Origin of the sequence: Vibrio atypicus, assembly GCF_009811315.1 — a bacterium.
Classification (GTDB): Bacteria; Pseudomonadota; Gammaproteobacteria; order Enterobacterales; family Vibrionaceae; genus Vibrio; species Vibrio atypicus.
The window spans coordinates 288,358-519,043 of the sequence record NZ_BLID01000001.1 but is presented as its reverse complement, the minus strand read 5'-3'; the positions used below and the strand labels follow the sequence as shown (position 1 = coordinate 519,043).

At 44.2% G+C, this 230,686-nt stretch carries 216 protein-coding genes and 1 riboswitch (2 of these 217 running past the window's edge); of the genes, 119 read left to right on the top strand and 97 right to left on the bottom strand.

Annotated elements, in window-relative coordinates; genetic code table 11:
• The 16 genes in view from GVO60_RS02305 to GVO60_RS02230 are tightly spaced (at most 17 nt apart) and all read right to left on the bottom strand, a layout consistent with a single transcriptional unit that may run on beyond the window.
• Window positions 1-276, bottom strand: partial view of a 3-ketoacyl-ACP reductase FabG2 gene (locus GVO60_RS02305; protein WP_159650982.1) — the beginning only. It extends 450 nt beyond the left edge of the window; 276 of the gene's 726 nt are visible here — the first part of the coding sequence; it begins with the start codon at window positions 274-276; its stop codon lies beyond the left edge, outside the window.
• The gene (locus GVO60_RS02300; protein ID WP_159650981.1) at window positions 273-737 is read right to left on the bottom strand and encodes a hotdog family protein; all 465 of its coding nucleotides are present in this window, start codon (window positions 735-737) and stop codon (window positions 273-275) included. The genes GVO60_RS02305 and GVO60_RS02300 overlap by 4 nt, the downstream gene beginning before the upstream one ends.
• Window positions 730-1,917 carry a beta-ketoacyl-[acyl-carrier-protein] synthase family protein gene (locus GVO60_RS02295; RefSeq protein WP_159650980.1) on the bottom strand — a complete coding sequence of 396 codons (1,188 nt, stop codon included), beginning with the start codon at window positions 1,915-1,917 and terminating at the stop codon, window positions 730-732. Before GVO60_RS02295 ends, GVO60_RS02300 begins: the two co-directional genes overlap by 8 nt.
• 9 nt (window positions 1,918-1,926) lie before the next feature.
• On the bottom strand, window positions 1,927-2,550 hold the full coding sequence (locus GVO60_RS02290) for a DUF3261 domain-containing protein (protein ID WP_159650979.1): 624 nt from the start codon (window positions 2,548-2,550) through the stop codon (window positions 1,927-1,929).
• Window positions 2,547-4,886, bottom strand: a complete 2,340-nt coding sequence (locus GVO60_RS02285) for an MMPL family transporter (protein WP_159650978.1) — start codon at window positions 4,884-4,886, stop codon at window positions 2,547-2,549. The genes GVO60_RS02290 and GVO60_RS02285 overlap by 4 nt, the downstream gene beginning before the upstream one ends.
• On the bottom strand, window positions 4,858-5,466 hold the full coding sequence (locus GVO60_RS02280; RefSeq protein WP_159650977.1) for an outer membrane lipoprotein carrier protein LolA: 609 nt from the start codon (window positions 5,464-5,466) through the stop codon (window positions 4,858-4,860). Before GVO60_RS02280 ends, GVO60_RS02285 begins: the two co-directional genes overlap by 29 nt.
• On the bottom strand, window positions 5,463-5,912 hold the full coding sequence (locus GVO60_RS02275) for an acyl-CoA thioesterase (protein WP_159650976.1): 450 nt from the start codon (window positions 5,910-5,912) through the stop codon (window positions 5,463-5,465). The genes GVO60_RS02280 and GVO60_RS02275 overlap by 4 nt, the downstream gene beginning before the upstream one ends.
• Complete coding sequence (locus GVO60_RS02270; RefSeq protein ID WP_159650975.1) at window positions 5,912-7,465, bottom strand: HAL/PAL/TAL family ammonia-lyase; 1,554 nt, start codon at window positions 7,463-7,465, stop codon at window positions 5,912-5,914. Before GVO60_RS02270 ends, GVO60_RS02275 begins: the two co-directional genes overlap by 1 nt.
• On the bottom strand, window positions 7,449-9,149 hold the full coding sequence (locus tag GVO60_RS02265) for a glycosyltransferase family 2 protein (RefSeq protein WP_162596525.1): 1,701 nt from the start codon (window positions 9,147-9,149) through the stop codon (window positions 7,449-7,451). The genes GVO60_RS02270 and GVO60_RS02265 overlap by 17 nt, the downstream gene beginning before the upstream one ends.
• Complete coding sequence (locus tag GVO60_RS02260) at window positions 9,142-9,510, bottom strand: ApeI family dehydratase (protein ID WP_159650973.1); 369 nt, start codon at window positions 9,508-9,510, stop codon at window positions 9,142-9,144. Before GVO60_RS02260 ends, GVO60_RS02265 begins: the two co-directional genes overlap by 8 nt.
• 14 nt (window positions 9,511-9,524) lie before the next feature.
• Window positions 9,525-10,895: an AMP-binding protein gene (locus tag GVO60_RS02255; RefSeq protein WP_159650972.1), complete on the bottom strand. Its 1,371-nt coding sequence runs from the start codon at window positions 10,893-10,895 to the stop codon at window positions 9,525-9,527.
• A 5-nt stretch (window positions 10,896-10,900) separates the two neighbouring features.
• A complete protein-coding gene (locus GVO60_RS02250) occupies window positions 10,901-11,461 on the bottom strand; it encodes a COG4648 family protein (RefSeq protein ID WP_159650971.1) in 561 nt (186 codons plus the stop codon).
• Window positions 11,461-11,718: an acyl carrier protein gene (locus GVO60_RS02245; RefSeq protein ID WP_159650970.1), complete on the bottom strand. Its 258-nt coding sequence runs from the start codon at window positions 11,716-11,718 to the stop codon at window positions 11,461-11,463. The genes GVO60_RS02250 and GVO60_RS02245 overlap by 1 nt, the downstream gene beginning before the upstream one ends.
• Window positions 11,719-11,735: 17 nt before the next feature.
• Window positions 11,736-11,996, bottom strand: a complete 261-nt coding sequence (locus tag GVO60_RS02240; protein WP_159650969.1) for a phosphopantetheine-binding protein — start codon at window positions 11,994-11,996, stop codon at window positions 11,736-11,738.
• A gap of 16 nt (window positions 11,997-12,012) precedes the next feature.
• On the bottom strand, window positions 12,013-12,777 hold the full coding sequence (locus GVO60_RS02235) for a lysophospholipid acyltransferase family protein (RefSeq protein WP_162596524.1): 765 nt from the start codon (window positions 12,775-12,777) through the stop codon (window positions 12,013-12,015).
• Window positions 12,774-13,502, bottom strand: coding sequence for a beta-ketoacyl synthase chain length factor (locus tag GVO60_RS02230; RefSeq protein WP_159650968.1), 729 nt, complete (start codon window positions 13,500-13,502; stop codon window positions 12,774-12,776). The genes GVO60_RS02235 and GVO60_RS02230 overlap by 4 nt, the downstream gene beginning before the upstream one ends.
• Window positions 13,503-13,574: 72 nt before the next feature.
• Here GVO60_RS02230 and GVO60_RS02225 point away from each other — a divergent pair, with 72 nt between their 5' ends.
• The 4 genes from GVO60_RS02225 to GVO60_RS02210 all read left to right on the top strand — a co-directional run bounded on the left by GVO60_RS02225 (window position 13,575) and on the right by GVO60_RS02210 (window position 16,678).
• Window positions 13,575-13,967, top strand: coding sequence for a hypothetical protein (locus GVO60_RS02225; RefSeq protein ID WP_159650967.1), 393 nt, complete (start codon window positions 13,575-13,577; stop codon window positions 13,965-13,967).
• Window positions 13,968-13,999: 32 nt separating this feature from the next.
• On the top strand, window positions 14,000-15,067 hold the full coding sequence (locus GVO60_RS02220) for a class I SAM-dependent methyltransferase (protein WP_159650966.1): 1,068 nt from the start codon (window positions 14,000-14,002) through the stop codon (window positions 15,065-15,067).
• 26 nt (window positions 15,068-15,093) lie between these two features.
• The gene (locus GVO60_RS02215) at window positions 15,094-16,344 is read left to right on the top strand and encodes an NAD(P)/FAD-dependent oxidoreductase (protein WP_159650965.1); all 1,251 of its coding nucleotides are present in this window, start codon (window positions 15,094-15,096) and stop codon (window positions 16,342-16,344) included.
• Between the two features lie 82 nt (window positions 16,345-16,426).
• Window positions 16,427-16,678 carry a DUF3081 domain-containing protein gene (locus GVO60_RS02210; protein ID WP_159650964.1) on the top strand — a complete coding sequence of 84 codons (252 nt, stop codon included), beginning with the start codon at window positions 16,427-16,429 and terminating at the stop codon, window positions 16,676-16,678.
• 66 nt (window positions 16,679-16,744) lie between these two features.
• Here GVO60_RS02210 and GVO60_RS02205 read toward each other — a convergent pair whose 3' ends face one another.
• Complete coding sequence (locus tag GVO60_RS02205; protein WP_159650963.1) at window positions 16,745-17,101, bottom strand: MaoP family protein; 357 nt, start codon at window positions 17,099-17,101, stop codon at window positions 16,745-16,747.
• A gap of 207 nt (window positions 17,102-17,308) precedes the next feature.
• Here GVO60_RS02205 and GVO60_RS02200 point away from each other — a divergent pair, with 207 nt between their 5' ends.
• Window positions 17,309-18,202, top strand: coding sequence for a LysR family transcriptional regulator (locus tag GVO60_RS02200; RefSeq protein WP_159650962.1), 894 nt, complete (start codon window positions 17,309-17,311; stop codon window positions 18,200-18,202).
• A 46-nt stretch (window positions 18,203-18,248) separates the two neighbouring features.
• Here the strand turns inward: GVO60_RS02200 and GVO60_RS02195 are convergent, their stop codons facing one another.
• On the bottom strand, window positions 18,249-18,452 hold the full coding sequence (locus GVO60_RS02195) for a hypothetical protein (protein WP_159650961.1): 204 nt from the start codon (window positions 18,450-18,452) through the stop codon (window positions 18,249-18,251).
• A gap of 151 nt (window positions 18,453-18,603) precedes the next feature.
• On the opposite strand from GVO60_RS02195, the gene GVO60_RS02190 reads away from it, so the two are divergent.
• The 3 genes from GVO60_RS02190 to GVO60_RS02180 are packed head-to-tail and all read left to right on the top strand — an operon-like array spanning window position 18,604 to window position 20,843.
• Window positions 18,604-19,965 (top strand): DNA-3-methyladenine glycosylase 2 family protein, encoded by a 1,362-nt coding sequence (locus tag GVO60_RS02190; RefSeq protein ID WP_263971942.1) that lies wholly within the window; start codon window positions 18,604-18,606, stop codon window positions 19,963-19,965.
• Window positions 19,962-20,438 carry a methylated-DNA--[protein]-cysteine S-methyltransferase gene (locus GVO60_RS02185; protein ID WP_159650960.1) on the top strand — a complete coding sequence of 159 codons (477 nt, stop codon included), beginning with the start codon at window positions 19,962-19,964 and terminating at the stop codon, window positions 20,436-20,438. The genes GVO60_RS02190 and GVO60_RS02185 overlap by 4 nt, the downstream gene beginning before the upstream one ends.
• A gap of 3 nt (window positions 20,439-20,441) precedes the next feature.
• Window positions 20,442-20,843: a hypothetical protein gene (locus GVO60_RS02180; protein WP_159650959.1), complete on the top strand. Its 402-nt coding sequence runs from the start codon at window positions 20,442-20,444 to the stop codon at window positions 20,841-20,843.
• Here GVO60_RS02180 and nhaD read toward each other — a convergent pair whose 3' ends face one another.
• Window positions 20,844-22,277: a sodium:proton antiporter NhaD gene (nhaD, locus tag GVO60_RS02175; RefSeq protein WP_159650958.1), complete on the bottom strand. Its 1,434-nt coding sequence runs from the start codon at window positions 22,275-22,277 to the stop codon at window positions 20,844-20,846.
• Between the two features lie 381 nt (window positions 22,278-22,658).
• Here nhaD and GVO60_RS02170 point away from each other — a divergent pair, with 381 nt between their 5' ends.
• From GVO60_RS02170 to GVO60_RS02160, 3 genes are read left to right on the top strand one after another with little or no spacing between them, the layout of a single operon-like run.
• Complete coding sequence (locus GVO60_RS02170; RefSeq protein ID WP_159650957.1) at window positions 22,659-23,396, top strand: nucleoside recognition domain-containing protein; 738 nt, start codon at window positions 22,659-22,661, stop codon at window positions 23,394-23,396.
• Window positions 23,396-23,863, top strand: a complete 468-nt coding sequence (locus tag GVO60_RS02165) for a YjiG family protein (protein WP_159650956.1) — start codon at window positions 23,396-23,398, stop codon at window positions 23,861-23,863. Before GVO60_RS02170 ends, GVO60_RS02165 begins: the two co-directional genes overlap by 1 nt.
• Before the next feature lie 9 nt (window positions 23,864-23,872).
• Window positions 23,873-24,994: a M20 family metallopeptidase gene (locus tag GVO60_RS02160; protein WP_159650955.1), complete on the top strand. Its 1,122-nt coding sequence runs from the start codon at window positions 23,873-23,875 to the stop codon at window positions 24,992-24,994.
• Between the two features lie 71 nt (window positions 24,995-25,065).
• Here GVO60_RS02160 and GVO60_RS02155 read toward each other — a convergent pair whose 3' ends face one another.
• Window positions 25,066-25,965, bottom strand: coding sequence for a LysR family transcriptional regulator (locus GVO60_RS02155; protein WP_159650954.1), 900 nt, complete (start codon window positions 25,963-25,965; stop codon window positions 25,066-25,068).
• Between the two features lie 121 nt (window positions 25,966-26,086).
• On the opposite strand from GVO60_RS02155, the gene GVO60_RS02150 reads away from it, so the two are divergent.
• Together GVO60_RS02150 and GVO60_RS02145 are read left to right on the top strand one after the other, a co-directional pair.
• Complete coding sequence (locus GVO60_RS02150) at window positions 26,087-28,105, top strand: alkyl/aryl-sulfatase (RefSeq protein ID WP_159650953.1); 2,019 nt, start codon at window positions 26,087-26,089, stop codon at window positions 28,103-28,105.
• Between the two features lie 139 nt (window positions 28,106-28,244).
• Window positions 28,245-28,784: a phosphatase PAP2 family protein gene (locus GVO60_RS02145; RefSeq protein ID WP_159650952.1), complete on the top strand. Its 540-nt coding sequence runs from the start codon at window positions 28,245-28,247 to the stop codon at window positions 28,782-28,784.
• On the opposite strand, the gene GVO60_RS02140 is transcribed toward GVO60_RS02145, so the two are convergent.
• The 6 genes from GVO60_RS02140 to GVO60_RS02115 all read right to left on the bottom strand — a co-directional run bounded on the left by GVO60_RS02140 (window position 28,774) and on the right by GVO60_RS02115 (window position 35,320).
• Entirely contained in the window at window positions 28,774-29,022 is a 249-nt protein-coding gene (locus GVO60_RS02140; RefSeq protein WP_159650951.1) for a hypothetical protein, read from the bottom strand. The two genes, GVO60_RS02145 and GVO60_RS02140, sit on opposite strands and share 11 nt — an antisense overlap.
• A gap of 38 nt (window positions 29,023-29,060) precedes the next feature.
• A complete protein-coding gene (locus GVO60_RS02135) occupies window positions 29,061-30,386 on the bottom strand; it encodes a chymotrypsin family serine protease (RefSeq protein ID WP_159650950.1) in 1,326 nt (441 codons plus the stop codon).
• A 171-nt stretch (window positions 30,387-30,557) separates the two neighbouring features.
• Window positions 30,558-31,862, bottom strand: coding sequence for a dicarboxylate/amino acid:cation symporter (locus GVO60_RS02130; RefSeq protein WP_159650949.1), 1,305 nt, complete (start codon window positions 31,860-31,862; stop codon window positions 30,558-30,560).
• Window positions 31,863-32,244: 382 nt separating this feature from the next.
• On the bottom strand, window positions 32,245-33,315 hold the full coding sequence (locus GVO60_RS02125; RefSeq protein WP_174855858.1) for a DUF4056 domain-containing protein: 1,071 nt from the start codon (window positions 33,313-33,315) through the stop codon (window positions 32,245-32,247).
• Between the two features lie 11 nt (window positions 33,316-33,326).
• Window positions 33,327-34,451 (bottom strand): BamA/TamA family outer membrane protein, encoded by a 1,125-nt coding sequence (locus GVO60_RS02120; RefSeq protein ID WP_159650948.1) that lies wholly within the window; start codon window positions 34,449-34,451, stop codon window positions 33,327-33,329.
• A gap of 11 nt (window positions 34,452-34,462) precedes the next feature.
• Window positions 34,463-35,320 (bottom strand): TonB-dependent receptor, encoded by an 858-nt coding sequence (locus tag GVO60_RS02115; protein ID WP_159650947.1) that lies wholly within the window; start codon window positions 35,318-35,320, stop codon window positions 34,463-34,465.
• A 248-nt stretch (window positions 35,321-35,568) separates the two neighbouring features.
• On the opposite strand from GVO60_RS02115, the gene GVO60_RS02110 reads away from it, so the two are divergent.
• The 4 genes from GVO60_RS02110 (at window position 35,569) to GVO60_RS02095 (ending at window position 39,906) form a co-directional block, all read left to right on the top strand.
• Window positions 35,569-36,165 (top strand): TetR/AcrR family transcriptional regulator, encoded by a 597-nt coding sequence (locus GVO60_RS02110; RefSeq protein ID WP_159650946.1) that lies wholly within the window; start codon window positions 35,569-35,571, stop codon window positions 36,163-36,165.
• A 49-nt stretch (window positions 36,166-36,214) separates the two neighbouring features.
• Window positions 36,215-36,538: a heavy metal-binding domain-containing protein gene (locus GVO60_RS02105; RefSeq protein ID WP_159650945.1), complete on the top strand. Its 324-nt coding sequence runs from the start codon at window positions 36,215-36,217 to the stop codon at window positions 36,536-36,538.
• A 32-nt stretch (window positions 36,539-36,570) separates the two neighbouring features.
• A complete protein-coding gene (locus GVO60_RS02100; protein WP_159650944.1) occupies window positions 36,571-37,029 on the top strand; it encodes a YaiI/YqxD family protein in 459 nt (152 codons plus the stop codon).
• A gap of 327 nt (window positions 37,030-37,356) precedes the next feature.
• A complete protein-coding gene (locus GVO60_RS02095; protein WP_159650943.1) occupies window positions 37,357-39,906 on the top strand; it encodes a collagenase in 2,550 nt (849 codons plus the stop codon).
• 435 nt (window positions 39,907-40,341) lie between these two features.
• Here the strand turns inward: GVO60_RS02095 and GVO60_RS02090 are convergent, their stop codons facing one another.
• The 12 genes from GVO60_RS02090 to GVO60_RS02035 all read right to left on the bottom strand — a co-directional run bounded on the left by GVO60_RS02090 (window position 40,342) and on the right by GVO60_RS02035 (window position 53,768).
• Window positions 40,342-40,872, bottom strand: coding sequence for a hypothetical protein (locus tag GVO60_RS02090; protein WP_159650942.1), 531 nt, complete (start codon window positions 40,870-40,872; stop codon window positions 40,342-40,344).
• Window positions 40,873-41,165: 293 nt separating this feature from the next.
• Complete coding sequence (locus tag GVO60_RS02085; RefSeq protein ID WP_159650941.1) at window positions 41,166-42,953, bottom strand: aminopeptidase P family protein; 1,788 nt, start codon at window positions 42,951-42,953, stop codon at window positions 41,166-41,168.
• Window positions 42,950-43,948: an ABC transporter ATP-binding protein gene (locus tag GVO60_RS02080; RefSeq protein WP_159650940.1), complete on the bottom strand. Its 999-nt coding sequence runs from the start codon at window positions 43,946-43,948 to the stop codon at window positions 42,950-42,952. The genes GVO60_RS02085 and GVO60_RS02080 overlap by 4 nt, the downstream gene beginning before the upstream one ends.
• A 9-nt stretch (window positions 43,949-43,957) precedes the next feature.
• Complete coding sequence (locus GVO60_RS02075) at window positions 43,958-44,947, bottom strand: ABC transporter ATP-binding protein (RefSeq protein WP_159650939.1); 990 nt, start codon at window positions 44,945-44,947, stop codon at window positions 43,958-43,960.
• 9 nt (window positions 44,948-44,956) lie between these two features.
• Window positions 44,957-45,886 carry an ABC transporter permease subunit gene (locus GVO60_RS02070; protein WP_159650938.1) on the bottom strand — a complete coding sequence of 310 codons (930 nt, stop codon included), beginning with the start codon at window positions 45,884-45,886 and terminating at the stop codon, window positions 44,957-44,959.
• A 10-nt stretch (window positions 45,887-45,896) separates the two neighbouring features.
• Window positions 45,897-46,817, bottom strand: a complete 921-nt coding sequence (gene oppB, locus GVO60_RS02065) for an oligopeptide ABC transporter permease OppB (RefSeq protein WP_159650937.1) — start codon at window positions 46,815-46,817, stop codon at window positions 45,897-45,899.
• A 79-nt stretch (window positions 46,818-46,896) separates the two neighbouring features.
• Window positions 46,897-48,507, bottom strand: coding sequence for a peptide ABC transporter substrate-binding protein (locus GVO60_RS02060; RefSeq protein ID WP_159650936.1), 1,611 nt, complete (start codon window positions 48,505-48,507; stop codon window positions 46,897-46,899).
• 284 nt (window positions 48,508-48,791) lie between these two features.
• A complete protein-coding gene (locus GVO60_RS02055; RefSeq protein ID WP_159650935.1) occupies window positions 48,792-49,556 on the bottom strand; it encodes a transcriptional regulator in 765 nt (254 codons plus the stop codon).
• 50 nt (window positions 49,557-49,606) lie between these two features.
• Window positions 49,607-50,272, bottom strand: a complete 666-nt coding sequence (locus GVO60_RS02050; RefSeq protein WP_159650934.1) for a GntR family transcriptional regulator — start codon at window positions 50,270-50,272, stop codon at window positions 49,607-49,609.
• A gap of 133 nt (window positions 50,273-50,405) precedes the next feature.
• Window positions 50,406-51,638 (bottom strand): ABC transporter substrate-binding protein, encoded by a 1,233-nt coding sequence (locus tag GVO60_RS02045; RefSeq protein ID WP_159650933.1) that lies wholly within the window; start codon window positions 51,636-51,638, stop codon window positions 50,406-50,408.
• Window positions 51,639-51,640: 2 nt separating this feature from the next.
• On the bottom strand, window positions 51,641-53,071 hold the full coding sequence (locus tag GVO60_RS02040) for an ATP-binding protein (protein WP_159650932.1): 1,431 nt from the start codon (window positions 53,069-53,071) through the stop codon (window positions 51,641-51,643).
• Window positions 53,061-53,768 carry a response regulator transcription factor gene (locus GVO60_RS02035; RefSeq protein ID WP_159650931.1) on the bottom strand — a complete coding sequence of 236 codons (708 nt, stop codon included), beginning with the start codon at window positions 53,766-53,768 and terminating at the stop codon, window positions 53,061-53,063. Before GVO60_RS02035 ends, GVO60_RS02040 begins: the two co-directional genes overlap by 11 nt.
• Before the next feature lie 241 nt (window positions 53,769-54,009).
• Here GVO60_RS02035 and ptsG point away from each other — a divergent pair, with 241 nt between their 5' ends.
• The gene (gene ptsG / locus GVO60_RS02030; RefSeq protein WP_159650930.1) at window positions 54,010-55,452 is read left to right on the top strand and encodes a glucose-specific PTS transporter subunit IIBC; all 1,443 of its coding nucleotides are present in this window, start codon (window positions 54,010-54,012) and stop codon (window positions 55,450-55,452) included.
• Window positions 55,453-55,533: 81 nt separating this feature from the next.
• Here ptsG and rhlP read toward each other — a convergent pair whose 3' ends face one another.
• The 5 genes from rhlP to GVO60_RS02005 form a co-directional block, all read right to left on the bottom strand.
• On the bottom strand, window positions 55,534-56,352 hold the full coding sequence (gene rhlP / locus GVO60_RS02025) for a rhombotarget lipoprotein (protein WP_159650929.1): 819 nt from the start codon (window positions 56,350-56,352) through the stop codon (window positions 55,534-55,536).
• Between the two features lie 12 nt (window positions 56,353-56,364).
• A complete protein-coding gene (locus GVO60_RS02020; protein WP_159650928.1) occupies window positions 56,365-56,634 on the bottom strand; it encodes a hypothetical protein in 270 nt (89 codons plus the stop codon).
• 214 nt (window positions 56,635-56,848) lie between these two features.
• The gene (locus GVO60_RS02015) at window positions 56,849-57,262 is read right to left on the bottom strand and encodes a DUF6559 family protein (RefSeq protein ID WP_159650927.1); all 414 of its coding nucleotides are present in this window, start codon (window positions 57,260-57,262) and stop codon (window positions 56,849-56,851) included.
• Window positions 57,263-57,421: 159 nt separating this feature from the next.
• A complete protein-coding gene (locus tag GVO60_RS02010; RefSeq protein WP_159650926.1) occupies window positions 57,422-58,936 on the bottom strand; it encodes an aldehyde dehydrogenase (NADP(+)) in 1,515 nt (504 codons plus the stop codon).
• A gap of 19 nt (window positions 58,937-58,955) precedes the next feature.
• Window positions 58,956-59,957 carry a 4-hydroxyproline epimerase gene (locus GVO60_RS02005; protein WP_159650925.1) on the bottom strand — a complete coding sequence of 334 codons (1,002 nt, stop codon included), beginning with the start codon at window positions 59,955-59,957 and terminating at the stop codon, window positions 58,956-58,958.
• A gap of 112 nt (window positions 59,958-60,069) precedes the next feature.
• On the opposite strand from GVO60_RS02005, the gene GVO60_RS02000 reads away from it, so the two are divergent.
• The 7 genes from GVO60_RS02000 (at window position 60,070) to GVO60_RS01970 (ending at window position 67,949) form a co-directional block, all read left to right on the top strand.
• Entirely contained in the window at window positions 60,070-61,332 is a 1,263-nt protein-coding gene (locus GVO60_RS02000; RefSeq protein ID WP_159650924.1) for an NAD(P)/FAD-dependent oxidoreductase, read from the top strand.
• Window positions 61,333-61,466: 134 nt separating this feature from the next.
• The gene (locus GVO60_RS01995) at window positions 61,467-62,546 is read left to right on the top strand and encodes a polyamine ABC transporter substrate-binding protein (RefSeq protein WP_159650923.1); all 1,080 of its coding nucleotides are present in this window, start codon (window positions 61,467-61,469) and stop codon (window positions 62,544-62,546) included.
• Between the two features lie 52 nt (window positions 62,547-62,598).
• On the top strand, window positions 62,599-63,564 hold the full coding sequence (gene lhpI, locus GVO60_RS01990) for a bifunctional Delta(1)-pyrroline-2-carboxylate/Delta(1)-piperideine-2-carboxylate reductase (RefSeq protein WP_159650922.1): 966 nt from the start codon (window positions 62,599-62,601) through the stop codon (window positions 63,562-63,564).
• Between the two features lie 83 nt (window positions 63,565-63,647).
• On the top strand, window positions 63,648-64,562 hold the full coding sequence (locus GVO60_RS01985; protein ID WP_159650921.1) for a dihydrodipicolinate synthase family protein: 915 nt from the start codon (window positions 63,648-63,650) through the stop codon (window positions 64,560-64,562).
• Window positions 64,563-64,696: 134 nt separating this feature from the next.
• Window positions 64,697-65,821, top strand: a complete 1,125-nt coding sequence (locus GVO60_RS01980) for an ABC transporter ATP-binding protein (RefSeq protein ID WP_162596523.1) — start codon at window positions 64,697-64,699, stop codon at window positions 65,819-65,821.
• A complete protein-coding gene (locus tag GVO60_RS01975) occupies window positions 65,818-67,098 on the top strand; it encodes an ABC transporter permease (protein WP_159650920.1) in 1,281 nt (426 codons plus the stop codon). Before GVO60_RS01980 ends, GVO60_RS01975 begins: the two co-directional genes overlap by 4 nt.
• A 2-nt stretch (window positions 67,099-67,100) precedes the next feature.
• Complete coding sequence (locus tag GVO60_RS01970; protein WP_159650919.1) at window positions 67,101-67,949, top strand: ABC transporter permease; 849 nt, start codon at window positions 67,101-67,103, stop codon at window positions 67,947-67,949.
• A 242-nt stretch (window positions 67,950-68,191) separates the two neighbouring features.
• Here the strand turns inward: GVO60_RS01970 and GVO60_RS01965 are convergent, their stop codons facing one another.
• The 3 genes from GVO60_RS01965 to GVO60_RS01955 all read right to left on the bottom strand — a co-directional run bounded on the left by GVO60_RS01965 (window position 68,192) and on the right by GVO60_RS01955 (window position 71,435).
• A complete protein-coding gene (locus tag GVO60_RS01965) occupies window positions 68,192-68,899 on the bottom strand; it encodes an SDR family oxidoreductase (RefSeq protein WP_159650918.1) in 708 nt (235 codons plus the stop codon).
• A complete protein-coding gene (locus tag GVO60_RS01960; protein ID WP_159650917.1) occupies window positions 68,899-70,446 on the bottom strand; it encodes a cryptochrome/photolyase family protein in 1,548 nt (515 codons plus the stop codon). The genes GVO60_RS01965 and GVO60_RS01960 overlap by 1 nt, the downstream gene beginning before the upstream one ends.
• A 101-nt stretch (window positions 70,447-70,547) precedes the next feature.
• Entirely contained in the window at window positions 70,548-71,435 is an 888-nt protein-coding gene (locus GVO60_RS01955) for a helix-turn-helix domain-containing protein (protein ID WP_159650916.1), read from the bottom strand.
• Between the two features lie 179 nt (window positions 71,436-71,614).
• Here GVO60_RS01955 and GVO60_RS01950 point away from each other — a divergent pair, with 179 nt between their 5' ends.
• Complete coding sequence (locus GVO60_RS01950; protein WP_159650915.1) at window positions 71,615-72,817, top strand: sugar efflux transporter; 1,203 nt, start codon at window positions 71,615-71,617, stop codon at window positions 72,815-72,817.
• Here GVO60_RS01950 and GVO60_RS01945 read toward each other — a convergent pair.
• The 4 genes from GVO60_RS01945 to ribB form a co-directional block, all read right to left on the bottom strand.
• Complete coding sequence (locus GVO60_RS01945) at window positions 72,814-73,368, bottom strand: nucleotidyltransferase family protein (RefSeq protein ID WP_159650914.1); 555 nt, start codon at window positions 73,366-73,368, stop codon at window positions 72,814-72,816. The genes GVO60_RS01950 and GVO60_RS01945 overlap by 4 nt on opposite strands.
• A gap of 99 nt (window positions 73,369-73,467) precedes the next feature.
• Window positions 73,468-75,645 carry a sensor histidine kinase gene (locus GVO60_RS01940; RefSeq protein WP_159650913.1) on the bottom strand — a complete coding sequence of 726 codons (2,178 nt, stop codon included), beginning with the start codon at window positions 75,643-75,645 and terminating at the stop codon, window positions 73,468-73,470.
• Between the two features lie 15 nt (window positions 75,646-75,660).
• Entirely contained in the window at window positions 75,661-77,880 is a 2,220-nt protein-coding gene (locus GVO60_RS01935; protein ID WP_159650912.1) for a putative bifunctional diguanylate cyclase/phosphodiesterase, read from the bottom strand.
• Window positions 77,881-78,030: 150 nt separating this feature from the next.
• Window positions 78,031-78,687 (bottom strand): 3,4-dihydroxy-2-butanone-4-phosphate synthase, encoded by a 657-nt coding sequence (ribB, locus tag GVO60_RS01930; RefSeq protein WP_159650911.1) that lies wholly within the window; start codon window positions 78,685-78,687, stop codon window positions 78,031-78,033.
• Between the two features lie 107 nt (window positions 78,688-78,794).
• A riboswitch (FMN riboswitch) is annotated at window positions 78,795-78,950 on the bottom strand.
• Window positions 78,951-79,364: 414 nt separating this feature from the next.
• On the opposite strand from ribB, the gene GVO60_RS01925 reads away from it, so the two are divergent.
• Entirely contained in the window at window positions 79,365-80,618 is a 1,254-nt protein-coding gene (locus tag GVO60_RS01925; protein WP_159650910.1) for an outer membrane protein transport protein, read from the top strand.
• Between the two features lie 17 nt (window positions 80,619-80,635).
• Window positions 80,636-83,173, top strand: a complete 2,538-nt coding sequence (locus GVO60_RS01920; protein WP_159650909.1) for a VolA/Pla-1 family phospholipase — start codon at window positions 80,636-80,638, stop codon at window positions 83,171-83,173.
• A gap of 58 nt (window positions 83,174-83,231) precedes the next feature.
• On the opposite strand, the gene GVO60_RS01915 is transcribed toward GVO60_RS01920, so the two are convergent.
• Window positions 83,232-83,774: a hypothetical protein gene (locus tag GVO60_RS01915; RefSeq protein WP_159650908.1), complete on the bottom strand. Its 543-nt coding sequence runs from the start codon at window positions 83,772-83,774 to the stop codon at window positions 83,232-83,234.
• Window positions 83,775-83,901: 127 nt separating this feature from the next.
• On the opposite strand from GVO60_RS01915, the gene GVO60_RS01910 reads away from it, so the two are divergent.
• The 4 genes from GVO60_RS01910 to GVO60_RS01895 all read left to right on the top strand — a co-directional run bounded on the left by GVO60_RS01910 (window position 83,902) and on the right by GVO60_RS01895 (window position 86,362).
• On the top strand, window positions 83,902-84,537 hold the full coding sequence (locus tag GVO60_RS01910; protein ID WP_159650907.1) for an HAD family hydrolase: 636 nt from the start codon (window positions 83,902-83,904) through the stop codon (window positions 84,535-84,537).
• A 66-nt stretch (window positions 84,538-84,603) separates the two neighbouring features.
• Window positions 84,604-85,401 carry a nucleotidyltransferase domain-containing protein gene (locus GVO60_RS01905; RefSeq protein ID WP_225874886.1) on the top strand — a complete coding sequence of 266 codons (798 nt, stop codon included), beginning with the start codon at window positions 84,604-84,606 and terminating at the stop codon, window positions 85,399-85,401.
• A 19-nt stretch (window positions 85,402-85,420) separates the two neighbouring features.
• Window positions 85,421-86,020 (top strand): HAD family hydrolase, encoded by a 600-nt coding sequence (locus GVO60_RS01900; RefSeq protein ID WP_159650906.1) that lies wholly within the window; start codon window positions 85,421-85,423, stop codon window positions 86,018-86,020.
• A gap of 18 nt (window positions 86,021-86,038) precedes the next feature.
• Complete coding sequence (locus GVO60_RS01895) at window positions 86,039-86,362, top strand: YqfO family protein (RefSeq protein ID WP_159650905.1); 324 nt, start codon at window positions 86,039-86,041, stop codon at window positions 86,360-86,362.
• 48 nt (window positions 86,363-86,410) lie between these two features.
• Here GVO60_RS01895 and fdhF read toward each other — a convergent pair whose 3' ends face one another.
• The gene (fdhF, locus tag GVO60_RS01890) at window positions 86,411-90,619 is read right to left on the bottom strand and encodes a formate dehydrogenase subunit alpha (RefSeq protein WP_159650904.1); all 4,209 of its coding nucleotides are present in this window, start codon (window positions 90,617-90,619) and stop codon (window positions 86,411-86,413) included.
• Between the two features lie 341 nt (window positions 90,620-90,960).
• Here fdhF and napG point away from each other — a divergent pair, with 341 nt between their 5' ends.
• The 7 genes from napG to GVO60_RS01855 all read left to right on the top strand — a co-directional run bounded on the left by napG (window position 90,961) and on the right by GVO60_RS01855 (window position 98,179).
• Window positions 90,961-91,722: a ferredoxin-type protein NapG gene (gene napG, locus GVO60_RS01885; RefSeq protein ID WP_159650903.1), complete on the top strand. Its 762-nt coding sequence runs from the start codon at window positions 90,961-90,963 to the stop codon at window positions 91,720-91,722.
• Window positions 91,722-92,579, top strand: a complete 858-nt coding sequence (gene napH / locus GVO60_RS01880) for a quinol dehydrogenase ferredoxin subunit NapH (RefSeq protein WP_159650902.1) — start codon at window positions 91,722-91,724, stop codon at window positions 92,577-92,579. Before napG ends, napH begins: the two co-directional genes overlap by 1 nt.
• A gap of 89 nt (window positions 92,580-92,668) precedes the next feature.
• A complete protein-coding gene (locus GVO60_RS01875; RefSeq protein ID WP_159650901.1) occupies window positions 92,669-93,568 on the top strand; it encodes a Fe(3+) dicitrate ABC transporter substrate-binding protein in 900 nt (299 codons plus the stop codon).
• Between the two features lie 2 nt (window positions 93,569-93,570).
• Complete coding sequence (locus GVO60_RS01870) at window positions 93,571-94,563, top strand: FecCD family ABC transporter permease (RefSeq protein ID WP_159650900.1); 993 nt, start codon at window positions 93,571-93,573, stop codon at window positions 94,561-94,563.
• The gene (locus GVO60_RS01865) at window positions 94,560-95,531 is read left to right on the top strand and encodes a FecCD family ABC transporter permease (protein WP_159650899.1); all 972 of its coding nucleotides are present in this window, start codon (window positions 94,560-94,562) and stop codon (window positions 95,529-95,531) included. Before GVO60_RS01870 ends, GVO60_RS01865 begins: the two co-directional genes overlap by 4 nt.
• Window positions 95,528-96,292: a Fe(3+) dicitrate ABC transporter ATP-binding protein FecE gene (fecE, locus tag GVO60_RS01860; RefSeq protein WP_159650898.1), complete on the top strand. Its 765-nt coding sequence runs from the start codon at window positions 95,528-95,530 to the stop codon at window positions 96,290-96,292. The genes GVO60_RS01865 and fecE overlap by 4 nt, the downstream gene beginning before the upstream one ends.
• Before the next feature lie 312 nt (window positions 96,293-96,604).
• Complete coding sequence (locus GVO60_RS01855) at window positions 96,605-98,179, top strand: ATP-binding cassette domain-containing protein (RefSeq protein ID WP_159650897.1); 1,575 nt, start codon at window positions 96,605-96,607, stop codon at window positions 98,177-98,179.
• A 51-nt stretch (window positions 98,180-98,230) separates the two neighbouring features.
• Here GVO60_RS01855 and GVO60_RS01850 read toward each other — a convergent pair whose 3' ends face one another.
• Window positions 98,231-99,109, bottom strand: coding sequence for a 6-pyruvoyl trahydropterin synthase family protein (locus tag GVO60_RS01850; protein ID WP_159650896.1), 879 nt, complete (start codon window positions 99,107-99,109; stop codon window positions 98,231-98,233).
• 267 nt (window positions 99,110-99,376) lie between these two features.
• Window positions 99,377-100,201, bottom strand: a complete 825-nt coding sequence (locus tag GVO60_RS01845; protein ID WP_159650895.1) for an AraC family transcriptional regulator — start codon at window positions 100,199-100,201, stop codon at window positions 99,377-99,379.
• A gap of 107 nt (window positions 100,202-100,308) precedes the next feature.
• Between GVO60_RS01845 and GVO60_RS01840 the strand changes: the two genes are divergently transcribed.
• Window positions 100,309-100,785: a YHS domain-containing (seleno)protein gene (locus tag GVO60_RS01840; protein ID WP_159650894.1), complete on the top strand. Its 477-nt coding sequence runs from the start codon at window positions 100,309-100,311 to the stop codon at window positions 100,783-100,785.
• A gap of 112 nt (window positions 100,786-100,897) precedes the next feature.
• On the opposite strand, the gene copI is transcribed toward GVO60_RS01840, so the two are convergent.
• The 6 genes from copI to GVO60_RS01810 all read right to left on the bottom strand — a co-directional run bounded on the left by copI (window position 100,898) and on the right by GVO60_RS01810 (window position 108,690).
• Window positions 100,898-101,449 (bottom strand): copper-resistant cuproprotein CopI, encoded by a 552-nt coding sequence (copI, locus tag GVO60_RS01835; protein ID WP_159650893.1) that lies wholly within the window; start codon window positions 101,447-101,449, stop codon window positions 100,898-100,900.
• 71 nt (window positions 101,450-101,520) lie between these two features.
• Window positions 101,521-104,640, bottom strand: a complete 3,120-nt coding sequence (locus tag GVO60_RS01830) for an efflux RND transporter permease subunit (RefSeq protein ID WP_159650892.1) — start codon at window positions 104,638-104,640, stop codon at window positions 101,521-101,523.
• 2 nt (window positions 104,641-104,642) lie between these two features.
• Window positions 104,643-106,349, bottom strand: a complete 1,707-nt coding sequence (locus tag GVO60_RS01825) for an efflux RND transporter periplasmic adaptor subunit (RefSeq protein ID WP_159650891.1) — start codon at window positions 106,347-106,349, stop codon at window positions 104,643-104,645.
• Window positions 106,350-106,357: 8 nt separating this feature from the next.
• Window positions 106,358-107,722 carry a TolC family protein gene (locus tag GVO60_RS01820; protein WP_162596522.1) on the bottom strand — a complete coding sequence of 455 codons (1,365 nt, stop codon included), beginning with the start codon at window positions 107,720-107,722 and terminating at the stop codon, window positions 106,358-106,360.
• 70 nt (window positions 107,723-107,792) lie between these two features.
• Complete coding sequence (locus tag GVO60_RS01815) at window positions 107,793-108,194, bottom strand: hypothetical protein (RefSeq protein ID WP_159650890.1); 402 nt, start codon at window positions 108,192-108,194, stop codon at window positions 107,793-107,795.
• Between the two features lie 61 nt (window positions 108,195-108,255).
• Window positions 108,256-108,690, bottom strand: coding sequence for an acyl-CoA thioesterase (locus GVO60_RS01810; protein WP_159650889.1), 435 nt, complete (start codon window positions 108,688-108,690; stop codon window positions 108,256-108,258).
• A gap of 305 nt (window positions 108,691-108,995) precedes the next feature.
• Between GVO60_RS01810 and GVO60_RS01805 the strand changes: the two genes are divergently transcribed.
• The 3 genes from GVO60_RS01805 to GVO60_RS01795 all read left to right on the top strand — a co-directional run bounded on the left by GVO60_RS01805 (window position 108,996) and on the right by GVO60_RS01795 (window position 113,155).
• Window positions 108,996-110,732 carry a methyl-accepting chemotaxis protein gene (locus tag GVO60_RS01805; protein ID WP_159650888.1) on the top strand — a complete coding sequence of 579 codons (1,737 nt, stop codon included), beginning with the start codon at window positions 108,996-108,998 and terminating at the stop codon, window positions 110,730-110,732.
• A 203-nt stretch (window positions 110,733-110,935) separates the two neighbouring features.
• Window positions 110,936-111,982, top strand: a complete 1,047-nt coding sequence (rsgA, locus tag GVO60_RS01800; protein WP_159650887.1) for a ribosome small subunit-dependent GTPase A — start codon at window positions 110,936-110,938, stop codon at window positions 111,980-111,982.
• 3 nt (window positions 111,983-111,985) lie between these two features.
• On the top strand, window positions 111,986-113,155 hold the full coding sequence (locus GVO60_RS01795; protein WP_159650886.1) for a MerR family transcriptional regulator: 1,170 nt from the start codon (window positions 111,986-111,988) through the stop codon (window positions 113,153-113,155).
• A 13-nt stretch (window positions 113,156-113,168) separates the two neighbouring features.
• Here the strand turns inward: GVO60_RS01795 and GVO60_RS01790 are convergent, their stop codons facing one another.
• Window positions 113,169-113,810 carry an START domain-containing protein gene (locus GVO60_RS01790; protein WP_159650885.1) on the bottom strand — a complete coding sequence of 214 codons (642 nt, stop codon included), beginning with the start codon at window positions 113,808-113,810 and terminating at the stop codon, window positions 113,169-113,171.
• A 90-nt stretch (window positions 113,811-113,900) separates the two neighbouring features.
• A complete protein-coding gene (gene arfB / locus GVO60_RS01785) occupies window positions 113,901-114,314 on the bottom strand; it encodes an alternative ribosome rescue aminoacyl-tRNA hydrolase ArfB (RefSeq protein ID WP_159650884.1) in 414 nt (137 codons plus the stop codon).
• Between the two features lie 85 nt (window positions 114,315-114,399).
• Between arfB and GVO60_RS01780 the strand changes: the two genes are divergently transcribed.
• Together GVO60_RS01780 and GVO60_RS01775 are read left to right on the top strand one after the other, a co-directional pair.
• Window positions 114,400-114,933 carry a dihydrofolate reductase family protein gene (locus tag GVO60_RS01780; RefSeq protein WP_159650883.1) on the top strand — a complete coding sequence of 178 codons (534 nt, stop codon included), beginning with the start codon at window positions 114,400-114,402 and terminating at the stop codon, window positions 114,931-114,933.
• A gap of 102 nt (window positions 114,934-115,035) precedes the next feature.
• Window positions 115,036-115,416 (top strand): VOC family protein, encoded by a 381-nt coding sequence (locus tag GVO60_RS01775; RefSeq protein ID WP_159650882.1) that lies wholly within the window; start codon window positions 115,036-115,038, stop codon window positions 115,414-115,416.
• Between the two features lie 32 nt (window positions 115,417-115,448).
• Here GVO60_RS01775 and GVO60_RS01770 read toward each other — a convergent pair whose 3' ends face one another.
• Window positions 115,449-116,744 carry an alpha/beta fold hydrolase gene (locus GVO60_RS01770; RefSeq protein ID WP_159650881.1) on the bottom strand — a complete coding sequence of 432 codons (1,296 nt, stop codon included), beginning with the start codon at window positions 116,742-116,744 and terminating at the stop codon, window positions 115,449-115,451.
• 193 nt (window positions 116,745-116,937) lie between these two features.
• On the opposite strand from GVO60_RS01770, the gene catB reads away from it, so the two are divergent.
• From catB to GVO60_RS01745, 5 genes are all read left to right on the top strand, one after another.
• Window positions 116,938-117,567, top strand: coding sequence for a type B chloramphenicol O-acetyltransferase (gene catB, locus GVO60_RS01765; RefSeq protein WP_371862429.1), 630 nt, complete (start codon window positions 116,938-116,940; stop codon window positions 117,565-117,567).
• 105 nt (window positions 117,568-117,672) lie between these two features.
• Window positions 117,673-118,176, top strand: coding sequence for a DUF2867 domain-containing protein (locus tag GVO60_RS01760; RefSeq protein WP_159650879.1), 504 nt, complete (start codon window positions 117,673-117,675; stop codon window positions 118,174-118,176).
• A gap of 102 nt (window positions 118,177-118,278) precedes the next feature.
• Window positions 118,279-119,127 carry a pirin family protein gene (locus GVO60_RS01755; RefSeq protein WP_159651412.1) on the top strand — a complete coding sequence of 283 codons (849 nt, stop codon included), beginning with the start codon at window positions 118,279-118,281 and terminating at the stop codon, window positions 119,125-119,127.
• Window positions 119,128-119,311: 184 nt separating this feature from the next.
• Window positions 119,312-119,905: a LysE family translocator gene (locus GVO60_RS01750; RefSeq protein WP_159650878.1), complete on the top strand. Its 594-nt coding sequence runs from the start codon at window positions 119,312-119,314 to the stop codon at window positions 119,903-119,905.
• 37 nt (window positions 119,906-119,942) lie between these two features.
• A complete protein-coding gene (locus tag GVO60_RS01745; protein ID WP_159650877.1) occupies window positions 119,943-120,770 on the top strand; it encodes an AraC family transcriptional regulator in 828 nt (275 codons plus the stop codon).
• Between the two features lie 62 nt (window positions 120,771-120,832).
• Here the strand turns inward: GVO60_RS01745 and GVO60_RS01740 are convergent, their stop codons facing one another.
• A complete protein-coding gene (locus GVO60_RS01740) occupies window positions 120,833-122,686 on the bottom strand; it encodes an ABC transporter ATP-binding protein (RefSeq protein WP_159650876.1) in 1,854 nt (617 codons plus the stop codon).
• 314 nt (window positions 122,687-123,000) lie between these two features.
• Between GVO60_RS01740 and GVO60_RS01735 the strand changes: the two genes are divergently transcribed.
• Window positions 123,001-123,978, top strand: a complete 978-nt coding sequence (locus tag GVO60_RS01735) for an arginine deiminase-related protein (RefSeq protein WP_159650875.1) — start codon at window positions 123,001-123,003, stop codon at window positions 123,976-123,978.
• Window positions 123,979-124,097: 119 nt separating this feature from the next.
• On the opposite strand, the gene GVO60_RS01730 is transcribed toward GVO60_RS01735, so the two are convergent.
• Window positions 124,098-124,589: a VOC family protein gene (locus GVO60_RS01730; RefSeq protein WP_159650874.1), complete on the bottom strand. Its 492-nt coding sequence runs from the start codon at window positions 124,587-124,589 to the stop codon at window positions 124,098-124,100.
• Between the two features lie 520 nt (window positions 124,590-125,109).
• On the opposite strand from GVO60_RS01730, the gene betI reads away from it, so the two are divergent.
• From betI to choV, 6 genes are all read left to right on the top strand, one after another.
• Window positions 125,110-125,706 carry a transcriptional regulator BetI gene (gene betI / locus GVO60_RS01725; protein ID WP_159650873.1) on the top strand — a complete coding sequence of 199 codons (597 nt, stop codon included), beginning with the start codon at window positions 125,110-125,112 and terminating at the stop codon, window positions 125,704-125,706.
• 20 nt (window positions 125,707-125,726) lie between these two features.
• Complete coding sequence (betB, locus tag GVO60_RS01720; RefSeq protein WP_159650872.1) at window positions 125,727-127,187, top strand: betaine-aldehyde dehydrogenase; 1,461 nt, start codon at window positions 125,727-125,729, stop codon at window positions 127,185-127,187.
• A gap of 24 nt (window positions 127,188-127,211) precedes the next feature.
• Window positions 127,212-128,903 (top strand): choline dehydrogenase, encoded by a 1,692-nt coding sequence (gene betA, locus GVO60_RS01715; RefSeq protein ID WP_159650871.1) that lies wholly within the window; start codon window positions 127,212-127,214, stop codon window positions 128,901-128,903.
• A 37-nt stretch (window positions 128,904-128,940) separates the two neighbouring features.
• Window positions 128,941-129,879 (top strand): choline ABC transporter substrate-binding protein, encoded by a 939-nt coding sequence (locus GVO60_RS01710; protein WP_159650870.1) that lies wholly within the window; start codon window positions 128,941-128,943, stop codon window positions 129,877-129,879.
• A 62-nt stretch (window positions 129,880-129,941) separates the two neighbouring features.
• The gene (gene choW / locus GVO60_RS01705) at window positions 129,942-130,784 is read left to right on the top strand and encodes a choline ABC transporter permease subunit (protein ID WP_159650869.1); all 843 of its coding nucleotides are present in this window, start codon (window positions 129,942-129,944) and stop codon (window positions 130,782-130,784) included.
• A 2-nt stretch (window positions 130,785-130,786) separates the two neighbouring features.
• Window positions 130,787-131,974, top strand: a complete 1,188-nt coding sequence (gene choV, locus GVO60_RS01700; RefSeq protein ID WP_159650868.1) for a choline ABC transporter ATP-binding protein — start codon at window positions 130,787-130,789, stop codon at window positions 131,972-131,974.
• Between the two features lie 74 nt (window positions 131,975-132,048).
• Here choV and GVO60_RS01695 read toward each other — a convergent pair whose 3' ends face one another.
• The gene (locus GVO60_RS01695; protein ID WP_159650867.1) at window positions 132,049-133,692 is read right to left on the bottom strand and encodes a methyl-accepting chemotaxis protein; all 1,644 of its coding nucleotides are present in this window, start codon (window positions 133,690-133,692) and stop codon (window positions 132,049-132,051) included.
• A gap of 378 nt (window positions 133,693-134,070) precedes the next feature.
• Here GVO60_RS01695 and GVO60_RS01690 point away from each other — a divergent pair, with 378 nt between their 5' ends.
• The 24 genes from GVO60_RS01690 to GVO60_RS01575 all read left to right on the top strand — a co-directional run bounded on the left by GVO60_RS01690 (window position 134,071) and on the right by GVO60_RS01575 (window position 160,320).
• Window positions 134,071-134,892, top strand: a complete 822-nt coding sequence (locus GVO60_RS01690; protein WP_159650866.1) for a phosphate ABC transporter substrate-binding protein — start codon at window positions 134,071-134,073, stop codon at window positions 134,890-134,892.
• A 91-nt stretch (window positions 134,893-134,983) separates the two neighbouring features.
• Window positions 134,984-135,916 (top strand): phosphate ABC transporter permease subunit PstC, encoded by a 933-nt coding sequence (gene pstC, locus GVO60_RS01685; protein WP_159650865.1) that lies wholly within the window; start codon window positions 134,984-134,986, stop codon window positions 135,914-135,916.
• 21 nt (window positions 135,917-135,937) lie between these two features.
• A complete protein-coding gene (gene pstA, locus GVO60_RS01680; protein ID WP_159650864.1) occupies window positions 135,938-136,801 on the top strand; it encodes a phosphate ABC transporter permease PstA in 864 nt (287 codons plus the stop codon).
• Window positions 136,802-136,859: 58 nt separating this feature from the next.
• Window positions 136,860-137,609 (top strand): phosphate ABC transporter ATP-binding protein PstB, encoded by a 750-nt coding sequence (gene pstB, locus GVO60_RS01675; protein ID WP_159650863.1) that lies wholly within the window; start codon window positions 136,860-136,862, stop codon window positions 137,607-137,609.
• A 497-nt stretch (window positions 137,610-138,106) separates the two neighbouring features.
• The gene (locus GVO60_RS01670; protein ID WP_159650862.1) at window positions 138,107-139,522 is read left to right on the top strand and encodes an undecaprenyl-phosphate glucose phosphotransferase; all 1,416 of its coding nucleotides are present in this window, start codon (window positions 138,107-138,109) and stop codon (window positions 139,520-139,522) included.
• A 10-nt stretch (window positions 139,523-139,532) separates the two neighbouring features.
• Window positions 139,533-140,768 carry an outer membrane beta-barrel protein gene (locus tag GVO60_RS01665; protein WP_159650861.1) on the top strand — a complete coding sequence of 412 codons (1,236 nt, stop codon included), beginning with the start codon at window positions 139,533-139,535 and terminating at the stop codon, window positions 140,766-140,768.
• Window positions 140,769-140,781: 13 nt separating this feature from the next.
• The gene (locus GVO60_RS01660; protein WP_159650860.1) at window positions 140,782-141,312 is read left to right on the top strand and encodes a polysaccharide biosynthesis/export family protein; all 531 of its coding nucleotides are present in this window, start codon (window positions 140,782-140,784) and stop codon (window positions 141,310-141,312) included.
• A 42-nt stretch (window positions 141,313-141,354) separates the two neighbouring features.
• Window positions 141,355-143,571 (top strand): GumC family protein, encoded by a 2,217-nt coding sequence (locus GVO60_RS01655; protein ID WP_159650859.1) that lies wholly within the window; start codon window positions 141,355-141,357, stop codon window positions 143,569-143,571.
• Between the two features lie 15 nt (window positions 143,572-143,586).
• Entirely contained in the window at window positions 143,587-144,723 is a 1,137-nt protein-coding gene (gene wecB / locus GVO60_RS01650) for a non-hydrolyzing UDP-N-acetylglucosamine 2-epimerase (protein ID WP_159650858.1), read from the top strand.
• A gap of 31 nt (window positions 144,724-144,754) precedes the next feature.
• Entirely contained in the window at window positions 144,755-146,005 is a 1,251-nt protein-coding gene (gene wecC / locus GVO60_RS01645) for a UDP-N-acetyl-D-mannosamine dehydrogenase (protein WP_159650857.1), read from the top strand.
• A gap of 16 nt (window positions 146,006-146,021) precedes the next feature.
• Window positions 146,022-147,179 carry a VpsD family glycosyltransferase gene (locus GVO60_RS01640; protein ID WP_159650856.1) on the top strand — a complete coding sequence of 386 codons (1,158 nt, stop codon included), beginning with the start codon at window positions 146,022-146,024 and terminating at the stop codon, window positions 147,177-147,179.
• On the top strand, window positions 147,172-148,608 hold the full coding sequence (locus GVO60_RS01635; protein ID WP_159650855.1) for an oligosaccharide flippase family protein: 1,437 nt from the start codon (window positions 147,172-147,174) through the stop codon (window positions 148,606-148,608). The genes GVO60_RS01640 and GVO60_RS01635 overlap by 8 nt, the downstream gene beginning before the upstream one ends.
• Window positions 148,586-149,686, top strand: coding sequence for a glycosyltransferase family 4 protein (locus GVO60_RS01630; RefSeq protein WP_159650854.1), 1,101 nt, complete (start codon window positions 148,586-148,588; stop codon window positions 149,684-149,686). The genes GVO60_RS01635 and GVO60_RS01630 overlap by 23 nt, the downstream gene beginning before the upstream one ends.
• 2 nt (window positions 149,687-149,688) lie before the next feature.
• On the top strand, window positions 149,689-150,828 hold the full coding sequence (locus GVO60_RS01625; RefSeq protein WP_159650853.1) for a glycosyltransferase family 4 protein: 1,140 nt from the start codon (window positions 149,689-149,691) through the stop codon (window positions 150,826-150,828).
• Window positions 150,821-152,236 (top strand): O-antigen ligase family protein, encoded by a 1,416-nt coding sequence (locus GVO60_RS01620; protein WP_159650852.1) that lies wholly within the window; start codon window positions 150,821-150,823, stop codon window positions 152,234-152,236. Before GVO60_RS01625 ends, GVO60_RS01620 begins: the two co-directional genes overlap by 8 nt.
• Window positions 152,237-152,319: 83 nt before the next feature.
• A complete protein-coding gene (locus GVO60_RS01615) occupies window positions 152,320-152,823 on the top strand; it encodes a serine O-acetyltransferase (protein ID WP_159650851.1) in 504 nt (167 codons plus the stop codon).
• A complete protein-coding gene (locus tag GVO60_RS01610; protein ID WP_159650850.1) occupies window positions 152,823-154,163 on the top strand; it encodes a phenylacetate--CoA ligase family protein in 1,341 nt (446 codons plus the stop codon). The genes GVO60_RS01615 and GVO60_RS01610 overlap by 1 nt, the downstream gene beginning before the upstream one ends.
• Window positions 154,163-155,236 carry a glycosyltransferase family 4 protein gene (locus GVO60_RS01605; protein ID WP_159650849.1) on the top strand — a complete coding sequence of 358 codons (1,074 nt, stop codon included), beginning with the start codon at window positions 154,163-154,165 and terminating at the stop codon, window positions 155,234-155,236. The genes GVO60_RS01610 and GVO60_RS01605 overlap by 1 nt, the downstream gene beginning before the upstream one ends.
• On the top strand, window positions 155,236-156,420 hold the full coding sequence (locus GVO60_RS01600) for an aspartate-semialdehyde dehydrogenase (RefSeq protein ID WP_159650848.1): 1,185 nt from the start codon (window positions 155,236-155,238) through the stop codon (window positions 156,418-156,420). The genes GVO60_RS01605 and GVO60_RS01600 overlap by 1 nt, the downstream gene beginning before the upstream one ends.
• Complete coding sequence (locus tag GVO60_RS01595; RefSeq protein WP_159650847.1) at window positions 156,407-157,141, top strand: WecB/TagA/CpsF family glycosyltransferase; 735 nt, start codon at window positions 156,407-156,409, stop codon at window positions 157,139-157,141. Before GVO60_RS01600 ends, GVO60_RS01595 begins: the two co-directional genes overlap by 14 nt.
• Window positions 157,138-157,779, top strand: a complete 642-nt coding sequence (locus tag GVO60_RS01590) for a hypothetical protein (RefSeq protein ID WP_159650846.1) — start codon at window positions 157,138-157,140, stop codon at window positions 157,777-157,779. The genes GVO60_RS01595 and GVO60_RS01590 overlap by 4 nt, the downstream gene beginning before the upstream one ends.
• A 142-nt stretch (window positions 157,780-157,921) precedes the next feature.
• Window positions 157,922-158,401: a hypothetical protein gene (locus GVO60_RS01585; protein ID WP_159650845.1), complete on the top strand. Its 480-nt coding sequence runs from the start codon at window positions 157,922-157,924 to the stop codon at window positions 158,399-158,401.
• 142 nt (window positions 158,402-158,543) lie between these two features.
• Window positions 158,544-159,881: an O-antigen ligase family protein gene (locus GVO60_RS01580; protein ID WP_307761761.1), complete on the top strand. Its 1,338-nt coding sequence runs from the start codon at window positions 158,544-158,546 to the stop codon at window positions 159,879-159,881.
• Entirely contained in the window at window positions 159,874-160,320 is a 447-nt protein-coding gene (locus GVO60_RS01575) for a low molecular weight protein-tyrosine-phosphatase (RefSeq protein WP_159650843.1), read from the top strand. Before GVO60_RS01580 ends, GVO60_RS01575 begins: the two co-directional genes overlap by 8 nt.
• Before the next feature lie 37 nt (window positions 160,321-160,357).
• Here GVO60_RS01575 and GVO60_RS01570 read toward each other — a convergent pair whose 3' ends face one another.
• From GVO60_RS01570 to GVO60_RS01550, 5 genes are all read right to left on the bottom strand, one after another.
• Entirely contained in the window at window positions 160,358-161,455 is a 1,098-nt protein-coding gene (locus GVO60_RS01570) for a GGDEF domain-containing protein (RefSeq protein WP_159650842.1), read from the bottom strand.
• Window positions 161,445-161,921: a putative pterin-binding protein gene (locus GVO60_RS01565; protein ID WP_159650841.1), complete on the bottom strand. Its 477-nt coding sequence runs from the start codon at window positions 161,919-161,921 to the stop codon at window positions 161,445-161,447. Before GVO60_RS01565 ends, GVO60_RS01570 begins: the two co-directional genes overlap by 11 nt.
• Before the next feature lie 182 nt (window positions 161,922-162,103).
• Entirely contained in the window at window positions 162,104-163,474 is a 1,371-nt protein-coding gene (locus tag GVO60_RS01560) for a YjiH family protein (RefSeq protein WP_159650840.1), read from the bottom strand.
• A gap of 205 nt (window positions 163,475-163,679) precedes the next feature.
• Window positions 163,680-164,378 carry a YoaK family protein gene (locus GVO60_RS01555; protein WP_159650839.1) on the bottom strand — a complete coding sequence of 233 codons (699 nt, stop codon included), beginning with the start codon at window positions 164,376-164,378 and terminating at the stop codon, window positions 163,680-163,682.
• Between the two features lie 121 nt (window positions 164,379-164,499).
• Window positions 164,500-164,907 carry a GFA family protein gene (locus GVO60_RS01550; RefSeq protein ID WP_159650838.1) on the bottom strand — a complete coding sequence of 136 codons (408 nt, stop codon included), beginning with the start codon at window positions 164,905-164,907 and terminating at the stop codon, window positions 164,500-164,502.
• A 131-nt stretch (window positions 164,908-165,038) separates the two neighbouring features.
• On the opposite strand from GVO60_RS01550, the gene GVO60_RS01545 reads away from it, so the two are divergent.
• The 3 genes from GVO60_RS01545 to shyA all read left to right on the top strand — a co-directional run bounded on the left by GVO60_RS01545 (window position 165,039) and on the right by shyA (window position 167,476).
• Complete coding sequence (locus tag GVO60_RS01545; RefSeq protein WP_159650837.1) at window positions 165,039-165,656, top strand: hypothetical protein; 618 nt, start codon at window positions 165,039-165,041, stop codon at window positions 165,654-165,656.
• Between the two features lie 81 nt (window positions 165,657-165,737).
• Complete coding sequence (locus GVO60_RS01540) at window positions 165,738-166,037, top strand: isoamylase early set domain-containing protein (protein ID WP_159650836.1); 300 nt, start codon at window positions 165,738-165,740, stop codon at window positions 166,035-166,037.
• 131 nt (window positions 166,038-166,168) lie between these two features.
• The gene (gene shyA, locus GVO60_RS01535; protein WP_159650835.1) at window positions 166,169-167,476 is read left to right on the top strand and encodes a peptidoglycan DD-endopeptidase ShyA; all 1,308 of its coding nucleotides are present in this window, start codon (window positions 166,169-166,171) and stop codon (window positions 167,474-167,476) included.
• 59 nt (window positions 167,477-167,535) lie between these two features.
• Here the strand turns inward: shyA and ppsA are convergent, their stop codons facing one another.
• Window positions 167,536-169,905, bottom strand: a complete 2,370-nt coding sequence (gene ppsA / locus GVO60_RS01530) for a phosphoenolpyruvate synthase (RefSeq protein ID WP_162596521.1) — start codon at window positions 169,903-169,905, stop codon at window positions 167,536-167,538.
• Between the two features lie 174 nt (window positions 169,906-170,079).
• On the opposite strand from ppsA, the gene ppsR reads away from it, so the two are divergent.
• A complete protein-coding gene (gene ppsR / locus GVO60_RS01525) occupies window positions 170,080-170,913 on the top strand; it encodes a posphoenolpyruvate synthetase regulatory kinase/phosphorylase PpsR (protein ID WP_159650833.1) in 834 nt (277 codons plus the stop codon).
• Here the strand turns inward: ppsR and GVO60_RS01520 are convergent.
• The 7 genes from GVO60_RS01520 to GVO60_RS01490 form a co-directional block, all read right to left on the bottom strand.
• On the bottom strand, window positions 170,910-171,611 hold the full coding sequence (locus GVO60_RS01520) for a substrate-binding periplasmic protein (RefSeq protein ID WP_225874885.1): 702 nt from the start codon (window positions 171,609-171,611) through the stop codon (window positions 170,910-170,912). The genes ppsR and GVO60_RS01520 overlap by 4 nt on opposite strands.
• 148 nt (window positions 171,612-171,759) lie before the next feature.
• Window positions 171,760-172,542 (bottom strand): heme ABC transporter ATP-binding protein, encoded by a 783-nt coding sequence (locus GVO60_RS01515; RefSeq protein ID WP_159650831.1) that lies wholly within the window; start codon window positions 172,540-172,542, stop codon window positions 171,760-171,762.
• A complete protein-coding gene (locus tag GVO60_RS01510) occupies window positions 172,542-173,579 on the bottom strand; it encodes a FecCD family ABC transporter permease (protein ID WP_159650830.1) in 1,038 nt (345 codons plus the stop codon). The genes GVO60_RS01515 and GVO60_RS01510 overlap by 1 nt, the downstream gene beginning before the upstream one ends.
• Before the next feature lie 12 nt (window positions 173,580-173,591).
• Entirely contained in the window at window positions 173,592-174,428 is an 837-nt protein-coding gene (locus GVO60_RS01505; RefSeq protein WP_159650829.1) for a heme/hemin ABC transporter substrate-binding protein, read from the bottom strand.
• 11 nt (window positions 174,429-174,439) lie between these two features.
• A complete protein-coding gene (locus tag GVO60_RS01500) occupies window positions 174,440-174,853 on the bottom strand; it encodes an ExbD/TolR family protein (RefSeq protein WP_159650828.1) in 414 nt (137 codons plus the stop codon).
• Window positions 174,850-175,551: a MotA/TolQ/ExbB proton channel family protein gene (locus tag GVO60_RS01495; RefSeq protein ID WP_159650827.1), complete on the bottom strand. Its 702-nt coding sequence runs from the start codon at window positions 175,549-175,551 to the stop codon at window positions 174,850-174,852. Before GVO60_RS01495 ends, GVO60_RS01500 begins: the two co-directional genes overlap by 4 nt.
• A gap of 2 nt (window positions 175,552-175,553) precedes the next feature.
• The gene (locus GVO60_RS01490) at window positions 175,554-176,351 is read right to left on the bottom strand and encodes an energy transducer TonB (protein ID WP_159650826.1); all 798 of its coding nucleotides are present in this window, start codon (window positions 176,349-176,351) and stop codon (window positions 175,554-175,556) included.
• A 169-nt stretch (window positions 176,352-176,520) separates the two neighbouring features.
• On the opposite strand from GVO60_RS01490, the gene hutW reads away from it, so the two are divergent.
• The 4 genes from hutW to GVO60_RS01470 all read left to right on the top strand — a co-directional run bounded on the left by hutW (window position 176,521) and on the right by GVO60_RS01470 (window position 179,572).
• Complete coding sequence (gene hutW, locus GVO60_RS01485) at window positions 176,521-177,894, top strand: heme anaerobic degradation radical SAM methyltransferase ChuW/HutW (protein WP_159650825.1); 1,374 nt, start codon at window positions 176,521-176,523, stop codon at window positions 177,892-177,894.
• A gap of 11 nt (window positions 177,895-177,905) precedes the next feature.
• Window positions 177,906-178,409 (top strand): heme utilization cystosolic carrier protein HutX, encoded by a 504-nt coding sequence (hutX, locus tag GVO60_RS01480; RefSeq protein WP_159650824.1) that lies wholly within the window; start codon window positions 177,906-177,908, stop codon window positions 178,407-178,409.
• 40 nt (window positions 178,410-178,449) lie between these two features.
• Window positions 178,450-178,980 (top strand): heme utilization protein HutZ, encoded by a 531-nt coding sequence (hutZ, locus tag GVO60_RS01475; RefSeq protein WP_159650823.1) that lies wholly within the window; start codon window positions 178,450-178,452, stop codon window positions 178,978-178,980.
• A gap of 70 nt (window positions 178,981-179,050) precedes the next feature.
• Window positions 179,051-179,572 (top strand): cobalamin adenosyltransferase family protein, encoded by a 522-nt coding sequence (locus GVO60_RS01470; RefSeq protein ID WP_159650822.1) that lies wholly within the window; start codon window positions 179,051-179,053, stop codon window positions 179,570-179,572.
• Between the two features lie 10 nt (window positions 179,573-179,582).
• On the opposite strand, the gene GVO60_RS01465 is transcribed toward GVO60_RS01470, so the two are convergent.
• Together GVO60_RS01465 and GVO60_RS01460 are read right to left on the bottom strand one after the other, a co-directional pair.
• The gene (locus tag GVO60_RS01465) at window positions 179,583-180,560 is read right to left on the bottom strand and encodes a D-2-hydroxyacid dehydrogenase family protein (protein ID WP_159650821.1); all 978 of its coding nucleotides are present in this window, start codon (window positions 180,558-180,560) and stop codon (window positions 179,583-179,585) included.
• A 45-nt stretch (window positions 180,561-180,605) separates the two neighbouring features.
• Window positions 180,606-181,154: a DUF924 family protein gene (locus GVO60_RS01460; RefSeq protein WP_159650820.1), complete on the bottom strand. Its 549-nt coding sequence runs from the start codon at window positions 181,152-181,154 to the stop codon at window positions 180,606-180,608.
• 348 nt (window positions 181,155-181,502) lie between these two features.
• On the opposite strand from GVO60_RS01460, the gene GVO60_RS01455 reads away from it, so the two are divergent.
• The 3 genes from GVO60_RS01455 to GVO60_RS01445 all read left to right on the top strand — a co-directional run bounded on the left by GVO60_RS01455 (window position 181,503) and on the right by GVO60_RS01445 (window position 183,808).
• Entirely contained in the window at window positions 181,503-182,432 is a 930-nt protein-coding gene (locus tag GVO60_RS01455; RefSeq protein ID WP_159650819.1) for a carbamate kinase, read from the top strand.
• 105 nt (window positions 182,433-182,537) lie between these two features.
• Window positions 182,538-182,825: a hypothetical protein gene (locus GVO60_RS01450; RefSeq protein WP_159650818.1), complete on the top strand. Its 288-nt coding sequence runs from the start codon at window positions 182,538-182,540 to the stop codon at window positions 182,823-182,825.
• 215 nt (window positions 182,826-183,040) lie between these two features.
• On the top strand, window positions 183,041-183,808 hold the full coding sequence (locus GVO60_RS01445; RefSeq protein WP_174855866.1) for a substrate-binding periplasmic protein: 768 nt from the start codon (window positions 183,041-183,043) through the stop codon (window positions 183,806-183,808).
• A 90-nt stretch (window positions 183,809-183,898) separates the two neighbouring features.
• Here the strand turns inward: GVO60_RS01445 and GVO60_RS01440 are convergent, their stop codons facing one another.
• Both GVO60_RS01440 and nadE read right to left on the bottom strand, forming a co-directional pair.
• Window positions 183,899-184,447: an MSHA operon transcriptional regulator gene (locus tag GVO60_RS01440; protein ID WP_159650816.1), complete on the bottom strand. Its 549-nt coding sequence runs from the start codon at window positions 184,445-184,447 to the stop codon at window positions 183,899-183,901.
• A gap of 235 nt (window positions 184,448-184,682) precedes the next feature.
• Entirely contained in the window at window positions 184,683-185,510 is an 828-nt protein-coding gene (gene nadE, locus GVO60_RS01435) for an NAD(+) synthase (RefSeq protein WP_159650815.1), read from the bottom strand.
• 176 nt (window positions 185,511-185,686) lie between these two features.
• Here nadE and GVO60_RS01430 point away from each other — a divergent pair, with 176 nt between their 5' ends.
• The 3 genes from GVO60_RS01430 to GVO60_RS01420 all read left to right on the top strand — a co-directional run bounded on the left by GVO60_RS01430 (window position 185,687) and on the right by GVO60_RS01420 (window position 187,678).
• Complete coding sequence (locus GVO60_RS01430) at window positions 185,687-186,199, top strand: nicotinate-nicotinamide nucleotide adenylyltransferase (RefSeq protein ID WP_159650814.1); 513 nt, start codon at window positions 185,687-185,689, stop codon at window positions 186,197-186,199.
• A gap of 29 nt (window positions 186,200-186,228) precedes the next feature.
• Window positions 186,229-186,717 carry a hypothetical protein gene (locus GVO60_RS01425; RefSeq protein ID WP_159650813.1) on the top strand — a complete coding sequence of 163 codons (489 nt, stop codon included), beginning with the start codon at window positions 186,229-186,231 and terminating at the stop codon, window positions 186,715-186,717.
• 154 nt (window positions 186,718-186,871) lie between these two features.
• Window positions 186,872-187,678 (top strand): substrate-binding periplasmic protein, encoded by an 807-nt coding sequence (locus tag GVO60_RS01420; protein WP_225874884.1) that lies wholly within the window; start codon window positions 186,872-186,874, stop codon window positions 187,676-187,678.
• Window positions 187,679-187,682: 4 nt separating this feature from the next.
• Here GVO60_RS01420 and GVO60_RS01415 read toward each other — a convergent pair whose 3' ends face one another.
• The gene (locus tag GVO60_RS01415) at window positions 187,683-189,371 is read right to left on the bottom strand and encodes an ABC transporter substrate-binding protein (protein ID WP_159650812.1); all 1,689 of its coding nucleotides are present in this window, start codon (window positions 189,369-189,371) and stop codon (window positions 187,683-187,685) included.
• Window positions 189,372-189,461: 90 nt separating this feature from the next.
• Between GVO60_RS01415 and GVO60_RS01410 the strand changes: the two genes are divergently transcribed.
• Both GVO60_RS01410 and GVO60_RS01405 read left to right on the top strand, forming a co-directional pair.
• Entirely contained in the window at window positions 189,462-190,676 is a 1,215-nt protein-coding gene (locus GVO60_RS01410) for an MFS transporter (protein WP_159650811.1), read from the top strand.
• An 86-nt stretch (window positions 190,677-190,762) separates the two neighbouring features.
• Window positions 190,763-191,218 (top strand): hypothetical protein, encoded by a 456-nt coding sequence (locus tag GVO60_RS01405; RefSeq protein WP_159650810.1) that lies wholly within the window; start codon window positions 190,763-190,765, stop codon window positions 191,216-191,218.
• 6 nt (window positions 191,219-191,224) lie between these two features.
• Here GVO60_RS01405 and GVO60_RS01400 read toward each other — a convergent pair whose 3' ends face one another.
• Window positions 191,225-192,112, bottom strand: coding sequence for a LysR substrate-binding domain-containing protein (locus tag GVO60_RS01400; RefSeq protein ID WP_159650809.1), 888 nt, complete (start codon window positions 192,110-192,112; stop codon window positions 191,225-191,227).
• A gap of 90 nt (window positions 192,113-192,202) precedes the next feature.
• Here GVO60_RS01400 and GVO60_RS01395 point away from each other — a divergent pair, with 90 nt between their 5' ends.
• On the top strand, window positions 192,203-193,129 hold the full coding sequence (locus GVO60_RS01395; RefSeq protein ID WP_159650808.1) for a DMT family transporter: 927 nt from the start codon (window positions 192,203-192,205) through the stop codon (window positions 193,127-193,129).
• A 15-nt stretch (window positions 193,130-193,144) separates the two neighbouring features.
• Here the strand turns inward: GVO60_RS01395 and GVO60_RS01390 are convergent, their stop codons facing one another.
• A complete protein-coding gene (locus GVO60_RS01390; protein ID WP_159650807.1) occupies window positions 193,145-194,098 on the bottom strand; it encodes a sensor domain-containing diguanylate cyclase in 954 nt (317 codons plus the stop codon).
• Between the two features lie 199 nt (window positions 194,099-194,297).
• Here GVO60_RS01390 and GVO60_RS01385 point away from each other — a divergent pair, with 199 nt between their 5' ends.
• Entirely contained in the window at window positions 194,298-195,839 is a 1,542-nt protein-coding gene (locus tag GVO60_RS01385; protein WP_159650806.1) for a glutamate synthase-related protein, read from the top strand.
• A gap of 59 nt (window positions 195,840-195,898) precedes the next feature.
• Here the strand turns inward: GVO60_RS01385 and GVO60_RS01380 are convergent, their stop codons facing one another.
• Window positions 195,899-196,804, bottom strand: a complete 906-nt coding sequence (locus tag GVO60_RS01380; protein WP_159650805.1) for a DMT family transporter — start codon at window positions 196,802-196,804, stop codon at window positions 195,899-195,901.
• A 169-nt stretch (window positions 196,805-196,973) separates the two neighbouring features.
• Here GVO60_RS01380 and GVO60_RS01375 point away from each other — a divergent pair, with 169 nt between their 5' ends.
• From GVO60_RS01375 to GVO60_RS01340, 8 genes are all read left to right on the top strand, one after another.
• Window positions 196,974-198,740 (top strand): ABC transporter ATP-binding protein/permease, encoded by a 1,767-nt coding sequence (locus GVO60_RS01375; RefSeq protein ID WP_159650804.1) that lies wholly within the window; start codon window positions 196,974-196,976, stop codon window positions 198,738-198,740.
• A 119-nt stretch (window positions 198,741-198,859) separates the two neighbouring features.
• Window positions 198,860-199,288, top strand: a complete 429-nt coding sequence (locus tag GVO60_RS01370) for a MarR family winged helix-turn-helix transcriptional regulator (RefSeq protein ID WP_159650803.1) — start codon at window positions 198,860-198,862, stop codon at window positions 199,286-199,288.
• Window positions 199,289-199,326: 38 nt separating this feature from the next.
• A complete protein-coding gene (locus GVO60_RS01365; protein WP_159650802.1) occupies window positions 199,327-200,325 on the top strand; it encodes a succinylglutamate desuccinylase/aspartoacylase family protein in 999 nt (332 codons plus the stop codon).
• A 279-nt stretch (window positions 200,326-200,604) separates the two neighbouring features.
• Window positions 200,605-202,623: a prolyl oligopeptidase family serine peptidase gene (locus GVO60_RS01360; protein WP_159650801.1), complete on the top strand. Its 2,019-nt coding sequence runs from the start codon at window positions 200,605-200,607 to the stop codon at window positions 202,621-202,623.
• Window positions 202,624-202,639: 16 nt separating this feature from the next.
• Window positions 202,640-204,766, top strand: coding sequence for a TonB-dependent hemoglobin/transferrin/lactoferrin family receptor (locus tag GVO60_RS01355; RefSeq protein ID WP_159650800.1), 2,127 nt, complete (start codon window positions 202,640-202,642; stop codon window positions 204,764-204,766).
• Between the two features lie 9 nt (window positions 204,767-204,775).
• On the top strand, window positions 204,776-207,052 hold the full coding sequence (locus tag GVO60_RS01350; protein WP_159650799.1) for a proprotein convertase P-domain-containing protein: 2,277 nt from the start codon (window positions 204,776-204,778) through the stop codon (window positions 207,050-207,052).
• A gap of 16 nt (window positions 207,053-207,068) precedes the next feature.
• Window positions 207,069-208,508 carry an Lcl domain-containing protein gene (locus GVO60_RS01345; RefSeq protein ID WP_159650798.1) on the top strand — a complete coding sequence of 480 codons (1,440 nt, stop codon included), beginning with the start codon at window positions 207,069-207,071 and terminating at the stop codon, window positions 208,506-208,508.
• Window positions 208,508-209,086, top strand: coding sequence for an Lcl C-terminal domain-containing protein (locus GVO60_RS01340; RefSeq protein ID WP_159650796.1), 579 nt, complete (start codon window positions 208,508-208,510; stop codon window positions 209,084-209,086). Before GVO60_RS01345 ends, GVO60_RS01340 begins: the two co-directional genes overlap by 1 nt.
• A 76-nt stretch (window positions 209,087-209,162) precedes the next feature.
• Here the strand turns inward: GVO60_RS01340 and GVO60_RS01335 are convergent, their stop codons facing one another.
• From GVO60_RS01335 to norR, 3 genes are all read right to left on the bottom strand, one after another.
• Window positions 209,163-210,203 carry an FAD-binding oxidoreductase gene (locus tag GVO60_RS01335; protein ID WP_159650794.1) on the bottom strand — a complete coding sequence of 347 codons (1,041 nt, stop codon included), beginning with the start codon at window positions 210,201-210,203 and terminating at the stop codon, window positions 209,163-209,165.
• Between the two features lie 59 nt (window positions 210,204-210,262).
• The gene (hcp, locus tag GVO60_RS01330) at window positions 210,263-211,924 is read right to left on the bottom strand and encodes a hydroxylamine reductase (RefSeq protein ID WP_159650792.1); all 1,662 of its coding nucleotides are present in this window, start codon (window positions 211,922-211,924) and stop codon (window positions 210,263-210,265) included.
• 187 nt (window positions 211,925-212,111) lie between these two features.
• On the bottom strand, window positions 212,112-213,641 hold the full coding sequence (gene norR, locus GVO60_RS01325) for a nitric oxide reductase transcriptional regulator NorR (RefSeq protein WP_159650790.1): 1,530 nt from the start codon (window positions 213,639-213,641) through the stop codon (window positions 212,112-212,114).
• 296 nt (window positions 213,642-213,937) lie between these two features.
• On the opposite strand from norR, the gene GVO60_RS22625 reads away from it, so the two are divergent.
• The 5 genes from GVO60_RS22625 (at window position 213,938) to GVO60_RS01305 (ending at window position 216,907) form a co-directional block, all read left to right on the top strand.
• Complete coding sequence (locus GVO60_RS22625) at window positions 213,938-214,066, top strand: hypothetical protein (RefSeq protein WP_263971945.1); 129 nt, start codon at window positions 213,938-213,940, stop codon at window positions 214,064-214,066.
• A gap of 23 nt (window positions 214,067-214,089) precedes the next feature.
• Window positions 214,090-215,310, top strand: a complete 1,221-nt coding sequence (locus GVO60_RS01320; protein WP_159650788.1) for an MFS transporter — start codon at window positions 214,090-214,092, stop codon at window positions 215,308-215,310.
• An 82-nt stretch (window positions 215,311-215,392) separates the two neighbouring features.
• A complete protein-coding gene (locus GVO60_RS01315) occupies window positions 215,393-216,121 on the top strand; it encodes a sulfite exporter TauE/SafE family protein (protein WP_159650786.1) in 729 nt (242 codons plus the stop codon).
• A 39-nt stretch (window positions 216,122-216,160) separates the two neighbouring features.
• Complete coding sequence (locus tag GVO60_RS01310) at window positions 216,161-216,454, top strand: antibiotic biosynthesis monooxygenase family protein (RefSeq protein ID WP_159650784.1); 294 nt, start codon at window positions 216,161-216,163, stop codon at window positions 216,452-216,454.
• A gap of 24 nt (window positions 216,455-216,478) precedes the next feature.
• On the top strand, window positions 216,479-216,907 hold the full coding sequence (locus GVO60_RS01305; protein WP_159650782.1) for a YccF domain-containing protein: 429 nt from the start codon (window positions 216,479-216,481) through the stop codon (window positions 216,905-216,907).
• Window positions 216,908-216,963: 56 nt separating this feature from the next.
• On the opposite strand, the gene GVO60_RS01300 is transcribed toward GVO60_RS01305, so the two are convergent.
• The 7 genes from GVO60_RS01300 to GVO60_RS01270 form a co-directional block, all read right to left on the bottom strand.
• The gene (locus tag GVO60_RS01300) at window positions 216,964-217,617 is read right to left on the bottom strand and encodes a hypothetical protein (RefSeq protein ID WP_159650780.1); all 654 of its coding nucleotides are present in this window, start codon (window positions 217,615-217,617) and stop codon (window positions 216,964-216,966) included.
• Between the two features lie 80 nt (window positions 217,618-217,697).
• On the bottom strand, window positions 217,698-218,546 hold the full coding sequence (locus GVO60_RS01295) for a hypothetical protein (RefSeq protein WP_159650778.1): 849 nt from the start codon (window positions 218,544-218,546) through the stop codon (window positions 217,698-217,700).
• A gap of 173 nt (window positions 218,547-218,719) precedes the next feature.
• Complete coding sequence (locus tag GVO60_RS01290) at window positions 218,720-219,643, bottom strand: LysR family transcriptional regulator (RefSeq protein ID WP_159650776.1); 924 nt, start codon at window positions 219,641-219,643, stop codon at window positions 218,720-218,722.
• Between the two features lie 87 nt (window positions 219,644-219,730).
• Entirely contained in the window at window positions 219,731-220,597 is an 867-nt protein-coding gene (locus GVO60_RS01285; RefSeq protein WP_159650774.1) for a glycerol kinase, read from the bottom strand.
• Between the two features lie 113 nt (window positions 220,598-220,710).
• Complete coding sequence (nagA, locus tag GVO60_RS01280) at window positions 220,711-221,844, bottom strand: N-acetylglucosamine-6-phosphate deacetylase (protein ID WP_159650772.1); 1,134 nt, start codon at window positions 221,842-221,844, stop codon at window positions 220,711-220,713.
• Window positions 221,841-222,710, bottom strand: a complete 870-nt coding sequence (locus GVO60_RS01275; protein ID WP_159650770.1) for an N-acetylmannosamine kinase — start codon at window positions 222,708-222,710, stop codon at window positions 221,841-221,843. Before GVO60_RS01275 ends, nagA begins: the two co-directional genes overlap by 4 nt.
• Window positions 222,698-223,420: a putative N-acetylmannosamine-6-phosphate 2-epimerase gene (locus GVO60_RS01270; protein WP_159650768.1), complete on the bottom strand. Its 723-nt coding sequence runs from the start codon at window positions 223,418-223,420 to the stop codon at window positions 222,698-222,700. The genes GVO60_RS01275 and GVO60_RS01270 overlap by 13 nt, the downstream gene beginning before the upstream one ends.
• A 235-nt stretch (window positions 223,421-223,655) precedes the next feature.
• Between GVO60_RS01270 and GVO60_RS01265 the strand changes: the two genes are divergently transcribed.
• From GVO60_RS01265 to GVO60_RS01235, 7 genes are all read left to right on the top strand, one after another.
• Window positions 223,656-224,621 carry a sialic acid TRAP transporter substrate-binding protein SiaP gene (locus GVO60_RS01265; protein ID WP_159650766.1) on the top strand — a complete coding sequence of 322 codons (966 nt, stop codon included), beginning with the start codon at window positions 223,656-223,658 and terminating at the stop codon, window positions 224,619-224,621.
• 55 nt (window positions 224,622-224,676) lie between these two features.
• Window positions 224,677-225,192 carry a TRAP transporter small permease gene (locus tag GVO60_RS01260; protein ID WP_159650764.1) on the top strand — a complete coding sequence of 172 codons (516 nt, stop codon included), beginning with the start codon at window positions 224,677-224,679 and terminating at the stop codon, window positions 225,190-225,192.
• 15 nt (window positions 225,193-225,207) lie between these two features.
• Window positions 225,208-226,491, top strand: coding sequence for a sialic acid TRAP transporter large permease SiaM (gene siaM / locus GVO60_RS01255; RefSeq protein WP_159650762.1), 1,284 nt, complete (start codon window positions 225,208-225,210; stop codon window positions 226,489-226,491).
• A 26-nt stretch (window positions 226,492-226,517) separates the two neighbouring features.
• The gene (locus GVO60_RS01250; RefSeq protein ID WP_159650760.1) at window positions 226,518-227,411 is read left to right on the top strand and encodes a dihydrodipicolinate synthase family protein; all 894 of its coding nucleotides are present in this window, start codon (window positions 226,518-226,520) and stop codon (window positions 227,409-227,411) included.
• Between the two features lie 130 nt (window positions 227,412-227,541).
• Window positions 227,542-228,378: a MurR/RpiR family transcriptional regulator gene (locus tag GVO60_RS01245; protein ID WP_159650758.1), complete on the top strand. Its 837-nt coding sequence runs from the start codon at window positions 227,542-227,544 to the stop codon at window positions 228,376-228,378.
• A 217-nt stretch (window positions 228,379-228,595) separates the two neighbouring features.
• Window positions 228,596-229,768, top strand: coding sequence for an N-acetylneuraminate epimerase (locus tag GVO60_RS01240; protein WP_159650756.1), 1,173 nt, complete (start codon window positions 228,596-228,598; stop codon window positions 229,766-229,768).
• 14 nt (window positions 229,769-229,782) lie between these two features.
• Window positions 229,783-230,686, top strand: partial view of a YjhT family mutarotase gene (locus GVO60_RS01235; RefSeq protein ID WP_159650754.1) — the 5' portion only. Its footprint extends 164 nt past the window's final position; only the first 904 of its 1,068 coding nucleotides appear in the window; its start codon is at window positions 229,783-229,785; the stop codon falls past the right edge of the window.

The following is a 230,686-nucleotide window of genomic DNA, read 5'->3' as shown; positions in this document are numbered from 1 at the left end:
GCAAGTGATGCCAGCATTATTGACCACACCGTAGTATGCGCCATGTTCAGCGATGTCTGCTTCTAACTTTTCGCGACACTCTTCGCGGTTGCTAATATCAAATTGAATCAAACGACCGTTGCCGCCATTTGCTGCGATGGTGTCTAACGTTTCTTGAGCACCTTGTTGATCACCCATGTAATGGACGGCAATTGTGAATCCATCTTTGGCTAGCTGAATGGCAATCGCTTTACCTATGCCTTTGCTTGCACCTGTCACTAAGACTTGTCGGGTCATTGTTGACTCCTGATTTTCATTTCTTGTAATTTTTCGGGTGATGGAACGTAGACATTGAGTTGGCAACTGGCGATTTGCTGCTGCTCAAGTTCAATATGGGCTTTGAATACAGCCATGCCATTGTCTTCCATCATCTTTTCTGCATAGATATCGAGTAATTGTCCTTGGGCGAACATATCTATATCAGACGCGTAACGGCGGCTTCCTAACAAGAAACCAATTGGCGGTTCTTCATTTCGCTGCATGGCATGATAACCAGACCAAGCCGCGACAGATTGCGCCATAAATTCGATACCCACGTAAGCCGGAATGGTTTGTGAGTCCGAGTTGAAAAAGGGATTGCTTGCACTGATCTCTACTTGGCAGTGAATAGTATCTTGCTGAATATCAAGCGCACGATCAATTAAGATCATAGGCTTATCGTGTGGAAGGAGTTGATCAATACAAGGGTAGTTAGTCATGAGAGTAACCAAAAATTAAACTAATATTATTACCGCCAAACGCGAAAGAGTTGCTCAAAATGGCTTTGCCACCGAGCTTAATCGCGTTTTCTACCAGAGAAACTTCAATATCTTCAGCTTTGTTTTGGCAATTCTGTCGGGGTAATTCTAAATCGTGCTGTAAAATATGCCATGCTATTGCCGCTTCTGTTGCACTGGCTGCGCCCAATGTATGACCAGTAAGCGGTTTGGTGGAACTCACTGGAACGCTGTTACCAAATAGGCGGAAAATAGCTTTGCTTTCCATACTATCGTTGAGTGGAGTTGCAGTTCCATGCGCATTTACGTAGCCGATATCATTCGGTGTTAACCCAGCGTCATCGAGTGCTTTTTGCATTGCTTGCTCGGCCCCTTTACCTTCTGGGTGGGGCGCAGAAATATGATGGGCGTCTGAACTGTCTCCTGCACCTAGCAGGGCAATTGGAGCTGGTTCTTGGCTCAAAATCATAAAGGCTGCTGACTCACCAATGTTGATGCCATTTCTATTTTGATTAAAAGGCATACAAAGGTTTTGAGAAAGTGCTTCAAGGCCATTGAACCCGTTTAGAGTAAGACGACAAACCGTGTCGACGCCCCCTACAATTACCGCATCAACCAGTCCACTCATTAGTAGGTGTTTAGCGGTAATGAACACTCGACCGCTTGATGAGCAAGCGGTAGAAATCGAATAACATGGACCTGTGATGCCAAAATACTCGGCCACGAATTGGCTCGTATCGCCAAGTTCCTGTTGTTGGTAATGATAGCTGTCAGGAAAAGCATCTTGTTTTAGTTTGGCGTCGAAAGCGGTTTCACCATCTGAAATACCGGATGTGCTTGTGCCAATAATGACCGCAATATTGCCTGCACCATATTGTTCTATAGCTTGGTTAACTTTTGGCTCTATTTGCGACAATGCGGAAAGAGTGAGCCGATTGTTACGCGTGTCATAACGTGCGAAAGCTTTAGGCAGCTTCGCTAAATCTTCAGCAACTCGACCAATCACGGTCGAAGTTTGTGTATTCAGAATGTGGTCATCTGGCACCATATTCGATGCTCGCTGGCCCGTAATGCACTGATGGATATCCGCTGCGTTATGCCCCATAGCAGAATGAAAGCCACAGTCTTGAATATAAATTGGAGTCGGTATGTGTTTCGGCATGATGACTTTCTATGGTGTTAGTGGCGCTATTTGGCGTTGGAGTGTGGTGATTGTGATGGTGTAATCATCTTTTAGGTGATGAAAACGAATTTCCCCAGCGAGCTTATCTGCGTTGCTGTATTGAATATCAATCACTTGTTCACCAGCGCTATTGAAAATAGCTCTTGAATTCTCTGTGTCAATTATCTGCCACTTTACCTTATTTAGTGGGGCTTCCCAAGCAGAACTCGGCCACAGCGTGATCATTAGATTGAAGAGTACTTGTTCTGGTTGAGGGAGAACACCTTTTAGACCAGTCAGTAATTCCGTTGAAATCTGGTCGTCTTGATATTCAAGAGAGAGAATACGGGTTCCCCAAGAAGAAAAGCCCGCCAAGACCAATTTGTCGGCGTTTACTTGTAATTGAACTGGAAGTTGCTCGCTTCGTTTTGATTCATCGGCGCTCCAAGTGGCGACGATCAGTTGGCTAGCTGTTAGAGAGTAGCCAAGTGAGCGAGCTGAAGGCAGTTGAACGCTGACTTTATCATTGAGTGCGACTTCGGGTGTTTGGCTTTGTGGCATCGCTGTGCAGGCACTGAGCATTAATGCCAGAGCGGCCGTCTTGAGCGTTTTAAATTTACCGTCCAATATCATGATTTCTCCATGCGGCTATTGATCGCCAAAGGTGAAAGTAGCCAGGCAACAAAAATACCACTGAGTACGGTTATTCCAAAGCTGTGAATCGCATGTGTTTGACTCAATGCGAGTAAACCAAACGACAGTAGAGTCGTCATGGCAGATAAGGTAATCGCCAACAAAGTACTGTGGCTACGTGCTTTTTCTGCAAAAAAGAGGGTGTAGTCGATGCCAATACCAATGATTAGTATCAGAGCCAGTAGGTTGAACAGGTTCAAGGTTGACCCTAACGCTGATGCCGTCGCCAAACCTGCCACACAGGCAATGACTGAAGGGAGTAGAATCAGACAACCATGACGCAGCCCATAACGTTTGAATAATAGCGCTGCAATTACACTAAGAGCGAGCACGAGTAACTCCATCACTTTAACGCGATAGTCAGCGAACAGCGCTGAGATCTCTTCCGCTTTGTTTAAGTAGCTGACATCTGATTCACTATTAGCGAATGCCTTGACGATGGCTGGATTTGTGAGTTCATTGAGCATAATAACGCTCGCAACTTGCCCATCGATATTGCCCACATAGAGGAAGCGAACTGGCTCAGACACAGCTTGCTGTAGGTAACTTTGTACCGAAATAGGTGAGAAGTCTGCATCAAAGCTTGGCTGTGTTGCTAGGCCTAAGGTTTGTGCTAAGGGCTCTCCTTGAGAGGCGTATAGCTGCTCAATCAGTTCAAAATCACTCTGCTGCGTTTTGGTTGCAGTGAGATACTGAGAAAGGCTCTGGTAGCTTTTCATTAACCCATTCGTTTTCCATGTATCTAACGTTACGCTCAAAGATTCTAAACGCTGCATCAATGCTTCATCATTTGGCGCTGTCACAACGAGCATTTGCTGGGACGACTGTAATCCACTGAGCTGAGTGATAAAGGTTTCTTGCTGCTTAAGTTGCTCAGGCATGGCTTGAAGTTGACGAATATCGTCATCGTAATGAAGCTGACTCAGTGGCCAAGCGCTCATCAGTAAACATGCAACGGGTAAACCGATTCGAGTTGAAGGCTTTGCCCAAACCGTAAGCCAAGCTTGCCAAAGTGATAGACCCGGCAGCGGGCGCGATTGACTTGGCTTTGCTGCTAGGATTGGATACCAAGCGAAGACAGTTGCATAGGCGCCGACAAGGCCAACCGACGAGAATAAGGCCAATTGTTGCAGCCCAGGAAAAGGCGCAATCAACATACCTAAGTAGCCAATTAGACTGGTAACAAGCCCCATGGTGATGGCCGCAAATATATGCTTGAGCCCTTGTTGGCTATTCCACTTTTCTCCCGCGGCTAAACGTTCAGTCAGATAATGAAAGGCGTAGTCGATAGATACACCGATTAAGCTAGCTCCAAATACCAGACTAAATAGGTGAACCGTTCCAAACAGCCAAGTGGTGACAGACAAGGCGGCAATAAGGCCGACAGAAATAGATAGTAACGCCAGTGAAAGTGGCGTAACGCTACGAAAAACGAAGACAAATAGAGCTATTACGCCGAGCAAAGAAAACAGTCCAATGGTGCTGATTTCAGATTTAGCGCTCTGAGTTCCAAATTCTGCGTAGAAGAGGACACCTGTGTGGTAAATCGTCGCTTGATAGTTTTGCTTTAAGTCTTGTTCAATCTCCTCAATCTGGCGTACGCCTTGCTGCGCGGTCAAGCTATAAGGTGAGTCCTTGAGTGTGGCTGTGATCAAAATGTAACTTTGACCATCTTGCTCGACCGTTAAAAAATTATCTTTTAAGACGAACGCTGAGTTTTTCTGGCTTACGTTACTCAGGTAATCACGAAACAGTAAAAATGGGTCATTGCTTAACTCTTGACCTGTCACCCCAGAGAATGGGTTATAGAGTGATTGAAGCACATGTTGGACTTGCGCTTGAGGTTGCTCTGACAACTGCTGACGTTGTGCGGGAGTTAACTGTTGGAAGCGGTGCTCAAAATAGTATTTGGCCCACTGACTTTGTTGTTCTGCCCCAATTTGACCTGTAACTTCATTGAACAGCTGTGTTTGCGTAAGTGATTGGCTGAGCTTTGCTGCTGCCTGAGTGAGTTGCTCTTGCTCAGGGGTCGTGATAACAAATACCACCTTATCACTCATATTATTTGAAACGGATTTAAATGCTTGTTCAGCCACCGGATTTTGCTGATTTTTTGGCAGCAGTTTGAGGATGTTCGTTTCAATTGGAGAGTGAGCAGTACCAAGCCATTGCTGTGCGAGTAAGGCTAGGAAAAGTAAAACGATTCCTAGCCAACTGTATGCGATTAGTTTACTGCTAAACCCAGAGTTAGAAGCTGAATTGTGCTTGTTCAGCATCGGTCAATTCCTCTGGCTGAGATGTTTGGTTACTAAATTGGATTTCAGTCTTATCACCGCGAAGTTCTTGCAGTTCAAGCTTGTCGATGTCATCGCGTCCAGTAAGCCGAATGTGTTTGAAAACTGCATTTAAAGGCGCTTGCTTTGGTGATAGTAGAAGTGTCCACTGACCTTCCGAGACGGAAAAATCCATTTCAAACTGCGCTTTTAACGCGTCAGTATTTCCATGAAAGACGTCGAGAAATACATGGCTAAAGTAGAAAGCCATTGGGTTCTCTTTAGCGGTGATAATTTGCGGTGCTTGACCTGAGAATGTTTGGCGAAGCTTGTTTTCTGTCAGGACTAAGTTGACCGGGAATGGCGTATTTTGCTGCCATAACAAGCCATCTGATTTACTGAGTGTAAAGCGACCTTGGGATGTCAGTGGCAGTTCAAACATCTCTAAATGACGAGATTGAGTAAAGTCACCGCGTACGATATTACTTTTCGCCAGTTGCTGTTGCAGTGAAGGTAAATCGGTCACTTCTGCACTAACAAAAGGAGAGACGCAGATGAGCATCAGCGAGAGCCATTTTTTCATTGTTCAACACTCCCGGTTTGATGCCATTGGCTTACTTTGTCCATGAAAACCTTCGGCGAGACAAAACACATCTCTTGTTTTTCAATTGAAACCGCGACTTGAGTTGTGTGTGCTTTACACATTCGTTGTCCAGTCTCGGCGTCATAGATAACGTAATCGACACGCAACCTGTTTTCCCACTCAGTGAGCTTGGCGCAGACACGAATTGTATGGTTAAACGGAATCGCTTTTACGTACTTAACGCGAGTATCAATGATAGGCCACATGTAACCTGACTCGTTCATCGCCAAATAACCATAGCCAATCTTATCCATCATCACGCGGCGAGCTTCCTCAAAGAAGCGGAAGAAGTTGCCATGATAGATGACGCCCATTGGATCCGCATCTTGGAATGAGGTGACCATAGTCACCTCAGCTTCAAGTGGGTATTGAATCTCTTGATCCATTACGCCTCCGGATACAATGACCAGTGGCGCTGCTGAATTCGCGAGATGAAGTGGCGCAGATCGTGTTCTAACGGGCGATCTTCAGCGACAAATTCAAACTCACTTAATACGGCATCACGAATCATTTTAAGATTGTCGCTCATGTGCTGCTCATCGAGCTCATTGTGACGACGGCGAATCTCAACCGCTTGAATACTTGCTAGTAGAGAGGCTGCAGCAACTTGTTCAGTCAGCTCTAGCACTCGGATACAGTCGCGCGCAGCAATCGTACCCATGCTCACTTTGTCTTGGTTGTGACATTCGGTTGAGCGTGAGAACACACTCGCTGGCATGGTGTGTTTCAATGCTTCTGCTGTCCAAGCTGAAATACCAATTTGCACTGCTTTGAAGCCGTGGTTGATTGGTTTACGCTCACCTTCTGCCCCAGTTAAGTTGAAAGGCAAACCGTTGTTGAATTTGTAATCCATCAACTGAGCCATTTGACGATCAAGCAGATCCGCTAAGTTAGCGATGCCTGTTTTAAGCGTATCCATCGCCATCGCAATATGGCCACCGTAGAAATGACCACCGTGAAGAACGCGTTCGTTGTCGCCGTCGATGATTGGGTTATCGTTGGCGCTGTTTAGCTCGTTCTCAATCATTGAACGCAGCCATGGCAGGGAATCTTGCACCACACCAATCACGTGCGGAGCACAACGTAGTGAGTAGCGGTCTTGCAGGCGGTCACTGTTGCGTGGTGGGCGCTCTGCTTTGAGATCGTCACGTAGCCATGCAGCCACTTGTTGTTGGCCTGGATGAGGTTTCACTGCGAACAGGGCTTCGTCAAAATGGAAGTCATTGCCATGCATGCCAACCGAGACCATTGCAGTAATCTTGGTACACAATTGAGCTAAGTATTCTGCACGTTTGTAGGCTAAACAAGCCAGAGCCGTCATGACCGATGTGCCGTTCATCAATGCTAAGCCTTCTTTTGGCTTTAGTTGAATCGGAGAAATACCCAGCTCAGCAAATACTTCTGTAGTAGGGCGCTCTTTACCCTTATAAAGCACATCGCGTTCGCCGATCAAAGCTGCAGCAAGATAAGAAAGAGGTGTTAAATCACCACTGGCACCCACCGAACCTTCTTGTGGAATACGCGGCGCAATATCGTGATTAATCAGTGTGATGATTTGATTTAATAGATCGTGACTGACACCAGACACGCCTTGTGCCAATGAGCATAAACGTGTCGCAAGTACCGCTCTTGCTTGCTCATGGTTTAGTACTTCGCCAAGGCCACAGCCGTGAAAACGCGTCAAATGGAGTGGTAGCTCGTCGACAAGATTAGGTGGAATCGCAACCGTACACGAATCTCCGTAGCCCGTGGTTACACCATAAATCACGCCTTCTTCTTTCAGCAGTCGCTCTAAGAACGCGACGCCACGGTCGATTTTCGCTGTAAATTCTGCAGAGTTGTTGAGTTTGGCGTTCGAGCCTTGTGCAATTGCAACGACATCTTCAATCGTGAGTGCTTGTGCGCCAAAGGTGATAGCGTGGTTATTTTGCGTCGTCATCTTGCTGATTACTTAATGTCCAAAAGTTGAAAAAATTATACCACTGCAATGGAGCTTGCAAGGTGTAGTGTTCAAGTCGATTTGCGTAGCGCTGTACTACGTCTTGGAGCGCTTGCTGACGCTCTTTTCTAGGTAAGGCAATTTTATCGCTAAAATGTTCAAAGTAGACGTTAAAATGCGGTGTTTCACTATGATCGTCTCTTAATCCAAACAAGAGATAAACCGGGGCTTTTAACACGGAGGCTAACATAAATGGGCCTTGCGGAAACGGCGCTGGTTTACCTAGGAAATCAGCCCAAATTGAGCGGCTCTCTTTGCTGGTGGATGTCCTATCGCCAACGATCACAACCCATTCGCCCTGCTCAATCTTCTGCTGCAATAGAATTGCGGTATCTGGCCCCATGGTGCTGACCTGAATCAAATTGAGCTCTGAGTTAGGGTTGACCGCTTTCATAACCGCGTTAAAACGTTCAGCGTGCTCAGTAAAGACAAGAGCATTAATTTTGATATGAGAATGACGTCGGCTGAGTGCCCGGCATAGTTCGATATTGCCAAGGTGAGATCCCAATAGCAGCACACCTTGTTTATTGTCGACGATCTCTTGGAAGTGTTCTTGACCGTGAATGGTTAAGTTGTCGACGCTAAAGTCGCCTTTCCATGCCGCAAGTTTGTCGAGCATAGTATGGCCGAATGACAACAGATGCTGGTAACTATCTAGATCCGCTGGAAGCTGAATCGATTGTTGCTGAGCATAGTGTTTAAGCTGATCTAAGTAGATTTCTGAGGCTTGTTTAGCATCTTTCCCGGTTAGGTAGTAGTAACGCATAACCAGTTTAAGAATCACGTTAAAGGCTTTTCTTCCGAGCAGGCTATAAATGGCTAACATCAATTTGATGCCGATAACTGTGCCTTGCTCTTGGCGTTTAGACCAATGGTTTTGCTCTGTTCGGCCACGCTTTCTAGCCAGTAGCTTAGGGATACGCGGCAACATGCCAAAGAATAAGCGCGTATGCATCCAACTAATTTTGACGTTATCCCAAAGTACATCAAAGTGGGATATTCCATCTTCTGGATAGATGACGCGAGTCTCTACAAAGTCGACCTCTACCCCTTCCCAATATAAGCGCACCATGATTTCAGTGTCGAAATCCATTCTTTGACCAATCTTGTACTTGTTGAGCAGCGCAATGGTTGGTGCAATAGGGTAAGAGCGGAAGCCGCACATACTGTCTTTGAGTGATAAAGAGAGCGTTTCAATCCATACCCAAATGTGGGTTGCATAACGGCCGTACAAGCGCGATTTAGGTACGCTTTCATCGTAGATAGGTTGGCCGGAAATCAGGTGCGTGGGTTGGCTCTCTGATGCTGAAATTAGCTCAGGAAGCGCTTTAATATCGTGTTGACCGTCTGCATCAATTTGAATCGCGTGGCTGTATCCGAGCTGATTAGCCTGACGGATACCTGCGATGACCGCGCCACCTTTGCCTTGGTTTTCATCAAGGGTTAGTAAGGTAACGTTATCGAGTACTTCGACCTCTTTTAATGCTCGCTTGGTTTCTGGGTCACTGCCGTCGTCAACAATGATAAAAGGGAAGTTAAAACTGTGTAGTGACGACACCACAGCAGCAATAGTGCCACCGTGGTTGTAGCAAGGGATCAGAAAGCAAGGCTGAAAATTATTCACTTTTCTCACCCAATTTCATCTTTCCTGAAGAGTGAGTAACGATTTGATCGTCGTGAACTGAGGTGTATTTAAACGCTAATTTTTGTCGCTCCACATCCCAAGTCAAATCGAGCAAGACTTCTGCATCTGGCAGGATTGGCTCTTGGAATTTGATCACTTCCATCCCTTTAAATGTCTCTGGCGTTTGAAGATGCTCGATAGCGTAATACAAAGCCCAATCGATCTGACTGACACCAGGCAGTAGAGGGAAGTGAGTAAAGTGACCTCGAAAATCAAGAATATCGGCATCGACTTTGAGTGACAAAGTGACGCTGTTTTCTCGAATTTCAATATTCGTAATGGTGGGTTTTCTTTTATCCATATTCGAGTCAAATCTTATGATTGGAATAGTTTTTCTATTTCTGAAACTTGACGTTTACCTTGGCTATTTAAAGGCACTTCGTCAACTAAACGGAATTTTCGAGGTATCGCAATTGGCTCTAACCAGTCACGCAGAGCTTTGCGCAAGGCTAGCCAAAACTTCCCTTTGCCAAGTTTTTCTAATTCGTCATTACCAATATCTGTTAAGACGATAACAGCACAAAGTGATAGTCGGTTGGTATCTGAAATGGCAATGACCGCGCTCTCTTCAATCCATTCTAGCTGTTCTAAGCGTTTTTCCACTTCAACCAAAGAGACGCGTTTTTCTTCAACTTTGACGATACGGTCTGTTCTGCCACGCAGTTCAAAGGTCACTTTATCATGGAAATAACATTCGTCAGCAGTTTGGTACCAATGCTCTCCATCTATATGAGGAGACTTGAGCCTTAAGCATCGTTCACTGTTTATCTCAGCCTCGATGCCAGGGAAGAGAGTCCAAGGTGTTGTCGAGCTGTGCTGCTGGCGATAAGCAATACCACCGGTCTCAGTACTGCCAAACACTTCCATCGGTAAAGTGTTGAACAGGCTCTTGCTGTGTTGGGCAGCATTATTGGGGAGCGGACCACCAGAAGAAAAAATGGCACGTAACTCGGCTTGACTGTGTTCATCATTGAGTCGTTTCAGCAGCGCCGGGCTACTGATCAATGTTGTGTCGATATTGGCGTGTTGAACGACTTGCTCAGGGAATTCAAGATTGTAGACCGCGAAAGGGCGTCCGGCGCACAGTGGCCAAAGGACGCGGAACAGCAATCCGTAGATATGCTGATGAGAAACGGTACTCTCGATTTTGCTGTCTGCGAGCTGCGCACCCCATAGGCTTTCCAAAATCGCGATTTCAGTGTCGAGTTGTAGAAGACTTTTGGTGATGGCTTTGGGTTTACCACTAGAGCCAGAAGTAAACAGAGTAATCTGGCACGGCTGAGCAGATAGCGATGACCATGACGGAACGCTTGATTTATTACCAATAACTGGGTTGATGGTCTGAATATCGCCAGTTAGATGAATTGCGTCATTGTGCAGCAATAGATCGAAGTGTTCACTGAGTTCACGCACGGCTTCAGGTTGGTAGTTTCCGGGTAGTACGATGGACTTTTCTGCGTAACAGCAAGAATAAAAGCTCACAGCGAACTGGTAACTATCACCAAAACATAGCGCGACACGCTGAGCTGGTAGCGCCAATAGGCGCTGAGTATTTTGCGCGACATCTGCTTGAAAATCGGCCCATGTGAAAACGTGGTCTGCGACAAAGGCGACCTTATGCTGCTTGGGTCTTTTTGCAGAGAGTAGCTCCGTCATAGGAGAAAAATGATGATTCGCTAGACTCATGATGTTTACTGGTCCTTTCGAACAAACTGGCGAACAATCCACTCACCAGCAAATAGGCTACCAGCAAGAAGGTAGCTGATTAAGCCGTTGTATAGAGTCCATAATTCAAGTGGCTGGAAACAGGTATAGAGCGCAATCAAGCCGTTTAAGACAAAGAATCCGCACCACACTTTGGTTACTTTGCGTGTGTATCTGACGCCGCTTTCTGGTAACTCTGGCTCTTGAAGCCTAGCTAAGCGCTCAATAATGGTTTGAGATTGATTTAGGCTGCTAGCAAATAGGATCAACATACAGACGTTGACGACTACAGGGTAAAACGTTAACCAACCATGCTGCTTAAATACAATTCCGAGTCCCACTAGCGTAATGCCGGTGATCGCACTGATCTGGGCAACTTGCTTGAGTTCTTTGAGTTTGCTGCGCTGAACGAAGAGTAGACGGGCTCCTAAGGCGGCGATAAGAAATATCCCCACCCAGGAAAGACCGAATTTATCGATGCCAAAATAAACGGCGAATGGATATGCAAGTAGGACAACTGCAGACAGAGCTGTCAGCAATTGTCGCATTATGCTTCCTTAAGAAGCTCAGTGACTGCATTCACAACATCATCGACAGTACGAACTGTACTAAATTCTGCTGGTTTGATTTTCTTGCCTGTCACGTTTTGTAGGTGAACAACAAGATCAACAGCGTCGATACTGTCTAAATCTAAATCTTGATATAAGTGTGCTTCAGGTACGATATCTGCGGCATCAATCTCAAATAATTCTTCAAGTGCGTCCTTCACTTGGTTAAATACTTGTTCTTTGTTTACATCTGTCATGAGAAAGTACCTACGAATTATTCGCTGATCTGCGAAGAAATATATTTTGCTAGATTGCTGACTGAAGCGAAGTGTTCACGTGTATTAGAATCATCCGCATCAATGACAATATTGTATTGCTTCTTAATCGCTAATCCCAGTTCTAGCGCGTCAATAGAATCCAAACCTAGACCATCTCCAAAAAGTGGTGCGTCAGTTTCAATATCTTCGATGGTCAGATCTTCAAGATTTAGAGCATCAATAATAAGTTGTTTAATTTCGTTGTGTAATTTTTCCACTGGGACCTGCTTGTGACTATTGGTTTTCTGGAAAGAGGGTTTCACTTAAATGTTGCTGCAAACGTCGCGCGGCAATCGTAGGTGACGTAGTTTGCTCTATAAATGGCTTAACCTCAACTTTATCCTTAACTTCGACGAGGAAAAAGGGTTTTGTTGGGGGGACTTGATACCACTTTTTCTCTTTTGTGAGAAAACTCGGAGTTACCGTAATATGAACTAGACGCAAATCAGTTTCTGTTCTTACGGCTATTTGCGCAGAGCCTCGTTGTAATTTCGATTTTATACCAGGTGTTGTGCGTGTTCCTTCAGGGAAAACCAATAACACATTACCTTGCTCAAAACGTTCGGAGCAGATGGCAAGTAGATCATCGGGTGTTTCATTTGGAATGTAACCCGCTGCTTTGACAATGTGTTTCATAAAAGGGTTAGCCCAGATGGCGGATTTGACTAAACAGTCACACCGCTCTAGTTGAGAGGCGATCAGTACATAGTCGATTAGGCTAGGGTGGTTGGCAACAATCAGGCAGTTTTTATCTTGCTTGAGAATTTCCCCACCAATAATTTTGTAATCGATCGCGCCAGTAAATTTCATGAGGCGACAAAAACTGTGGAATGAACGCTGGATAGCGCCTTGCACTCGGTACTCTCTTTCCGTTTGGTTGCGACTAGAAAGAGAGATTAAAGGAATAACAATAAAGCTGAGAGCCAGTCCACCGGCCCCAAATACTGAAAAGCAAAATCCTGTTGCGAACACACGCCAGTATTGGTTTAGTTTGTTCATTGCTTCTGCCAAATCCATATTTGATTTGGAGCCTGAAGTGTCCACTGAGTCTGCTCTGACAGGAAATAGCGAATAAACTCAAGCCCTTGAGGTTGCTTTGGTTCTGCGTCTGTCGTACTTGTGGCCTTAGAAAAACGGTACTCATCACCTTTAGAAAGCACCAAACCTAGCGCGTAACCTTGGTAGGTTTGGTTTTCGTATTGTTCGTACACATCCGGCAGTGGCTCATCAAAATCCACTAACAATACTTTGTGGTCTGGGTGGTTTTCGAGGTATGCCCACGCTTCCACCATCGCACTTTGGAAGGTATTTTCACCTGCGGCAATGGAGGTCAACGGAATAGGTTTTTTGGTTGCAATGGTCGCGAGACCTGCGGCGGTGTTGTGAACAGATTGAGAAAACGCCATTGGAGAGGCTTCTTCACCAGCCACAATCTCTTCTATTAATTTTGCGCTTCTGGCGAGTTCACCATGACGACTGGCAAAGACTAAATAGTCGACATCGTATTGATTGAGCAATTCAATACTGGTTTGGACTGCCATTTTACTCAAGTTACTCATTCTTCGACGCATCATTGGCGGGACAGCAGAAACGTCCACTTTTCCTTCTGATGGCCATTCAAGTGTTTGGCTCCACGTTTTCCAGTCGTCTGGTTGAGATAAGCCGCTAGAGTGCGCTAGCCATGCGTTGATCTTAAAAGAGAGTTTTATGTCTGAATTTGGCATAAGATATTGAATTATTGCTCTACGACGAAATACTATTACTGAACTACTTAGTAAAATAAAGGAACCATGATTATGTCACCATTAAAATTACTTAGCTCATTGCTGTTGGCTCTATTACTGGTCGGTTGTGGACGCGTCCAACCAGTGATGAATATCGAGGATACTCCAGTTGCGTATAATCTTCAAAATAAACAAGTAAAAGCGGCAATTATGCAAGCTGCAATGGATCGCGGTTGGGTTGTGGAAGAAGTGGGTCCAAACGAATTAAACGCAAAATTGTTGGTTCGTGACCACTTTGCTGAAGTGAAAATTCCATTTAATGAAAAGTTTTACTCAATTATTTATCTCAACTCAGAAAACTTGAAAGCAGATGATGGCAAAATCCATCGCAATTATAATCGTTGGGTTAATAACTTAAACGTTGATATTAAACGTAAACTCTCTTCAACTGCTGCAATGCAGTAGTCTTTTAGATTCACTATTAGTTAGGTTTTTCCGTGATACATAAAAAAAATGACCCGTTTAACGCTCTAGAAGCGAAAACAGAAGCTCAAAAACTTTCTTTTGCTCCGATCGTGTTTCATACAGCACGAACATTACGTGATTTAGGCATTTTGTCTGCACTTGATAAGGCTGGAGAGAAAGGTTTGAGTGCCCCTGAAATCGCTGCTCAAACTGGCGTATCGGAATATGGCGTTAAGGTGCTACTTGATATGGCCATTAGCGCTCATATTGTTTTATGGGAGAAGCCTAACTATTCGATGGCAAACCTAGGATTCTTTTTGCTACATGATGGTATGACGCAAGCCAACATGGACTTCACCGCGGATGTTTGTTACGCCGCTATGATGCATCTAACAGAATCGATTACAGAGGGTAAACCAGCTGGCCTTAAAGAGTTAGGTGACTGGGAAACCATTTATCAAGGTTTATCAAAACTGCCTGAGAAAGCGAAAGAGAGTTGGTTTAAATTTGATCATTTCTATTCAGATCGTTCTTTCCCAGTATTGCTGGAAGAAGTGTTCAAATCTGAGCCTAAAAAAATTGTCGATATTGGCGGCAATACGGGTAAGTGGGCAATGCAATGTTGTGGCTATAGCTCCGATGTTGAAATTACTATCGTCGATTTACCGCAGCAATTAGAAATGGCAATGGCGAACGCAGAGCAACATGGCTACCAAGATCGCGTTCATCCATTCCCAGCTAATATGCTAGATAAGAAACAATCGCTGCCAGAATTCGCCAATGTTTGGTGGATGAGTCAGTTCCTTGATTGTTTCTCGCCAATGGAAATTCTTAGCATCCTTAAACGCGTCAAGCAGCAACTTCGTCCTGGTGATTCGGTGTACATTCTCGAACTATTTTGGGATGCGCAAAAGTACGACGCTGCATCATACAGTTTGAATGCGACGTCGCTCTATTTCACTTGTCTTGCGAATGGTAACAGCCGTTTCTATCGTAGCGATGACTTCTTGGAAATTATCGAAGAAGCCGGTTTAGTGATAGAAGAGCGTACAGACAATATTGGCCTTGGCCACACTTTGTTAAAACTTAAAGCGCAGTAATGGCGCTCTAATCAAAAATAATAATTATGAAAACAGAATCTACTCAAGTTGTCGTTGTTGGCGCAGGGCCTTCGGGCTCTACCGTTTCTGCATTATTGAAAGCTCAAAATGTTAGAGTGATCGTGATAGAAAAAGCGCAATTCCCGCGCTTTTCTATTGGTGAAAGTTTGCTGCCTGCCTGCATGGAAGTGGTTGAACAAGCCGGGATGACTCAGGCGGTTGCTCAGCATGGTTTCCAATATAAAGATGGTGCAGCGTTTCGTCGTAATGGCGTTTATAGCCAGTTTAACTTTACGGAAAAATTCACTTCTGGCCCGGGAACAACCTATCAGGTTCAGCGAGGCAGTTTTGATAAAGTGTTGGCTGACAGTGCGGTTAGCCAAGGGGTAGAGATTCGTTATCAACATGAACTGCTGGAGCTGGAGTTTGTTGGTCAACGCTCTTTGCTGACAGTCAAAGGTGATGATGAATCCTTGTATCAAATCGAGGCGGATTTTGTCCTTGATGCAAGTGGCTTTGGTCGCGTTTTACCACGTATGCTGGAGTTAGAAGAACCTTCTTGTTTGCCTCCACGCAAAGCCATTTTTACTCATATCGTCGATAACATTGACGAGAAAAAAAGTGAGTATGATAGGAATAAGATTCTGATTTCTGTCCATCCTGACAACCAAGATGTTTGGTATTGGTTGATTCCATTTTCAAATGGTATTTGTTCGTTTGGTGTGGTGGGCGAGCCAGCATTCTTTGAAAACTATTCGTTAGACAACCTTGAAGCCCTCAAGCAGATCGCCAATGAAGAACCTGGCTTGGCGGATTTATTGGCTCAGGCAGAGTACCCAAATCCTGCTGGGGAACTTGGCGGTTATTCTGCAAACGTGAAACATCTGGCGACACCACATTATGCGCTGCTCGGTAACGCTGGAGAGTTTCTTGACCCTGTGTTCTCATCTGGTGTCACCATAGCGATGAAATCGGCTCAGATTGCGGCTGAGTGTGTTGTAAAGCAGTTAAAGGGTGACAGTGTCAACTGGGAGAAAGAGTATGCGCAACCTCTAATGGTCGGCGTGAATACTTTTAGAACTTATGTAGAAGGTTGGTATAACGGCACGCTACAAGAGGTTATCTTCCATCAAGATCCGAATCCTCGTATCAAGGCGATGATTAGCTCTATTCTTGCAGGCTATGCTTGGGATACAAACAACCCTTACGTTAAAAATAGTCAACAACGTTTGGATACCTTGGCAGAAGTGATTCGCCAAAGTAAAAGTGACAACTAATTTGATGTCGCTCAAGGGATAAATTGGCGAATTATTCTCCTTCTGCTCATACTTGAATTGTGCAGATCTAGGAGAAGCAGCCATGAAAAATGAACTTGATCCGACCAAAGTGTTGCAGGCTTACGAAAACGTAATGGCCAATGGTACGCCTACTGAATATGGGAAAATGTATGAAGGGGTAGAAGCCTTCTCTGATTATGACGGTTACAACGTCTATATGCGGGGAAATGGGGTGGAGTTAAAAGTGGGTTTCCATAACACTTACCATCTTGAGTATGACCAAGAGCATTTACGCGATTCGTTTTTGAAAAAAGTCGCTCTCCTCGCTAAATAGTATTGATGGAATTCGCTGCTAAATAATAAAGCCCCTTCGCTTACGCCAAGGGGCTTTAGAGAAAGATTAGTCTTCTTCAACCAGTACCGAATCTTCAGAATAGTCTTCTGTCGCATCTGGTTTTGAACGGCCGTTTAAGGTGTGGAAGCGTTTACGACCACGAGCCAGTTGAACATACTTCAACCAAACGCGTTCTAATTTGGTTTTTGCTTTGCCTGGGTTCTCCAGAACTTTTACGAAATGTTTCTCTTCCGAGTTATCCGCAATAATTTCACCTGATTCCAGACCAAGCATAGTGTCGCCATAAAGCATTAGAATTTCTTCTTCTGCAAGCGTAAAATCACCAGACTTAGCAAAGCCTCTCGGAAACTTAGTGTTGTCGTAAAAACGTTTTTTGCCGTGACGGAATTGAGTGTCAGACATTATAGTAGCCTCTATAACCTACATTGATTGATTGCCCTAAACGGTACAAGGCGAAAATTAGGCTGAAATTTAACAAAAAGAAAACAAAACCTTTTTATCGTGACTATTGAACAGTTTTATGAAACTTAGATAACAATTTGTTTAATTGGAGATAAGTATTTCTTTATTTTTTGCTACTCTTGGAAGATTGCACCCCGAGGAATTTAGATGGACGTAAAAGTCTTTAGAACGTTCTTAGAACTAGCTAACGTTCGCCATTTTGGCCGTGCCGCAGAGAACTTATACATTACTCAAGCAGCGGTTAGTGCTCGTATTAAACAGCTCGAGAGTTATTTTGATACTCAGTTGTTTATTCGTGATCGAAATAACATCAAGCTCACTTCTGCTGGAGAGCGCTTGATCGGTTACGCAGAAGTTATGGTGACGACCTTACAACAAGCAAAACTCGAGTTGTCGTTAGAAAGCGGCAAAGCACTGCAGTTGACATTAGGCGGGACACCAAACGTTTGGGATGCTTATCTACAAAACTGTTTGAGCTTAGTAACGGATGAGTTCGAAGGATATGGTTTCATGGCTGAGATTATGGGCCGTGAAGCACTTAATCGTAGCTTGCAAGAACGCACTCTGGATATGGCATTTGCCTTTGATCAAATCAAAGCGGATGAGCTGAACTGTAAGAAAGTCGCTGATGTTGTTTTAGTGTTGGTATCGACCAAACAAAATGACGTGGCGCATGTATTCCAAGATAAATACGTTTACGTTGATTGGGGAACGCGATTTGCCTCTGAGCATGCAGAGCGTCACCCGAAAATCCCTGCACCTTATTTGCGTACTTCTACGGCGCGTATCGCGTTGGATTTCATTTTAGAAAAAGGTGGTAGTGCGTACCTTCCAGCTTCTTTGGTTGAACCTTTCCTTGCGAGCGGCCAATTGCTTAAAGTGGCTGATGTGGAAGATTGGTGTCGTCCAATTTATCTCAGCTACCGTAAAGCGAGCACTTCTATCGAGGCGATTAAACAGGTGGAAGAGTTGGTGAAAACGATCGACCCTGTCACCGCATACAGTCTTCAACAAATGGCGGAGCTCCCGACAGAAGAATAGAAAAAACCTCGGTTCGCCGAGGTTTTTTATTGCCAGCCGTGTTGACCTAGAGGCTCATCAAGCTTTCGATGGACTCTTCAATGCTGAGGTCATGATAGGAATGAACACTGTGCCCATCTGAGGCATCGATTAAGATTCGATGTATGTTGGATGGCCCGTGTTGGTCAATAATGTTGAGTGTTTGTTCGACGTTATCACACGTCATAATGAGATCGTCATTAAGCACGACAGTGCATGAGTGCAGGTTCATAGCCAACTTCCTTATTATTTATAGTCTGCCTTTTTAATTTAGAAGATATTTTCCATATCGCCAACGTTATTCAGTTCCGAAAATGGCTAGTATTGTCAGCAGAGTTGATTAGACTTGCTTACATCGACGGAATGAATCAAAGGTAGTTGTTGTGAACGGATTGTCTGAGCTAAGTACTAAAGAGTGTCAACGGGCTCGAATGGCGAGAGATGCTCGTTTTGATGGTCGTTTTTATGTGGCGGTGAAAAGCACGGGGATATTTTGTCGTCCTATTTGTCCGGCGAATTTACCTAAAGAAGAGAATGTCGAATACTACATCGAGAAGGCACAAGCGTTGCAAGCGGGTTATCGCCCGTGTCTGCGTTGTCGACCAGATAGTGCGCCGAGTTCTTGGGCATGGAAAGGGGTTGAGACAACCTTTCAACGTTCTCTTAAGTTGATAGAGCAGGGTGAACTGCAAACCACCAGTTTGGCCGATTTGGCTGACCGATTGGGCATCAGCGATCGTTATTTAAGGCAACTCTTTCAAACACATTTAGGGATGTCACCTAAGCAGTATGCGCTCTATCATCAATTGATGTTCGCTAAGCAATTGCTTCATTCTAGTTCAATGTCTATTACCGATATCGCATTCGCCAGTGGTTTTGGCAGTGTTAGGCGTTTTAATGATGCTTTTAAATCAGTGATGAAACTCACGCCAAGCCAAATTCGTAAACAACAGACCCAACAAGATGAAACTAACTACATTGATCTTGCGTATAAAGGCCCGCTAGATTGGCAACACATGTTGGATTTTTATCAGCTAAGGGCAGTGCATGGTTTGGAGCAAATTGATGGGCAAAGTTATCAACGCTCCTTTGTGCTTGATGGCGTTAAAGGTTGGTTCAAGATAGCGCCCACCAAAATCGGTGTTATGCGTGTTGAGTTCATTTTGGATGACACTCGAAAATTAAAAGCTTTAGTTAATCAACTGCGAAGAATGTTTGACTTGGATACCGATGTGTTGAGTATTGAGCAGCAGTTAAATGAGCTCAATCCGAACTTGATTAATCGAAGTGGAATTCGAATTCCGGGTGTATGGAGTTGTTGGGAAGCCGGTGTAAGAGCGATTTTAGGTCAACAGGTCTCAATAAAAGCGGCGATTGGACAGTTAAATTTATTGGTTTCAACACTACAACCAGAGGGAGACTATCATTTTCCTACACCTAAAGAGATAAGTGCCGCTGATTTGAGTTTTTTACGCATGCCGCAAAGTCGTAAAGAAACTTTGCTACGCTTTGCCCAGTTCATGGAAGCTAACCCAAACGCTTCATTAGATGAGTGGTTGAGCTTGAAAGGGATTGGCCCTTGGACTGTGAATTATGCCCGACTGCGGGGTGCTTCAGAGCCAAATTGTTTTTTAGATGGAGATTTAGTGGTTAAAAAAGCCATGCAGAAATTTCCCCAACTTAATATTGAATCAGTGACCCCATGGGGAAGCTACGCTACTTTTCACTGCTGGAGCCACGCATGAATACACGTTACGTTACCTTTGACACGGCATTGGGAAAAATGACATTGCAGTCGAACGATTTAGGTTTGTTAGGGGCTTGGTTTGAAACTCAGACAACGCAGCCAAAAGAGTTAGGTGAATATTGCGAAACTGATCCTATACTTAATAATGCAATCAAACAGTTACAGGAGTATTTCTCCGGCTCTAGAACAGATTTTTCGCTTCCTCTCGCTGCGAAAGGGACAGAGTTTCAGCAAAAAGTATGGCAGGCATTAACCACGATACCGTATGGGGAAACATGGAGTTATCAAGACTTAGCTGATGCGATAGAGAATCCTAAAGCGGTACGTGCCGTTGGGCTCGCAAATGGCAAAAACCCTATTTCCGTGATTGTTCCTTGTCATCGCGTGATTGGAAAAAATGGCAAACTTACTGGTTATGCGGGCGGTGTCGAACGCAAAGCCAAACTTCTCGATTTAGAAAAAATGGAGTAGCGAATGGGTAAACAGCACTGGGCAGCAGCGATGTTCATATCTAGCGTGCTATCTTCTGCTCTTGTCGGCTGTTCAGAAGAAGAAGCCGTTCGGATGCTGAATAAACAGACCTATCAGTTTACAGGTGTATTTGAAAATCAGTACAACGATGATTTGTTAGAGTTTTCTGACGCACAAGTCACTTTCGTTCGAGAGGGGCACCTCGACATGACCAAACCTTTTGAAGTCAAAGATAATTATTTGACGATCACTATGCGCAATAGTTCTAAAGAGAAGCGTGAAGATATTGTGATGAGAATTCATGGTCAAAGTGAAGTGCTGACGTGCAGTATCTGCGCGAAGTATCAACTGGCGAGTACCTGGCAAAAGCGCGATTTCACGCCTTTGCCAGTCGACCAAAAATAATTAGAAAAGGTGAGTGTTGAGCATCATATGGACCACGATGCTCGCACCGTATCCGAGGGCAATCACAGGCATCCATTTGAGATGACCAAAGAAGGTGTATTTTCCGTGGGCTGCACCCATTAATGCAACACCCGCCGCCGAACCAATTGAAAGTAAACTCCCGCCAACTCCCGCCGTTAATGTAACGAGTAACCAGTTGCCCATCGATAAAGTTGGTTCCATTGTCAGTACTGCAAACATTACTGGAATGTTATCCACAATAGCAGAAAGAATACCAACCATGACATTTGCCCAAACTGGATCCCATTGGGTATACATCACTTCAGAAATCATTCCTAGGTAACCCAATAGGCTAAGGCCGCCGACACACATTACAACGCCGTAGAAGAAAAGTAGTGTGTCCCACTCCGCATGGGAGACTCGTCTAAAGACGTCAAATGGGACAACAGACCCAAGGCGTTTTAGGGCGTGATCATCGCGATTGGCAATGGCCAGTGCCGCTTTCTTATGCAGTGACGCTTTGAGTGTACGGCGTAGGAAAAAGCCAAAGAACTGAAGATAAGCAAGCCCCATCATCATGCCGATGACTGGAGGGAAGTGCAGCACAGCGTGGAAAGCCACCGCTGTTGCAATGGTCAAAATAAACAGCCCTACAATACGCATCGCCCCACGTTTTAGCTCAACATGTTGGTGCACCACATTGGGTTTGGTGCTCGGAACAAAGAACGACATGATGAGCGCAGGTATTAGGTAATTGATAACAGAAGGCAAGAACAGCGGCATAAATTCAGCGAAGGAAACATGCCCTGCTTGCCATACCATCAAGGTGGTAATATCGCCAAAAGGACTGAATGCACCGCCCGCATTGGCAGCGATCACGATATTGATACACGCTAGATTGATGAAGCGAGAGTTGTCACCCGCCACCTTCATTACCACTGCACACATCAGTAGAGCGGTCGTTAAGTTATCAGCAATGGGAGAAATGAAGAAAGCGAGGATACCGGTTAGCCAAAAGAGGGATTTAAAATTGAAGCCTTTACCGACCATCCAAGCTTGCAGCGCATCAAATAACCGCCGCTCTTCCATCGCACTGATGTATGTCATCGCAACCAACAAGAACAGCAATAACTCGGCGTACTCGAGCAGGTTATGTTCTAGCGCAGCTTTCGCTACTTCAATTTGATCATGCTGAGAGTAAACATAACCAATCATGGCCCAGATAATACCGGCGGCCAGCAATACGGGTTTGGATTTTCGTAGCTGCAGGTATTCCTCTAGCATAACCAAAGCGTAGGCAATGGTGAAAATGATGAGGGCAGCATAACCAATAGTTGATTGGGTTAAGGGTAAGGTTTCGCCTGTAGCACTAGCAGCAAAGGCGGTTATGGGGGACAGCAATAAAGCGATAAAGACTGACCACTGCAATTTCATACTTCCACTCCTTGAAGAATGATTGTTGTTATACCCAAATAACCTCAATGAGGGGGGAGATAGAAGTTACTTGGGTATAAAGCAATGGCCTTCTAGTTTAATGGGCTTTTTCATATCGGTATGTGAGATAGGTTTGATCTGATTGAATTATCATCATTTTTTAATTTCAGGTGACAAAGTTATGAATCAATGTGATATGCAATGTTGAACTATTTGAGTGGTGATATGTCCCTTTTTAGCTCGTTATCACAAAATATGATAATGAATTAAAGCTTATTAATAGTTCGTATCGCTATTTGATAAGGATCATCCCCACGCCGTACTCTTTAATTCAAGATCCCTGTGTGTTCTGTTCCATATAGCAAATTACATAGGTGATATATGTCTAATCCAAATCCAATCGATCGCAAGGTGACGTGGGGTTGTTACCTCGCACTTGCGTTTGCTGTCGTATTCTTTTCAGGGGCGATGAAGTCTAATGAGTGGTACGGCGTACTTGATTTTACAACGCTTAACGGCTCATTTGGCAAGGTCGCATACGATGTCAAAGAGACGGCTGAAGGGGTTGAAGCTGCAACGACCTCACTACGCGGTAAAGGTGGTAGCGGTGCTCGTGACGGTTTTATCTTTGCACTTACGCTGATCCCGACCGTGATGTTTGCACTGGGCGTGATTAATGTTCTTGAACATTATGGTGCGCTTGATGCAGCACGTAAGTTGTTGACTCCTCTACTTCGCCCTCTAATGGGTATTCCAGGAAGTTCAGGTCTTGCGCTTATTGCGTCATTGCAAAGTACCGATGCTGGTGCAGCCATGACTCGTCAGCTAAAAGATGAAGGGCGATTGACCAAGCGTGAAACGGATGTGTTCACTATGTTCCAGTTTACTGCCGGTGCAACCATTGTTAACTTTTTCTCTTCTGGCGCAGTGCTGTTTACGCTAACTCTTGCTGATGGCTCTACAGCTGTGACTTCATCAATCGGTCTTGCTGTTGCCATCATGTTCATCTTCAAGTTTGTGGGTGCTAATTTATTCAGAATCTACCTCAACATCACAGAAGGTAAAGAAGATAAGCAAGACAAAGACAACGCACAGAATCTGAAAGAGGAAACAGCATAATGAGTGAAGTAAAAGCGAAAAAACCTATGGTGACCGATATCTTCGTTGAAGGTGCTAAAAAGGGTTGGGTAATTGCAACGACTTCAACCGTGCCTAACGTTTTGATGGCATTTGTGATCATTAAAGCGTTGCAGATTACGGGTGCACTTGATCTGATGGGAACGGTTTTCTCTCCGGTGATGGCGGTGTTTGGTCTTCCTGGTGAAGCGGCGGCGGTATTGATTGGCGCTTGGATGTCGATGGGCGGCGCTGTTGGTGTTGTCATCACTTTGTTTGACCAAGGTATTCTAAACGGTGCGCACATTGCTATTTTGGCACCAGCTATTTACCTGATGGGTTCTCAGGTGCAATACATGGGGCGCATCATGGGGCCTATCGGTACGGAAGGTCGCTATATCCCAGTGATGATTGCTATCTCTGTGTTGAATGCGTTTGGCGCAATGCTTGTTATGAACCTATTCGTGTAAGGGCTAGTCATGAACTTTTCTCTGAATGATTATTTAGAAGAGCTGCGTCCATTAATTAATGTGGACTGTGGCACTTATACTGTTGATGGTATCGAGTTTGTTGCTTCGCAGTTTGAAGCCAAGTTTGTTGAGCTGGGCAATTGGTCGGTAAAACGTATCGATTGTGGTAAAGCGGGTGTTGGTCTCGAAATTCGTAATAAGCCAGATGCTGAGCACATTGATGTGATGTTGATTGGCCACATGGATACTGTATTCCCAGTAGGAACCGCTGAGCTACGTCCAATGTCGACCGACGCTGAAAAGGCGTATGGTCCAGGTGTTTCTGACATGAAATCGGGTCTGCTGAATATCGTTTACGCGATGCGCAACCTTGATCAAGCGGTACTGGATAAGCTTTCTATTTGTATCTGTATGAACCCAGATGAAGAGACAGGCTCACTAGATTCTGTTGATTGGATTCAGTCAGTGGCGAAGCAGGCGAAAAATGTGCTGGTGGCAGAGGCGGCACGTGCAGATGGCGGTTTGGTTAAAGCGCGTAAAGGCATGGCTCGCTATAAGATTACCTTTGATGGCGTTGCGGCGCACGCGGGCAATGAGCCTGAAAATGGCCGTAGCGCAATCACTGAGATGGCAAACTGGATTCTGGCTATCAACGGAATGACCAACTTCGAATCTGGCACAACATTGAATGTGGGTATTGTCTCAGGTGGAGCGGGCGCGAACATTGTTCCAGACCACGCTGAAGCGATTGTAGATATTCGTTTCTGGAGCAACGGTGAGTACGATGACGTCGATACTGCTCTAAATGGTATGACTCAAAATACATTTGATGCGGATGTGAAAGTAACGCTAGAGCGCGAAGCGTACAAGCCGTCGATGGTGCCAAGTGAATCTACTCAGGCATTGATGGCTTTGGTTGAGCAATCTGCTGAAGAGCTTTCTATCGATATCAATTGGAAAGAAGTGGGTGGCGGCTCCGATGCGAACAACACAGCGATCTTAGGTGTTCCGACACTGGATGGCCTTGGCCCAATTGGCGCAGGCTTCCACAGTGACCAAGAGTATTTGCTACTTGAGTCGATTGAACCTCGAATCAAGATGCTAATGCGAGTGATTGAAAAACTGGCTTAATCTACTGGTAATCTAATCTTCCAGTCACAGATAAACCCTGATGTTGAACGTGTTAGACATCAGGGTTTCTTTTATTCAACAAAGTACGATTTTAGCTTTTCCCTCAACCACCGATTGGCTGGGCTATGCTTCATGCGGTTGTGAGCCAACAATCGATATTTGACAGGTATTTGGGTAAAAGGGGTATTAAATACCTGCAAATCAAGTTTGTCTGCGAACTGATCAGCAATACTTCTCACCATGACGGCCACGCAATCGCTATTCGAAATCATCGTCATTTGTGATACCAACGAATCACATTCTGCGGCAACTCTTCGCTCTCCAATAACCTCTTCGGTGAAGTAATCAGCCAGATACGCATCTTCACGGCGCAATTTTAAAGTAACGTGTTTTTCCGCATAGAACTGCTCTAAGGTTAAGGTTTGCTTTATGCGCGGATGCCCTTTACGAGCAATGATGCAGATCTCGTCAGTATAGAAAAACTCGGAAAAAAACGATGGCGCAGAGTAGTTCGCAAAATCAATCGCTAAATCGGCTTGTTGCTGATTGAGACTGTGAATTAGCTTCTCTTCATTGGAGAGGGTCGGGTGAAGCTCAATTTCGACTTTACCAAGGGTCTGATCCGCTTCAATCATCGGCAGAAGCATCAGCATCATAGGTTCTGTTGTGTACACCACAAAACGGCGAGAGTTCTCGGTACTAAAGGTTTCGATACCTTCGAGCGCATTATTGATTTGCGATAAGGCTGGTTCAATTTGGCGCGCTAACTCTTGGGCTTGATGGGTTGGGGCAATTCCTCGGCCTGAACGAACAAACAGCTGAACGCCGAGTTGTTGCTGCAAGCGTTTTAATACACCACTGACCCCTGGTTGTGTTAATCCCAGTACTTCTGCCGCAACAGTGATAGAGCGATGTTGGTAGACGGTGATGAAGATCTTCAACAAATTCAGATCGATGTTGTTTTCAGACATACAGTATTTTCTCAACACATAACGATTGGCGATGTTTTAAATAAAGTTTCATGTATATATCCTGATGTGTCAACTAGGTAGAGTAGCCCTGTACCCAATAACGAGACACACGAGGCTCAATATGACTATCCGTTTCGCTCCTTCTGCTTTATCACTTGCACTGATGGTTTCTTTTTCTGCTGCGGCTGACTACGCAAGCCTAGACACATATCAAGGTAAACCAGCGACAGACCACACTAAGCAGGCAAATGCCGCTTTGGCGACTCAACTTCCATGGCAGGACACAAGCGCATTTGAGCGTACGCAGAAAGGATTGATTGCTGAGTTTGGTACTCATGAAGCGGGAGAGCTAAAAAACCGTTTTGAATACATGTCTGACATGGGCACTGACCAACTTCCGGCATCTGTTAACCCGTCAATCTGGCGTCAAGGGATGCTGAACTACGCAGCGGGTGGTTTGTATCAAGTCACAGACGGCGTCTACCAAATTCGTGGTGCTGACTTATCTAATATGACTATCTATCGCACTGACAATGGTTATGTGATTCACGATCCTTTACTTTCAAAAGAAGCAGCGGCAGCCTCTTGGGAGTTTGCAAAAATGCACCTTCCTAAGATCAAAGGTGAACATAAAATCACAGGCATGATCTACTCGCACATGCATGCGGATCACTTTGGTGGCTCAAGAGGTATCATTGAATCCGGTGACTTTGTTGATGGTGCGCCTATCTATGCGCCGAATGATTTCATCAAAGAACTTGCGGATGAAAACGTGATAGCGGGTGCTGCGATGGGCCGCCGCGCCAACTATCAATACGGTACCACGTTAGATAATAATACTCAGGGCATCGTCGATAACGCATTGGGGTTAGGGACTTCTCGCGGTGAAGTGACTTTGGTTGCTCCAACGGTTGAAATTGCCGAGCGAGAAAAAGTCGTCACCATCGATGGCCTAGATTTCCATGCCATCAATATGCCAGGCGCAGAAGCACCGGCTGAAATCGTGCTTTATGTACCTGAGTATCGTTCACTCAATACCGCAGAGTTAACGTATGACGGTATGCACAATATCTATACTTTCCGTGGTGCTAAAGTTCGTGATGCCTTGGTTTGGACTAAGTACTTAACTGAGTTGAAACTGCGATTTGTCGATAGCGGTCTGGTAGACAATATTCATGCCGCGCACTCTGCACCAGTATGGAATGATGCAGAAACAGACACTAACGAAATTTCTGATTACATGACGCTACAACGCGACAACTATGGCTTTATTCATAATCAGGCGATGCGTTTGGCGAACCACGGTGTGACGATTCATGATGTTGGCCGCGAGATCGAAAAAATCGTTCCTCAATCTCAACAGCAAACTTGGCACACTAACGGCTACCACGGCTCATACAGCCACAATGCGCGTGCAGTGGTGAACTTGTACTTGGGTTACCACGATATGAATCCGGTGAACACGAACCCATTACAAACTCAAGAAAAGTCATGTGTGTACGTAGAAGCTGCCGGTGCAGATACGCTATATAAAGCGGGTCAAGCGCACTTCAATGCAGGCGAGTATCAAGAAGCGTCACAGCTGTTTAATGATCTAGTTCAATGTGACCCGAGCAATATCAACTACCGATTTGCATTGGCAGACAGCTTTGAGCAGCAAGGTTATCAATCTGAGACGATGGCGTGGAGAAACTCTTACCTACAAGGTGCGGTTGAATTACGTACAGGCGAGATTCAGCCTTCAATCAAACTTGCTTCTGCAGACGTGATTGCTAATACACCAACAGGTATGTTCCTTGACTTCCTAGCGGTTCGATTGAACGCAGAAAAAGCAGAGCAGGCGAATCTAGACTTTAGCTTTGGTGTGCACCACCCAGACTTGAACGAGTCTTACTTTGGTGAAGTTTCTAATTCGAATATGGCCAATATCCAAGTGGAACAGATGCCAAAAGCGGATGTGGAACTGGAAATTACCAAGTCAGATATGACACAAATGGTACTTGGTCAAACAACTCTTGATGAGTTAGTGAAGTCAGGCAAAGCGAAGTTGAAAGGTGACGCAAGTCTAGTGACAGAACTGGCAGCAACATTGGATGACTTTGACGGTATGTTTGAAATTCTACCAATGCCAAACAAATAAATCTTAGTTTAAGTTATCAACGCCTCAGCATGTGCTGAGGCGTTTTTATATAGGAATAAACACTCTATTACGATCTGTTTTTGACAATGATATTTGCCATACGATATGGTGCAACCCGCTGAATTTAATCGGAGTTCCCATGAAGCTTAATACTATTTGTTTATTAACAGGCAGTTTGTTGCTGCCCCTGACTGCGCAAGCCAGCAGTAAAGAAAACTGGGAAACCTTCAGTGATATTGGCGCGTATGGCTTAGTCGGTATTGCTGCCGCTGTTCCTCTTTATAAAGGAGACTGGGAAGGGTTTAAACAAGCCGGATTCAGTATTGGTACTGCGTCAGGTGTTGGTCTGATTGGTAAGAACACCATTGATGCCGAGCGCCCGGATGGAAGCGACAACAAGAGTTTTCCTTCAAACCACACGGCGAATGCTTTTGCTTCGGCCACTACGTTGCACCTCCGCTATGGGTGGGAAGTTGGGTTGCCTGCTTATGGCATTGCCACATTGGTGGGGGTAGGGCGCGTTGAAGCTGAAAGGCACTACTGGAAAGATGTTGCGGCAGGCGCAGCTTTGGGGATTGTCTCTGGTTGGATATTTACCGAAGCGTATGACAGTTCTGTTCAAGTGATTCCTTGGGCGACCAGTCAAGGCGCTGGTGTAAATGTCGCGTTTAGCTGGTAGGTTTACTTCTAAATGAGTCTGTGGCGCTGATACGTACAGGAATGCCTTCTACGCAACTCTGCAATTGTTGGACGAGTTGCTCTGTTCTGACAGAAGCGTAGACAACAATCTCAGGATGCTGATGACTCATACTCATGCCGACCGCTTCAACGCCCGGAATGGTCATCCATTGTTTAGCATATTGCTCTATCAAAGCATCCAACTGGTCACGTTTCTGTGATGTCTCCTTTAAACTCATAGTAATAGTCAGCCCAGCGAAATGCTGGGCTGTTGATTTTAGAAATTGACGGTTTGTTGGGGAGAGCAATTATTGGTAGCTGTTTCACAAACCATGTATTGATACGAGCCGCCCCCTTTGGCGCTCAAGCTGTCTACAAATGGATCGTCGGTCTGATCTTGATAAACTGGCGCTTGCATATCATCGCGATAAATATCGACTGACGCTGCGCCCCCCCAATCTATGCTAACATGATGATAACCTTTTACTTTGTAGCCGTTCACTGAAAGGGTGATATCTCCAGATGGCGGCGGAGGAGGAGGAGTATTTGAGTCAATAGTCACACCAAATTCAGTTAATACGAGATCGATTGGTGATGCGATCGTGTATGACGAAGAGCCTGCAAATAATAGTCCTACCGGGTTGTTACCACTACTTGTCACAATTAAAGAGCCAGAATCACCACCAGCGCTAAAGGTTCCCGGGGTAATGATGACTTGTCCGACAAAGCGCGCTAGTTTGGTACAACTGCTTGAACCTTCGTAGCAGACATTGACTGTCGCATTGATCGAATCTACTGAGCCTTGAGTGAAGCCCGTGGTTCGTCCATATTTCATCACGGCTTGCCCTGGGCTTGCGGCAACAACAGTACTGCTTGGTGTGCCATAGCCATCTTCTGGTGTTGATGTAGTGAGGGAGCTCTCATCGGAAATAGCGATAGCCGCGTCCATCACATTGTCCGAGCCATCAAACAGAATCGGTACAAAAGCATGCAGTGTTGCAAAGGTATCGGAGCTTTCGGAACCTCCGTCATAACTGCCTGGCTGAATAATATTGTCGCCAATAAAAGCGTCATTGGAGTTGGAAAATACGTGGTTGTTACTCAGTGCGTAAACATTGATGCCGTCCGTCACGCGAGCGCCTATCGTGCCTGCGGTAATGAGTGGATGTCCGCTCGATATGCCAATTGGAACTGGGCGATCAAAGCGAGCCGTTGGGTCAACGCTTGGCTCCGGTTCTGGATCGGTAAAACACTCCGGAGGGCGTTGTGAAGGAGGACCACCACAAGTTGGTGGAGCAAAAGCGTAAAATTGTCCGGTATAGACTTGCTTAACGGCGACGCCATCTAGCCATTTAGGAATGCCTTTGACGAGTGGAGAGTCGGTAAAGATGACCACGACGCCATTGCCTGCTTCATCGACAGAAAGACCATGGCCGACTATGCCTGAATTTTGTAGTAAGGCATCTCCATGTTTCGCTTGAGCGGCATGAGCGACTTCAAGACCAGGAGGTACGTCAAACGGAGGAGAGGCGAATAAGACTAGTGACCAAAAGGAGCTGGCGAACAATGTCGTCAGTGAAATGAACCATCGTTTGAGTGACATGTTTAACTCTCCCCTAAAAGTTTATATTGATGCTCGTATCAATTATGGGTGAGTTATCGCAGTAATGCGTAGTCACATAAAAGCTATTATTTTCTGACTTTTGTTAGCGCCCTGATAGATAACAAAAAAGCCCCCGATAAAAATCGAGGGCTAATTTAGTGTAGAAACAAATTAAGCTTCAGATCGCTTGAGGTGGACTTCTTCTTCTTCCACTCCAGCCATTGGGTCATTAAAGCGTTCTTCGTTTAGTGCACCTTCTGACTTAGCAACGATTACGGTAACCGCGCTGTCACCGGTAATGTTTACAGCAGTTCGAATCATATCCAGTAGACGGTCAACACCCATGATAAGGGCAATACCTTCAAGCGGTAGACCTACTTGGTTTAGCACCATTGCAAGCATCACAAGACCAACGCCTGGAACACCTGCTGTACCAATTGAAGCTAGCGTCGCTGTCATGATCACCATCAGGTAGTCGCCCATAGTCAGGTCGATGTTGAATGCCTGTGCGATAAAGGCCGTCGCAACACCTTGCATGATTGCCGTACCATCCATGTTCACTGTGGCACCTAGCGGTACAGTGAAAGAAGAGATACGGTTTTCAACACCCATGCGGTTCTTCGCGGTTTCCATAGTAACAGGAATCGTCGCGTTTGAAGATGCGGTAGAAAATGCGAACATGATTGCATCTTCCATCTTCTTCAAGAAGGTGATTGGGCTTAGACCAGTGAAGCCTTTTAGCATCACGCTGTAAGTGACCAAACCATGCAGAATCAAAGTACCAGCTAGCACCAAGAAGTATTCCGCTAAGTTTAGGATCGCGCCTAGGCCAAGACCGGTAAACAACTTCGCCATTAGGAAGAACACACCAAAAGGTGCAAGGTTCATCAAAATAGCGACTAACTTCATGATCACTTCGTTTAGATCAGAGAAGAAGTCAGCAATGCGCTCACCCGGCTTACCCGCAGCACTAATCGCGATACCGAATAGAACAGCAAATACGATCACTTGAAGGGTTTTACCTTCCGCCATCGCACTGATTGGGTTGGTTGGGAACATGTCGATGATCACTTGACCTAACGACGGAGCATCCGCTGATTTAAACGAGCTTGCTGCGGTGAGATCAGCGCCAGCACCTGGCTGGAACAAGTTACCCATAGTTAAGGCAAGAGTAATGGCGACAGCGGTTGTCGTCACGTAAAACGCAATGGTTTTACCGCCCATGCGGCCTAAGGTAGAGAGATCTTTAAGTGAGCTGGTACCACAAACGAGTGATACAAAAACAAGTGGAACAACCAGCATTTTCAAGCTGGCGACGAATATCTGTCCACCAACTTCGAATAGTCCATTAACAATGTATGTGTCGACAAATCCGTTGTCGGCAAAGAGGGTGCGAATTGCAAATCCTGTCAAGATACCTGCGACCATGCCTAGAATTACGCGGCCAGTCAGCGACATCGGTTTCTTGGTATTCATAGTGAACACTCCTTATAGTTATGCACCTTGAGTTCACTTCAAGGCGAGCAGGAGGTTATCAGGCGAGTAACGAGATCAGAAAGGAAAAAAGCCGAATCGATTTGTAGATGTGATCTTTATCACTGGTATTTTGTGTTATTTAACTAAGTATTAACCAGTATGATTAACGGAATAATCTAAATTTATTCATTTATAACATGTAAAATCCTGCTTATTAAATTTTTTCCACTTCTCATTACTTGAGAAAACATGTGCATATAATACTGGTTCAAACCATCGAGTGCATATAAAGTCAAAAGTTATGCACTTTTGACTTTATATGCCAAAATGACCGGGTAAGGCGACCCGGTGCAATGAATTAATTGGTAATAAAAAGAGTGCATTACTTGCTATTCATGGCTTTGAGCGCGAGTGTATCGTGCTGCTTTGCGAAGCTGGCGATAGTTTGAAAATCCTCAACGGTCCAATGTCTCTTTTGAGTTAGTTCTTCAGGTAGTTGAGAAAAGGCGGCTTCATCGTCGCTTGCTATTAATTCTAAACTAAGCCAGTTTTCAATTGCTTGTTGATTAGAAAACTGAGATTCAAGCATGAGCTTATGCTCCGCGCCGGGATAATTTGGCGTTAACGTAAGCGCAAGGTGGTAGTCTCTAAACAGTACTGCCCACTTATTCGGCAAGCGCTTTGAGCTGTCCCACCATCCCCCGTCTAACTGCTGAATTTTCTTACGCGTCACCGATTTAGGCTGTGTTTGCAGATGATCGAGCTCTTTCTTTAACGCAAGGTTCATTGCTTTAGCAAACTGATCTGTCGTTAATTCTGGCTGCGCAATCAATACTCGCATCGCTAAGTTGGCCCCTAACATGTTTGAGTAGAGGTCTTCTGATGAAAATGCGGACGCGAGTTCATCGAACCCACCGACAGACACCATACCAAACCATTGAGCGATTTCATGCCATTGGGCTAAGCGAAACGCGGTTAATGCCGCTGCCTTTGCGCTGAACTCAGTTTTTTCTGCATGACTCAAGTTTGAAGGCTGCGCATGCCATGTGAGTTTGCGAGTTCTAAGCTCTGCTGGTAACTCAAGGTTATGCTCTTTGCCTAAATAACGCTGATTCAGCTGGAATAGATAATAGGTGTAGTCTGCGGTGTCTCGAACATGTGCAGTATCGATAAAGCCAGCTAACTTGGTAAAGATCAAACCGTTTTCTTCATCAGCAAGCCCAAGCAAGCTGCCGGAAATGGATGCACTGCCATCATTATAATGGTGAGTGCCTACGTCATTGCTGTTAAGGACATTCTCTAACGAAAAGAAAGGTACAGGCACTTTTCCAAGTTGTGCTTTTAAATCCACACCAAATGCACAACACGGCCTTACGCCAACTGGGGCTTTAAGATCGGCTGCATGGGTAGATAAGCTCATTAGGGATAGCAGTAGTAGCGCTGCCTTTTTCACATTAGACTCCTTTAGAATGCTTCGTTAATTTGAAAATAAAAGCCGCTGCTTTCTTTACCAAAACCTAAGTCAACACGAACATTGATTCTGGCTTTAAAGGCAAATCGGTATCCAAGACCGAGAGTGGGTAACCATCTTTCATCAAACAGCGCTTCATAACTTGGAGCGATGTTGCCACCGCCAATCCAAGCGACCATACCATGACGACCAGAGAAAGTGTGACGAACTTCAACTTGAGTCGATATTTGATGTTTATCGCGATATTGGCCCTGGTAGTAGCCTCGCATGCGATTGTCGTCTCCGAGTTGCGCATAATCGAACCAAGGCGCTTCGCCTAAGATTGACTGAGAATAAACTTCGAGCGCTAGAATGGTGTCTTGGTCGACTCGTGCATAGCGGCGTGCATTGACCGTCACGTTGTCATAGCTTTGATCACTACCTAAAGTTTGGTGGTTGCTTATCCATTCGACATCAATGAATTCCCCTTTCATCGGGTTAGGCTCAAAGTCTCGCGTGTCATATTCAAAGCCTAGGAGTACACCACTGCTGATGGCATCACTGACTTCGGATGGAAGGAGGTCTTTGTTAACTCCTTCCACCTTGCTAAAAGATTGCCAGTTTACACCTGCTTTTAGGTAGAAGTTGTCCGCAACTTCATAGGCGACTTTGGGGCTAAACAGTAAGCGTTGACCTTGATACTGGACTTTTTGAGCATCGTTTTCTGCCGCGTTTTTACCTACTCCCCAGTAGTAGCCGGGCGTATGGCTAATCCAAGCTTCACCTAAGAGGCGCAGTTTATCTTGTTGTAGATAAGTGCGATTATTGACGCCAAGACCATATGAGCCCGATGTTGAACCATATGACGTAAGCGTTAGGGTCGAGTACGGATCGTTAGCTTGCCAGCCAGTGGGCACATACAGGCCAACAGCAGCAATGCCGATACCGAGGCCTTGTTCAGGGTTGACGAAAGGCCCTGGTAATACACCCCAGTCAATCACTTTAGAGTGGTCGACACTTTCGCTGGAACCCAGTTTGGTTAATATGGACTCTAGCCAATCACTGCTTTCACTCTCTTCGGCTTGTACGCTGCTTATGCTTAGCACACTGAGGAGTGCAATGGAGGACGAATACTTCATTGTTACTCCGATTAAAAGCGGCGATCGAGAGAGATAAAGAAACTTTGCCTTTCACCAAAGCCCACTTCTCCTAGCAGATACCAACTTGGGTTGACTTGGTATTGAAAGCCGGCAATGGGATTCCAGTTGGTAGCGAGGTGTTGCTTTACTTCAAACTCGCCATTTGGAGCCAAATTTGCTATGACGGGAGGAAGTCCTAGATCGACAAGGGAGCCTGATAGTTCTTGTTCTACATTTTGGTACATGGCACCAGCCCAGATCCGTAAAGGCATTCCATTTTTATTGAAATCGAACCCAACGCGTGGGGATATAACTATAGCGTCAATTGAGCCATCAATTACCGTTAGTGTACTTTGGGTATAGCTTGCATCAACCAAGCCAAACCATTGATCGTAGCCTCCAGCCAAAACGAAGCCGACACCAGTGGTGTATCCGTCTAAATCAAGCCTGAATTCTTCGATTTTATGTTCAAAGAGAGGAATTACTTTTCCATTCTTTCTCTTTATCCCAATGTTTGCATTTACGTCTGTTTCTGAAAATCCATCTAGTTTACCAATTAGTGCGTAGATATTAAGAAATGGAAATAGCCAAACATCCGCACGTGCTGTAAGGACATTGGTTATTTGCTTACCCGGTTGAGCATCTAGATCCAGATCAAGCCAATCCATTTTAAGGCCATTTAAAGCAATCGAATCGACATTGATGCCTTGCTGCATTCCCATATAGCTCAAATTAAAACCAATCGCTTTAGGTAGTTCATAACCTAAGGCTTCAGCTTCTTCTTTCCAAATAGGAAGGGAGATGGAGTCAGCAAAAGAGTAACCGCTAAAAAGAGAGCTGGCAGCGAGCAAAAAATGACTGAGTTTCATAGTTAGTATCATTAAGCGCGACGATCATTAGCGAGAGGTAGAATAAGCTCTTTACGCTGATATCATCACGGAAAATTCGGCCTTTAACCAAGTGGTTAAAGGGCATAAGCAGAGTTTGCAGAGAGCGAACTCCTTTAAAAGTGAACGCATCATACTCTTCAAATTACAGAAGTAAACTTTTAAGTGTACTTTTGGCTTGGCTTGACTATACTTCGCCCCCAATGATGGATTAACCAGCAAATACAACGATGAAATTGTCAGAGAAAAAGCGTCTTGCATTGATAGAAGCGGCGCAGTCTGAGTTTATAGAACATGGCTTCGCTGCTGCGAATATGGATAGAGTGTGTGAACTTGCAGGCGCGTCAAAACGAACCCTGTATCGTCACTTTTCAAGCAAAGATGTGCTTTTCTTTGAAGCGGTCAAAAGCGCTCATCAAGGGCAAAGCCCCTGCGTTCAATTGGATTATGATCCTAACACTGATTTAGAACTGCAATTAGCCGCCTATTTACGGGCAAAGCTCAATTTCCTCTATCAAGATTTTGGTTTACCGCTAGCGCGAATGGTGATCAGCGAGTTTATTCGTACGCCGGAGTTGGCAGAGAGCTATCTTCAACAATTGCAGCAAAAAGATGAGCAATTGGAAAACTGGTTCATGGATGCGATCGCAGATCGTAAACTTAAAAACCAAGATCCAGCCAAGATGAGCAATATGCTAATGTGTTTGTTGAACGGGAATTTTATGTGGCCCCAATTGGTGGCGAATCAAGAAGTTCCTTCTAATGAGCAACAAGAGCAGATCATCGGAGATATGCTACAGCTATTTCTAAATGGGTACCGTTGTTAGTTGTGCGGTGACATTCAATCTTTGCTCAGTTTTGTCTAAGGGAATACACATGATTAAAACAACAACGTCTGTCGTAGAAGGTAAACCGGTCGAGCACTATTTAGGAGTGGTTGTCGGCGAAGCGATTCTGGGTGCAAATATCTTTAAAGATATGTTTGGCGCGATTCGTGATGTGGTAGGTGGGCGCTCTGGAGCCTATGAACGAGAAATGGGCCGCGCGCGCGAAATCGCCTTTCAAGAGATGGAAGAACATGCGCGTTCGCTCGGTGCTGATGGGATTGTTGGTATTGATATCGATTATGAAGTGATCGGCAGCGGTGGCAGCATGATGATGGTCAGTGTCAGTGGTACTGCGGTTAAATTTAAGGTCTAATAGCCGCGTTAACGTTTATTAGGAAAAGATGCATGAAAATTTGGGTAGATGCCGACGCTTGCCCTGTCGTTGTTAGAGATATTTTATTTCGCGCTTCAGAGCGAACCGGTGTTGAAGTAACCTTAGTCGCGAACCAATTCATTCGCACTCCAGCATCTTTAAAAGTCACTATGCTTCAAGTCCAAGCAGGATTTGATGTGGCGGATAACGAAATCGTAAAACGCTGTGAGGCTGGTGATCTTGTTATCACAAGTGATATCCCACTCGCGGATGAAATCATCACCAAAGGCGGGCATGCTTTAAGTTCTCGCGGTGAGATGTTTACCAAAGAGAACATCAAATCTCGTTTGAACATTCGTGATTTCATGGAGACCATGCGCAGTAGTGGTATCCAAACTGGTGGACCTGCACCTATGAGTCAGGCGGATCGCCAACAGTTTGCTAACCACTTAGATAAGTGGCTAGTCCAGTGGCAACGCGCGCAAAAGTAGTCGCTGTTGTTAGAAATGATTAGGGCCGCATCATGCGGCCCTTTTTTGTGTGTTCTTTCTTTATCTTCTGCCTGCAAAAACTATCAAACTTGTTCCGTATGCCTGCCTAATACCGGAATCTAGCTCCCACTTTAAGAAAAATGCATTAACAAAAATGTAACGTTTGAATTGCTGAAACTTGCGGTTCTAATTAGTGAGACTAGAAAATTGCATAGTTTAACTCCTGATTTTTAAGGCTTAGATTGAAAATGCTTGCTGCATAGAGTTTGCAGTTAAGTTGGACCCGCCAGTAAAGGCGAATCAACTAACTTAAAAAGAGTTATTAAGATGGAACTTAAAAAGATAACAGTCGCAGTGGTAGGCGCGCTTGTCAGCATGAACGCTTTCGCTGTTAGTGAACCGACTCCTCAGGTGGTCGATCGAGCTCTTCATTATGATTATGACAGTAATCATGCCAGTCACCAAAGCCATAAAGTACAACACGGCATTGAGAACAGTAAACCGCAATATTCCCCTCAGAAGGCACTGCCTAAAAAGCCCGAACCTAAGCTTGAAAGTGATGTCATTTCTCCATTGACGGCGATGAGCGCGGGTGTTTCAGCAAAGCAAGGCCCAGGTGCTGAAGGCCCGCTTCCTTGTGATGTGAATGCGTTTAATACCAGTAGCAGTTCAACCTTGATTGGACAGATTACTGGACAAGGTGCTCAGTGTGTTAATGAACTATTTTCTGCTTCAGTTGATATTCAAAAAACGGCATTTAGCTCTGGCAATATGTACAGCGTTGCAAAGCACACGGCTAGTTTGTCGCGCAGTTATCGCGGGGGCGGTAGTGATGACCTAGAAGCCTTATTCTTGTACTTGCGAGCAGGTTACTACGCCGCTTTCTACGAAAACAGTATTAACTTTGCAGCATGGGTGCAGCCAGCAGTAAAAGAAGCAGTTGACGCTTTCGTTAACAATGGCAGCTTTTATGAGAATAGCGATCCTCACGGTAAAGTGCTGGGTGAGGTGATTACTACCATGGACAGTGCTGGTCTGCAGCATGAGTACTTAGGTGTTGTGACAGAGTGGCTAAATCGCTGGGACAGAAGCTACGCACAAAATTGGTATATGCGTAACGCTGTAAATGGTGTGTTCACGGTTTTATTTGGTGGTCAATGGAATGACGACTTCGTAAGTAGAATTGGCTCACAGACTGGGCTCGTTGATGCGCTTTCTCGTTTCGCTTTGAATCGCCAATCAATCGGTCAAGATGATGAATTCATGACGGCCAATGCAGGGCGAGAGCTAGGCCGTTTTACTCAGTATAAAAATACCTCGATAGAACCGGCTGTTATCAATAAGGTTCGTCAGATTTTCGGCCAATATGAAATGTACGGCTACGGTGATAGCGTTTGGCTTGCCACGGCAGATTCATCTTCATACTACGTAAATTGTAGTGACTTTGGCATTTGTAACTTTGAGCAAGAGCTGCAGTCTTTGGTGTTATCGCAAACGTATGTTTGTAGCGATACCATTAAAATTCGTTCGCAAAACATGTCGTCAACGCAGCACCGAGCGGCATGTAGCAAGATGGGCTATGAAGAAGGTTATTTCCACCAGCGCCTAGAAACAGGCCGAGTACCTGTACCTGATGACTTCAACATTCAGCTTCAAGTGAACATCTTTGATAGCGACGATGATTACGGTAAGTATGCTGGCCCTATCTTTGATATTGATACCAACAACGGTGGTATGTACTTAGAAGGTGAACCAGGCTTGCCAGGTAACATCCCTAACTTTGTTGCTTATGAAGCCTCTTACGCCAATGGCGACCACTACGTTTGGAACTTAGAACACGAATATGTTCACTACCTCGATGGGCGATTTGATTTGTACGGTGGCTTTAATGCACCGACAGAAAAAGTAGTCTGGTGGGCAGAAGGGGTTGCTGAGTACGTAGCGAATGAAGACAACAATCCACGCGCTCTTGAGACCATTATGGATGGTTCAACGTATACGCTCGGAGAGGTTTTCGAAACCACCTACGATGGCTTTGATGTCGACCGTATTTATCGTTGGGGCTACCTAGCTGTTCGTTTCATGTTCGAGCGCCATATGGATGAAGTGAATGCCATGTTGGCACAGACCCGTCAGGGTAATTGGTCAGCTTATAAGGCAACCATTAATCAATGGGCGAGTTTATACCAAAGTGAGTTTGAACAGTGGCAACAGCAGCTTGTAAGCGGAGGCGGCGGTGGTGAATTGACGCCACCAACGGCAGATATTTCAGTCGCGAATGAGGCAAAAGTTAATGAAACAGTGCAATTCAGCAGTGCATATAGCACGGATACAGACGGTCAAATCGTTAGCTACTTCTGGGAGTTCGGTGATGGTTCGACAAGCACTGAGGCCAATCCGGCGTACCCGTTCACCAGTGCGGGTGACTACACGGTCCGCTTAACGGTAACGGATAACGACGGCTTAACTGCGACATCTTTCGCTAACATCAAGATAACTGAGCAAACAGATGGTGGGAATTCGAAACTGCCACAAGATTGTGCTGTACGTTACAAAGTGAATGGTGGTCAATTGCGTGAAGGCGAGCCAGTGTGTCTTGCGGATCAACAAACGGTTTGGTTAGCGATTCCAGCTGTCAATGAGTACCGCTCGATGCATATAACTGCCGGAAATGGCGAAGGTGACTTGCGTCTAGAGTACAGTAACTTTAGCTGGCCAAATGGCTACAACCTACATAATTGGTCAGACAATCCGGGCAATGGTGAGTGTATCGACATGGGCTACCAAGCGCACTATTGGGGTTACTTGAAAGTATCCGGTGACTTTAAGAATGCAGCAATTGTGGTTGATTTCGATACAGGAAGTTGCCGCCAGTAAAATAACAACTATTGAAAGCTTAAACGGCTTCAGTTCCGAGCGAACTGAAGCCGTTTTTTATTCCGTGTAAGAAAGAGTGTGGTGATTCATTACCTCATGCTTACATTGCATTACTTCGGCTTACACAACATGGTTAAAAATCTTGGTAACATTCGCTTTAGTTTGATATCGCACTGAAATGTCGAATTAAAACGTACAGTCGTTTTAGCCATGTGGATGATATTGTAGGAGTGATTTGATAGCTAGTCAGGTTGTGACGACAGCCTTACTGGTATCACCTACTGTAAGTTGATATTGAATTACCGTTGGTATTTTCTCTTTGAGGGCAGGGATGCCCTTTTCTTTACCGAGATGAGTATTGAACGAATGAACAGCCTCATTGAGGCTGTTTCTTGTATCTGGACGATGGGATCTCAGGAGTTAAAATAGACAGGTTTATTCTACCGTCAGGGCCACGTAGTTAGTTACAAATGGAGCAATCGTGATTTCATTTGCGACGTAATAGCTATCACCGGTTCCTGTAGACTTTAGCTTGAAGTAATAAGTACCAGACGCGATAGAGATATCGCTACTACTGCCAGTGTTAAATCTAATCGGCTTATCGACAAGCCAGCCTTCTTTAGTCACTTCATAGATGTAGCCATCGCAACCAACTGAACCAATGCGTGGATGTACACAGCTCTCTAAGAAAAGTCGAGTTTTTGATTTTGGATTCTTCTCTGCTTTAGTTAGTGTAATCGAGCCGTAATCCTTCTTCATACGCTCTCCGTCAGTGGTATACATTGGTTCTTTTTCCACACTGTAGCTTTTGCCATTTTTCACAACAGTACCATTGCTTCCGCCAACGGAACCCAACACACCGTTGATAGCACCGTTAACGCCATCACTTACTGCATCATTGATATCATTACTTGAACAACCAGCGAGGGTTAGTGTAGTGGCAAAAGCCAAGGCGAAATGTTTCATGAAATTATCCTTATGGTTGGTGACCAACTAAATGTATTATTTTTGTAAATATTTGGCTCTAATTTATAAAATAACGCTGCGAATAAATCATAAAAATGATGAATAACTTTGAGCTTGATAGTGCTTTGTATTTGTATTCTTATTTTTGAGATGCTTATGAAACAAATGAACTAAGGGGGATTGGGGATTTGTTCTGACTAAATAAGACGAAGTTGTTATGACTCACAAATCATTCTGATGAGAAGAGGTAGCCACCCTACTGATAACTTAAATAGGGTGGACTTAAGGCCTGTTTAGATAGGCTGAGTCGCTTGCGATAACCAGCGTTGCTCATCAGCCGATAAATACGGTGATAGCTGCTCTAAGCATTGGATGTGGTACTTGTTGAGCCATTCGACTTCACTGACATCTAGCATCGATTTGTCGATCATATTAGTGGCGATAGGGGCGAGAGTAATGGTCTCAAAACCGTAGAAAATGCCGAACTCGTTCTCTTCAATTTCGACCACTTTCATGATGTTTTCGATTCTTACGCCATGTACACCTTCACGGTAAACTCCAGGTTCATTGGTGATCACCATGCCCGGTTTTAGTGCCACTTCTGCAGGGTTTTGCGAGAAATTCTGCGGTCCTTCGTGCACGTTTAGGCACATACCAACACCATGGCCAGTCCCACATTTGTAATCAATACCATGCTGCCAAAGTACACCGCGCGCCATAATGTCTAAGTTGGCACCAGTTGACCCTTGCATGAAACGCGCTTGGGTGAGGCGAATCACTGCTTTGAGCACTAAGGTGTAGTCACGCATCTCTGAAGCTGTTGGGCTACCAAAGTGAAAAGTTCTCGTAATGTCGGTTGTACCGCCTGGGTATTGACCTCCTGAGTCCACGAGTAAAAAGTGGCTTTCGGCGACGGTATAGTTACTGTGTGCATCTGCTGCGTAGTGCATTTTAGCGCCATGTTCAGCGAAGCCAGCAATTGTTCGAAAGCTCTCGCCAACATAACCCTCAATTTGTTTGCGGTAGCCCATCAAAGCTTGCTCTGCGGAAAGCTCGGTGACTTGGCCACTTGGTACTTGTTCTTCAAGCCATTTCATAAACTTGACCACCGCGGCACCATCTTGGCGTAGAGTTTCCTCCATGCTGGTGAGCTCTGTTGGGTTTTTCTGCGCTTTCATATCAGTGACAGGGCAAGGCTTATCAATCAGTGTCAGCTCTGCTTTGATTTGGCTGATGCTTAGGCTGTCACAGTTTTTAGCGGTGTGAATAATCTGAGTGCCGCTGGCCAGCAAGTTTAGCGCAGTCGTTAGGTGCTCGTAATCATGAATATGAACTCGATGAGCTGATAGCGCGGCAACAACTTCAGGCGTTAATTTGTCTGCATCAACAAACAAACGGCAGCTGTTTTGTTCGATTAGCAGATATCCTTCCGAGATCGGACAATAAGCGGTGTCGCCACCTCGAATATTGAGCATCCACATAACGTCATCTAACGTTGAAACTAACAGGGCATCAGCGTCTTGCTTAGTGAGATAGCCACGAATCAAATCGACCTTTTCTGTGGGTGTTTGGCCTGCAACTTCAATTGGATGATTGAATAGGCGAGCTTTGGGTCTGCTTGGGCGATCTTGCCAAATAGGTGAAATGAGGTCATGTTCCAGCACTATGTGAATCGATTTTTTAGCGAATGCAGTCACAAGTTGATCATAGAAAAGTTGGCTGATGCTTCTACCATCGACTCCCACTGTACTGTTTTCTGGTAGTGTCTCGGCCAACCATTCAGGGATGGTTGGTGTTTCTGGTTGGGGCGCTTTGAATAGCGTTAACCCCGATCCTTCAAGCTGCTCTGCACCTTGAATGTAGTAGCGGCCGTCTGTCCATAATCCGCCACCATTCTGGGTGACTACAACATCACCAGCAGAGCCTGTAAAGCCAGAAATCCATTGACGCGCAAGCCAATAATCAGCGGAATACTCACTGGCGTGTGGATCATTATTGGTCACGATGTAAGCATCAAAATTATAGCTGTTCATGCCATTACGAAGTGCAGATAAGCGTTCAGGTATCGTTTTTAGTGTCATAGCGACGGGCTTCCTAGCAAAGTATGAGTACAGAAAATATGGTGATCCGGTTGGCCACTACGGGTTGGTTTTTGTTGACCACAAACAGGTGTCGCGCTTGGGCATCGAGTGCGGAATACACACCCACTTGGTGGATTGATTGGCGAGGGTAAATCGCCAGGCAAAAGCTGTATGTCTCGGTTTCGGGCCAGAGTCGGGTGAGCAATAGGTACAGCCGAAAGTAGCGCTTTGGTGTATGGGTGCTGAGCGTCATCAAAGACTTTGTTGTAAGCCCCGACTTCCATTGGTTTTCCTAAATACATGACCATGACACGATCGCTGATGTGGCGGACCACACTGAGATCGTGAGCGATCATGACGAGGGTTAATCCCATCTCTTGTTTTAAGTCATCGAGCAAGTTAATTACTTGAGCCTGAATGGACACATCTAATGCACTGACGGGTTCATCGCAAACAATCAAGTCTGGTTTTAGAATCAACGCGCGAGCAATGCCAACACGCTGACATTGGCCTCCCGAAAACTCGTGCGGGTAGCGGTTACGCTGGCTAGCGAGTAGACCTACTTTATCCATCATGGCAATGACGCGCGCTTCTACCTCTTTGCGGCTCAGTTGCGGCTCATGAGTGAGCAAAGGCTCTGCGATACACTCCGAGATGGTCAAGCGAGGATTCAAACAAGCAGATGGATCTTGGAATACCATTTGGAATTCACGTCTGCGCTGCGCAAGTGCATTTTTGCCTAATGCGCGCATGTTTTCCCCTTTCCAATGCAACTCGCCATCGGTTGGTTCAATCAATCGTAATAGAGCGCGAGCAAGGGTCGATTTTCCGCAACCAGACTCGCCAACAACGCCTAAGGTTTCGCCACGATAAACATCAAGGTCAATGCCGTCGACTGCTTTAACGACTTTGCGTTTGCTTGGCAAAATGTGTTTGTTGATCTTGAAGTGAACTTTTAGATCTCTCGCTGAGAGTAATATTTCTTTGTTATCCATCTGTATCTCCTAAGCACTACGAACGATTGAAGTCACAGCGTTATCTTGAGTAAGGTGGCAAGCCATTCCCTGTGAAGCGGTTAGGGAGCGGAATGGAGGCATGGTGGCGCTGCATTCTGGTCTGTATTGACTGCAACGCTCTTTGAACGGACATCCTTTATTGTGGATCAGAGCACTCGGAGGGTTGCCCGGAATCGTTGGCAAGCGAGCCATATCTTCAGTAATCGATGGAATCGCTTTAAGTAAGCCTTGCGTATATGGGTGAGCAGGGCGGTCAAAGATTGAATCGGTATCGGACTCTTCCATTTTACGCCCGCCATACATAACCAAAACTCGGTCACACATTTCAGCCACCACACCCATATCGTGGGTGATCAGTAAAATCGCGGTATTGAATTCGGCTTGAAGTTCTCGCAGCAGAGTCAGTATTTGCGCTTGTACGGTCACATCCAATGCGGTTGTCGGCTCATCGGCAATCAATAACTCGGGCTTACACAGCAATGCCATGGCAATCATTACACGCTGACGCATACCGCCTGACATCTCATGTGGGTACTGGGTCATCCGTGTTGCCGCAGAAGGGATACGTACCGCATCAAGCATCTCGATCGCTTCGTTTTCGGCCTCTTTTCGACTCATGCCTTTATGAATCATTAAGACTTCCGCTAACTGTTTGCCGACTTTCATAAAGGGATTGAGTGAAGTCATTGGATCTTGGAAGATCATGCCGATTTTTTCAGCTCGGATATGATTGAGCTGCTTTTTGGACATGGTGAGTAGATTCTCACCATGGAAGTTTGCCTGTCCGCTCACCACGCCGTTATCCGCCGTTAGTCCCATGAGTGCGAAAACCGACTGGCTTTTGCCTGAGCCTGACTCGCCCACAATTCCTAGCGTTTCGCCTTTTTTTATGGTGTAAGAAAGGTCGCTGACCGCTTGGACTAAACCGTCGGGAGTTTGAAAGCGAACATTCATGTTCTCAATAGATAAAATACTCATCATGGCTCCTTAGCGATCTTTCGGATCTAACGCATCGCGCAGACCGTCACCGATAAAGTTAAAACAGAATAGAGTTGCGACTAAAAATAGGGATGGAAATAGAAGCTGCCACAACGCAACATCAATGGTTTTTGCGCCTTCTGAAATCAAGATACCCCAGCTGGTGTCTGGTGGCTGAACGCCTAGGCCAAGGAAGCTTAAAAATGATTCAAACATAATAAAGCCTGGCACCATCAGCGAGGAGTAGACCATCACGATACCCAGTACGTTAGGCAAGATGTGGCGTCGAACAATCGTGAAGCGAGATACGCCAATCGAATGGGCTGCTTCAATAAACTCGCGCTTTTTAATACTAAACGTGACTCCTCGAACGACGCGCGCGATACCGAGCCAAGAAACCATGCCGATAACGACGAAGATGAGGTAAATGTTGTTGCCAAACAAGGTAACAAACAAGATCACTAAGAACATGAAAGGGACTGAGTCGAGCACTTCGATGATGCGCATCATGGTGCTATCGACTAAGCCACCCAAGTAGCCGGACAATGCGCCCCACGCCGTGCCAATTACAACTGCAACCAATGCGCCCATAAAACCGACCATGATAGAAAGTCGGCCGCCTTGCATAGTACGTGCAAACAGATCTTGGCCTAAATCGTCAGTACCAAAATAGTGGCCTGATGCGATAGAAGGTTTCCCTAGCTCATATGGATCTATTACCACATTCCAGTCAATTTCGTCGTGGCCAAATGCCGCAACATAAGGGCCGAACGTGATGCAGACAACAATAAAAAGCAGTACATAAACAGAAGTCATGGCCGCTCGATTACGACGGAACCTTGCCCAGGCGTCTTGCCATAAACTGCGCCCTTCTACCGCTTCAATATTAGAGCTCATTTGATCAGCCAGCTCTTGGGCATCTATGCGTTTGGTTAACATTCGTTACCTCCTACATACGAATGCGTGGGTCGATGACGGTATAGAGAATGTCGACCACAAGGTTGAAGAAGATAGTCAGAGAGGCGACGATCAGAGTAATGCCCATCACTAAGCCATAATCTCGGTTCAATGCGCCAGAAACGAAGTGCTGTCCCATGCCACCTGTACTAAAGAAGATATCGATGATGACCGAGCCAGTAATGACCGCGACAAAGCTTGGGCCAAGCATGGCAATAATTGGAATAAGGGATGGGCGCAAAGCATGGTGAAACAAGATGTAGCTGGTGGATAAGCCTTTTGCTTTTGCCGTGCGAATGTAAGGCTGGTTTAAGGTCTCTATCATTGCGCCGCGCATCACCCTAGCAATGCTGGCAACCGATCCAATGGCAAGGCTAAGTACCGGCAGGACAAGAAAAGACAGCTGACCGCCCTCCCAACCACCGGCAGGGAGTAAACCAAGGTGGATTGAGAAAATCGTTACTAAGACTGGGGCGAGAACAAAGGCGGGAATTACCACACCCGTCATAGAAAGTGACATGAGTAAGTAGTCTAGCTTTCCATTCCGATTTAACGCTGCAATGGTGCCAAGTACCATGCCTAGCGGGACAGAGATACAAAACGAAATCACACCCAAGACTGCTGATACAGGCCATGACTGAGCAACAAGCTGAGTAACGGAGAAATCTTGGTAAACAAAACTTGGGCCTAAATCACCCTGAATAAAGTTACCAATGTAGATAAAAAACTGAATGATAAAAGGTTCGTTGAGGTGGAACTTTGCTTCGATATTTGCGCGAACTACTTCTGGCATTGGGCGCTCCATATCAAATGGGCCGCCCGGGGCGATGTGCATTAACCAGAAGGAAACCAAAGCGATAAAAAGCAATGTGGGTACAGCGATAAGCAAGCGGCGAAGAATATACAGCAACATGACGTATCCTTTCCTTAGAAAAAAAGCCCGATGCCTACAGGGACAAAGAAAAAATGTAGGCTCGGGCAAACAGACCCAATTAGTGGGCTTTCACGTAAACATTCTTGCGGTAGTAAGACGATTCTGGGTTAGTACGCTCGTAGCCGCCAACGTACTCTTTAATGAGGTATTGGTCATTGCCACTGCGGTACATCGGGATGATTGCCATGTCTTCGATAAGCAGTTTCTCCGCAGCAATGTACTCATCTGCAGGGTCACTCAAGCTTTTCGATTCAGCCATCAGACGGTCATATTCTGGATTGTTGTAATTAGAGTCGTTGTACTCACCAGTCGAGACAAAAATATCTAACCAAGTTGACGCTTCGTTGTAGTCAGCAGTCCAACCTCCGCGGCTAATGTTGCCTGGATCTTTCAGTGCGTAGAATACTTTTGGCTCAAGCTGAATGATTTCTACTTGAACGCCGAGTACGCTCTTCCACATACCTGCCATTGCGGTCGCCATTTTCACATCTGTGGAGAAAGTCGGCACAGTAAAGGTCAGTTTTAGTGGGTTGCTCTTGTTGTAACCTGCCTCTGCAATAAGGGCTTTGGCTTTTTCGCTACGTTCTGCTTGAGTCCAGTTTGCAAACTCGGGCGTGTGGGTTTTGAAGCCGTCGGTTTGCGGTGGTACAAGTGTAAACATCGGAATGCCGCCGTTCTTCACAATCGCTTTGGTGATGATGTTGCGGTCGATGGCGTAGGAAAGTGCTTGGCGAACTCGAAGATCTTTAGTTGCGCCTTTTTCAGTATTTAAGTAGTAGAAGGTTGAGCCAAGAGAAGCGCTGGTGTCTGCCACTTCCGCAGGGAATTTCTTCAACAGTTTTGCTTTTTGCGCTGCAGGAATTGAAAGTGCTTGGTCGATTTCGCCGGCAAGGTAGCGATTTAGTGATACGTTCGCATCACCAATTGGTAACCATGTGACTTTATCGAGTACAACATTTTCTGCATCCCAATACTTGTCGTTTTTCACCATCACCATCTTCTCGTTGACTTTCCAGTCAGAGACAGTGAATGCACCATTGGTGACAATGTTTTGTGGCTGAGTCCAAGCGCTACCGTGTTTTTCGATCACGCCTTGGTGAACAGGGGCGAGTACTGGGTGGCTAAGTAGTTTGATGAAAAAGGGTACTGGTTTTTCAAGTGTGACTTCAAAGGTGTAGTCATCAATGGCTTTTACTCCGAGAGTATCTGCTGAAGCTTCACCCTTCATGATTTTATTGGAGTTCTTAATGCCCGGAATCGCAGCGAACCATGCGTACGGCGATGCCGTTTCTGGATTGATTAAGCGCTGCCAGCTGTAAACGAAATCGTGAGCGGTTAGAGGATCACCATTTGACCACTGGGACTGGCGCAGATTAAAGGTATAAACGGTATTGTTGTCATTGGCATGCCAGCTTTTAGCAATGCCAGGAATGGTTTTACCTTGTTTGTCTTGAATGGTTAAACCTTCAAACAGATCGCGTCCCAGGTTAAATGCAGGCTCGGCGGCTTGTTTTGCTGGGTCAATGGAGGTGACTTCTGCACCATTGTTTAGAGTGATCTCTTGTTTGTCTGCCAGTTTAGTTCCAGCTGGATAAGGTGTGGCTAGCGTGTTGCCAGCAAATAGTGCGGCTGCGATTGCACTGAGTGCGAGTAGTTTTTTGGCTTTCATAGCGTCCTCGTTATGTCCTTATAGGAGTAACCCCTTAGTGATTGGTCTGAAGGAGGGCTAACGACTCGAACGGTTTAAGTGTTAACACGAGTAAATCACTAAGGGGATAAGAGGAATGTATATTGTATAAAACGGAGCGACAAACGGTAATTAACATGTTTGTAACAAGGTGGCAAAAACGAAGACCGCCGGTCTTAGAAAGTGAAACTGTACAAAAAATGAGTGATTTCAAATCAACAAATCACTCATTGATCATGGCAATTTTTGAACGATGAAACGAAAGGCTATTGGCGACGAAAACGAGCGGAGACTTGCTTAAGTAGATCTCCTGTTATCTCAGGCATACTATCGGCAAAAAAGATCTGCTGTCCCGGGGTATTACGAAACAGTACATTGGTTAACTCGCCGGTTTCATTGGCGCAGTTCGCCGCATGCATCTCGCTTACTTTTTGGTCGATCTCTTGTTCTAGTTTGAGTTTCTGCTCCGCGGTAAGACGGACTCGCGCTTGGCATACTTGAGAAACGCTATCATGCGCCATCGAAATTTGCTCAAAGCGGCGCTTAAACAAGGTATCGAGCTCCGTACCTTCTTCCATAATGAAGCGCCTTCCAGAGCGGTAAAAGATTTTGTCTCCATGCGCTTCCATATAGCCGAGAATTTCAGCGATGCTGAGATAAAATCTCAAGCTGGTATCAGAGAGCCCATACTCCTCTGCAATCTCTTTTGGTGAGCGATTGCATGAGGTGACAAGGTAGATAAAATCCAATAAATACGGGTGTTCAACAAACAACGAATTCTGCTCATCTGAGAGAAACTGTTCGTTGTCTCGCTGAATCTTTATTGCGATTTGGGATAGCTCCATTAAATCGGTATTCAGATGCGTGGTGTACATAAGAATTTTATCCAAACCAAGCGCCGGATTATGTAAATGGCGCTTGATGGTGGATAAAGGAACTCCTGTTTTATCTGATAACGCGCTGTAGCATAAACCCTCATCGCGAATTTTTTGCCGAATGGCAGCAAGCAAAAACTCTGGACCAATGTGCATAGTGGGTACTCACTTAATCAGTGTTGTGTTCGATATTTTTATTATTGTGTTTAGTTTTGACGTTCTAACAGTAAATCTCGAATAGCAGCACCAGCCTCAAGAATGTGCTTTTTCAGCATGTATTTCGCACCTTCAATATCGCGATTTTGGCACATATCAAGTAAGGCTTTATGCTCTTTATCTGCTTTCGCTGTTCCTTCGGTAAACAACAGTTGCATACGAATGTAGCGATCGCATTTAGTATTGAGGTTGTAAATCACATCCATGGTTTCTGGCATGTTGGCTGGTGTATAAAGGGCTTTGTGCAGTTCGTAGTTGTAGTTACTCCACTCTTCAATTTCATCACCGCGATTGACTAAGTCATCGAATTTAGCTCGGATCTCGTTCGCTTTCGCCAAATCTTCATCGGTCATGTTTTGAATGGCACGCTCAAGAATGTGACATTCCACGACCGCTCTTAGCTCAAACAACTCATCAATCTTATCTGGGGAAAGTTCGGTTACGGTTGCACCTTTGTGCGCCTCAAAGCTTACCAATCCTTGGGCTTCTAACTGCATTAATGCTTCACGGACAGGAATGCGGCTAACATTAAACTCTTTGGCCAATGCATCTTGGCGCAATGGCTGACCAGTTTTTAACTCGCCTTTGAGTATCTTAGTGCGGATAGCTTCTTCTACCAGTTGCGTTCGAGTTTTAAAAACAGGTGTTTGTGACATCCAAGTCTCCGGTGGTTCTAGAAAATGGCAATATTGTATTCAATATACCATTCAAGTATTGAATTGCGACTTTCCATTCACAAATCGCGGTTTTTTTGAGGTGTAGGTCAATGGTTCACATTACCGGTGTGATCTAATTACTCTCGGCAATGGCAATAATGCGCTTAATTACGGTCTCTTCTGTGAGTTGTTTATTGCGGTAGAAGCGAAATATCTCTGAGTTGATTGCCTGCTGCGCCACGGGGTTGACTGCCATGGAATCAATCATACTTGGTACCGCCTTTTTCTCATCCAAAGCTTGCTTAAAATCTTGATAGGATTGGATTTGGCACGGATTATAATGGTTGATGTCGATATCCATTCGCACAGGAATCGACCCTTTTACGAGATTGAATTGAGCTTGAAACTGTTTGTCGGCCAGTAAGTTTGCGGTTGTGCTAGCTTGTTGGGCGTTGAATGATTTGCTTGCCATAAAGATCAGGCTATCCATATTGTAAAGAAAGACACCGTCACTTTCTGGGGTAGGGTAGCAGCCAATTTGTGACGGTACGGATATCCCCTTTGCCATCAACTCTCCTAAGATCCAATCACCACCGAGTTGAAAAAGCGCTTGGTTATTGGCAAGAGCGGTTGTCGCTGTGTCCCATTTGTCGTCATCAAGCTGATTGTCGGTCAATAAGCTTAGTCGTCTCAGTTGTTTTAGTGCTTGCCTTAATGTATCGCTATTAATGCTGTCGCTTTTAAGATCCACCATAGCGCGCGAATAAAACTCAACTCCACCAGTCGCGATAACCAAGTTTTCAAAAAGCTGGGCAATTTGCCAAGGCTGCTCACCAACGGCAAGTGGGTTAATACCTGCCGATTTCGCTAATTCCATCACGCTGAACATCTCATGCCAAGTGGTGGGGACAGGTTGGTTAAGTTGCTGCAGTAAAGAATGATTGACCCATAACCAGTTCAGTCGATGTAAAGTCAGTGGAAGTGCAACATAGCCGTTGTCAGACTTATTGATTTGTATGGTGAGTGGGTAGAGAACTTCATCCCATTGGTGTTTTTTCGCCACGCTATCGACATCATGCAGTATGCCAATAGCGTCCCAAGCTTTGATACTTGGCCCTTCGATTTGAGCAAAACTTGGCGGGTTTCCAGCTATGGCTCGTGCTTGTAAAACCGTCATCGCGCTGTCGCCACCGCCACCTAGAACTGGGCTTGGTGAGAGGGTAATCTGATTCTCATTGAGTTGTTGCTTTAATACCGCTAGCGCTTTTTGTTCACCTTGCGATGTCCACCAGTGAAGAAACTCAACATCTGCCTGCGCAGTATGAGTTGTCGCGATTGCGATGGTTAATAGAGCCAGTTTATTCATGGTCACTCTCTTGGGAAAGTTAATGTGGCGCGCAACCCACCAGTTGAAGAGTGGCTAAGAGAAAGGTCGCCACCGTGCGCTTTTGCAATGCTTTGAGAAATAGTTAAGCCAAGCCCTGAACCGTCTTGATCTTTGCTAGCCCGAAAGTAGGGTTGGAATAGCTTTTCCAATAGTTCAGCATCGACGCCGCTGCCATGATCGTCAATGACGATATTGACCGATTCAGCGCTGTCGAATAACTGAATTTCCGCCCTTTCACCGTATTTCAGCGCATTATCGACGAGGTTTTGAATGCAGCGTTTAATGGCCAAAGGTTTGCCCGCCACTTCAGATTGGATTGTACCTTGGATGTTAATCCGTTCGGGCTGATGAGTCGCTGTACTGGCAATATGTTGGATAAGCTGATTAAAATCGATAGGTTCGATCTCTTCGTGTATGTCGGTCTCTTTTATACACTGCAGCGCACCTTTGACCATCAAATCCAGGTCATTGGCTAGGCGCGTAAAGCGTTCTCGCTCTGTGTCATCATCCAGCATTTCTGAACGCAGTTTTAAGCAAGCAATTGGAGTTTTGAGATCGTGAGAAATTGCACCGAATAGCATCTCTCTATCTTTGATATGGCTGTCAATGCGGCGGTTCATCTTATTGAATGCACGAATGGCGGCTTTGAGTTCTTGGCTGCCTCTCTCTTCCACTTTGGGGATCTTGAGCTTACTCGACATCAGGGTGGCGGCTTTGGCTAATTCGCGGATGGGTTGGATCTCTTTTCTGATCACAAACCAAGTACAAATCAACAGCAGTAGCGCGGAAAGCAACAGCGTGAGCCATTCACGAATATCGAAATAGTTGGTCTCCAGGTTGACATAGGGTGCAGGTAGAACCGCCGCGAGATAGAACCACTCATTCTCGTCAACCTCAACTTGCATCACTAAAATTGGGGGGTTGAGATCGCCAAAAGAGAGAGAGTAGTGCGCCCACAGTAGGGGCAATTCATCAATGGGTAACTCGTTATTGAAGACACGCAATTGATCCCGTTGAGTGAATTCAACCGAGATATTGGGCGAGCCTTGGAGTTCGCTTTGCAACACTTGTTCAACTTGATTAAGAACCAGAGTTTTACGGTCACTGTTAGGTAAGGGCGGTGTATCAATATGGTGATTATTGAGAGAAACAAAAAAGCGTGTACCACCCATATTTCGCAGTTGATTGAGAACTAGATGGCGATATTCAGGTGGTAAAGTTTGGAAAAACGAGATGGTGGATGAAGCACTGAGCGCCAAGCTTTTTACGGTATTGGTGAGCCCTTGTTTATCTCTTTCGCTGGCGTGTTGATACCAGATCATCCCTGACAGAAGCTGGGCTAAGATGATCACGGTTAACAAGAAAACCGTGGTTCGAAAGGCAAGCGATCCGGTTAGCGTGCTAATTTTCATAATGAACGTCCGAAGTCAGCATGTAGCCTTTGTTTCTTACCGTTAGGATCAAGGAGCGATCTTTATCTTCCAGATGATGCCGTAATCGACTGATTTGGACATCAATGCCACGTTCAAAAGGATCCGCGTCTCTGCCCCATATTTCGCGGGCAATCTCATCTCTTGATAAGATCGATTTAGCATTGTTAATGAACAGCCCTAGCAACGAGAGATCTGCACCACTGAGCTGTTTTATCTCTTCGTTATCTAGGTGTTTTAGTTGTCGGGTCACGGTATCTAATTGCCAATCGTCAAAACGTACTTTTCGAGCGAGCTGAGTATGCGGGGTTTGTTGACTGCGACGTAGAATGGTTTTGATGCGAGCCAGTAGCTCTCTAGGGCTGAAAGATTTTGTGATGTAATCATCCGCGCCCATTTCAAGCCCCGCGACTCTGTCTGCTTCTTCGGTGACTGCCGTCAGCATAATAATCGGAATTTGAGAATCACGGCGAAGCTTCTGGCAAAGGGTAAAGCCATCATCGCCTGGCATCATGATATCAAGGATGATCAGGTCAGGAGTGTGGAGTTTTAGTTGCTGCCACATCACGCGGCCGTTTTCAGCGCCTATCACTTCAAACCCAGCTCGGCCAAGGTAATCCGACAGCGCTTCCCTTAGTTCTAGGTTATCATCCACGACCAATATCTGTTTGTTTTCCATTGCTGAGCATCCTTGCTATTGGTTTTAAATATGATGCATTTTTAATCATTAATTCTCAATTGAAGTACGTCTAATTTATTGGTTACAAAGGCATTGATTTGTAAGTCACCACTTACAAACTGGCAGTGTTTTGTAACCTTGGACATCGCTTTGCTCGATATGATCTCCCTGACTTTACGTGAAACAGTGCTCTGAGAAGGTCTCGGACAATAAAAACACTGACAAATGTCAGGAGGGAACCATGTTTGGAAGTATATTTGGACAACTACAAAAGATAGGCCGGTCGTTAATGTTGCCTGTCGCAGTTCTGCCCGTCGCGGGTTTAATGTTGGGGATAGGCAACGCAGGATTTGCTTTCATTCCTGATGCTCTCAGTAAGGTGATGTTAGCTGCCGGGGATGGGGTATTCGGCAACATGCAATTGATGTTTGCAGTTGGCGTCGCTCTGGGGCTCTCTAAAGGTAATGATGGTGCAGCGGCGCTAGCGGGGCTTGTTGGTCTTATCATTATGAATGCATCACTCGGGATTGTGACTGGTCTACGTGGTTTAGAAACCGACGCAACCATTATGGGAGTCGAAACACTGCAAACCGGCGTCTTTGGTGGCGTGATTATTGGTGCGGTTGCGGCACTAATGTATAACCGCTTTTACAACATCCGCTTGCCGGAATATTTAGGATTCTTTGCTGGTAAACGTTTCGTGCCAATCGTCACGGGTTTGTCGGCCATTTTAGTCGGTGGTGCGCTTGCGTTTGTCTGGCCACCAGTCGGTCAACTTTTGGATGCGTTCTCTCATTGGGCGGCGTATCAGAATCCAGTATTAGCTTGGGCAGTGTACGGAGCAGGTGAGCGCTCACTATTGCCAGTCGGATTGCACCATATTTGGAACGCACCGTTCTTCTTTGAAGTGGGCAGCTATATTGACCCTGATACAGGCAAAGAGATCACTGGTGAATTAACTCGATTCTTTGCTGGTGACAAAACGGCGGGTTATTTGTCTGGCGGCTTTATGTACTCAATGTGGGCACTGCCTGCTGCTGCTTTGGCGATTTATCACTGCGCGACACCTGAGCGTAAGAAAATTGTCGGTGGTCTAATGATGTCGGCTGCACTGACTTCATGGTTGACAGGTATTACTGAGCCTATTGAATTTACCTTCTTATTTGTCGCACCAGTCCTCTACGTTATCCATATTTTCCTGACAGGTATTGCCTTTGCGATTACCGCGTTCCTTGAGATTAAGCACAGTACAGACTTTGCTCACGGCGCGATTCAGTTCTTCCTTTACTACCCAATGTCGAGCAACGCGTGGATGTTCATCATCATAGGACCAATTTGGGCATGTTTATATTACGGCTTATTCCGATTCTTGATTGTGAAGTTGGATCTGAAAACGCCTGGCCGAGAAACAGACTTAGTTGAAGTGAAGATCGCAGGAGAGCCTGACGAGATAGCGGTTGATGTGGTAGCAGCGCTTGGAGGTAAGGTGAATATCAAATCAGTCGATGCGTGTATTACAAGGCTCCGTGTCTCAGTTAAAGACATAGCAAATGTTGATATTGAAAAGCTTAAACAACTGGGCGCGCATGATGTTGTTGTGATTGGAGATAGCTTACAGGCGATTTTTGGTACTCAGTCTGACACGATTAAATCAGAAATTCATGGTGTGCTTGCACTGTCTTAATCTTACCCACCCCCTACTAGGTAAGAATTGCCAACCTCGCCTGAGGTTGGCTTTTTTCATCCTAGATAAGAGTCATCAAAATCAGGCTTTGCGTCTCTTTCTACGTATTAGCGAGAAGGCGAACAGTGCTGACAACGACCACCAAGCTATGCTACCGCCACTATAATTGCTGCTGTAGCTAACTTCGGCGATTTGTTCCTCTTTCACCCGTACTTTAAAGGTTTCTAGCTCGGTTTTAAGGTTAGTTACCATGTCTGTTACTGCAGCATCAAAACCTTTGTCTGAGTTCTGATAAAACGTGTCATCAAGCCCCACGGCGGTCGAGTACGATTCTATTTTACTGATGCCCGGAGCACGCATCAGGAGTTGTTTACTTTTAATGTCAAACAGGGCGGTATCCACAAAAGTTTGAGTGGTATTTTCATCGCCAGGAATGACATACATGCCTGCAATAGTCCAATAAAGTAGAGCGGCGTTGTTTTGCGTACTACGTGCAATTTGGTCATACGAGACAAGCGCCATTACTTGAACGTTATATAAGCGAGATAACTGTTCTAAGTTGTCAAAGCCTCCGCCATCTCTTAGATAGTTGTCAGAGATGATCTCAATTCTATTGATATAGTTGAGCTCGGAGAATTCGCGCTTAACCTGAGACAAAATCTCTTGTTTTCGCTTGGCTGTTAGGTTGAGTTTGCTAAATTGCGAGTCAGGGACGAATGCGATACCTACGTTCAATGGCAGTGTCAGGTGAGGCGTTGCTGGGTTTTGTTCTACGTAATCTCTATTATTTGGATAAAGAAAATCAACCAAGCTACTGGACGCTTGTTCTTCTCGTTCATGAAACGCAGAGCAGCCAACCAAAAGAAGGGGTAAAGCTAACAGACAGAGTAATTTTTTCATTTGGAATCCTTTCTAATTTTGCGCTAAACCAAGTTCGCCTAGTATGTAAACCGCACTCGCAATGGCGTTGAGGGTTTTGTTGCCTTCCCGCTCGGGAAATTCGCCGGGTTTTGGAACCGCTTCTTGTTCAATCACCGCTTTGCAAACAACACTTTCGCAACCTTGCTGCTGTGCTTCCAGTACGAGCTTCTCTGGAATGTCGTATTGCTGAGGGGACTCATACTCTGTAGAGCTGTAAGATATTGATGAGTACAAAGTTGCGAGTAAAACCAACGCTCTCATTGTTTATTTCTCAAATCCATTGATGCGATTTATAAATCATATCGAACAAAATTAATTTTGAACAGTGTTTTTTATTGGGGAGAGATTTGAGAGTGAACATAATTTACCCACTACCTCACTTAAGAATCGTTTTACGTTGTGGAGTAGTTGGGGGATGGGATTAGCAGGAGTTTTTCGTGTGTATAGATTTTGAGAGCTGAACTTGACCACATGATCAGAAGCTATCACCACCTGAAAAATCGGAACCCAAATCTACACCACCAGATTGATCAAGGGAGGTATTACTTGAGTTGTATGGTGTTGAAGCATTGATCTTGGCATATTCGAGGTAAGCGTCAAAGGTAGGTTGAGCATCTTGTTTGAATAGGATATAGCTTACTTCACGATGAAACTCAGGTTGAGCGCCAAAAGCGCTAGATAGCCCTAACGTCATGTAGAAGCTGTGGTGCGTGATCATCGCATAGGCATAGTTGCAATATTTAATATCGTGTTCTTTGTCTAGTGCTTTTAAAGCCCAATCAATTTCCTCGGGTTCATAGTATTCTTTCTTACCGAACTTAATGGACAGTCGCGGTGCGATTTCCATTGCGACTGATTTGATTATGCGATTTTTTGACCATGGAAACATATTCGCTCCTAGCTTCACTACGAGTTTACTTTGAATTGCATTTACGCCATGAATCTCATAGTGCCGTTTTATAAAGTCTAAATCAAACACTGAAAATTTACTGATAAATTGAATGGTCGATAACCAATCCTAGATGATTGGCTATCGAGTTATTGACTGTTATTTCCCATCAACGTTGCGACGAACATTTAGTGGGTTAGCTTGTTGTAAGCTGGTTGGGAGCAGGGCATCAGGCACAGATTGGTAGGCAACAGGTCGTAGCCAACGTTTGATCGCCTCTGCGCCCACAGAGGTACTGGCTGGCATGGTTGAAGCCGGATATGGGCCGCCGTGGACCATTGCATAGCTGACCTCAACGCCGGTTGGCCAAGCGTTAAAAACGATACGGCCTGCGACTTCTTCAAGCTCAGGCAGCAGACGTTTCGCCAGTGGATAATCGGCTTCATCAGCGTGAATGGTGGCTGTTAAGCTACCAGCGAGTTCTTGGCTCAATGCGATCATCTCTTCGCCGGTTTCACAAATCACCACGACGGATTGTGGGCCAAAGATCTCTTCTTGCCATTGAGGATTATTGCGCCATGCTTCACTCGTGGTTTCGAATAGTTTGGATGGAACGCCCTGATCTGGTGTCGATTGTGTGAGAGATAAGCCTTTTTGCTGAGCACGTTTTTCACTTTGTTCTAGGTAGTTTCGTTTGATTCCAGAAGTCAGCATTGTTTGACCTTGATGATTTTCAATGCCTTGGCGAACGGCATTCAAAAACTGCGAACTGTTCTCTCCTTTCTCAACAAAGACGACTGCGGGTTTGGTGCAGAATTGACCACAGCCCATATTCATTGAGAGTAAGTACTCCTCAGCGAGTGTTTGGTGCTGGTTCTTCATACGACCCGGTAAGATAAACACAGGGTTAGATGCACCAAGCTCACCAAAAAAAGGAATCGGTTCAGGGCGCTGTTGAGCTAAGTCAAACAGTGTGCGCCCTCCGTGGATCGAGCCAGTAAAACCGACCGCTTTGATCATAGGATGCTTAACTACCGCTTGCCCAAGCTCATGACTTGTTCCTTGCAGCAAGGTGAAAATCGCCTGAGGAAGCGCTTGGTTTTTTAGAGCCTTGGCAATGCATTTTGCCACTATGTCACTTGTACCTGGATGAGCCGGATGCCCTTTAACCACAACAGGACAACCTGCTGCTAGTGCGGATGCCGTATCGCCTCCCGCAGTCGAAAAGGCGAGCGGAAAGTTAGAAGCACCGAATACCGCGACAGGGCCAAGAGCAATGTTTTGACGGCGAATATCGGGTTTAGGTAATGGCTCTCTTTGTGGGTTGGCGCTATCAAAAATGGCTTCTTGCCAAAGACCGCCCAATACCACAGAGGCAAACAAACGCAGCTGCGCAGTTGTGCGGCTTAGCTCTCCGTTAAGTCTTGCCTCTGGTAGCGCAGACTCAAGTTTGGCTCTAGCAACGATCGCTTCACGAGCTTCTTCTAGGGAGTCTGCGATAGCGTGAAGTAAATCGTGGCGCTGCTGTGGCGTGGTTTGACGATAGGCTTTGGCAACTTCATTGGCTGCGGCGGCCGCAAGATCGACATTTTGTTCATTGTGCTGGGGGAACTGCCCCGTAAGCTCCTGCTCGGTGGCAGGGTTGATAGCAGCAAACTTCATTGTGGTTTCCATGTTCTTTCCTTGGGTTGGGCTATTTTAATTCGAAGCCAAATGCGTAAGGGTCATCATCATCGACCCAAATGGTGTTGTGCCCAGTCACCTGAGCCCAGCCTTCAATACTTGGTAGGATGGCGGCTTTGCCGTTTACTTCTGTCACGCCTTCAATTCGGCCAGTGAAAAGACTGCCGATAATGCTTTCATGAACAAAGTCTTCATCCTGTTTGAGCTTGCCTTTCGCGTGCCACTGCGCCATACGAGCGCTGGTGCCGGTGCCGCATGGTGAACGATCGAGAGCTTTTTCACCGTAGAAAACCGCGTTTTTGGCAGTCGATTCCGGCTTGGTTGGCGTACCTGTCCAGAGCACATGAGAAACCCCGCAGACGGTAGGATCGTTTGGGTGAACACACTCAACAGCGTTAGAGACGGCCTCTCTAACTCGTGGACTTAGCATTAAGATTTCGTCGGAAGAGTAGTGCTCAAGCCCTAGGTAATTTTCTTGAGGATCAACAATGACGTAGTAGTTTCCGCCATAAGAGACATCGACAGTGATCTCTCCTAACCCTTCAACATCAACAGTGACATCCTGATGAGCGAGGTAAGCCGGAACGTTGAAGATCTTTACTGACGTGATTTTTTCGCCATCGCGCTGGTAATGAACTTCGATTTGACCGGCTGGAACGTCAAGGATCAAACGGCCTTCTTCTTTTGGCGTCACTAATTTATGTTCTAAAGCCGAGGTGACAGTACCAATTGTACCGTGACCACACATGGGTAAGCAGCCACTCGTCTCAATAAACAGGATCGAAGCGTCTGCGTTGTCACTGCAAGGCGGCAGTACCACAGATCCAGACATCATGGCGTGGCCACGGGGTTCGAACATCAATGCCTGACGGATCCAGTCATAGTGTTCTAGAAAGAACTGGCGCTTGGCACTCATGGTATCGCCTTGTAATGGGGGGACACCTCCCGCCACCAAACGGACTGGATTTCCACAGGTATGCGCATCGATACAGAAGAAGGTTCCTTGTCTCATTTCTCGCTCCTTGAATAGGAAATGGGTTGAACTGAATGAGATGGATGTTATCGTGTTGTTAAGTATATTTTATACAATTTTGTTTTGGAAACGTGATAAGGAGCAGAAATAAATGGAGAGACAATTATCTTCAACTGGCCAAAATATCGCCGTGATTGGTGGTGGGATAGTAGGCCTATGCATCGCATTAAAACTGCAATTGAGTGGCGAGAATGTCACCGTTTTTGATAAGCGAGGTGCAGGTGAAGGGTGCTCAAAAGGTAACGCAGGCCACTTTGCTACAGAACAAGTTTTCCCTTTAGCGACGCCAGCTTTATTACCTCAACTGCCTAAGATGCTCCTATCCTCAAACAGCCCGGTTTCGATTCGATTTCAAGATATTCATAAAACCCTAGGTTGGATGATTCAGTTCTTATCAAAAGCGAGAAAAAAACCAACGGAGCATGCCACATCTGCGTTAACCAATTTGAATCAGCATGCGATGTCGAGTTGGTATCAGTTACTTGAAAAAGTGAATTTGTCGCACTTGATTGTGATGGATGGTTCGTTGCTGACGTTTGAAAGTGATGAGAGTTTTAAAGCCTATAGTGAGACTTTGTATCAACTGGAAAAACAAGGTGTCAGCTATGAGGTCTGGGGGCAAAAGTTGATTCAATTACGCGTGCCAAACTTATCGCATACGGTGAAGCATGGAGTATTCTTTTCAGAAACAGGGCATAGCCTAAACCCTTACAATATCTGCCTTGAAATGAAATTTGCGTTTGAGCGTCTCGGCGGGGAATGGCGAAAAGAGCAAGTGGAAAACGTGATGTTGAATAACGGAGCTGAGCTTATTACAGATGGTAGGCATAGGAGGTTCGATAAGGTGATTGTTGCAACGGGCGCAGAGTCTTCGCCTTTGATAAAGCGCATTACTGGCATCAAAGTTCCTCTTCAAGCAGAGCGAGGTTACCATTTAATGCTCCCTGATTTAGCCGATTCTTTGCCGTTTCCCGTTAGCTCAGCAGATCGAAAATTTATCATGACGCCAATGCAAGGTGGTTTGAGATTAGCCGGGACGGTGGAGTACGCCGACCTCGAATCTCCGCCAAATATGAAGCGCGCAGAGATGCTAAAAAGACTCGCAAAAGGACTCTTGTCTGATGATTGCAAACTTGAAAATAGTGGTGAAAAGTGGATGGGGAATCGTCCCTCGTTACCCGATTCATTACCTGTTATTGACAGTTATTCGCAAGGTAAAGTCTTGTTCGCCTTTGGTCATCAGCATCTTGGATTAACACAAGCAGCAGTGACCGCAGATATTGTGAGCCAACTCCATTATGAGCAGAAACCAGCGATCGATATCTCACCATTTCAATTAAGTCGTTTTGGTTAAAAAATTTAAAATTAAATATTGTATAAAATATACCGCCGTATTATGTTAATTAAAAGTTAATCAAATTTGGTGCCTAACAGCAGTATCCAGGCGTCCACAAAACTCAAAGTGAGATAACAAAAAGGAGCAAACACATGTCAAGAAAGACATTTACACCATTAGCACTTTTGATTTCTGGAATGCTGTTAGGGACAACTGGCGCTGCAAACGCTGAAGACAAACTAACCGTTGTGTCGTGGGGCGGAGCGTTTACCCATAGTCAGGTAGAGGCTTACCACAAGCCTTTCATCGAAAAAACGGGTGTTGAGTTGGTTTCAGAAGATTTCAGTGGTGGTCTTGCGGAGATCAAAGCGCAAGTAGAAGCAAATAACGTTCGCTGGGATCTCGTCTCATTGGACAAGCCAGATATCGTGCGCGGTTGTGCTGAAGGATTGCTAGAGGTCGTGGATCCATCGATCCTTCCTGCCGGTGACGATGGAACGCCTGCAGAAAAAGATTTCATTCCCGGTGCGATTCATGAGTGTGCAGTGAACTCCATCGTTGTTTCTACGGTACTGACCATTAATGAAGATGCCTTTAAAGACAAAGCGCAGCCAAGCCAGCTCACTGATCTCTTTGATCTTGCCCAGTACCCGGGTCGCCGTGCGTTGCAAAAAATGCCACAAGGTAACTTAGAGTGGGCTTTGATTGCTGATGGCGTTGCACCAGACAAAGTCTACGAGACACTTGAAACGACAGAGGGTAGAGCAAGAGCATTTGCCAAGCTTGATACGATTAAACCTCAAGTGGTTTGGTGGACAACGGGAGCTCAGCCACCGCAAATGCTAGCAGATAAGGAAGTGGTGATGGCGTCTGCTTTTAATGGGCGTATTCATAGTGCGACGAGCGAAGAAGGCCAGCCATTTAAAATCATTTGGGATCATCAACTTGGTTATATGAATGGTTGGGCGATTCCTAAAGGGAGCCCAAATACTAAGCTAGCACTTGAGTTTATTAAGTTCTCATCTGGTACTAAGCCGCTGGCTGAGCAGGCGAAGTATGTGGCTTATGGCCCAACGCGTAAGTCCTCTTCGGCGCAAATTAGCCAAGAAATTTTAGATAGCTTACCAACTGCACCGAACAACTTTAAAACGGCTTTTCTAATCGACGATGAGTGGTGGTCAGATTACGCCGATGAGTTAAATGAAGAGTTCAATACTTGGTTGTTGAACTAAATAGTCGCCATTAACGAGGCGGCTAATGTCGCCTCTTAAAAAGGAAAGTCCCATGATAAATCTTGATGCTCAGCAAATCGTTAACTGCTTAACTATGAAAGGCCTGATCCAATCCATGCGTCAAACCTATCAGCAGCAAGCAACGATTCCTCAGCGCCGAGTCATGTCTCTACAGGAAGATAAATATGATGCCTTTGCTCTGCTGCCGGCTTGGAATGAATCTTTAATTACTGTAAAGGCATTCACTTACTTTCCTGATAACCATCTGGAAGGTCGCGACAGCTTGGCATCAAAAATCTTAGCGTTCGATCGAACCAACGGTGAACCACTGGCTTTACTTGATGGCAAGGTTATGACTTTTTGGCGTACTGCCGCAGCCTCAGCGTTGGCAGCGAATTACTTAGCAAGAGAGCAGGCAAGCACATTACTTATCTGTGGGACGGGAAATCTGGCTCATTATATGGCTTGGGCATACGCAGCCGTAAGACCGTTAAAGAGGGTGATCGTTTGGGGGCGAGATAGTGAAAAAGCTCGCGCCACTGCGGATAAGATCGTGACAGGCCAAGAGTACCAAGCGCTGACTCCAAGTGCACAGTACAGTGTCGAAGTGGCTGAAAGCGTGGATTCTGTCTTGCCTGAAATCGATATGATTACTTGCGTGACAGGATCTGCGACACCGTTATTTGATGCTCGTAATATTCGCCCGGGTACACATATCGATCTGATTGGTAATCATGATCAGGATAAACGAGAGTGTGATTCTCTCAGTGTTGAACGCTCTCGTGTGTTTGTGGATAGCCGAGTTAATGTGTTAGCGGAAGCTGGAGATCTTTTGATTCCCATTGCCGAAGGCGTGTTTCGCGAGCAAGACATTGAAGCTGAACTCGGTGAACTTTGCAGCGGCGAAAAAGTGGGCAGAATTACCGAGCAGGAAATCACACTCTACAAATCAGTCGGCAGTGCATTGGCAGATCTTGCCGCAACAAAATTTGTGTTAGAGCAACAACAAGTTCAATAGCTTTATGGGGTTACCCCAAAGTCGGATAGTCGTTTCTTCACGCCTATTAAAATTGCATACAATATACAAATGGAAGGTAAATAATGAAAGTAGATTGGAAAGGGGTATACCCAGCTGTAAGTACTCAATTTCGTAAAGATCAGACCATCGATTTAGACGCGACACAAACGGTGATTGATAACCAAATCAATGATGGTGTTAACGGTATTATCTGTTTAGGTACGGTAGGCGAAAACTGTGCCTTATACCCTCAAGAGAAACGTGAAGTACTGGCTGCTGCACAAGAAGTGGTTGCCGGCCGAGTCCCATTGATTGCAGGCACGGCAGAGTCGATTACCACAGCGTCGATTGACTACATGCAAGATGCGCAAAAAATTGGAATCGATGGTTGTATGGTCATGCCTGCCATGGTTTACCGTACCTCTGATAGCGAAACGGTCGATTATTACCGCACGCTAGCGCAAGCAACACCCGATATGCCAATCATGATCTACAACAACCCTGTCTCTTATGGCGTTGATGTGAGCCTTGAGATGATGGCTGAACTGGCTGAGTTTGAAAGCATTGTTGCTGTGAAAGAGTCAACCACGGATACGCGCCGTATTACTGAACTCTACAACCGTTTTGATGATCGCTTTACTGTGTTCAGTGGCGTGGATGACATTGCATTAGAGTCTCTAATGTTAGGTGCGACAGGTTGGATCTCTGGTCTAACAAATGCGTTTCCAGCGGAGTCGGTTGCTATCTACAAACTGGCAAGCCAAGGCCGTTATGCCGAGGCGCTTGAAATCTATCGTTGGTTCTTGCCACTTCTTCGTCTCGATACTATTCCAACCTTGGTTCAGTGCATCAAGCTTGCGGAGCAGGTTTGTGGCCGCGGTAGCGAACAGGTTCGCGCTCCTCGTCAAAATCTTAAAGGCGAAGAGCGTGCACGCGTGATTGCAATGGTTGAGCATGCGATTGCCACTCGCCCAGATTTAACTAAATACAACCTATAACAGTTTGGGTAAAACAACCTGAATGTGGGCAGGGGAGACCTTGCCCTCAATCCATCTATGTAAGCAGCTTATTAAGCCGTTGGGCTCTTTACCTATCTGGATTGATTGACCACTTTTGTCGAAAAGGGAAGATCATGACAACACCACAAGAATACGTAAGCTTTCAACATGTCCAGAAAACCTATGATGGGGAAAATCTGGTAGTAAAAGACTTTAACTTGGATATCAAACCCGGTGAATTCGTTACCATGTTAGGTCCATCGGGCTCTGGAAAAACCACCTGCTTAATGATGCTGGCAGGTTTTGAAACCGCAACTGGCGGTGAGATTTTCATTGATGGCACCCCAGTGAACAACCTAGCGCCACATAAGCGCGATATCGGCATGGTGTTTCAAAACTACGCGTTATTCCCTCATATGACGATAGCAGAGAACCTCGCTTTTCCGCTCAAGGTACGCAAGCTTTCAGCGCATAAAGTGAATGAGAAAGTCGAGTCGGCGCTTAACATGGTTGAGCTAGAGCATGTGGCCAATCGTTACCCAAAACAGCTTTCTGGTGGTCAGCAGCAACGCGTGGCTCTGGCAAGGGCACTCGTTTTTGAACCTAAGCTAGTGTTAATGGATGAGCCTCTTGGTGCGCTTGATAAGCAGCTACGTGAACAGATGCAATTAGAGATTAAGCATTTACATGAAAAGTTGGGCATCACCATCTTGTATGTTACCCATGATCAAGATGAGGCGTTGACCATGTCAGATCGCATTGCGGTATTTAATAATGGTGCAGTCCAACAGCTTGCTTCCCCTACCGATCTCTATGAATCACCGAGTAACGCTTTTGTCGCGCAATTTATTGGCGAGAATAATCAGTTGATGGGTGAAGTGATTGAAATAGAAGCCAAGAAGCGTTGTACAGTCAAAGTCGGTAAGCAGCAGATTTTGGCGAGACCAGTTAGCGTAGAACGCGCCGGTGAGCAAACCTTATTGTCGATTCGCCCTGAGAAAATCATGGTCGTGCAAGAAGATGATTGGTATGAAAATCAAGTGACGGGGATTCTCAAGGAGCTTATCTACCACGGCGATCACCACAGGCTGGTTGTCCAGATAGATGGCGTTGGCGAGTTGGTGGTGAAAGTGACGAATGGCAGTCATTCATCGCGTGAGTTTGAAGTGGGCGGATCGCTGACGGTTGGTTGGCGCAGCGAAGATTGCCACGCACTAGATTGCCCGAATCATGCTGAGCAACAGGGAGAAGCAGCATGAGTAGAGAACTTACCGAATTAGACTCAGTGGTTACGCTTCAAAAAGAGCTGTCTAAGTCAAAAGGTAGCTTAAAATCTCAGCTGCAACGCGCAGAACGTCAAAAGCAGATTCGCTCCCTGTTATTAATTTTCCCTTTAGTCTGTTTTATTTGTGTCACGTTTGCTTTTCCGATTATCGAGATGCTCTATCGAAGTGTGGATAATCAGTCTGTCCCGAAAGGTTTTCCTAACACCACACAAGTGATGAAGCAATGGGACTATGAGGGCTTACCGAGTATGGCGATTCAACAAGTGTTTATGGCGGAGCTTCGTGAACGATACGCGGATAAAACGCTGCCAAAGCTTGCCAATCGTATCAACATTGAAGTCTCGGGAATGCGTAGCTTGTTGATGAAAACAGGGCGAAAACTCAATAAAACCAATGCGCTTCCCGTCAATCATCAGGAGCTAATAAAGCTAGATAAACGCTGGGCTAAGCCGCGCTATTGGGCTGCAATCAAGACGCTAAGTGCTCCTTATACCTTGAGCTATTATCTAGCCGCACTTGATATGCGGTATGACGAGCAAGGCAATATTACTCAGCAGCCGGAAACAAGGCAGGTGTATGTTGACTTGTTCACTAAGACATTTGGTATGTCATTGGCGATCACTCTCATCTGTTTGGTGATGGCCTATCCGGTTGCATACTTACTCGCGAATCTACCTGATAAAAAAGCCAATCTGCTACTGATTGTGGTTTTGCTGCCGTTTTGGACTTCACTCTTGGTTCGAACGACATCTTGGATTGTATTGCTGCAAAACCAGGGGGTTATTAATGACCTTTTAATTTGGTCTGGTGTGACGACTGAGCGATTAGCCATGGTCCACAACACATTTGGCACGATAGTCGCGATGGTCCATATCTTGTTGCCTTTTATGATTTTGCCGCTGTATAGCGTAATGAAAGGCATTAGCCCAACCTACTTTCGCGCCGCTCGTTCACTGGGTGCCACCCCCTCAATTGCGTTTATTAAGGTGTATATGCCGTTGACCATGCCGGGCGTCGGCGCTGGTGCGTTATTGACCTTTATTCTCTCGATTGGTTTCTACATCACGCCAGCGTTGGTAGGTGGTCGCAGCGGACAAATGATCTCCAATATGATTGCTTATCACATGCAGACATCGCTGAACTGGGGAATGGCTGCAGCACTCGGAGGCTTGTTGCTTGCTGTGGTTCTGGCGCTGTTTTATCTCTTCAATCGCATCGTTGGCATCAATAACATCAAGGTAGGAGGTTAATCATGGCATTACCGAGCTATTGCAATACACGAGAACGTATTGGCTACTATGGTTATTTGGGCTTTTGTACCTTAGTTTTTCTATTTTTAATTGCTCCAATTTTGATCATTGTACCGCTCTCGTTTAATGCGACGCCGTACTTTACCTTCACCGAAGGTATGTTGAGCTTAGACCCTGAGGCATATTCGATTCGTTGGTATAGCGATATGTTTTCAAGTAATCAGTGGGTTAATGCGCTTAAGAACAGTACCTTAATTGCCCTGTCTGCCACCATTGTTGCGACGGTTTTAGGTACGCTCGCAGCAATGGGATTAGCGGCGAACAATGTCCCTTTTCGTAATACGATTATGGCATTTTTAATTTCGCCGATGATTGTGCCTGTGATTATCTCCGCGGCGGCAATGTACTTCTTTTACACTCGCTTAGACCTCTCCCAGACCTTTATTGGAATTGTACTTGCGCATGCGGCATTAGGTACGCCTTTTGTGGTGATTACAGTGACTGCAACTTTGAGTGGTTTCGATCATAGCCTAGTTCGCGCCGCATACAGCTTGGGTGCCAACCCCATTTATACATTCCGTCATGTAACTTTCCCATTGATTCGACCAGGGATGATTTCAGGTGGATTGTTTGCTTTTGGTACTTCATTTGATGAAGTGGTGGTTGCCTTATTCATTACTGGCGTAGAGCAGCGAACAGTGCCAAGGCAGATGTGGTCGGGCATTCGTGAGCAAATCAGCCCAACCATTTTAGCCGTTGCGAGCATGTTGATATTGATGTCGGTGTTGTTGCTGCTCACGCTAGAAATGCTGCGCAGACGCAATGCGCGCATAAGAGGTATCCGCGAATAACGTATTTCCATTTGTTGGGCTTCAGTAAGATCAGTGTCCAGGTATCGTAGGCTATCCCCTTCATACTTGAAGCCGCAGCTTTGTTAACTGCGCCAATTTAGCCCTAATCACATAGAACACCTATGCTCATAGGGCTAAATTGGCTTGTTGCCGCGCTGTAACTCCAATTATCTTGGGTATACAACTCCCGGTCTTACTTTTCCATCGCGCTTCGTGATTTGTCCGAAGCGTTTTTTTGTTTGCTACCAAGGCAATCTCTCTCCGTTGTAAGCAATGAAACTGCCATTATCACAAGGCTTTAGCGTATCGAGCATATTGATCAAATCCTTAGCCACTCGTTCTGGAGAAAACAGTTTTCCATCAGGCACATTTTTCTGAAAAGGCTTAGACAATGGTGTGTCTGTCGTTCCGGGGTGAAGAGCGACGACTGCGCAGTTGGGCATGATTCTCGACCACTCAATACTGATGTTTTTGATTGCCATATTGAGGGCCGATTTCGATGCGCGATAGCTGTACCATCCGCCAAGTTGGTTATCTGTAATACTGCCAACTTTGGCTGAAATGGTCGCAAATCTAGCAGCACTAGACGCTTTGAGTTGGGTTTGGAAGTGTTTTGCTAACAATAGGCTAGGCAGGGTATTGATAGAAATATTCTGATGGAAGAAGTGAGGATCGATAGACTGTAAGTTCTTTTCTGGCTGTTGATCTTTGGTGTGCAGCATTCCCACGCAGTTGACTAGCCAATCGAGCTTCTCCATCGAACGAGAGAGCTCATGTATGCTCGCTTCTTGGGTCACATCTAATGAGTACCAATGTAGGTTGGGCTCTGTTGCTTCCGGCTTTTCTGTTCGGTAGGTAGCATGAATGATGGCTTGGGGAAAATATTTACAGAGCCGCTTTGCCATCGCAAGGCCGATTGCTCCGCTTGCTCCGATTACAAGAATATTCATTACAGTTCCTCTATATGGGATAAGTGATGTTCTGCAGTGGTTAAAATGGCGTCTTGCGCTTCTGCTGTCATCCGATCCCAATTGCGATAAATCATGCCGATACGCGGAAGTTTACCAATGTGTTCCCTATTGGTGTGCATGAAATGCCAGTACAAGCTATTTAATGGGCAGGATGAAGGGCCGCTCTTTAGCTGAACTTTAAAAGTGCATGTTTTGCAGTAGTCACTCATGCGATTGATATAGGCACCGCTGGCGGCATAAGGCTTGGTGCCGACAATCCCACCATCTGCGAAAAGAGCCATACCGCGCGTGTTGGGCATTTCAACCCACTCGATGGCATCGATATAAATCCCGAGATACCAAGCCTCTACCTCGTCAGGGTTGAGTCCGCTCAATAAAGCAAAATTACCAGTCACCATCAACCGTTGGATGTGGTGTGTATAGGAAAATTCTAACGATTGGCCGATGGCATGTTTCATACAATTCATACGGGTTTTGCCACTCCAGAAGTAGTGGGGCAGAGGGCGCTGAGCGTCAAAGAAGTTCAGTGATTGATAGCTGGGCATATTGGCCCAATAGACGCCTCTAATGTATTCCCTCCAGCCAATAACTTGGCGAACAAATCCTTCGATTTGGGCAAGAGAGATGTTGCCATTGGAATGCTGATAAGCGGAGACAGCGGCGTCGACCACTTCTTTTGGAGAGAGTATTTTTGTATTGAGAGCAAAGGAAATTCGGCTGTGGTATAGGCTCCACCTTGCGTCATGATTTTCGGTCATCGCATCTTGAAAGAAGCCAAACAGTGGCAAACAATGCTGGCAGAAATGCGCCAATAGCGTTAAAGCTTGATTGCGATTAACGGGCCATAGTAACCGGTGCTCTGATATTCCAATATTCTCTATCTCGTGGCGCTTTAGCCGGTCGATAATCGCTGTCACATCGTTAGCAAACATCAATGGGCGAGGGATATTTTCAAGATCTTGTGGCTTGAACGCGTTGCGATTGTTGGCATCTAGATTCCATTTCCCTCCTAAGGGCTTGTCACCGTCCAGAAGTAGGTTGAATCGTTTACGCATTTTTCGATAGAAAAACTTCATCAGAATATGTTTGCCTTTGGGGAAGAAGGTAGGGATTTCTTCATAAGGCAATAGAAAATGTTCAGTATCCGCTTGGTGAATTTCAATGCCGTCGAGTAGCAATGTCTCAAGTTGATTAACCAATCGCAGTTCATCGGGTCTTTGATACTCAAACCGCGTTGCTCCAGTTTGGTCGACAACATAAGTGATGAATGAGGTTAAATCGCTAAATTGTTTGGTCTGATCGAGGTCGTAATAGTCAACGTGATGACCAAGTTCTTTTAAATCGAGCGCGAAGCATTCCATCGCCGCAAAAAAAGCACAGTGTTTTTGGATGTGGTGGCGAGTATAAGAAGCTTCTTGATGAAGTTCAGCGATGATATATAGAACGTGTTTTTCTGGGTGCTGAAACCAAGAGTGACTTAAGTTAAGTTGGTCACCCAAGATAAGGCGTACAGTGGTAAATGGCATAAGAGAACTCGGTGAAGTTTACAACCAATACGCAGTGACGCTCTATAGAGATCAATAGGGGAGCTATTAATGGATAGCTGGTTTGAGCAAGGTGCCCCTTATTATTGAAACTGGTTGCGGAACTGAGTTGGTGTCATCTCTTTCACCGTTTTGAACTGGCGGTTAAAGTTTGAGAGGTTTTGAAATCCGGTGTTTTCTGCCACTAAAGCAATGGGTTGTGAAGTGTTAACCAATAGCTCACACGCTTTACCAATTCTAAATTGCTTTAAGTGGTCGGAAAAACTCATCCCATAATGCTTTTCAAATAGGCGGTAGGCCGAGCTTTCACTCATATGGAGGCTACGACTTAAATCAGAGATTCGAATGATGTTGGCATAGTTGGACTCAATGTAACGTGTGGCGAGCTGGACTTTTTGGTGAGCCTCTTGGTTTCCTGAAAGTTGGCTGATGCGATACGGTGAGTGTGAGAGACGCTGTGAATCAGGATCGTTAGCAATCAAAAGCAGTACTTCAATCACTCGAATTGCCTGATATTGTCGGTCTAGTAACTCTACGCCTTCAAGAAGCCGAGCGACTTTTTCTGAGATTGCGTCGCTAAACATTAGCCCGTAGGCGGAGTTTTCCAGTAAACGTTTGATGTTACGTGCTTCTGGAATTGTAGCTTGAAGCTTTTCTATCCAATGATGTTTAAACCAGACGATGACAGAGTGATGGGGCTTTTCTTCAGAACCGTTGAGCTGACCGGTAATCATATGAGGCAAACCTGGCCCGTATAGCAGCATTGTGTTGTGATGGATAGGGCCAATGGCATCCCCCGCGAAGTAATTACCATTAAAGACCCTGGACGGATCACGATAGAGGACCAATTCGTATTCTGTGTGATAGTGCCATGAACAAGAAAACTCTTCTTTTTTAACCCGACAGTGATATTCACGCACAATCCAATCGCTGCTCGGGGCATTTATGACATTTTCTATATACGGCTTCATCGCGATCCTCCATCTATTCGTCTACAGGCTAATGCAATTGTTGCTTTTCTGTCAAAGAGGTTTGTTATGTTGACGGATTAGTATTAGAGGTAGCTCGAATACTATCAATGTAGAGGCATATCTTTGATTAGACTGTAGCCTCAACACACACTCACATCTAACTCAAAGGAGCCCCCCATATGTTGAAAGATAAAACGGCGATATTGTTCATTGCTACAGCGTTTGTCACAGGCTTGTGTGGGGCCTTTTTTTACCCTTTATCGAGTTTGTTTATTGTCGAAGAGTTAGGTGCCTCACCAATGATGTTGAGCCTGTATATGGTGATGGCTGTGGTGAGTGCGGTGGTTGTTTCGCAACTGCTTGCTCGTCAATCGGATAGAAATTGGAAGCGAAAAACCATCTTGTTGGTGGCACTCACTTGCTACTTCATTACGGTGTCCAGTTTTATTGTTGTTCGAGATTATTGGATAGCAATTACGATAGCGACCTTGTTTGGTAGTGTGAGCGGCGCGGCATTTGGTCAGTTGTTTGCGCTTGGGCGTGAATATGGTGACCGCTACGTGGAAGACAGCACGACGTTTCTCTCGACGATGCGTGCAGGTATCGCGATTGCGTGGGTATTTGGTCCGCCGTTGGCATTTATGCTCAAAGCCAGCTTCGGATACAACGCCTCGTTTGGAGTATCGGCGACGATTGTTGGCCTATCAATTATTGTCATTGCAAAGTATCTTCCTGATGGTGTCACTAAAGCATCTGAAGCAGAGCAAGAGGCTGAAATTGAAGCAAAGGGCTCGCATCCTAATGGCTTGATAGCGCTTTATTGTTTGGTTGTCGTGTTTGCCTTTGCTGCAAACAATCTCTACATCACCAGTATGCCGCTGTATCTTTCACAAGAGCTGCAAGTGAATCCAAATTGGTTGGGCTTACTGTTTGGTGCAGGTGCTTTATGCGAGATCCCAATCATGTTGAGCGCAGGAAAGCTGGCCGAGAAGATTGGCACGATCAAATTACTGATGCTTGGAATTTTAAGTGGGATAATTTTTTACTTGGTGATGCTGACAAGCACTAGCTTCGCTTCGATGTTGGCGGCTCAGTTGCTGAATGGCTTCTTTATTGGCGTCTGTGCGACTTTGGGTATGGTTGTGCTACAAGATATGATGAAGCACCGATTAGGAACCGCTTCGACTTTATTCTCAAACATGCTTAATGTCAGCATGCTGGTGGCTAGCCTGTCTGTTGGGGTAGTGGCACAAATGTTTGACTACTACAGTACACTTTATGTTTCTTTTGCTGGTTCAGTTGCCGCACTGACTTTACTTGGTCTATTTTCGATACTGGAAGGCAAGCATCGTCAGCAGAACAGCACGCCGGTGACGGCTTAAACAGAGTTCCTTACGACAGTGAGCTTTGGCCAAAGGGTGAGCCAGTTTTTACTTGCCACCCTTTGGTCAAAGACGCTGATTTCTCGTTTAGGGTTATGCGTGACTTGCAAGTTAAACAGCGATTCTAGGCCGAACGGCGCGAGACACTCTAAGTTCCCATCCCCGTTAATCTTTACGGCAACGGCGGTTTCTTTTTCCGGCCAGTGGCTCATGGCATGGTTCACGTTGGTATAGGGTTTGTCGCCATTTCTTACGTGCATGATTGCTTGATTTCGTACTTGCCAATTGACATTGGGTCGCAGCGCTTTGAGCTGTTTTTCATAATCTAGATTGGCCGCTGAATTAGATTCTGCAGGATCAAAGTAAATAACATCAATATCATTCAATGGCGTCGATGTTTGTTTTCCATGCAGATGATCCCAGACAAGGTTACGAACAAAACCAGCCGAAACATAACATTGGGGAAGCGCCAGGTTACGTGTGATATTCAATAAATCGACACGCTGATCATCTTGTTTTATCAGAGAAAAGATTTGTTCGGTGCGAGACATTTAAATTCCTAAACCAGCAGCGACATTTAAGAGTTAGCAGCCAGTCTATCTTTCTGCAAAGCGAACAACCAGTCGTGTTGAAGATTAACCTGATTGTTTTTATGTTTTCTCCTCTTCGATTGGTGCATTAAGTGGCAGTTGTAATACAAAACAAGTGCCATGGCCGATTTCACTTTTGACGCTAATGTCGCCTCCAAGTAGCCCAGTCACTAAGTTATAGACGATGTTTAACCCAAGCCCCGAGCCTCCTTGGCCTAAGCGAGTTGTAAAGAAGGGGTCAAAGATTTTGTTCAGATGATCTTTATCTATGCCTTGGCCATTATCGGTAATGGTGAGCATTGCTTGTTGGTCTTGTAAAAAACCTTCGATATGAATGACTTTCTGCTCTTGATCTGAGAAGGCATGAACCAGTGCATTTGAGAGCAGATTCATTAAGACTTGAGTAAGGGGCCCTGGGTAGCTATTCATGTAAATATTAGTCTCGCACTTATCTTTTAAGGTTATGCCATTTAGGGTCAGGTTGGGTGACATAGTGATACGCAGTTCATGAAGGATTTCACTGAGATCGAAAGTGCGGCGCTGGTAGCTGGATTGATCAACGGCTACTTGCTTGAAGCTTGAAATAAGTTCGCCTGCGCGGCGTAAGTTACGCTCAATGCTGTCAGCGGATTCACTGCTTTGTTCAATGTACTCATCAAGCACTGAACGGCGCAATCCTTCTCTGGTTGATTTCACAAACCGATCGTTGCACTCTTTTAAGCTACTGGCGACTACAATGGCGTTGCCTATTGGGGTATTGAGTTCATGTGCTACACCTGCGACTAAAGAGCCAAGTCCGGAAAGCTTCTCTGACCGAACCAATTCTTCTTGAGTTGCCTCCAGCACTTCCATTGCATCTTTGAGCTCTTGAGTTCGTTCGTCAACGCGCTGTTCTAATTCATGAGTTTGTTTCTCGATGGTTTCTAGATAGGTTCGTCTATCTCGCTCGGTGTCTGCTGCACGTTGAAACCAATAGCGCCATCGAGATGGGATATTTGGTAGTGTTATTTTGGTTTTATGGGGCAGTTCGTCGACAAATTGAGCCAGTCTTAAGGCGGGTTGGCTAAATTGCCAATGTTGATAGAGAACCACGCATAACAACAATAGCGTAAAGGCGGTAGCCATGACTAAGTTGGGTAATATTGTGCTAACAATGTGTGAGCGAAGCTGAGTGTTAGTTATTTCAAGGACAAGTCTCCAAGGGGTGTGTGGAAGTGGATATGACACCCAGTAACCTTGTGGTGTTGTGAGTATTTGACTTAATTCAGAGTTGTGGGCCTCACCAACGGAAATCAACGATAATACAGAGTCTTGAACAACACTTTCACTTTTGCCTTGTAATGTCCCTGCGCTGTCACCAATGACGAGTCCGTTTTCATCGACAATCGCGAGACGAGCATGCTCCAACGGTCTATCTGTTATGATTTTGTCGAGCACTTTAAGGGTAATATCCGTACCCACAGCACCGATGAACTTTTCTTGGTGATAGATAGGAGCCAACAACGAAATCATCATACCTTTGCCGCCAGCGTCCATATAAGGTGTTGTCCATACTTTTTCTTTGCTGGGGTTAGCTTTTGGATTGATCAATTCTAAAGGAAAGGTCCCGCCCGCTTCATAAATGACATTGAGAGCATCATCCATGTTATTGCTTTGAGTCGCTGCGAGAATATCTGTAGCGCTTAGCCAAGGGTAAATATAGGTAATGACTTGGTTTGCATCGTAGTAATAGCTCCATTGGAAATCATCGTGTTGTTGATGAGTTGACGTCACCTCTGGAAGCATAGTGAGCAGTGCTTTTATATCGAAAGAGTAATCTCTAGGATTGGAGCGAACATATAGTTGTCCTACTGTTTGTTGAATATCAGCGGGAAACTCTTGCCAAGGTGCGTTGGGTAAGGAGCCTTGCGCTTTTTGGTTAATAAAATCGAGGGCACTTTGATCTGGAATGAGCTCTGGGTAGTTGTACGCTGTTTCAAGGGCATTGCGCATACTATCAACGTGATTAAGCGAAACTGAGATGGTTTTATTGAGCGCTAACATGCTTTGAAGGCCTTGGTGGTACTGCTCTGTGACCACTTGGGTCCGAATTTGGCTGCTAAGGTAAAGAGTATTACCTAGCGTGAGTAATATGATCAGAAGTAGCGCCCCATAAATAATGGTTCTGTATCGACGGATTAAGGCTTTGGAGCTTAATTGTTCTGATTCGGTGCGATTAAGATCATTTGGCTCACTCATCAAGCTAGTATCCCTTTATTTGGTTGAATCCTGCTTACGATTAAAGAATGCAATAAACTCATCCATCTCCATGGCTTTAGCGAACAGCCACCCTTGCCCTTCTTCACAATGAAAAGCTTTGAGTTGTCTGTGTTGTATTTCGGTTTCTATACCCTCAGCAGTAATTTCCATCCCAAGAGTTTGACCAAGATTCACTATCATTTTGGCGATGGTGTCATCTTCATTCATAGCGTCTACAAAGATTCGATCTATCTTTAGCCTGGTTGCCGGTAATTTGTGCAAGAGGCTGAGAGATGAGAAACCTGTGCCGAAATCGTCAATGGCAATTTTGCATCCGAGGCAACGAACGTTGTTGAGCACGTTGCAAATATAGGGGAGGTTCTTAGCCGCAATGGTTTCTGTTATTTCGAGCTCAATTTGTGTTGCAGGTACATGATTAGATTTAATTGCGTTGTCGAGTACAGAGACAAAATTAGGCTCGTCCAATTGAGCAGGAGAAACATTGATTGCCATTGAGACATCAGAATACCCAGCCTCAATGAGTTGTTTGAACTGCTTACATGCTTGGTTGAGTACAAATGTACCAATGTTCACCATCATACCGGCTTGCTCTGCTAGAGGAATAAATTGGTCTGGCGGGATGAGGTTTCCTTGTTGGTTTCTCCAGCGGAGAAGTGCCTCTGCCCCAGAGAGTTTAAGTGATCCTAATTGGTATTTGGGTTGATACATTAGGAATAACTCTTGGTGATCTAGGGCTTCTTTAAGCTCGGTCAGTAACAGCATTCGATCTCGAGCGGATTGGCCCATGTCATGGGAGAAAAGCATGGCAGCACCACGATGGTGGACTTTGGCATACTTCAGGGCGACTTGAGCATCCTTGTAATGTTCTGAGAGATCATGTGAGTTAAGATCCAGATCGACGACACCAAAACTCGCCATGATCTTAAAAGGTTGGTTGTCGACCAAAAAGGTGGTTTCAAAAACATCGCAGATCCGATCTAAAACAATGTCTCGTTGATCTCCAACAATAGCAAAAACATCACTACCAACACGTGCGAGAAAACAATGTGGAAATGCGCTATTTAGACGAGCGGAGACGGCTTTTAGTAAGCCATCCCCTGATTTATGGCTAAAACTGTCATTAAATGCAGAGAAATCATCAATATCAATGAGCGCCAAGCGTGATGCCTCTGAATGGTTGAGTGGTGAGTAGCGATATCTAAGCAGGCTATTTAAATTAGGAACGTTGAGTAGTGGGTCAGTAAATGCTTGTTCTTTGAGTCGATTATAGAGAATGACGTTATCAAAGCCGACGGATATATTGGCGCAAAAGACTTCCAATAGATGCCGATCTGTATTGTCTAACTGACGATCAATATCGACATAGGCGGCCAAACCTCGACCTTGATCAGTAGAGAAGTAGAGGGTTAGCCCAGTCTCTAGCAAGCTGGTTCGGTTTTCTAAGCAGCGTAGTATTGATTCACGAATTTTGTGTGAATTGAGTTTTTCTAGTGGCGAATGAACAAATTGGCTATAACGGCCAGCTGCTGCAATGATTTGTGCACTAGAGTTATGGTGCTCATTGCTTTGTTGTACGCAAATAAGACCATCAGGTTCGATTTGCAAAATAGCACTGATTTGTTTTACGGCCCCTTCAGCAAACAGCCGCATACCGTGGAGATTAGCCAGTTCAGTGCTAGCTTTAACGACTTTCTCCAATCCTTGTCGCATGATCTGTTGGTTACGTATCTGTTTGTAGGCTCTTATTGCACTGGTCAATATGGTAAAAAGACGAATGCGTGTTAGTTCGGGCTTGGTTCGATAATCATTAATATCATAACGTTGTATTGTTTCCATTTCCGGAGCATAGCCGGGTTGGCCAGTGCGGAGAATGATTCGAATCGCGTAGAGGTTAAGCCTGTCTCGAATGGTTTCAACGAGTTCTAAGCCTGCGCTGTCTGTCTCCATGACTACGTCGAGCAGGATTACCCCAATATCAAGCTCGGTTTGTAGAGTGTGTTCTGCCTCTTTTGCCGAGTAAGCATGGAGAAGAGTGAGCGATCTATCCTCAACAATAAGATCTTTAAGTGCCAACTTTGTCGCTTGGTGGACGTCTACATCGTCATCCACGATGAGCACTTTCCAAGTACGGCTTGGAAGTATTGGCTCTGCGGTGTCTACAGAGTCTTCAATAATGGGCATCAGATCATCGTCTGAAATTGGCTCGTCGTGCATCACTCTCTCGTACGATGGTGTTACTTTAGTTTAAAAGTTTAGTCGTAGATTCAATGTAACGCGAAAGTAGGCCAGAAGAGTGTTGGAGGGAGGGGTTAATAAGAGTTTGAAAGTAAGCCAAACGTTTATACCCGTTTGGCTTAAAGGATATTACGCGAGTTTTAGGTCGAATTGCTGGCGGTATAGCACCATATCTTCAATCGTCAAAACAGGCATATTGTGCAGTTTACCAAAGGCGACGATTTCTGGCGTTTTGGCCATGCTACCATCTGGGTTGGTCACTTCACACAGTACACCAGCAGGTTGTAGGCCAGCCATTTGCATCAAATCAATCGTACCTTCAGTATGGCCGCGGCGAGTTAGCACGCCACCTTTACGAGCGCGAAGTGGGAATACATGACCCGGACGAGCAAGATCGCTCGGCTGAGCGGTAGGGTTAGCTGCGGTTTTGATGGTTGTGACTCGATCTTGTGCTGACACGCCAGTTGTAACGCCAACCTTTGCTTCAATAGAGACCGTAAAGGCCGTTTGATTTGCGCTGTTGTTGTTTGTCACCATTGGCGCAAGCTCAAGTTTGTCAGCTTGTTCTTCTGGTAAGCAAAGGCAAACAATACCGCTACATTCGCGGATCATTAGTGCCATTTGTTGTGTTGTTAGTGACTCGACCGAATAGATAATGTCACCTTCGTTTTCACGATCTTCATCATCTAAAAGTAAAACACCACGACCTTCTTTTAGTGCAAGAAGAGCGTTTTCAACACGAGTAATGGGTTCGCCAAATTCGGCAAGTTGTGAAGACTGATTCATGGTTATCTCCTAAATATCACCAGAATCAGGGCATACATGAGCACTGAGGTTTGATTGAACCTCAGCCAAAACGAAATGCACCACGCCCAATAGTTAGCGTGGTGTTGTTTCATTCTCTCTCATCCGGACTATAACCGTCGGCTCTGGCTTCTCACCAGATCTGCTGACCTCGACGTATCGAGCGCTCGCGGGCTTACCTTTCTAGAAAACCTAGACAATGGCACACCGCCGGTGGGGAATTTCGCCCCGCCCTGAGAATAAAATTAATTGTGCTTAAGTAGCTTGCTGATTGTAACGAGAATTATCTTCCAATTGAAGTCACCCTTATCACAACTCCAATATTAGTGAATGCTAACTCACCGCATTAGGCGTCAAACCGAGTAATTGAGTGTGAAATTTATGCATTATGGTGTTTATCTGAGCGATAAATTTCATAATAAATCTGCTCAGACCACTTTTTATAAATTTATGTAGATAATACAGCGCCTTATATTATTCATATGTTTTATGCATCATTTTTACTACGTAGAACCTGGTTATTTTTTGACATTTGAATGCATAAAAAATAACATTTGATTAACATTGCGCGCGGTAACATAGAATTATTGCAGCGTGTTGCACAATAAAAATGAAAAGAATAGCTATTCAAAAAAGAACTTACCCTAGGAGGGTCAAGGATGAATAAAAAGCACTGCTCTCTGCTGACAATATCTATATTGTTTGCGTGTAACGCTCAATCTGCTGGCTTCCAAGTCGCTGAGCATTCTGCTTCTGGCTTAGGCCGAGCATTTTCAGGTGAAGGTGCGGTGGCCGATAATGCCAGCGTTCTTGCACGTAACCCTGCTGCCATGACACTTTTCGAAAATACCACTTTTTCTGGCGCACTATCGATCGTTGACCCTGAGGTGAATGTTACTCAAACCAAAATTGGTGATGCGGATTTTAAGCAAAAATCGAGTGACGTAGCACCGATGCAATTTGTTCCAGCTGCGTATTTTATTAGTCCAATCAATGACCAATTCGCTTGGGGTTTTGCTTCATTTACGACATATGGAGTAGCAACGGATTACCCAGATGATATATACGCAGGGGACTTAGCTGGTAATACGTCATTATTATCTGTCAATTTGAACCCGAACATAGCCTATCGCGTAAACGAAAGTTTGAGCTTGGGCGCAGGTGTTAACTTGGTTTACGCGGAAGCTGAACTTGATCGACACCAAGGTGGTTTGCCATTAGGTGGTTCGCCTAGCGACAAAATTATTAGTATGACAGGGCATACCATTGGATTCGGTTGGAATGTCGGTGCGTCGTATGAGTTGGATGAGAGCAATCGCTTTGGTTTCGGTTATCGTTCGCCAGTAAACCTTGACTTCGATGACGGTGAGTTTACGGATCATTATGGTGGGGTCATTCTTGATCCCAGCAAAAACGAAACTAAAGGCCAGTTGAAGCTTACTCTACCGGCTATTTTAGAACTGTCTGCATTTCATCAGCTGAATGATCAGTGGGCTGTTCATTATGGCTGGCAGTGGACTCAGTGGAGTAGCTTTGAAGAGTTAAAAGCAACCAGTTCAGAGTGTAAAGACGGTGTTTGTTTTGAAAAAACCGAACATTATGAAAACAATCAACGCTGGTCTGTTGGCACAACGTATAACGTAAACAAAGAATGGACGCTTCGTGCGGGTTTAGCTTATGACGAGCAGGCTGGTGAAGCGACATTGAGTATTCCTGATAGTGACCGTTTTTGGTATTCAGCTGGTTTGACTTATTTATGGTCTGAAAACCTAAGTCTTGATGCTGGATTTACTCTAGTTCAGAGCAAGAGCGGTAGCTTTACTGAGACAGATGCGGCGGACAACAAGTTGACGTTTGAAGCAGAAGCCCTCGCGTTTCTTTCTGCTGTTCAGTTGAACTACACCTTTAAGTAGTATTAGGAGTACACATAATGAATACTAAATTTTCTCTCTCTCTTGTTTGCTCTGCACTACTATTAGCAGGTTGTGGTGATAATACTGATAGCAGTGGGGCAAGTACTGAACAGCCGTACACCAATGAAGCAATTAATGAAATGCTGTCTCGTAGTTCTAGTATTGATTTTACTTTACTAGGTGACAATGCAGCTGTGCCGCTACCCTCATTTTTGTTGCTTGATACCACCGACGGTACATTGAACATTCCTGTAACGGGAAGCTCCAAAGGTATAGACAACCCTCAAGTGGCAATGAGCGAGGCAGACGGTTGGAGTCCACAAATGCCATTTGTGATTGACTTGAACTTACCTGCTGGAGTGACGTTATTTGATGATACTGTCAGTGCGTCATCATCAGCTCGTAGCTCTTCATTAGTGAGCCTAAGTCTTACTGCGGGCATTCGTGTTGCGAAGGTTTCGATTGATCTTGCAACAAAAGAAATGACGAATTTTGAAGCCCTTACGCCGGGCATCGATTTTGTTGTTGTTCTTAGTGAAGATAAACGATCATTTAATATTGTGCCGACAAAAGGCCTAGATTCAGGTAGCGATTATATTTATGCATTAACTGATTCGATTAAAGATAGCAATGGAGAGCCTTTGGGCACTTCTAGCTCATATGCAATGTTGAAAACGACTGAATTTAAGCAATCCGGAGATCTAGCAACTCCTCAAGTTGTTATTCAAAATGCAGAGAATGCCTTTGCTGATAATGGTCAAGTCGCCAGTACAGATGACATTATATATTCGTCATGGTTTACGACCTCTTCTGCAGGTCAAGTGCTGTTAGGTACAAAAGCCGTCATTGCAGAAACGGCTTTACCAGATGTTTCTCCTTCAGATATTTGGTCTAGTAATATTGCTAATCCAAATGGTATTGAAGCCGATGTTCTCGATTCTATGTATCAAATCACCGTCGAGAGCAAAACCAGCTTCGGAGAAGCAGTGGCTAGTGACCCAACATTTATTAAAGATTTTGGTGCAGAAAATGCCGCATTGCTTCAGGGTGCTTATAATCTGAATTTTGATAATGAAGCGTTAGCATCGATTCAAGTGGTTAAAGGAACTGTCAAACTGCCATATTTCTTATCTGCTAAAACAGATAATGAAGAATGGAAAACAACGCCTTGGCGTAGCGCTATGCCGAGTGTGTTTAAGATACTGTCAGTGCTAAGCTCTGGTTCGGATGCTGATAAAGTTGCGATAGGTCAGCAGCTAGGGCTGTTGGGATTGACAGATTTACCAGCAGACTTGTATTTGCAGGAAAAACAAAAAACACTGATCGGGCAAAAATTGACACTGGCAGATGGCTCTCAGCTCGATCCAGAACGTATCATGACTAAATACAGTGCCGTGCCGCAGGTTCGTGCAGTTATGGACGTACCGTTTTTAATGTTTGTTCCGGAAGGGGCTGCGATTGGAGCTGATCTTCCTATTTTGCAATATCAACACGGTATTACTAGCGTCAAAGAAAGTGCATATGCTTTTGCCATGCAGCATATTGGTGTGGCCATGCAAGGTGCTGCTCCATTCAAGCCATATGCGATAATCGCAATTGATCAACCACTCCACGGTCAACGTGCTTTGAACGAGGATGCGAAAACGACAGAAATAAACCCAACGGTTTATATGAACCTAGAGTATTTACCGGTTGCTCGTGACAATATTCGTCAAAGTGCTATTGATGGCTTAGGTATGCGTTATGCGATTAACGGTACTATGGAATCGGCATTTGCTAATTTAGACAAAGCCAACGTATCGCTATTTGGTCACTCTATTGGAGCCATTACAGGGATTAGTTCTTACGCTGTAGGTAACACTCCTGTTTCACCTCTTGAAGGAAATATCTTTAAGTACACGAGTGCAACCTTGGCTAACCCAGGTGGTGGTATTGCTCCATTCTTGCTTGAGTCAGATAGTTTTTCTCCAGTGATCAAGCATATAGTGTCGTTGAATGTTCCTGAGTACGAAAGCTATTTTGAGGCGGAATGTTCTCCTGCGGCTGCAGTGCAATGTTATCAAGATTTTGTTACGGGAAATCCTGATGCTAACCCTGCTATTCCTCCAGCAGGAAGTGAAGCTGATATAGCTAAAATTCAGTCAACATTGTCTCAGTTCATGTTTGTAGCCCAAACGGTATTGGATAACGTAGATCCTTATAATATCGCTTCATTGGTGAATCAGGCAGGTTCCCCTGTGTTAGGTATCCAATCTGAAGGGGATAAAACAATCCCCAATTCGACAAGAGTTTCTCTTACTGGAGGGACAGAGCCATTGTTTACAAAGCTCGAGTTAGTGAATAGCGCAACAGATACGTCTGGTCAGAAGTTGGCGTCATATTTCTCTGCGAATGCAAGCGGGGCTCAGCACTCGACAGTCATTACGCCAAAAACTGATTCTGATGGTGCAGCAAATATGGAAATGACTTCACAGATTGTTCAGTTTACGCTGACAAATGGTAATGCGACTTCTTCCATTGCGGTGACAGGTGCACTGCTAGATGCAAGTAAGTAACTTAATTTAAGAACACAAAGCCGACCAAGTGGTCGGCTTTTTTGTTTAATTGCAAATACTAGTATTGCTCTCTAAAACTCCAACCTGCAAAGTTTGGGTCACTCTTGATTCCAGCTTTAATACCCGTTTCTTCTATATCTGGCGAATCATAGGTTAGATAAGAGGAGAAACTCCCATCGTTATAAGACTTGCCGTAATAAGAATAACGCATAACGGTTATTTTATTCGCCTCTATGGTTTCTCCATGCGAATAGGAACTATCTAAAAATTGTTCACCATCATTGAAATAGCGTTGGGCCTGAGAATAACAGCGCATATTCTTAATGACGTAGTACCCTGGTTTGATATCAGTGAAGAGTGCATATGATTCACGCTGTTTGGGCATAAATTCAAGTTCGACTGGCGTTTCACTGTATTCCCCTCCGCTTATCATTTCATACATGGAGACCACAATTTTCCGGCATGGATGGTGCGCGCCATTATTGTCTACGTCTGTACCTATAAGGATTCCGCCATTTCCATTTACTGGAGTGAGAGGGTAAGAGGCGCACCCACCGAGAATAGGAAGCAGTATTGATAGGGTGACTAGTTTTAATTTCATAGATGATCTTATGCATGAGTTGAGTAGGTTGATCATATCAATTTTGTATCATTTATCTTTGCAATCAATGTGTTGATTTTATATATCTGTGGTTTATTTCAAAATTTAGACATATATGGAGTGCTGAGTGAACCAATACCAAGCTTATTTGTTCGATATGGATGGGACGTTGGTCAATTCCGAACCGTTAAAAGGATTAGCGCTTGCAAAGGCCTGCCAAGATTATGGCTCTGATGTAGAGAGCCATATCTATAAAGACGTCATGGGGGAGAGCTGGCCTGTGGTTACTGGTCACTTCTTTAAGCATGCCGCGATATCCCCTGATTTGACTGAATTTAATGCACATTTTCGCACTCACTATGAAGCTTTGCTGACGAGTGAATTACAGCTCAATGATGGCGCGAAGGCCTATTTGATTCACTTAAAATCGGAGGGAAAAGTGTGTGGCGTAGTCAGCTCTGCAGCAACTTGGATGGTAGATAATATCTTAACTGCGCTTAACCTCACTGAATTGTTCGATGTTGTCATTACGCAAGAAGACGTAAGCAAACATAAACCGGATCCAGAGGCCTACTATCTTGCTTTGCAGAAATTGGATTTATCCCCGGAGACAACGCTTATTTTTGAAGACTCAGCAGCTGGCGTTTCTGCGGGCGTACTTACCGGTTGCGATGTCGTTGCGATTAAGCACGATTTCAATGGTAAAAACGATCTCAGCCAATCAAAGCGACTCATCGAAAGTTATGCTGAGATGATGACTTAAAGACGTTTCATGGACGAGTTATCTATGGCATGTTAACTCAATGGTCAAAGAATTGGAGTTAGGAAATTGGACGATAAGGATATTAAACGTAGCTCTGGGGCGGGCTTAGACAACCAAGGCTACATCGACAATCCCTATTCAGTGACAAACATACAAGCGCCGTATCAACCCCTAGTTGATACGGTATTAGCTGCATTACTGTTGGAATTTCCTAACCAAATACACAGTATCTATTTGTATGGCAGTGTGCCACGAGGGAATGCGATCCCCTACCGCTCTGATTTGGATCTATCGGTGGTCTTTCATCAGCCTTTAACCCCTGATGCTGCAAAGCGTCTGACACAGTTATCTGAAACGTTAGCTTTGCAGTTTCCTGTTGTAAGCAAAATAGATTTTGACCCGGGACATGTTCAAGAAGTGATGCGTGAACAAGAGGAGTATCGTTGGCAGTTCTGGCTCAAACATTGTTGCTGCTGTGTATGGGGGGATGATCTTGCGCTCAACTTTCGCCGATACAAACCCAATGTTCAGATTGCTTGGCAACTCAACGAAGACTTACCTTCAGTGTTAGACAAGGTACGCAGGGCGCTGGATGATGGACTTGGCAAAGCTGAATCAAAAGTGATGGCAAAGAAATTGCTTCGAAGCGCTTACTTGCTTGTTGCTGAAAAGGATGGGAGTTGGTTGTATGAACTGAGTTCGATGGCAGAAGTCGTCAGTCAGTTTTACCCTGATGATGTCACATCGATTGAATTAACCCTCGCTCTTGCCAAAGGAGAGGAAAAAAATGTGCAATGTATCATCGAGTTAATAGAGGGATTTGGTTATAAAGTGATAAAGGACTTACAAGCGATAAATACCTAGCGATCACAGGAGGTGAGAGGTGAAGAGCATAATTCTAATCGATTTTGATGGGGTAATTCGCCAATGGCCTGGCAATGAAGTGAATCAAGCTGAGGCGCTGCTTGGTATTACTCAGGGCGCACTCTATTCATGCGCATTTTCCAATGAACTGCTTAGTTTGGCTGTTTGTGGGGAAATCACCCATCAACAGTGGTGTGATAAAGTGACAGAGCAGCTGGCTCGAAGTTGGAATCGTGATGCGGCCGTTCAGCTTGTTAAGATTTGGAACCAAGCTCGTTGGGATATTGATTGGGCCTTGCTTGAAGGCATTCGAAATCATTCGCCAGATGGGAAAATTGTGCTGGTGACAAACGGCACTTCTCGACTGGAAGAAGATCTTACCGCATCAAAACTGGATGGCCATTTTGATCTCGTCGTCAGCTCTTCGCATATAGGTGTTGCTAAACCAGATCGGCTGTTTTTTGAAATTGCTCTGCAACTGGCGGGTGGTTGCCCTCATAACGCTATTTTTATTGATGACAGTGCGACCAATGTGTCGGCGGCAAAGGCGATGGGCATAGACAGCATTGCGCACATTAACCGCGATGAAACCTTGGCATTCGTTCGAGACAATTATTGATATATTTTACGAGGAACAATGGAATACAAGTTAGAGATCTATACACCGGAAGAGTATGTGACGCCAATTCGTGATGTATTAAATGCCGTCGGGGCAGGAGTGGTTGGTGACTACGATAGTGTGGTGTCAGTGGTAAAGATTTCAGGCTTTTGGCGGCCAACAGAGAAAGCTAACCCAGCCACGGGAGAAGTAGGAAAGATCAACTTTGGCGAAGAGGTGAGAGTTGATGTCCGTTGCCGAAAAGAGTTGGTTCGCCAAGCGATGGCAGCCGTTAGGGAGATTCATCCCTACGAAGAATTGGCCATTAACGTGATACCGTTAGCCAATCATGAGTTTGAATAAAAAGAGCCGACGAAAATGTCGGCTCTTTGCTTATATGTCTAATCTACATTAGTGGCTTAACTCAGCTTCGAGTCGTTCCACCTTCACCGCCGCCACTTTAAACTCAGGGATCTTAGCGTGAGGATCCGTCGCGGTTGTTGTTAGTCGATTGACAGGAGATTCAACAAAGTGGAATGGAATAAAAATCACCCCTTGCTGAATACGCTTAGTCACGAACGCGTCTATCTCAATCGCACCTCGGCGAGTTGATACTTTCAAGCGCTGCCCATTGGAGATACCAAGAGCCTCAGCATCTTGCACGCTGATCATGGCTCTAGGTCCAGCTAAGTTATCGAGGCCCTTGGTTTTGCGTGTCATGGTTCCGGTATGGAATTGCTCTAAGACACGGCCAGTTGTGAGCACTAACGGGTACTCTTCATCAGGCAACTCTGCAGCGTAGCGAAATGGCACGCCAACCATCTGCCCTTTGCCGCGTGTGAACTGAGTTTGGTGCATGATGCGCGTACCATTTGGGTTGTTCTTGTTACTTGGCCATTGAACCCCTTCTGGCGTAATCGCTTCCCATCGCAACCCTGCATACTGAGGTGTCACACGAGCAATTTCACTGGTGATGTCAGACACTTGTTGGTAGTGCCAGTCGCCACCCATTGCGTTGGCGATTTGTTGAATGATCCACCAGTCCTCTTTAGCCTCACCTGGAGGTGTTACAGCTGCATTGATTCGCTGAACTCTTCGTTCTGTATTGGTGAAATGACCCGATTTTTCCGCAAACGAACATGATGGCAATACAACATCGGCGTATTGAGCCGTTTCTGTTAAGAAGATGTCTTGCACTACCAAGAAATCGAGCGTTTCTAAACCTTCTATAACGTGCGCTTGGTTCGGGTCACTCAACACCGGGTTTTCGCCCATGATGTATAGACCACGAACGTCACGCTGGCATGCACCGTCGATAATCTCGGTTAGGGTGAGGCCTGGTTCTGTTGGTAGGTTTGGTGCATCCCATTCAATGGCAAACTTCTGACGTATCATTGGGTTGTATACCTTTTGATAGCCAGGGTAGTTGTTTGGCAGCGCTCCCATGTCACAGGCGCCTTGCACATTGGATTGACCGCGAAGTGGGTTGATACCGCCACCTTCAATACCGATGTTGCCACACAGTAATTGCAGGTTAGCAATAGAACGCACGTTGTCATGGCCAGTGGTGTGCTGGGTAATCCCCATTGAGTAATAGACTGCAGTGCGTTCTGCGGTCCCTATCATACGTGCCATGGCAAAGATATCTTCACCACTAACACCTGTAACGAGCTCGACTTTTTCCAGTGCGTAGGCAGGGGACATCACTTCTTGTAGTAGCGTGTCAAAACCATCGACACGTTCTTCGATGTACTCTTGATCATACCAACCATTCTTAATGATCTGCTGCATAATGCCATTGAGTAGCATCACGTCCGTTCCTGGGCGATGCGCTAGGTATAGCTCAGCATGTTCAGCCATATCGATGCGTTTTGGATCGGCAACAATTAAGCGAGCACCATGGTGGCGAATCGCTTGTTTGATATGTGAACCAATGATTGGGTGCGCTGAGGTGGTATCAGAGCCGATGATAAAAATAACATCTGAGTGTTTGATGCTCGGAATATCATTGGTCATCGCTCCGCTACCGAGTGAGGCTTCAAGCCCCGTTACACTGGATGCGTGACAAAGCCTTGCACAGTGGTCGATGTTATTGGTACCTAGCTCACGGCGGATAAATTTCTGGAATGCATAGTTGTCTTCGTTGGTGGTTTTGGCTGAAGAGAAACCGGCCAATGCATTGCCACCGAAATCTTGTTTGATGGCTGTAAACTTCTTGGCGATCAGCGCAATGGCCTCATCCCAACTAGCAGGCTGTAACCAACCATCTTTACGAATGAGAGGTGTGGTTAGCCGCGCATCATCATTGATGAAGTCAAACCCAAAGCGACCTTTCACACACAGCATGCCTTCATTGACAGGGGAGTTTGCACCTGTCACATGCATGATTCTATTGTTTGCTTCATCTACATGCATGGTTAATTTGCAGCCTACCCCACAGTAGGTACAAATCGTATCAACCTGTTTGAGTTGTTCTTCACGACCTTGCGAGCGGTCCCGACTATCTACCATAGCGCCGGTTGGACAAGCTTGGACACACGCACCGCACTGAACGCAGTTAGAATCTCCCATAAGCATACGACCATTACGACTAGAGCCAAAGTGTGGCCTGTCATCAGGTCTTAAAGCTGGTCGACCATTTTGGTCATGAACAAAGTTTAAAATGCCATGAACAGCTTGCTCGCTACAGGCTTGAATACATTGGCCGCAACTGATGCAGCGGTTGGCATCAAATTCGATAAACTCTGAGCTGCGATCAACGCTGAATTTATGACGAGCATCTTTGCCGCGCAAATTGAGCCAGTCTTCATGAGACTTCACATTAATGGATAGGTCAAAGCTCTGCTCAGCCTCGTACTCAGTGGAGTAGTCACGAAGGTCACAGTGAGTGTTCGCCCGACAACCACACTCAAGGCAGCGAGCGGCTTCTCGAATGGCTTCATCATTGTCGAAACCAAGCTCTACTTCATCAAAACTCTGTTCGCGCTGAGCTGGAGTCAGCTCTGGCATAATGCTGCGAGCGACCTTTTGTAGATTTTCGAAGTGTAGCGGATCAACTTGAGCCAGTTTCTGCTCTTTACGAGAATTGAACGCAGGTTTAGGCATATCTGCCATATCGCCGTTTAAAAATAGGTCTATCGCTTTAGCGGCAATTCGCCCATCACCGACAGCTTCAACTGCGGTCGCTGGGCCTCGACGAAAATCCCCAATACTAAAGATGTTTCCCGTGCCTGTATGCATGGTTTGGTCGTTCGAATCGGACGTGTTCCAGCGAGTCAGTGGAATCGACAAATCATCGTTATCTAAAAAGCTTAAGTCTGGCTTTTGTGAGACAGCGGCAATCACAGTATCAAAGGCTTGAGTAAAGTACTCAGCTGTGGCTTCAGGACGACGTCGACCAGAAGCATCAGGCGCACCTAGAGCCATACGCTCAAGGCGAATTTCTTTTACGTGACCATCTTCATCTGCAATGTTTTCTGCTGGATTGGTTAAGAATAAGAACTGAACGCCTTCATGTTCGGCCTCTTCAATTTCGTAATCCTCGGCAGGCATCTCTTCACGAGTTCGACGGTAAATAATAGTGGTGTCTGCGCCAGCTCGACGTGCAGTACGAGCACAGTCAATGGCGGTATTCCCCCCACCAATGACCGCGACTTTTTGGCCAGTGGTATAAGTCTGTTCTGTGACATAGTCTTTGAGGTAGTCGACACCAAGGTAGCAGCCACCTAAGTCACTGCCAGGGTAGTTCATCTCAACGGCCAGTGATGCCCCAACCGCAAGGCAGACCGCATCATACTCTGTACTTAATTGTGATAGTGAGAAATCAACGCCCAGTTTTTGTTCGGTTTTGACAGTCATGCCATTGCGACACATGAGTTCGATTTCTTTGTCTAAGATAGCTTTTGGTAGTCGATACTCAGGAATACCGTAACGAAGCCAGCCACCGGCCTTGGGCATCGATTCAAATACCGTCACGTCATAACCTTCATTTGATAGGTAATAACCTGCTGTTAAGCCGCCAGGACCACTGCCGACAACCGCAATGGAGAGGTTTTTATCTGCTTTTTTCTCCGGTACATATGCCTCTTGCGCTGCGAGATCTGCATCGGCTGCATGACGCTTAAGTTGGCGGATAGCAATGGACTCGTCCACGAGTGAGCGGCGGCACTCGCTTTCACAAAATGCAGGACAAACACGACCAATAGAAAGTGGCATCGGCAGAGTTCGCTTGATGACTTCAATTGCTTTCTGATGATCGTTTTGGGCAATAAAATAGAGATAAGACTGAATGTCGACACCAGCAGGACAAGCAGTTTTACAAGGCGCTTCACAATCTGCATAGTGGTCTTGCATGATTCGATTTAAAGCGTGTTTTCGATGGGCACTCAGTTGCTCTGATTGTGTAATGACGTTAAGACCATGATAGACATTGAGCTCACAAGCACGTTGAGTTCCACCACTCTCTACTTCGACCACACAAAGATCGCAGGGCACTTTTTGATTGGATTTATTTAGCCCACATAGTGAAGGAATGTCGACTCCACATACTTTAGCCGCTTCTAGTAGGGTCGAGCCCTCTTCTACAATTCGATATTTGCCATCGATTACTATTTCGATCATAAGACCCCCGCAGCGTAATTTATAAAGCCTCATATTTTATAAGGATAATGCCTAGCAAGGAAAGTTCGTGTGACAAAAAACTCAATTATTGTTTTTTTTAATCGTGCTAATCGGTTTTATGGCGTTTGTTGATTGTCTGCTTCCTTGTTAATTAACCAATATGCGCCCTCAAACAGGGGGCAGAGTTGATTCTTATCAATTGAAACTGGATACACCTCTTTAGGGGTATATAAAACCTTACAAAGTGTAATGAATATGCTTGTATATTAGTTAAGGTATATGCTTAAAGCTGGCAGTGAGTTAACGGCAAATTACATACCGCTGGTGAGAGGAAGTGAGTCATGAGTGGGTCCAATTCAAAAACATCGGAAAGTCGACGTCGCTTTCTGAGAGATGCTGCGCGAACTGCCGCTGGGGTAGGGGCTGCGGCGACAGTACTTGGTCTGCAATCAATGCAGAGTCAGGCACGAGATGGTGCGGGTGTACCCATTCGGCCACCAGGTGCACTGCCTAAAGGTGAATTCGAGAAAGCGTGCATTCGGTGTGGTTTATGTGTCCAGGCATGTCCGTATGATACGTTGAAACTGGCGACGTTACTGTCGTCGGTTGAGTCAGGAACGCCTTACTTCAATGCGAGAGACATTCCGTGTGAGATGTGTGAAGACATTCCTTGTGTCCCTGTATGTCCAACCGGGGCTTTAGACCACAATTTAACTAACATTGACGATGCTCGAATGGGGACTGCTGTACTCATTGACCATGAAAGCTGCCTGAATTGGCAAGGTTTACGCTGTGATGTCTGCTACCGAGTTTGCCCACTGATTGATGAAGCGATAACGCTAGAAAATATCCGCAACGACAGAACGGGCTATCACGCGAAATTGATTCCAACCGTTCACTCAGACAAATGCACGGGATGTGGCAAGTGTGAAGAAGCCTGTGTAACGGAAGTTGCAGCCATTAAGATCATTCCAACAGAGTTAGCGAAGGGAAAAATGGGTGCTCACTACCAACTTGGATGGGAAGAAATTACCAAACCATTAGAGAACAGTGCCCCTGAAGTACCAGCGGAAGCGTTGGAAACGTTGGGAGGTAAGTTGTAATGGCAAAGAATCTCGCAATAGATGCAGGTAAAGATGCAGTCAAACAACTCGGCTGGTGGAAAGCGCACCGCTTTCTCATTCTTCGTCGTGTTTGTCAGCTTGTTATTATCGGCTTGTTTATGGCTGGTCCAACGCTGGGCGTACTAAAAGGCAACCTTTCTTCAAGTAACTTATTTGATGTGATACCGATGAGTGACCCACTCATTATTATGCAGACATTAGCGGCGGGTCACCTTCCTGAAAGCACGGCCATAATTGGTGTTCTGGTGGTGGTTGGCTTCTACGCGATTATCAGCCCAAGGGCGTTTTGTGGCTGGGTGTGCCCATTGAATATTGTCACGGATTTTGCGGCGTTTTTGAGACGTAAACTTAACTTAAAAGCGAGCTATCGCTGGTCTTCTAAACTTCGATATTGGTTAATTCCGGTGCTGCTTGTCGGGAGTGCTCTTTCAGGAAGTGTGTTATGGGCGTGGATAGATCCGGTTGCGGCGCTTCACCGAGGCTTGGTGTTTGGGATTGGCGCTGGCTGGGTTTTAATTGGTTTGGTTTTCCTTTTGGACTTGTTATTGGTTGAGCATGGTTGGTGTGGTCACTTATGTCCACTTGGCGCAACTTATGGCGTGATTGGTAACAAGAGCTTGCTTCGAGTGTCCGCGGTTCGACGCGAAGATTGTACTAAGTGCATGGATTGTTACAACGTGTGCCCAGAGCCTGACGTATTGCGTCAGCCGCTCAAAGAAGGTGATCGCCGTGTGATGGACCAAAACTGCATTAGCTGTGGTCGATGCATCGATGTCTGTGCTGAAAAAGTGTTTGAGTTTAAAAATCGTATTCAGGTTAAGCAGATAGATTCTTAAGCAAGATTTAGCGTTATAATAAAAATGATATTGATTATCATTTAATTGTTGAATAATATCCACTCACATTATTTGCAGTGGATATTATTATGTTAAAGGGATTAATCGCTAACGTTCTGATTGTTTGTTCCGTACTATTTTCTGGTTATTCGATCGCTCAAACTGATCGTACAGTGAACGATGAACAAGGGACGTTTACCATTTCTGGAACGCCAGAGCGTATCGTTGCTTTGGAGTATTCATTCGTTGACGCATTGGCTGCGGTCGGTATTTCTCCTGTCGGAATCGCGGATGATAAGAACATTGATCGAGTGATTCCTGCCGTGCGTGAGGTGATTAAGCCGTGGACTTCTGTTGGTATGCGCTCTCAACCAAGCCTAGAAGTGATTGCTGAGCTTAAACCCGATCTGATTATCGCTGACGCAGAGCGCCATGCTGCGGTTTATCAAGACCTTTCTCGTATTGCACCTACGTTACTTCTTAAAAGCCGAGGAGAGACCTACCAAGAAAACCTCCAAGCTGCTGCTATTGTTGGTATTGCGGTAAATAAAGAGTCGCAAATGACTCAACGTATTGAGCAACACAAATCTAAAATGGCGCAATATAAGCAACAATTTTCAAACCAAGATACCATCCAATTTGCTGTCGTTACTGAAAAAGGGATGTGGATGCATGGCCCAGCTTCTTATGCGGGGGGTGTGATTACCGAACTTGGCTTGAGCAGCCCAATTCCAGAGCAGACGGAAAAAGCTTATCTACCGACAAGCTTCGAACAGCTATTAAAAACCAACCCAGACTGGTTGTTGCTTGGCCCTTACTCAGATCAAACTGTAGTAGATGAGTGGCAAACCAACCCACTGTATAAGATGCTCACTGTAAGCCAAAAATCTCAAGCGATTGAAGTATCGCCCGCCTTGTGGTCGTTAAATCGCGGCATGCTTGCGGCAGAAGGGATTGCGCAAAACCTTGAGGAAATCTTGGCTAACTAACCATGTATTACTCAACGATACGCTTTGTAATTTTGGCCGGCATTCTCATTGCCGGCTTTTGCTTTTCTATGATTGCTTGGTCGAGCTTTTCACTCTCGACGGATCACTTGTGGGGTTACCTGTTTCGCTTTGATGACTCCAGTATGGAGCAACAGATCCTCGCAACGCTAAGAGCTCCACGTGTTTATGCCAGTCTGGTTATTGGCGCTAATTTAGCCGTGGCTGGGGTTCTAATGCAAGGGTTAACACGCAATCCTCTCGCTTCTCCATCGGTGCTGGGTATTAATGCTGGCGCAGCATGTTTTATGGCGTTAGCCAGTATTGGATTTCTTCATTTGGATGCATTACCTGGCATTTTGGTTGCCGCTGTCGGCGGTTTGCTTAGTGGTGGAGTTGTTATGCTACTGGGCGGTTTTTTCTCTCCTAGACCTCACCCGATTAAACTTGTTTTAGCCGGGATTGCAGTGAATGCATTGTTGATTGGTTTAACGCGTGCATCAGTGATACTTGCTGATGATATGGCCTATAGCGTTATCTATTGGTTGTCAGGAACGGTGACCAACATTAGCTGGGAGCAGTGGCATCAGCTTTGGCCTTTTAGTTTTGCGGGTTTACTGATGGCGGGTTTGGTCGCTAAAAACCTGAATTTATTGGCGTTAGGAGAAGATGTTGCCACAGGTTTAGGCCTTAATGTAGCCATGACTCGTGTTGTTGCATGTTGTGCGATTGTATTGCTGACAGCAACCAGTGTTGCGATAGCGGGCCCGATTGGATTTGTTGGGCTGATTATTCCGCATATTGCGAGAAAGCTAGTCGGTAGCAATTTCTTATTACTGATTCCTGCTAGTGGCTTGTATGGTGCGGCTTTACTTGTGTGGGCCGATGGTTTGTCTAGATCGATTGCTTTTCCGAGTGAAACGCCAGTGGGGGTGATCACGGCCTTGATCGGGACACCTTGTTTCATCCTGCTCGCTTCTAGGAGTAAATTGTCATGATCAATTTTCGTCTTGGCAGTTTATTGCTGTCGTTAGGTTTGATTGGTTTTTTTAGTTTGTTCATTGGCGCGGTCAATTTGAGCGTAAGCGAAGTGGTTTACACTTTATTGGCAAGCAGTGAGCACGACTTCATTATTAACCAATACCGGTTGCCTCGTTTAGTCTTAGCAATTGGCGTCGGTGCGGGGTTAGGCCTGTCAGGTGCGCTAGTGCAAGGGATTATTCGCAATCCATTGGCTTCACCTGACCTGATGGGAATTAGCGCTGGAGCAGGTCTTGCGGCAACAAGCTTGCTCGTATTTCAACCGGATGCTCCTCTCTATATGCTGCCGTTATGTGCTCTGTTAGGTGGATTGTTGGCGGCAGGGATGATCATGGGCTTGGCTTACTTTACTGACCCTACACCGGCTAGGCTAGCACTTATTGGTATTGCTATTAGCGCATTTTTGACCAGCGGTATCGACTTTCTCATGATTGTAAACCCGATTGAAATCAACACCGCGATGGTGTGGTTGACCGGAAGTTTATGGGGACGAAACTGGGATCAAGTTCCCTTTATCTGGTGGACACTTGCTCTGTTACTGCCTTTGTCATTTTGGCTTGCTTGGCGACTCGATATCATGGGGCTTGGTGAAGAAACGGCAACGTCTCTCGGTATATCACCCAACAAAATGCAATTCGGTGCGTTACTTTGTGCAGTGATCCTTGCCAGTGTAAGCGTATCGGTTTGCGGTACGATCAGCTTTGTAGGTTTATTAGCCCCCCATCTCGCGCGGATGCTATTTGGTCACAATCACCGATTGTTGCTACCTGCCGCTGCTGGCTTGGGCGCCTTACTTGTTTTGATTTCTGACATGCTGGCTCGTGGATTACAGCCTCCTATTGAACTCCCTGCTGGCGTACTAACGTCATTGATTGGTGCGCCTTATTTCATCTTTCTACTACAACGCTACAAGGGTTGGTCATGATCACCACTAAGCAACTTAGTGTCGCCTATGGTGACAAAACAATTATCGAGAACCTATCCGTGTCTATTCCTAAAGGCAAAGTCACCGCTCTGATAGGGCCAAATGGTTGTGGCAAATCGACACTGCTTAAAGCGTTGTCTCGCATCAATCGAATCAAAGCGGGTGATATTTTATTGGAGAGTGAATCCATCACTTCGATAAAAGATAAGCAGTTAGCTCAAAGATTGTCACTGTTGCCTCAAACGGTCGTTAGCCCTGAAGGTATCACGGTACGAAAGTTAGTGGAGTACGGCAGAGCACCGTATGTATCACACTGGGGAAGGTTGAGCACAGAAGACAAGCTAATCGTTGAGCAAGCGATGTTAGAAACTGGCGTCGCTGAGCTTGGAGATGAAAAGATTGAATCCTTGTCTGGTGGCCAGCGTCAGCGAGCTTGGATCGCGATGATTTTGGCTCAGGACACGGAAGTGGTCATGCTTGATGAGCCAACAACCTATTTAGATCTTTCGCATCAAATTGAACTGATGAAGATGATGCGCAGTATGAACGAGCAGGGAAAGACGGTGATTGTCGTTTTGCATGATCTCAACCAAGCGTGCCGTTACTGCGACCATTTGATCGTGCTTAATCAGGGGCAAGTGGTGTCACAAGGTGCGCCTCAAAAAGTGTTTACTGAGCAGTTATTGGAAGAGGTGTTTAATTTGGATGCTGTAGTAATCAATGATCCTGTTGCTGACACACCCATGTGTATTGCTCGATAACTGCGGGTTGAAAGTCGCAGTGTTACGTGGCTTTCAATCTATTGCTTATGCGGTTGCCAGTTGATTATTTATTGCTCTATAATCACGCCATCATTTCTGTAGGAGATTACGCCAATATGAACAACTAATGCCTGTTATCCAGTTTTTTACATTGATATTCGGATTTTACAGGGTTAGTCGGCGTAGCTTCGTCAATGCTTATCGCAAGCATGATCTCTCAATTTACAATCGCATTATTGTTTCCTTTGCTTTAGCCAGGATCCATCTATCTGCCACTTGCTACGCCTAATCCTGTCTTACAGGAGGCAAGTTATGCCAGTTATACAAGCAAATAAAATCAGTCACCAATTCGAGAATGGCGAGACGTTGTTCGAGGATATTTCATGCTCTATGAGCGCAAGACGCGTTGGGTTAGTGGGTCGAAACGGCATCGGAAAATCTTATCTTGCCGATATCCTTACTAAGGAGCAAACACCGACGACAGGGTCTGTCACAGTGAGAGGGAAGGTTCTTCGCTATAGCCAGTTACCCTCTTCATTGCTTTCAAGCTCATTGACGGTGGCTCAGTTTCTTGAACAAGACAATATTCTTTATGCGTTAGCTCGTATCGAACAGGGGGAATACGATTCTCATCTGTTTGAAATTGTCGGTGAGCAGTGGGAGCTTAAACAGGCGTTAAGTACGCAATTAAAGGCGTTAGGGCTACCGGATCAAGTTGATTTTCCATGCAACAAGCTTAGCGGTGGTCAGCTCGCACGCTTACAGTTGTGGCAGCTATTTGAATCCGATGCGGATCTATTGGTTTTGGATGAGCCGTCGAATCATTTGGATCAAGAGGCAAGGCAATGGCTAGTGGCGCAAATGGCTCAGTTTGCAGGACACATCTTACTGATCAGCCATGATCGAATCTTGCTTCGTGAAATGGAGCAGATTTGGGAGTTGAGTCCACTAGGTTTGAATCAATTTGGTGGAAATTATGATTTCTACCATCAACAAAAAAGTCTTGAACGATCCGCCCTTGAACGCCAGTTGGACGCAGTCAATAGTGAGCAGAAAAGGTTAGAAGTTCAAGCGCAGAAGAACCATGAAAAAGCGCAACAAAGGGAGTCACAAGGGAATAGAATTCGTAAATCAGGCAGTCAACCTAAGATGTTACTTGATGGGGCGAAAAACAGTGCGGAAAACTCGCTGTCGAACCGGTTAAAAAATGAGAATAGCCGCCGTACGATGTTAGAGCAAAAGCAGCGGCATTTGAGTGAACGCTACGAGCAAATAAAACAGCAAAAAATCTATTTAGATAGTGGCACCAATGGGCGAGGGACGGCTATAAACATGGTTGAGGCAGTTCTACCTTTTGGTCATGCATTGGCGTTTAATTTCAAACTTGAAGCGACACAAAAATTGCATCTTTCTGGCCCGAATGGTTGTGGAAAGTCGACCTTAATGAAAGTCCTGCAGCGCCAGTTGGTATTACCGTCGGGTGAGTTACAGATCAACCGGCCGGTCTGCTATTTGGATCAGCACTTTGGTTTATTGAGTGGACAGCTCTCTATGTTGGAGAACATGTTACATCATTGCTCTGGCTTATTAGAAATCGATGCGAGAACACTGCTCGCGGGCGTAGGTTTTCGTCGTGATTCAGTGTTTCGCTTAGTCAGTCAGTTGAGTGGCGGTGAGAAAATGAAATTGGCGATGTTGATCGTCAGTCATCAACCTGAATCACCCATACTATTATTGGATGAGCCAGATAATCATTTGGATTTGGACTCAAAAATTGTGCTTGCTCAGGCGCTAAAATCTTATCAAGGCGCGTTTATTCTTGTCAGTCACGATAAGGATTTCGTTAATGAGAGTGGCGTTGAGTGTCAGTTCGAGTTTGAGGGGTAATAAGGTCACTCGGGTAGAGACATTTTGCGCTCTACCCGAGCTTAAATCGGTTTATCTAAAGGCCATTGCGCCTTTGCCGACACCTTCGTAAGCAACGATTTGTAGAGTTTGATTCTCTGCAATCGTTGGTTTTACTTCGTCAGCAATGTAGCCTGCTAAAAGCTCAACCGTTGTATCGGTGGGTAAGATTTCCGTTTCACTTTTTGCAATCGCTAATTCAAACTCACCTTGAGGCGCAGAGTAACGGAAACCAAAGTGTGTTTCGTCTGTAATGTTATGCGCATGCTCACTGAGTTGGAGTCCTGTTACTGAAGTTTGGTCTTCTTTTGAACCTAAATAGATATCTTCCCATCGCTTAGCGAATGCCGCTTCTTTTTCGCCATCACGGGCACCATCAACCAAAATTTCAATCGGTGAGCGATGCCCATGAGCGATACGTTGACAGTTACCATCATGCTTTTTAAGGCCGTGAGTGTAATGGTAAAAAGCGCCGCCGATCTGTTCGTGACGAAGTGTGATTTCTAACCCCGTTACGTTGCTTGGAAGATTGTCACGCAGGATGTGATACACATGATCGGTAATGCTCTCGATAGTGATCTCTTTTGCATCAATTAAGCAGTAGGCTTCATTTGGACAATGAAGGTGGATGCTCTTATCACCACGTAGAATATCTAGAGTGGAATAACCCGCTTTGCTTTCCTCGTGAATCACGGCAGAGCTTTGCATCGGTATCAGTAGACGATGATCGACGTGCTCATCGACAAGGTGTTTGATCTGCTTCTTAACCTTGCCAAAATCAAGCACCATGCTCATTTCATTAAGTTCACCTGATAAGGTGACATCAACAATCCAACTATCTCCCACGACTCCTCTATTTTCACAGATATAGGAAGAATCGATAACGGTAAGATCTCTTACAAATAGGTTCAAGTTGAACTCCTTACTACTTAATGAGATACGGGAGGCTGATCGAGTTTCAGCAGGCACTTCGTCTCATTGCTTAGGTTAATGAAATTGGAGCGGCAGGATGGTACATCGACTTTGCAAAGTCCACCTTTTTCATGCCTCTCTGACAAAATTGGCTCCGATCGTACACAAGTTTCGTTAAAACCCTAGCTAAGCTGCTGAAAATAGCATCAGTTTGGTATTTTGAAATAAGCGGACATCAGAATTACAGCATATCAGAAAGATTCTCATTTAGCCTGTTCGATCTTTTAACCATTGCCTCGGTGACATACCAGAAACGTGTTGAAAGGCACGTGCAAAACCAGAATAACTGCTATAACCCACTTCATCAGCGACCCAGTTTAACGGTTTGCTCTGCAGTAACAGAGATTGTGCGACTGAGATTCGCCACTTCTGCACATAATCCCCCGGTGTTTCGCCTACTTCACGTTTAAAGGTCTCCATAAATTGAGTTCGAGACATGGCGGCCATTGATGCCATCTCGGCAATCTGAAAGTGGCGCGCAGGCAGTTGATGTATTGCGGTAACCACCGGAACCAAGCGCGGGTGGGCGAGTGCTGAAAACAACCCTTGTTCGATTTTTTGCGATTCAATGAGATAGCGAAAGATCAACGCCATCAAGGTATCACTCAGCTTATCCATCATAAATTGTTGCCCTACGGATTCTTGAGCCGACTCTTGGAACAGCATTTCAATGACTGGGATTAAATTGGGCGCGCTCTCAAAGGGGATGACGATGACTTCGGGTAGAGCAGACAAAACGGGGTTCATTTGCCCCGAGCGATATTCGACACTGGCGCAGACAAGTTCAGCCCCCTCCCCAACGCCCTCAATGCTATGTGGCGTACTCTTTGGTAGATAGATGATACAAGGTTTGGTTAGCTGCTTTGGCGTGCCACGAGCACTGCCTAGTATTAAGTCGCCCGCTTTAAGCACATGAAGATGGCCGCATTGACGTTGTTGCTCTTTAAATGAAGAGATGCCACATAAGTGACCTGAATAGAAAACGCCTGTGCGTATTGAAAAGTGTTCCATCAGTTGTGACAGCAGATCCATGTTACCTCCGAACGATTCGCCTACTTTTTGGATTTTTAGTCCCTCTATAGACCGGAGAAGTCGGCTAATTTACTTCACACAAGGTTAATACAAACAAGGAGCTTGTTATGTCACATAAAAAATCACACGGTAAAAAATTAACGTTAATGGCTGCATTACTGGGAACCAGCTTTTCACTGATGGCGGCAGACATCGACATGAGTGTTGATAGTAATGATTTAGCGATTAAGGGTTATGACCCAGTGGCTTACTTTACAGATAACGGTGCACAACAAGGTAAACCAGAATTTACGGCCACTTATAAGAATGCCATTTATCAATTTGCGAGCAGTGAAAACCGAGATCAGTTTAAAGCGAATCCTGCAGCCTATGCGCCGCAATACGGTGGTTACTGTGCGTTTGGTGTAGCAATGGGTAAGAAGTTTGAAACGGACCCTCAAGCTTGGAAAATTGAAGATGGAAAGCTCTACCTTAACTTAGATAAAACCGTACAGCAGCGTTGGTTAGAGAATACACAAGGTTTCATTGTTGACGCTAACAGCAATTGGTCAACGATTAAAACGGTTGCTGCAGATAAGCTTTAATTGCCCTTTTTGTTCGCCTTTTCTCCCTCGAACAAGTCGCCTGTACCCTCAGGCGACTTTTTTTAATGAAGATAGCCTTCCTATTTGAAAACCGTTACTTCAATTGATTTAACTACAGGGTGATTTTTTTCACCATTCCTGCTTCAGCATGCCCTGGAATGTTGCAAGCAAACTCGACGTTGTTATCACCATGGAAATGCCAAAGTAGCTGTTTTGCTTTACCTGGTTTTACGGTAACACTACTGCCTGAATCATGTGCGTGGTTACCCATGTTTTTCATCATTTCACGGTGTTTTAGCTGCTCTTCTTTTGAACCGATTGAGAACTCATGATCAATCTTACCAACGTTCATCACAACAAACTGAACTACGTCATTTGGCTCGATATCGACCTCTTTTTTGAAGTTGATTTTCATGTCATCGGTCAAGGTAACGTGAACTACCTTGTCTGGTTTCGCGCCTTTAGCTGGCATGCCAACTGCTGACATACCTTCCATATTCATCATGCCAGAATGGTCCATTTTGCTGTGGTCCATTTTCATGTCTGCGTGATTCATATTGCCGTGGTCCATGTTTGCATGATCCATCTTAGAGTGATCTATGGCATCTGCCATAACGCCTGTGCTGAACATTGCAATTGCTAGAGTGATGAGTGTTTTTTTCATGGTTTATTCCTCTTTGAATTCAGTGGTTCGTGCGCCGCGTTTTTACTGATACGACACACGAATCGTGTTAATTAGCGAACTTCGCGTTGTTTCCATAATTTAAAAATGGCTGGGAGTACGAGTAGGGTAAGCAGTAGCGCAGAAGCCATGCCCCCAATCATTGGCGCAGCGATACGTTGCATCACTTCAGAGCCTGTACCATCGCCGTACATAATCGGGATGAGACCAATAATCACGGTGAGAACTGTCATCATCACAGGGCGAACGCGCAGCCCTGCACCTTCACGAATCGCTTCTGTCAGGTCTTGCTCGGTGATGGATTTTTTGTCTTCCTCTGCGTGAAGCTTTTTGTAATGCCAAGCTTGGTTGAGGTAGACCAGCATGATGACGCCAATTTCTACCGCAACACCAGCGAGCGCAATGAAGCCGACTCCAACGGCTATTGAGAAGTTGTATCCTAGGTAGTGCATCAGCCATAAACCGCCGACCATCGCGAGGGGCAGCGTCATCATAATGATCATAACTTCACCCACTCGGCGGAAGCTGAAGTAGAGCAGTAGCATGATGATGGCAATGGTGATTGGAACGACTACGCTTAAACGCTCTTTAGCGCGCTCCATGTATTCGTATTGACCAGACCAAGCCAATGAGTAACCCGCCGGAAGTTGGAGCTGCTCTGCAACCGTACTTTGTGCTTCAACAACGTATGAACCCAAATCTCGACCATCGATGTCAACAAACACCCAGCCATTAGGACGCGCGTTTTCCGTTTTGATCATCGGTGGGCCATCTTCGTAGCGGATATCCGCGACATCGGCCAAGGCGATACGCGCTCCATTTGGTGTCACAAGCGGCAGGTTCTGCAGTTTCACTACCGAGTCACGGTAGTCTTGCGGATAGCGGACATTAATCGGGTAGCGTTCAAGCCCTTCGACGGTCTCACCGACATTCATCCCACCCACAGCCGTTGATATGACTTGTTGTACTTCCTTGATGCTTAAGCCATAACGAGCCGCTGAACGGCGTTTAATATCGATAGTGACATAACGACCACCGGCCACACGCTCGGCATACACGGATGCGGTGCCCGAGATGTTATTAAGGATAGGCTCCAAGTCTGCCCCTATCTGCTCGATCACTTTTAGATCTGGTCCGGCAATCTTGATACCGATAGGTGTTTTGATACCTGTCGCGAGCATGTCGATACGTGTTTTTATCGGCATCACCCAAGCATTGGTTAACCCTGGGAACTGAACGAGATCATCAAACTCCTTGCGTAATGATTCTGTCGTCACACCTTCACGCCATTCATCTCGTGGTTTCAGTTGGATCACGGTTTCAATCATCGTAAGTGGCGCAGGGTCGGTTGCTGTTTCTGCGCGGCCAATCTTGCCCCAAACCGTCTCTACTTCAGGCACCGTTTTGATCAGTTTATTGGTTTGCTGTAACAGCTCACGCGCTTTACCAATTGAAATACCAGGGTAGGTCGTCGGCATGTACATCAGGTCGCCTTCATCCAGTGGTGGAATAAACTCACTACCTAGTTTGCTGGTTGGGTAATACGCGGAAGCCATTAAACCAATCGCCAGCACGATCATGGTTTTCGGAAAGCGTAAGCTGAGGTTTAGCAACGGGCGGTATAGCGCGACCAATCCTTTGTTGACTGGGTTTTTATGCTCTGGGAGCACCTTGCCACGGATAAAGTAACCCATCAGAACAGGCACGAGCGTTATCGCTAGACCTGCGGCTGCGGCCATTGCATAAGTTTTGGTAAAGGCGAGCGGGGAGAACATCTTGCCTTCTTGGCCTTCCAGAGCAAACACGGGCACGAAGCTTAACGTAATGATAAGCAGTGAGAAGAACAGCGGAGCGCCGACCTCTTCCGCCGCTTTTTCGATCACTTGCCAACGGTTTTTATCCGTTAGAGGTGTTCGTTCAATATGCTTATGCACGTTTTCGATCATGACTATTGCGCCATCGACCATGGCACCAATCGCGATGGCGATGCCACCCAATGACATGATGTTGGCGTTAATACCTTGCCAGTGCATGACGATAAATGCGGATAGAATCCCGACAGGCAAGCTAAGCGCAATCACCAGTGATGAGCGAATATGGAACAAGAATAGGGCACAAACCACCGCAACAACGATGAACTCTTCTGCCAGTTTCTTCCATAGGTTTTCTACTGCGGCATCAATCAATGTTGAACGGTCGTAGGTTGCGACAATCTCGACGCCATCTGGCAGGCTTCGCTGTAGCTCGGCAAGCTTGGTTTTTACGTTCTCGATCACTTCACTGGCGTTTTCGCCAAATCGCATTACGATGACGCCGCCGACCGCTTCGCCTTCGCCGTTGAATTCAGAGATTCCGCGACGCATCTGTGGGCCAAGGTTGATGTCAGCGATATCACCGAGTAAAAGTGGCGTACCTTTGCTGGTGACTTTAAGCGGCAGGGACTTAATGTCTTCAATGCTGCTTAAGTAGCCTGTGGTGCGAACCATGTGCTCTGCTTCAGCCACTTCAATGACCGATGCGCCAGTCTCTTGGTTACCGTTCTGAATCGCCATGTTGACTTGTTGTAGTGTTAAGTCGTAAGCGCGCAGCTTGGCTGGATCGATCTGCACTTGATACTGCTTAACCATACCGCCAACCGTGGCCACTTCCGAAACGCCCGCAACGGTTTGTAACTCATACTTCAAGAACCAGTCTTGTAAGCTACGCAGCTCGGCTAAATCATGTTGCCCAGTTTTATCTTGTAGAACATAGCTGTAGACCCAGCCTACACCCGTGGCATCAGGCCCGAGTGTTGGTTTGGCGCTAGGTGGCAACTTAGGTGCCACTTGGCTTAAGTATTCGAGTACTCGAGAGCGAGCCCAATACATGTCGGTATCATCGTTGAAAATGATGTAGACATAGGAGTCGCCAAAGAACGAATATCCTCGTACGGTTTCTGCACCCGGCACGGCTAGCATGGCAGTCGTCAGTGGGTAAGTAACTTGGTCTTCAACTACTTGCGGCGCTTGACCTGGGTAGCTGGTTTTAATGATAACCTGAACGTCTGACAGATCTGGTATCGCATCAACAGGGGTATTCTTTACACTGTAAAGACCACCTAGCACTAGAGCGAGAGTGGTAATTAGGACTAAGAATCGATTGTTAATCGACCAACGAATGATTGCACTGATCATAGTTAGCCCTCTACCGATTCAAGTTGTTTCAATTGGTATTCAGAGCCCTGTTTTTCAATTAGAAACCGAACCTTTTGCCCTTCTTCATAACCTGACAAGTTAACCTCTTCGCCGACGGAGAAGTTCATTTCTCCCGCTTGCCAGTTCCATTCCGCGACAGGTAAATGTTTGAGAGTGATCATGCCAAAATCAGCCATCAACATCGTGATGTCGCCTGTCACCCACACTTCGGCAGCAACGACGCTGTCGTCTGCTTTGAAATCGACAACTTCATACTGACCGGTTTCGGTTTTTTGCATTTCAAACTCAATCGCTTGTCCTCTCTTAAGGTCGTTCATATCGACGTTGTCAGCGAGGTTAAAGTTCATCACCATGCCCGGCCAATTCCACTCTGGAACCGGTTGGTGGTTGATGGTCAGCATGCGGTGGTCGGCCATGACATCAGTGATTTCACCTTTCGCCCAGACGGTTTCTGCTGGTGGTTCGATACCGTTGATACGAGAAAGATCTGCGGATTGGCTAGATTCCGAATCGAGCATAAAGTGAGCGGAAGTAACGACTTTGTCTTCTAGGTTTAAGCCTTGAAGAACTTCAATGCGATCGCCTGCTTCACGGCCTACTTCAATGCGCGCTGAGCGGTATTTACCTTCCCCTTCAGCAAGCACAACACGGGTCATGCCCCCTGAACGAATCACGGACGATTTGGCGATAGTAAGTACAGACTCATCACTGACAGGTTGCAGTGCAATGTTGGCAAACATGTTTGGTTTGAGCTCACCATTTGGGTTAGGGAACTTCAAACGAACGCGTAAAGTACGTGTTTTCGGGTCAAGAATTGGATAAACGTAGTCGATGACGCCTTGCCACTCATTCCCGGGAATCGCATCAAGCGTCATGGTTGCGTTACTGCCCGCTTTCATCCAATGGGTTTGACGTTCAAACACTTCAGCATCGACCCAAACATTGTCTAATGGACCTGCACTAATGACCGCTTGAGCAGGGGACAGGTAACCGCCTTCTCTGACATTTAATGTAGCAATGATGCCGTCAGCGGGCGCTTTAATCTCAATGGTTTGAGAAGCTTTTCCACTGCGCTTAATCTTTTTGATTTGCGCTCGGTCTACCCCTAAGGTGACTAAGCGTTCCGTTGCCCCTTTGACTAAGCCACTTCGTCCTGTGCGGTAGGCGTTGAGTAGCTCCTCTTGTGCTTTGACAAGCTCTGGAGAATAAAGGCTAAAAAGTACGTCACCTTTAGTGACTTTTTCTCCGACAGCATTGATATTGAGTTTTTCAACCCAACCCGCAACACGGACATTGGTTTGCCATAAGTGGCTCTCATCGAAAGCGATGTAACCGACTGTTTCGATACGAGGGCTAAGTGGCTCACGTATGACTTGCTCTGTTTTTACACCCAGATTGTTTTCAACTTCTGGCGATATTTTTACTGTTCCAGGTTTATCATTTTTGCCAGCAAGATCATCAGCATAGACAGGGATAAGGTCCATACCCATTGGTGACTTTCCTGGTTTATCTCTTTGATAGTTCGGATCCATCGGAGCGACCCAGTACAGAGGTTCGTTTGGATCGGCAGCACTTGCAGAAGACATTGTCGCCATATCATGGCTCGCCGAATAAAAATATTGATTGGCTCCAAAGCCAAGCGCACCACCAACTAGCAATGCAAGAGTTGCAACTTGTAATGATTTCATTGTGTTCCCTATTTATTGTTAGTGGCTAGCTGAGGCTTATTCACTTGGTATTCAAAGCCACTTAATAGCGCAGCTAGGTTACTGTTGGTGATGTTTAAATCTGTGGTTAGACGTTCTTTCTCCAGTCTCAAAGCAAGCTCATCCGTGGTGGCTGCAATCACATCGTTAAATTGTGCGGTGTTGTTTTGATAGCCACGTTCGACCGCTTTTATCCGTGCATCAGCTTGGGGGATAAGTGTGTCTTGGTATCGCGTTAGACGCTGTTGTAGGTTTTCTCTGTCGACCAATAGTGCATTCACTTTGGCGTTCATTTGAGCGAGTAGCGCGTCTTTTTGTGATTGCGCTGCGCCTACTTGGTGCTGCGCCGCCGCCAAGTTTCGATCTTGGCGATTGCCCGTGAATAGCGGAATATCCATGGTTAGGTAAGCACTCACTAAATCTGACGCTGGCTCTCCCATCATGTTGTTGGCTTGGCGGTGGGCGTACATCACTTCCACGCCAAATTGCGGAGTGTATGCTTGCTCTGCTATTTCTACTTGAGTTTGATTCGCTGCAATACTGATGTCTGCCATTTTTATCATCGGATGTTGGCTTAATCTTCGGTAATGCTGGGTCATACTTGGATCTATGATTTGATCGAGCTTACTCCAATCAATGGTGTTGCTTGCCTTGATCTTATGTGCGCTGCGAATCCATTCATCGCCGAGCCATTCGGAAAGTTGAGAGACTATTCGTCTTTGTATCTGAGTATTGGCCTGCAGTTTGTCATCTAATTTTGCGATTTGAAGCTGAGCGTTGAGTAGGTCTTGCGCTTCACTTTTACCAATCGAGTAATTGGTTTGAATAAAGCGCTCCATTTCCGTCATCAATACTTTATTTTGTTCAAGAATGTTTTGTGCAGCTTGCTGATAGCCAAGTTCTACCCAAAGCTGGGTAACGCTATTGATGATGTCGAGCTCTCGAGTCTGTACCTGAGATGCAATGCCATCTGCTTGGGTATTGGCTTTTTGCTGCTGCAGTTCTAGTGTTGAGCCGCGTTCAAATTGCTGCATCAACCCGACCGATATATTGGTCATTGGGTCTTCATCGAATTTAAAGCTATCAACGGGTAGCCCGCCAAAGCCAACTTTTACTTTGGGATCCATGAGTGTAGAAGCTGCAACGCCTGTTTCACGCATTGCTTGTGATTGAGCATAAAACTGCGAACGTGTTGCATCGTTACTAAGTGCCGAGTTAATTAGCTCAGGAAGTGTTGGTGGTACCAAGTGTTCCACAGCCACCATGTCGGTTTTGGCTGCCGCACTTAGAGACCACAGAGCCGAGCTCACTGAGAGCACAGCTATAGTTGTGATATTTTTCACATTGTAATCCATTGTTAGGTGCTATAAGCACGTAAAACTACCTCTCAGATTGGTCTACTGAGATCGAATATGTAGTAATGGATTAGGCAATAGGAGGGCGATAGAGCGAGGCTTGGCGGTAAACCGTATCACCGACAGACTCTGAATGGATCAAGGCTAAGAAAGAGGCGATGTGGACGGATTGCGCTGATGGTGTAAACAGGGCGACCGCCGATGCGCACACCGAGCCACAACAGTTGTGCGCTATATCATTTTCACCGTTACATGCGCTTTGCGACTGCGATTCCACATGAGCAGATTCATGGTGGCTATGATCGACTTTTGCTGTCATTCCACATGGAGTATAAGCTTGCATATTGGTTTGGTGAGTGTTTGAGGCCATTTGGAAGGTCATTAACGGTGCGCTGAATACAAAGCTAGACATCAGCATTGCAAGAATACTGATTAGCGTAATCCAAAATTTGCGAATGGGAGAAAAGCTCATACCGCACCAGAAAACAAATGACTGTTTTCATCATAAAGCTTTCCCCTAGGGTAAGGTCAAGTTATTCAATCGTCGTTTCTACATCGAGTATCGCTTGTTTAACTTCATCAGGGAGATTGGTTTTGGTGTTGTTTTTAAAGTCAAACATCACACACGTTGCTTTGCCTATCGTACTGACTTTGCCCAGCTTCTTACTGACGATTTGATACTCCATAGTGAAGCGGTCTTCTTGCAAATCAATAATCTTTGACCCAATGACTAAAGTATCTGGGTAAGTGATAGGTAATTTGTAGCGACAACTCGTTTCTCCAAGAACGGGACCAACTTGGCTTTGCGCGATGTTAACCAGTAGTTTGATACGTTTGAAGTATTCTAGCCTAGCACTTTCGAAGTAACGGAAATAGACAGCATTATTGACATGTTGCAGTGCGTCCATTTCTCCCCACGCGACTTGTACTTCAGTTACGACCGGAAAGCCTTTAAGTAGATCTTCCATGAATCTTCCTTGGATTGGTTTGAATTGAGTTTTTATTCTAAAGCGTTCAAGCAATGAAAGGGAGTAATTGTTAATTAAATGTGATCTCTAAGGGGTGGGAGATGAACACTGCTATTTATAAGGTGCGGCGCAGTTTGCAATTTATGAGAGCTATGACGGTTAAATGTAGGTTATTCATTTGCGCCAACGTTTGCTCTGGCTTAACATAGTTGCCATATAATATCTAACATGTTCAAAAATCTAGATATTTTATTGAATTAGGATGCAAGTTTATTCAATCGTCACTTTTAAGGATGTAAAGTGTTATGAAGAACATTTCGTTCAAGAATAAGATAGTTGTACTTATTGTAACTATTATCTTTATCACCATTCTCTCTTCATATTTCAGTGTTAATTACTTTATTAGTAATCATATCCAACGTACTGATACCCAAAGTATTACTCACAGTATCGACTTGATTCAGCAGAAGCTAGAAAAAGACCTTCAAAGCAAGCTCAATCTCGCGACTAGCCTCAACTTTAGTATGATGGATATCAGTGAGACTAAAGAGAATTCAGGTTTCTATCGAATTGTAAAAATTGTCAATGGTTATGCATTTGATGATAGTGGCAACATGAGTGATGAAGATGCAGAGCAGTACATTGCTCAGGCTGAATCACATGGAGAGGAAATGAAAATCAGCCCGGTTTCCATGTTGGGTGATGTTCCCGTGATTACTTTTTCAATCAAGCGATTGGATGATTCAGTGGATTTCTTTGTTCTCAATCTTAGTGAGATAGGCAAAGTTATCGAAACTTATGCTTTTGAGGGCAGTTACGCAGAGTTGGCTGCGGGAAGTCTTAAAATTTTCTCCAACGTGACGCAAGGCGATCTAACTCCGATTAGTCGCTCGATTCCACTTGGCAGCCAAACTTGGTCACTAACTGGCTATATCGACAACGATAATATTCAGGCAAATACGGCGGCATTGAGTTGGAATGTGACGATTGCATTGGCCGTGATTGGTCTAGCGATTGTGCTACTGAGTGTGATGCTACTGCATTACTCATTTAAACCATTATTACGCTTAAAAGAGCTGGTGGCGGATCTTGCGCAGGGTAACGGTGATTTAACACGCCGACTTAAAGTGGAAAAGCAGGATGAGATTGGAGAGATCTCGGGCTCGATTAACCAGTTCATTGAAAAGCTGCAAAGCATGTTTATTGAGGTTTCAGAGTCCTCGAAAGAGATTGATTCTGCGGTGCAAAACATTAGCCAGCAATCGGTATCTAATCTAGATACGCTGAATCAACATACCCAAGAGACGGAGCTAGTTATCACCGCTGTTGAAGAAATGAGTGCTAGTGCTGTGTCAATTGCTCAAAGCGCTGAAAATGCAGCGCAGCTAACGGAGCAAGCAAACCGTTACTCAGAGCAGTCTAAGCAGACGGTAACCAATGCGGTTGATAGTGTGAACCATTTGGTTGAGCAGGTTGCCTCTATGTCTTCGACGATCAGTACTATGGATGCGGACACCAAAGAAATTAGCACCGTGTTGCAAGTGATTGGGGATATTGCAGAACAAACCAATTTGCTTGCGTTGAATGCGGCCATTGAAGCAGCTCGTGCTGGTGAACAGGGCCGAGGTTTCGCAGTGGTGGCGGACGAGGTAAGAGCACTGGCTGGCCGAACGCAACAGAGCACATCGCAAATCAATGATATGTTGCAGAAGCTAAAGAACACGACTGACAGCGTTGTTAGCGAGATGGATATGACGCGTAAGAGCTGTGAAACGACAGCAGAACATACTCAACAAGTGATGGTTTCCTTGAATGATGTGACTGAGTCAGTGGTTGAAATTAATGACGTGAATACGCATGTCTCGACATCAGCTCAGCAACAGCGTCAGGTCACTGATGAGGTGAGCCGCAACATGGCAGCGATTCAAGATATTATCAACATTCTGAATGGCAATGCGTCGCAAGCCTCAGCGGTAAGCAATGAACTTAGCGACACGTCTCGTAACCTGAGCAGCGTCGTGGGGCAATTTAAAGTGCAGTAATGCTCGGTAACCTCGACAATAAAACAGCCGCTGAACGTTCAGCGGCTGCTTTGTTTTCTTCACTGCGGGTAGCGGGTATTGCGGTAACTCTCTTATCAACAAATCTTTGCTGAAAATTCTCATTTCTTTGATTGACCTGTCTATAGCTTTACAGTTTATGCTCTATATTAGATGAATAAAGTAAACACTCGTAAGGCTAGATCATGACTGAATCGACTCCCTCGCTCCCACAACTGGGTTGGCGACCGTATTACCAACAGCAGCTTTCTCTTGAGGAGTTAGAAACGCTCACTGTAGCGCGCATTGTCGAGCAGCATCGTAGTCAAGTGATTGCGATTGGCGAGCAAGGAAAAGTGACGTTAACACTTACACCAAGTAGTGAGCGTGTTTGTGTAGGTGATTGGGTTCTTTTTGACGATGGACTGCGCGTTCAACGTCTGTTGGAGCGTCAATCTCTATTTCATCGCAAAGCGGCGGGCACTAAGGTGGATACGCAGTTGATCGCGGCGAATGTTGATAGTGTATTCATTGTTTGCTCTTTGAACGATGATTTTAACCTCAATCGAATTGAACGTTACTTGGCATTAGCGAAAGAGGCGGATGTTGAGCCGATTGTCGTTTTGACTAAAGCGGATCAATGTGACGATGTTGAGTCTTTGCGTCAGCAAGTCCAACGTTTAGATCCGCTTATGCTTGTTCATGCGATTAATGCTACAGACGAAACTCAAATTGCAGAGCTATCCGTTTATTGTCAGTCAGGAAAAACCGTGGCGTTGTTGGGCTCGTCGGGTGTTGGAAAATCAACCTTAGTGAATGGGCTTAAAGGCAGTGAAACGATGCTGACAGGTGCTATACGTGAGGATGATAGTAAAGGGCGTCATACCACTACGTATCGTTCTTTACAGTGGTTGCCGCAAGGTGGATTACTAATGGATACCCCAGGGATGCGCGAATTGCAGTTGAGTGATTGCGAACACGGCATCCACGAAGCTTTTGGTGACATAGCTGAGCTTGCCGAGCAATGTAAGTTCGCTGATTGCAGTCATCAATCTGAACCCGGCTGCGCTGTTCAAAATGCGGTTGAAGAAGGGCGATTAGAACTTCGCCGTTTGGACAGTTACCAAAAGTTAATGCGAGAACAAGCGTTTAACAGTGCAACGTTAGCGGAAAAGCGAGCGAAAGATAAAGCGTTTGGAAAAATGGTCAACACAGTTCAACACCAATCACGAGCACTGAAAAAAGGGCGCTAGGCTTTGTATAAAATTTCTCAACTTGGTGAGTTGCTTGGTTTGTCTCGAACAACGTTACTCTATTATGAAAAGGTCGGTTTGATCCGAGGTCAGCGATTGGCTAATGGCTATCGAACCTATAGCGACAATGACCTGCAGAGATTGCGATTGATCCAAAAACTCCAAGCGGGCGGATTGACATTAAAAGAGTGCCAAGCGTGCCTAGAGGAAAAAGTGGAACGCGAGATGCTGGTACAAAGGCTCGCTCAGCTGGATAAAGAGATCGAAGAGAAGCAGCAATCGCGACATTTACTTGCGGCACTATTAGGACAGACGTCACTGGCATCTTGGCACGAAAGCTTAGATGAGGTGGCTCCTGATGCTCATTTAGAGTGGTTAAAGAAACAAGGCTTTGATGAAAAGCAGGCATTACACCTGAAATGGTTATCTAAAGATATGAATACTCACGAACAATATATGGCGGACTTCTTTCGCGTTTTTTCTCAACTGGAGCGTTGGGGGCCTGGTTCTTCAAAAGATACCTTAAAAGCGCTCTCTTTGTTGCCAAATACCCCGCAGCATTTACTCGAAATAGGTTGCGGCAAAGGCTTATCAACACTGCTTTTTGCCGAGAATGGCGTGATTCAAATTACTGCGGTTGATAATGAACAATCCGCACTGGATGACTTCATGCAGCATGTCTCAGAGAAAGGCTTCCAACAACAGATTCATCCCGTTTGTGCTGATATGGCAAACTTGCCGTTTGAACCACAAAGTTTTGATACGGTGTGGGCTGAGGGGAGTGCCTACATCATGGGAGTAGAGAAGGCATTATCTGCGTGGCGACGCATGCTTAAGCCGGGTGGGATTTTGGTTGTGAGTGACTTGGTTTGGAGTGTTGAAGAACCGAGTGAAGTACAGCGCCAATTTTGGGCAAAAGAGTATCCTGATATGGCGAGCGTAAAATCGCGCTTGGCGCTAGCTGAAAAAGCGGGTTTTAAGGTGTTGGATCACTTTTGTTTGAGTGATGAAGCTTGGCACAACTACTACGATCCGCTTGCTGATACCCTTGCCGAGTTGCAACCGGAACTCAGCGGTTCAGCGGCTCTAAATGATCTTGAGCGCGAGTTATCTGCTTTCAACAGTCGTAATGGCGAGTTTGACTATCAGGTGTTTATTCTTCAGTTAAGCTAAAACTAGCATCGCGTCATTCTTGAATCTGAGGATGGCGCATTTGCTGATAATTGGGCAGTTGAATCCTCAGCTGCTCAAAGGTTTTTCTAGCGCTCTCTTTGGCTAAGTTATTAATCAACCAGTGTGGAAGCGCACCGCCGGGATCAGCAAAGGCCGTGTATTCAATTAAGGTAGTGTCCGTGTTGAGCTTTTGCAGTTGCCACTGCGCTTGAACGGATGTAATTCGAATATAGCCGTCTTGGCTCGCGAGGCTTGAGATAGGAGCGTCTTGGATGTTAAGCGTAAAGCCTAGCTCATCTTGCTGATATTTTGAGTAGGTCACCATGTCTCGATCTTTGGCGGGCCACGGTGCTGAGAATTGAGTGTAGACGATGTTTTCAGTCGCTGACAATTGGCTAAGTACTCGGCTATGACTGACGTTATCAATCCAATTCGGAACATTGTCACTGTTTTCTAACAGGGTAAGAAATGCGCCGTAAGTCGTTGGAGTAAACATTTTGGCTTTGATCTCGACTAAGCCATCGGTATGTTCTCGTGAATAGATGGTAATCCCATCTTGGTCGCTTTCAAATTGCCAAGATTTTAGCGGCTGAGCATTGAGCGCTAACGACGCAATGAGAGCAATCCAAATCCATTTATGAAGATGTTTTAGCATTCCGTACCTAAACAATTTAATCAACACGCCCAAATACTTATACGCACTTATTTGCACGATAGTTTATATCATAGCGTAATTAAAAGCAGATTAATGCTGCACGCGTCCTCGTAATGATTTAGTTTGCGACTTTATATTCTTTCCTTTGAGTCGTCTCTCTTTTGAAGCTCTTGTTGGCTTAGTTTCGCGGCGCTTTTTTTGCACAACCATGGCTGATTGAATGAGCTCTGCCAATCGCTTTAAGGCATCCTCTCTATTTTGCTCTTGAGTACGGAACTGCTGAGCTTTGATGGTAATGACGCCTTCTTTCGAGATTCGCGAATCTTTTAGGGCTAGAATCCGCTGCTTATAGACATCTGGAAGCGTTGAATGAGGAACGCTAAATTGAAGGTGGATTGCTGAAGAGACTTTATTGACGTTTTGGCCGCCAGCACCTTGGGCACGAATGGCCGTTAGCTGGATTTCCCAGGCTTGTATAGTCACGGTATTGGAGATCTTCAGCATGATATAAGGCTTTGTAGTTTATGAGCTGAGCGCTAAGATATCTTAGTTTTTAGTGAATTCCAAATTAGCTTTAAGGAGCATCCACATGGCGAATATCGTTTTTATCGCAACCAGTTTAGACGGTTATATTGCCGACAAAGATGGTGGCCTTGATTGGCTTATGGCAGTGCCAAACCCAGACAATGTTGATACTGGTTTTGGCCCTTTGATGGAGCGAGTGGATGCGCTACTGATGGGACGAAATACCTTAGATGTCGTGCTTAGTTTTGGTGTTGATTGGCCTTACAGCAAGCCTGTTTATGTATTGAGCAATACTATGATGGAAGTGCCAACAGGATACGAAGACAAAATTATACTCGTTAAAGGGGATGTAGAGCAGGTCTTACAGCAGATGAATGAACAAGGCCATCAAGAGATCTACATTGATGGCGGTGTGACCATTCAGCATTGTCTGAAGAAAGACTTAGTCGATGAGCTGGTGGTAACCACGATTCCGGTTCTACTAGGCGGCGGCTCACCGTTATTTGGAGCATTGGATGCCCCATTGAATTTCCAATTGATAGAAAGCCAAGTTTACCTAGATACCATGGTTCAAAACCGCTATCTGCGTATTCGGTAATTCAACTGTGAGACAAATTTGAAAAGGCTAGATTTGTTCAGGAATATCTGACTCTGTTCGTCTAACGTTTTGGGTAGGACAATCAGAAAAGGAGAACAAGTTATGCAGACAAATCCAGTCGGTTGGTTTGAAATCTACGTTGATGATATGGAAAGAGCCAAAGCATTTTATGAATCAGTATTTGGTGTGTCGCTAGAACGGATAGGTGATGAAGCCAAAGTTGATATTGAAATGTGGGGCTTTCCTTCCAATATGGAACAATACGGAGCATCTGGCGCGTTAGCTAAAATGGATGGCGTAGCCGCAGGTGGTAATAGCACCATGGTGTATTTTTCTTGCCAAGATTGCGCAGTAGAAGAAGCGAGAGTGAATGATGCGGGTGGACAAGTGGCGCACAACAAGTTTTCAATTGGTCCACACGGCTTCATTTCTGTTGTCGCGGATACTGAAGGTAATATGATTGGTTTACATTCTATGGTTTAAAAATAAGCCCCAGTATTCTGGGGCTTAATTGATTAAAGCAAGGTTGCCGCCGTTTGCTCGCCCATTGCAATCAACTTATCGAGCACTCGTTCTCCATCTGCGCGTAAGCCGTTATGCTCATATTCATTGGTGATCCAAGCTTTGGCGTTCGGGATGTTAGCTAACGTCTCTCGGCTAATATCCATCTCCACAAACATATCATCAGCATACACTGCGCAGCTCACCGGAACCTTGTTGTTGGCAAGTTGCTCTGCGTTGTACAGCGGCGTCCAATCCTCTTTTTCTGCTAATAACTCGGCAGCTTCTTTGAGTGGCTTAAGACAGACATATTGGTCAAACATCCATGGGAATACCATCTCACCGGTAAAGTAGAACGGCTGTCCAGGTTGATAGTTAAATTCTTCTCTGGTCTGCCTAACGCGATGCGCGCTCCAGTTAGAAGCAAAACCTTGGCAGTAAATGGACTCGTGCAGGATGGCGTAAATCGGGTTAGTTTGAAAGCCTTGCTCCATCAACATGCTGTTTAGGAATTCGTAGCGCAACTGAGGCTTACCATTGATCTCAACCAACGCGTTTTCCAATAAATAGTAAGTTGGCAGGAAGGTATCGCTCATGCCGAAGTTGATGCCAATTTGTTGGAACTGCTCCACGGTTAATCGTTGACCGTTAGGCAAAAACTCTTCGTTCTCTAATAAGTGGTCTGCAATGTGTTGACAAAGTTCTTGCGCTTGTGGGAACTGCTGGAAGAAGGCTTGGTTCTTTTCCATGGTGCGTTTGAATGTCGCTTGATAAACGTCATCAGGGTGGCGAGAAATTGAAGGTACACCACCGGTAATGTAACTGCGTGACAAGCTTTCAGGAAACAGCGATAAATAGGTCAGAGAACAAAAACCACCAAAGCTTTGGCCTAAGATAGACCACTTTTCTACGCCCAATTTTTCACGAATGAACTCGGCATCACGCACAATATTATCTGCACGGAAATGAGTCAGATAATCCGCTTGTTCGCTAGGAGTCAAATGAGCCAGTGTTTGATGGCTGATTACTGAGCTGTTGCCAGTACCACGTTGATCGAGCAGTAACACTCGGTACTGCTGCATGACACGCTTTACCCAGCCATTGAAACCGTTTTGACGAGGTGAGGGGAACCCTGGACCGCCTTGGAAATAGACCAAAAACGGCTTTTCGCTTTCGCCGTCAGAGACAAGTGATAGCTCTCGTGCAAATACTTCAATTGAACCTTTTTCTGGGGTGGCGTAATCCAATGGCACTTGGAAATAGTGAGGAGTGAATTTAACTCCAGTATCAATAAATGGTTGAGCGTTCATGTTGTTTTTGTACATCCGTGACGTGAGTGATGCCGTATATTAGCGTTTTGCTAGACAGATACCAACGTTGGCGTGAGTTTGTGAGGGCTGGATAGGCAGCGGCTGATTTCAGAGTGACCGTCATCATGTTTTGTCTTATGCTCGTACTGCGGGTGATCGCTGAAATTAAACTCATAAAAACGAAAAGAATGAAATTATGAATTACTTTGAATCTCCATTTGCAGGTAAGCCTCTGCAACAGCAAGTGACGAATCCTAACATTATTGTTGGCCGTCACAGCTACTACTCTGGTTACTATCACGGTCATGGTTTCGATGATTGTGCCCGTTATTTGAACCCAGAACGGGATGATGTGGATAAACTCGTTATTGGCAATTTTTGCTCAATTGGTTCGGGTGCGGTGTTCATGATGGCGGGTAACCAAGGCCATCGAACGGACTGGGTGAGCACTTTCCCTTTCTTCTACCAAGACAATGAAAACTTCGCCGATGCGCAAGATGGGTTTTGCCGAATGGGGGATACCGTCATAGGTAACGATGTTTGGATTGGTTCAGAAGCGATGATCATGGCAGGCGTGAAAATTGGTGATGGCGCTGTGATTGCGAGTCGTGCAGTCGTCACCAAAGATGTCGCACCTTATGAAGTCGTCGGCTCTAACCCGGCTAGACATATCAAGTCTCGTTTCTCCGCGGAGCAGATTGAAATGCTGCTTGAAATGCAGTGGTGGTATTGGTCTGATGAACAGCTAAAAGGGGCGATGCGCCATCTTTGTTCTGCGGATATCGTCTCGTTGTACAATTACTGGCAAGAAACCATTCGCTAACTTAGCCTCTAAAATAAGAAAGCCAAGGTATTGAATATTAAAAAGGTATTCAATACCTGTAATGTCTAGTAGTGTGAGTTTTATGTGTAACAGGGTGGGGCAACCATGGAAATTTCTGAACAGTCACTTATTGAACCTTACTTAGACAACGCAAGTTTTGCTGATAGCTTTTCAGTCACACTTCCAAATCGTCAGCAGTCGGCATTTGATGTTTACTTGTCGCTCATGAAAAGCTCGCCTGATTGGGTTAATCGATTGATGGCTTTGCGGAATCGTATCGTCTCTCTATTTGGTCTGAAAAACCTTGGCACCATGAGTGAGTTAACCGCTAATCTTGATGAAGCGAGCTGTAAACCGGGTGATCGGATTGGTATTTTTACGTTGGTGAAGCTCACGCCCAATGAAGTACTAGCAGAAGATTGCGACAAGCATCTAAACGTTCGCTTATCTTTTTTACTTGTTCCTCATGGTGAACAAGTCACACTACATGTGACGACTGCGGTACATGTCAAAAACTGGCTTGGTCGTGTTTACATGCTGTTTGTCGCACCAATGCATAAGTTAATTGTTCCTGCGAGTTTAAAGGCGCTAGAACGAGAATACACCTAATTAGCTTTGTTCAATTTTTTTGAATAAGTGGCTCTAATCCCTCCGCTCACATTTGAATCCTAGCCAGATACACTGAGTCTATTAGTGAGAGGGAGAAGAATGATGAGCAAGCAAAGACAAATAATTCAACGTATCAAAGCCCATGCGACATCCGATGGCGATGGTGTGAAAATCTCTCGTGTCGCAGGCTTTAACAATAAAAGCTTTTCGCCGTTTTTAATGGTCGATGAGCTTAAATCTGATCAACACTCCGACTATGTTGGTGGTTTTCCTCCGCATCCGCACCGCGGTATTGAAACCCTCACCTATATGATGAAGGGCCATTTTCAACACCGCGATCACATGGGGAATGTGGGCGAGTTAAAATCTGGTGGAGCTCAGTGGATGGCGGCGGGTCGAGGTGTTATTCACAGTGAAATGCCAATCATGGAAGAGGGCGATCTACATGGCTTCCAAATTTGGATTAATCAGCCTGCACGCGACAAGATGAAACCAGCACAGTATTTTGATTTTCAATCTGAGACGATTGCTGAACGAAACAGTGCAACACATGGTTTGCATCGAGTTTTGGCGGGAGATCTGATCGTTGAAGGTGAATTGATTCAAGGGCCACTAGACAAAACGGGCGTTCCTCTGACTGTTGCCGATTGGCGAGCGGTGAGTGGTCAGCAAACCTCAATTGGTATACCAGAGCATTTCAATATGATGCTGTTTGTTTACCAAGGTGGCGTGACTGTGGGTGATATCGAGGTAACACAAGGTGAAATGGTGTTGCTATCGAAAGGAGAGCTAGTGCAATTAGCATCAAACCAAAACAGCGGCGCGTTGCTGTTTATGGGGGAGCCAATTGACGAGCCCGTTGTCCACTATGGTCCATTCGTGATGAACACCATGGCTGAAATTGAGCAAACCATCAGTGACTACAACTCTGGCGTTTTTGAAACTTACTAAGGTCAAAAAGCCAATATCCGTGCGCTTTCGCTTCATCCACTGCCCGAAGCAATCTTTGCACAGCCGCCTAACTCTGGCGGCTTTTTTATGTCTTGTCGTAATGCTCTTTCGTCACTTTCGCGCAATATCGTTCAATAAGCGTGCTTTAGAATGCATTAGCCTTGCTAAAAAGTGAGGATTTTTTATGGATAGTATTTTGATTGCAATGATCGCATTTGCTTTTGTGGGGGCCGTGACTCCTGGGCCCGTGAACATTCTGGCGACTTCTACAGCGGTGCAGAATGGCAGCGGAGAAGCATTCAAACATGTGGTTGGCGCTTCAGTGGCATACGCTTTGGTGGTGTTTGTATCTGGGAGCGTATTAGCGAGCTTAACCCATTGGCTTCCGTTATTAGAAAGGGGAATGCAGCTTGTCGGCTCAGGCTTTTTAATCTACCTCGCTTACAAAATCTATTTTGCGCCAGTCGAAGCTTTATCGATTGAAGGTAGCGGTACTTCAGGTTGGTTGAGTGGTTCGTTGACTCAAGTTCTTAATCCTAAAGCTTGGCTCGTCGCCATGTCGGGAGTGAGCCTGTATGTGGTTGGTCAACTCGAGCAGCAAAAATGGCTTTGGATCTTTACCACGGTATCTTTAATTGCTTGCTTAGTTGGTGTCGGTGTTTGGGCACTGCTTGGTCGATTGTTTGCGACCTATTTATCACAACCTGTGAAGCAACGCCTTTTTAATCGAACCATGGCGATCATTCTTATCATATCTGTTAGCATGATTTGGCTATAGCGTTAGGATGCGCTGAATAAAGGAGAAGGAACTAAGGATGAAAAAGGACAAGAGTGCCAGCTTCAAACAAAGTACCGTCTTGCCTTGGGTTGAGCTGCGGGTCGCCAATCAAAGTACGGCTTGTTACGGCGCGCATTCCCATGATGAGTTCTCTTTTGGCATTATTCAGCAAGGCCGTGCTCAGTATCATAATCGACATCGCAGCCATACGATTGGCAAAGGCGATATTGTCACGATCAACCCCGCTGATGTGCATTCATGTAACCCTGAGGCTGGGACTTGGTCTTATAGCATGCTTTTTGTTGAGGCCGATCGTATGGGGGCCGTACAGCAAGACGTACTAGAAATCGCTAAACCTGGTTACTCTCTCGACTACACGCCATTTAAGGCTGATTTTGAGCAAAACCCGCAAATTAAAAGTCGTTACTTGGCGCTGTTTAATGCCCTACAAAGTGAATCTAGTTCACTTCAAGTTCAGGCGTGTTTGTATGATTTTATTGAAGCGTCGCTGGGGCAATCAGAAAAAACAGTACCTCGCCGTCAACCTATTGAATCGCTGCGCCGCGTGCAAGAACGACTGCTTGATGAAGTCGCTCACTTACATCACCTTGATGAGTTAGCAGAAGAGGCTGGAATGAGTCGTTACCAATTACTCCGAGCTTTTAAAAATCAATTTGGTTTGCCGCCGCATGCTTATTTGATGGATGAAAAGATCAAGCGAGCTAAGGTGATGCTGAAGTCTGGAGCTGAAATTTCTCAGGTGGCTTATGAGCTTGGCTTTTCGGATCAAGCGCACTTTCAGCGCCAGTTCAAAAAACGCATTGCAGTAACACCTAAATATTATCAATCCCATTTTGTCGATTGAGCGATTAGAAATAAAAAAGGAAGCCGAAGCTTCCTTTTTTGATTGAGAGATAATAATCGCTTTTATGCACTCTGCTTTTGGTCTTCATCGTCGCCGATAAAGCCACCCGTTTGGTGTGACCATAGCTGCGCGTAGATACCATTACGTTGGATGAGCTCTTGGTGAGTCCCTTGCTCAACCACTTCACCTTTGTCCAATACAATCAGACGATCCATTGCTGCAATGGTGGATAAGCGGTGCGCAATAGCAATCACGGTCTTACCTTGCATGAGCTCATTGAGGCTTTCTTGAATTGCAGCTTCGACTTCCGAATCAAGCGCAGAGGTCGCTTCATCAAGGATCAGCAGCGGCGCATCTTTAAGTAGCACACGAGAGATTGCAATTCGCTGACGTTGACCACCAGAGAGTTTGACTCCTCGCTCACCAACTTGAGCGTCATAGCCGACATTGCCAAATGGGTCTGTAAGGGTTTCAACAAACTCGTGGGCATGTGCCTGCTTGGTTGCTCTTAGTAGGTCTTCTTCGCTGGCATCCGGATTACCATATAAGATGTTATCGCGAATTGAGCGATGCAAAAGTGACGTATCCTGAGTCACCATGCCGATCTCCGCACGTAGCGAGTCCTGCGTGACATCAGAGATGACTTGCCCATCAATCTTGATTTTACCGCTTTCAACATCGTGGAAGCGCAAAAGTAGATTCACTAGTGTCGATTTGCCTGCGCCAGAGCGACCCACTAAGCCGACTTTTTCTCCCGGCTTAATATTAAGGTTGAGGTTGCTGATCACCCCTTTGGTTTTGTCGCCATAGTGGAAGCTGACGTTATCAAATTCAATCCCACCTTCTGATACAACAATTGGTTTTGCATCAGGCTTGTCTTGAATATCAATGGGTTTTGAGAGAGTTTTCATACCATCGACGACGGTGCCCATGTTCTCAAATAGAGAGCCAACTTCCCACATGATCCACATCGACATACCATTAATACGAAGCGCCAACGCAATCGCGATTGCAATCGCCCCGATACTGATCGAATTGTCCATCCACAAGAAGATAGAAAGCGCGGCAATTGAAAACACCAATAAGTAATTGGTAATTTCCACCGCCACATCAAAGCCTGTCACAAGACGCATCTGTTTGTAAACCGTGCCTAAGAAGCCACGCATGCCTGTTTCTGCATACTCAGTTTCTCGTTTACTGTGTGAAAACAGTTTTACCGTCGCGATATTGGTGTAGCTATCTACAATGCGACCAGTCATGGTTGAACGGGCATCAGCTTGCTCCGAAGCAACACTTTTTAGCTTGGGAACAAAGTAAATCTGAATTCCGATATAGCAAGCTAACCAAATGAGCATTGGGATCATCAAACGCCAATCTGCCTGAGCGAGTAACACAATCATTGAGGTAAAGTAGACCGAGACATAGACAAATACATCCATTGTCTTCATTACGGTTTCTCTTACCGCCAGTGAGGTTTGCATTACTTTCGTTGCAACGCGCCCAGCAAAGTCATCTTGGTAAAAGTTTAAGCTTTGCTTGAGTAAGTAGCGGTGCGCGAGCCAACGGATCGACATCGGGTAGTTGCCGAGTAAGGTTTGGTGAATCAGCAACGAGTAACCAATCACTAACACAGGCATGATGACGAGCAAAAGTACGCTGTAGAAGATGAGCTCGCTCTTATTATCTTGCCAAAATGTTTCAGGGTTACTGGTAGATAGCCAATCTACTAAGTTACCCATCGCACCAAATAGTGATACTTCAACGATCGCTACAATGGTTGCCATGATAGACATAATGATCAGCGGGACTTCATATCCACGGGTGTAATATCGACAAAAAGCAAAAATACCACTAGGTGGCTGACTTGGCTCCTCATCAGGGAAGGGTTTGGTAAATCCTTCAAATTTTTTAAACATACATGTTTCCTAAACGCACAAAAAGACACAGAGAATGTCGTTACGACGAGTGTGTTCGTCCATAAGTTGGGAAGGCTTTGCAATGGTATACTTTTCGTAATAAGAATGTAACTAGTGGAATATTCTTAATTTTGCATATTATCCACGCACTTAAGGTAAATGGAGATGGTGTCAATAAAAAGGGCTGCATATTTAGCTTTTTGCAGTAACCATTACTGAATTCTGATGTGTTTTATAGGTAACTTCAGTAAATGTTGATTTAACATTATGTCTACAATTGGCTTCATTAAGTGAGAAAAAGTGAGTTTGTCACGATGTTGAAACAGCAAGCCCTACTACAAAAACAACAAGCAACGGTACAAAACGCCAACTGCGTAGTGATGGTACCGCCAAAAGAATTCGCCTTTAACGCTGAAACTGCCAAAGACAACGAATTTCAGCATCAAGTAAAAGAGTCGAACGAAGAGATTCGCCGTAACGCGATGCAAGAGTTTGGCACTATGGTTGATGAATTGCGCCAAGCAGGTGTTCAGGTTGTGGTATTTGATTACCCGCTAGGAGAAGTGGAAACGCCAGACGCGGTATTCCCAAATAACTGGTTCAGTACAACACTAGCAGGTGAGCTGTACACGTTCCCTATGGCTTGTAATAATCGCCAACAAGAAGTAAAACCCGATGCTTTGAGAGAAACACTTGAATTCGCGGGCCGACAGGTTAAATCATTAGATTCACTCACATCGTATTTAGATATTGATGCGCATCTAGAAAGCACAGGTGTGATGGTGATGGATCACCCAAATCGCACTATCTATGCGGCGCTCTCTCAGCGTTGTGATCGTGAAGTCTTGGAAGATTATGCCGAGCGTATTGGCTATGAGCGTGTAGTGTCATTCCAAACAGCTTTACCATCAGGGAAGCCGATTTACCATACTAATGTGATGATGGCGATTGGTGAAAATTTCTGTGTTATCTGTGATGAAGTGATCCCAGAATTTGAACGTCGATTTGTGATCAAATCTCTAGCGAAAGATAAGCAAGTGATCTCCATTTCTCTGGAACAGATGAACCAGTTTTGTGGCAACATTCTTCAACTAGAAACAGTGAATGGCGAGAAAGTGATTGCGATGTCTCAATCAGCGTATGATGCCTTTTCTCCTGCGCAGCGAGTTCAACTATCAAGTCATGGTCGTTTGCTGCCATTTAATGTACAAACCATCGAGAATATTGGCGGTGGTAGCGTTCGCTGCATGTTAGGCGAAGTTTTCTTACCAAGTCGTACGAGAGCGCTATAACGCAAATGAATTTACTTCGGTAAAAGTAAAATACAGCTGTAAAAAAGCCACCTCTAGGATATAGAGGTGGCTTTTTGCGTTTGGGAAAACGCGCCAACGGGGTTGTCTTAAGCTGTTTGTTATTCGTAATCTGAAGCGTAAGTATCTTCGTAAGTATGTGAGTAGAACTCAAATAAGTTACCAAACGGGTCTTCGAGGTAAACCATTTGTGCTTGTTTTAATTCATCTTCTGGGTGGTAGCGCATAATGTCCATGCGAACCTTACCGCCAAACTCTTCTACGCGCTGAATCGCCGAATCAAACTGCTCTTTTGGTAATTGCAGACAGAAATGGAAGATGCCTAGGCGAGAGAAGTCGACTTCATGGCGTTCTTGACGCTCTTTCATTTCGAACAGTTCAACACCAATACCGTCGCTGGTCACAAGGTGAGCGATGTTGAAGCCTTTAAAGCCCTCGCCAAATACCGCGATACACATACGACCGATCGCTGATTCGCGCTCTTCGACGACTTTTGTGTTGTTCATTACGATGCGAAGGCCAAGCGCTTTAGTGTAGAACTCTACTGCTTTATCCATATCGCCAACCATGATGCCTACGTGATTCATTTTCATAATTCTGCTCCAAAAACTGTGATGACTAATTCGTGTTCTGTTTCGATGGAAGAGAGTTTACGAGCGTTTTTGAATAAAGTTAAATTATCATAAATTATATAATTGATAATATTTTGTTTTCATCTCAAGGTGCGCTTTGTGGGTGAACGTAAATTACAGGGTGTTATTTTGTTTCGAATGAAAATAATTAGTGCTCTAACTAATTTTTTGTTTGGTGGATCCTGCTGAACTGATTTATATGCCAATTTAACGCTTCTTTGGCTGGTGGTTTGGGTTTTGGTATTAATAAGGATATTATTTAAGATATTGAATTTTATTGATTTATTAGAGTGCTCCTGTGGGTGTAAATAGAGTGTTAACACTGTTGGGTTTTTAGGGTTATTGGTTTGTACACCAATGATGATTTGCAAGATATTGTGCTAATTTCTCCTTTTTTATAAATAAATTATTTGAGTACAAATGAGTTTTAAGGCATTTTATATTTAACTAACCGTTCAATTAAAAATAAAAGGACTTAAACATGCCTAAAGTTGGTATGCCTGAAATCAGGAAACCGCAACTTGTGCAGGCAACAATGGCTGTGATTGATAGAGTCGGTTTGCATGCGGCGAGTATTTCGCTGATCAGCAAAGAAGCGGGCGTTTCTACAGGGATCATTAACCACTATTTTGGTGGTAAACATGGTCTTTTAGAAGAAACGATGCGTGAGATCCTTCGTCAGTTATCATCCACGATCACGACTCGTCTTAGTGAGCTCCCAAAAGATGCGCACCTGCAACGTATTAACGCAATCGTTGATGGCAATTTTGTCGGTTTTCAAGCTGAAAATATGGTGGCGAAGACTTGGTTGGCGTTTTGGTCCTACTCAATGCATGACCCACAATTAAAAAGACTCCAAACCGTGAATGAAAAGCGTTTGTTGTCTCATTTAAAAATCGAACTAAAGGGGTTGCTTCATTCAGAGCAAGCCGAAGTTGTGGCGTTTGGTATTGCTTCTCTTATCGATGGTATTTGGCTGCGCGGAACGCTCAACCCGTCAGGCATTGATGCAACAAAAGCACGTTACATCATCAATGATTATCTCGATAAACAACTCACTTTTTACTCTAAAAAATAACAATGAAGTCAGATGCTCACATGGATATGAAATCACTATTTATTGACGGTAAAGCGCAATTCTCAACATCAGGCGAGAGCTTTACTACCTACAATCCTGCTAATGGAGAAGCCATTGCTCAGATCGGCCAAGCAAGTCAGCAAGATCTTGAGTTGGCGATTGAATCGGCAAAGCGTGGATTTGCGACTTGGTCGGCGATGAGCCCAACAGAGCGTAGCCGAATATTACTTAAAGCGGTTGCTTTGCTACGTGAGCGCAATGATGAGTTGGCGGCGCTAGAAGTAACGGATACAGGAAAACCACTCCAAGAAGCGATTGAAGTTGATGTCGCCTCTGGTGCAGATGTTATCGAGTATTACGCCGGACTTGCTCCCGCGATGCAAGGTGAGCAGCAACCATTGAGTGAATCTCAATTTTTCTATACGCGTCGTGAACCGTTAGGTATTTGTGCGGGTATAGGTGCATGGAACTACCCAATTCAAATTGCGATGTGGAAATCTGCTCCTGCACTGGCTGCGGGTAACGTCATGATTTTTAAACCATCAGAAGAAACACCGCTGACAGCGCTTAAGCTGGCTGAGATCTTCACCGAAGCAGGTTTACCTGATGGGGTATTCAATGTGGTACAAGGTGATCATCGTGTTGGCCAAATGCTTACGGCTCACCCAGCCATTGCGAAAGTGTCATTTACTGGTGAATCCGGTACCGGCAAGCAAGTTATGGCAGACAGTGCACGTACTCTGAAACAAGTCACGATGGAGCTTGGTGGTAAATCACCAATGATCGTATTTGATGATGCGAAGTTGGATGACGCAGTGTCGGCAGCGATGGTGGCCAACTTCTATACTCAAGGTGAGGTGTGTACCAACGGTACTCGAGTGTTTGTTCATGAATCTATCTACCCTCAATTTATTGCTCAGCTTAAAACCCGCACTGAGAAACTGATTGTTGGCGATCCTATGGACATGGAAACACAAATTGGCGCTTTGATTTCGAAAGATCACATGAGCAAGGTGCTCGCTGCCATTGAAAGTGCTAAGCAAAGCGGTGCAGAGCTGCTCACTGGTGGTTATCAGGTCACGGAAAATGGCTTAGCTAACGGTAACTTTGTTGTTCCGACAGTATTCGTCAATTGTGACGATAACATGGTCCATGTTCAGCAAGAGATTTTCGGCCCTGTTATGTCTGTGCTGACCTTCAGTGATGAGCAAGACGTTATCCAGCGCGCGAATGATACCGACTATGGTCTAGCCGCTGGTTTGTTTACGCAAAACCTTGCGCGAGCTCACCGAGTTGTTCATCAGCTCGAAGCTGGGATCTGCTGGGTAAATACCTGGGGCGACTCACCGGCTGAAATGCCAGTAGGTGGGTATAAGCATTCAGGCATAGGCCGTGAGAATGGCCCGGAAACTTTGCGTCATTACACTCAGACGAAAAGTATTTTAATTGAGCTTGGCGATTACGCCAGTCCTTACGCTTAACCACTGATTTCACGGAGAACGAATATGGAACAACGCTACGATTATATTATCGTCGGCGCGGGTTCGGCCGGCTGTGTGTTGGCGGATCGCTTGTCAGAGAGTGGCGAATACCAAGTCTTACTGCTTGAGGCTGGTGGTACGGATAAGAGTATTTTTATACAAATGCCTACCGCACTTTCTTACCCAATGAACAGTGAGCGCTATGCGTGGCAATTTGAAACTCAGCAAGAGCAAGGGCTTGATGGGCGTAAACTGCATTGCCCGCGCGGTAAGGTCTTGGGGGGGAGTTCATCAATCAATGGCATGGTTTACGTTCGTGGTCACGCTTGTGATTTTGATGAATGGGAGCAGCAAGGCGCGCATGGTTGGAACTATGCAGCCTGTTTACCTTATTTCCGCCGCGCAGAATCATGGATTGGTGGCGAAGATGAGTACCGTGGTGGTGATGGCCCTGTCGGAACCTGCAATGGAAACGATATGAAGCGTAACCCTCTTTACCAAGCGTTTATTGATGCAGGTAAAGAAGCGGGCTACCCGGAAACAGAAGATTACAACGGTTATCAGCAAGAAGGCTTCGGCCCAATGCACATGACGGTGGATAAAGGGGTACGTGCTTCAACCTCTAACGCTTACTTAAGGCGTGCTCTAAAGCGTTCAAACCTGACTCTTATTAAAGGTGTTGTTGCGCGCAAAATTTTGTTAGATGGCGTTCAAGCAACGGGTATTGAATATCAAAAGTCGGGCAAAGTGTTTAAGGCGTTGGCAAAGAAAGAAGTCATCTCAAGTGCGGGCTCAATTGGATCGCCGCAATTACTTCAACTGTCTGGCATTGGACCTAAAGCGGTTCTGGAGCAAGCCGGAGTGTTAGTGAAACATGACTTACCTGGTGTCGGCCAAAACCTTCAGGATCACCTGGAAGTTTATTTCCAATACCACTGTTCGAAGCCTATTACTTTAAACAGTAAGTTGGGGTTAGTGAGTAAAGGTTTAATTGGTACTGAGTGGATCTTGACTCGAAAAGGGCTAGGAGCGACAAATCATTTTGAGTCTTGCGCATTTATTCGCTCTCGTGAAGGGCTGAAATGGCCAAATATCCAATACCATTTCTTGCCGGCGGCAATGCGTTATGACGGCCAAGCTGCCTTTGATGGGCATGGTTTCCAAGTGCATGTTGGCCCCAATAAACCTGAAAGCCGAGGTAGCGTTGCAATCACCTCTGCGGATCCACTAAACAAACCAAAGATTGAATTCAATTACATTTCCACCGAACAAGATCGACAAGATTGGCGCGATTGTATTCGTTTAACCCGAGAGATTTTGATGCAACCCGCAATGGATGATTTTCGGGGCGAAGAGATTCAGCCGGGTATCGCAATTACCAGTGATGAAGCGATTGATGAGTGGGTAAAACAGAATGTCGAAAGCGCATACCACCCTTCATGTACCTGCAAAATGGGTGCAGACGATGACGCGATGGCAGTACTCGATGATTCGTGCCGTGTGCGAGGCATTGCTGGCTTGCGAGTGGTTGATTCATCCATCTTTCCAACGATTCCAAACGGTAACCTGAATGCACCCACGATCATGGTCGCAGAGCGCGCGGCTGACATGATCTTAGATAAGGGACTTCTTGCCGAGCAAGATGTATCAGTATGGATTGCACCGGAATGGCAAAACAAACAACGAATTAACTCTCCGAGAAGAGAATTAGATTAACTCTAATAAAGTCAGTAATCATTACAAGGAAAACACTATGTCTATGATGACAAAAACACTTTCAACTCTTGCTTTAAGTACGTTTGCAATGAATGTCTATGCTAACCAGTGTGAAACCGTGCGTTTTGCCGATGTGGGTTGGACTGATATTACAGCAACGACGGCTGTGACTAGCGAGCTACTTAAAGGTATGGGTTACAAAACCAAAACGGATCTGCTGTCAGTGCCAGTGACTTATTCATCAATGGCCAACGGTGATATCGATATCTTCCTTGGTAACTGGATGCCAACGATGGAGGGAGATATCGCTAAATACCGTGAAGCAGGCAGTGTTGAAACGGTTCGTGCCAATCTAGAAGGCGCAAAGTACACACTTGCTGTGCCAAAGTATGTTTATGACGCTGGTGTGAAAAGCTTTGCTGATCTTGCAAAGCATGCGGATAAATTCCGTGACCGCATTTACGGCATCGAGCCGGGTAACGATGGTAACCGCTTGATCCAGTCGATGATCGACAGTGATGCGTTTGGTCTTAAAAACTTTAGTCTAGTGGAATCAAGTGAAGCTGGCATGGTGTCGCAAGTGACTCGTGCAGCACGCCGCGATCAGTGGATCGTTTACCTAGGCTGGGCCCCACACCCAATGAACAGCAACGTTGAGATGGAATACCTAGACGGTGGTGATGATTACTTTGGCCCTAATTACGGGGGCGCAAATGTGTACACTAACGTGCGTCAGAACTACCTGAGTGAATGTAAAAACGTAGGTCAACTTCTGCAAAATCTAGAGTTTAGCTTAGAGATGGAAAACCAGTTAATGGAAGCGATCTTAAACCAAAAAGTTAAACCAGCGAAAGCAGCTCAAGAGTGGATGAAGGCGAATCCGGAGCAAGTTGAAAACTGGTTAAACGGTGTGAAGACCTTAAAGGGTGAAAGCGCGACAGAAGCAGTTCAAAGCTACATCAACTCAAAAGCTTAATCAGATTGGGTGGGTGAATAACCCACCCATGATCATCTAGATGATTAACACAAAGGTATATTGTGAATTTTATTACTGACAACAAAATCCCACTGGGTGAATGGATGGAATCTGGTGTGGATTGGTTAACAGACAATGCTGCTGGTTTGTTTGATGCTATCTCTATCTTCCTTGAGACCATTATTCTATTTGTTGTAGATATTTTTAAGTGGATGCCACCGGCTATGCCAATTGTGATTACTGCAGCTATCGCATGGTACTTGCATCGTAGTATCCCATTGGTGCTGTTTATTATTGGCGCTTTGCTTACTATTTTAAATCTTGGCTACTGGCAAGAAATGCTAGAAACCTTTGTTTTGGTTTTCGCCGCGACAACGATTTCTGTATTAATTGGCGTTCCAGTGGGCATTATGGCGGCCCATCGTCCTTGGTTGTATACCTTGCTCCGACCTATCTTAGATTTGATGCAAACCGTACCGACTTTTGTCTACTTGATCCCTACGCTTGTCTTATTTGGGTTAGGGATTGTACCGGGATTAATTTCTACCATTATCTTCGCCATTGCCGCGCCGATTCGTTTAACTTATCTCGGAATTACCAAAGTACCGGAAGAGCTAGTCGAAGCGGGTAAAGCCTTTGGTGCAACTCGTATGAAGCTGCTCTATAAAGTAGAGCTTCCTGCGGCGATGCCAAGCATTATGGCGGGTGTAACACAATGTATTATGTTGTCTCTTTCTATGGTGGTGATTGCTGCCCTGGTTGGTGCCGATGGTTTAGGTAAGCCAGTGGTTCGCGCGTTGAACACAGTTAATATCTCTCAAGGTTTTGAAGCGGGTCTGGCGATTGTACTCGTCGCGATTATTCTTGACCGTTTATGTAAATCACCGAACCAGAAGGAAGCATAGTCATGGATGCAATTACAATTAAAAATCTGGACGTTGTGTTTGGTGATAAGCCGCAACAAGCATTGGATTTACTTGATCAAGGTAAAACACGCCAAGAGATCATCGACGAAACGTCGCAAGTGGTTGGTGTGGACAATGTTTCTATCAGTGTTAAAGAAGGCGAGATTTGCGTCCTGATGGGTCTTTCTGGTTCGGGCAAATCCAGTTTGCTGCGTGCGGTTAATGGTCTAAATACCATTTCTCGCGGCGCGCTAGAAATCAAAGATGTCGACAAACAAGTGGATCTTGCTACTTGTGATGAAGAAACATTGCGTCACCTTCGTACCCATCGTGTATCTATGGTGTTCCAAAAGTTCGCCCTAATGCCTTGGCTAACGGTTTTAGATAATGTTGCATTTGGTCTAGAGCTTCAAGGTATGGGCAAAGCAGAGCGACGTGAGAAAGCGCGTACTCAGCTAGAGATGGTTGGTTTGTCTGAGTGGGAATCTAAGTTCCCTCATGAGTTATCTGGCGGTATGCAACAGCGCGTTGGTTTAGCGCGAGCGTTTGCAATGGACACCGATATTTTGTTGATGGATGAACCTTTTTCGGCACTGGACCCACTGATTAGAGCGCAGTTACAAGACGAATTGCTTGTCTTACAAGAGAAGCTAAATAAGACGATTTTATTTGTTAGTCATGATTTAGATGAAGCACTTAAAATTGGTAATAATATTGCCATTATGGAGTCGGGAAAGCTTATTCAACATGGCCAGCCAGAAGAGATCATCTTAACGCCTGAAAATGACTATGTGCGAGATTTTGTCGCGCATACAAATCCTCTCAATGTGCTGAAAGGGCGCTCCTTAATGCAGCCTGTGAGCGAATTGAAACGTGAGCAAAGTCGTTTACAGATCTGTTCTGCTCAACCTGTTTGGGTAGAGCAGGGAAGCGAAGAGCTCAATTTAGTACAAAACGCTCAGCTCGTCCTTCATTACTGGGATTCAGAGCAGAGTAAGATCAGCGAGATTGATCATTCAACGGTTGTTGTTGCGAGCCCAGATATTGGTATGCGTGAAGCTATCGAGTTAAAACAGCGTAGCGGTCAACCAATCTTGTTGGTTGAGAAGGGGAAATTGGTCGGTGTACTGAACGACAGTGAGTTCTATGACGCTCTGCTTGGCAACTACAATAGCGTAGAAGCCGCTTAAATAATCGTTTGTAGTGACTTACAAAAAAGGCGATACCATGAGGTATCGCCTTTTTCATTGCCATTGAAGAACTCTTACACTTTAAAGAAACCTAATTGCTGCTTCTGATTCTCTGCAAGGCTAGACAGCTCTTGGCTAGCTGCAGCAGCTTGAGTAATTCCAGTCACGTTTTGGCTAACCAATTCATAGATGTTGGTTAAGTTGTTATTTACATCGGAAGTTACTTGTCCTTGCTCTTCTGAAGCAACCGCGACCTGTGCGTTTATGCTTGTCAGTTCAGAGATCGATTGGCCAATATTACTGAGTGAATCTTGCACTCGTTTTGCTTGTTCTTGGTTCTGGCTCAGAAGCTGAAGGCTAGAATGCATGCTTTCATTTGCGCTGCCTGATTGAGTTTGTAGCTCTTCAATAATCGTTTGAATCTCTTTAGTCGACTCTTGAGTTCTAGCGGCAAGCATACGAACTTCATCCGCAACTACAGCAAAGCCTCGTCCACTTTCACCAGCACGAGCAGCTTCAATAGCGGCGTTAAGGGCTAGTAGGTTCGTTTGTTCGGAGATGCTTTCAATCACTTCAATGACTTTGCCGATCTGCTCTGATTGTTCTTTCAGCGAGTTAACGACGTTCGCTGCTTCAGAAAGCTGTTCAGCCATCTTCTCACTTGAACGCGTGTTCTGCTCAAAAATGGATAAGCTCTCTTTTGCGAGTTGATCGGCTTTGGTGGAAGCGGCATCGGCATTGTTCGCATTTTCCGTCACTTCAGATGCGGTACTTTCCATTTGGTTAATGGCCGCAGCGACATGCTCAACTTCGTTTTTCTCTTGATCTGAGTTGGCACTCGATTGAGTCATAACAGCGGCGAGCTCTGTAGAAGCTGACGCAACATCAACACTGATTCGAACTAAGGCGTCGACTGTTTTTTGTAATTGATTGACGGTGGTATTGAAGTCGCGAGATAACGCGGTGATTTCATTGTTACCTTCCACCTCAACTTTGGTTTTTAGATTACCTTCCGCAAGTTCTTTCATCGCCCCTTGAAGGGATTTAATTGGGGTCACGATTATGCCAGCAAGTAGCCAGCTGATGATGAGTGCAGCGCCCAATACGGCGAGTAACCCAATGATGGCATTGAACATTACGTTAGAGTGGTTGGTTTGGTTTTGCGCAACTTCAACCAAGGCTAGGTCGTTAAGCTTACGAGATAGGTCCTCAATGGCTTGCACCATAACCTTGCCTTTGTCTCGATATACAGAAGAAGCTTGATCATATTGACGTTCAAATTCCGAGGTTAAATTTGAGCTCGAATGCTTGGTTTTTAAAAGCGGCGTCATCGTATCAATAGAATAGTTAACGTAGTCATTGATTGCATCTCGCATTGATCTTGTTTCTTGTTCTAACCCTTTCACTTCACTCAATGAGTCGAGTAGGCGGAAGTTAACCTGCTTTTTTGATTCTAGGGTTGTTGCTAACTGAGCCACATCATCTGCTCGGAATAAGCTATAGATAGCTTTGATTCGCATTCCATAGGTGTTATCGATGATCTTAGTCAGTTCATCTTTGTGAGTGATTAGGTCTTCAGTTGATACTGTTACTTGGTTAAAAACATGCTTTAAGTTAGATGTGCTGTAGCTGATACCTGCGACAAGAAGTAGCAAAGTAAAAATGACAGGCACAACCACCTGGAGCTTAATAGACAAGCCACTGAGTAGTTGGCGCATTTGGTGTCCTCTTTATTCATAAAATAGAAATATAAAAAATTATTATTATTATCAATTGCGAGAATGATTCTAATTTGCTGAGAGGATAATTCAACTTCCAAATTTAGACTTCTATCTAAAGTTTGAATAGACGCTATGCATCTAATTTACTTACATATCATGCGGTTAAGATGAACTTTTGATCTTGTTTGTCATGGCTTGTTACACATCTAGACAGACCATGTGAGAATTGATACTCACCTATTTGCGTATTTTCTTGTGACTTTTACCTGTCATATAGGCTTCAACGAAGTGAAACACAACTGTCATATTTGAGCCCTAAAGTTAGCAGCGTTCAAGTGAAACACAACGGCAATAAAGCCAATTAAGGATATTGTGATGAAAAAGACAGTTATCGGTGCAATCGCACTTCTAGGCGCAATGGCAGTGACTTCAGTTTCTGCTAAAGAAACTATCTCTGCAGTCGGCTCTAGCAGCGTAACTCCACTGATGGAAGTTTTCTCTGAAACATACATGAAAAACCACTCAAACGTATTTATCGAGGTGCAAGGCCCAGGTTCGTCAGCAGGTGTTAAAGCGGCGAAGAATGGCTCTGCAGATTTAGGTATGTCTTCTCGTAACCTAAAAGATTCAGAAAAAGAACCAGCGCTTAAAGAGCTTACGGTTGCACTTGATGGCATTGCTGTCGTTGTTAACCCTAAAAACGGTCTAGATAAGCTGACGGCCGAGCAAGTAACGGCTATCTACAAAGGTGAAGTGACAAACTGGAAAGATGTTGGTGGTGCGGACAAGCCTATCGTAGCGATTACTCGTGATACGGCGTCAGGTACTCGTGGCGCATTTGAAGACATCATGAAGCTTAAGAAAAAAATCTCTGGTAAGAAAGTTTCTGCAATCTCTCAACGTGCTCAAGTGGCAAACGGTAACGGTGCACTAAAAACAATGGTGGCATCTAACCCATACGCGATTGGCTACATCTCTCTAGGTACTGTCGACAACTCAGTGAATGCACTGGCAATTGATGGTGTGTCGGCAAACGTAGACAACGTGAAAAACGGATCATACAAAGTTGCTCGCCCATTCCTAGTTCTATACAAAGATGGTAAGCCATCTACAGAAACTCAAAAATTCCTAGATTGGATGGTTTCTGATGACGCTCAAGCACTTGTAGACCAAAAAGGTTACATTTCAGTTAACTAATTATTTCCCTAACCTTGCTCAGCCCCTCTTTTGGGCTGAGCCTTTTTCTTTACTTATTGGCGAGCTGAGCTCGTGAAACGGTAAGAATCTTATGACCATCGCAACAAATAGTGACAAGCTTATGAATAGTGAAGTGACTCAGATCTCTAAGTCTCGTCTGCGTGCGAAAAAACGCGTAGATTGGAAAGAGCGAATCTTCCACGGCTTATTTCTAACCAGTGCTGTTATCGGCATTGTCTCATTAGCAATTATTGCTTATTTCATTTTTAAAGAGTCTATCCCTGCTTTTCAAGAGGCGGGCTTAACTGGCATCGTACTAGGGCAAGATTGGTTACCTCCAGCGTTATATGGCGTTGCGACTATGATTGTTGCGTCAGTCGTATCGACGTTTGGCGCGGTCGTTGTTGGTGTTCCGGTCGGCGTTCTTACCGCTATCTTTATTGCAGAAATTGCTCCAAAACGTGTCGCTGATGTTATCAGACCGGCAGTTGAACTGTTGGCTGGTATTCCATCCGTTGTCTACGGCTTTTTCGGCCTTGTTATCATTGTTCCACTCATTCAAGACATCTTTCAGGTGCCTGCAGGTAATACAATCTTAGCTGGAATTATTGTACTTGGCGTGATGATCCTACCCACGGTTATTACGGTTTCAGAGACTTCGATTCGAGCGGTTCCGCGTACATATAAAGAAGGCTCTTTGGCACTTGGCGCATCGAAAATTTTCACCATTTTTAAATTGTTGGTTCCAGCCGCACGCTCAGGGATTATGACGGGGGTGATTCTGGGGATCGGCCGAGCGTTAGGTGAAACAATGGCCATTATCATGGTGATGGGTAATGCACCAGCGATGCCTCAAGGTATCCTTGATTCAGCTCGAACGCTTACTGCCAATATTGCGATAGAAATGTCCTATGCGAGTGGAGTACACGCAAGCGCACTTTATGCAACAGGCGTTGTATTGTTGGTGTTTATCATGATGCTCAATGCTGGGCTGCTTTATCTCAACCGCGAAAAAGCGAAGTAGTTGACGGGAAGGACTTAAAAAATGGATCGCGTAAAATTAAAAAAAGCTCGTGAGTTTCAAGATAATATATTGAGTGCTCTCATCTGGGCGGCGGCGGCATTAACGGTTGGCTTCTTGTTCTGGATTATTTGGTACATTCTTTCGAATGGTTTACAGCATGTAGACTGGAACTTTATCACTGACAATTATACTCGTACAGGTGAAGAGCACGGCATCTTCCCGATGATCGTCGCAACGGTGTATATGGTGATTGCTTCGATTGCGGTCGCGGCACCACTTGGCATTATGACGGCTATTTACTTAACGGAATACGCACAAGTGGGCAGTAAACTGGTTAAAGTGATTCGTTTCTGTACAGAGTCTCTAGCCGGTATCCCATCGATTATCTTTGGTCTCTTTGGCATGACTTTCTTTGTCGCTATTTTGGGTCTCGGCTTCTCGATTCTTTCCGGCGCTTTGACGTTAAGTATCCTGATTTTGCCAGTCATTATACGTACAACAGAAGAAGCGTTGATGGCGGTTCCACAGACTTATCGAGAAGGGTCTTATGGCCTTGGCGCATCGAAAATCTATACTATCTGGCGTTTAATCTTGCCAAGTGCGATGCCAGGAATCTTGACCTCGGTTATCTTAAGTATTGGTCGTGTCATCGGTGAATCTGCGCCAGTATTTCTAACTGCGGGCATGGTAGCGCGAATTCCAGATTCACTCATGGACTCTGGTCGTACATTGACCGTACATTTATACAAGTTAACCACTGAACTGTTTACCGTAGAAGAGTGGAATCAAGCTTATGGTACGGCCACAGTGCTGATTGTTGTTGTCTTACTGATCAATATGGTGACTAAGTTAATCGCCAGACGTTTTAACACCGCCACATACTAATCGGCGTGCTTTCAAACAGTAAGATAGATACCAATTCAAGAATTTAGAGATTAAAAAGATGAACAAATTTGATATTAAAAACCTAGACCTTTTTTATGGTGAGAACCAAGCACTTAAGTCCATTGATTTACCGATTCCAACTCGTCAAGTGACCGCTCTCATCGGTCCTTCAGGCTGCGGTAAGTCAACATTACTACGTTGTCTAAATCGTATGAATGACTTGATTGAAGGGGTGAAGATTACTGGCGACCTAAACATGGATGGTGAAGATATCTACGGTAATATCGATGTTGCTGACTTGCGCATTAAAGTAGGTATGGTGTTCCAAAAGCCGAACCCATTTCCGATGAGCATTTATGAGAACGTAGCTTACGGCTTACGTGCGCAAGGTATAAAAGATAAGAAACACATAGATGAAGTAGTAGAGAGCTCTTTACGCGGTGCAGCGCTTTGGGATGAAGTGAAAGATCGATTGAAGTCTCATGCGTTTGGTTTGTCTGGCGGTCAGCAGCAGCGTTTGTGTATTGCACGCACGATTGCCATGGAGCCAGATGTCATTTTAATGGATGAGCCGACTTCCGCTCTTGACCCTATTGCAACGCATAAGATCGAAGAGTTAATGGAAGAGCTGAAAAAGAACTACACGATCGTTATCGTCACCCATTCGATGCAGCAGGCGCGTCGTATCTCAGATCGAACCGCTTTCTTCTTAATGGGAGAGTTAGTTGAGCACGATGAGACAAAAAACATCTTTAGTGAGCCCAAAGATGACCGAACAAAAGGCTACGTAAATGGTGATTTTGGCTAATCACTGAATAGTTTTACTGGCATTATCACTATAATAATAAGCGATGGTACTTTGCCCCTCATTTTGAGGGGCTTTTTTGTTTTTATGCGTTGTGTGTGCAAATTTTAAATTAATCTCATAGACAGTTCATCAAAGGTATTAGTTCTAAAGTTAAGTAAATACTGAGCCTGATAATCGAACTGATTATTCTTGATGATTAAATTTTAATCAAAAATTATGCTATTTATCATTGTCAATAGAATGTCAGGTCTTTCATGAATGCTGATTTTGTGCATTCTCATTTGTGATATTTTTTGCACTCTCAAATTAAAGATCTCTAGTAATAAGGTTGTAAAGGGTATTTGTTTTTCGATGAAAAATATTCAGACTATATGGACATTACAACAAGATTCATACACAGAATTTTTAACAACATGAATTGATTTTTGCGCAGTGCTTTAGGAACTAAACCTAAGGGCGGTAGCGTTGAATAAACCGAGTTGAGCCTGGTAATTTATATGGAAACTGGATATCCAATAAAACAACATGGGGAAGAGTCAGTATTAGTATATCGCTTTATCGATATATTTCTTATTTGCTCCGTTCTAATTATTACTACTCTTTTGTATGTTGAAGAGTTTTCTTCTCTATATAAGCTTATTTTGTGTGTGGTTGTTATAGCTTACTTTTTTGCTGCTGAAATCTCTGGTGTTTACCATACACACAAGCGTACATCTCTAAAGCAACTCCTTCTGACTGTGTTTACGTCATGGTTCATCTGTATTGCTTTGTCACTAGTCATCGGTTTCTTTTTTAAAGTTTCAGAATCCTACTCTAGAGTGGTTTTGGGTGTGTGGTTTTTGTCTACGCCTATTTTCTTAATGGCATGGAGATGGGCGGTATTTGTATTGCCGAAAAGCTTACGTCCAGATGATTGTTATCGAAACAAGTCAATTATAATTGGCGCAACGCGAGCTGGTTTTCTGCTTGCAAATGAATTGGAAAAAAATAAACACATCGATGAAAAGCTAATTGGTTTTTATGACGATAGGACGTCCGATAGGATTGAACAAAGCTTAGGTTCAATTAAGCCAAGTATCAAAATGTTAGGTAACATTGACGATGCGCTGTTATTAGCGAAACATCGAAGCGTTAAAAATGTGTATGTCGCACTGCCAATGGAAGCCGCGAAAAGAATTAAGCAAATACTGAATGCGTTTTCAGATTCAAATGCTCATGTACACATTGTTCCAGATTTCTTTACTTTTGATTTAATTCACTCTCGCTGGAAAAATGTAGGTCATGTTGTAACGCTTAGTGTGCACGATACGCCTTTCCGCGGTTTTTCTTCGATTATTAAGCGATTCGAAGATGTGCTGCTTTCGATCTTAATCATTCTACTTATTAGTCCCGTTTTGCTAGTCGTTGCGATTGGTGTGAAACTTTCCTCGCCAGGGCCAATTATATTTAAGCAAGACCGCTATGGGCTTGACGGGCGACCTATTAAAGTATGGAAGTTCCGTTCTATGCGCTCAACAGATAATGGCGCAGTCGTGAAGCAGGCAACCAAGGGCGATCCACGAATCACGAAATTTGGTTCGTTCATTCGCCGAACCTCTCTAGATGAACTCCCTCAATTTTTTAATGTTCTTACTGGTCAAATGTCTATTGTTGGCCCTCGCCCTCACGCTGTTGCGCACAATGAAGAATATCGAGGTTTAATAGACAAATATATGCTTCGTCATCACGTGAAGCCGGGAATTACTGGTTGGGCTCAAATTAACGGTTATCGTGGGGAGACGGATACGCTAGATAAGATGGAAAAGCGTGTCGAATATGATTTGACTTATATACAGAATTGGACGTTGTGGTTAGATATAAAAATTGTCTATCTAACTATTTTCAAAGGTTTTACGGGCAAAACAGCTTATTAAAGGATTATTCATGAAGACGTTAAATAAACCACTATCAGTGCTTACTGTCTCTCTATTAGCGAGTAATGCTTTTGCTGCGCTAGAAGGGAATGGATATACGACAGAATCCGGTCTGAAAGTGCTGCCAGTTTTCAATAGTGGCTATGAATACAACGATAATATTGGACGCTATTCAAATGATGCAAATCCAGAGTCCTCGTCACTGATAATTCTTGAACCTGGTGTTGCTTTGCAGGCAGAGCGAGGCGAAAGCAAATACCAAGTACTTTATCAGCTTTCATCGGGCAACTATTTGGATAGCCGTGATGATAATTATATTGATCACCGCTTTGCTACAGAAAATTTTATCTCACTTAATCGTAGAAACTCATTGTCAATCAACTATGCGTTTCTATATCAACATGAAGAACGTGGTACAGGTATCCTTGCTGGTGATAATTTCTCTACCGCAGCAAATGGTCCTGTGGAGTTTTCAGTTCATAAAGCAAGTCTGACTCATACGTATGGCTCAGATAATGCGACCGGTAGAATCGAATCCTCGCTTCGGATTGAAGACAAAAACTATCAGAATTATCGAAATATTAAAGATCCAGAGTTTGCTCCATATAGTACTAAATTTAAAGACTATTTTGAGTTTGGTGCAGGGATGGCCTTTTACTATCGCGCAATGCCAGCAACGAGATTACTAGCAGAAGTCGATATCAATAACCGTGATTACAAGTATGACGGCATCGATACGACAACTTCACAAGATAGCGTTGATAGATTTTTCCTGACAGGTGCAACATGGGATATCACTGGCAAAACGACAGGTAAACTTAGGCTTGGTCTACAAAGTAAATCCTATACAGAAGCGAATAGAGTGGACTTCAACGGTTTCAGTTGGGATCTAGATCTAGAGTGGAAGCCTCTGTCTTACTCAACCGTGCTCGTTTCTGCAGCACAACGAGCGAAAGATCCTGAGCAAGGTTCAAACTACGTCGATGAGCGAAGCTTTGATACGAATTGGAAACATTACTGGATGTCTAATCTGTTTACTGATGTTTCGTTCCTATATGTAAAAGATGATTACTCAGAGTCAACGCGAGTTGAGGACTTCTATCGCCTAGGTTTAGGTTTAGGTTACGAAATCCGTGATTTTGTCGAATTAAGCACTGGTTGGAGAATGGAAAATAATGACTCGTCGATAGATGAAAATAAATATAACCAAAATGTTTATTACGTCTCGGCTAATCTAATTTTCTAATAGGCACCAGATAATGAATAAAATTTTAGCAATTCTAGTCTTCACGTTTGTTTTGTTCTCCGAAGTCAACGCTAAAGCCTTCGAAGATACCTATAAAATTGGAGCTGGAGATAGGCTTCAGATTTCCGTCTATGGCGAAGATGACTTATCAATAGACGAACTTTATATAAGTAATGGTGGCAGATTTGAATACCCTTACTTAGGTCAGCTTAATGCTTTAAACAAAACACCGGAACAGCTTCGCAATGAGATAGTAAGAGGACTAAAAGGTGACTATCTGATTGATCCTAAGGTTCGTGTTAGTGTCATCGGATTCCGTAGTATTTATGTTAATGGTGAGGTAAAAAAACCTGGTGGTTATGAGTACCAACCGGGACTAACGGTTGATAAGGCTATCGCATTGGCTGGTGGTTTTACGGATCGTGCTGCAAGAAGCAAAGTGTATATCGCTCAATCAGGCTCGGAAGAATCCAAAAGCAAAGTGAAACTCTCAAATAAAGTCATGCCCGGTGACATTATCATTATAGATCAAAGCTTTTTCTAATTTTAATTTCCACATAATCGAAACCACATTCTGGACGCTAGCATGCTGAATCACACGCCTATTGACTCTACTCAACAAGAGCCACTGATTGATATTGGGTACTACATACACTTAATTAAATCACGCTGGCTATCGATTTCTTTCTTCACTTTGCTATGTACTGCGATTGCAGCACTGATTGCATTATCAATTACACCGACGTATAAAGCGACGGCAACTTTGTTGATCGAAGCTACTACAGCGAAAGCCGTTTCCATTGAGGAAGTGATTGGAATCGATACTAAGGCCCGAGAGTACTACCTAACGCAATATGAAATCTTAAAATCAAATCAAGTCGCACAACGAGTGATCGACAAACTACAACTGTCTCAGGTTGCAGAGTTTAATCCGAGTATAGTGGATTCTAAGCCAAGTATGCTCGACAACATTAAACAGCAGATACGTACTCACCCTACCATTGCTGCTTACTTTCCTGAAACCGAAATAACAGAAACGAATCTTATTGCGGCTCAGGCTGCTGTGAACCGAAATGTCCTAAAGGCGTTCAAATCTAAATTAATTATTTCCCCTGTTAGGAAAACACAATTAGTACATATATCGTTCGAGTCTCAAGACCCTGAGTTAGCAGCAAAAATAGCCAATGAGGTCGGCTTAGCTTTCATTGAAAACAATTTAGAGTCTAAGTTACTTGCGACAGAGCAAGCGACAGGTTGGATCAATCAGCGCTTAGCAGAACTAAAGCAGCAGTTAGATGAATCTGAGCAGGCACTACTAAGGTTTTTACAGCAGCAAGAATTGATCGATGACAGCGGCATCATTGCTCTTACTAGTTCTGAGCTTTCAAACTTGACAGATCGAATTGCGAAAGCAACGGATAAGCGTATCGAAACTCAAGCTCTTTATAATGCACTAAAAAGCAATGCGGCTACTGATGTGACGACGCTTGCATCCATGTCTCTTATATCTAATCACCCTCAAATTCGCGATATTCGTTTAGCTGAATCAAATGCTGAAAAAGAAGTCAGTGAGCTTTCTAAACGTTATGGCCCTAAACATGACAAAATGATTCAAGCTAATGCTCAGTTGAAATCTATTCAGAAGCGTGCAACAAAAGTTGTGAATAAGCTCATCAATGGTATTGAAAAAGAGTTAGCGAGTGCTAAAAACCAAGAAGCATTATTAAAAAATGAGCTGTTGACCAAAAAAGATGAGTTTCAGTCTCTTAGTGTTATCAAGCGTGAATACGACGCTTTGAAACGGGAAGTAGATACAAATGCAAAGCTCTATGATTTGTTTTTAACTCGTCAGAAAGAGACGACAGCTACGAGTGACTTCAGTGCGGCAAATGCTCGTTTTAGTGATTACGCTCTTATCCCAGAGTACCCGAATAAGCCAAATAAGAAGTTGATTGTGGTACTAGCGTTTGTCGCTAGCCTCGGCTTTGCCGTGGTACTCGTTGTTTGCTTGGATGCCTTTAATAGCACAATTGAGTCGGCCCGTGACTTTGAAAACAAACTTGGTTTACTACCAACAGGCACACTACCTTTAGTGAAAGATAAGTTATACAAAAAATCACCTATTGATTCAAAAGTGTTCAATAACGAAAAGTTTGGAGTTTTTCAAGAGTCGGTTGATTCAGTGCGCACCTCTCTTTATCTAAACCTACATAATTCAGAACGGAAAATGTTGGCTATTTCTTCATCTGTACCGGGGGAGGGTAAAACGACTACCTCTGTAAACCTTGCGATGTCATTTGCCAAGTTAGAAAGAGTATTACTAATTGACTGTGACTTGAGAAAACCATCTGTTGCGGAGCGTTTTGGATTGTCATCTAGTCAGCCTGGTTTGACTAATATTTTATTGATGAATACGCCACTTCAAGACTGCATTGCGACGATTGAGGATTCAAACTTAGATGTGCTGAGTGCTGGTATGTTAGCGCCTAACCCTCAAGAATTGTTAAGCAGCAAGGCTTTTGAAAAGTTAATGACTTATTTCGAAAGTAAATATGACCGTATCATCTTTGATACACCACCGATTTTGCCAGTCAAAGATGCGTTTATAGTCGGAAAGCTAACGAAAGGGATTTTGCTAGTCCTTAAAGCGAATAGCACAACAAAATCGGTTTATAAACACTCTATGACCCTATTTACTAAACATCAAATAACGATTGACGGTGTAGTGTTAAATCAGGTGCCTTCCCCAAAAAAGGGTTCACATACTTACTCTGAGTATGCGCAATATGCACAAAATAATTAAAGGTAATGGATAACGATGAACTCGCAAATAAAAGTGTTAACTGTCTTCGGTACTCGTCCAGAAGCAATTAAAATGGCTCCTTTAGTTAAAGAGCTAGATGATGCTGTTGGTATCGAAGCGAAAGTGTGTGTCACTGCTCAACATAGAGAGATGTTAGATCAAGTTTTAGACCTATTTAACATTAAACCTGATTTTGACTTAGATATTATGAAAACAGGTCAATCATTAAATGATGTAACTTCAAGAATTCTTTTAGGACTCCGCCCAATCTTGCAGGAGTTTAAGCCTGATATTGTGCTTGTACATGGTGATACTGCTACAACTCTATCGGCTAGCCTAGCTGCGTATTATGAACAAGTTTCTATTGGGCATGTGGAAGCTGGTTTAAGAACTGGCAATATTTACTCTCCTTGGCCAGAAGAAGGAAACCGTAAATTAACCGGGGCCTTAAGCTCTTTGCATTTCGCGCCGACTCAGGGTTCCGCAAATAACTTACTTGCAGAGAATATAGACCAAACAAACGTGTCTATTACAGGGAATACAGTAATTGATGCGTTAATGCTAGTTAAACAACGTTTAGTCGAAGATAGTGATTTAACCGAAACTCTAAACCATTTGTTTCCAATGTTGGACCCAAGCAAAAAACTAATTTTGGTTACGGGTCATAGAAGAGAGAGTTTTGGTGGTGGTTTTGAACGTATTTGCGAGTCGTTGGCAGAAATTGCAGAAAATAACCCAGAATCACAGATTATTTATCCAGTGCACTTAAATCCAAACGTTCAAGAGCCAGTAAATCGTATTTTAAAAGGTATCGACAACATCTACCTTATTGAACCACAAGACTATTTACCATTCGTCTATTTAATGGATAGATCGTATCTTATTTTGACTGATTCTGGTGGTATCCAAGAGGAAGCTCCTTCACTTGGAAAGCCTGTATTGGTTATGCGCGAAACTACAGAACGTCCAGAAGCTGTTGAAGCAGGGACTGTTAAGTTAGTTGGAACAGATAAAGCGACCATCATTTCAGAAGTAAATCGCCTAATGAAGGATGAAGAGGCCTACACAAAAATGAGTAAGGCACATAATCCATACGGTGACGGCCAAGCGTGTAATCGTATCATCGACGCGATTCGTAAATACTTTTCATAAATTTTCACTTTAAGATACTAGGAATAAAATCATGTCGTTCCAAAAAATTTCTGTCATTGGTCTTGGTTATATTGGGTTGCCAACAGCCGCAGTTATTGCTTCTCGTGGTATTGAAGTCGTTGGTGTAGATGTTAATCAAAACGCTGTTGATACGATTAATGAAGGTAACATCCACATTGTAGAGCCCGACTTAGACATTGTAGTTCGAGGCGTTGTGAGTACCGGGAACTTAAGAGCGACTACTACACCCGAAAAAGCAGACGCCTTTATGGTGGCAGTTCCAACGCCATTTAAAGACGATAAAGTGCCAGACCTTTCTTATATTAAAGCAGCATGTAAAGCAATTGCGCCTGTACTGGAAAAAGGAAATCTGGTGATTCTAGAATCTACTTCACCAGTAGGTGCGACAGAGAAATTGGCTACATGGTTAGCGGCAGCAAGACCGGACTTAAGTTTCCCACAAGATAAAGGCGAAGCTGCTGATATCAAAATTGCCCACTGCCCAGAACGAGTTCTTCCGGGCTATGTACTGCAAGAATTAGTTTCTAATGATCGTGTTATTGGTGGCCTTTCTAAAGCGTGTAGCGAAAGAGCTGTCGAACTCTACTCAACCTTTGTACGTGGCGAATGTATTATCACAAATGCTCGTACAGCGGAAATGGCAAAACTAACTGAGAACTCGTTCCGTGATGTGAATATTGCATTTGCTAATGAGTTGTCTGTAATTTGTGACAAGCTGAAAATCAACGTTTGGGAGTTAATAAAGCTCGCTAACCGCCATCCACGTGTCAATGTACTGAGCCCAGGGCCAGGTGTTGGTGGACATTGTATTGCTGTTGACCCTTGGTTTATTGTTGATAGTGCGCCAGAAGACGCGAAAATTATCCGTCAAGCACGCTTAACGAATGACGCAAAACCGCTTTATGTTATCGACCAAATCGAAAAAGCTGCTGACGAGTTTAAACGCCCTGTCATTGCTTGTCTTGGCTTAGCATTTAAAGCCGATATTGATGACCTCCGTGAAAGCCCTGCCCTGCAGATTGTCGAAGAGCTAGCAGCTAAAAACATTGGTCAGGTTTTAGCTGTAGAGCCAAATGTCCACTCATTGCCCGAGAAACTAGTCCATGCTGACGTGGAGCAAATGACACTCGATGCGGCTTTGGAAAAAGCCAATATCATTGTTGTCCTCGTTGATCACAAGCAATTTAAAGCAGCAGACAAAACACAGTTTGCAACTAAAGTCGTGATTGATACGCGCGGTATTATTGGATTAAGTTATTAATAAGATATTAGCTAAAATGAAAAAAGTGTTAGTAATATCGCCTCTTTCGACGACGGATTGGGGTAGTACAAGTGCAGGAGGAGTAGATTCTGTATGTCAAATGTTGTTAAAGCAGCTTCATCAGTCTCCTTCTAATAAGTTTTCATATAGGGTAGTTGCTTTCGACCCAATGAATAAAGTAATACAAGAAGGAGTAATTGAAAAGCTAAACTCTAATTTGGAAATTGTTAAATTTAACGTAAAAAATGATATAAAGCTAAATCGATTTGTTCCAAACTTAGTCTATCAGAATAAAAAAATTAAGGAGCAAATTTTAGATTTTTCCCCTGATTTGATACATTCACATTTGAACTCTTGGGTTGTCTGTCTAGGAACAAATATATCGAAAGTATTAACCCTTCATAGTTACAAGAAAATATGTAGAAAACGAGGTTCGTTTCTAAATAATTTTTTATATGAAATAGTTATCCCATTTCTTGCTAATAAGAGTATCTCGCGTTATACAAGTGTAAGTGAATATTTAAAATATAGCGTGGAAGGTGAAACGAAAAGACAAATTGATGTAGTTTACAATCCAATAGATGATAGATATTTTAAGCCGGTCTTTAGGACAAATACCCGGACGATTGAGTTAGTAACTTGCGCAGTAATAACCAAAAGAAAAGGTATTCATCACTTGGTCGAAGTAGTTAAAAAGCTGAAAGAGGCTAAAGTGCCGGTTCGATTAAAAGTTATAGGCCCCGTTTCTGATTCGTCCTATTATGAACATCTTTGTAAAGTGATTAGACAATATGGACTTGTTGAAAATATTCACTTTATGGGGGCTAAGTCTATTGAAGAAATTATAAACTTTTACGTAAATTCTGATATTGGTGTTTTTTTATCTGAAGAAGAGACGTTTGGTCTGGTTCCACTTGAAATGATCGCTTCCAAATTGCCGGTGATCTGTTCTAATACAGGCGTTATATCTGATTTATCGAAAAGAGAACAAGAAAATGAGTTATTAAATATAGTCGAACCTAATGATTACTTAAATATAGCAAAACTTGTGCAACGACTTAATAAACATTCTCAGACTTGTGGAAATGAAATGATTAAGGAAGAGTTTTCAGTGGAGAGCATTATTAATAGATATGAATCGATATACTTAAATGAGTTAATTTCTAATGATTAAAAGTATTATTTCTACGGGTGGTTTTAATATTACGTCACAAGTAGTTGTCTTTTCTGTCGAAATATTTATCGCAAGGATATTGTCACCATCTGACTTTGGTGTGTTTGCGTTGGCGCTAATTGCTGTTGAACTAATCAGTGTACTATCTCTAAAGAGCCTCGCAGTAAGTTTTGTACAGAATAAGAGTTCAACATCTTTAGACCTTTGTAGTATCGCTTGTACTGTTGTTGTCTTGAGCTTTATATTATCGATGGTTTCATACTATTTTTTTTACTTGTACGCACCATTTTTTGATGCAGAAAGTATTTATAATAGTTATGAAATCTTGGTTTGGACAGCTCCAATTTTGACTGCAGAGTATATTTATAGAACAGCACTGCTCAAAAAAGAAAAATATTGGCAAACTGGTGCATCTGAATTAATTTCAGTGGTTATATATGCTGCTTCACTTTTTACATTGGCAAGTGTTGGTTTAGGAATATATTCATTGTTGTATTCTTTTATGATAAGACAAGCAGCAAAGTTAGTCATGGTTATTTGGCTTTGTGGAAAAGAGTATAGGTTATTGGCTGGTTTTGACTATAAGGTTATATCCAAACATAGTAGAATGTCGATTGCTATGTCATTACAAAGTGTTTTTCTATTCTCAACCGCCAATATAGATAAGTATTTTGTGTCGTTAGCTGGTGGTACTTCAGGAGTAGGGCTCTATACTCGAGCATTAAAACTACTAAAAATGCCGCTTAATCAAATAGTTCGTAATGTTAGCTCTGTGTTATTCGTAGAATTCTCAAAAAAACAAGATGATAGGCTATTTTTAAGAGATACTTTTGTGACAACCATCAGTGCGTTAGCGTTCCTATTTCTCCCTATTGCTTTTGTTGTATTTTTTTATTCAGATTTGATCGTTACTACTATCTATGGCGAAAAGTGGATCGCTATGTCCGAGATGTTAAAAATTCTTGTTTTTGGAGTAATTATATCTTCAATCTCTATTGTTGTCGGTGATCTATTGAAATCTCAGAAAATAGTATATAGAGAGCTTTTTTCAAATATATTATCATTAATAAGCTTAGTTTTATTATCTTTAGTTCTATATCAAAAGTATTCGATATTTGGTGTGGCGTGGGCATATGTCTTTTCTCAAACTTTTTTTCTTATTCTACAGTTGATTTTTTTGAATACTGTAGTACCCATTAGGATTTCGACTTACGCGGCTACATTAGTAAAACCGGTCTTAGTAACGCTGATTTTTTATATTTCTTCTATGTTTATGATTAATGTTGTCACTGAGAAAATGGCCTTTTTAATTACTATACTAGTGTCTTTTATGTTTTGTATGTTTTTTTCTCTTCAATATAAAAGAGATCCTATTGTGTTTGGAAAGAAAGTTATGAGGTTCTTGAATGAAAAAAATCGCTATATTTAGTGTCAACGCTCAGTATAAAGTCGGTGGAGCAGAAACGTGTATAAACCAAATGTACGAAGCGCTTTGTGACAACTATGAAGTTGTCATAATATCAGGAGATCGAAGAGCATACAATAAATATTGCAAGTTTAACTATCCAAATATTCAAATTGTCAGTCTATTAGATATAAAGTTTTTCAATTACTTTAATAATTTTATAAATTATTTTATAATATTTAAATTTTTTACAAAGAATGAATATGATTTAGTAATTGCTAATTGTTCTACTGGAATAGCAGCTGTAAATGCAACTTGCAATAAGAATAGGAAATCTTTTTATTACGTACATGAAGAGTTTAGTTTAAATATACGACCAGAGTATATTCCTGCTACAGGATTAATAAAAAAAACACTGCGTCAAATTAGAAAATTGATAGACTATCCGTTTTTTGTATTTCACTGTATTAAGAATAGTCATGCTCTACAGAATTCAGATGCGACGATTGCCAACTCCAAATATATTGCTGACAGGATAGAAGAACAGGAATTAATTAAGCCGAGGATCATATACCCATTTACGAGTTCTATTGGAAAACCAATCTTAGAACCACATGCTAGTGACAGTTATATCACAATGATTGGGAGCGGAGAGGTAAAGGGAATTAGCACCTTTTTAAAAATAGCTCGCTTAATGCCAAATGAAAAGTTTAGAGTAATTGGGCGAGGATACGAGGAACACATGATTGACAATGTATTGTTTCATCCGTTTTTTGAAGATGTTGAAAATTTATATTCCACTAGCAAGTTGATTCTTGCTCCTTCGATATGGCGAGAAGCGTTTGGTAAGGTTTCAGTGGAGGCTTCGTCCTATGGGATTCCTGTTATAGTCTCGAACCGGGGAGGCTTACCAGAAACGGTTTGTGATGACGCTTTAATTGTTAAAGATTATAAAAATCCTCACGCATGGCTAGCGGTAATCTACCTAGTTTTGAAAGAGCGCGATAGATGGTCTAAACGTTGTAGGGAGCATTCTCATTTATTTGATGAGAAGTATGACATTAAAAAACTACTTTCTTTGATACAAGACTTGGAAATTTAATAATGAAGAAAAAATATTTGGTTTTTAGTGTTAATTTTTCTGGAGTAAGCGAAAACATATTTTCAGAGTTAAGAGATTATGATCTAGAACTCGATATAGTTTTTATACCAAAAATATGGAGATTATATTTTTTAGCAATAATTCTTAGCTTCGATTTTAATTATAATAAATGGATTTTAAAATCAGAACGAAAATATAACATGTTACAAAAAAGCACATGGGCATTTAAACTAAAGAGTAGGTGGTGTGCAAAGTATATAAAAAGGAACGATGTTGGTCGTTATTCTGGAATTATCCAAGTCTCTGGGACTTATGATTGCACTAAGTATATACATAATGATATTCCGTTATATATTCTAACCGATTATACGATGAAACTAGCAGAAGATAAGAATGACCAAAATATTTCCCCTTTGCTTCCTCCTTCAAAATCGGAATTGATTAAATGGTATAATTTAGAGAGTAAGTTATATTTGAGAGCTAAGAAAATATTGATCCCAAGTAAATATATAGGCCATTCTTTAGTCGAGCACTACGGGGTTCAATTAAGCTCTATTTCAGTTGTCGGCTATGGTTCTAATTTACATCCGAAGGATACTAGTGTGAAGCGTGTCTTGTCAAAAGACGGTCCGCACTTTCTTTTTGTCGGAAAAATGTTCGAGCAGAAAGGAGGGAGCTTTATTTGCGATGCTTTTTCAGACGTAAAAAAGGTGTACCCAAATGCAACGTTAACAATAGTTGGGCCGCGAGTAGATCCATGTATATCCACAGAAGGTGTCAAGTACTTGGGCCGTATATATGACAAGGATAGGCTGAGTGAGTTATATAATAGTGTTGATATGTTTTTGATTCACTCAGCTTATGAAGCGTTTGGCTTGGTATTGCTTGAAGCTATGGCACACGGATTACCTTGCATTGGTTCGGATATTGACGCAATGCCGGACATCTTAGTAGATAGTAACGCAGGGTCAGTTGTGCCTTTCGGTTCTTCTTTAGCATTAACAGATGAAATTCTTCGTTATCTTAGTAATCAAGAGCTGTTTTCTAAAGCTTCTGAATCTGGAATTAAAGCTGTCAAGGCTTATTACAACTGGAATTCAGTTGGAAAGAGATTTTATAAGGTTTTGGTAGATAGTGATTAGTTTACAATTGAATAGAGTGCTTTATTTCCTTGGGTTTGTGTTATTAACTTTTTATGTCGTTTTTTTCTCTGTTACTGAAAATTACGAAACTTTGTTCTTTCCAATCATCTTTGTGCTAGTATGTTTCCTATTTTTTAATCCAAAACTATTTGGATATTTATTTATATTATCTACAGTCAACTTTTTGGGGTTAATTAACCCTGAACATTTTGTTCGGATCCCCGGTGTTTTCAAATTCGATGACCTGCTGTTTATCTCAATGGTTGGCATTTACATTGTTTCTAACTTACGTGAAGGATGGCGTTTTCCGACAGATAACGTTTTTGTGTTACTGACATTAATCATAATGAGCTTCGTTTTTATGACGATATGTCAGTTCTTTCTCACATCTATTCGCTTTGATTTACCTGTTATTTCATCTCTCAAAGTCGGCCGAGGATTTCTTTTTATTCTTAGTTTTTTTTATTTTGTTAAATTTTTTTCTACAACGCATGAAAAGCATCAGTTACTAAAGTTTATTTTTGCCATCGCGATTATACAAGTAGTAATGATGTTATTGCAAATATTAGGGTTTGAAATAGCTGAACACTCTATTGTGAGACAGCTTGAAACAGTAGATGATTCAGTTACGCGAGTTTATTTACCTGCTTACTTTATCGCTTCAATTTCCTTTTTTACTTCTACTTCATTTTTGATATCAACGCATAGTTCACATAATAGACTTATAATAACAATAATTTCTATTTTATCATTGCTTTCAATTTTATTGTCTTATACTAGAACTTATTGGGTTGCAATCATTGTAGGGTTGATAGTTTTGTTTATTTTGTCAGAACGTATAGCTCGATATAAGTTGCTGCTATGTGCTTTGATTGTTTTGGTTTTATTTTTACCAATGATTTTATTTCAATCTGACGGATTTATTATGGATAGATTTTTTTCTATCTTTTTTGAAGTTAAAGATAGAGAAGGTAATTTTATATATCGATTTACTGAAAATCCACAAAGGATTATAGCTTTTTTGGATTACCCTATTTTTGGGCCTGGTTTTGTTCATTCTAGTTATGCAGCATCGTTATTCAATTTTGTTATCGACGAGAAAGGGTTGAGTGAAAGTCAAGTTGAAAGGGCTTTGCTGTTGCAAACTAACGATAGTGGCTTAATTACACTGCTGGTTAGTTTTGGTTTGCTTGGGGTTTGTTGGGCACTATGCAAGATTGTTTCTGTCATACGTATTTGCCTTTGTTTAACTTATAATGCTAATAGATCTATTGTGGTAGCGATGGTAGCATTCATTATTTCTATTTGGTCTACATGCGCGACAACTTACGGCTTTACATATCAAGATGGAATTGTAGCACTCTCGCTTTCACTGTATCTGATCTGGGGTTTTTGTTCTCAAAATTAGGATGATTATACAGGGTTATTATTGTTAGTTCTTGTTATTTTTTCAATCTTCTTTCTATTAATAGATTAATTTAGGAGCTGTCTATGCCTAATAGTATGTTTTTCTATCGAATCTCAAGATGGTTGCACTTAAAAAAAATCCCATTTTTACCTAAAATTATTCAATTGTTGATTTTTTTACTGTACAACTCAAAAATACCACCGACAGCCGATATTGGTGTCGGTTCATTTCTTGTTGTCAAAGGTATCGGCGTGGTCATTATTGACAATGCAAAAATTGGCAAACGATGCAGAATCGGGATTGGGTGCAAAGTTGTAGGTAAAGGTCCTTATAAAAAAGTGCCAAACATTGGAGATGATGTTTTTATTGGTCCTGGGGCTGTTATCGCAGGTCCTGTTGAAATTGGTGACAAGGTTATCATCGCACCCAACTCAGTAGTGACTAAAAGTGTCAAGAGTGGTTTTATTGTTGGTGGTATACCAGCCAAAATAATAGGTCGAGTCGATGAGCTTGAGTATGACATATTTAAAAATGAAAGTTATCTCGATGATGTGGCAGAATACATGACAGAAAAGGAAATCGTATAATGTTTACTTCGACATTGTATCGTACAGCCCCAATATTTATACAGTCTTATCTTCTATCATTTCGAGCACTAATTCGAAAAACTCTGAGGGAGGGGAAAGAACAATTTAATGTACTAAATGAAATAGAAAAAAATGACTTCAATAATGACCAACTTATTGCATACTCATCTCAAAGACTGAGTTACATTCTTAATCAAGCAGCAAATAACGTACCGTTTTATAGACATTTCACCAAAAGTAATAACGACTGGTTAAACGACTTCCCTTTTATAAGTAAGTCAGATATTAGGGAGAATGGTGAGCAGTTTATAAATGAATGTCCTCCTAAGTTTATCGTTTCTGGTGCAACAAGCGGTACGACAGGAACACCTCTCGTCATTAAGCAAAACATGGAATCAGTAATACGTGAACAGGCTTTTGTCGCACGTCACTTAAAGTGGGCAGGATTCGTTCAAGGTGATAAACGTGCTTGGATTAGAGGAGATATGATCGTCCCGTTAGAGCAAAAGAACGGAGCGTTCTGGCGCTATTCATGGTTTGAGAACATGATTATGCTTTCATCTTTCCATATGTCGCCTAACAATTTGCAAAGTTACATTGATGCGATGGTGGAGTATGGCGTGCAAGTGATACAAGCATACCCTTCATCGATTTTGACTCTCGCAAAACATCTCGAAACCAACGACCTGTATTACCCTAGTGAGTTAAAATCAATTGTAACGTCTTCTGAGTCACTCAGTTTAGAAGACAAACAGATCATCGAAAGACGCTTTGGATGTACAGTGTATGATTGGTATGGTCTATTTGAACGAGTAGCAGCTATAGGGAGTTGTGAACACGGACGCTACCATATTTTAACTGATTATTCTCACGTCGAGCTTGAGGACGTCGGTGGTGGGCGACATGAAATCATAGGCACCAATTTTAATAATGATCTCCAACCTCTCATACGCTATAGAACCGGCGATCATGTGTATTTATCAGATGAAACCTCCTGCCCTTGCGGACGAGTTTTTCCAATTATAGATCGCATTGATGGCCGCATCGGAGACTACTTAATCGGCGAAGATGGACAAAAAGTTCATATCTTAAATCATATTCCAAAAGGCGTTAAAGGCTTGATTGCAACGCAATTTAAGCAAGATCATCCAAACCAAATTGAAGTTCAAGCTATCGTCAACGCCCAAGTTTTTGATAAACAGCAAGAAAGAATACTTATAGACAATACAAAAGCGCGTCTAGGTAGATCTATGGATGTATTTATCACTATTGTCGACAAAATTCAAAAAACAAAAAATGGTAAAACTCGCCAGGCTATTTGTACAATCAAGGATATCTAATGGGGAAAAAGATCAATATAACAGTCGCGACAGGCATGCTAGAAATGGGAGGCATAGCGACGGTTCTTAATGTTCTCAGCCGCGGCTTTTATGACAACTGGAATATGCGTCATATAACCACACATACAAACCATACATATTGGTTCGGGTTAAATAAGATTTTCCTGTTTTTATTTTCCATTATTAAAATTTCTTATTATCTAACCTTTTTTAACGTTGGCATTGTCCACATTCACATGGCTTCACGAGGAAGTTATAAGCGTAAGTCTGTAATTATACGCATAGCAAAATTGTTTCGGGCCAAAACCATTCTCCATCTCCATGGTGCTGAATTCCAAGAGTTTTACAATAACGAATGTTCTTTTAAAAAACAGGCGCATATTCGCAAGACTTTCGATCTCGCCGATGCTGTCATTGTATTGTCTACGCAATGGCATTCGTGGATGAAAACGATCGTTAGTAACCCAACTAAAGTCCATGTTATCTATAACGCAGTTGATGCCCTAGATCTCAACCGAAGTAATATTGACCATGGACGTATTCTATTTCTCGGACGACTAGGGGAACGCAAGGGGGTAAAAGATCTTATTGATGCATTTGCAATCGTCTTAACAGAATACCCTGATTCTCGTCTTACCCTAGGTGGTGACGGCGATGTAGCGACTTTCAAACAACAAGTAAAAAATTTAGGTATTTCTAATAATGTTGACTTCCTGGGTTGGGTTGCTGGCGAGCAAAAAAAGATTTGGCTAAGGAAAGCGGATGTCTACTGTTTGCCGAGCTATAACGAAGGGTTCCCAATGGGCGTACTTGAGGCTATGTCCGCAAATATCCCCGTAGTCGCTTCAACCGCCGGCGGTATTCCAGATGCAATTGAGGACAGTGTTGATGGCCTATTAATAGAGGCAGGTGATGTTGAAATGTTAGCGACTCACTTAAAAACTATGATCAGCAATCGTGACTTAAATGTTGCCTATTCTGCTAGCGCAAAAAAGAAATTTATTAATAACTTTAGCAAGCAAGCAGTGTTTCCTGAGTTAGATAAGATTTACACGGAGTTAATGAGTAAGTAATGGAATTTTATGATCAGGTCCAGGCGATTTCAAAAAGTACGCTCGAATCCGCTAAGCAAAATAATTTTGCTGGTTATGACCCTTTTGATAGTTTGAATAGTAATTTATTCAAACTATTCCCTAGCCTAAAAAAAGGTATCTTTGGCTTAGCATGGATTCAATTTAACAAGCGGTCAATCATTAATATTAGGCCTTTACTTGGTGTATCCAAAAGACGCAACCCGAAAGGTGTGGCTCTTTTTTTGATGGGTTTACTTGAGGATTACCAACACAAAAATGATGACAACTATTTAGATCAAGCCCTAGAGTTAGGTGATTGGCTTCTAACACAGCAAAGTGATAGGGATGTATGGAAACACGCTTGTTGGGGCTATCATTTTGACTGGAAAGCTCGTGCGTTTTTTGTGCCAAAAGGCAAGCCGAATGTTATTACCACTATTTATGTAGCGCAGGCACTATATGCGTTGAGTAAGATCACTGGCGAAAACAAGTACCGGGAAGCCGCTCTTGATAGCGCCAACTTTATCGTGAAAAATTTATATACCGAATTGGAAGGCCGGCGATACTTCGCCTATATTCCTGGTGAAGATGCTTTTGTTCACAACGCAAGTTTATGGGGAGCGGCTTGGGTAGCTCATGTTGCTAGCCTTACAAATAATGATAGATATCGCAATTTAGCTCTTGAAGTTGCTCATCAATCAGTAAAAGATCAGCTACCAAACGGGTCATGGGTTTATGGCGCTCGCCATCATCATCAATTTATTGATGGATTTCACACAGGCTACAACTTAGAAGCTTTGCATCTATTAAGTGAGTCACTACAAATAAGAGATTTTTCTGAGGCTATTAATAAAGGATTAAGGTACTACAAAGAACATTTGTTTGAAGCCGACGGCACCGCTAAATATTACAATACCAATAAGTACCCACTTGATATGCACTGCGTATCTCAAGCGATTTTTACCTTAATAAAAGTAGGACAATCTGACGAAGATCTCTCGTTTACTAAAAAAGTAGTAAAAAAATCTATCGAGAACTTATATATTCCTGAAAAAAAACACTTCGCATACCAAAAGCATCATCACTTTAGCAATAACATTAACTATATAAGATGGACCCAAGCGTGGGTTTACTATTCATTCTCATTTCTAATTAACTATGGTTCCTTGCATGAAAAGAATTGATTTTCTAAACACACCAATGGACGTAGCTACAATGGATGAGACGGTGTCTCATATTGAAGAGAAAGTAGCACAGGGTAATTTTTTGCAGCACGTTGTGGTCAATGTCGCCAAAATTATCAACATGCAAAAAGATCCAACTTTGGCTGAATCAGTTAAAGCCTGTGACGTTATAAATATTGATGGAATGGGCGTTGTATTTGGTGCTCGGTTTTTAGGATATAATATTCCTGAACGTGTCGCGGGTGTTGACCTTTTCCATGAATTACTCCAAATGAGTGCTAGAAGAAACTTCCCTGTTTTTTTACTTGGTGCTACAGAAGAGGTTGTATCAAAAACCAACGAAACTGTACAAACACTCTATCCAGATTTACACGTGGCGGGCATTAATGATGGCTATTTCTGGGATGATGAAGAAGCTGTAGTTGACAAAATTCGCAATTCTGGCGCTAAGCTTCTATTTGTCGCAATCACTTCACCAAAGAAAGAAAACTTCATCAACAAATGGCAAGACAAGTTAGGTGTTGATTTTGTAATGGGAGTTGGTGGCACTTTTGATGTTGTTGCAGGTAAAGTTAATCGCGCTCCTAAATGGATGCAAAATGCTGGGTTAGAGTGGTTCTATCGCATTCTTCAAGAACCTCGCCGTATGTGGAAGCGCTATTTAGTTACAAATTCTAAATTTATGTGGTTACTGCTGAAAGAAAAATTTTCTGGTAAATGATGCGTATACTCACTTCTACTTTATTTGTTTTGGGGGCAGTTCTTCTGTTGGTCGCTAGTACTCGATATATGGGGGACGCTCTTTATATAGGTGCAATAGAGAAACATGTACAAACGCTTTCTAGATTTACAATAGAGGAAGGTAATGGTATCGAGAATTGGCTGTATCCCCCAAATTCAAACGCGTTATTGACTACAGCACATAGCTTAGATGCCTATGGTAGCTTACTTCTTTGGAAAAATTACCTAACCAAAAATTCCAGCAGCCTCTTACGAGCGAATGAAATTTATTTGTCTAGTTCACATCTTCGTCCAACATGGCCAAGTACTCATATTGAGTTAGCAAAGTTAGCTAATAAGAATGGCGATACTCGTGCTGAAGAAATGCACCGAGCAGCTTCTATTCATTTTGGCCCGTACTCCACATCCACATTATTGTTCAATATTGATTATATTTATTCAAATTGGTCATCTATGGCGGGTGAAAAGCGAGTTAAAGCTTCTATTCAGTTGCTTTCCATTGCTAGAAAATGGAAATATAGACCGTTATTGAATCAAATGATTACCTATTCTCCAGGTAAACAACGAATATGTAATATGCTGGCATTTAATAAAGTAAAGGTTAGTGCTTGCCAGTAGTTTGCTCCACGATTCTTGGCTTAGAAAAAAGCTTTCATTCTAAAAAATGAGAAGGCTTTTGACTAATATGGCTATTTTATTGCTCTCTAATCATTGCTAAAGTGTTTAAGTAAATGAGTTAAGATTAAATCAAGGATAATTCATGAAAAATTCCTCCATTGTTGCAAGTATCGTTGCACTATTTTTGTCTATGAGTGCGCTTGCTGAAGGTGTTCACAGTGTACAGTCTGTAGAGGCCCAGTTAGGCGAGGCTCCGAATAAAGAAACCTTACAGCTTGTTTACAGCGAGAACCCTGATTTAGTCTTAAATATTCTTGGATTGCTTCTAAAAAGTGAAAATGTTGATCCTCAAGATGCTATAGAAACAGCATTGCTAGTAGCTCCAGAACGTGCAGAACAGATTGCGCAATACGCTCGTGAAGCTGGTGTGAGTAACGAAATCATTACTACAGCTGCACTTTTGGCTGGGCTCGATCCGACGCAAGTTGCTGAGGCAACCGCGGCCGGTATTGAGACTGCTAGTACAGCAGCGCTCGCCACTGCATCAGCTATCGCTCCACCTTCAGTATTGGCTGTTGGAAGCAATGGCGGTGGCGGTGAAGGCGTAGTATCGCCAAACTAACCTCTATAAACCCCTTTCTTTAAAAGCCCGGACTCTTCCGGGCTTTAGTTTATTTGTCGTTATGAATCGTATAGAAAAATTCACGTTTTACTCCTTTCTTGCCCTTATTGTTTGGCTGCCAATTCCATTAGGTAGTAATAGGATGTGGGCCTGGTCTATAGCTGAAATGTGGATTGCATTTCAATGTTTGCTTTTGGTCATCGCTTACCGAGGGAAGTTGCCATTTGAAATGGTGACTCGCTATAGAATATTGATAGGTGGACTCGTGCTGTTCCAGTGTTGGGTTTTTATTCAGACTTTACCTTTGCCTTGGGGTATTCTTGAAGCTGTGAGCAGCAAGAGTGCAGAGATATACAAGTTGGTCGGTGCTTCTGAAGGTTTTATTTCTTTAGACTCACGAATGACTAGAGTCTCTTTGTTTAAAGGGCTGGCTTACACTCTGTTTGTGCTTAACGCTATTTTCCTGATTAACTCGAGTAAACGACTAAAGTTAGTAGCATTAGCCATTGTAATTAGTGCGACTTTGCAAGGCTTTTACGGTGCGATGATCGTGTTGCTCAAAATGCCGGAAAGTCCTGTCTTTGGCTATGCGCAAAGCGGTGTAGCGACAGGCTCATTTGTGTATAAGAACCACCTTGCTAACTATTTAATGCTTTCACTTTGTATCGGACTCGGCCTTATTGTAAGTCAGCTTCATGTTTCAGAATCTGGTTCTTGGTTTACTCGGATTCGGCGGGTGATAGAAGGCCTTTTGAGCGGCAAGATGTTTATTCGTTTATGTTTAGTCATTATGGTTATCGCGCTTGTGATGACGCGCTCGAGAATGGGAAATACCGCGTTTTTTGCTGCGACAACCATTGGCGGGCTAATTGCACTGTTGTTTTATAAAGATAAGCCGAGAGCACTAACGGTGCTCATAGGCAGCGTAATTGCGATTGATACGATTGTGGTCGGTGCTTTATTTGGTTTAGAAAAAGTAAAACAGCGCTTAGCAGAAACGTCTTTGGCGGGAGAATCTCGAGACCAGGTAGTTGTTTGGTCACTGGATATTATTCGAGACTTCCCGTTTACAGGAACGGGAATGGCGAGCTTTTACTCGATTTTCCCTATGTATTCGAAAGCAGATATTGGCTTTTACGATCACGCACATAATGATTATATTCAGTTCATGGTTGAGGCCGGAATCCCAGCTACAATATTGTTAGGTTTTGTTGTGCTTTACTCTGTTTGGCGCGCGTTTTCAACATTACGGACTCGTAATAGCCGAACAATGAAAGGTACGGCATTGGGAGCCTTGATGGCAATTATTGGCATGATGATTCATATTAGTGTCGATTTTAACCTTCAACCGACAGCTAACGCCCTGACGTTTATTTTGATACTATTTTTGGCCAATGCTTCCGCTGTGTTACCGGCAACTGGGAGTCTTCAAGTACACAAAGAAATAAAGACGGACAGTAAGAGAGAAGTCTATGATTAACCGACTAACCGTCGTTTGTTCAGGCAACATTTGTCGCTCACCATATGCGCAGGTTCTATTGAATGATCTGCTGGTAGATATTGAGGTGGACTCTGCCGGAGTATTGGTCTCTACACATGATCTGAACGATCATCCTGCAGTAGAGCACTCCCAAACGTTAGCCAATGAGCATGGTTTGAGTTTGTCTGAGCACAAGGCAAAACAACTTACGCCTGAATTGGTAGAGCGCAGTGATTTAATTCTGGTTATGACCCATGAGCACATAGAGCAAGTCGCTGCAATTGCAAGTGGAGCAAGAGCAAAGACGTTGTTGCTCGGCCAGTGGATTGGCGTTGGTGAGATTAAAGACCCAATAGGTAAAGATCTTGAAGTATTTAAACAATGCTTCTCTACGGTAGAAAAAGCCGCAATTAGTTGGGCGAGTCGCTTAAAGAGATAACTATGACAGATGTTTTTGTCCATTGTTAGCGCGAGTACTAGGCATTTTTTCTCTGAGGTTCTTCTCGCTTAAACTTCATTCGGTACATGTTTTTATCTGCAATAGAGATCAATTGATTGATTTGATTGGTATCTTTGGGGTAACTCGCCACCCCAATACTGGTTGACAATAGTGCTCGGTTTTTATCTGTTATTTCAACCCTATGGTCGAAGCAGGCCTCTATTTCTTGCCAAATAGGCTTTCTATACATGCTGTCTAATTCGATCAGCGCAAACTCATCCCCACCAATTCGATAGCAAGGTAGTTTGAGACTTAACAGCCGACGTGCGATCTCTTTCAAAGCCTTGTCTCCTGCCTGATGACCATACTTATCATTTATTTGCTTAAAGCCATTTAGATCAAGTAAATAGAGGGTAAATTCCTTATCATGCTCGACAAATCTTTCCAGATCAATAAAGAGTGCTAAACGGTTGTTTACTTTGGTTAAAGAGTCCGTGAGTGATAATTGTCGATGATGCTTCGCTTCTATATGGATGATGTAACCTGCGAGACTTGCGCATAAAGCGAGAAGTAATAGTAGAGCTATTTGCGATTGATGAAGCATTTGGGCTTGCATCATTTGATCTCGATACAGAGGGCTCTGAATACGAAAGTTGGTATTGATGTATTGGATCATCCCTAAGTAGAGATTAGATAGCTGTTGGCTAAGCAGCTTTGCTTGAGTTGGATCATTGATGCTGGTGAGTTGACTTTCTAGAGCTTGAAAGTTGATAAACAATGTACTGAAAAATGTTCTCGCTCCGGGAAGGTTAATAAAAGTATCGGCTTCCCTACTGTTGAGTAATAGATCAAACCTGCTCCATGTTAGCTCATACTTCAAAAGTGTTTTTTCATGATGATTTTTATTGGAGGCAGCAAAGGGAGTGATGGCTGTAAGTTCCGAGAACTCTTTGGTGAGTTGAAATAAAAACCAGGTTGCTTGATTTTGCCGAGCTGAATAGGACTCAGCAAGCTGTCTCGTCGAAGAAAGAAAGTAAAGATTGGCGACTATCAAGATGACGGACATCATTAATAGTAGAGCCTTAGCTCTAGCGAGTAGAGGGGATAGGTTGTGCCTCCGAGCTCTAATTCCCATCGCTTCTCCTATGGATTAAGATCTGATCTATTTGCCAGACCATTTGAGAGTGAAATATTGCGTTGTCAATCTCAGGATACTTGTCCAGATTAAAAATAAGCCAATATGGGCCTTTGTTTCGGACCTTCATATGATGTCCGTCCATTTGATAAGCGACGATAGGTTCGTATTGAATGACGTCTTCTATCCTTGATGTTGCCGCATAATCATTGAGTGCTATGAAAGAGAGAGAAAACGCATCGTTTACTCCTAAAAAATCAATCAAGGATGTTGCTTTAAAGCCAGTGAAGCTCTTTTTACCGTCGACCCACGGAAGCTGGGTTTGGAATGTTGTGGGCTCAAAGTGAGATAGAACATCGTTATGAGAAAGAACGATAGGCTCTCGATTTTGCATCTTAATGATGAGCTCTGAACCGATGGTATTACAGCTAATAAAGATCAGTATAACACTGAGTAGTCGCCCCATAGTTCCTCCGGGTGATAAACATCCTAGTTAATTATCTTTATATCACTAAGTATAAGTTGAGTTAATGAAGATTGTGATCCAAATTGTTAACTGAAACGCAAACAGAGGGAACGAGTCATTATTGTTTTAAATTTGAAACAAAAAAAAGCCCCAATTGAGGGGCTTTAGCAATTATATTCTGGTTAAAAAATCAGATGCGCCACACCTGCGATTACTGGAAGCGTGATAAGAGTACGCAGAATAAAGATGGCAAATAACTCAAGTAAGTTCACTGGGATCTTGCTTCCCAATAACAGTGCACCAACTTCAGACATGTAAATCAGCTGAGTGACTGACATTGCTGCGATGACAAAGCGAGTCATCTCATTGTCGATAGATGCCGCTAAAATAGCAGGGATAAACATATCGGCAAAACCAACAACGATGGTTTCTGATGCAGCCGCCGCTTCAGGGATCTGGAGTAATTCTAGGAACGGAATAAATGGTTGGCCTAAGAAAGCAAATACCGACGTGTATTCAGCAATTACCAATGCAATCGTACCTAAGCCCATAACTACAGGCAAAACACCGAATACCATGTCAATTGCGTTACGAACGCCTTCGCCAAATACACCTTTGAAGGATTTTACTTGGCTTGATTTATTTAGCGCTAATTCCAAACCCCAAGAGAAAGTCGAGTGACCAGCAGGGACTGCATCAGCATCCGCACTTGGCTTAGAGCCATCAATAAACGTATCTTTTTTACGGCTCAGTGGTGGCAGGCGAGGAATAATGATTGCTGCCACAATACCCGCTAAACAGATTGCACCGTAAAAAGGTAAGAACAGGTGCTCAAGCTCAACTTGGGCAAGCACAACTAGACTGAATGTAATCGAAACAGCAGAGAAAGTAGTACCAACAACCGCAGCTTCACGTTGAGTGTAGAATTTCTTTTCGTACTGCTTGCTTGTTAGCAAAATACCTACAGAGCCATCACCAAGCCAAGATGCCATACAATCGATTGCGCTACGGCCAGGTAAGTTAAATACAGGGCGCATCACTTTGCTAAGTAGTGTGCCGAACAGTTCTAGAAGGCCAAAGTTGAGCAACAATGGTAGAAGTAGGCCCGCAAAAATAAACACAGAGAATAGAGTTGGCAGTAAGCCTTCTAAAACTAGACCGCCAGTATTTTCTTCCCATATTGCTTCAGGGCCAAATTGGAAGTAGGTCATAGCGACCGCGATTCCGCCAATAACGCGTACTGCAAGCCAAAGAGGAGACGGGCTAAAAAGACCATTTAAAAATGTGTTGTTGGCAATAAATGCAGGTGTTTTAACTCGGCATGCTAATGATGCTGCAGCCATAAATAGAATTATGCTGGTGATAGTACCAACCAAGTACTCACCAAACACGGCTTGAATTGATTTTGCCAAGACAGCAACAGGGATGGTGATGTCACCTTGGTAGCTAATTGGGGCCATGAAAAGAAACAGGCCAAGAAGCGATGGGATGAAAAACATCCAAAAGTTGCCCTTAGATTTAGGCTGATTTAATGATTGTGTATTTTCTGACATTACATTTCTCGATTTACTACTAGTCAATAGTATAGCGTCGGCCACCTTGGCTCGCATATATATTCACTAAACATCCATATTCGGTCAATGAGCGCAAGATTAGCGCTTTCTCGACTTCTTCGCAATACTATTCATTAAATGTCGTTAATTATTCATGAAATAATATTGCCATTTGGCATGTTAATAGAAGTATGTAATGAAGTTGTTATTTATTTTGGTTTTTGATGTTATTTGTGATCTCGGTCTTTCCTGTGAAGAAGTAAAGGTACAGCCAATAAGCAACTGCAAGTACAAGTGCGAGAATGATTGGCATGAGCAAAGCCGATAGTTCATATAGAGAATAGAGTTTCGCTCCGACTGTGCCACCGAATACAAAACCTAAGAAGATGAAGAGAAACAGCTTCGCTTTGCGATAATCAAACCGCTCCCCCCTTAGTCTTGCTCCAATCATTATCCCTAAGTCTGTGATGATACCGGTCATATGTGTTGTACGCACAACTGCACCGCTAAAAGTGGTTATCATGGCATTTTGTAATCCGCAGGCGGCTGACGCAAAATACTGCCCGGAAATGAATCCCTTGGTCAGCATTAGATAGGAGATGAACAATAGTCCACTCTCAATACAGAGAGCAATGCCGTAGCGTCGCCCCAGCTTTAACGCGGTATTTTCGATGAAGACGCCACTCAGAGTCGCACCAAGCAGAAAACTTAGTAATACCATGAGTAAATGAAGAGTTTGCTGATCAAATGCTTCGATACTGGTACCAAGTAATGTTACGGTGCCAGAGATGTGTGAGACTGCTTGATGCTGAAATCCAAGCAACCCAATCGCGTTAACTACACCAGCCAATAGTGCGAGTAGGAATGCTCCATATTCTACCCATTTCGGTAATCTTGAAATCACAATATGCCCCTTGAAACTAAGCCCGGATTATAGACCTAGAAGATGAGTAGAAACAGATAGAAATCGCTTAATTCGTTGATCGTGAACAAGTCATATTCAATCAAAGACTTGCGATTGAGGCTTATTGGTAGTGTTCCATTTGGCAGTCAAACTTTACCCACATATGCTGCCTTTCCTCATAGATAGAAAATGTTGGATTGGGTAAATCATGTCGATTGAAAACACCGACAGGCACGACAAGGATGTCAGGCATTGCAGATAAAGTAAGGAGCATCGTTGTGCTACATCTCGGGCAAAATGAGTAGGTCACTTGGTTACCGGAGTCTGTGATACGTGTGTACTCGTTCATTTCTCCATTAGAGATGACTTGTTCTTTGTTAAAGCGAGCCTGGACGCCGAAAACGCTCCCGGTCCGCTTTTGGCATTCGAAACAGTGACAAATTGATGTTCGCTGAGGATCACCTTTGCAACTGAGTGAAACTTGACCACAACTGCACTCGGCAGTGCGTAGTGTTTCGCCACTTTTCATATTGCCTCCCATTCACATCATCAGAACATGGTTCTATGTCACTATTTTTAGGCCAGTAAAGTATAATTAGTCAAATGTAATCAGTGAGTAATGTAGCATTACTCAAGTTTAAGATGTACTGAGAGTTAATAATGAAAAAACGTCGATTGCCGATACCTTTGATACTACTGATTCCTATTGTCATGCTCGTTATTGTTTCAATTGCCGGGGTGTACCGATTCTCACTCAGTGATGAAGAGATCATGGCAAAATTCCCTAGCCAGCAGAAAACAATGGACCCTGTTGTTAAACTGGTATTCGGTATTGACTCTCCAAATCCATGGACGATTGAAGTACCTGAGACAAAAGCGTTTAGTTTTATTGACCAATACGATGCAGAGACAAAGCTAGCTTCTGGTCGTTATGATTCTGGTGCAGAAAGAGGGCGAGTCATCGTCGATACTCAATGGTTAAAACAACTTTCAGACAATGACTATGCATCTGTAATGGCTGTATCAAATCAAGGTAGTGGTGTTTTTTACTATCTTGCTCGTTTCTATTTTGATCCGGCAGTGAAACGAATGGTAGTCAAACAAGCGGAATTTCTGGGAGACCGAGTAGCGATTTCGGGGGTTGAACTGAGCGAATCCACTCTCAAAGTGACACTGCTAATACACGGTGAAAATCAAGCTATGAGTGACAAGCCTAATAAAGAAGAGACTCGTACATTCACTATTGGTAGAGCTAGTACTCTACATCAGGCCGAGTAAATATAGTTGTAAATATGTCCAATGTTGCTTATTGTTTTGAGTAGTCGTTATTTTTTATGTTTGTTGTTAAGGGAGTAATAGATGATCAATAAACGCTATTTTAAAACGAAGGACGAAGTAGAAGTGACCTTTGAGTTACCAGCGGCGGAAGTCGAGAAAGCAGCGGTACTCGTGGCCGATTTCTTGGACTGGCAACCGGTTGAAATGAAGAAAGTGGTCAAATCCAAATCTTACAAGTTTAAAACCCGTTTACCTAAAGACCGTGAATTCGAATTCCGCTATTTGGTCGACAATGAAAAGTGGGTTAATGATCCTCACGCCGATCACTTTAAACCGAATGGATTTGGTGATGACAACGGGTTAATCACGACATATCAATAATCTAGCGACTCAGTAACAAAAAAAGGTGCCAAAGTGCACCTTTTATTGATCTAAGTTTGACATTCGTTAGGTGACAACCTTTGCAGAAATTCGTACTCTTACTCCTTTGATTCAGTACAAAGGGTAAAGTTGTGAGCGCGAAAATACTCAATACTCGCTTCAATGAGCTTTCAAAAGTAAAAAAATGGTCACTGTTAAGTCTGCCGATTCTGGCTGTTGTGGCAATTTCTTCTACTAACAATAGTGGCTCTCTTACACGCACTATTGACCTTTCCATTCCTGAATCACAGATTGTTTCTAATATTTTACATACAGAGCAAGAAATCGTTGATGTCCCGGATTTTGAATATGTTATTAAACCCGGTGATAACCTGAGTTCGATTTTTGAACAGTTAGGTTTTGGCTATAGCGAAATGATGAACGTTATGGCAACAGACTTGAACTATCTTGCTCTAGATACATTGAAGCCTGGACACACACTGCGTTTTTGGAAAGGGGAAAAAGACTCGATCTTACAGAAGATGGAGTTGGAGTTTAGCTTGGTTGAAAGTGCTGTTTATACACGTTTAGATGACGGCAGTTACAGCTTTGAAGATGTAAAAATACCAGGTGATTGGAGTTCGTTTGCTTTGGTTGGTGAAATCAACGGGAGCTTTTCTAAGTCTGTTCATGCGTTAGGACTTGGAGTGAATGAGATAAACCAAATTGTGAGTTTGTTGAAAGACAAAGTTAATTTCTCTCGTGATCTTCGAGCGGGAGATAAATTTGAGGTCGTTCAGTCAAGACAGTTTGTTGATGGTATCTTAACCGGAAATCGTGAACTGCAAGCGGTGAAGATAGTTAATAGAGGAAGAGAGCTAACGGCGTATCTTCATACAGATGGTCAATATTACGATCAAAATGGAGATAGTTTACAGCGTGCTTTCCAACGAATGCCCGTGAATGGTCGTTATCGTTTGAGTTCTCATTTCAATCCTAATCGTAAGCATCCTGTCACAGGTCGTGTTTCACCGCATAACGGTACTGACTGGGCTACACCAACAGGGACGCCGATTGTATCAACGGGTGATGGTGTTGTAATCATGACACGCAAACACCCTTATGCTGGCAACTATGTAGTCGTTCAACATGGTAGCCGATACAAGACTCGTTATCTGCACCTGAGCAAGATTTTGGTTCGTAAGGGACAAAAAGTATCGCGTGGACAACGTATTGGTTTGTCAGGTTCGACAGGACGCGTAACCGGCCCTCATATTCACTATGAATTGTTGGATCGTGGCCGCGCAGTGAATGCGATGAAAGCCAATATCCCAATGGCTAATTCAGTGCCTAAGAGTGAAATGGCAGCGTTCAAACAGCGTCGAGATGAGTTAAATGCAATGCTGAAAAAACAAGAAATGAAGCTGGCGAATCAAGGTAACAACAAGACAGCAAGTTAATACGTTACTAGAAGTGTAAAAAAGGCGGCTAATTTAGCCGCCTTTGTTGTTATTGAAGCTTAGTTATTGACTTTACCCAGTTGCAACCAAGTATCGATAACAGTATCAGGGTTTAACGAAACTGAGCTAATGCCTTGTTCCATCAACCATTCTGCAAGATCTTCATGATCTGAAGGTCCTTGACCACAAATACCGACATATTTCCCGGCTTTAGTTGCCGCATCAATTGCCATTTTCAGCATCGCCTTGACGGCTGGGTTACGCTCATCAAATAAATGCGCGACGTCACCAGAGTCACGGTCAAGGCCCAGAGTTAGCTGAGTCATATCGTTGGAGCCAATAGAGAAACCATCAAAGTACTTGAGGAACTCATCCGCCAAAATGGCATTGGATGGAAGCTCGCACATCATGATCACTTTCAAACCTTGGTCGCCACGGCGAAGGTCGAACTTAGCAAGTAGATCAATGACAGATGCTGCTTCGCTAGGAGTTCGAACAAATGGAATCATAATTTCGACGTTCTTTAGACCCATCTCATTGCGAGCTCGCTTGATCGCTTGTGTTTCTAATTCAAAACAGTCTTCAAAGACCGGCGAGATATAACGCGAAGCACCACGGAAACCAAGCATTGGGTTCTCTTCGTGAGGTTCATAGCCTTGTCCACCAACCAAGTTACTGTATTCGTTTGACTTAAAATCAGACATACGAACAATGACGCGTTTTGGCCAGAATGCGGCTGCAATAGTTGCTATGCCTTCGGTCAACTTGCTGACGTAAAAGTCGATAGGATCTTCATATCCACGGATACGCTGACTAATCTCTGCTTTCAGTTCGTCACTCTGTGCATCAAAGTTAAGCAGTGCTTTCGGGTGAATACCAATCATCTTATTGATGATGAATTCTAAGCGTGCAAGACCAACACCTTCATTTGGGATTTGAGCGAAGTCGAACGCACGATCTGGGTTGCCAACGTTCATCATCACCTTGGTTGGAAGCAAAGGCAATTCATCGACAGCAGAACGTTTGATCTCAAAATCAAGCTCTCCGGCGTAGACATAACCTGTTTCACCTTCAGAGCAAGAAACAGTCACAGTTGCGCCATCGCTTAAGCTGCTTGTCGCCGTACCACAACCCACAATCGCAGGTATGCCCAGTTCACGCGCGATGATTGCCGCATGACAAGTACGACCGCCACGGTTGGTGACAATCGCTGAGGCTTTCTTCATGACTGGTTCCCAATCAGGATCGGTCATATCAGTAACAAGGACATCGCCTTCTTGAACAAGAGACATCTGATCAAGAGAGTCAACCAAGCGAACTGGACCGCTACCAATGCGTTGTCCAATTGCTCGACCTTCAATTAGCACGTCTGCTTTGTTGTTAAGTTCATAGCGCTCAATAACGTTTTGCTCGCTTTGGGAGCAAACCGTTTCAGGGCGTGCTTGAACAATGTAAAGCTTGCCATCGATACCATCTTTCGCCCATTCAATGTCCATTGGACGCTGATAGTGCTTTTCGATGATCATTGCTTGCTTCGCCAGTTCTTTAATCTCTTCATCGTTTAGAGAGAACTGGTTACGCTCTTGTTCAGTGGTATCAATAATGTCGACTTGTTTACCAATCTCTTGGTTGGTCGAGTAGATCATTTTGATGAGCTTTGAGCCAAACGTCTTTTTTACGATTGGATGTTGACCGGCTTCAAGCATTGGTTTGTGAACGTAGAATTCGTCAGGGTTAACGGCGCCTTGTACGACCATTTCACCCAAGCCCCATGAAGAGGTGATAAAGACCACCTGATCAAAGCCAGATTCCGTGTCGAGTGTAAACATCACACCAGAGGAAGCTTTGTCGGAGCGCACCATACGTTGAATACCTGCCGACAAAGAGATGCCACGGTGATCAAACCCTTGGTGAACACGATAAGAGATAGCGCGGTCGTTAAATAGTGACGCGTAAACGTGTTTGGTTGCCTCGAGAACCGCATCGATACCTTTCACGTTAAGGAAGGTTTCTTGTTGGCCAGCAAAAGAGGCATCAGGCAAATCTTCCGCCGTCGCAGAAGAGCGAACCGCAACAGACAGTTCACTATTACCTTCAATCAGTTCTTGGTAGTTGTTACGAATATCCTGCTCAAGTTCAGCAGGGAAGGGAGCTTCTAAAACCCATTGACGAATAGTGGCACCTGTCTTGCGCAGGGCTTCAACATCATCAACGTCCAGTTCATCGAGCAATTGATGGATACGCTCATCCAAGCCTTCAAAATCAAGAAATTGATTGAAAGCAAACGATGTTGTTGCAAAGCCATTCGGAACGGAAACGCCAGCGTTAGAAAGATTCGATACCATCTCTCCAAGTGAAGCATTCTTACCGCCGACTTTATCAACATCATCCATGGATAGGCTATTGAACCAGAGGGTGTTCTTTTGCATGTATTTCTCCAGAAACATTGCAGCTTGTAGGGAAAAGGCAAACGATTACGTATCAGCTCAAAAAAATTGCGAACAAAATTTCAAAGCTGTGGGGGACGTAATAGTCAGCCGGGTTTTATTATCGATATTATGGTTACCATCCTACTCAAAAGAATTTTAAAGTTTAAATAAAACATGCAAATTGATAGTCAAAGTCGTGATGTATTCTATGTTTCTGATGGAACGGCCATAACATGTGAAACCTTAGGGCATGTTGTTCTGGGTCAATTCCCTTTTCAAGCGAATGAAAAAACCTTTCCTTTCGTTGAAAGTGAGGACAAATTGACTGACTTGCTGAGAGAGATCGACATTTCATACCAGAAAAATGGGGTGAAACCGTTAGTGTTTTTTTCGATTGTAATTCCAGACATTCGCCAAAACTTGCTGAATGCTCCTGCATACTGCTATGACGTGCTAGAAAGTGTTGTGCAGAAGGTTCAAGATGACATTCAAATGAAACCAAAACCTAAATTGCAGCGCTCTCGGAGTGTCCATAAAGATTCAGATACCTACTTCGATAGAATCGCAGCAATTGAATATACCTTGGCCCATGATGATGGGATTACGATGAAAGGCTTTGAAGAAGCGGACATTATATTACTCGGGGTTTCTCGAAGTGGCAAAACGCCAACCAGTCTTTATATGGCGATGCAGTTTGGTTTAAGAGTGGTTAATTATCCTTTTATTGATCAAGACATCAAACGCTTACGACTTTTACCAGAATTTGAAATCCATCGACATAAGCTGTTTGGTTTGACGATTGATCCGGAGCGATTAACAGAGATCCGAGAAAATCGTCTAGCAGGCAGTGAATATGCGAGTACGGAGCAATGCCTTTCAGAATTGGCGAGCGTCGAAGCTTTGTTCAGGCGGGAAGCGATTCCTTACATCAACACCAGTTCACTCTCAGTTGAGGAGATATCTACTCGTATCTTAGAAAAAGCAGGACTTAGACGTCGATTGAGCTAGTTGTTACTGGTCTGAAATTGTTTCAACCCTTGGCTGAGCGATGTTCGCAATTGCTCAGCTTGCTCAAACTTCTTAGACACTAGCATGTGAAACTTGTGTTTTGGCATGTTGGGAACAGGTTTGGCGACGATGTCATCTTGAACAAAATTGATTCCCCAAATGTTGAACATACCAAATAAGATTTCTTGCCAAGATAAAAAGACGTCACATTGATGGCGTTTGAGCTCAGTAATGGATTCAAAGTTACTTAAAGTAAATTGCTCAACACTCTCCAGTTGAAAATCACCATAATTGTAGCCATGAATGCCACACACTTTATATTGCTCTAGGTCTGAAACATTTTCTATTTGCAGGCCTTCAGGGAAGCGATCCGTTGAGTAAAGGTAGTAGGGCGTAATTTGATAGTACCAAGTCGTGTACAGGTAGTGTTTTGCTCGTTCTTCGGTATAGGAGGCACTCACTGCCAAATCAAAGTCACCTTCCTTTGTGCCTTTTAAGCAGCGAGTCCAAGAGGTCATTGTAATATTAAACTGATAACCCAAAGAGGGCAGAAGCTGATTGAGGATGTCCAAGTCAATCCCTTTTACCTCTTCTCCATCCGTGTAGGTATAAGGTGGCCAATCAATGGCATCGCCACATACGTGGAGCAACTTTTCTTGCTCACTAGAGTGTGCGATAGCTGAAGTGGAGATAAACAAAAAAAAGCAAAAAAAACAACATTGTCGAGTCAATAACATAACTATCAACATCCTATTGATACTTATCTTAGAGTATAGACAAGCCTTGTTTTACGTCTACCCTTCACGAGCCCGTTTTATCCACCTTTAGTCGCACATCCCACATAATCTAATGTGCAGGATAGACGACAGGGAAATCCATCAACGGATGTTTGTCGACTATTGAATGATAACCATAGACTTGCTCAATGAGTTTCGGTTTTAGAGCATCCCATGGCGCAGCATCTACGACGAGCTTTCCGTTGTGAAGTATGACCAATCTATCTGCATATTGGGCCGCAAGGTTGAGATCGTGCAATACGACGACGACCGCGGTGTTCTCCTCATCCGCCAATTCACGAGCGATGCGCAAGGTATTGTGTTGGTGGGCTAAATCAAGTGCAGAGGTTGGCTCATCAAGCATTAATATCTTTTTGTCGTTGGCGTGATCAAGTTGTACTAACACTCGAGCTAGGTGCAGCCTCTGTTTTTCGCCACCAGAAAGAGAGGGGTATAAACGTTGAGATAGATGGGTTACATCCGTTTTATTCATGTATTTCTCAGCCAATGCCTGCGCTTGCCGATTTGGAATAGAGAGCGGGATTGCGCCTAACTCAACCACTTCTTGTGCCAAAAACGGAAAACTTAACGTACTGTGTTGCGGGAGCATACCTAAGTGTTTTGCGAGCACTTGTGGCTGCCATTCTGATTTGTGTAAACCAAAGTACTCAATTTGATTATTTGAAGGGATCTCGCCGCAAAGCAGTTTCAGCAAGGTACTTTTCCCTGCGCCATTAGGGCCTAATAAGGCTGTCACTTCTCCAGCGCGAATATCAATATCAATATTGTTGAGTACAGTTCGCTGGCCAAAATGCATTGAAATACTGCGACCAGATAAAACAGTAGGTTGCATTAAAGGATTCGTCCTTTTTGTTTAAACAGCAAATAGATGAAGAAAGGAGCACCAATGATAGCGGTGACAATTCCGACAGGGAGTTCCGCCGGTGCAACAACCACACGTGAGAACATATCTGCGAGCGTTAGTAGTAATGCCCCCATGATGGCGGAGATAGGGAGTAATGTTCGGTGATCTGGACCTGAAAGCATGCGCCCTAGGTGAGGGATCACAAGGCCAATAAAGCCGATCATGCCAGAGACACTGACAGTAATGCCAACGCCAACTGCGGTGAGTAAGATAAGTTGACGTTTAAGAGCTTGAACCGGGATGCCAAGGTGCGCGGCTTCCGCTTCACCGAGCAAGAGTGCGTTGAGCGCCATCGCTTTACGTGCGAAGACCCACAATAAGATCACTAATGTAACACTGCATAAAAGGATGCTAGTCCAATTAGCACCCGCTAGTGAGCCCATTGACCACAAGGAAAGATCCCGTAACATTTGGTCGTTGGCAACAAAAGACATGAATCCAATACCGGCTCCGGAAAGCGCACTAATAGCGACCCCTGCGAGTAACATGATAGTGACAGAGGTTCCCATTTTGCTAGTGCCTAATTTGTAGACCAAAATCGTGGTCAGGGCACCGCCTAAAAAAGCAAAAAGAGGAACAGCCGCAAGACTCATGAATTGTGGGTATTGCTGACTCACCTCTGCGAAAAGAACAATAGCCATCGCTGCGCCAAGAGATGCCCCGGCAGATACACCGATAATACCGGGCTCAGCCAATGGGTTTCGAAATAGACCTTGCATGACTGTGCCGCAAATCGCCAAGATAGCTCCGACAAGCATACAAAGAATTGTTCGAGGGAATCTGATCTCATGAATCACTAAGTTGATGTGCGGTGCTAAGTCATTTGAGCGAAATATCAGGCTTTGGACACTATCAAAAAAGCCGATATTCATTGGACCAACGGTGATAGAACTGATGGCTGTCACCGTTAAAACAAGAGCAAAGAGCGTGTAAGAAACGGAAAGAGGCAGACGACGTAACAACATATCCGATGGGCTCTATTTTAATAGTTTGCTTAGGCGCTCGGCCTCAGACAAGCTTTTTAAACCTAAACCACCCACAATCGCATGACCATCAATCTTGATAATCTGCTTATTTTGTCCTGCAGGGGTTGCAGCGAGTAGAGGCATACTTTTCAAAATTGCGTCAGCACCACCCATTTTTTCATAACTGCGGCCACTAACGAGGATAATATCAGGCTGCATTTCGACCATTGCCTCTGTTGACAGTGGCTTATAAGAAGAGAGCGTTGCTGCGGCAGGATTAATACCGCCAGCCAGTTCAATGATGGCATTTGGTGTGGTGTTTTTACCCGCGACATTAGCTGCTCTTCCTTCATGAATTAGTAAAAACAGTACTTTTTTAGCCTCACTTGAAGTCTGGTGTTCAAGTGAGCGGATTTGTTTATTCACTTCACTTTTTAGTGTTTCTGCTTGTTGTTGCGCACCAGTAATTTGAGCTATTTCATCGATACGTTCTAGTAAGCCGGCAGGTGTCGGCTTTGTATTGACGATATCAACTTTGATGCCTGCGGATTTAAGTTGGGAGAGTGTGGTTTCTGGTCCCATTTCATCTGAGCCAACAAGCCTGTTTGCATCAAGAGCCAGTAAGCCTTCAGCCGAAAGACGACGGTGATAACCCACTTTAGGCAGTTCGACACCTTGTGGTAACTCACTTGTCACATCGACCGCAACAAGCTGTTCTTGCTGCTCAAGAGCAAATATAAGCTCGGTAACGGCACTTCCAGCGCTGATGATACGCTCGCTGGCACTGGCGTATGTAGCCGTTAGGGCTAGGGTGAAGACGGCGACTGTGTTCAATAGTTTGTTTGGCATAAGTGACTCAATTATTTAGTTTCTTCGGTTAACAGCTGAGTTGCCTGAATCCCATTTTCTTGTAGGAAGGCTAATAGCTTAACTAAGTGCTGAACATCAGCGGTTTTTTCTGCTCCAATTACGATTGGTTTTTTGTCTGATTTGTGTTGTTCAATGAGTGCAAGAGTGAAGTTCTCCCAATCAATATACTGTTTGCTGTCGATGGCCCAGTGAGGACTATCGGCAAGAATATTGATGGTGACGGATTTGGTATCCACTTCTGAAACGGCTTGAGAGTCAGTGGTCGGTAAGTCAACTTCCAAGGAGTCGAGCTTGACCGCAGCTGTAAGCATTAAAAACACCATGACGATAAAGATAATGTCGAGCAAAGGGGTTAGATCCGGGGTTAAGCCCAAATGATTTTGCTCCTGTTTAACCTTTATCATGCGTTCGCCTCTACTGTCGTCACGTCTACTGCAGGCTTGTTTTTAAGCGAACGTTCAGGGGAAACGTGTTGAAGGCTGATACCCTCTAGCCATAAGTTGACATAGTTGAGCGTGTGTTCCAGCTTCGCCATCACTTTGTCTGCCCAAAGGCCGAGAAGTTGCGCTCCGGCGATAGCAGGTAAAGCGATGAGAAGGCCCGCTGCTGTAGTTCGCATTGCTAAACCCAAACCATCAGCAAGATCATTTGGCGTAATATTGCCACTAGAAGCTGCTACCCCTTTAAACATCTCGATTAGGCCTAGAACTGTACCTAGTAAGCCAATAAGTGGGCTGATGACACCGATAAGCGTGAGTAGTCTTAGTCCTGAATTCAGTTGATGACGTTTTTCTTGTAGCCACATGCCAGCTGCATCTTCGCGCAGAGATTTAGGGAATGAATGATGAGCTAGTAGCATAGCGACACCTTTGTAGAGTAGCGGGCGGCGCGGTGAAAGTTTTTCCGCAAGTTGCTCAATTTGTTGGCTGTCTGTTGGTGAAATACCGTGTAACTCTGCTCGAATAGCACGTTTTCCAACGCCTAGACTAATTAATACCTGAAATAGGCGCTCAGTAATGATCATCACTGTCAGCGCTGAACAGATGATTAAAGGCCAAGCCATTAGGCCGAGTTGCTGCTGTAGATCTTGTAATTGTTCCATGGTTAATCCAATTTAAAACGAACTGGGATTTTTACGCGGTGTGCAACAGATTTGCCACCGACTGAATGTGGTGAAAATTTCCATTTTTTAATCGCATCGAGTGCCGATTTGTCTAGCATGGTCGCACCGGATGAAGAGATCAGAACTTGCTTCACTTGCTTACCTTCTTCATCTAGCCAAACTTCATATAAAGCGATTCCCTCAATACCTCGTTTCCTTGCGATACGAGGATATTTTGGAGGTCGAGGCTTAGTGAGAAACGAAGGGCGTTCTACCAACACAGGATCTTGGTTTACACCTGCTCGCGAGGCCGGTTCTTTTTTCAACTCTTCGACGTCTTGTTTTGCCGCGAGTTTTTTCTCGACAACTTTTTTCTCGACAACAGGCTTTGGCTCAGCTTTCTTTGGCTTCGGCTTTGGTTGTGGTTTTTGAACTGGCTTGGGCTTCTTCTTTTCAACTTTTTTCACTTCCGGTTTCTTCTCAACCGGTTTTGGCGGTGCCTTTTTAACCACTTTCTTTGGCGTTTTTACTGGCGGCTTCTTGGCCTCTTCTTTTACTGGTGGTGGTTCAATCGGTTCTGGTGGCGGAGTGGGCTCGGCCACTTCTTCTACCGGTTGCTGAGGCTCAGGCTCTACCGCTGCATTCTTAGAGGTTGATGGTTGCGCGAATTTTATCGATACAGCAGGTGTCTGATGGCCCGATGGCATCGCGTAGGATTTAGATTCATGTGCGACAAACAGGATCGCAGCATGTACCACCAACGAAACGCTCCCTGCAATTGTGTATCGTTTCAGATTCACATAGGCCTCACAAAATAATTCAAACAAAAAAACGGAGTAGGATTATTACCTACAATGCAAATAAGATCAATTATCAATTGCATTATCATTTATGCCAATTTATTATTAATTTAGTTTTTGTTAATTATGACGTGAGGCTAGGGATGACAAGCGTTGAGAGAGTTATAGAATGCTAGAAGTTTATAAATTTGATGAATCAGTTTTAGGCGCAGATTCACCAGATCCTCTTAGACATGCTTTCCCTAAAAAACATTCAGCTCATGCTGGTGGTATGTCGTCCCCTATCGTGCCCGAACAAAAGGTTGCCCTTCTGGATCGCTTGTATTCTCAAGAGACCAAAAAAAGCGATAAACGTTGTCTGTATATTCATATTCCTTTTTGTCGCGTTCGATGTACGTTTTGCAATTTTTTCCAGAATGCGGCTAGTCGAAAATTGGTTGATGATTATTTTGAGGCTTTGCTTAAAGAAGTAGAGCTCAAAGCGAATCAAACTTGGACACAAACCGGCTTGTTTCACGCGGTCTACATTGGTGGCGGCACGCCTACGGATCTCTCTGCTGAGCAGATTGAGCAACTAGGTAAGGCGATTCGCCGCTCGTTTCCGCTGGCGACTGACTGTGAAATAACCCTAGAAGGGCGAATCAATCGTTTTAGTGACGAAATGTTTGATCGTGCATTAGAAGGGGGCTTTAACCGCTTCTCTTTTGGTGTGCAAAGTTTTAATACTAAAGTGCGCCGTAGTGCTAAACGACTTGATGATCGAGAGGTGGTGTTAGAGCGAATTTCTGACTTAAGCGCAACAGGTCAAGCACCGATCATCGTCGATCTCCTATATGGCTTGCCTTACCAAACCGTGGAAGTGTTTGAACAAGATTTAAATGACTACATGGCGACCGGTGCTCATGGCCTCGACTTGTATCAGCTGGTTATTGGTGGCAGCGCACCTATGATTAATCTGGTTGAGAAAGGCAAGATTCCAGCTCCGGCGAGTACAGCAGACAAAGCAAGCATGTATGAGCTCGGCAGTGCGTTTATGGCAAAGCATCACCTTACTCAACTGAGTGTAAACCACTGGGCAAGAGATAACCGTGAACGTAGCCAATATAACAGTCTGGCGAAGACATATGCAGAAGTGCTGCCGATTGGCTGTGGTGCGGGCGGTAACATCGCTGGCTACGGTATGATGAACCATCGCACACTAGAGACCTACATGAATGCGATTAAGTCTGGTGATTCGACTGTGGCGATGATGACCAAGCAACACACCTTAGAGCCGCTGTTCGCAGCACTTAAGTCTGGGTTTGACCATGGTGTTGTACGCAAAGATTCTTTGCCTTCGTTTAATCGCCAGTCTAGTTACGAGTTTTTGACCCCGCTGTTTGAAGTATGGCAGCAGCGTGGTTTGGTTGAAATGGACGAGCAATACCTCGTGTTAACTTTGGCCGGTAAATTTTGGGCGGTATCACTTGCTCAAGCCGCTATTCAAGTTCTTCAAAAAACGTATCAACAACACAATACGCTAGAAACAGCAGTATCAATTTAAGAGTCTAAAATATGGAAGCATTAAAACAACAGGTTGCCCAATTGATTGAACAAGAGCCAACGCTTTTGCCATCAGCGATTGCAGAGCGTCTTGACGTGTCAGAGTTGGAAGCCGTCGCGGCATTGCCTGAAGAGATGACGGCGATTCTTCCAGGCGATCAAGCTCAGACAATCTTAGAGCAGCTTGTTGGCTTTGGTCCTGTCACAACGATTGTTCATTCGTTTGGTTCAATATTTGAAGTTAAAGCTCCATTCCCAAAAGGGAAAGTTGCGCGAGGCTACTACAACTTGATGGGGCGAGAAGGTGAACTTCATGGTCATTTAAAGCTTGATAACGTTAAAAATATTGCGCTAGTGAGTAAGCCATTCATGGGACGCGAAAGCCACTATTTTGGTTTCTTCTGCCAAGATGGGAACAACATCTTTAAGATTTATCTAGGTCGTAATGAAAAGCGCGAGTTGATTGCTGAACAGGTTGAACAGTTCAAGCAGTGGCAACAAGAGTTCAGACAGTAATCATATAATTTTAAGAATAAGAGAAAGTTAGGAGTCAACAATGGATCAACAAGTTAAGCAGGAACGCCTTCAAGGGCGCTTGGGGCCTGAAATAAAAGAATTTCGTCAAGCTCGCCGTACATTGCAACTTGCAACGGTAGATGAAGAAGGTCGTCCGAACGTAAGTTACGCGCCATTTGTACAAAACCAAGAAGGTTATTTTGTCTTAATTTCTGAAATCGCTCGCCACGCTAGAAATCTCAAAGCGAACCCGAATGTTTCTATCATGATGATTGAAGATGAAGATACCTCTAAACAACTCTTTGCTCGCAAACGGTTGACGTTCGATGCGGCAGCAACCGTTGTTGAGCGTGATTCACAGCAATGGACTCAAGTTGTAGAGCAGATGAAAGAGCGTTTCGGCGAAATTATTGATGGTTTAAGCCAACTACAAGATTTTGTTTTGTTTAACATGAAGCCGGAACAAGGTCTGTTTGTGAAAGGTTTTGGTCAAGCATATCAAGTGTCGGGAGATGACTTAGTTGACTTTGTTCACCTACAAGAAGGTCATAAAAAGGTTTCTAACGTCTGATTTTTGGTTATCCTATTGATCTTAAAAGAGGGGCGATATTCGCCCCTTTTCTAATGTTGAGGAGAAAGCGTTGAGACCTGTCAGTAAAGATCATGGAGAAATCTGTTATCCATTTATTTATGAAGATAGCCCAGTCTGTGATTTCGAAATCGCGACGGATGAACTCTGTAGTCGTGTTGGGTTGATATTAACCTTAGACCTTGACCCGCTGAGTCGAGATATTCTCAGTCGCGTTCAACCGAATATCTACCATTTGAACGGATCGGTGAGAGGTAAGTTAGCGATTGAAGAGGAGCAACTTCAAGAGCTTTATGAAGATTATAACTGCCTAAGAGAAAAGCTCGATGGTGGGTTTAAAGGTTTCGTCTTACCAGGAGGACACAGAAGCTCCGCAGAACTTCACCTTTGCCGAACACAAGCGAAAAAAGTGGTTCGGGCGCTTGTTGCGATTGAGCACTCGGGTAAGAAAACTCCCGCACCAGTTCTTTTTCGATATGCCAATCTACTGACTAATGTAATGTATGCACTCGCTTCCTATACCAATTTTGTTCAGCAAGTACAGGAAGTCGAGTTTGTAAGCCGAAGCTACTAGGCGAAGAGGCTTATCGCAGGACTTCTGGGTTGGCAATATGCTGAGGCTGCCCAGCTGCAAACTGTGCGACGTTTCCGAGCGCCCATTTGAAATAGAGTTCGTAGCTATCTTTTTCTACATAACCTAGATGAGGGGTCGCGACGACATTCGGCAGTTCGAGCAATGGCTGGTTATCTTTTGTTGCAGGCTCTTGCTCAAAGACATCAATGGCAGCGCGCTTGCTTGGATGCTCGACGAGAGTTTGATACAACGCATTCGGTTCAATCAGCTCAGCGCGACTGATGTTGACCAGCAATGAGCTTTGTTTCATCAGATCCAAATCTTGTTTGGTGACGATATGCTGCGTTGCTGGATGAAGTCTTAAGTTTAAAGAGATGACATCACATTCGCTAAAGAAGTCTTGTCGACTCTTAGCCGCTAAGTGTCCATCTTCTTGTGCTTTTTGCCTTGATGTTTCACTTCCCCACACAATAATTTGCATACCGAACACCTGTGCAAATTTAGCCAGTCGTTGACCAATTTTCCCATATCCCCAAATGCCAAAGCGCTTACCGTTTAACGTGGAGCCTAAACCCAGTACGCCAGATTGTTGCCACTCACCTTGTTGAAAATGGCTGATGTAGCTAGGAAGGTTTCTCATTGAAGCCATAATAAGTGCCCACGCTAATTCAGAAGGCGCAATGGGAGAACCCACACCTTCAGCGACAGCGACACCGTTTTGAGTACAGGCAGCCAAGTCGAGGTGGTTACTGATTTTACCGGTTTGGCTTATCAGTCTAAGGTTAGGTAAGCGTTCAAGCAGTACTTGGTTGATCTCGGTTCGTTCTCTGATGAGGACGATAGCCTCAAAAGGACTTAATCGTTGGGATAACTCATCCAGGTTCGTTACGGTATCATTAAACACTATGACATCATGTTCACTGAGTTGTGAGAAGCTACTTAGTTGGCGGACTTGATCTTGGTAATCATCTAAAATGGCGATTTTCAATATAATATCCTTATTTTACTGACGTTATTTCTAGTGCAATTATTATTAGAAGCTAGAGTTTGGTGTGGTTAAAAATTCAATTTCTTCCAAGCTGCTTTCTCTGCCTAAAATAGAGTTTCGATGTGGGTAGCGTCCAAAGCGATCAATAATGACTTTATGTTTTAATTCAAAGTCATAATTATTCTCTAATCCTGGTTGATTGAACAGTTTTACAGCTTCTTGGTGAATTATTTTTGATTCACTATGCATAAAAGGCATGTATAAGAAGCTCTTCTCGATATCATTTAGTTCATTGTCGATTTGTAACTCAATGGCCTGCTGAGCAAGCGCCAGAGCAAGAGGATCTTGGCTAAAGGCTTGCGCGGTGTTGCGATAAACATTTCGTGAAAATTGGTCTAAGACAATGACTTCAGCCAGTCTTCCTTTCGCTGTTTCTCGCCATGAATAAAGCTCTGATCTTGATGCACATTCAAGCAAAGGTTGAAATCGCTGAGTGATGGTTTGGTCGAGCTTGTCACTACTCACAAACCAATCTTTAGGTTCTAGCTCTTCGAACCAAAACGACAGTACGTGCTCAGGGGTATTTGTTGTCATCTGCTAGTGCTCCTGTACTGAATAAATGATGGATATTTATTTCTCATTAACGCTTAAGATAAACGATTCTGTGATGGAGTTTAAGAACTAGAGTAAAAATCTGCTTCGTGCATCAAATTTGATTCAACTAACTATTCAGCAACTCCTTCTATTTAATGGATTATTAAACAGAACATATTATTCTGTAGGAAATTCTATTCAGATATTAAGGAGATGGAAAAATATTCTCGATTATTCATGATTAATATTGTCGATTGAAATCACGATTTATTAATCCGCATTTAATTAATCTCTCTCTCGAAGAAATCAAACTAAATTATTTATAGCCATTTTTTGGAGAGTATTAATATGCGTATCGTATTAGCACTAGGGGGCAACGCATTGCTTGCTCGTGGACAAGCTTTAACAGCTGAGAATCAAAGAGAAAATATTCAACGAGCGGCGCAAAACATTGCAGAGGTTGCCAAACAACATCAAGTGGTTATCGTTCATGGTAATGGCCCTCAGGTTGGCCTTTTGATGGAGCAAAATGCGGCTTACCAAGAGTATTCACCAGAAACAACACCATACCCAATGGATGTACTTGGATCGCAAACATGTGGCATGGTGGGCTACATGTTGCAGCAAGAACTTCGTAACTGTGATACTAGCTTGAACATAGCCACATTGGTCACTCAAACTGAAGTGAGTAAAGCTGACCCTGCATTTGCAGATCCGACGAAATTTGTTGGTCCGGTTTATACAGAAGCACAAGCAAAAGAAATGATGGCGGTTAGTGACAAACAATTCAAAGCAGATGGTGAATACTATCGTCGTGTTGTGCCATCTCCGATGCCAAAAGATATTGTTGAAGTGGCTCAAATTGAAACTCTATTGGGTGCAGGCAACGTTGTTATCGCATGTGGTGGTGGTGGTGTTCCAGTCAGTATTGAAGATGGACGCAGCCTTGGTGTTGAATGCGTAATAGATAAAGACTCAACAGCAGAGTTGTTAGCAGAAAAGATCAACGCTGATTTGTTTGTTATTTTGACTGATGGTTCTATCTACCGTAACTACGGTAAGGAAGATCAAGCCGAAATGAAAGTTGCGACACCTAAGGGTTTAGAAGCGTTTAGCTTCCCTGCTGGATCAATGGGCCCGAAAGTAGCAGCGGTTTGCCAGTTCGTGGAAACAGGTCGTGGTGAAGCGGCGATCGGTTCGCTGTTTGAGTTGGATAAAGTGATCAACAAGCAAGCGGGAACACTGGTTACTCAAGGTGAAGGTATTGAGTATTACTAAGCTTAATGTGTTGTTAATAGCAAATTGATTTACTGCTCAAGAGGTATTGGCTTTTACCGGTCAATACCTATAATGCGCTCTTGTTTTTCTGTGTGTATGAAAGCCATGAGTGTAAGTATTAAACCTGATCGTATGACTGCAATGGCAACGATTATTGAGCAAGTAAAGTCAACTCTTCCACTGTATGAATCAGAGACCTTTATATGTGGTTCTAAAGGCGGTTGTACTGGGTGTCCTAAAAAACTGTTAGAGATGGTCGACTCAGAGCTGACATATTGGGAATCCGCTATGATACGTGGTATTACACCTCAATTTGACGAAATCCGCCGCTTTGGAAAGATGTGTACCAGTGTAAAGCGCGCGTTGCAGCGAAATGGACTGCTAGAAAAATAACCGTACTAATTTTTTATAGTAATGGCGAAGATTAGTGCTTTATATCTTAATGAAAACAGTGAATTATTTAGAATTGATTTTTAATTTCTTTAAGTCCCTCCAATAAGTATTTATATCTATTATTGATATATTCATCACACTTTCTTTAGAAGTTTCCCCTATTGAACTACTTTTATTAGAAGAGTGTTGCGGAGAGGGAAGTTATGAGAAATATGATTGCCTATCGTCACTTGATGACGGTTATTCTGTTAGGAACCTTGCTTTCTTTTTCGAATCTGGCTAGGGCGAATTTAAGTGAAATTTCTTTTTACACGGAAGATTACCCTCCGGCAAATTTTCGCGTTGATGGTCAGATCGCTGGATATGCTATTGATATTTTAATGGAAGCAAGCGCTTTGGTTGATGAGCCTGTTGATATGTCTCAGTTAACCTTACAGCCTTGGGCACGTTCTTATCGGACTGTACTCACGCAAAAGAATTCAGTTCTCTTTTCTACCACTCGCTCCGAGCATCGAGAAAACTTATTTCATTGGGTAGGCCCAATCGCAGACATTAAGGTTGTCGTTTTAGCCCGTAAGGATTCAGGTATTACACTCGCTTCTCCCATGGATATGGCGAAATATCGCATTGGCGTAATAAGAGATGATATTGGTGAGCAAAGCTTACTTTCGATGGGTATTCCGCGAGATTCGATGCAAGAAGCTTCTTATGTGACGGTATTGGCTGAGCAGTTGATGAAGAAGCGAATAGATTTGCTAGTGTACTCGGAGCGAGCAGCGTATTGGTGGGCCAAGCAAGTCGGGGTTGATCCAACACTATTTAAACCTGTGTATGTTGTGCGTGAAGGTGAAGTCTATTTTGCGTTCAACAAATCGACGGACCCCAAAGTGGTCGATAAACTTCAGTTGGGATTAGATATGCTAAGGTCAACCAAAGGAGAGTCTGGCATGAGTTTGTATGAAGAGATATTGAGTCGATACTAAACATGGTATTTACGCGATAGAAAAGCAGTCCAATACCCAAATAGTACGGCTTAAGGGGCTGCTTTTCACGTAAACGCTATCGACGCGCCGTTATACTTTAGCTTTTTTAACAAAATAAGGATTATCGAATTTCTTCGGATTACCTAATTCGGATACGACTAACTTATTCCAGAGTGTAGAGTCAAACTCACCCTTTTCAATCGATGGATATAAGGTTTCTTGTTCTTCAAGCGCCATTCGGATGAACTGTTTTTTCTTGATCTGGTTATATTTTCGAGCAACGCGATTGTGTTTAGAAATCCATTCTAATTTAAATGCCATCAAACCCGGCTCGGCCTCTTCTAAAGGTAAGCGAGAAAGATAAATTCTTTTGTAAGAAACTTTTCTATCCAACATCGTACGCATTGCGGTTTGGATGTATTTACCATGATTGGTAATTGAAATGTCATTTTTATCGAAAAGTCTTACACACCAACCAGTTGGAAAGAAATTAGGTTGTCGGTATTGCTTGTTGCGGACATCAATAGCACGATGCATGATGAGATCAGACGTGCCATTAAAGGTCTGCTGCCACTTACCAATGCGAATTTGTATCGCGGTAGGCAATCGATAGATATTTGTGAACTTATCTTGATCCATATACCAATACACTTACTTACAGTCAAAAACAAAAGGAGCTCAATTAAGCGTGATAGTAGCAATCTAGTTGTCTATTATTAGAACTAATTGAAGAGGAAACCGTTTCCTGCCCTGTATTTTAGAGAAAACGAATAAAAGTAGCTAGATAAAGTTAGTCAAGACTTAGTCAGAGTGTGACGGCTTATTCTCACGTTAGAGAATATTGGCTCGCAGAGCAAACTGCGAGCCAACCGAATTAGTCGTAAATGGTAGGTATTGGCTGACGTTTATGTTGAGTCACTTTGTAGATGTGTACTAAGCGATCAGAAACTTCTTGAGTGACAGGCTGACCTTCAAGGAAATCATCAATCTGCTCATAAGTGAGGTTTAGTGCATCTTCATCTGCTTTTTGCGGATCGAGTTCTTCAAGATCTGCCGTAGGCACCTTTTTAACCAGTAACTCTGGCGCACCAAGCGTTGCAGCGAGTTCACGAACCTGTCGTTTGCTTAGGCCAAATAGTGGTGCCAAATCGCATGCCCCATCACCAAACTTAGTGTAAAAACCTGTGATGTTTTCAGCTGAGTGATCTGTACCTAAAACTAATCCACCCACGTAGCCAGCGATTTCATATTGCGCAACCATGCGAGCTCGCGCTTTAACGTTGCCTTTAACGAAATCAACTTTTGCCGCATCTTCAGGAATTAAGCCAGTCCCTTCTAACGCAGTGTTGGTTGCCGAATGAATGCCATCGACCCCTTGCTGAATATTTACTGAAACTGAATGAGTTGGTTTAATGAAGCTTAAAGCGAGTTGCGCTTCATCTTCATCTTTTTGCTCACCATAAGGTAAACGGACGGCAATAAACTGATAACCACCGGTGCTTTCTTCGTTTAGCTGATCGACTGCAATTTGTGCTAAGCGACCACATGTGGTTGAGTCAACACCACCACTAATACCAAGGACAAGCGATTTGCATCCTGCTTCCTGCAGTTTGCGTTTAATAAAGTCAACACGACGGGTGATTTCAAAGTGAGGGTCAATCGATGGCAGTACACGCATCTCGTCGCGGATCAACTGTTCCATTCTGTTTCCTTCCTGCAAGCAATGTAGTTAAAATTTGATGATGATATTGTCACCTTACGAGATGGCCTTTTCTGATAAAGTAACGGCAATATCGTAAGCTGACAGCTTTACATGATACCTAAATGAATCTATTAGAAAACTGTGATCACAGTTTTCAGTGCTAATTAAGGAAAAAAATGAGCAAAATTGCAGTTTTTGGCAGTGCTTTTAATCCGCCAAGTTTAGGCCATAAGAGTGTTATAGAGTCACTCTCTCATTTTGATAAGGTTTTATTGCTGCCGAGTATTGCTCATGCTTGGGGTAAGCAGATGCTCGATTATCAAGTGCGTTGCGAGCTGGTTGATGCTTTTATCGAGGATCTCAACATGCCCAATGTGGAGCGTTCGGAGATAGAAGAGCAGCTATATCTTCCGGATCAGAGTGTGACGACGTTTGCGGTTTTACAGGCTTTAGAACTCAGATATGAGAAATGCGACCTAACATTTGTCATGGGGCCGGACAATCTACTCAATTTTGCTAAATTCTATAAATCTGAAGAAATCCTCAATCGTTGGTCTGTTATGGCTTGCCCTGAAAAAGTGAAAGTCCGCAGTACAGACATACGAAAGTTGTTAGAAAGCGGTGGTGACGCTTCTGCCTTGACCACGATAAATGTGTGGAAAATCCTAAGTAAAAAATCGTATTATTAGGGTTGTTGTACGATATATTTGAGGTGTGAATGAATCCAGTTCGACTAATTCCTTTTTTAATGGTGTTCTCTGCATCGAGCTTTGCTTGCGAGATGTATCAAACCAACACTTCAAATGAGTCTGTACTGTTTCACTCTGAAAGCGGGATTTGCTTTTCATTATTGGAAGGTATCGAGTATACGGCAAATAAGCTGGATGGCTTGTATGAACTAGTAAACCAAGATGATAGCGAAGATTACTCTACTTACTGGGAAGATTGGGTTTTGCAAAGTGAAACCAATCCAATTTTAACTCGAAGTTTGGCATCTAATTATATTGGCGTTGGAGTTTGGGTTCCGTCCGAGTTAGAGAATCGGCTACACAATATGGATACAGAAGAGTGGATCTTGAGCCACGGTGTTCAATTGAGTTTGGGATTTGGTTCGAAATCTTCCGGTGAACCTCGGATGCGACTAGATTATCGTTGGCATGAGAAGTTCGATGGTGATGTTATGATGCAGGTTGAGTTACCGTTTTAGATTCCTTTTTCCGCTTGCTTATTTACGCAGAAATATAAGCACTGACAGTTATCTAAGCAATGGTTAGACCTATTGGTTATTGGATATGGATGGAATCTAATTTATAGTCTCGGTGTATAAATAATTATTTTTATAAATAACGCTGAGTGATGTTTTGCCTTTTCGTCTAATGTTGTCTTTGATACGCCTATTTTTGTCTGCGTCTATTTTGAGTTTTTCAGTTAAAGCAGATCCTATTCAACTTGAGTTATACACCCAGGAGTTTCCTCCACTTCAAGTTCAACTAGACAATCAAGCTGATGGCTACGTGGTTAAGTTTGTTGAGTCTATCGTAGCCGATGCAGCGAAATCGGTGCCAATGGAAATCGCTGGCATTCATTTTATTCCTTGGAAGCGTGCCATTCGAATGACGCAAAAATATGAGAATGGTTTGTTTTTTTCCATCTCTCGTACAGAGGCTCGTGAAAACAACTATCAATGGATCGGTGAAGTATCGCCGTACGAAGTGGCGTTATATCGTTATAAAGATGGCCCCAATGTTCATCCACTTGATCTTGATGAGTTAGAAGATTTTCGATTTGGTACTCAAGCGGAAGGATCGTTTGAGGAACTGTTAGATAAACTCGGGATGGAAAATCGAATTCCTGTAGGCCACGGTAAAGATACGATAAAGCTGCTTCGAGCAAATCGAGTCGATTTTGCGCCGCTTGTCACCTCAAGCTATCACTATCGTATGGAGCAGTATGGCTTTAACCCCGATGAGTTCGTTGAGGTGATGAAAGTTCGTCAACTCTGTAAAAAACTCTGGTTAGTGACGGGGATGAAGACGTCCCCGAAAGTGGTCGCTGCGTTAAAAGAGAGTTTTGAACGCTTGCAAGAAAGCGGGCTAAGGGAGCAGTTAGTTTCTCAGTATCAGCCTGATAGTGCAGTTATGACAAGGTATCGCGCGTCAATAAAATAGTCCCTTACATCGTTATTTGATTAAAGTCGATCCAGCCATTCGCGAGCAGCTCTGGTGCAGAGATCTTATCTGAGATGTTCAAATCTTGTTTCACATGGTACAGAGGTTGATAGATCGCTTTAGCGATAAGTTTTTTCTCGATATTTTCTAAAGCTTTCAAGCGCTTCTTTTCTGTAGTTTGAGTCATCGCAGCAGTGATTTGCCTATCTCGCCAAGCTCTATTCGTTGCATTCAAGCAGGCTTCATTCGAGTTAGTACAAAGAAGCCAACCTAACCAAGAAAACTCAACGTCTTCGGAAAACACCTCCCCAGTCACCAAGATGTCAGCTTGGCTTAATGTTGATTGCTGATTAAATTGCGGGTACTCCAATACGGTCAATTCTGACTCAATGCCTAGCGTCGAGAGCGTTAGCCTAATTTGTTCTGCTGTCGCAATGTGTGTTCCTAGTTGATAGGTCATGATGATCAACGGGGAAGTCGGGCGATCACTGATAGGGAGGATTTCTTGAGGCGTGTGGAGATCATTACTGCTAGTAGGGGCCGACGTCATTCCTTGAGCGTATGCCAGTTGCTCACAATCATCTCCTGTAGGATAGGGCATTGCCTGCAATACGGTTTGTAACCATTGGCGGTTTGATTTGGCTTTCATCCAGTGATGGCGTAGAGGGTTGAGCATCGCATGAACACAGCCGAGTTCCCATTGATGACAAGTGGTGAAGCCTTCTCTGGTTTGCTTTAGATGGCTGCCGTGTACCACATCACTATTTAAGTCAAAGGCTTTGGCATTGTCGCCAATGTTCCAAATTTCGATACCATCAATCCAAGGTTTGTAACCGTGATATTGAGGATTGACGACCAGCAATGTTCTTCGAGGTGTTTGTTCTTGAAGAATAAAAGATCCGCTTCCATAAACTTTACCATCTATGACTTTTGTTATGCCCATTGCACCATGGGCGAGTAGCTTCGGGAGCAAACTTGGTAGGGAATGGCTGATGAATCGTAGCTTATAGGGCGCTATAACTTGGACATCATCGATAAACTGAAAAAGTGCTTTAGAGACATTGGACGAGTTCATCAAGCGCTCAAAATGTATTTTGACATCGGCTGCTAATATAGGGCTGCCATCATGAAAGCTAAGGTTTTTACGCAAGATGACGGTCAGTTCGTTGCCGTCTAATTTCCAAGAGTGCGCCAAATCACCCTGAAAGCTGTGTCCATCTAAGCTTGCTTTTAACAAACTCGAGTATAGATAACTGGCGATGTGGTGCTCTGTTCTACGGTTAATACCTATGGGATCGAGATCGTGAGTACCTCGATAAAAAGGTATCTGCAAGATGTGGTTTTGCGCAGATAGCTGTTGATATTGAGAAAGGTAGTCACTCAGGAATTTGTTACGTTTATCTTCGCTGATTAGCTTCAATGCGGACTCGATTTGCCCTTGTTCTATCAGGTGTTGAGCGTGTGCCACTAGACGTTGCTCAAGATCAGCAAGACGTTTTACTAGGGGTAAATTTCCGCGACCTACGCCAGATTGCCACTCGATGATCTTTTCACTGGTAAGGCGTTTGATCAGTAACTGTGCATTGCGCCTGGTGCAGGAAAGTACATGACTGATTTCATCAAGAGAGAGTGACTGCCACTCATCAAGTGGTAACGAATGTTGTAAGAAAGCCAGTGCATTCCAGTATCTCATAAAGGTGAAATCCTTATTTTATATTTCTATTTTTCTTCGTCTTTTAATTTCGATAATAGAACAATCAGATGAAGATGGAAGGAAAATAATATGGATGCGCTCACAACCCCACAACAAAGGTCAATTTGGCGAAACAGGCCGTTCGTCATTCTGTTCTCTAGCGCATTTTTTGTTGCGTTCAGCGCTCAGATTTACAACTTAGCTCTTCCACTACTGGTCTATGAGTTGACCCAATCTTCACAAATGATGGGGTGGATGCGGGCAGTGGAGTTCCTACCCAATTTAGTGTTGGCAATGTTTATTGGCGTGCTGGTGGACAGAGTTGATAAAAAGCGTTGGTCGCAAGCGATGCTGTGTGGTCAAGCCGTGATGGTGATTGCTTCGTATCTTGCTGTGGAACTGTTGTCGAACCCACTTTGGGTACTATTTCCGGCAGCTTTCTTGATGATGGCGTTTAACTATGGCTATCACAACGCACGAATGTCGATGATGAAGAATACGCTGCCACAAGCGGTGCAAAATACGGCGATTGCCAGAATGAGCTCATTAAACAGTGTTATGGAAACTGTAGGCCCCGTGCTATCTGGTGCGTTGATGCTCTTATCTGCAATCCACAACGTGTTTATCGCGGTTGGCATCATGTTACTTATCGCTTACTGGCAGTTAGAACGACTCGAAATTACACCCATTGAAGCTCCTAAACGACAAAGTATCCTGTCTGCTCTGAGAGAAGGTTGGCTGATGTTAAGAGCGGAAACCAATATGTGGCACATTACTTTGGCGGTGATGGTGATTAACACGACTGGAGCGATCTTTTGGATTCAAGCGATCTATTTTGCTAAAGCGGAGCTTGCGCTTAATTCGGTTGAAGTAAGTTACTTGATTGCCGCGTCGGGTGTGGGTGGACTAATGGGATCATTTACGGCCGATAAAGTACGCAACAAAATGGGATTAGGCCGTTTGTTGATTGTTTCTATTCTTTTTGAATCATTTGGTTTTGTGGTTCCGGTATTGTTTCCTGGACTTGGTGCGCTTATCTTCTCATTTTTGTGGGTCTCAGCCGTTGGCTTATACAGCAGCATTTGTATTTGGAGTTATCGACAAGAGGCATTTGAAGAAAAATATTTAGGTCGAGTTGCGGGTATTACCGGCTCATTGTTTAAATTACTGATGCCTGTGGGCTTGGCCGCTTCAGGTTATATAACATCGGCTTACGGCGTTGAGCCCCTGTTTGTTGCTTGCTTTGTTATTCAGCTATTTGCTGCAGGAGCCCTCATGTTTTCTAAGGTTCGTCTAATAGTATAGAGACCAATTACACCGCAATAGTTGCAATCGCAACTATTGCGGTGTAATCTTTGTGTGTTGTTCATCGTCACGCAGAGATAATCCCTATGAAAAAGAGACTAGCAACCCTTCATCGCACCGCTGCATGCTCAGCATTTCTAATGATTTTTACTTTTTTTAGTAGTTCACTGCTGGTGGAGTTATTTGGTAGTGAGCAAGATATCTTTTTCGTGAAGACTGCCATCTCATACGCAGTATGGGTGTTGATACCACTTATGGCCGTCACGGGAATCACGGGTGCGAAAATGGCACCAAATCCACGCAAAGGGCCTTTAGTGAACAAGAAAAAACGTATGCCGATTGTCGCTGCGAATGGATTGTTGATTCTGTTGCCGGCAGCATTTTACTTACAACACCTTGCAGCACTTGGTCAGTTTGATATGACGTATTATGCGGTTCAAGGCATAGAGCTAGTGGCTGGTTTTATTAATTTAACGTTAATGGGCTTAAGCATTCGCGACGCAAGATCGCTAAAGCGCTCAAGTGTGCGTAAGGCTGCTTGAGTTAAGTTAGCGACGGAATTCACTTCTTAGCCAACTCCGAAGTGTCAGTACATTTTCATTTTTTAATTTGTTGGGCTGACAAGCAAAGTAGAAGTCTTGGTGAGGGTTTGATACTGCCTCACTGACTTCGACTAACAAGCCTTGCTCTACGTCATCCATAATGAATTGACGGTGTGTAACAAAGACGCCTAATCGACGAATAGTCGCCTGAACCGCTTGAACTGACGCAGCAAAGCTAAGGTTATTGACACTATCAGGCACTGGGAGCTGGTGATGATCGCACCATACTTGCCAATCATGTTTTCGCCTATCGTTGGCAGCAATAATAGCCGGGTATTTGGCAAGCAGCGCCTGAGCTGTGGTATCGGGGGCGACCAATTCTGGACTGGCAACCATCACCAGTTCATCCTTCGCAAGTAGCTCGCAGTAGTAATCTTGCCACTCATCGGTTTTGCCATGAATGATCGCGACATCAACACCTTCGTTCTCTAATGAAAACTGACCCGTTAAGGTTGATATCCGCACATCGAGTTGGGGCGCAAACTGATTGATTCGGTTTACACGCGGGATCCACCAGTGCATCGCAAGGGAATTGACCATGTTGAGTGTTAATCGGTGGGTTTGTTTTTCACCGATTAACTCTTGCGTGGCATTGACGATAGTTTCCAGAGCGGGTGCCACCTGTTTGTAATACCTACGCCCATTGGCATTCAATTCAACGTTTCTGCCGACTCTTCTAAATAGTGGCTGACCGAGTTGATGTTCCAGTGCTTTTACCGCTTGGCTTACCGCAGAATGGCTGACACTGAGCTCTTTTGCTGCATCCGTCATACTGCCCGTTTCTGCCACGGCAACGAATGAGTAAAGTGATTTTAATGGTGGTTGTTTTTTCATCTGTAAGTTTTTCTAACCATTACTGTCAAAATTATGCGATGTTATTTCTCGGTGGGCTTCCCTAAACTTAGCGCCAAAACGGGAGGCGTTATGTCGAATCAGTTGTACCCAATATTGTTCATGCTATCTTCAACATTCAGTTTGTCATTAACTGGACTTTTTTCCAAATTTCTTAGTCAACATTTAGAAGCAAGTATGCTCGGTGTTTTAAGGTTTTTAATACCTGCGACACTAATATTTGCCTTTATGGTGCGTAAAAAAATCAGTGTGCCGGAAACAAAACTATTAAAACCTTTGTGGGTTCGGGCGCTTTGTATCGGCACCTGTCAGATATGTTTTATATACTCGCTGCAACACTTAAGTTTAGTTGAGAGTGTCGTGCTGTTTAGTACTGGCCCATTGTTCATTCCTTTGTTAGAAAAACTTATCTTCTCTACACAGGTCAGTCGATTGAGTTTAGTTGGATTGGTGATGACCTTTGTTGGTGTCATTATGCTTGCAGGGGACGTTTCAGGGTTCAACTTCAGACCAGAGTTATTGGTTGGCTTAGCGGCCGGGCTGTTTAATGCAGGATCTCAATTAGCGCTCTATCGCGCGAGTAAAACCAATCTGAATCCATTCGAAATAACTTTTTGGACGTTTCTATTTGCAACTGTTGCTATGTTGCCATTTTTATTGGTGAGTATGACTAATCATGCCGTACTTTTTGATACGGTGAGCGTAGAACCTTTATTGCTGGTGTTAGCTCTGGGCGCTTTGGCAGTGCTTATCATCAATACTCAGGTGTTTCGCTCTAAAGCTTATCGTCTCGCAGAATCTAACGCGCAATTAGCTCCGCTCATTTTTACCAACTTAATTTTTACGGCAATTTGGCAGGTCGCTTTTTTTGAAGAAAGCTATCATTTTTCTCAACTGTCAGGCTTGGCCCTGATTGTTGTAGCTAACCTGATATGCGTGGTGATACCTAAATGGCGAAAGCGTCGAAGCCGTTTAGTGATGCAACATAAAATGAGCTAAGCGGCTGACTCTTAGTTATAAATGAACGCTGACTACACCATTTTTTCCACTGTTTTTCACTTGGTACATGGCTTTGTCTGATTCAACGTAAAGATCTTCGAAGTTTTTCTGCTGCGTCACAAAATGACAAATGCCGATACTGAATCCGACTTGAGCATGACCATTCTCAAGTTGTATCGGGGGATAGGACTGGCTTAGCAGTTGATCTGCAAACAGATTTAAGCTGATGTCATCTTGCTCTGGGCAAAATATGACGAATTCGTCCCCACCCAAACGAGCAATGGTTGCAAGCGGCGGGGCAAAGCGCTTCAACCACATCGACACTTCAATCAAAACGAAATCACCGGCTTTGTGACCTAATTGATCGTTGACTGTTTTGAAGTCATCGAGGTCAATGAAAACCAAAGCCGCTTTGGTATTGGGGTTGGACTGGGAGTAGTTTTGGAACTCGGTTTGTAATGCTTGGCGATTGAGTAAGCCGGTTAACGGATCTTCGGTGGCTAATCGAGACAGCTCTTGTTCATAGCGTTTTTCGTTGGTGATATCAATGTGGGTACCCATCATACGAAGCGGCTGTCCTGACTCATCGTATTCCACAATCCTGCCTCGGTCGGAAACCCAACTGTGGCTGCCATCTTTGTGAAGCATGCGATGCACCACTTGGTAAGCATCCGCTTTGCCTTCCAAGTGATCTTCAAATGCGCCGACAGCGAGGTGAAAGTCTTCGGGGTGAAGTTTACTTTTCCAAACTTCGATCGTTGCTTCAAGCTCATGAGGCTGATAGCCGAGCATCTTTCCCCATTCCATATTGAAAATGGTTAGCTTACCCGTGGGGATGTGCTGCTCCCATAAACATAACCCCGTTCCATCTAAAGCGGCATTGAGTTTCTCTTCTAGGCGGCGGTTTTGTTTGGAAAGCTCCGCATTCTCTTGTTCGAGGCGAGCAATGATTTCTTGGTACTCTTCCATGAGTGCTACATATTTATCCGTTTAATGAATATGTAGTTTGCCATAGAAGTGGGTGAGATCTATAGGGCGATAGTGATAACTTTCATAGTAAAACTCATACTATTGGATGAAGTTATGTTTGTTCAATGGCTTTAGTTTTTAAGTGTCCTAGGCTTAGAGATAGCCAGCCAAAGAGCTTGGTATCACTAAGGAAAGCACTATGAGTAAACCAATAATTGCCGATAACAAACCCATAAAAGTTGAGTTGACCGAAGGACAAGAGTATTACTTTTGTCGCTGCGGAAAATCGAAAAAGCAACCCTATTGTGATGGTTCACATGCTGGTACCTCGTTTAAACCAATGAGCTTTATCGCTGACAAAAGTGAAGATGGTTACCTTTGCCAATGTAAGCATTCTGCTAATTTGCCGTTTTGTGACGGTAGCCATAAGCAGTTTTCCGCTGAACAAGTGGGTCAAGAGGGGCCAGGAGTTTCTGTAGCTAAAGACTCAGTGCCTATAGCCGTGGCAACGGTAGAAGAGCCTACGGTCGAATTTATTCATCAACTCGCTCGAGAAGGGCTTTCTAAAATGGGACACCATGGGCCAATGGCGTCTATGGGGGTGCCACGAAATCAATTGCCGAGCTGGGATGATATTCAAATCATGGTTGCTCAAATGGCGACGAAACCTTTGTTGGAAGATGTCGCCGTATCGAGTGAGTTGATTATTGGTCCTAACGCGAAAAAACCACTTAGATTGAATATTCCGCTTTTTGTCTCTGACATGAGTTTTGGTGCGCTTTCTGAAGAGGCCAAAGTCTCATTAGCAAAAGGGGCTGAGCTCGCTGGCACAGGTATTTGTTCGGGTGAAGGGGGCATGCTACCTGAGGAACAAGCGGCGAACTCCCGCTATTTTTATGAATTAGCCAGTGCAGGATTTGGTTACGATGAGTCGAAATTAGCAGGCGTTCAGGCTTTCCATTTTAAAGGTGGGCAAGGGGCGAAAACGGGTACCGGAGGTCATCTTCCTGCGAATAAAAACATCGGTAAAATTGCCCAAGTGCGAGGCATACCAGAAGGACAAGCGGCGATTTCTCCACCAACCTTTAAAGATCTCCATAGTGTTGAAGATTTTCGTAAGTTTGGTGACCGAGTTCGGGAAGTAACGGGAGGGATTCCCATCGGCTTTAAGCTGAGTGCAAACCATATCGAGCAAGACATTCAGTTCGCTTTAGATGCGGGGGCAGACTACATCATTTTGGATGGACGAGGTGGTGGTACGGGGGCAGCACCTACTATGTTTCGCGATCATATTAGTGTTCCAACGATTCCGGCTTTAGCACGAGCAAGGCGTTACCTCGACCAACAAGGTGCCTCGGGACGTGTTACTTTGATCATTACTGGTGGATTACGTGTCCCGATGGACTTTGTCAAAGCTATGGCCTTAGGGGCGGATGGTGTGGCGGTATCAAATAGTGCGATGCAGTCGATTGGGTGTGTCGCAGCACGTATGTGTAACACCAATAATTGCCCTGCCGGTATTGCGACCCAAAAAGCAGACTTAAGACAAAGACTCAATGTGGAAAAGGCATCTGGCCAGTTGAAAAACTTCTTTGAAGCCTCAGTAGAACTGATGCAAGTGATGGCGAGAGCGTGTGGTCATCACTCTTTAGCACAGTTTAATACCAATGATCTCGCTACTTGGAATCGAGAAATGTCTAGGTTATCTGGTATTCGTTATTCTGGATTTACGGATAGTTAGTCTTATTAGGGTGAGTGACAAGCGATGAGGCCTGTTTAAAGCAGGCCTCTATTTTGGTTTTATGAAGTTCTAATCACTCGACTCGGGATCAATTTCTTGCCAAACACATTGATTAACGCGCCTGTGACGATCAGCCCGCCACCTAGGTAGGTCCAAATCGACGGAATTTCGTTGAAGACCCACCCCCCAATTAATGTTGAGAAAACGATTTGCACGTAGGAGTAGGCTGAAGCCTTACCTGCTGCCTGTGTTTGCATCGCTTTAGTCAAACCGTATTGGCCGATTTGAGTAAAGATCCCCACCAGAATTAGCATCAAAGTAATGTAGAGACTTGGCATGACAAACTCATCCCACATAAGGAATATCGATGTGGGCAATGCCACCATCGGGAAGTAAAAAATGATCACTGAACTATCTTCAGTTTGGCTTAGCTTTCTTACCACGACGTAAGCGATTGAGCTACCTAGCGCACCGAGCAATGCCATTATGATGCTCAACATTGGCAGTTCTTGGCTTTGGGCTCCCGACATACTTGGCTGGACCATGACGCCAAGTCCAACCAAACACAGGGCAATACAAATCATGGTTGCCCCTTGAATACGCTCTTTTAGGAACAAAACGCCGAGCAATGCGGTAAATACCGGGTGTACATATTGCAAAATGGTCGCCTCTGCCAAGGGTAACGTCGTGACAGAGTAGTACACACACATGAGAGCGACGGTTCCAACGGCCCCCCTGAGTAGCAGCAATGGTTTGTTGTTGCCCCAAACCGATATGCGTTTTCGCTTAATATCGAGATAGCTAATGATCAAAGAAACAAACGCACGGGCAGCGACGATTTCAAACACAGGTATGCCATGAACACTCACATACTTCACACAAGCCGACATCAAGGCGAAGCCAAGCGCAGAAAGTAACATGAATCGAACCCCAACCGGGATTGCAGAATTGAGTGTAGAAGGCATTCTCGTTCTCATTAGTTTTGTGAAGCGGCCATCATACTTGAAGCCTAGATAGAGTGATAGATAACTTGCTTATAGCCAGTGGTAAAGTCATCAGGTTCGATTGTTGATTGATTGTGCTAAATAGCCGGTGTTAAGCTCATGTTAAACCTACTATTTGAGATGAATCCTCATGCAAAGTGAAGATAAGAAAAAGAACTTAAGAATTTTGTTCGAGTTGATTCGATTTATTCAGCCGTACAAAGGCAAAGTCGCAGCGGCATTGATCGCTTTGATCTTTACCGCTGGGCTGACGTTGTCCGTGGGACACGGGGTTCGAATTCTTATCGATCAGGGGTTCTCTCAGCAATCGACTGAGCAACTCAGCAGCGCCATTCAGTTTATTCTGGCGGTGACGGTGATGATTTCAATTGGCACATTTTTTCGTTTTTATCTCGTCTCTTCTGTTGGCGAACGAGTGAGCGCCGATATTCGTTTAGCGGTGTTTAATCATGTCATTACTCTTCATCCAAGCTATTTTGAGACAAATGGCAGTGGTGACATCATGTCGCGCATCACGACCGATACCACTTTATTGCAAAGTATCATTGGTTCTTCGTTTTCTATGGCGATGCGCAGTGCCTTAATGTGTATTGGCGCGGTGATCATGTTGTTTGCCACCAATATAAAATTGACCCTGATTGTTTTGGCGTCAGTACCGTTCATTCTTGTGCCTATCTTGGTCTATGGCCGCCGAGTCCGAGCTTTGTCGCGCCAAAGCCAAGACTCGATGGCGGATGTCGGCAGTTATGCGGGAGAAGCGATAGAGCACATTAAAACCGTCCAAAGCTATAGCTATGAAACGCAGGAAAAAGCCTCTTTTGCTGAGGAAGTTGAGCGCGCTTATGAAATAGGTCGTCGGCGAGTAAAACAGCGAGCTATTTTAATCTCTGGGGTAATCGTGATCGTGTTTAGTGCAATTGCGGGCATGCTTTGGGTTGGTGGCAGCGATGTGATTAATGGCACTATGTCAGCAGGTGATCTTGGCGCGTTTGTCTTCTACGCGATCATGGTGGCCTCTTCCTTAGCAACCATATCGGAAGTGCTTGGCGAGTTACAACGCGCGGCGGGAGCAACCGAACGTCTTATTGAAATTCTCCAAGTGGAAAGTCACATTGTTGCGCCAAGCTGCGACAGTCTAGATCCGCAGTCGGTATCCAGTGAAGTTCGTTTTAATGACGTCGTTTTCCACTACCCATCTAGACCTGATCACCCAGCGATTGAAGGGCTGAATTTAACTGCAAAAGAGGGCAAGGTGCTAGCGCTTGTGGGGCCATCAGGAGCAGGGAAAACCACACTGTTTGAGCTTTTACAGCGATTTTATGACCCTTCATCTGGCCAAGTTGAAATGGGTCATGTTGATGTTCGTCAGTTTGACCCTAACCATCTGAGAAAGCAGATGGCTTTGGTTCCTCAGCAGCCAGCCCTGTTTAGCCATGATGTGCTTTATAATATTCGTTATGGCAGCCAAGACGCATCGGATGAAGAAGTCATTGAAGCCGCCAAGAAAGCGCATGCTCATGATTTTATTCTCAAATTGCCAGAAGGTTACAATAGTTTTTTAGGTGAACGAGGTGTCCGGCTTTCTGGAGGGCAGCGCCAACGCATAGCGATTGCACGGGCAATATTGAAAGACCCTAAGATTCTGCTGCTTGATGAAGCAACCAGTGCGCTTGATAGCGAAAGTGAGCATTATGTCCAACAAGCACTCGAAGAGTTAATGCGTGGAAGAACAACCATTATCATTGCTCATCGACTTTCTACTATTCAACACGCGGATCAAATCGCAGTGTTGGATCAAGGAACTCTAGTTGATGTTGGGACGCACGCTGAGCTAATGGAAAAGTGCGGCTTATACCAACGTTTAGTCGCATTGCAATTTAAACAGTCGAATTTGTAAAGCCACTGAAAGCACTGACTCTATTTAGTTTCGCAGATGAGAGCAATAGAGGTGTTTGCCTTTACATTATCAGTTACCATTGCAATAGTTGCATTTGCGCTTTAGCTAGTGAGATAAATATGAGCGAAGAATTTGATAGAAAACACAGCTTTGGTTGGTTGATTAATGTTGTAGCAAAAAACGCAGAAAAGTCTTTTGACGCTGAGCTGAAAAAACATGGGTTAACCGTTGCACTTTGGCCGACATTGATGTGCTTGTGGGAAGAAGAAGGCGTGACTCAGCGTGAGATCGCCCAAAAGTCAAAAGTGGAAAACTCTACAACGACTCGTACGATAGATAAGCTTGAGAAACTAGGCTTAGTGGAGCGTCAAGCGGATCCCAATAGTCGCCGTTCATTTCGAATCTATCTCACCGAAAAGGGCAGAGGATTACGTGACACTTTAATCCCAATCCCTATGCAAATTAATCAAGAATTGCTTTCAAGGCTTGATTCAAAAGAGCGGGACGACATGATACGTCTTTTGCAAAAAATGGTTGCAGATCTATAAGTTAGATACAAATTTCAATTGATTTGATGGAGATATCAATGACCAAAACACTCAACGAGTGCATCATCCCGATGTACCCAACCATTCAAGCATTAGATGTGAATGCACTCGCTGCGGGTGAGCATAAGTTTTGGTTTGCTGTGGCAACGGATGCTATCGGTCACCCACAAACCTTACCTATTCGCGTGTTTAAAGGAAATAAGCCTGGTAAGCGCTTTGTGATTACGGCGGGTGTCCACGGGGATGAGCAAAATGGCATTTTGACAGCCCAGCGTTTGGCCCGTGAATTAGTCGGAAAAGAGATTGCAGGAGTGGTCACAATCGTCCCGACAGTTAATCTATCGGGTATTGCTCGTCATAGCCGAGACTTTCATTCGGCTGCGCCAGACAGCTCATCAGCGAATTTAAATCGCGTATTTCCTGGAAATGCCACAGGTGATGATGCAAGTCGATATGCTAATAGCTTATGGGAGAACTTGCTCAAGCCGAATGCAGATTTAGCCATTGATTTACACTCTCAAACCAGTGGCAGTGCTTATCCACTTTACGTTTTTGCAGACTATCGTTTAGAAGATGCTATTCGAATGGCAAGGTTATTAAATCCTGATGTGATTTTGAATGATCCTGGTGACCCTGGCATTTTAGAAACGGTTTACAATCGCGAAGGTATCCCATCGATCACTATCGAGGTCGGTATTGGCCGCTATACCGATCTAGTTATGGTGGAACGTGCCACGAAAGGCGTTCTGAATATTCTAACGGCTTACGAGGTCATTGAGGGGGAAACCGACAATACGAAGCTAGAATGTGTTGAGGGTAACGATATCATCAGCGTTCGGGCCAAGCAGGGAGGTTTTGTGATTTGTCACGTAGATCTAATGGATCAGGTAACTCAAGGACAAACTTTAGCCACGCAGTACAACAGCTTTGGTGATGAGATAGAAACTTACACATCTCCAATCGATGCCACCGTCATCAGCCACAATGTTGAATCAGTTCGAGCTCCGGGCTCTTTGATTGTTCGACTTATTCGATAACTCCGCCCTAAGCCGCTTATCTGACTATAGCTTTAGGCGGCTCAAATCATCACCTATCTTAAATTAGTTCGATATCTGGTTAAAAATCCTGCCAAAGAACCTCATGTACTCAGCCTAAAGATTATCTGACCAAATACCTTTGATTGAAGTGATTACTCTATAAAATACTAAAAATAATGTGATCCAAGTCAAATAAATATGTAAATGATAATTGATCTCATTATTGTTTAAGTGCACCATACGCGCCCTATTGATAATTTATATATTGCGTTGTGTTCTATGAAGTTTTTGAATGGCGTTTTGATCTCGTTGTCGTTGGTGGCAACGATTGCTCAAGCAGATCTGTCAGCAAGTGACATAGCCGACAATTACCAATGGCTTAGAGATGATGCTCGTTCAAGCGAGAAGGTGATGCAGTATCTAGAGCAGCAAAATCTCAACACACGCAAACATCTTAAAAATGTCGAACCTATCCAGATTGCTTTATCCCGTCAATGGCGAGAAAGCTCCCCTGATCGTGCCGAGCAGCCATGGTTGATACGTGCTAGTTTTGAATATCAAATTGAATACGTAGACGAACAGCGATGGTTGTCAAAGCGTGCGCGAGGGACGACTCAAGCGACACGACTACTGAATATCGAGCAGCGTGCCAAAACTAATACATATTATGAACTAGGAAACTGGTCTCTGAGCCCGAGTGGACGTTATGTTGCGTTAGCAGAGGATGTGATCGGAAGTGAATTGTACCAAATCTCGGTTATCGATCTTCAAACTCAGCAGGAGTGGTTACTGGATCAGCGTAATGATACGGCGCTAATTTGGGGCACTGACAATGAAAGTGTTTATGGCGTTTTAAAGCAAAATCAAGATGGTCGTCCTTCTGCGGTCATCCAGTATCAATTTAAAACATCGACGGCGACACAAATCTACCAAGAGCATGATAAAGCTTGGTTGGTCTCAGCTTACCAAACCAATGATAACCGTTATGCATTGGTGCAATCGAATGACGAATCTTCTAGTGAACAGCGTTTACTGAATTTAGCAACAGGCGAAGTGTCTGAGTCACTGCGACCACGTCAAGTGGGTGTAGAGTACTATGCCGATGTTGCTGATAACACCTTGTATATTAACAGTAACCTAAATGGTCAATTTGAACTGTTTCAACAAGACTTAAATGCTAAACAGTGGCAGTTGTTATATTCGCCGGTTGAGCTCGCCAATCTAGAAAACTTCTACCTATTTGAAGCAGGTATTGCACTGGTGGAAAGTCACAACGGGCAGAAAGAGCTTGTGGTAGTAGGGGCTCAGGGCAAAGAGAAATTCAGACAATCGTTGTCAAGTGCCGGCAGTGTTGGCTGGGTAAGCCGAGTTGGGGACTACACAAGTAATGTTGTTCGGATTCGTTCTATGTCACTTGTTCAACCTGCGAAATGGCAAGAGTTTGATCTTTCGACTTTGGAAATGTCTACGTTAAGCCAAGATCGCTATCCAAGTTACCAAGCCTCTGAATATCAAACTGAACAAATTTGGGTCGAGTCTAATGGTGTACAGGTTCCTGTTACTTTGGCGTATAAAACGTCATTACTAAAACAGTCCTCTCCCGTCATTTTATACGGATATGGCGCCTACGGTTTCGCGATGAAACCTTACTTTATGCCGCAAATTGTTTCTCTACTTGATCGCGGCATTATCTACGCGATTGCTCATGTTCGCGGTGGTGGCTATTTCGGAGAACAATGGCACCACGATGGCCGCAGTATAAATAAAGCTCAAGGTGTAATGGATTTTGTCCAAGCCGCGAAAGCAATGAAAGCATTTAAAGGCGGAGAGCGAAAAGTGGCTGCAATTGGCTCAAGTGCTGGTGGGACTTTAGTTGCGGCTGCCGTCAATCAAGATCCAACACTTTTTACTGCCGTTAGTTTGAATGTGCCTTTTGTTGATGTTGTTGCGAGTATGTCGGATGAAACCTTACCTTTGACCGCTCAGCAGTATCAAGAATGGGGCAACCCGAATGTCGCCACTGAACTCAAGATCATGTCTGGTTATGACCCGATCACCAATATCAAACATTCCGTATATCCTGCGAGTTTAATCCGGATTGGCTGGCAGGATCGACGGGTTCCTTACTGGGAAGGGGCGAAATATCACGCCATGCTCAATGAGCTAACTCAGGGTACAGGCCCACAGCTTTTATCCACTGATTTTGAAAGTGGCCACGCGACGGATAGGCGTAAGGCATCTCAAAGGCAGGCGATGGACTATGCATTTCTTATTCAACAACTCCAATCATCGGATTAATTAACCGGAGCCAAAAATGAAACTGACCCGTGTAAATGTTGCTGTGCTCACTGCACTAGCGACTGGCTTTGTGCACGCTGAATCTGACGAAAGCCTCTTTGATGAGGTGATCGTGACTGCGAACAAATATGAAGAATCTCTATCAAAAACAGCAGGTTCTGTTGCTGTTGTTGATGGTGATGAACTTCGTAAGCGAGGCGCAACTGAGCTATACGAAGCACTTAAAGATGAGCCAGGGGTCAGCGTTGCAGGCAGTTCGGGGACGGCGCAAAACATTACTATTCGAGGCATGTCAGGGAATCGAGTTGTTGTGATTAAAGATGGCATTGCAATGTCTGATGGTTATGGCGCGGATGATATCAATGATGTTGCTGGACACAACTCTTTCGACTTGGCATCGGTCAAGCAGATCGAAGTGATCAAAGGTGCGAGTTCAACCAGTTTTGGCTCTGGTGCGCTCGGCGGTGTTGTGATTGTTAAATCGCTGGCGCCGGAAGATTTTCTGAAAGGTGAGCGTTTTTATGTTGATGCCGGGGGCAACTATGCAGGCAATAGTAACCGCTATCGATTGTCTTCCAACTTAGCGTTCAGCTTAGGGGATACAAGTTCTCTGGTTCAAGCCGCTTACTGGAATGGTGAAGAGAGTAAATCGTACGATGAAAACTTGTGGAATCGTGAAATTGAGGGAATGAGCGCATCCTATACGATCAACCATTACCTTAATGATGCGTGGATGCTTAACGCAAAAGCGGATCTTTATCGTGAAGTCATGACTCGTAAGGAAGGTAACGCTCCCCCGCAAAAAGATGGAAGCATTGAGATTAAAGACTTCTATGAACAGGATACAACCTCGAATTACCTGTTTTGGATTGGCGCGGAGCATGATTCAGAGGCTTTGTTACTCGACAGCCTAGAAACCAAGCTTTACTACCGAACTACTCAGTTTAATGAAGATAACAATAAATTGATGTATCGGATCGTTAGTGGTGCTCCTGAATGGCGTCGAGAGATAGAAAATCGTCAGTTTAACGATCAGCTAATCGGTTGGTCGGCTGATTTAAACAAAGAGTTGTATGTGGGCAGTGCAAAACATACGTTTGTTTATGGTGGCAAATTGGAATCGAAATACCACGAGCGTCCAGTTGTTGAGAAGATTGCTGGTTTCACTACTACAGAGCAAAATCCATTTGCCCCTGCGCGTAGTTACTCTATTGGCGCCTTCATCCAAGACTCGATTGAAATTGATCGTTGGCGCGCAATGTTGGGCCTACGATTTGATTCTTATCGTTTAAGTTCTGACAGAGCTGATGCCATTGGTTTTGATGAGCTGCCAGATAATGCGAGTCAGGAGCTTTCTCCAAGTGCTTCGTTGGCGTATCAGTTCACACCAGCACTCAATGCTTACATCAGTTATAAACACGGTTATCGCGCCGCCGAATATGCGAAAACCTATGGCTTAGTTAATCATGATTTTGTGCCAATTAATCCGTTTGTAATTTTACCTAATTTCGAGTTAGAGGCGGAAACCAGTGACAGCTTTGAAATTGGTTCAAAATACGATGATGGCACCTTGCGTCTCTATGGCGCGGTCTTCTACAACCTATTCGATAACTTTATTAGCCCTGAAAGGCTGGGCAAGAACTCGGATACCGGGCTTGATGAGTTGCGTTTTGCCAACCTAGAGGGCGTGAAAACCTACGGTGCAGAAGCGTCCGCTGAGTATAAGTTTACCAATGCGATCATGGCCCGCACCAGTTTAGGTATTGTTGATGGAAAAGACTCGGAAGGGGACCGCATACGCGCGATTACGCCGCTAGAAGGCAATGTCTCATTGAACTATGACGATGGTGCTATTAACAGTTATGTCCGCTTGAATTGGGCCGACAAAATGGAGCGCACCACCGTATGTGTGAATGAGCTGAAAATGGAAGTGGACTGCGCAACGACATCGGGTTGGGGCTCTGTGGATATTGGTGCGGGTTATAGCTTTGATGAAAACAGTTACGTGAGCATTAACGTAATAAACGTCTTCGATCGTGAGTTTATTCGTTATCAAGATATCGCAGGCTTAGAGAGCTTGCATGAAACCTTCAGTACTGAATCTGGGCGTCATTTCACGATCAATGCGCGTTACGCGTTTTAAGGAGGCGGCATGAAATTTTCTTATTCATTGATCGCATTATCCATATTCGCGCAGCCGGCGTTGTCTGGAGAGTGGGATTATCCGGCGGGCAACGAAGCACTAATGGATGGCGCTGCTGCGAAAGCGTATATCGAAAATCACTATGCGGATGTGGGTTCTGTAAGTTTGCGCTACGAGACGAAAAGCAAACTTGGCCATCAATACAACTTCGATATTGCTGTTGCGGGTGACTACAAAGCGCAACGCACATTAGTGATCCATACGGATAATGATGGTTTAGTTCAGCGAGTATTTAAAAGCTTAGACGATACGATTATTCGTAACGGTGAAGCAACAAAAGCTGCTGAGCTAGAAGCGCCAAGGCGTTTGAAAGCCGCTCATCCTCCAGAGCTTTCATCAGGTCAGCTTGTCACTGCAACGGTGAACATTGTCGATCCTGACCTAAGAAGTATGGATAGACAGGCGCCACCGATTGGAACGTGGAACGACCTTTCTGACTACCCAAATCCAGCACGGTACGTGCAACGCAATGTAGAAGTACTGCAAAGTGGCGACCAATATTACTTGTCTAATTCGCGTGTCACCCAAGTTGATGCGGAGTATTTAGAAGAGTACAACGCAACGAGTGGTCAATGGCAAAAAAGTGGCAGTGCGTCATTCTTAGCTCAAGAAGGGATTGCAAAGTTTGCCGATATTACAGCGTTAAATCAGCTCTCTTTTGCGAGCCACGATTTCACCCAAGTGATGGCGTTTTATCACATCGATGAGTCGTTGAGGTATGTTGAATCATTGGGCTATAACCTTTTTGATTCTCCAGTTTTGTTCGATGCTCGAGGGTTATCAAACAATAATTCTAGTTACTTCTACGGCCCTAAAGCGGCAATGTTTGGTATTGGTGGCTCGCCAGACGCCATTGATGCAGACGTTGTTATCCATGAGCTTGGCCACGGCGTGCATTACCAAATCGTCAAAGATTGGGCTTACGGGCACACTGGCGCGATGGGCGAAGGGTTTGCTGATTACTGGGCTGGTTCGGCAAGTTATCGCAAGCTTTATCAGCAAGGCAGTAAGTTTGAAATTGATACTGTATTTAACTGGGATGGGTATTTTGGCAATCGTGTGACTACCCGCAGCCTGTGGAATCAACGTGCTAAGTATTTCGAGCAAAGTGAATATCGCGCACATGAAAGTGTGGGCGGTGAGTTAGGTGACGAGCTTTGGTCGACGCCTCTTTTCCAAACGCTAAAACAAGCGGTCGAACAATATGGAAAAGAAGCCTTTGCTGAGGTGGACACTATCGTACTTGAATCGATGTATGGTTTGGGTCGTGGCATGAAAATGCATGACTTAGTCGAAAGCATGTTATTTGTCGCGGATAAACTGTACCCGTCTCGCGATTACAAGCAGATGCTCACGGCCAATTTTGAGCTCCATGGTCTCTTGAAAGCACCTTTCCGTTTAGAGCTAGATAGTCGTTACGTCGATGATTCTAAACCGATATCAGCGAGATTGATCGCGAATGGGCGTCAAGCGAGCATCGAAGGCCAACTTGAGACTTCAAATGGAGCTCACCTTGATCTAAATGAGGATAAATTCTCAACATCAACCCAGACTTTGGTACTGCCTGATCAAGAAACGTGCGGGGTACCATTTGAGCTCAATGCGGATATTTCTTATCAGTACGAATCCAATTTAAAAGCGTTGAATTGGAAAAAATCTCAAACGTTGATTTTGGGTGTGCCTGAGATCAATCAACAGGTCAAAGTGCAAAACTCAGTTTTGCCAGATGCTTCATTGGCTAACAACGGCAGCTTCAATGCTGGCTTCAAAAGTTTCAACTTTATTATCAATGATGCAGGTACCGCGACGGGTGACTTTGGTGTCTATCTAAAGCTCAATCATTCGAAAATGAGTGATCTACAAGTCGAACTTATTTCGCCATCGGGTACTCGCCAGATGCTGCTGTCCAACCCACTATTTTCACAACCAGAGAAGCAATTTTACTGGGTTGCAAAGCATGATGACTTAATCAAACCATTTGTTGGTCAGTCATTGGCAGGGACCTGGCGACTCGAAGTATCAGACGTTGCGATGGGCGATTCTGGTCAACTGGTCGAGTGGGCTGTGGGGCAGGTAGAGCGTTATAGCTGCGGCCAAGCGACTGACAACACCAATTCTAACAATACCAATAATAATTCCGGCTCAGGTGGAGGAGCGATCTCTTGGGGGCTGTTGCTCTTAAGTGGGCTTTTATTCTGGCGTCGTGAGCAGACTCACACTCATTAATTAAGAAATGAAGATTATGAAAACTCAATTAACTCTGCTTGCCGCAGCGGTCATGTTGGCCGGTTGTGGTGGTTCAGGCGGCTCCGATGAAAGCGCGCCAACTTATACTATTTCGGGCACTATCAATGCTCACGCTGCGCAAGGTAACGAGCAAGTATGCATCGACTTAAACCAAGACTTTGTTTGTAATAGTGGCGAACCAACGACGACAGCAAAAAATGGCGCTTACTCAATCACGAGTATCAACAAGGCGGTTTTAAACTCTCCTATTGTGGTTACCTTGGATACGGGGGCTACGACGCTTTCTTCTCGCTCGAACACCGCATCGGCTGCGAATTACTCTGTCATTATTGCGCCGGGTAAACGTCAAAGCAGTGGGAATGATATTAATGGCGTGACTACTCTAATTGCAGGACAGGTAGCATCGGGTGATACGCTGCAAGCCGCCCTCCTAAAAGTAGAAGAACAGTTTAATCAACTGGGCTTACCGACGGACGACATCATCAATCGCGGTGACAGTGCGGAATACCAAACGCTTGAACAAAATGTTTTGGCTTTGACGAGCGCGATGGACAAGACGGATCTTAATACTCAGTTATTTGCGTTAGCTTCTAACCTAGAGCGCTATCGAAGCTTTGTTTTGGATGCTGCTCCAACAGATCAAGCGGCGAGTGAGGTACTTGAAAAACTAGAAACAACGGTGACTTTGAAAGGCTTTAACGACACCGGTATTACTCAATACCTTTCTGATGACGGTGAAGTTGCTGATGCTCCGGCCGATTATCCAGGTCAAGATGCGGCTTATGGTCATGATCAAGCTGATGGCGGCTTCAAATTCGTCAAATTGGATAACAATGGGCAAGCGCTTGCAGCGAATGCTCAAGAGTGGTCTTGTGTTCAAGATGAGCGAACAGGGCTTGTTTGGGAGAAAAAACTCGATAATGCAGACTCGCCACGTCACTTTGATCGTTTATTTGCCTATCAGAAATCAGGCAGTTTCGAACCTTTCATTGAAGATTTGAAAGTACTTGGTTGTGAAGATGGCAAAGGCATTTGCACGACAGAGCAGTACGTAGCGCATCTAAACAGTGAACAAGTATGTGGTATTTCAAATTGGCGTCTACCAACCCCTGGTGAGGTTTATAACTTAATAGACTTTGGTGAAACAGCCACGGATTCAGATGGGCTTGTATACGGTTTTGACACACAATATTTCCCACTTCAAAGTAAGGCGAGTTACTTTGAAACTGGCGTGGTTTGGACAACGTTTGATATGTTCTCGGAATATTCTGCGCAAGCTACACAAGGCGGGTTTTACTACAACGCGGTTCAAACCCGAGGTACAGATCGCGGCCTAACTTATATGGTGGAAATCTATAGTGATAAAACACCTGTAGATAATTACGATTCATACCAATTGGCAACCCGCCTAGTAGCAGATGTGGAGACAAACTAATGAAAAAACTGACGATTGGTTTAGCGTTGACGGTTATCTCAACCTTCTCAATGGCCGCTCAAGAGTGCTCTATTGAGTTTTCAAAAAGTGCTCCTAACATTCGCTATACGTTTAATGATAATGGCACCATAAAAGATAAGGTCACAGGTTTGACTTGGATGCGTTGTCCTCTTGGCCAGACTTGGAATGCAGCTCAAAACAGTTGTACAGGCAAACCGACAGGAATGTTTTGGCAGGCCGCATTAAGTGAAGTGCAGTCGATCAATGATAGCGAAAGCCATTCCTTGCACCAATTTGCGGGTAAAGAGAAGTGGCGTATGCCTAATATCAAAGAGCTAGTGAGCTTGGCTGAGTATTCTTGTCGAACGCCAGCGCTTAACGCTAAAGCTTTCAATGGCGCTTACACAAGCCGAACGATTGATGGTGATGTAACAGCTTACGTTTGGAGTAACAATCATTTCCCAGAGTCGTCAAATATCATGGTGTTTGATACTCGAAATGCAGAAACTTACGCTTATGAGATGACTTCGGCAAAGCTGAGTGTTTTGCTGGTTGCTGAAGAGCAGAATGCAGAGTAAATAATGCAGAAGATTAACGCCCGCGATGTGATTCGTGGGCGTTTATTGTTTGTTGTGTCAGGTTCGTCGGATAGGACTAGCTCAGTGACACTTCGACATCCGTTTGAATTTGACTAGAGCAAGCCAACGTATAGCCATTCGCGATATCTTCTTCTGTAAGCGTTTCTGTACTGGTTCGGCTTACTTCGCCTTTAGTAATTTTGCATTTGCAAGAGCCACACATACCACTGCGGCAGGCGATGATGATTGGCACGCCGTTCTCTTCCAATACATCCGCTAGGGTCGCCCCTTGAGCCACTTCTGTTGCAACGCCAAAATCAGGTACGTCGAATTGAACGACACCATTGCTCTTTTGATCTGCGCTCTCTTGCTGAGATTCAACTGGCGTAAAACTCTCTTGGTGAAAATTCTCTGGTGAAACGCCAAGCTCTAAGGCATTACTTTCCATATCTTGCATGAACTGCGTTGGTCCACAAAGGTAAACTGTACGCTCAGCAATGTCTGGGCAGAGTGTCTCTAGCCATGCCTTGTCTAGGCGACCTTGCGGGTGGCGAGTACCTGTATTGTCTTTGAGGAGTAGACGTAAGTTGAAATTTTCGTACAGGGCAGAAAGCGACTCTAACTCATCAAAATAGATGGTTTGTGATGCACTTTTAGCCATATGAACAAAAGTGATCTCTATATCGGCATTATTACTCAACCAGGTTTTTGCCATTGCAATCACGGGAGTAATCCCGCAGCCAGCACTGAGTACTGCCACTTTTTGTTTTGGCTGACAATCTACGGAATTGAAGGGACCAGTAGGCGCAAGCACTTTTACATCACTACCAAGGCTTAAATGGTCAATGATGTGATTAGATACAATACCGCCTTCTACACGTTTAACGGTAAGTTGAAGGTGGTTTTGACCTGGAATCGAGCTTATAGAGTATGCTCGGTATTCTAGCTTGCCATTGATTTCAAAGCCCAGTGAAACAAACTGACCTGGCTTGAAGTCAAATTGGTAAAGTTCATCATTTGGGTTGATCAGTTTAATGCTAACGGTGTCGACGGTTTCCTGCCATTTGTCGCTGCAGCGTAGTGTTGCAGGCTGATTGTTTAACCACTCTGTAATCATTAAGTTCTCTCACAAAAAGCGCCCAATCACAGCGATGATTGGGCGAGCAGGGATAAAAATTAAGCCGCTAGGATTGTTTTTAGATCGTCTTTTACGTTACCAATACTGCGCATATCGAATTTCTCTTGGATGATAGCCAGTAGGTTGTCAGTCAAGAATGCTGGTGCTGTTGGACCTGTGTAGATACCTTTAACGCCTAATGCGAATAGAGTCAGTAAGATAACGATCGCTTTTTGTTCAAACCAAGAAAGAACTAGCGTTAGAGGTAACTCGTTAATGTCACAATCGAACTCTTTCGATAGTGCTAGCGCAAGCTGGATTGCAGAGTACGCATCGTTACACTGACCAACATCAAGAAGACGAGGAATGCCGTTGATGTCGCCAAATTGGTTTTTGTTGAAGCGGAATTTACCACAAGCGAGGGTTAAGATGACGCTATCTTCAGGTGCTGCTGCGGTAAAGTCGGTGTAGTAGCTACGCTCAGATTTATCACCATCACAGCCGCCAACTAGGAAGAAGTGTTTGATGTTACCTTCTTTCACTTGTTCAACAACGGCAGGCGCTGCTTCCATTAGTGCATTGCGACCAAAGCCAACGGTGATCATCTGTTCGATTTCGTCGTGCTTGAAGCCTTCTTGAGCGAGTGCGCAATCAATCACAGCACTAAAATCGTCGCCTTCTAGGTGTGCAACACCAGGCCAACCAACGATGCTACGCGTAAATAGGCGATCTGCATATTGGCCGACATTTGGGTTGAGGAGACAGTTAGATGTCATCACAATCGCGCCAGGGAAGTTAGCAAACTCTTTTTGCTGGTTCTGCCAAGCGCTGCCGTAGTTACCAACCAAGTGAGGGTACTTGTTTAGTTCTGGGTAACCGTGAGCTGGAAGCATTTCACCGTTAGTGTAAACGTTGATGCCTTTGCCTTCGGTCTGTTGAAGGATTTTTTCTAGATCGTGCAAGTCGTGGCCAGAAACAAGGATGGCTTTACCTTTGACGGTTTTCACGTTGACAGCGGTAGGAGTAGGGTGACCAAATGTCGCCGTCTCACCTGCATCAAGCATTTCCATCACTTTGTAGTTCATCAAACCGATTTGCATTGAACAGTCTAGTAGCGCACCAAGATCGGTTGGGTCTGTGCCTAGCCAGCCCATGATTTGGTGGTATTCTGCGTAGATCTCGTCGTTAGTTTGTTCTAATACGCGAGCGTGTTCCATGTATGCCGCAGCACCTTTCAGGCCGTATAGGCAAAGTAGACGCAGGCCAATCACATCTTCGCTGATCTCTTGGTAACCGCGGTTTACCGCCACTTGAGGTGCAAATTCTAAGATAGCTTCAGCTGTTGCTGGCAATTCGAAGTTAGCTACAGCAGGTGCTTCTTCCAATTTTGTATCGCTTACAGTCGCCGCTGTAATCGTCTGATCTTTAAGGCGCGCTTTAAACTGTGCCGCTTGAGTCGCTAGCTCGAGAATACGCGCTGGATCGAAGTTGACGTTAGTTAGAGTCGAGAAGAATGCTCTTGGTGCCCATTGGTTGATTTCGTTGTCAACGATATCAAATTTAAGAGCTTGCTCTGCCCAGTAAGAAACTCCTTGAAGGGTGTACACGAGTACATCTTGTAGATCTGAAACTTCAGATGTTTTACCACACATACCTTGTGCAAATGAGCAGCCCTTAACAGCAGGGGTTTGAATAGTCTGTTCACATTGAATACAGAACATTGCGCTTCTCCAGTAACGGTTATTTAGTCTGACGGTCTAGCCGTTCGTTATATGTCACTGTAAGTGCAGGTAACGTGCCAGTTTTTAAGTTGTTGATTTATAGTGATTTAGTGCTGTTTTGATAAATGTTGCGATGTATAAAAGACAACAAGAATGATGTCTTTTATACATCAATGAGGTGGCTTACCTAATTTGATAGATCAAATTTCTTACCCATTCGATATAAATTTCCTCTGTCCATTTGCAAAAACTCGGCGGCTTTTGACCAAGTTCCGTTCGATTTTTCAAGTGCATGGACGATTAAATCTTTTTGGTAGTCTTCAACTAAACAACGCATGCCCTGGCTCGTTGGAGGGAAATACTTTGATGTATTTTTGACATCGATATCTTCAAGGGTGATGTCAAAATGGTGGGTATGAATAATATGCTGCTGTTCTTGTATTGCTCTTAACGCCGCGCGTGTAAGTGTGTGCTCAAGCTCACGAACATTACCTGGCCAAGGCTGCTTTTCTAATTGAGTCAACGCCTTAGGGTGAAGGTGTAGATTTGGGATATTAAACTGACTACGAACTTTCTCAAGTAGGTAGCCAGCTAAAACTGGGATATCGCCTTCGCGCTGCTTTAACGGTGGCACCGAGATTGGAAAAACATTTAGTCGATGGTAGAGATCCGCCCGAAACTGACCTTGTTCGACCTCTTGTTCCAAGTTACGGTTGGTGGCAGCAATGATACGGACATTGACGAGCAAGTGCTTATCACTGCCGACTCGTTGCAGCTCACCTTGCTGAATAACCCGAAGAAGCTTTGCTTGAAGTATGAGGGGTAGCTCGCCCAGTTCATCTAAGAAAATGGTTCCCCCGTCCGCTAACTCAAATTTACCTGCGCGGTTACTGTTTGCTCCGGTAAACGCGCCTTTGACATGGCCAAACAATTCACTCTCTGCCAAACCTTCTGGAAGTGCGGCACAGTTGACGTAAATCATTGGCTTGTCACAACGGTGGGATTGAGCATGAACACTGTGCGCGACAAGCTCCTTTCCGACTCCTGTTTCGCCTGTGATGAGAACGGCGTAGTCAGACTTTGCTACTGTCGCGATGTTGTTTCGCAGCTTTTGTATTTGTTGGCTAAGGCCTATCATCTCACCTTGTTTAGAGCGGGCTTGCTGAATCAAGGTTTCGGTGACATGTCTTTGTTTTTTGTTTTGAGCTTTTAGCGCTTTAATTTGGCCAATGTTTCTTAACGTCGCAGCTGCAAGGGCCGCAAAGGTTTCAATGGTGACTGGCTCAATGACATCAAAAGCCCCAACCGTCATTGAGTCTAAAGTAAGGATACCTACTAATTGTCCTTCCACATATAAGCTACAGCCTAAACAGTCATGAACATCTAATTCAGATTCTTCACTAAGTAATACGCCACTGAAAGGATCGGGTAGATCGCAATTGGCGTCGAAGCGCACTGGCTGTTTGCTTTGCATGATGGCTTCTAAGCGAGGGTGAGCGTTAGGGAAAAAACGTCGTCCTAATACACTGCTCGACAAACCTTTAGCGGCAACCGGGGTTAGAAATCCATCTTGGTCTAAGATAAACAGCGCACTAGCATCACATGGAAAGACACGATCGATGCCGTCAATTAAGTGCTGATATTGAGTTTCACTGTTTAAGTTAGAGCTTAGGTTGAGTGCGATATCTAGCAATACTTGGTTTAGGTTTGGGCTCATGACGTCTTTCAGTTTGTTTCGGGTGACCGCATCCTAACAAGCTGTTGTCATTTTAACATCGCACTAAGGTGTATAAACGCTGTACGTTTGATTTGAGTCAATTGATGTCTTATCCAGCGTTGAATTGAAATCAGAGCTCGATGTATGCAAAAAACGCATAGCATAATTGATTAAATGTCATTTGAGTCATTGCGCGGAGATCTCTACACTTCGCGCTCTTTTTTACCACTACGCTGAGACACTAAACTATGTTTTCTCAATCACTTTTTGCTCAGCTTATGAGAATGGGGCTGCTTTTGGCACTTACACTTGTGGCAGTACATCACTCGCCTACGTTGCTCGATGTATTGGCGCAGCAAGCGATCAATAGCGGTTGTCACCAACAAACGGGTGATAGCCAAGACCATTCTCATCACCATCATTAAGACATTGTCTTAAAGGAATTTCCATGAGCATTTTTCGTTTTCCAATTATGGTTTGGCTAGGAATCGCTATCCTTATTACTTGTCTAGGGATCAGACAATCATTCGGCATTTTCATGATGCCAATCTCTGACCATTTTCAAACAGGGCGCGAGTTCTTTAGCTTTGCTATCGCACTGCAAAACCTGTTGTTTGGTGTTTTTCAGCCTTTTGTTGGTATGGCTGCTGACCGTTTTGGTGCTAAGCGCATTATCATATTGGGTGCTATTTCCTATGGATTAGGCTTGTATTTAACCTCTATCGCGGTTGAACCAAGCATGCTGTATTTGTCACTTGGTATTCTTGTTGGTTTAGGCTTGAGTGCAACCAGCTATGTCATTGTTTTAGGTGCTGTTGCTAAGGTTGTACCGGCAGAGCATACGGCGAAAGCATTTGGCTTAACCACGGCCGCTGGGTCATTTGGTATGTTTGCCATGATCCCGGGCGCGCAAGCGATGCTGACGGATTTTGGCTGGCAAGGTGCGCTACAAGGCTTTGCAATGCTATGTAGCACCATGATTGCATTTGCATTATTTATGAAGAGCGCAAAACCAAAACAGGGCAATGCGACAACCCAAAATGCAGACGATAATCAAACGCTTAAGCAGGCGTTAAAAGAAGCTTTTGCTCATAAAGGTTATTGGCTTATCCACGCAGGCTTCTTTGTTTGTGGCTTCCATGTGATGTTTATTGCGACTCATTTACCGAGCTATCTTGCAGACAAACATCTACCAGCGTCGACGGCAGCAATGGCATTGGCATACGTGGGTATTTTTAATATCTTCGGTTCTTATTTCTGGGGCGTGATGGGCGATAAGTACAGTAAACGCCATGTGATGTCTGCGCTCTACCTGATGCGAACGGCTGTAATTGGCGCTTTCGTAACGCTACCTGTGACAGAGCATACCGCAGCGATATTTGGCGGGGCGATTGGCTTCTGTTGGCTAGGAACCGTGCCATTAACGTCAGGGCTCGTGAGACAGATCTTTGGGGCTAAGTATTTATCTACGCTTTATGGCTTAGTGTTCTTTACTCACCAAGTAGGGAGCTTTCTTGGGGCTTGGGTTGGCGGTCGTATTTACGATTACTATGGTTCATATGAGCCGATCTGGTGGTCAACAGTCGTTCTCGCATTTGCAGCGGCATTAATCCACTTACCAATCAATGATAAGCCATTAGTGAGAGTGACAGCTCAAGCGACTGCATAATAAAATTCAATAAAAACAAAAGCCCATTATTTTCATTTCGATTATGATGGGCTTAATTATTTCTAGAGAATAGATAATCTCTATGTTTGCTGAGTGGATGACAAATGAAGCGCTCATTGCTGCGTTTCTAATTTTTCTTGGATCGTTTGTTCAAACAGCGATTGGTTTTGGATTAGCAATTGTTGCTGCGCCGCTATTGATCCTTGTTTCTCCTGACTATGTGCCTGCGCCCATTTGTTTGGTTGCGCTATTTATCTCAATTTTAAACGCCCTAAAACATCGTTCTAGTGTCGAAATTGGCGGGCTTAAGATGGCGCTAATAGGTCGGGTGCCGGGCTCCATTGCAGGTGGCATTTTGCTTGTCATGGTTTCGACTGATATGCTGGCTCTTTGGCTCGGTATCTTGGTATTGTTTGCTGTGGTTGTGAGTTTATTGCCGTTTCGCATTGAGCCAACACCAACGAAAATGGGCATTGCTGGTTTTTTCTCGGGTTTCTTCGGTACTAGCTCAGCGATTGGTGGTCCGCCAATGGCATTACTGCTACAGCATCAAGAAGCGAATCAATTGCGTGGTAACTTGTCAGCGTTTTTCGTATTCAGTTCCATCATCTCTTTGGTCATCCAAATGCCCGCAGGCTTTTTAACGTGGCACCACGTTTGGATCTCAGTGCCACTTATTCCAGCCTCTTGGGTGGGGTATAAATTGGCCCAATTAACCACGCATTCGCTGCCAAAAGAGAAAATTCGAATCGGAGCTCTGCTTTTATGTAGTATTAGTGGAGCAACTGCAGTCTGGCAGGGGCTAGCATAAAGAAAGTTCACTTGTTCATCTTAGGTTAAGGAAGAAAGCATGATACTGGAAGTCGCTATATTAGATGTGAAACCTACTTTAGAGCAGGAGTTTGAGCAAAATTTTGCTAAGGCGCAGGCTATTATTTCAAGTATGAAAGGTTACGTGTCGCATCAACTGCAACGATGCATTGAAAACCCAAGCCGCTATATTTTATTAGTGAATTGGCAAACATTAGAAGACCACGAGCAGGGCTTTAGACAGTCTGCTGAATATCAGGAATGGAAGGCACTTTTACATCATTTTTATGACCCATTCCCAACCGTAGAGCACTTTGAGCAAGTCTATGGTTAAGGTTTTCTAGAAAGGAGAAATAGCGTGTTAAGAGCACTTGGAAATATTATTTGGTTTTTGTGTGGTGGCGTTTTCATGGGCTTAGCTTGGTGGTTAGTCGGCATCATTTGTTTTATCAGTATTATCGGTATTCCATGGGGACGAGCTTGTTTCGTGATGGGTAACTTCTCGTTCTTCCCATTTGGTCAAGAGGTGATCTCTAGAGATGAATTAACCAAAGAGATGGATATCGGCACCAGTCCATTGGGCGTGATCGGTAACGTGGTTTGGTTCCTGTTGGCGGGTATCTGGCTAGCTATCGGTCATATTATGTCGGCAGTGGCATGCTTTATTACCATCATCGGCATCCCATTTGCGCTGCAGCATTTAAAACTTGCTTATATCTCGCTTGCACCGATTGGAAAAACCGTGGTACCAAAAGAGCAAGCAGCCATGGCTCGTTACTCAAAGTAATGTTCTAGCCAATGGCGACATCAAAATGAAAGCCCCTCGTTGGGGCTTTTTGCGTTTTAGAAACGTACATTGACGCCAAACTCAACACTATCTTCACCCGTAACACTGGAGCTAGGTGTCACTCGATGATCTCCAAAGGTGTATTTTATATAAGGTTCTACCCAGCGAGGTTTAAACGTTAATTGAATATCTTGATTAGTTCGGTATCCAGAATCTGTGAGATTCTTATCGTAGTTAAAAGTATAACTAGCATTAACCCAAGGATTGAAACTGTAGCTTGCGCCTAGTGTGTTTTTCCATTCGCGCTCAGTATGGTCAAAGACAGGCAGGTGTTCCCCCAAGGTGTTCTTTCGCCATTCATGGGACGTGTTGCCAAATACCATGAGTTGAGGAGTAAGGGCGGTGGCAGCAAATAAACCCGCATCGTAGATATCAATGATATCCGCTCGGCCATAGCTGACATACGCTTCAGTGTACACACTACCCAGCATGATTCCATATCCAGTTCCCAACTCTAGGTAACCCGTTGAATCAATCTCAGCTGAAATGTTGATTTCTTCGGTGGCTTGAATAGTGCCAGAGATAGTGCCAATCCATTCATCATTGTTTTGAGCCATTTGAAAACTCAAACTTGGCTCGTGATATTGAAGGTTAGGCTGCGCAGCAACTGAGCTACTGATGATTAAGGTACAAAGAATTAAACGTTTCATGCGAATAGACCTGACAGACTGAAAAAGAAAAAGCCGCTTACGATTAAGCGGCTCCTTTGCTTGCTATTATTGGATGGTTATTACGAGCGTGCGTTGACGCGGTCTTTAATGGCTTGTTTTAGTTGTTGGCGCTGTTCTTGTGAAAGGCTTTGCAAGTTTGTTTTAAGTTCATCTAACTTAGGTTGCTTGTTTAGACCCCAATCGGCATCAACATCAGCTGGTGAGATGGTTAGGTTACCGCTCTTGTCTATTGCTACGTTGTAAGTGTTGCCCGATGAATGGTCGACGATAACCAATGTGCCTGACTTCAAGTCATGAGAATCAACGCGGCCAATAACTACACCATCGACAGTGATTAAACCTGTTGAAGTGTCTAAACTCGCCACTTCAGTGCCATTGTTGTAAACCTTGCCTTGTGCATCGATGCTGTATTGGCCACCTGTTTCGATTGGATTTTCAGGGTGGGCTTCAATTGGATTCTGAGGGCCATGTTCAATTGGGTTCTCAGGATTTATTTCAATCGGGTGCTCTTTTGGAACATTTCCCCAACCGCCATCAACATCAAGAGGGGTAATCGTTAAGTTACCGTTTTTATCCACCACCACTTGCCAAGTATTACCTGAAGAGTGATCAACCATGACGAATGAGGCAGAAGCAAAATCGTGAGAATCAACGCTGCCGATGACCACACCATCAACCGTTAACAATCCAGTTGTGGTATCAATTTTAGCTACTTCCGTTCCGTTGTTGTAGACGGTACCTTGCGCATCGACGGTGTACTGACCGCCTGTTTCAATTGGGTTTTCAATCTCAATTTCAATCGGGTTAACTGGCGTTCCTCTTGCGCTGTCGTTTGATGATGATCCGCCAGATGAACAGCCCGCTAAAACAGATGCAGCAATTAGAGTAGATAGAAGTTTAAGTTTCATAGTGGTTCTCTCAAAAAATGTTGTCGTACTAACCGAGCTTCTTGCTGGTGAAGTGGCGTTCCTAGCCGATGAGAGAAGTATATGGTGAGCCCTAATTTTGCTCTAATTGCTTAATAGAAAAGGGCTCTTAATCTTGAGTTATTAATGAGTCAGAGGAAAAAGCGTGATAACCGTTAGTTATCACTGTTTAGAAGATCTTCCAGAATGCGCTTAATCCATTGTGTTGTTTCGTTTTGACGATTTTTGTGGTGGTAATAGACAAAAACTTCTGGTCCAAACTCTTCGTTATCCATAACAATAGGAATACGCCTTAACGTTGTTGATTTATCAGCGTTCGTGAGTTTAGAAGCAGGGAAAGCAATATCAGAATTTTCCACAACCGATATAACAGCAGAAGGTAGCTCTGAACGAAAAGCGATGTTGGGTTCGATATTCCTCAGTTTTAGCATCTTTTCAGTAAACGATTGTGTTGAATTCCAATCTGCGGCGATGATGGTAGCGAACTCAAAATGAGCCGCCTGTTCAAAATCCAAAATCTTGCCCTCGTATGGATGATCTTTTCGCAGGTAGATATGAAAACTATCTTGTGCGACCTTTTTACTGATCAGCTCTTTAGGCGCGTGGCTAATTTCGTAGTTAACACCTATTAGTACTTCGTCGTTGATGAGTTCTTGCATCGTGCTCTTTGACCAGTTGAGAAGCTGTACTTGCAGATTTGGAGCCTGAGTGCGAATCGCGAGGAAAATATCACTGGCAAATGAGCTCAATATAAAAGGAGCTAGGGCAATTTTAATCACGCCATCGAGTTCGTTTGGTTTAAATGGGCTTGTTGCGTTGAGAGAATTCGATAATTGATCAAGAAGAGGTCCAATGTTGTCTGCAAGTGTATTGGAATAGTCTGTTGCGCGCAGTCCATGGTGCGTTTTAACAAATAGCTCATCATCAAAGTGGTCGCGTAGGCGTTGTAGTGCTTTACTCACAGCGGGTTGAGATACGAATAGACGTTCGGCCGCTTTACGCATATTCCGCTCTTGGTGAAGAATAATAAATGTGCGCAGTAGATTAAGATCTAGGTTTGCGAATAAGTCTTTTGCCATTGTCAGCCTCCTTGCTTACTTGGCTGATGATATACAGAATGCTGGCATTTAACCAATTGATATATCAAATAATCTGGTTTCAATTCATCAATAAGCTTTGATGCCAAACTCTTTGAGTTTTGCTGGTAAAACATCGTCTAGCTGTTCGATTTGCTCTGGGAACACCTCAATCAAAGGGAAATTGTGTTGTTCGTAGACGGCTTTTATCGCTTCTCGTTCTTTATCAGAAATGGTTACAGCATCGGTTCCCCAGTATTGAAGATAAACTTTTCCTGTAGGCAAGTAGAAGTCACTCAATACGTCTTGCTCAATCGGAAGCTGGCGGTCATAGGCATGGACAATACCGTTCATGTAAAGCCAGTTATCAATGACCAATTCGCCTTTCGAACGTACGTAGTGGCCATCTAAGCTGCGATGTTTGGCTTCAAATTTTTGCCTAAAGCTAGAAAGCGATTTGTCTGTCGCGTGCGCTTCTGCGTCTTGACCTGAGAATTCGACTACAGATTGTCGCAGCCTTTTATTGCGAACGATGGAGTCATGCCATACAACAAACTGGTTGCTACTCTCTTTGTCTTCACGTTGATAGCCTCCCACGGTTAGACCGGATTCAGAGACATGCCAGCCATCCTCCGTTTTGGTAATCCAACCAAGCTCTTGCAGAAGTTGATTGATCTTTTTGCCATGAAGAGAAAAACGTTGGCCAATTTGCGTCGCACTTAAGGTTTTTCCGCTGGTGGCAGTGGAGTCAATAAGAAGATTTTCTGGCCAGACAATGAATTGACCAAATTTAGGGTGATCAACATATTCGCCCCCAAATTTTGCCCCAATCTCAGTTAGGATCCACCCTTCATCGCCGCGATTGATATAGCCAGCGAATTTAAGCTCTGTGAAAAGCTGTTTTGCGTCGAGCTCGCGAGATTTCGCTAATGCGGTGGTAGAGATTTTGTCTGACATATTGCGCTCCTTGTGCCTATCACTATTGTTTAGTGAAAATGAACGCTAATCAAGCCTCTGATTTTATTTAATAAAAGAAGATGCGGTAATAGGCACCTTCTTTTTTGGTGATTCTAATAGACTTTACCATCCACAAGGACTTTTAAGCTCTCGTAGTTTGAAGAGAGAATTGTCGCTGCAGCACGATAGCCCGGTTTTAGAAAACCAAGATCGTCACACTGTATAGCCTGCGCGGGGTAGGTCGAAGCCATTTTGAGCGCCTCATTCTCACTGATGCCCCATTCAATGACGTTTGCCACCGATTCATCCATACCAATGTGCGCGCCCGCTAACGCACCTTGGCTATTGACTAATTTGCCGTCAATTACAGCGATAGTTTCGCCATCGAGTTCAAATTGATTGGTTTTACTGCCAACGGAGGCCATGGCATCTGTGACGATGAGTAGTTTGCCAGCCGGTTTTATTTTATGAGCCAGCAGTACACTTTGAGGATGAACGTGAATGCCATCAGCAATGATGGAGCACCATGCGTGATCACTTTTTAATGCTGCACCAACCGTACCGGGAGCGCGGCCTTCGAAAGGCGACATGGCATTAAACAGATGAGTAAAGCCAGAAACAAGCATGAGTTTATCGTCGGTGAGTTGTTCAATTTCAGCGTTCGAGTGGCCGCAAGATACGGTAAATTCTCGGTTATGCAGCCAATCCAGTGAGGCTTGGTCTAGATTCTCTATTGCTGCCGTAATGAGCAATTTTCCTTTAGAGGGCCAAGGAAACTGCTCTAGCTCGTCAATACTCGGTGAATAAAACAGGTTGGCATCATGTGCCCCTTTTTTTATCGGATTGAGCCAAGGCCCTTCGAGATGAAGACCAAGTACGCCTGCAACCTTATCGTCTAGCGCTTGCTGAGTAGCTTTGAGTGCGCGAGATATTTTCTCGGGTGTTGCACTGATCAAGGTTGGCAATAAATAAGCGGTCCCATGCTTTCGATGTGCAAGGCAGATTGTTTGCATAGCCGATGGGGTGGTTTGACTGTTAAGCATCACATCGCCACCGCCATTGACTTGGAGATCAATAAAGCCTGGACTGATTAACGCATCTTCATAATGTTGATGTCCAATCTCTGGATTTAAATCATCGATCGGGATGATGTTGATAATCTTATTGTCTTGCCAGATGAGGGCGCTATCGATGTGGTAGCGTTCGCCGTCAAAGATTCTTGGAGCGGAAATCGCCTTCAATGTCATAGTGATTCCTTAATTTGAAAAGCTGCGCCAAGCAGGCATGCGTCGTAGTCGCCTTTTGCAGGTAAGATTGAAACCTGAAAAACAGAAGGCTTATTGGCAATGTGTTTTCGGACTCGTTCAATATATCCAGCTGCGAGGCCAACCCCACCACCTAATACAATGACTTCCAAATCCAGTGAGGCTTTTAAGTTGCAACAAAGGGTCGCGATGGCATGAGCACTGGTTTCAATGATCTGATCAGCAACTGGTTCTTCTTTTGCGATGGAAAACAGTTCTATATTGGAAATTGGAGGGTTAAAAACGTCATCACTCGCTCGTTTAATGGCGGTTCCTGAAGCGATAACTTCAACACATCCACGTTGACCACAGCCACAGTTTGGACCATGCATATCAATGGAAGTGTGCCCAATATGACCCGCCAATCCCGCCGCGCCCTTGTGGAGCTGGCCGTTAATAATAATACCTCCGCCCACACCAGTAGAGACGGTAATAAAAGCCATGTTTCTTAATGGAGATTCGAGGTTTTTATATTCAAACCAAGCAGCGGCTTGCGCGTCGTTTAACATGGCGACGGGTTTGTGCGTTAGAGCCTCGAGCGCATCTGCAAGTGGGAAAGGAGTCGGAAAGGCCAGTGTATCAGGGTTAATCGCCGTGATTCCCTGCTCTGAAACCAACCCCGTTGTCGAGACACCCACTGCTGAAATATAGGGAATCCAAGTTTCACAATGGCTCAAGATTTGTTGAGCAAACTGCAATGCGCTCGTCGCTTTTGGTGTCGGGAACTGGCATCGCTCTGTGATTCTGCCATTTTCAACTAAGCCTAAGGCGACTTTGGTTCCACCGATATCGATGGCTAGTGTACACATTCCTTTGCTCCTGCTGCTTGAGTGGCTGAGTTAAACCAATTTGTGACCACTTCCATTCGGGTAATGGCTGAGCCAACGGTGACGGCTACAGCACCTGACTCAATGGCTTTTGCTGCTAGCTCTGGTGTGTTGTAGCGGCCTTCGGCCATTGTAAAGAATCCAGCTTCAGAAAACTGTTTGACCAGTTGCAAATCTGGTTCTGTTGGTTCTGTCTCGCCAACGTACCCTGATAGCGTTGAACCTATTATCTCAACACCATGAGCGTGAGCCCATACTCCATCAGCAAAGCAAGAGCTGTCAGCCATAGCAAAACACCCTGAGTTTTTAATGGTCTGCGCGATACGCTCTCGACTCTCTGGGCGAGGTCGGTCTGTTGCGTCAAATGCGATGATTGTGGCGCCAGCATTGGCAAGATCATCAACATCACTGGCAAATGGTGTGATGCGTACCGGACTGTCCTGTAAGTCACGTTTCACAATTCCAATAATTGGTACACTCACAACGGCGGAAACAGCGGTGACATTTTCAACACCTTCAATGCGTAAGGCCTTGGCTCCGGCTTGTTCTGCAGCGAGTGCCATCGCCACGATAAATTCGGTTTTTTCCAGTGGGCTGCCAACAACGGGCTGAATAGAAACAACGGTTTGACCAAGTAGTGATTTTTTTAACTCACTGATATTTAACTTTTTTCTTCTCACGATGGGCCTCATAACTTAAGCGTATATTGCGGAGTAATGGTGAAAATTGATTCATCACAATTCGTCTAATCAGTCTGCCAATTGATAACGGTGGCGAATTTTTGTCCGCGATCACATTTTGTAAAAAGTTGGTTTGAAAATAATCTTCACCGCAATAATAATCCATAACGAAGATTTTTTTCAAACAAAATAAAAGTTTTTTTTGAAATTGGTGAAACAAGGTAAAAATCGAATAAAAGGGAATAATATGAAAGCCATCAACAAAATTACTATCGCGATGCTGACGCTTGGGTGTGCACTTTCTGTACAGGCTGAAACGACACTGAAAATGGGGATGCAGGCGTCTGTCGGTTCTGTCGAGTACACGTCTGCCAAATTACTGGCTGATACGATTGAAGAAATGAGTAATGGTGAGCTGAAGTTAGCGCTGTACCCAAGTGCTCAGCTTGGTGATGACCGTGCGATGCTACAACAGCTAAGCCTTGGTGATCTTGATATTACTTATGCAGAGTTTGGCCGCATGGGGTTATGGATCCCGCGCGCTGAAGCTGTCACTCTGCCTTATGTCGCTCGTGACTACGAACATCTACGCCGTATGTTTGACTCTGAGTTTGGTCAAGGTATTCGCCAAGAAATGTTAACTAAGTTCAATTGGCGTGCTCTAGATACTTGGTATAACGGTACACGTGAAACCACTTCTAACCGTCCTCTCGCTAAGATTGAAGATTTCAAAGGTCTTAAGCTACGTGTTCCAAATGCAAAACCAAACTTGAATTACGCAAAACTTTCTGGCGCATCTCCAACACCAATGGCGTTCTCTGAAGTTTATCTAGCATTGCAAACAAACGCCGTTGATGGCCAAGAAAACCCGTTGCCAACTATTAAAACAATGAAGTTTTATGAAGTTCAGGCCAACTTAGCGATGACAAACCATATTGTGAATGACCAAATGGTGATTATCTCTGAGCCGACTTGGCAAAAACTCTCTGATGCTGAGAAAGATATCGTTAGTAAAGCGGTGGCTAAAGCGGGTGCGGCACATACAGCGTCAGTGAAAAAGCAAGAAGCAGAGCTTGTTTCGTTTTTTGAAAAAGAAGGGGTGAATGTCACTTATCCGGATCTTGCTCCGTTCCGAGAAGCTATGCAGCCATTGTACGCTGAGTTTGAAGAAAAAATCGGTGAACCTGTGGTTAAAAAGCTAGCAGCAATGTAGTGAGATGAGCCATTAGGCTGATTTCAATAATTCAGGCTGGCCAAGTTGGTCAGCCATGGAGCTTAAGATGTTAAGAAAGATCATTGATAATATTGAAGAGATCATCACCGTACCTTTGATGGCCGGGCTGCTTGTTGTGCTGACTTGGCAAATAGGAACGCGCTGGTTATTAAACGATCCTTCCCTTTGGAGTGAAGAGCTCGCTAGAGTTCTGTTTATGTATATGTCGTTGATTGGTTGTGCGATTGCGATTAAACGCGGTACACATGTCAACATTACTTTTTTCTCCGATAAATTGCCAGAGAAGGTCCGTCTTGGACTCGTACTCTCTTTAGAGCTTGCTGTTTTAGTTTCTATCTTTGCCATTATTTTCCTCGGCTATCAACATGTTCAACGCACCGCTTTTTTTGAACTCATTACCTTAGGTGTTTCGAGTAGTTGGATGAACTACAGCTTGCCGATTGGTGGCGTGTTCATGGTGTTTAGGCAGCTAGAAAAGATGTTTGGTCTATCCAAGCAATTGTTTAACTGTAGAGCTGGTGCGTCGGCATCGGGTTCTCAGACGGTATAGAGGTAGGGATTCTTTATGGCGGGTTCAATTTTTGGCTGGCTAGGGCTACTGTTTGCAGGTATGCCTGTCGGCTTTTCACTTATATTCGTTGCTTTGGTGTTTTTAGTTGTTACCAACAGTACCGGAATCAACTTTGCTGCTCAGCAGATGCTGGGTGGGATAGACAACTTTACTTTGTTAGCGGTTCCCTTTTTTGTTTTGACTGGTCACTTGATGAATAGTGCAGGCATAACAGAGAGAATTTTCAATTTTGCTAAATCTATGGTTGGTCATATCACGGGCAGTCTTGGCCACGTAAATATTATGGCGAGTTTACTTTTTTCTGGTATGTCTGGGTCAGCGTTAGCAGATGCTGGCGGCCTTGGCCAATTGGAAATCAAATCCATGCGTGATGCTAAGTATCACGACGATTTTGCCGGTGGCTTGACGGCAGCATCTTGTATTATAGGACCATTGGTTCCCCCTTCTGTTCCTTTGGTTATCTATGGTGTTGTTTCAAATACGTCCATCGGTGCTTTATTCTTAGCAGGTGCTATTCCAGGCTTGCTATGTTGCGCTGCACTCATGACGATGAGCTACTTTATTTGTAAGAAGCGTGGCTATATGACGTTGCCACGAGCCACTCGTGGTGAGCAGTTCAAATCGTTCAAAGAAGCCTTCTTGTCGTTGCTTACTCCGGTGATCATCATTGGCGGTATCTTCTCTGGCAAATTTACTCCGACAGAAGCGGCGGTTGTTTCATCTTTATACGCATTGTTCTTGGGTACTGTTGTTTATAAACAGTTAACGCTAAGTGGTTTTGTCGACATTCTTAAAGAGACGGTAAATACCACGGCTGTGGTTGCCCTGATGGTAATGGGTGTTACCGTGTTTGGTTGGATCGTTGCACGTGAGCAACTGCCTCAAATGCTAGCGGATTACTTCTTAACCATCAGTGAAAACCCACTAGTACTCTTGTTGCTGATTAACTTACTGCTGCTATTTTTGGGCACTTTTATTGAATCTTTGGCTCTGCTTCTACTATTGGTCCCGTTCTTAGTTCCTGTCGCGGCAGCGGTCGGCATTGACCCGGTTCACTTTGGTGTCATGGCTATTCTCAACTTAATGATTGGCATATTAACTCCGCCTATGGGCATGGCGCTCTATGTGGTCTCTCGCGTTGGTGATATTCCTTTCCATGTCTTAACCCGAGGCGTTATCCCATTGCTTGTGCCGTTGTTTATCGTGCTTGCTCTCGTTGCCGTGTTCCCACAATTTACGCTGTTGCTTCCTGAACTTTTCTTGGGCTATGGACAGTAGAAAAATTATTATAAAAGGTATTTAAAATGAAAAAGTTAACTGGTCTTATTGCTGCTCCGCACACACCGTTTGATGCAAACAATAAAGTGAATCTTGCGGTGATTGATGACATCGCGCAGCTTTTGATCTCTCAGGGTGTTAAAGGCGCTTATGTTTGTGGCACTACGGGTGAAGGTATTCACTGCTCTGCTGAAGAGCGTAAAGCGATTGCAGAGCGTTGGGTTAAGGCGGCGGATGGCAAGCTGGACTTAATTCTTCATACGGGCGCTTTAAGTATTGTTGATACCATCAATCTTACTGAACATGCAGAAACTCTAGACATTCTGGCGACGTCGGCAATTGGCCCTTGCTTCTTCAAGCCGGGAAGTGTGGATGACCTAGTCGAGTACTGTGCTCAAGTTGCTGCTGCTGCCCCTTCGAAAGGCTTTTATTACTACCATTCTGGAATGTCGGGCGTGAACCTAGATCTTGAACAGTTCCTAATTAAAGGTGAGCAACGTATCCCGAACCTTTCTGGGGCTAAGTTCAACAATGTAGATCTATATGAGTACCAACGTTGTATACGAGTCTCTGGCGGAAAGTTTGATATCCCATTTGGTGTAGATGAATTCTTACCTGCGGGTTTAGCTGTTGGTGCTGTTGGGGCAGTAGGCAGTACATACAACTACGCTGCACCGCTTTATTTAGAGATCATCGAAGCATTCAATCAAGGTAAACATGATGAGGTTGCTGCGTTGATGGATAAAGTCATCGCTATTATCCGAGTATTGGTGGAATACGGTGGTGTAGCAGCAGGTAAAGTTGCCATGCAGTTGCACGGTATTGACGCGGGTGATCCTCGTCAGCCGATACGTTCTTTAACCGCAAACCAGAAAGCCGATGTGTTGGCGAAGATGCGTGACGCGGATTTTATTAGTTAAAGCTAGCAGTAAGGGAGTTAATAACTCCCTTTAACTTAAGCTTTTTAAGAATAAATATTATAGATGGAGTGTCATTACTGACAGGTCTTTGATACTTTTACCTTAGCCATATAAACCTAAAGAGGCCGCAGTGAGTTCGCCTAAAAATCTATTGGTTCGATTACGTTCAAATATCGAGCCCCTGAGTAAAAAATTAAGATTGGTTGCCGATTACATCCTAGAGAATGCTCATGATGTGCAATTCCAAACCATTACGGATTTAGCTCGAAACACTCAGACAAGTGAAGCCACTGTCGTACGCTTATGTCGAGACATGGGTTACAAAGGCTATTCTGATTTTAGGATGGCACTAGCGGTTGATCTCAGCCAAACTGCAAGTCAAAACCAACCTAAAGTGGCGGGAGATATTTGTGATGTCTCTGCTCAAAGTGCAGTTGATAGCTTGCAAGATACCGCTAAATTGATTGACAGAAAATCCTTGGCACGAATTTGCGAGTTGGTCCATAACGCATCATTTATTGGTTGTGTTGGTGTGGGTGCTTCAAGCATTGTTGGTCGTTATTTGGCGTATCGTTTAGTACGGATTGGCAAGAAGGCGATCATGTATGAAGATACTCATTTAGCGGCTATGAGTGCAGGTCGCAGCTGCAAAGGGGATTTATGGTTCTCAGTATCAAGTTCGGGTTCGACAAAAGAAGTGATTCACGCGGCCTCACTTGCGCATAAGCGAGGGACGCCCGTCGTTTCATTAACTAACATTAGCCACAGCCCACTCACAGCAATTTCAACCGAATTGTTAGTAGCAGCGCGACCTGAAGGGCCATTAACTGGCGGAGCTTTCGCTTCCAAGGTTGGTGCCCTGTTGTTAGTCGATGCTTTGGTGAACTCGCTGTTGGATAGCTACCCAGAATACACTGAGTCAGTGATGGAAACTGCGGAAGTCGTGTTACCATTAATGAACAGCTAACTATCTAATTGATATAAAAATATTATAGAAGCTCGTCAATATGGCGGGCTTTTTATTGTCTACTTGGTGAAAATTATTTTTATTGTTAAGTTGATCAAAGAAATATTTTTTCATTGATCAATAATTAGTATGAAACTTAAACAATAATGATGGCAATTATGATCATCTACGCCGGCTTTATAGTCGTTGGTCGGTGACCGATAAGGAAATCAAAACAATGAAAATAAATAAAAACCTAATTCATACACCTTTGCTTGCTGTTTCTGTGGTGTTGAGTGCGAATGCTTTGGCTTCGAATACCTCTACAGTGGGTCAATGGCCCGACCTACCCGTAGGTGTGAAAAGTGGTATTGGTGCTCAAGTCGGTGACAAAATCTTCGTTGGCTTAGGTTCGGCTGGCAAAGCTTTTTATATGCTTGACCTGAAAGATCTTAAAAGTGGTTGGCAGGTAAAAGCTGATTTCGCGGGACCTGTACGTAGTGGAGCAACTGCTTCTGTTATTGGCGATGAAATCTATATATTTGGTGGCTCAGGAAAGGTGAAGCCATCAGATGCGTCGCCAATTCTATTTAATACTGTTTATCGTTATGACATCAGTGAAAATACGTGGACTCTTGCGAATACCAGTGCGCCTGTTGGTTTACTGGGTGCGGCTTCTTATTCGCCTGATGGCCAACAAGTGCTCTTTTTTGGGGGATACAACAAAGACTATTTTGATCGATACCTATCGGATGTGATGACAACGGATAAGAAATCACAGCCAGAAACGTGGCAAAAGATTGTTGATGATTACATGGGTATGAAGCCTCTCGACTACAAGTGGAACCGAAGTGTGTTGAGCTATCAGCCGACAACTGGAAAGTGGCGCGACTTAGGAGAATCACCTTATTTGCCAAATTGTGGTAGTGCGCTAGTTGCGGATGGGAAGAGAGCTATATTGATCAGCGGTGAGATTAAACCTGGGCTGCGAACAGCAGAAGTAAAGCAGTATCAATTTGGTGCTGAACAGCCCTGGCAAAGTCAACATGCCTTGCCTGCACCTAAACAATCTCTTGTCCAAGAAGGGGTTGCCGGCGCTTATGCTGGTGAAAGCAATGGTGTGTTGATCGTTGCAGGTGGTGCTAATTTCCATGGAGCAAAGGCCGCTTTTGAACGTGGCAATATGTTTGCACACAATGGTTTTGGCAAAGCGTTCAACCCCGAAATCTATGTACAAAAAGAAGGGTTATGGAAACAAGTGAATGATCTGCCCGAAGGATTGGCGTATGGCGCCTCTTTCTCTACGAATGATGGTGTGCTCATTGCTGGTGGAGAAAAGAGTGACCGCAGTGCGAGTAACAAAGTGTATTTACTCGCTTGGGATGGCAGCAAGGTTGGTATTGAAGATTAAAGAGGGTCTAAAGAATGTCGTTGCACTTTACGCCAATTGCAGAGTTGCCCATAGGGGTTAAAAACGGGGTAGGGGGATTGGTTGGTCGCCGCCTTTACGTTGGTTTAGGGAGCGCAGGGAAGCGCCTATTTTTTTATGATCTCAACCAGCCAGAGTTGGAATGGCAAGAAGCGGCACAGTTTCCTGGGGTTGCACGAAATGACGCAGTTTCAATCGCAACTCAAGATCGGCTCTATGTGTTTTCAGGTGCAGGTATTGTGAAAGGCGATGGTCACTTGAGTGTCTTAACTGACGGCTACTATTTTGATGCCCCAAGTAATCAATGGCATCAAGTGGGGACTTCATTGCCCATTGGGCTGCTTGGTGCGTCAGGGTTCGAACTATCTCCAGGAAAGTTGGTCTTTTTGGGTGGGTACTGCAAAGAGACGTTTGATACATTATTTGCTCAGCTATCTAAAATCGAAAATGTGAAAGAGCCGGATCGCCAACAGTCAATATTGACGGAGTTTATGTCTCGGCCCCCTAAAGCTTATGGTTGGAATTCTGGGATTTGGCAATTGAATGTTGAAACTGGTCGATGGAGATTATTATCCATCAATCCCTTTGCTGCGAATTGCGGTGCTGGACTCGTTAAACAAGGGAATACGATTACCTTGGTAGAAGGTGAAGTGAAGCCAGGGTTGAGAAGTTTGGAAACCAAGCAGTTTGTCTTCCCAACCGAGTCTCAAGTCGAGAGCTCAGCTCTTCCTGCAATTGTTGACGAATATCCCGATCATGAAGGGTTAGCGGGCGGTTATATTACTCGCAATCAAGGGCAGTTGTTTGCGGCAGGAGGCACCTATTTCATTGGTAGTCAAAATAACGCGAAGAAAGGGCAGTGGTATAGCCATAAAGGATTGACTAAACATTACAATGATA

What these genes read in the sequence shown, in the direction of transcription:
- GVO60_RS02300 (WP_159650981.1), bottom strand. Translation starts at nt 737, where the DNA reads ATGACTAACTACCCTTGTATTGATCAACTCCTTCCACACGATAAGCCT.
- GVO60_RS02295 (WP_159650980.1), bottom strand. Translation starts at nt 1,917, where the DNA reads ATGCCGAAACACATACCGACTCCAATTTATATTCAAGACTGTGGCTTT.
- GVO60_RS02290 (WP_159650979.1), bottom strand. Translation starts at nt 2,550, where the DNA reads ATGATATTGGACGGTAAATTTAAAACGCTCAAGACGGCCGCTCTGGCA.
- GVO60_RS02285 (WP_159650978.1), bottom strand. Translation starts at nt 4,886, where the DNA reads ATGCTGAACAAGCACAATTCAGCTTCTAACTCTGGGTTTAGCAGTAAA.
- GVO60_RS02280 (WP_159650977.1), bottom strand. Translation starts at nt 5,466, where the DNA reads ATGAAAAAATGGCTCTCGCTGATGCTCATCTGCGTCTCTCCTTTTGTT.
- GVO60_RS02275 (WP_159650976.1), bottom strand. Translation starts at nt 5,912, where the DNA reads ATGGATCAAGAGATTCAATACCCACTTGAAGCTGAGGTGACTATGGTC.
- GVO60_RS02270 (WP_159650975.1), bottom strand. Translation starts at nt 7,465, where the DNA reads ATGACGACGCAAAATAACCACGCTATCACCTTTGGCGCACAAGCACTC.
- GVO60_RS02260 (WP_159650973.1), bottom strand. Translation starts at nt 9,510, where the DNA reads ATGGATAAAAGAAAACCCACCATTACGAATATTGAAATTCGAGAAAAC.
- GVO60_RS02255 (WP_159650972.1), bottom strand. Translation starts at nt 10,895, where the DNA reads ATGAGTCTAGCGAATCATCATTTTTCTCCTATGACGGAGCTACTCTCT.
- GVO60_RS02250 (WP_159650971.1), bottom strand. Translation starts at nt 11,461, where the DNA reads ATGCGACAATTGCTGACAGCTCTGTCTGCAGTTGTCCTACTTGCATAT.
- GVO60_RS02245 (WP_159650970.1), bottom strand. Translation starts at nt 11,718, where the DNA reads ATGACAGATGTAAACAAAGAACAAGTATTTAACCAAGTGAAGGACGCA.
- GVO60_RS02235 (WP_162596524.1), bottom strand. Translation starts at nt 12,777, where the DNA reads ATGAACAAACTAAACCAATACTGGCGTGTGTTCGCAACAGGATTTTGC.
- GVO60_RS02230 (WP_159650968.1), bottom strand. Translation starts at nt 13,502, where the DNA reads ATGCCAAATTCAGACATAAAACTCTCTTTTAAGATCAACGCATGGCTA.
- GVO60_RS02225 (WP_159650967.1), top strand. Translation starts at nt 13,575, where the DNA reads ATGTCACCATTAAAATTACTTAGCTCATTGCTGTTGGCTCTATTACTG.
- GVO60_RS02215 (WP_159650965.1), top strand. Translation starts at nt 15,094, where the DNA reads ATGAAAACAGAATCTACTCAAGTTGTCGTTGTTGGCGCAGGGCCTTCG.
- GVO60_RS02210 (WP_159650964.1), top strand. Translation starts at nt 16,427, where the DNA reads ATGAAAAATGAACTTGATCCGACCAAAGTGTTGCAGGCTTACGAAAAC.
- GVO60_RS02205 (WP_159650963.1), bottom strand. Translation starts at nt 17,101, where the DNA reads ATGTCTGACACTCAATTCCGTCACGGCAAAAAACGTTTTTACGACAAC.
- GVO60_RS02200 (WP_159650962.1), top strand. Translation starts at nt 17,309, where the DNA reads ATGGACGTAAAAGTCTTTAGAACGTTCTTAGAACTAGCTAACGTTCGC.
- GVO60_RS02195 (WP_159650961.1), bottom strand. Translation starts at nt 18,452, where the DNA reads ATGAACCTGCACTCATGCACTGTCGTGCTTAATGACGATCTCATTATG.
- GVO60_RS02185 (WP_159650960.1), top strand. Translation starts at nt 19,962, where the DNA reads ATGAATACACGTTACGTTACCTTTGACACGGCATTGGGAAAAATGACA.
- GVO60_RS02180 (WP_159650959.1), top strand. Translation starts at nt 20,442, where the DNA reads ATGGGTAAACAGCACTGGGCAGCAGCGATGTTCATATCTAGCGTGCTA.
- nhaD (WP_159650958.1), bottom strand. Translation starts at nt 22,277, where the DNA reads ATGAAATTGCAGTGGTCAGTCTTTATCGCTTTATTGCTGTCCCCCATA.
- GVO60_RS02170 (WP_159650957.1), top strand. Translation starts at nt 22,659, where the DNA reads ATGTCTAATCCAAATCCAATCGATCGCAAGGTGACGTGGGGTTGTTAC.
- GVO60_RS02165 (WP_159650956.1), top strand. Translation starts at nt 23,396, where the DNA reads ATGAGTGAAGTAAAAGCGAAAAAACCTATGGTGACCGATATCTTCGTT.
- GVO60_RS02160 (WP_159650955.1), top strand. Translation starts at nt 23,873, where the DNA reads ATGAACTTTTCTCTGAATGATTATTTAGAAGAGCTGCGTCCATTAATT.
- GVO60_RS02155 (WP_159650954.1), bottom strand. Translation starts at nt 25,965, where the DNA reads ATGTCTGAAAACAACATCGATCTGAATTTGTTGAAGATCTTCATCACC.
- GVO60_RS02150 (WP_159650953.1), top strand. Translation starts at nt 26,087, where the DNA reads ATGACTATCCGTTTCGCTCCTTCTGCTTTATCACTTGCACTGATGGTT.
- GVO60_RS02145 (WP_159650952.1), top strand. Translation starts at nt 28,245, where the DNA reads ATGAAGCTTAATACTATTTGTTTATTAACAGGCAGTTTGTTGCTGCCC.
- GVO60_RS02140 (WP_159650951.1), bottom strand. Translation starts at nt 29,022, where the DNA reads ATGAGTTTAAAGGAGACATCACAGAAACGTGACCAGTTGGATGCTTTG.
- GVO60_RS02135 (WP_159650950.1), bottom strand. Translation starts at nt 30,386, where the DNA reads ATGTCACTCAAACGATGGTTCATTTCACTGACGACATTGTTCGCCAGC.
- GVO60_RS02130 (WP_159650949.1), bottom strand. Translation starts at nt 31,862, where the DNA reads ATGAATACCAAGAAACCGATGTCGCTGACTGGCCGCGTAATTCTAGGC.
- GVO60_RS02120 (WP_159650948.1), bottom strand. Translation starts at nt 34,451, where the DNA reads ATGAAGTATTCGTCCTCCATTGCACTCCTCAGTGTGCTAAGCATAAGC.
- GVO60_RS02115 (WP_159650947.1), bottom strand. Translation starts at nt 35,320, where the DNA reads ATGAAACTCAGTCATTTTTTGCTCGCTGCCAGCTCTCTTTTTAGCGGT.
- GVO60_RS02110 (WP_159650946.1), top strand. Translation starts at nt 35,569, where the DNA reads ATGAAATTGTCAGAGAAAAAGCGTCTTGCATTGATAGAAGCGGCGCAG.
- GVO60_RS02105 (WP_159650945.1), top strand. Translation starts at nt 36,215, where the DNA reads ATGATTAAAACAACAACGTCTGTCGTAGAAGGTAAACCGGTCGAGCAC.
- GVO60_RS02100 (WP_159650944.1), top strand. Translation starts at nt 36,571, where the DNA reads ATGAAAATTTGGGTAGATGCCGACGCTTGCCCTGTCGTTGTTAGAGAT.
- GVO60_RS02095 (WP_159650943.1), top strand. Translation starts at nt 37,357, where the DNA reads ATGGAACTTAAAAAGATAACAGTCGCAGTGGTAGGCGCGCTTGTCAGC.
- GVO60_RS02090 (WP_159650942.1), bottom strand. Translation starts at nt 40,872, where the DNA reads ATGAAACATTTCGCCTTGGCTTTTGCCACTACACTAACCCTCGCTGGT.
- GVO60_RS02085 (WP_159650941.1), bottom strand. Translation starts at nt 42,953, where the DNA reads ATGACACTAAAAACGATACCTGAACGCTTATCTGCACTTCGTAATGGC.
- GVO60_RS02080 (WP_159650940.1), bottom strand. Translation starts at nt 43,948, where the DNA reads ATGGATAACAAAGAAATATTACTCTCAGCGAGAGATCTAAAAGTTCAC.
- GVO60_RS02075 (WP_159650939.1), bottom strand. Translation starts at nt 44,947, where the DNA reads ATGAGTATTTTATCTATTGAGAACATGAATGTTCGCTTTCAAACTCCC.
- GVO60_RS02070 (WP_159650938.1), bottom strand. Translation starts at nt 45,886, where the DNA reads ATGTTAACCAAACGCATAGATGCCCAAGAGCTGGCTGATCAAATGAGC.
- oppB (WP_159650937.1), bottom strand. Translation starts at nt 46,817, where the DNA reads ATGTTGCTGTATATTCTTCGCCGCTTGCTTATCGCTGTACCCACATTG.
- GVO60_RS02060 (WP_159650936.1), bottom strand. Translation starts at nt 48,507, where the DNA reads ATGAAAGCCAAAAAACTACTCGCACTCAGTGCAATCGCAGCCGCACTA.
- GVO60_RS02055 (WP_159650935.1), bottom strand. Translation starts at nt 49,556, where the DNA reads ATGCACATTGGTCCAGAGTTTTTGCTTGCTGCCATTCGGCAAAAAATT.
- GVO60_RS02050 (WP_159650934.1), bottom strand. Translation starts at nt 50,272, where the DNA reads ATGTCACAAACACCTGTTTTTAAAACTCGAACGCAACTGGTAGAAGAA.
- GVO60_RS02045 (WP_159650933.1), bottom strand. Translation starts at nt 51,638, where the DNA reads ATGAATAAACTGGCTCTATTAACCATCGCAATCGCGACAACTCATACT.
- GVO60_RS02040 (WP_159650932.1), bottom strand. Translation starts at nt 53,071, where the DNA reads ATGAAAATTAGCACGCTAACCGGATCGCTTGCCTTTCGAACCACGGTT.
- GVO60_RS02035 (WP_159650931.1), bottom strand. Translation starts at nt 53,768, where the DNA reads ATGGAAAACAAACAGATATTGGTCGTGGATGATAACCTAGAACTAAGG.
- ptsG (WP_159650930.1), top strand. Translation starts at nt 54,010, where the DNA reads ATGTTTGGAAGTATATTTGGACAACTACAAAAGATAGGCCGGTCGTTA.
- rhlP (WP_159650929.1), bottom strand. Translation starts at nt 56,352, where the DNA reads ATGAAAAAATTACTCTGTCTGTTAGCTTTACCCCTTCTTTTGGTTGGC.
- GVO60_RS02020 (WP_159650928.1), bottom strand. Translation starts at nt 56,634, where the DNA reads ATGAGAGCGTTGGTTTTACTCGCAACTTTGTACTCATCAATATCTTAC.
- GVO60_RS02015 (WP_159650927.1), bottom strand. Translation starts at nt 57,262, where the DNA reads ATGTTTCCATGGTCAAAAAATCGCATAATCAAATCAGTCGCAATGGAA.
- GVO60_RS02010 (WP_159650926.1), bottom strand. Translation starts at nt 58,936, where the DNA reads ATGGAAACCACAATGAAGTTTGCTGCTATCAACCCTGCCACCGAGCAG.
- GVO60_RS02005 (WP_159650925.1), bottom strand. Translation starts at nt 59,957, where the DNA reads ATGAGACAAGGAACCTTCTTCTGTATCGATGCGCATACCTGTGGAAAT.
- GVO60_RS02000 (WP_159650924.1), top strand. Translation starts at nt 60,070, where the DNA reads ATGGAGAGACAATTATCTTCAACTGGCCAAAATATCGCCGTGATTGGT.
- GVO60_RS01995 (WP_159650923.1), top strand. Translation starts at nt 61,467, where the DNA reads ATGTCAAGAAAGACATTTACACCATTAGCACTTTTGATTTCTGGAATG.
- lhpI (WP_159650922.1), top strand. Translation starts at nt 62,599, where the DNA reads ATGATAAATCTTGATGCTCAGCAAATCGTTAACTGCTTAACTATGAAA.
- GVO60_RS01985 (WP_159650921.1), top strand. Translation starts at nt 63,648, where the DNA reads ATGAAAGTAGATTGGAAAGGGGTATACCCAGCTGTAAGTACTCAATTT.
- GVO60_RS01980 (WP_162596523.1), top strand. Translation starts at nt 64,697, where the DNA reads ATGACAACACCACAAGAATACGTAAGCTTTCAACATGTCCAGAAAACC.
- GVO60_RS01975 (WP_159650920.1), top strand. Translation starts at nt 65,818, where the DNA reads ATGAGTAGAGAACTTACCGAATTAGACTCAGTGGTTACGCTTCAAAAA.
- GVO60_RS01970 (WP_159650919.1), top strand. Translation starts at nt 67,101, where the DNA reads ATGGCATTACCGAGCTATTGCAATACACGAGAACGTATTGGCTACTAT.
- GVO60_RS01965 (WP_159650918.1), bottom strand. Translation starts at nt 68,899, where the DNA reads ATGAATATTCTTGTAATCGGAGCAAGCGGAGCAATCGGCCTTGCGATG.
- GVO60_RS01960 (WP_159650917.1), bottom strand. Translation starts at nt 70,446, where the DNA reads ATGCCATTTACCACTGTACGCCTTATCTTGGGTGACCAACTTAACTTA.
- GVO60_RS01955 (WP_159650916.1), bottom strand. Translation starts at nt 71,435, where the DNA reads ATGAAGCCGTATATAGAAAATGTCATAAATGCCCCGAGCAGCGATTGG.
- GVO60_RS01950 (WP_159650915.1), top strand. Translation starts at nt 71,615, where the DNA reads ATGTTGAAAGATAAAACGGCGATATTGTTCATTGCTACAGCGTTTGTC.
- GVO60_RS01945 (WP_159650914.1), bottom strand. Translation starts at nt 73,368, where the DNA reads ATGTCTCGCACCGAACAAATCTTTTCTCTGATAAAACAAGATGATCAG.
- GVO60_RS01940 (WP_159650913.1), bottom strand. Translation starts at nt 75,645, where the DNA reads ATGAGTGAGCCAAATGATCTTAATCGCACCGAATCAGAACAATTAAGC.
- GVO60_RS01935 (WP_159650912.1), bottom strand. Translation starts at nt 77,880, where the DNA reads ATGCACGACGAGCCAATTTCAGACGATGATCTGATGCCCATTATTGAA.
- ribB (WP_159650911.1), bottom strand. Translation starts at nt 78,687, where the DNA reads ATGAATCAGTCTTCACAACTTGCCGAATTTGGCGAACCCATTACTCGT.
- GVO60_RS01925 (WP_159650910.1), top strand. Translation starts at nt 79,365, where the DNA reads ATGAATAAAAAGCACTGCTCTCTGCTGACAATATCTATATTGTTTGCG.
- GVO60_RS01920 (WP_159650909.1), top strand. Translation starts at nt 80,636, where the DNA reads ATGAATACTAAATTTTCTCTCTCTCTTGTTTGCTCTGCACTACTATTA.
- GVO60_RS01915 (WP_159650908.1), bottom strand. Translation starts at nt 83,774, where the DNA reads ATGAAATTAAAACTAGTCACCCTATCAATACTGCTTCCTATTCTCGGT.
- GVO60_RS01895 (WP_159650905.1), top strand. Translation starts at nt 86,039, where the DNA reads ATGGAATACAAGTTAGAGATCTATACACCGGAAGAGTATGTGACGCCA.
- fdhF (WP_159650904.1), bottom strand. Translation starts at nt 90,619, where the DNA reads ATGATCGAAATAGTAATCGATGGCAAATATCGAATTGTAGAAGAGGGC.
- napG (WP_159650903.1), top strand. Translation starts at nt 90,961, where the DNA reads ATGAGTGGGTCCAATTCAAAAACATCGGAAAGTCGACGTCGCTTTCTG.
- napH (WP_159650902.1), top strand. Translation starts at nt 91,722, where the DNA reads ATGGCAAAGAATCTCGCAATAGATGCAGGTAAAGATGCAGTCAAACAA.
- GVO60_RS01875 (WP_159650901.1), top strand. Translation starts at nt 92,669, where the DNA reads ATGTTAAAGGGATTAATCGCTAACGTTCTGATTGTTTGTTCCGTACTA.
- GVO60_RS01870 (WP_159650900.1), top strand. Translation starts at nt 93,571, where the DNA reads ATGTATTACTCAACGATACGCTTTGTAATTTTGGCCGGCATTCTCATT.
- GVO60_RS01865 (WP_159650899.1), top strand. Translation starts at nt 94,560, where the DNA reads ATGATCAATTTTCGTCTTGGCAGTTTATTGCTGTCGTTAGGTTTGATT.
- fecE (WP_159650898.1), top strand. Translation starts at nt 95,528, where the DNA reads ATGATCACCACTAAGCAACTTAGTGTCGCCTATGGTGACAAAACAATT.
- GVO60_RS01855 (WP_159650897.1), top strand. Translation starts at nt 96,605, where the DNA reads ATGCCAGTTATACAAGCAAATAAAATCAGTCACCAATTCGAGAATGGC.
- GVO60_RS01845 (WP_159650895.1), bottom strand. Translation starts at nt 100,201, where the DNA reads ATGGATCTGCTGTCACAACTGATGGAACACTTTTCAATACGCACAGGC.
- GVO60_RS01840 (WP_159650894.1), top strand. Translation starts at nt 100,309, where the DNA reads ATGTCACATAAAAAATCACACGGTAAAAAATTAACGTTAATGGCTGCA.
- copI (WP_159650893.1), bottom strand. Translation starts at nt 101,449, where the DNA reads ATGAAAAAAACACTCATCACTCTAGCAATTGCAATGTTCAGCACAGGC.
- GVO60_RS01830 (WP_159650892.1), bottom strand. Translation starts at nt 104,640, where the DNA reads ATGATCAGTGCAATCATTCGTTGGTCGATTAACAATCGATTCTTAGTC.
- GVO60_RS01825 (WP_159650891.1), bottom strand. Translation starts at nt 106,349, where the DNA reads ATGAAATCATTACAAGTTGCAACTCTTGCATTGCTAGTTGGTGGTGCG.
- GVO60_RS01820 (WP_162596522.1), bottom strand. Translation starts at nt 107,722, where the DNA reads ATGGATTACAATGTGAAAAATATCACAACTATAGCTGTGCTCTCAGTG.
- GVO60_RS01815 (WP_159650890.1), bottom strand. Translation starts at nt 108,194, where the DNA reads ATGAGCTTTTCTCCCATTCGCAAATTTTGGATTACGCTAATCAGTATT.
- GVO60_RS01810 (WP_159650889.1), bottom strand. Translation starts at nt 108,690, where the DNA reads ATGGAAGATCTACTTAAAGGCTTTCCGGTCGTAACTGAAGTACAAGTC.
- GVO60_RS01805 (WP_159650888.1), top strand. Translation starts at nt 108,996, where the DNA reads ATGAAGAACATTTCGTTCAAGAATAAGATAGTTGTACTTATTGTAACT.
- rsgA (WP_159650887.1), top strand. Translation starts at nt 110,936, where the DNA reads ATGACTGAATCGACTCCCTCGCTCCCACAACTGGGTTGGCGACCGTAT.
- GVO60_RS01790 (WP_159650885.1), bottom strand. Translation starts at nt 113,810, where the DNA reads ATGCTAAAACATCTTCATAAATGGATTTGGATTGCTCTCATTGCGTCG.
- arfB (WP_159650884.1), bottom strand. Translation starts at nt 114,314, where the DNA reads ATGCTGAAGATCTCCAATACCGTGACTATACAAGCCTGGGAAATCCAG.
- GVO60_RS01780 (WP_159650883.1), top strand. Translation starts at nt 114,400, where the DNA reads ATGGCGAATATCGTTTTTATCGCAACCAGTTTAGACGGTTATATTGCC.
- GVO60_RS01775 (WP_159650882.1), top strand. Translation starts at nt 115,036, where the DNA reads ATGCAGACAAATCCAGTCGGTTGGTTTGAAATCTACGTTGATGATATG.
- GVO60_RS01770 (WP_159650881.1), bottom strand. Translation starts at nt 116,744, where the DNA reads ATGAACGCTCAACCATTTATTGATACTGGAGTTAAATTCACTCCTCAC.
- GVO60_RS01760 (WP_159650879.1), top strand. Translation starts at nt 117,673, where the DNA reads ATGGAAATTTCTGAACAGTCACTTATTGAACCTTACTTAGACAACGCA.
- GVO60_RS01755 (WP_159651412.1), top strand. Translation starts at nt 118,279, where the DNA reads ATGAGCAAGCAAAGACAAATAATTCAACGTATCAAAGCCCATGCGACA.
- GVO60_RS01750 (WP_159650878.1), top strand. Translation starts at nt 119,312, where the DNA reads ATGGATAGTATTTTGATTGCAATGATCGCATTTGCTTTTGTGGGGGCC.
- GVO60_RS01745 (WP_159650877.1), top strand. Translation starts at nt 119,943, where the DNA reads ATGAAAAAGGACAAGAGTGCCAGCTTCAAACAAAGTACCGTCTTGCCT.
- GVO60_RS01740 (WP_159650876.1), bottom strand. Translation starts at nt 122,686, where the DNA reads ATGTTTAAAAAATTTGAAGGATTTACCAAACCCTTCCCTGATGAGGAG.
- GVO60_RS01735 (WP_159650875.1), top strand. Translation starts at nt 123,001, where the DNA reads ATGTTGAAACAGCAAGCCCTACTACAAAAACAACAAGCAACGGTACAA.
- GVO60_RS01730 (WP_159650874.1), bottom strand. Translation starts at nt 124,589, where the DNA reads ATGAAAATGAATCACGTAGGCATCATGGTTGGCGATATGGATAAAGCA.
- betI (WP_159650873.1), top strand. Translation starts at nt 125,110, where the DNA reads ATGCCTAAAGTTGGTATGCCTGAAATCAGGAAACCGCAACTTGTGCAG.
- betB (WP_159650872.1), top strand. Translation starts at nt 125,727, where the DNA reads ATGGATATGAAATCACTATTTATTGACGGTAAAGCGCAATTCTCAACA.
- betA (WP_159650871.1), top strand. Translation starts at nt 127,212, where the DNA reads ATGGAACAACGCTACGATTATATTATCGTCGGCGCGGGTTCGGCCGGC.
- GVO60_RS01710 (WP_159650870.1), top strand. Translation starts at nt 128,941, where the DNA reads ATGTCTATGATGACAAAAACACTTTCAACTCTTGCTTTAAGTACGTTT.
- choV (WP_159650868.1), top strand. Translation starts at nt 130,787, where the DNA reads ATGGATGCAATTACAATTAAAAATCTGGACGTTGTGTTTGGTGATAAG.
- GVO60_RS01695 (WP_159650867.1), bottom strand. Translation starts at nt 133,692, where the DNA reads ATGCGCCAACTACTCAGTGGCTTGTCTATTAAGCTCCAGGTGGTTGTG.
- GVO60_RS01690 (WP_159650866.1), top strand. Translation starts at nt 134,071, where the DNA reads ATGAAAAAGACAGTTATCGGTGCAATCGCACTTCTAGGCGCAATGGCA.
- pstC (WP_159650865.1), top strand. Translation starts at nt 134,984, where the DNA reads ATGACCATCGCAACAAATAGTGACAAGCTTATGAATAGTGAAGTGACT.
- pstA (WP_159650864.1), top strand. Translation starts at nt 135,938, where the DNA reads ATGGATCGCGTAAAATTAAAAAAAGCTCGTGAGTTTCAAGATAATATA.
- pstB (WP_159650863.1), top strand. Translation starts at nt 136,860, where the DNA reads ATGAACAAATTTGATATTAAAAACCTAGACCTTTTTTATGGTGAGAAC.
- GVO60_RS01670 (WP_159650862.1), top strand. Translation starts at nt 138,107, where the DNA reads ATGGAAACTGGATATCCAATAAAACAACATGGGGAAGAGTCAGTATTA.
- GVO60_RS01665 (WP_159650861.1), top strand. Translation starts at nt 139,533, where the DNA reads ATGAAGACGTTAAATAAACCACTATCAGTGCTTACTGTCTCTCTATTA.
- GVO60_RS01660 (WP_159650860.1), top strand. Translation starts at nt 140,782, where the DNA reads ATGAATAAAATTTTAGCAATTCTAGTCTTCACGTTTGTTTTGTTCTCC.
- GVO60_RS01655 (WP_159650859.1), top strand. Translation starts at nt 141,355, where the DNA reads ATGCTGAATCACACGCCTATTGACTCTACTCAACAAGAGCCACTGATT.
- wecB (WP_159650858.1), top strand. Translation starts at nt 143,587, where the DNA reads ATGAACTCGCAAATAAAAGTGTTAACTGTCTTCGGTACTCGTCCAGAA.
- wecC (WP_159650857.1), top strand. Translation starts at nt 144,755, where the DNA reads ATGTCGTTCCAAAAAATTTCTGTCATTGGTCTTGGTTATATTGGGTTG.
- GVO60_RS01640 (WP_159650856.1), top strand. Translation starts at nt 146,022, where the DNA reads ATGAAAAAAGTGTTAGTAATATCGCCTCTTTCGACGACGGATTGGGGT.
- GVO60_RS01635 (WP_159650855.1), top strand. Translation starts at nt 147,172, where the DNA reads ATGATTAAAAGTATTATTTCTACGGGTGGTTTTAATATTACGTCACAA.
- GVO60_RS01630 (WP_159650854.1), top strand. Translation starts at nt 148,586, where the DNA reads ATGAAAAAAATCGCTATATTTAGTGTCAACGCTCAGTATAAAGTCGGT.
- GVO60_RS01625 (WP_159650853.1), top strand. Translation starts at nt 149,689, where the DNA reads ATGAAGAAAAAATATTTGGTTTTTAGTGTTAATTTTTCTGGAGTAAGC.
- GVO60_RS01615 (WP_159650851.1), top strand. Translation starts at nt 152,320, where the DNA reads ATGCCTAATAGTATGTTTTTCTATCGAATCTCAAGATGGTTGCACTTA.
- GVO60_RS01610 (WP_159650850.1), top strand. Translation starts at nt 152,823, where the DNA reads ATGTTTACTTCGACATTGTATCGTACAGCCCCAATATTTATACAGTCT.
- GVO60_RS01605 (WP_159650849.1), top strand. Translation starts at nt 154,163, where the DNA reads ATGGGGAAAAAGATCAATATAACAGTCGCGACAGGCATGCTAGAAATG.
- GVO60_RS01600 (WP_159650848.1), top strand. Translation starts at nt 155,236, where the DNA reads ATGGAATTTTATGATCAGGTCCAGGCGATTTCAAAAAGTACGCTCGAA.
- GVO60_RS01595 (WP_159650847.1), top strand. Translation starts at nt 156,407, where the DNA reads ATGAAAAGAATTGATTTTCTAAACACACCAATGGACGTAGCTACAATG.
- GVO60_RS01590 (WP_159650846.1), top strand. Translation starts at nt 157,138, where the DNA reads ATGATGCGTATACTCACTTCTACTTTATTTGTTTTGGGGGCAGTTCTT.
- GVO60_RS01585 (WP_159650845.1), top strand. Translation starts at nt 157,922, where the DNA reads ATGAAAAATTCCTCCATTGTTGCAAGTATCGTTGCACTATTTTTGTCT.
- GVO60_RS01580 (WP_307761761.1), top strand. Translation starts at nt 158,544, where the DNA reads ATGTGGGCCTGGTCTATAGCTGAAATGTGGATTGCATTTCAATGTTTG.
- GVO60_RS01575 (WP_159650843.1), top strand. Translation starts at nt 159,874, where the DNA reads ATGATTAACCGACTAACCGTCGTTTGTTCAGGCAACATTTGTCGCTCA.
- GVO60_RS01570 (WP_159650842.1), bottom strand. Translation starts at nt 161,455, where the DNA reads ATGGGAATTAGAGCTCGGAGGCACAACCTATCCCCTCTACTCGCTAGA.
- GVO60_RS01565 (WP_159650841.1), bottom strand. Translation starts at nt 161,921, where the DNA reads ATGGGGCGACTACTCAGTGTTATACTGATCTTTATTAGCTGTAATACC.
- GVO60_RS01560 (WP_159650840.1), bottom strand. Translation starts at nt 163,474, where the DNA reads ATGTCAGAAAATACACAATCATTAAATCAGCCTAAATCTAAGGGCAAC.
- GVO60_RS01550 (WP_159650838.1), bottom strand. Translation starts at nt 164,907, where the DNA reads ATGAAAAGTGGCGAAACACTACGCACTGCCGAGTGCAGTTGTGGTCAA.
- GVO60_RS01545 (WP_159650837.1), top strand. Translation starts at nt 165,039, where the DNA reads ATGAAAAAACGTCGATTGCCGATACCTTTGATACTACTGATTCCTATT.
- GVO60_RS01540 (WP_159650836.1), top strand. Translation starts at nt 165,738, where the DNA reads ATGATCAATAAACGCTATTTTAAAACGAAGGACGAAGTAGAAGTGACC.
- ppsA (WP_162596521.1), bottom strand. Translation starts at nt 169,905, where the DNA reads ATGCAAAAGAACACCCTCTGGTTCAATAGCCTATCCATGGATGATGTT.
- ppsR (WP_159650833.1), top strand. Translation starts at nt 170,080, where the DNA reads ATGCAAATTGATAGTCAAAGTCGTGATGTATTCTATGTTTCTGATGGA.
- GVO60_RS01515 (WP_159650831.1), bottom strand. Translation starts at nt 172,542, where the DNA reads ATGCAACCTACTGTTTTATCTGGTCGCAGTATTTCAATGCATTTTGGC.
- GVO60_RS01510 (WP_159650830.1), bottom strand. Translation starts at nt 173,579, where the DNA reads ATGTTGTTACGTCGTCTGCCTCTTTCCGTTTCTTACACGCTCTTTGCT.
- GVO60_RS01505 (WP_159650829.1), bottom strand. Translation starts at nt 174,428, where the DNA reads ATGCCAAACAAACTATTGAACACAGTCGCCGTCTTCACCCTAGCCCTA.
- GVO60_RS01500 (WP_159650828.1), bottom strand. Translation starts at nt 174,853, where the DNA reads ATGATAAAGGTTAAACAGGAGCAAAATCATTTGGGCTTAACCCCGGAT.
- GVO60_RS01495 (WP_159650827.1), bottom strand. Translation starts at nt 175,551, where the DNA reads ATGGAACAATTACAAGATCTACAGCAGCAACTCGGCCTAATGGCTTGG.
- hutW (WP_159650825.1), top strand. Translation starts at nt 176,521, where the DNA reads ATGCTAGAAGTTTATAAATTTGATGAATCAGTTTTAGGCGCAGATTCA.
- hutX (WP_159650824.1), top strand. Translation starts at nt 177,906, where the DNA reads ATGGAAGCATTAAAACAACAGGTTGCCCAATTGATTGAACAAGAGCCA.
- hutZ (WP_159650823.1), top strand. Translation starts at nt 178,450, where the DNA reads ATGGATCAACAAGTTAAGCAGGAACGCCTTCAAGGGCGCTTGGGGCCT.
- GVO60_RS01460 (WP_159650820.1), bottom strand. Translation starts at nt 181,154, where the DNA reads ATGACAACAAATACCCCTGAGCACGTACTGTCGTTTTGGTTCGAAGAG.
- GVO60_RS01455 (WP_159650819.1), top strand. Translation starts at nt 181,503, where the DNA reads ATGCGTATCGTATTAGCACTAGGGGGCAACGCATTGCTTGCTCGTGGA.
- GVO60_RS01450 (WP_159650818.1), top strand. Translation starts at nt 182,538, where the DNA reads ATGAGTGTAAGTATTAAACCTGATCGTATGACTGCAATGGCAACGATT.
- GVO60_RS01440 (WP_159650816.1), bottom strand. Translation starts at nt 184,447, where the DNA reads ATGGATCAAGATAAGTTCACAAATATCTATCGATTGCCTACCGCGATA.
- nadE (WP_159650815.1), bottom strand. Translation starts at nt 185,510, where the DNA reads ATGGAACAGTTGATCCGCGACGAGATGCGTGTACTGCCATCGATTGAC.
- GVO60_RS01430 (WP_159650814.1), top strand. Translation starts at nt 185,687, where the DNA reads ATGAGCAAAATTGCAGTTTTTGGCAGTGCTTTTAATCCGCCAAGTTTA.
- GVO60_RS01425 (WP_159650813.1), top strand. Translation starts at nt 186,229, where the DNA reads ATGAATCCAGTTCGACTAATTCCTTTTTTAATGGTGTTCTCTGCATCG.
- GVO60_RS01415 (WP_159650812.1), bottom strand. Translation starts at nt 189,371, where the DNA reads ATGAGATACTGGAATGCACTGGCTTTCTTACAACATTCGTTACCACTT.
- GVO60_RS01410 (WP_159650811.1), top strand. Translation starts at nt 189,462, where the DNA reads ATGGATGCGCTCACAACCCCACAACAAAGGTCAATTTGGCGAAACAGG.
- GVO60_RS01405 (WP_159650810.1), top strand. Translation starts at nt 190,763, where the DNA reads ATGAAAAAGAGACTAGCAACCCTTCATCGCACCGCTGCATGCTCAGCA.
- GVO60_RS01400 (WP_159650809.1), bottom strand. Translation starts at nt 192,112, where the DNA reads ATGAAAAAACAACCACCATTAAAATCACTTTACTCATTCGTTGCCGTG.
- GVO60_RS01395 (WP_159650808.1), top strand. Translation starts at nt 192,203, where the DNA reads ATGTCGAATCAGTTGTACCCAATATTGTTCATGCTATCTTCAACATTC.
- GVO60_RS01390 (WP_159650807.1), bottom strand. Translation starts at nt 194,098, where the DNA reads ATGGAAGAGTACCAAGAAATCATTGCTCGCCTCGAACAAGAGAATGCG.
- GVO60_RS01385 (WP_159650806.1), top strand. Translation starts at nt 194,298, where the DNA reads ATGAGTAAACCAATAATTGCCGATAACAAACCCATAAAAGTTGAGTTG.
- GVO60_RS01380 (WP_159650805.1), bottom strand. Translation starts at nt 196,804, where the DNA reads ATGCCTTCTACACTCAATTCTGCAATCCCGGTTGGGGTTCGATTCATG.
- GVO60_RS01375 (WP_159650804.1), top strand. Translation starts at nt 196,974, where the DNA reads ATGCAAAGTGAAGATAAGAAAAAGAACTTAAGAATTTTGTTCGAGTTG.
- GVO60_RS01370 (WP_159650803.1), top strand. Translation starts at nt 198,860, where the DNA reads ATGAGCGAAGAATTTGATAGAAAACACAGCTTTGGTTGGTTGATTAAT.
- GVO60_RS01365 (WP_159650802.1), top strand. Translation starts at nt 199,327, where the DNA reads ATGACCAAAACACTCAACGAGTGCATCATCCCGATGTACCCAACCATT.
- GVO60_RS01360 (WP_159650801.1), top strand. Translation starts at nt 200,605, where the DNA reads ATGAAGTTTTTGAATGGCGTTTTGATCTCGTTGTCGTTGGTGGCAACG.
- GVO60_RS01355 (WP_159650800.1), top strand. Translation starts at nt 202,640, where the DNA reads ATGAAACTGACCCGTGTAAATGTTGCTGTGCTCACTGCACTAGCGACT.
- GVO60_RS01350 (WP_159650799.1), top strand. Translation starts at nt 204,776, where the DNA reads ATGAAATTTTCTTATTCATTGATCGCATTATCCATATTCGCGCAGCCG.
- GVO60_RS01345 (WP_159650798.1), top strand. Translation starts at nt 207,069, where the DNA reads ATGAAAACTCAATTAACTCTGCTTGCCGCAGCGGTCATGTTGGCCGGT.
- GVO60_RS01340 (WP_159650796.1), top strand. Translation starts at nt 208,508, where the DNA reads ATGAAAAAACTGACGATTGGTTTAGCGTTGACGGTTATCTCAACCTTC.
- GVO60_RS01335 (WP_159650794.1), bottom strand. Translation starts at nt 210,203, where the DNA reads ATGATTACAGAGTGGTTAAACAATCAGCCTGCAACACTACGCTGCAGC.
- hcp (WP_159650792.1), bottom strand. Translation starts at nt 211,924, where the DNA reads ATGTTCTGTATTCAATGTGAACAGACTATTCAAACCCCTGCTGTTAAG.
- norR (WP_159650790.1), bottom strand. Translation starts at nt 213,641, where the DNA reads ATGAGCCCAAACCTAAACCAAGTATTGCTAGATATCGCACTCAACCTA.
- GVO60_RS01320 (WP_159650788.1), top strand. Translation starts at nt 214,090, where the DNA reads ATGAGCATTTTTCGTTTTCCAATTATGGTTTGGCTAGGAATCGCTATC.
- GVO60_RS01315 (WP_159650786.1), top strand. Translation starts at nt 215,393, where the DNA reads ATGTTTGCTGAGTGGATGACAAATGAAGCGCTCATTGCTGCGTTTCTA.
- GVO60_RS01310 (WP_159650784.1), top strand. Translation starts at nt 216,161, where the DNA reads ATGATACTGGAAGTCGCTATATTAGATGTGAAACCTACTTTAGAGCAG.
- GVO60_RS01300 (WP_159650780.1), bottom strand. Translation starts at nt 217,617, where the DNA reads ATGAAACGTTTAATTCTTTGTACCTTAATCATCAGTAGCTCAGTTGCT.
- GVO60_RS01295 (WP_159650778.1), bottom strand. Translation starts at nt 218,546, where the DNA reads ATGAAACTTAAACTTCTATCTACTCTAATTGCTGCATCTGTTTTAGCG.
- GVO60_RS01290 (WP_159650776.1), bottom strand. Translation starts at nt 219,643, where the DNA reads ATGGCAAAAGACTTATTCGCAAACCTAGATCTTAATCTACTGCGCACA.
- GVO60_RS01285 (WP_159650774.1), bottom strand. Translation starts at nt 220,597, where the DNA reads ATGTCAGACAAAATCTCTACCACCGCATTAGCGAAATCTCGCGAGCTC.
- nagA (WP_159650772.1), bottom strand. Translation starts at nt 221,844, where the DNA reads ATGACATTGAAGGCGATTTCCGCTCCAAGAATCTTTGACGGCGAACGC.
- GVO60_RS01275 (WP_159650770.1), bottom strand. Translation starts at nt 222,710, where the DNA reads ATGTGTACACTAGCCATCGATATCGGTGGAACCAAAGTCGCCTTAGGC.
- GVO60_RS01270 (WP_159650768.1), bottom strand. Translation starts at nt 223,420, where the DNA reads ATGAGGCCCATCGTGAGAAGAAAAAAGTTAAATATCAGTGAGTTAAAA.
- GVO60_RS01265 (WP_159650766.1), top strand. Translation starts at nt 223,656, where the DNA reads ATGAAAGCCATCAACAAAATTACTATCGCGATGCTGACGCTTGGGTGT.
- GVO60_RS01260 (WP_159650764.1), top strand. Translation starts at nt 224,677, where the DNA reads ATGGAGCTTAAGATGTTAAGAAAGATCATTGATAATATTGAAGAGATC.
- siaM (WP_159650762.1), top strand. Translation starts at nt 225,208, where the DNA reads ATGGCGGGTTCAATTTTTGGCTGGCTAGGGCTACTGTTTGCAGGTATG.
- GVO60_RS01250 (WP_159650760.1), top strand. Translation starts at nt 226,518, where the DNA reads ATGAAAAAGTTAACTGGTCTTATTGCTGCTCCGCACACACCGTTTGAT.
- GVO60_RS01240 (WP_159650756.1), top strand. Translation starts at nt 228,596, where the DNA reads ATGAAAATAAATAAAAACCTAATTCATACACCTTTGCTTGCTGTTTCT.